The following is a 230,686-nucleotide window of genomic DNA, read 5'->3' as shown; positions in this document are numbered from 1 at the left end:
GGCTGGCCATCATGGGACTGATAGCGTACTGGTAGAATCGTATCGGTAGCAGCAGAAGTTGACGCATTACTCGTTGCCTTGAGCGTTAGCATCCGACTGGGTAATGGCAACCTGGCGATATTTTTTCTTCACCCTGCGCCAAATGTCGTTCAGAGAAGAACGAACATCGGGATTTTCAAGCTTATTCAGCCCTTGCCTGCCTAGAACAATGATATCGAGGCTGGGTAAATCCTGCTGCAGTCTGAATGTTTCCCGAACCTGGCGTTTTATTCGGTTTCTTTGAACCGCATGACGCAAGTTTTTCTTGGAGAAAATCAGACCGACCCTGGCGTGACCGAGATTATTCGGGGCAGCCAGGATCAGAAAATTCCTGTGCGGAACCTTCAGCTGCACGTCATCAAAGACTTTGCCGTAATCTGCAGGCTTTAGCAGCCGAACGGATTTTGGAAACGTCAAAGCCTTCATGAGGCAGAAATCAGCTTACGCAGACAGACGTGCGCGGCCTTTGGCACGACGACGGGAGATCACCTTACGGCCGTTAGCAGTCGCCATACGGGCACGGAAGCCGTGAACACGCTTGCGCTTCAGGACGCTCGGTTGGAATGTTCTTTTCATGATGATGTTCTCACAAATCGTAAATTGAAATTTGTAACTGGCTGCAAAATAGACAGCTGAAACAGGAGCGGCATTCTAGTCAAATCTGAGGGGAAGATCAATCGAAGACTGTCTTGGCAATCAAAGTTTCTATGTGGGTAGATACCGCAACGATGAATAATAAATGTATTAGGTTCTTTTAAATTTCTTTTAAAGATTAATTATTACTGTTATTACGCACCATGATTTCTGTGGAAAAGGATTAAAAAAGCATTAATTACAGATGGTTGCGATAATGATAAGGGTTGTGACATCTGTGGCTGAGCCCTGTGTGTAAAACCAAGACGGATTGTGAACAAGTGCGTTTTTTGATTCGGGATGGAGTTATGCCTTGATCGGTGCAGAGCTTTCACACAGGCCTCTACCCCGGCTGTGCACAAGGTTCTGTGTATAACTATTTTTTAAGGGATTTCTGTACACAAGGCTGTAGATATGTCTGTAAGAGCTTGAAAGCGTGGTTTTATTGTTTCCACAGGGTGTTCATTACCTAGATGAACGCTCTTTTACTGAGGGACTGGGCGGGGTAGAATTCGTGGTCATCTTGAATAACGGGCGTGTGTTTTCCCCGTTGAGAGCATAGTCGGGTAGTTGGGAGCAGGCGGTCTTGCCTAATAGTATGTGGCATCAATGTCTTGAAGTACTTCGGGATGAATTTCCCGCACAACAGTTTAATACCTGGTTACGACCTCTCCAGTCCGATCATCGGGACGGCTTGTTGATGCTGTTTGCTCCAAACCGGTTTGTGATGGACTGGGTCAACGAGAAATATCTCCGTCGTATAGAGGAAGTGTTGAAAGATCTGAACGGAGGTCAGGCGCCTCGCGTTCAGATGAAAGTAGGCTCTGCGCCCAAGCCGGACGATACGGTGGCTCGATCTGTTCCTGAAGTGGACGAGACGGGTCATGCGGTTACCGAGGAAGAAAAGAGTGTTGCCGCTACCGCGGTTCAGCGTAGCGCCGAACCCAGTGAACCTGTGAATCCTCCTGCTCCGGCCCCGACGACCGCTCCCGCGCCGTCGTCATCGGGCAACCAACGCCGATCGGTGCAGGTAGAAGGTGACATCAAACATCAAAGCTTCCTAAATGAGACGTTTACCTTTGATACCTTTGTGGAAGGTAAATCGAACCAGCTAGCCCGTGCCGCATCCATGCAGGTTGCCGAGAATCCCGGCGGCGCATACAACCCGCTGTTCCTATATGGTGGCGTTGGTCTGGGTAAAACCCACCTGATGCATGCGATCGGGAACGAAATCGTTCGCCGCAACCCGAAGGCAAAAGTCGCCTACCTGCGCTCGGAACGATTTGTGGCGGATATGGTTAAAGCATTGCAGCTGAACGCCATCAACGAATTTAAGCGTTATTACCGTTCTGTGGATGCGTTGTTGATCGACGACATTCAGTTTTTCGCCCGGAAAGAACGCTCGCAGGAAGAGTTTTTCCACACCTTCAACGCCTTGTTGGAAGGTGGTCAGCAAGTGATCGTCACCTGTGATCGTTTTCCGAAAGAAATTGTGGATATGGAAGAACGCCTGAAGTCCCGGTTCGGTTGGGGTTTGACGGTTATGGTCGAGCCGCCCGAGCTGGAAACCCGAGTGGCGATTCTGATGAAAAAGGCCGACCAGGCAAACGTAAAACTGAGCAGCGAAGCCGCCTTTTTCATTGCCCAAAAAATACGCTCGAACGTCCGAGAGCTAGAGGGTGCTTTACGTCTGGTGATAGCGAATGCTCACTTCACGGGCTCCGAGATTACTCCGCCGTTTATCCGGGAAAGTTTGAAAGATTTGCTCGCTCTGCATGAAAAGCAGGTCAGCATGGATAACATCCAGCGAACGGTTGCCGAGTATTACAAGATTAAAGTGTCCGATCTGTTGTCGAAGCGTCGTACCCGCACGGTCACCCGCCCGCGGCAAGTGGCCATGCTGCTTTCCAAAGAACTGACCAACCACAGTCTGCCGGAAATCGGCGATGCCTTCGGCGGGCGCGACCACACCACGGTACTGCACGCGTGCAAGAAGATACGCGAACTGCAGGAAACCGACCCGGGCATCCGGGAGGACTACCAAAACTTTATGAGATTACTGACCACCTGATGCGAAGGGTGGCAAGTTAATAACATTCACTTCCGATAACTGAAGCCGAGTGCCATGAAACTGACAATCAGCCGTGAATCCCTGCTTACTCCGCTGCAAAGCATTGCTGGCGTTGTGGAAAAGAAACAAACCATGCCGGTTCTGTCGAACGTGTTGTTGGAAGCCGAAGACAATACGTTGACCCTCACCGGTACCAACATGGAAGTCGAGCTGGTTGGCCGGGTAACACCGGTGCACGTGGACCAACCGGGCAGAATTACGGTACCGGCGCGTAAGCTGGCCGATATTTGCCGCGCTTTGGGGGATGAAGCGCCAATCGATCTGGCTCAGGAAGGTGACCGGTTGCACGTTCGCGCCGGAAACTCGCATTTCACGCTTTCGACCCTGCCGGCTGAGCACTTTCCGAACGTTGAAGACGAGCCGGAAAGTTTCCGTTTGGAGCTTCCTCAAAAAGAACTCGGCCGCATGTTGGATGCCACTGCTTTTGCAATGGCCCAGCAGGACGTGCGTTATTACCTGAATGGCTTGCTGTTGGAAGTGGATGCCGGGCATGTACGCACAGTTGCAACCGATGGCCATCGATTGGCGTTGGCGCATTTCGATATGGAAACCGGTTGCCAGGAACCTCGACAGGTGATCGTGCCGCGTAAAGGTATTCTGGAATTGGCGCGCTTGCTCGATGACGACGAGTCACCGGTGACTCTGGTGATCGGCGACAATCATCTGCGGGCTACGGTGGGCTCTTACACCTTTACCTCGAAACTGATTGAAGGAAAGTTTCCGGACTACAACCGCGTTATTCCGCGCGGTGGTGACAAAGTGGTTTTGGCGGACCGGGCCACTCTGAAAAACACCTTGCAGCGTGCGGGTATTCTTTCCCACGAAAATATTCGTGGTGTGCGTTTGAACCTCAAACCCGGGCAGCTTGAAGTCTTTGCCAACAACCCGGATCAGGAACAGGCCGAAGACGCGCTGCCTGTGGACTATCAGGGCGAATCCCTTCAGATCGGTTTTAATGTAGGCTACTTGATCGATGTGATGAATGCGCTGAGCGATGCACAGGTGAAGGTAACCTTATCCAACCCGAACAGCAGCGCATTGATCGAAGCCGAAAATGACAACGGCTGTATGTACGTTGTCATGCCGATGCGTTTGTAATTATTGCGGGAGGAATTGATGGGACCAGTAGTGAATGGAATCAAAGGTGCGTTCAGGATTGGTCAAACCCTGAGCGTACTTGGCCGTACCGGGTTTAATTGGGTGCGGGGCGATCGCCCCCCTGCCCCGAAGTTGTTGCGACAAACGTTCGAGAACCTGGGTTCGACCTACATCAAGCTCGGGCAGTTCATTGCCAGTTCCCCGACGTTCTTCCCGAAAGAGTATGTCGAAGAATTCCAGTTCTGCCTCGACAGTACTCCGAACTTGCCGTTCAGTGTGATCAAAAAGATCATTCGGGACGAGCTGGGCCGGCCGATTAACGAGGTGTACTCGGAGATTGACCCGGTGGCCCTGGCTTCCGCATCCATTGCACAGGTGCACGCTGCGAAGTTGGTGACCGGTGAAGACGTGGTGATCAAGGTTCAGAAGCCGGGAGTGGAAAACATTCTGCTGACCGACCTGAACTTTCTGTACCTTTCCGCGCGTATCTTGGAAACCCTGGCGCCCAAGTTATCCTGGACTTCCCTGTCGGGAATTGTCGATGAAATCCAGAAAACCATGATGGAAGAATGTGATTTCATCAAGGAAGCCAACAACCTGAAGGTGTTCCGGGAATTCCTCGAACGTACCGGCAATGAAGATGCTACCGTTCCTCAGGTGTACGAGCACGGCAGCAGTCGCCGGATTCTGACGATGGAGCGATTCTACGGTGTTCCATTGACTGATCTCGAAAGTATTCGGGGCTATGCCAAAGATCCGGAACGCACTTTGATTACCGCTATGAATACCTGGTTCTCAAGTTTGACCCAGTGTGAATTTTTCCACGCGGACGTTCACGCGGGGAACTTGATGGTATTGAAAGACGGACGCGTTGGCTTTATTGATTTCGGCATCGTTGGCCGTATCAAACCAGATACGTGGCAAGCGGTGAGCGATTTCATTTCTGCGATTATGGTGGGTAACTTCGAAGGCATGGCCGACGCCATGATTCGGATTGGGATTACCCATCGGGAAGTGCAGGTTCAGGAGTTGGCCGCGGACCTTCAGCGTTTGTACAAACAGATGGATCGGATGGTGCCTGATGAAAGCGCCTATCTGATGGACCAAGCCGAAGACGACGTAAACCACATTTTGATGGATATGGTGAAAGTCGGCGAAAACCATGGTTTGCACTTCCCGCGGGAATTCGCGCTGTTGCTGAAGCAGTTCCTGTATTTCGATCGCTATGTGCACATCATGGCGCCGGAAATGGATGTGTTTATGGATGACCGGTTAACCATGCTGCATTAACGAGCGTAGCGGCATAGCTTCTTGTACACTAAGGCAATGCTGATTATCGGCATTGCCTTTTTTGTTTTTTAAGGCCCTGGATGTCCATCTGATATTGAGATTCCCTCCTCTATGGCGCTCGTGAAACTCCAGACTCAGTGGTTTAGAAACCTGGAGCCTGAACCGGTTCGGTTCTCCCCTTCTTTCAACCTTCTATACGGTGCCAACGGCAGCGGTAAATCCAGTGTGCTCGAAGCGATTGGTTACCTGGGGCTTGGTCGTTCATTTCGCATCTCCCGGCATCAGGCTGTGGTAGCTCACGGTCAGAACAAGCTCACGGTTTTCGGCGCGCTAGATGCAGGGCTCGATGACCAGGGTGACGAAGGTGCCGAACCCGTGGAGCATCGCGTTGGAATCTCGCGTGACATTGCGCTGAAAGAGACCTCATTACGGGTAAATGGCGAAGCGGTTCGTAGTTTGTCATCGTTGGCGAAACGACTTCCGGTTTCGGTTATTGATCCGGGGGTTTTTGATATTGTTGCGGGCGGCCCGGGTAAGCGCCGGCAGTTTCTCGATTGGTTGGTGTTCCACGTGGAACCTTCGTTTTCCTCTTTGTGGCAACAATGCCAGAGAGTGACATCACAGCGGAATCAAACGCTCAGAAATGGTAGAATCGATGAGTCGTTGATGAGGGTATGGGATAATCAGTTTTCCGTGCTTGCTGAATCTCTCAGCGACACCAGGACCGCGGTTTTCAAAAGTTTCAAAAGCGCCTTTGATGAAGTGCTGGGTGAGCTGGACGCAGGATGGACCGATGGCCTCAAGCTCGAGTTCTATCCGGGCTGGGACCGTAGCCAGTCTTTGGTGGATGTCCTGAAAAATCATCGCGAGCAAGAACGCAGGATGGGGCATACGCTGTATGGCCCGAATCGGGCTGATATTCGCCTTAAAATGGGCGGCCGTCCAGTGGCAGAGACCTTCTCTCGCGGACAACAAAAGACCTTGGTCATTCTAATGAAGATTGCGCAAGGCAAGGTTTTGAGTGATTTGGGTAAACAAGTCACCTTTTTACTCGACGATATTAATGCTGAGCTGGATGTCCGGCATCGGATCATGCTGGCTCGGAAGCTTCAGGAATTACGTTGCCAGGTGTTCATTACGTCCATCGAACACCCGGAACCGGACGTACTGTGGACGGATGGACAAGCACCAGAATACAGAATGTTCCACGTGGAACATGGAAAATTGACGGAAGAATAAACTGGGTAAGATTGCAGCAGATCCGTTTCGTTCTGCCGAATCGATTACCGGGTATCACCTTCAGGAGTCTCGTTAATGAGTGAGTCGAATTACAATTCCTCCAGTATCAAAGTCCTAAAAGGGCTGGATGCGGTGCGTAAACGCCCGGGCATGTACATCGGTGATACCGATGATGGCACCGGTTTGCACCACATGGTTTTTGAATTGGTGGATAACTCCATCGATGAGGCTTTGGCTGGTCACTGTTCCGAAATCGGTGTTCTGATTCACCCCGATGAGTCCATCACGGTGCAGGACAACGGTCGTGGTATCCCTGTGGATATTCACGAAGAAGAAGGTGTGTCGGCCGCGGAAGTGATCATGACCGTGCTGCACGCAGGCGGTAAGTTCGATGACAACTCCTATAAGGTATCGGGTGGTCTGCACGGGGTGGGAGTCTCGGTTGTAAACGCCCTTTCCTCCAAGCTGACACTGACCATCCGTCGTAATGGCATTGTGTACGAGCAGGTCTACACCCACGGTGTGCCGAATGCACCGCTGAGCGAAGTGGGCGAAACCGATGCGTCGGGCACCAAGGTTCACTTTATTCCATCGCCGGAAACGTTCACCCAGATTGAGTTCCATTACGATGTTTTGGCGAAGCGCTTGCGCGAGCTGGCCTTCCTGAACAGCGGTGTACGTATCCGTTTGACCGATGAGCGCACGGGGCGTGAAGAAGTGTTCGAGTACGAGGGCGGTCTGCGTGCGTTCGTTGAGCACTTGAACACCAACAAAACGCCGATCAACCAGGTTTTCCACTTCGATCGCGAACGGGAAGATGGCATTGCTGTAGAAGTGGCGATGCAGTGGAACGATGCCTTTCAGGAAAACCTCTACTGCTTTACCAACAACATTCCACAGCGCGACGGTGGTACCCACTTGGCGGGTTTCCGCGCTGCCCTCACCCGTTCATTGAACAACTACATTGATCAGGAAGGTTTGGGCAAGAAAGCAAAAGTGGCAACCTCTGGTGATGATGCCCGGGAAGGCCTGACCGCAATCGTCAGTGTGAAAGTGCCTGATCCCAAGTTCTCGTCCCAGACCAAAGACAAGCTGGTGTCATCTGAGGTGAAAACCGCGGTAGAGCAGGAGCTGTATCAAAGCTTTGCTGACTATCTGCAAGAACACCCGAACGAAGCCAAGCTGATCGTCAACAAGATGATCGAAGCCGCCCGTGCACGTGAAGCTGCCCGGAAAGCTCGTGATATGACCCGTCGTAAGGGTGCGCTGGATATTGCCGGCCTGCCCGGCAAACTGGCCGACTGTCAGGAGAAAGACCCAGCCCTTTCCGAACTGTTCATAGTGGAGGGTGATTCTGCGGGTGGCAGTGCCAAGCAAGGTCGGGATCGGAAAACCCAGGCCATCCTGCCGTTGAAGGGTAAAATCCTGAACGTCGAGAAGGCACGTTTCGACAAGATGCTGTCCTCTGCCGAGGTTGGCACACTGATTACGGCGCTCGGTTGTGGTATTGGTCGGGAGGAATTTGATCCCGACAAGCTGCGTTACCACTCCATCGTCATCATGACGGACGCCGACGTGGATGGATCTCACATCCGCACCCTGCTGCTCACCTTCCTGTTCAGGCAGATGCGAGAAATCATCGAGCGTGGTCACGTGTTCATTGCCATGCCGCCGCTGTACAAGGTCAAGCGTGGTAAGCAGGAGCAATACCTGAAGGATGAGAAAGCCAAAGAGGCTTACCTGACTCAGACCGCTCTGGACGGCGCCCAGCTGTTTGTGAACCCGGATGCGCCACCGATCAAGGATTCCGCACTGGAAACCATGATCAAGGACTACCAGGCCGTGATGAACATGATCGAGCGCCTGTCCCGTGCCTATCCGGCCAAGGTGCTGGAGCAGATGGTGTATAACGACACCCTGACCTTTGAGCAGCTGAAAGACGAAGCCGCCGTAGCTGCCTGGGTGGGCCGCTTGGGTGAAGGTCTGGAACTGGATACCCGTACCGGTACCAAGTACACCTTCTCGGTGACCCGTGATGAAGAACGCAACCTGTTCTTGCCGAAAGTCACCGTATTCATGCACGGTATTCCCTACGAGCACGTGTTCGGCCACGATTTCTTTGAATCCACGTCTTACAAGGCGATTGCCGATCTGGGCGAAACCCTTGAAGGGTTGATCGAAGACGGTGCCTATATCCAGCGTGGTGAGCGCAAGCAACCGGTTCTGTCCTTCGCGGGCGCACTGGCGTGGTTGATGAAGGAAGCGCAGCGTGGTCTGAACATCCAGCGCTATAAGGGACTGGGCGAGATGAACCCGGAGCAGCTTTGGGAAACCACAATGGACCCCGAGAGTCGCCGGATGATGAAGGTCACGATTGAGGATGCCATTGCGGCAGACCAGATCTTCACAACCCTGATGGGGGACGATGTGGAGCCCCGCCGGGACTTTATCCAGTCGAATGCACTGGAAGTGACCAACCTGGATATCTGATTCGTCAGAATCGCTGGTATAAAAAAACGCTGGTCTCCGAATGGAGCCAGCGTTTTTTATTACCCGGAAAACCGAAGCCGAATTACTTGGAGGACTGCGCCCTCTTCCGCTCTTTTTCTTTCTCTTTTTCAATCAAGTGCGGAGACATAACTTCTTCCAGGGTGTGCCCGGTCAGGCGTCGAATGGTGCGCCACAGGTACCAGAAAATCAGCATCATCATCACCATGGAGGGAATGGCAATCATCGGATAACTGACCAAGGTCATGCGCCCTAGTTCTTCATTAAACGCTTGCGTTCCGGCTGGGCTTACCACAATCCATTTGGCCAGCACGTAGTTCATTATGGATGAGAACAAAAAGGTCCCGGCGAAAAAGTAGCTGGCCTTCAACAAGCGATTTTCGAACTCCTCCACACTGCCCCGTTCTTCGAGGGATTGGTGAATCTTATCCACATCCAGCACATTGGGGTTATAGAGCAGCGTTCGCACCAATGGGTACTTGGTGCGGGTTGAGATCAACACCGCCAGGCCAATCACCGCCGGTACCGCCGCTTCCTTAATGGCCAACCAGCCAGCATCCAGTTCCAGCAAACCGATGCCGCCTGTCAAAGCGACACTGATCAGCCCGAGGAGCGCGATAAAGTTTTTCTTGCGATAACGGATCAGCTCAAACAGGCCCCAGCCCAGAGGAAACGCCAAACCGATGATCAATGCGTTCACGCTGCCCAGATGTTCGTCACCGCTGAACTTCATCAGAATGACTGAAGGGATAACAATGCTGACCAGAAGATCAATCCACGGGCGTGGTTGGTGCTCAGGAATGCTCTGGGAATTCGGGGAGGTCATGATTACCGCCTGATAAATAAGTCAACAAAAGATAAAACGTAGCTACAGCCGCACAGGGCTTCGGCAGTATACGACGAATTGAAAGGCCAGGGTAACCGCCCTGGTGAGTGCTCTGGCCGGTTTTGGGGCGAAAAAAAACGCCGGGTGATCACCCGGCGCTATGGGGCCATGCGGGTTCGCTCAGGCGCCGGTTTCTTCGAGGCATTCCTCAACGATGTTCAGGCCTTCGGCCAATACCTCGTCCTCAATGGTAACCGGCATCAAAAAGCGCAAGGTGTTGCCGAACATACCGCAACTGAGCAGGATCAGGCCTTTCTCCTTGGCTTTCTTGGTGATCGATGCGGCAAGCTCGGGCAATGGCTTGCGTGAGTCTTTGCTTTCCACCAACTCAAAGGCTGCCATGGGGCCAAGGTTGCGGACGTTATCAACGTGGGCAAACCGGCTTTGCCACTGCTCGAACCGCTTCTTCAAGGTTTCCCCCAACCGTTGGCTTTTACCCAGAATGTCGTCTTCCTCGATAACATCGAACACCGCCAAAGCCGCAGCGCAGGCCGTAGGGCTTCCGGTGTAAGTGCCGCCCAACGAGTTGGGCCCGGAGGCATCCATCACTTTATCGGTGCCAACCACCGCGGAAATGGGCATACCATCGGCCATGGATTTGGCCATGGTCATGATGTCGGGCTCAACGCCACTGTGTTCAATCGCGAACAGTTTGCCTGTGCGGCCAAATCCACTTTGCACTTCATCGACAATCAAAAGAATGTCGTTGTCGTCGCAGAATTGCCGCAAGGCTTTCAGAAAACTCGCCGGGGCGGCGTAGAAACCGCCCTCCCCTAATACCGGCTCAAGCACGATGGCGGCGGTATCCTGCGCAGGTGAGTCGGCCTTCACGGTCATCATCAGGCCACGCAGCGCGTCTTCCTCGGAAACGCCGTGGTAAGGAACCGGGTAAGGTGCCCGGTAGACCAAGCCCGGCATGGGGCCGAACGACGTTTGATACGGAGCAGCCTTGCCGTTCATGGCCATGGTGAAAAAGGTGCGCCCGTGATAACCGCCATCGAAGCAGATGACGTTGGATTTGCCGGTGGCTGCGCGGGCAATCTTGACGGCATTCTCCAACGCTTCAGCGCCGGAGTTGGCAAGCATCACTTTTGCGTGGCCTCGAACGGGGGTCACCTCACTGAGTTTCTGCGCCACTTTGACGTAGCCTTCATAAGGCATAACGGTCTGGCAGGTGTGCATCAGTTTATCGAGCTGTGCTTTGACGGCATCGACCACTTTCGGGTGGCGATGGCCAATGTTGAGCACGCCAATGCCCCCGGCGAAATCGATCATCCGTTTGCCGTCGGCATCCCATAATTCGGCGTTCAACGCATGATCGGCAAACTGTTCATTGGGGCTAGCGGCTCCTGCGGCCACGTAACGCTCTTTAAGTTTTTGCAGTTCCTGATTACTCACGTGTGTATCCCCCTGCTTCAACGTTATGAATGTCTCACTTCAGTGTAGGAACTACGCTGCCAGTTAACAAACCGACCACATGGAGCGACGGGCACGGGTCTGCGTTCTGAAGTACACTCTGGCGGTATCTGAATAACTTTATCCACAGCGAAACACCGCTCCCGTTCTGAACTTAAGGATGCCTTGTGCGCGCTTACGCCGATAACGATTACCCAGCCGACCACAAACCCGACTGGAAACTCATTGCCGGGCTGTGGCCGTATCTGGCCGAATACCGGGGCCGGGTTGCTCTGGCACTCTGTTTATTGGTGTTGGCGAAACTGGCCACAGTAGCGACTCCGGTGGCTCTGAAATACATTGTGGATTATCTGGATCAGACCCAAGCGGCAGATATGCTGCTGTGGATACCGGTACTCCTGGTGCTGGCCTACGGAGGCCTGCGCTTTGGCAGCACGCTGTTCAGCGAGCTGCGGGACGCGGTGTTCGCCCGAGTGGCCGAGCGAGCCATGCGGCGGGTATCTCTGCGGGTATTTGAACACCTGCATCAGCGCGAGCTGGGGTTTCACCTTGATCGCAAAACCGGCGGTCTGGCGCGGGACATTGAGCGCGGTACCAACGGCATCAGTTTCTTGCTCCGTTTCACCTTGTTCAACATCGTTCCCACCTTGCTGGAAATTCTGATGGTGGCGGGCATCTTATTGGTGGTGTTTAACGCCAGCTATGTGTTCGCGATCCTGTTCGCGGTGGTGGTGTACGTGGTGTATTCCATCAAAATAACCGAATGGCGTACCCGCTTTGTGCGTGAAGCCAACGCCCGGGACAACGAGTCTAACTCGCGGGCTATCGACAGCTTGCTGAACTACGAAACGGTTAAATACTTCAACAACGAGCGTTATGAGGCGCAGCTCTACGATCAGGATCTGGATAACTGGGAGCAGGCGCGGCTGAAAAACCGGTTGTCGCTGGCAGCGCTGAATACCGGGCAGGCGTTAATCATTAGTGTCGCACTGATTGTCATTATGACGATGGCGGTACGTGAGGTAGCCAGCGGCGAGATTACCCTGGGCGATTTCACCATGGTAAACGCCTATTTGCTGCAGCTGTTCATTCCACTGAATGCGTTGGGGTTTGTGTATCGGGAAATCCGGCAGGCCTTGGTGAATGTCGAGCGTTTGTTCAAACTGCTTGGGGATAAACCGGCGATTCAGGATGCACCAGGCGCGAAAGATCTGGTTGTGGATAACTCCGACGTCCGGTTCGAGCAGATTCACTTTGCCTATCGGCCGGATCGGCCCATCCTTCAGGACGTAAACTTATCTATTCCGGCTGGCCATACCGTGGCGGTGGTGGGGGCCAGCGGAGCTGGCAAGTCTACCCTCGCCCGATTGTTGTTCCGGTTCTACGATGTGGATAAAGGCCGTATTACCATTGATGGCCAGGATATTCGGCAGGTCACCCAGGACAGTTTACGCTCGGTTATAGGCGTGGTGCCGCAGGATACCGTGTTGTTTAACGATACCCTGTACCGGAACCTGGCCTATGGCCGACCCGATGCAAGCGAGGAAGAAGTACACCGGGCTGCGCGTATGGCGCATCTGGATAACTTTATCCACAGCCTGCCGGAAGGTTACAACACCAAGGTGGGCGAACGGGGGCTCAAGTTGTCCGGTGGGGAAAAACAACGGGTGGCCATTGCCCGGGTGATTCTGAAAAACCCGCCCCTTCTGATTCTGGATGAAGCCACATCGTCACTGGATTCGTTGTCTGAGCAAGCCATATTGAGCGCGTTGAAAGAAGTCAGCCAGCAACGCACAACCCTGGTGATTGCCCACAGGCTTTCAACGGTGCGGGATGCCAACACCATTCTGGTGATGGATAGCGGCCAAATTGTCGAGAGCGGCAGCCATAACGAGTTGTTAGCGCAGGGTGGCTACTACGCTAACTTATGGGAGCAGCAACACAGAAGTGACGACAACGCCCAATCGAGCCAGTGAACGGGAGGCCCCGCCAAAACACGCTCCTTCGGCACATCCCTGTGGCGCTTGAGCTCCGCCATCCATGGCTCCGCACAGTTTTGGCGGGGCCTCCCGCTCACTGGCGCTCCGTAGACTCGTTATCCACAAGCCGAAGCGCCAACCCTGACGCGCGAACCACCCGCTGATTAACCGCTTCGCTGAGCACCTGAGCATCGCCGGTGATCAGGCTGAACCAATGCCGGGCCCGGGTGATCCCGGTATACACCAGTTCTTTGGTCATCACCGGGCTGAGCCGGTCCGGCAACACCAGACAGGTGTGGATAAACTCCGACCCCTGAGACTTATGCACAGTCATGGCGTACACCGTTTCCAACTGCTGCAAACGGCTGGGCGCAATCCAGCGAATGCCTTGCGTGCCATCGCCGCTCGGGAACGCCACCAGCCTGCTCTCTATGGGCCGGCCGTTGGCATCTTTATCCCAAGTGACCCTGAAGGTAATCCCGATATCGCCGTTCATCAGGCCGAGGTTGTAGTCATTACCGGTGATCAGCACCGGGCGGCCGTGGTACCAAGGGTGTTGCTCCTTGATCAGATGGTGTGCACGCAAATGCTCTTCCACCCGTTCATTCAAACCTTCCACACCCCAAGGACCCCGGCGCAAGGCGCACAGAATCTGGAAGTCGTTGAAGGCGTTCAACACCTGCAACGCCAGTGCGTCCCAATCGGCCCGAGGGCTGTCGGCGGTGAGTGGGTGGCTATTCATCATGGTCAAGTAATGGTGATAACCGACCGGGGCCGCCAGTTCGGTTTTATCCACAACCCTGCCGTGCCCGCCATTGCGAAACGCCTCCGGTGTTCCGGTAATGGCATGCTGGCAAATCTGCAGCAGGGTGGTGTCCGGGTCTGGCTTTGGCGTGTTGCCGTTGAGCCAGATCACGTCATCGAATCCGGTTTTCCACATACGCTGACGCATGGAGTTATCCACAGTACTGTTGTTGACCGCTTCGGATAACGCCCGAATGCCGCTGCTTTCCTCGAAACGGTAACTCTTGCGCAGCATCGCCACGGCCTGGTCCAAGGCGTGCCCCTTGGTGTCGATCAAGGATTCAGGCAACGGCGTGCCGGTGATGGCCGCCAGCCAGTCCGAGGTGTCTGGGGTGTAATGGCCCTCGTAGGCGCGCTGGCACAACTCGCCCAATACCGCGCCGGCATCCACCGAGGCCAGCTGGTCTTTGTCGCCCAACAGAATCAGTTGGGCCTGAGCGGGCAGAGCATCGAATACCGAAGCCATGAGATCAACATCCACCATGGATGCCTCATCGATCACCAGAATATCCACCATCAGCGGGTTGTCCTGGTGATGGCGGAATTTTCGCGAGTCCGGCCGGCTACCCAACAGGCGATGTAAGGTGGTGACTTTGGTAGGGATATCATCCTGCTGCAAGCCACCGGGCAGTTCCGTTAAGGGTAAGTTGCTGACGGCACCAGCAATGGATTCGTTCAGGCGTGCAGCGGCTTTACCGGTTGGTGCCGCAAGGCGAATGCGGTATTTACGCCCTGCCCGCTCCGGGGATTCACCTGCGATGGCTTGCAGTGCCGCAAGCAATTTCACCACGGTGGTGGTTTTGCCCGTTCCCGGGCCACCGGTGATCACCGAAAAGCGGCTGCGAGCCGCCAAGGCACACGCTAGTTTTTGATAATCGATGTCTTCGCTGGGTTTAAACAGCGTGTTCAAAGCCTGCGACAGAGTGTTTGCAGCCGGCGAACCGGGTTCCGCCACGGGCGATGGCAACGCTAATCGTTGTTCAATGCCCTCGGCGATTCTCTGTTCATAACGCCACAGCCGGCGCAGGTAGAGGCGGCCGTCGGTCAGAACCAGCGGGGTTATTCGGGCACCGTCACTGACTGCGACAGACTGAGCTAAGGCCGACAGACAATCCGCTAGCGTGATTCGGGCCAGCAGATCCGCCGGTTTCAGGTGCTGCAATTCTGACTGTTCAGCTGAAATCGAGTTATCCACAAGAGCCTTAGCCGCGGCTGACGGTTCTTCCGGCGGCAACGACAAGGTGGCATCGGCGTCGGCCAGCAGCGTGGCCAGATCTATACAGACATGGCCGCGGCCGACTTGGTGAGAAATCAGTGCCGCTAGCAGGAACACCAGCGGCGGCAGTGATTCACCCTGCTCTTCGGACAAATCCCGAAGCAGGCGAGCAAAGCCCAGATCCAGCGGCCGAATCCATTCTGCCTGCTGCCAGTGTTCAAGCAGGGCATCGACGTTATCCACATGGGCTAACAATCGGGAGTTATCCACAGCGGGATTTATCGGTTCGACGGTGGTGTCGTCACCCAGGTCCATGGTTATTTGCTGGTCATGGTTACGGATACGGCTCATGCGGCCACCTCCCCTGCGGTGTCGCCATTAAACAAAGCATCCAGTTGCTCGATCAATGCTTTTGGTGGTTTGTCGGTGAACGCGCCTCCGCTGGACGAGTTAACCCCGCGCAGGAACAGATACACGGCGCCGCCGATGTGCTTGTCGTAGTCGTAACCGGCGACACGATCTTTCAACAAACGGTGCAAGGCCAGCAGATAGAGCACGTATTGCAGGTCGTAACGTTTATCCAGAATGGCGTCTCCCATGGCTTGATCGGTATAGGCGCTGTCGTCCTCTCCCAAGGTATTGGATTTGTAGTCCAGCACGTAATACTGCCCGTTGTGTTCGAACACCAGATCAATGAAGCCTTTGATCATGCCATTAAAGGTGTTGGCCTGAGCCTGAGGGCGGTCGGCCCCGTTCAGAGTGTGCGCTTTCACCAACTGGTCGAGTGTTTGTACGTTTACGTTGCAGCTTTCGAACCAGAATTCCAGCTCCGGGCGCAGGCTGGTTAGCTCGGCCAGACTCACCTGTGCCTCGCCCGAGCGTTGCAGGTTAATGGGCCGGGTGATCAGGGCCAGGATCCAGTTCTGAAGAGGGTCTACCCAATCGCTCCAACCGCGGGTACTGCAACGCCGGATCAGTTGCTCGTGCAGTTGTTCGGGGTTATCCACAACCCACTGGAAACCGTGGTGGGTGCACCACTCCAATACTTCGTGCAGGAAAGTGCCGGGGCCGGCGCCTTTCGGGAAGTGGTGATGGTTGCGGGCGGGTGTTTCGGTAGCGCTCTGCTCAGTCTCACTATTGTGAGCACTTTCTTCCAGCAGATTCTGGGTTTCGGCGTCTTCGATTTCGCCGGTGAACACCACGCCGGTGCCGGCCATGCCGGTGTATTCAATCGACGAATAGCTGGCAATCCACCAGTCTTCTTTGGCTTCCCGGTTAGACACCAGCGCCGGACCGAGAGCTTCGGGAGCTCGCTCTGTATAGAGGGTGTCTTCCGGTTCCGGAAGAGGTTCTACGGTGATCTCCGGCCGGCCTTCGCCCAGCAGGTTAAGACACTGGCTAATGCTGTCGGCACCGCTGCCGGAAATCAGATACCCCAGTCCGCTTTGTTGCCAGTTATCAAGAGCTGCGGCGCCTACCCAGGTAGCGAACCTTGCCCGGGTCAGCGCCACGTAGATTTTACGAATGTCTTCGCCCAGGCGTTCCCGGTCGGCTCTGGCAACGTCGTCGGCACTGGGGTCGAATACGGTGATCAGTTTGTTGTCGGCGTCGTGGTAGCTGACAAACGACTGCTTTTCGCTCTGGGCCCGAAAGGCGGTGCCGAACGGCAGGAACACTAAAGGATATTCCAGGCCTTTGGATTTATGCACGGTAATCACTTTCACCAGAGCGGCATCGCTTTCCAGGCGCAGGGTGCGGTGTTCGTCTTCGTCATCGGCGGCGCGCAGGATCTGGGTGAAGTGGTGCACCAGTGCGTGTTCGCCGTCCAGCTGCAGACTGTCTTGTTGCAGCAGTTCGGCAATGTGCAGAATGTCGGTCAACCGGCGCTCGCCATCAGGCCGTTGCAGTAAGCGCCCCGGTACCTCGAAATCCATCAGGAAGCTGCGCAGCATGGGCAGCACGCCTTGGCGGTGCCACTGTTGTTGATAACTTATAAAGCGCTCTATTTCATGCTCTAACGCCAGTTCGTCCGTGAGCAGCTGATTCAACGCTTGCCAGGACTGGCCCAGTGTCGGCGTGGCCAGCGCAGCCCGGATGTACGCCAGTTGCCGGGGTTCGGCAAAGGCCCGCAACCAGGACAACATTTCTTTCGCTTCCGGCGAGGTCAGTACCGAGCCCCGGTCAGACAGGTACACACTTTTGATGCGCCGGCGGCCCAAGGCATCGCGCACGGCGGCGGCTTCATTGCGGTTGTTGACCAGTACGGCAATGTCTTGCGGGCTGACCGGCTCCAGATCGCCGGGGTTGTCGGGCAACACGAAGCCCGCTTTTCCTGCCTGCCCCAGAGTGAGCAGACGCGCGATTTCGCTGGCGCAGGTTTCGGCGATGTCGGCCGTGGCGGCACCCTTTGTAATGGCTTTCGGGCTGCCGTCTTTATTGGCTTCACCGGACTCCTGGGTCCAGAACAGCAGGCTCGGTTGTGGCTCTTCGTCTACCGACCACACCCGTTTGGTGCCGTTGGCGGCAACTCCTTGGAACGGCAGCGGTGAGGTATCACCCTGACCAAACAGGAAGGCTCCGTCGCGGCTGTTCTGGTCGCTGTATTCGAACACCCGGTTAACCGCAGACACCATGGTTTTCGCCGAACGGAAGTTTGTCCCCAAGGTATAGGTGCGGTCCTGTACTCCCAGACGGGCTTGCAGATAGGTGTAAATATCCGCGCCCCGGAAGCCATAAATGGCCTGTTTCGGGTCACCGATCATCAACAGGCAGGTATCCGGATGATTATCCTCAACCCGGTAGATGCGGTCGAAAATCCGGTACTGTACCGGGTCGGTGTCCTGAAATTCGTCAATCAGCGCCACCGGAAACTGGCGGCGAATGGTGGCGGCGAGTTGCTCTCCCCTTGGACCGTGCAAGGCATCGTCGAGCCGGGTCAGCAGGTCGTCGAAGCCCATTTCCGAGCGTTTCTGTTTTTCCTCTTCCAGCCGCTGCGCAATCCAGTGGCTGGCGTGGCGCAGGATGTCGGATTTCGCACTGGGTTGGTTCTGGCCGAATTCGATCAGTTCTTCAATGGCGTCGAACGCCGGGTGATGCGGTGCCGGGTCATCGCCTTTCAGGATGTTATCCAGCCCTTCGGGGGTCTGGTTCTTGAAGCCCGCGGCGGAATCCAGTTTTTCCGGCAGCAAGTCGTTGGAGCCGGCCCAGGCTACCAGGGTGTCCCACACTTTCAGCATGGCGTTCTTGCTGCCACCGTGCAGCCGTTTGCTCTTGTTGAGATCGTTCAGCAGGTCGGTGACTTCGCTTTGCCATCTGGCCCAGTCGTAGCCTTTCAGCGTGTTTGACTGCTTTTCTCTCTCGCTGACCGCCTGTTCAATGGCGTTATGCACATTCTCAGGCGGAGTGCCCAGGCTTTCTGGGTCCGTGATCAGATTACGTACGGCAGCGCGAAGATCGGTGGGGGTTTTCCAGTGACTCAGGGCTTCATCCATCAGCGCCGGCGGCAGCGGGTAAACAAACGTGCGCCAGTAATCCCGGGCGACTTCATCCAGGAGTTCGCTCTGGTCGGTTTCCAGCGTGAGCTTGAACAGGCTGCCACTGTCGAAGGCGTGCTCGCTCAACATGCGGTTGCAGAAGCCGTGAATGGTGGAGACGGCCGCCTCGTCCATCCATTCCGCAGCGAGTAGCAGTTTTTTCCGGCAGTCGGGCCAGCTGGCCGGGTCCGGGTAGCTGTCGTCCCTCAGCTTGTGGATAAGTGCTGTTTCCGGCGAAGGCTCAAGGTCGGCGGCGTGCTCGGAAAACACCTCGGCGGCCTGGGTCAGCCGGGTGCGGATACGGTCCCGAAGTTCCTTGGTGGCGGCTTCGGTAAAGGTGACCACCAGCAGATTCGGGGGCAACAGATCCTGCAACGGGCTGTGTTCGCTCTGACCGTGGCCCAGCACCAAACGCACATACAAAATGGCGATGGTGAAGGTTTTGCCGGTACCGGCACTGGCTTCAATCAGCGCGCTGCCGTTCAGCGGCAGTGCCAACGGGTCGAGATTGGGGTTTCGGTTGTTCGTTTGCTCAGTCATTCCATGCTCTCAATCTGTTCAGCCGCTGACTTGCCCTGCTCTGCTTCCCACAGGGGTACATACAAGTCGTGCAGAAGCGCTTCAAACTCCCCACTGGCCAGGAGTGCATCCGGGGTTTCGAAGGCGCCGGGCAGGTATCCGGTGTCTCTGCTCAACGCAGTGGTATAGGCGTTCTCGGCTTCCTCAATGGCGCGTTCGTGATTGCCCAGGTACTTCTTGTTGCCGTAATAACTGGTGATCCAGGCGAAGCCGGCGTCGCAGTGAATAGGCAGGGCCCGGGTGCTGGCCTCCATCCAACGATTCAGCACAGTATCGAAGTGTTGTTTGGCCGTGGCGATGGCCATGGGCGCGAAGGTGAACTTGCGGTCTTCCTCCTTACCCAGGATCAGCGTGGTAAACGGCTGGCCACAGAGTTGCCCGGCCAGATGAATCAGCCAGTCTCGCATCAGGTTGGCGTAGCGCACTTTTTTGCTGTAGCCGGAGCCGGTCAGCAATCCGGAACTGGCGACCACCAGCCGGCACAGCTCACCGTTATTATTGCGGCGCAGGTTATCAATCAGGTCTGCGACTTCCACGGCACCGGCGGTGTGCGCAAACGTATAGTTAAAGGCCAGGGGTTCAGCGACCGCTTCGGGCCATTCTGCGAGCGCGCTTTGGTAGCGTCCGAACAGGTTAGGCAAACGCCCGGACAATTCGCTGCGCAGGCGGTGTTCGGTGACACCCATACCCAGATCGCCGCGCCGGGCCATTCGGTCCAGAGTGGTGTCCAAACGCTCGTGCAGTTCCTCTTCGGTACTGGCTTTGAGCAGACTCCGCTGAATCAGCTCGTTATCCAGCCGCCAGCGTTCCAGCCCGTTCAGGTCGAAGTTTTCGTTATCGGTATCGTCGTCTTCCACCTCTTCAAAGCGCACTTGCAGACGCCTTTGGTAGAAGGTCTCGATGGGCTTTTTCAGAAAGCCGGCCAGATCATTCAGGCTGATGGGTTCTTCCGGGGCCTGGTACGGCAACGGCGTGTGCACCTGTTCGCCGGCTGCTACGCCATGGGCGCTGCGCCATTCCCGCTCATAGGTGAACAGGCTTCGGTTTTGCAGTACCTCCGCCAGTGGCTTGGCGGCCTCTTCCGGGCTGTTCTCTGCCCCATTAGCTTTTGGAAAATAATCGCGGCTGAACGGCTGCAACGGATGTTGGGTAGTGAGCGCTTTCGTTACCTTCTTATCCGGCTGCCCTGCTACTGTCCACAGGCTGTCGAGATGATCCTGAAGCTGGGCCACCAATACCGAGGGTGGCCGTTCGGAGTCGTCTTTGATACTGCGCCCTACCCAGCTGATGTACAGCTGCTCGCGGGCCGACAGCAAGGCTTCAAGAAACAGGTAGCGGTCGTCCTCCCGGCGGGAACGGTCCCCGGGCCGGTAATCCTGCGCCATCAGATCGAAATCCACCGGCGGTCGGGAGCGGGGGTAATCACCGTCGTTCATGCCCAGCAGGCACACCTTGCGGAAGGGAATGGCCCGCATCGGCATCAGCGTGGCAAAGTTGACCTTGCCCGCCAGAAAACGCTGGTTCAGACCGCCTTCGTCCAGACCGGACAGCAATACATCCTTCACGATGTTGAGCGGCAGCGGTTGATTGCTCAGCCCGGCGGCCAGAGCGTTGTCCAGCCATTGCTCCAGATGCCGCCGGAAGCGGTTAAGCAGCAACAGATCACTGCCTTCCACCTTGTCGAAAAACTGCTCCAGCACGCCTGAAAACAATGTTTCCCATTGCTCGGGGGTGCGTTGGGATTGCAGCGCCTGCCATAAGGTTTCCAGTTGATGTACGAACTCGCTCAGCCGGCCGGCCAAGTCTGCTTGCAAGCCGCCGACCTCGCCGTAGGGTTCCACCCCCGCCCAGGGATCGTCGTCGCCCATGCCGTAGCCCAGCAGCATGGACCTTAAGCCGGATTGCCAGGTGTTGCGGTCCAGCTCTGCCGGTAGATCGAGACTTTCCCGGTGCTGGCCGTGCAGGCCCCAGCGGATGTTGGCGCCTTCCACCCATTGTCGCGCCAACGGAATGTCATCTTCGGTGATGCCGAAGCGGTCCCGGATGCCGGGGACTTCCAGCAGACTGATGATCTCACTCACGCCGAACCGGCTGCGAGGCAACGACATCAGGGTTTCCAGAGCAATCAGCACCGGTTCATGGTGGCGCTGGCCCTGGTCGGAAATGGTGAACGGAATGTGGCGTTTGCGCCCAGGCTGATAGCGGCCGAACACCGCCTGAATGTGGGGGGCGTAGACGTTGATATCGGGCACCATCACGATGACATCGCGGGGCCGAAGGTCCGGGTCGGCATTGAAGGCCGCCAGTAATTGGTCGTGCAGTATTTCCACTTCTCGCTGTGGGCCGTGGGCCTCGTGAAACGCGATGGAATAATCCCGGGTCAGGTCCAGCTCTCGGGATTGCTCGCGGATTTCCTGCAGCGGGGTCAGGTTGTAGATGTCATTCTGCAGCTGATGGAGCAAGTTGGGCGTTTCGCCGTTGCCGTGTTCCGAGAAGATGTCGATCTTCTGGTCCGGGGTCTGGAAACTGCTGCGATACTCGTCCGGGTTGTCGAATTCGTCCAGCAAGCGGATGTAGTCGCGGCCTTGCTTACCCCAGGCCGCCAGCAGCGGGTTGGCGTGCTGGTGCAGTTGATCCTTGTCATCAATCCGGGACAGCACCGGGTGCGCCAGGCCGCGCTTGCGGTTGGCCCGGAGCAATTCACGGTCGCTGATGATGTCGGCCCAGTAAAACTGACTGGGGTTATGCACACACAACACCACCTGGCTGAAGCGGCTGAGTACGTATAAAGCTTCCAGTGCTTGCCGAGGTAACGAAGACACGCCAAACACCACGATCCGTTTGGGTAAGCGGCCGGGGTCGGCCGGCGTGGTGATGCGCTGGCCCTGCTCCATAAAACGGGTGTGGATGTGTGAACGGCTGGTGCCGGCGGCTTCGCCAACGTCCTCGACCAGTTTGCGCCACAGCAGAGGTTGCCACAAGGTTTCCGGCGACAGAGCCTTCTCTTCACCCCGAGGGGTAATCAGAACATCCCTGCCCTGCTCCCAGGCGGCCAGCCAGTCGGCGCGAAACACCTGATACTGGTCAAACAGATCCGCCACCTTCTCCGCCAGCTGGAAATTACGCAGGTCGGTATCGCTGCCATCCAGAAATCGAGCCAGCGGCGTGAACGCATCGTCCTGCCCTACCAGCTCAGGCAGCAGCCGGTACAACCGCCAGACCAACCGGCTTTTATCAAAGGGCGATTGCTCCGGCACTTCGCCTGCCGGTAACACCGCCCGGTAGGCTTGCCAGATAAACCGGGCCGGGAACAGAAAATCCATGCCGGCAGCGATGCCCAGCCCGCCTTCCATGCCATCCACGGTGCGTTTTTCTGCCAGTGCCAGCTTCAGCCACTGGGCAATACCGTTACTCTGGACCAGAAAGGTTTCGCTCTCCAGAGGCTGGAGCTGATTTTGCCGGCAGATGTACACCACCGCCCGGCGAAGATCTTCCAGATGGTTGGCGTGAATGGCGTGAAAGCCGGGTTCAATACTGTTGGTGTCAGGCATACCAGTGTTATCTTGATTCCGGAAAATGGGTCAGGGTGACAGGTTACCCCAAACCCGAGTTGGTTTCGTCAGGCAGGATATCCCTTTAATGCGACAAGTGCGGTCGTATCCAAAAACAGCGGATCTCGAGAACCCGCTGTATTACCTGGAAAACATGAACACCTTGGTTGATTGGGTGGCCGAACACCACGGCGACCTGCTGACCGAAGGCGAACGTGCGCGGCTGAAAAACTTTCGCCAGCTGCCCATCGCAGCCCGAGGCTTGTTGACCCGAATGATTATGCGTACGGGCGAATTGTTTCGTGTGGATAAGTTGAACTACCCGGAGCTGCCACAGCCAGAAACCGAGGCCGTAGCCGAGCTGATCGCACAGCAATGGCTGGATCCTGCCCCATTGCTCGGCTTGGACGAGGTGTTCCGGTTGTTTACGCTGGCGGAACTGCGGCTGTTGTACGGGGACTGGTTGGCGGAAAACGGTTTGCCCAAAAACCTGCCCAAAGCTCGATTAAGAGAAGCACTGGCCGATACCGAGCCGGAACCGAAAAGCCTTAACCGGTGGTTCGACCAGCCGGTGCCGCAAGTCGTGCGAGTTCAGGGCATGGCGTTGTTTGATCGTATTCGCCTGATGTTCTTCGGCAACCTGCGCCAAAGCTGGACCGATTTCGTGCTGGTGGAGCTGGGCGTACAGCAATTTGAAGCCGTGCCTTTTACCCCCGAATCCCGGGCCTTCCAGCACAGAGCCGAAGTAGACAGTTACCTGCAGATGCACCAGTGCCGGGAGCGTTTGGACGAAGGCGAAGCGGCTGACGAAGTGTGGGCGGATATTCCCGCCCCTGTGGATAACTCGTGGCTCACCAGCCGCCGGAATCGTCTGCTCTTGGAGCTGGGCCGACAGGCTGAGCGGCAAGGCAACCCTGAACTGGCATTGCAGGCGTGGGCCGCCAGTGGGCATCGGGAAGCCAGGCTCAAGCAGTTACGATTGCTGGAGCGATTGAAGCGGTTTGAGGAAGCGTGGGACATTGCCAGTCAGTGGCAGAATGGAGAATTGAGCGATGCCGAGGCCCAGGGGCTGGAGCGCATTCTGAAACGGCTGGCACCGAAAGTGGGCGAGCCGAAACCACAGGCGCCGCCCAAACCGTTGATTCGGGAGTTCACCGTTACCCTGCCGAAACCCGATACCGGCTCGGTCGAACACGCGGCTGTGGCGTATCTCGGTACCGAAAGTGCTCCGGTGTTCTATGTGGAAAACACCCTGATCAATGCCCTGTTCGGTTTGCTGTGCTGGCCGGTGATCTTCAAACCCATCGCGGGTGCCTTCTTTCACCCCTTCCACATCGGCCCGGCGGATCTGACCCGGGAAGATTTTGTCGCCCGTCGGCACGCCGACTTTAATCAGTGCTTTGCCCTGCTGGACACCGAGGCCTATCGCCCGCGAATCGTTGAAACCTTCAATGCGAAACAGGGCATTGCGAATCCGTTTGTCGCATGGCCGGTGGTCACCGACGAATTACTGGCATTAGCTATGGATTGCATACCGGCGCAGCATCTCAGAAAGCTGTTTGAACGGTTGCTGACCAACATAAAGGAGCACCGCAGCGGCTTCCCCGATTTGATCCGTTTTATCCCCAACGCGGAAGCACCCGAGCACCGGTATGAAATGATCGAAGTGAAAGGCCCCGGGGACCGGTTGCAGGATCACCAGCGCCGCTGGCTCGCCTTTTTTGACCAGCACGGTATCCCCGCCAGTGTGTGCTATGTGCGATGGCAAGACACCGGGAATCATTCATGAAAGTAGCCGTGCGAACCCTGTGCGAGTTTGCCGCCCGCCACGGAGATCTGGACTTCCGCTACACCCCGGCGCCTAGCGCGGAGGAAGGCATCGCGGGCCACCAGGCGATTCAGGATAACCGCGGCTACGGCTACAAGAGCGAATACTCACTTACCGGTAAATGCTTTGGTTTAGAGCTTTCTGGAAGAGCGGACGGTTATAATCCACACAACGGCCGGTTGGAAGAAATCAAAACCCACCGGGGGGATGTGTCCCGAATTCGGGAGCATCAACGGGCGCTGCATCGAGCACAGCTGCGGGCCTACGGTGCACTGCTGTGCAAACAGGAAAAGCGCAAGAAACTGAAGCTGGCGCTGGTCTATTTCGACATCGGCAAAAGCAAAGAAACCACTCAGGTGGAAACCGCCAGTGCGGATGAGTTGTGGCAAGAGCTGGAAGCCTTGTGTTCAATTTATAAAGCCTGGGCCGAGCAGGAAGAACATCATCGGGAACAGCGCAACGCCCTCTTGGCCGGGTTGAAGTTCCCGTTCCCGGACTTTCGCCCGCGCCAGCGGCAGCTGGCGGAAACCGTGTATAAGAATGCCGCGAAAGGTGAAACGCTGTTGCTGGAGGCACCCACCGGGTTGGGTAAAACCTTGGGCACCATGTTCCCGGCCTTGATGGCGATGCCTGCGGCTGGGCAGGATCGGCTGTTCTATCTGACTTGCCGCAACACGGCTCGGCAATTGGCGCTGGATGCTGTGGATAAGTTGCATTCGGGCCAGGACCCACTGCAACCCTGGCCGCTGCGGACTCTGGAATTGGTGTCGAAAGACGACGCCTGTGAACACCCGGACAAAGCCTGCCACGGCGACTCCTGCCCGTTGGCAAAAGGCTTTTTCGACCGGTTGCCAGATGCTCGGGCCGAAGCCGTTCAAAGCAAAAGACCGCTAACTCAAGATATTTTGCAGCAAATCGCTGCAGGTCACGACATTTGTCCGTATTTTCTTGCACAGGAAATGGCCCGCTGGAGCGATCTGGTGATTGGCGATGTAAACCGGATGTTCGACCAGTCTGCCCTGCTGCACGGTTTGATTCGCCAAAACAATTGGAAAGCCAGTGTGCTGGTAGACGAAGCCCATAATCTGGTGGACCGTGGCCGCGGCATGTACTCGGTACGGCTGGATCAGCAGCGTTTGCTGAAAGTTAAGAAAACCGCGCCGAAACCGCTGAAGTCGGCGTTGGACCGAACGGCCCGGGCCTGGCAAAGTTTGATTCGTGATCACGGCGAGCAGAGCCAGCCAGTGTTTCTGACCACCCTGCCCTCACCGTTACTGGGCGCTTTGCAGGCGATGGTATCAACGATCACCGATTACCTCGCCGACAACCCGCCGGATCTGGCGTTACAAGAGGTGCTTTTTGAAAGCGTAGCCTTCATGAAGCTGGCGGACAGTTTCGGCGATCATTCGCTGTGCGAATTTCAGCGCAGCGGTCGCGGGCGGGCCAGTTTGACGTTACAGAACCTGATTCCGGCCGACTTCCTCCGTGATCGCTTTGCTGCAGCCCACTCAGTTCTGTTGTTCTCCGCCACTTTAAGCCCCGGCGTGTATTTCCGGGATCTGCTGGGCATGCCGGAACAAACGCGGTTTACCTCCCTGCCGAGCCCGTTCAGTGCCAACCAACTGACGGTGAACTTTACTCCGGGCATCAGTACTCGCCAGGTTCATAGAGACGCATCGCTGGAACCTATCGCAGAGATAATCGCCAACCAGTTCCGGCAACGCCCGGGCCATTATCTGGCGTTCTTCAGCAGCTTCAAGTACGCCAACGAAGCCAGTAATGCCTTGGCGGAACACGCGCCGGATGTCCCCCAGCGCAGCCAGCAGCCGGGCATGAGCCCGGAGCAGCGGCGCGGGTTTCTGGCTGAATTCCAGAAGCCGAATGGCAGTGTGGCATTTGCCGTCATGGGTGGCGTGTTCAGTGAAGGCATTGATCTGCCCGGGGATCAGCTGATCGGTGCCTTCGTCGCCACTCTGGGGCTGCCGCCCTTTGATGCCTGGCACGAAATCCTGAAAACCCGGCTGCAACAGCGCTTCGGCAGCGGTTACGAGTACACCTATCTGATTCCCGGCTTGCAGAAAGTCGCCCAAGCAGCCGGCCGGGTCATACGAACACCGAAAGACCAAGGGGTGATCTGGCTCATAGACGACCGATTCCTGAAACCATCGGTCAATCGGTTGCTGCCGGGTTGGTGGTTCCCGGCACCCCGTTAATCTTGTTTTGTTTTGTAACTCTTTGAAATAAGTCCGGAGTTTCGCTATCCCGCTATTGAAAATTTAGGTTGCATGCTTACAATTCGTCAGCTTCTCACGCGTCCTTCACTTATCCCCAAGGCAGACACTGCAGATGAATAACACGGATCTTGTTTTCCAGAGCTATGGCCGCTGTTGTCGAACCGAACAGTTTTTTGTCGATTTTTACGATTTCTTCATGGCCAGTTCAGAGGCTATCCGTAAGCGTTTTGCCGATACCGATATGGCGGCCCAACGCCACCTGCTTCGGCACGGCGTGATGCAGATCATTCTGGTGGCCCGTGGTATGTCTGACCGTAAATTGCGGGATCTGGGCGAGAGTCACAACCGCCACAACTACGACATCCAGCCGGAATGGTATGACCTATGGGAAGAAGCACTGCTGAAAACGGTGCGCATGCACGATCCGGAATATGGCCCGGAACTGCGGCAAGCCTGGAAAGAGGTATTGAAGCCAGGTATTGATTTGATTCGAGGGGCCTACTGAGGCGCTTTGGATTGGCAAACGTTTAAAAACCCTGCAGTTAACCGCTGCAGGGTTTTTTATCGATCAGCCGAACTGGAAGAACGCCAGCTTGTTGCCGTCGGGATCGCGCACGTACGCCCCGTAGAACTGATTCGGGATGCGCTGCCCCGGCTCACCGTCGCAGGTGGCACCCAATTCAATGGCTTTCTTGTAGTAGCTGTCTACGGCTTCTTTCGAGCCCGGTTGCAGCGCCAGCATGTTGCCGTTGCCCGGGTTGTTCGGTTCACCGTTGAACGGTGTGCAGACCGCCAGCATGGGCGTGCTCAGATCTTTGCCGATAAACGCAATGCGGCCCATATCCAGCAGCACTTTTGCGCCCATGTCTCCCAGCAGATCGCTGTAGAACTGCTTGGCTTTCTCCATATCGCTGACGCCCAGAGTAACGTATCCGATCATCATGAATCTCCGCTTGGGTTTTCGGTTGGGTATAGCATTGCTTCTAACTGCTACACTAACCCATTAATCAGAAGGAGTGTATGCATTGATTTACCGGTTCAGGCGGTTTTGTCCGGGTGTTGTGGTGTTGATTGCAACCTGTATTGCGCTAAGCGGGTGCGCCCTGCCTCCGTTGAGCGACCGCCCTGAAAGCCAATCCCTTCCCGCGCAACAAACCTCACCAGCTTCTCGCGCCTGAATCACCGGATGCACAATAAATCCTTCAATGCCGACAACCAGGCGGCGATTGTCGGCGGGCGCAATATCGCCGATGAATATTTCGGCGCGGGCTCGGGCGCGTTGTTTGCGGATCTGGATGTGCTCGCTATTGGCCCGGTGGCTGAATCCGAATTTCTGAAAAATCTTCTCGCGGGCGATCTTGAGTTCGTCTGGTCGCCGGTGTCTATGGTCAGCGACGACCCCGCGAAAGTGCTCGGCGAAAAGTCCGAGAAAGGCTTAATGAGCCGCCAATTGGCGCAGGCCATGGGCAATCCCGAACACTCGATCACACTGGTGTCGCCCTACTTCATCCCCACCAAAGCCGGGGTGCAGCTGTTCGAGTTGCGCAAGGTGGACGGAGAACGGTTGTTTGTGGGCTCGTTCAACTTCGACCCTCGTTCCGTTCACATCAACACGGAATTAGGGTTTGTGATAGAAAGCCCGGAACTGACTCAACTGATGGAAAACCACTTTGAAGAACAGGCCCGGGTAACCGCCTACGAGGTGGTGCTGGACGAAGACGGCGATTTACAGTGGATAGAACGCAATGGCGATGAAGAGGTACGACACAGCCACGATCCAGGTGTTGGGGTACTTAAACGGATGATGGTTTCGGTGTTTTCGTTTTTGCCGATTGAGCATTTGTTGTAGGCGCGTTTTAGACAACGCGTGGTTACTCGATTACGCACACAAATTCACCCACTACTCGATACTGAAGCGCATTTTCTTCGTTCAGTTCAAGAGTTTCGAAGTTTTGATCGTACGAGTTGGGCTTAAGTTGAATGCGCTTATGGAGCCAGCCGTGTTCGTCTTCGGTTTTAAAGCTTTCGTACACTTTCACCGTGTAGCGCGAACCGAAGTCAGCATCGATGCTATCTGTGCATTCCACCAACACCGTTTTGCCATTCCGGCTGCCACCTCTATCGGGACGGAACAGGCACAAAGTGCCATTGGGGATAACTCGATTCATTGACTCTCCGATCACTCGGCAGGCAAACATCCCCTCCCGTACTGGAATGCCGCTGGGTAGGGCTACCCAGTCTTTGTACTGTGTATCCTGTAAGTCACTGAACGTGCCTGCAGCCGCTTGTAGATCGAACAAGGGCACTGCATTGACATAGGGCTTGAGATCCACCACTTCGGGTGTCCGGTTTTCTACTTGGCTGGGAGCGCGCAGAGGAATGTGTTGCTTGAGGTATTCCCGAAGCGCCTTATCACAGGCATAAACGAAGGTGCCCCTAATTCCCCGGAGCATGATGGTTCGGTAGATATTGATGATGTATTGCTTCAGTTCTTCCGGATCTTTAATACCCTGCCCGCCAGTCCGGTCAAAATAGTTGCTCTTATCGATGACGATGGACTGGCTCTCGGTATCGAAACGAATCTCTTCCCCGAATATGATGCCGGCGTAGTTAAGGTCGTAGCCTTGCGTGGTGTGAATGCAGCCGACTTCGTTATGAGAGCCTTCCTTGTTTATCCAGTCGGTGTTGGTGCTGTTCCAGCGAAGCTGAACGCCATCAACAACTATGTCATACGCTGAGCTGTCCTTTTTCGAGATCCAGGGCCAGGAATAGCCGGCAATTAACCGGGATAGTCCGACCTGAGTTTCTTTTTCGTTGATGGTCTGCACCATATCGCCAAGTGATTCGAACACCTCGAATTCATAGTTTTTGGCTCGGAAGACTTCCTCTTCTTCAACACGTCCGTTGAGCAGGTTATCAACAAACTCGACGTAGGGTTGACCGGCTTTTACTCGGAACTGTGACAGGAGGGGGTGTGTGACTGAATCTTTGGCGGCTTTAAGATTCAGAAAAACGTCCGTATCGGCATCTGAAGGCTTGATCGATTGCCCTTGGTCGTAGAAGAAAATGGATTTGTCGGATTGCTGGCATACCCAATCAACTTCGCTGCAGCTGTGTTTGTCCATACCCAATGCAGCACAGGTTTTGTCAAAACTACCAAAGTAGGCACCAAGGTTTTTACGCTTTCGCAAGCGATGAGATTCGTCCACTAACACGATGTCGTAGTGCTGTTTTGCGAGCTCAGATGGGCTGATCACCATACTGGGGCTAAGGCCTGAGACGTTTTTGAAGGCCTTCTTCAATGTGGCGCGAAAGGAAGTCATCGGCACCACCAGTGCCATTTTGGGCTTGGGAGTATTTTCTCGTAATTTGGTCAGTAAAGACTGTATCTCTGCTTCGTCTTCAGAAAAGTCTCGAAGATCCACGTGATGGCTTTCTGAAAGGAGCAGTTTGAACATAAAGATCGCCAAGACCGATTTCCCGGTTCCCGCGCCGCCTTCAACCACGATGTTTTTTACACCTGGGTTGAGTAATTCATGCATGATGGTAAGTAGCCCCTGGCGCTGATCGAAGGACAGCGATTTATAGGGGGAATATTTGAATACATCAGAATTATCGAGGTGATCCAGAGTACGGGATACCACCCCTTTGGCGATCAAGCGGTTCCAAACTTCCCGGAATACGTCGTTGTAGAGGGCGTCACGCTGGTAATAGTTGTGATCGGCAAGCCCGAGATTGCCGTTCAGCAAAGTGTATTTACCATCTGCCGCCATGTATTTAATGAGCAGGGATTCAACGTCCAGCGTAGCCGATTTGTTGAAGTACTCGCTGGTAATCAGGTGGACAGCCGTTAGCAGTTGTTTTTCGTCGTGTTTGAGGTGGGTGCTCATACGGGTGAGCGTGTCTGTGGTTTCGCCGATGTAAGCACGTCGGTGTTTCTCATCACTTAGGACGTACACCAAGGGCCAGCTATCCGCTGCAAAAGCGTTGTTACGTAACTCGCTTATCGCATCCTTGCTAAAAGGGAAGCGCTGTACTTCTACCATCGACGATTGACTCATAGCTCCGTGTATTTTTTGGCTGTTCCTCTGGCCTTACTAACGGGGTACTTCTGTTCGTTCTTGGCAATTTTGTCGAGAACGATTTGTTCGAGGTTCAGATCGTAGCTGTCGGCCAGTAATAAGGCATAGGCGACAACATCTGCCAATTCCTCTTTCACTTTTTCTACATTGGCTTGTTCGGGAGATTTCCACAGAAACAGTTCCAACAACTCTGAAGCTTCAATGCTAAGAGCCAGCGATAAATCTTTTGGGTTATGGAATTGTTTCCAATCTCTGTCGTCACGGAATTGACGTAGTCGGGCCAGTGCATCCTTCATAAACGTCCTCCCTTCTATTCTGGTTAAAGATAATTGCCAGAACATTAGCAGACTTACGAAAGATACAGAAATGCTAACCCGAAAAGGGCTATGGAGTGTTAACAACGAGGGAGAAAAACAACAGAAAAGCGGGAAAATGGTCGGCGTGGCAGGATTCGAACCTGCGACCCCTTCGTCCCGAACGAAGTGCGCTACCAAGCTGCGCCACACGCCGATCAACGGCCGGTATTATACGGATTACCGGCCATTTTGCTAGCCCCTTCCCTGGGGAAATACCTACTTAAAACTGCGCGTTAGCCTGTTTACCCGGCGGTGGGTAGCAGGGAAATATCCGCAACGCGCAGGAACAGATTGCGAAGACGGTTGAGCAGCGCCAAACGGTTGTTTTTAACCGCTTCATCATCCGCCATCACCATCACTTCGTCGAAGAAGTTATCCACAGGCTCGCGCAGACTTGCCAAGGAAGTCAGAGCGGTGGCGTAGTCGCCTTGCTCGAACAACGGCAATACTTTCTCTGCTTGCTCGTCAACCTTCTGGGCCAGAACCTTCTCGGGCTCATCCTGCAGCAATGCGGTATCGACGGTTTCGCCGATGCTGTCGCCGCCCTGCTTGGTCAGGATGTTCGATACCCGCTTGTTGGCACCGGCCAAAGCCAGAGCTTCTGGCAGTTGGCGGAAGGCTTCAACGGCCTTCACGCGGCGGTTGAAGTCCAGTGGGCAGGTCGGGCGACGTGCGTGCACGGCCAGATAGACTTCGGCACTGATGCCCTGCTCGTCGTAGAAGGCCCGGAAGCGCTCGAGCATGTAGTTCACCACGGTGCTGGCGGTGTTCTCTTCGGTCAGTACCGTGAAGTTCTCTTCCGCCCACTCGCACAGGGTCTGCAAGTCTAGCGGCAGTTCGCGCTCGATGATGATGCGCAGCACACCGAGGGAAGCACGGCGCAGGGCAAACGGGTCACGGGTTCCGGACGGCGGCTGGTTGATGCCGAACAGACCGACCAGTGAATCGATACGGTCAGCGATGGCAACGGCGCAACCGGTTAGCGTGGTGGGCAGGTCGTCACCGGCGAAGCGCGGCATGTACTGCTCGTTCAGAGCTTTGGCTACGTCCGCGTGTTCGCCGTCGTCGGCGGCATAGTAGCTGCCCATGATGCCTTGCAGTTCGGTGAACTCCAGCACCATTTCGGTAACCAGATCGGTCTTGGCCAGCATGGCGGCGCGCTCGGCCAAAGCCGGGTCACTGTCGATGGCTTCGGCGATTTTCTTGGCCAGTGCGGCTACGCGCACAGACTTGTCGTAGATGCTGCCCAGTTTTTCCTGGAATACGATGGGCTTGAGTGCATCGATACGATCTTCAAGCTTGGTTTTGCAGTCGGTTTCGAAGAAGAAAGCCGCGTCTGACAGGCGCGGGCGGATGACCTTCTCGTTACCGGCAACCACCTGAGCCGGGTCTTTACTTTCCAGGTTGGCGACGGTGATGAACAACGGCATCATCTGGTCGTTGGCGTCTACCACGTGGAAGTATTTCTGGTGTTCCTTCATGGAGGAGATCAGAGCTTCGGCTGGGACTTTCAGGAAGCGCTCGTCGAAGCGGCCCATCAAGGGCACCGGCCATTCGTTCAGGGCGGTGACTTCGTCCAGAAGCTCTTCGTCAATAACGGCAACGCCGCCGGCTTCGTTCTTAGCCAGTGCGTTCACGCCAGCCCGAATCTGTTCACGACGCTCGGCGAAATCGGCCAGTACGAAACCTTCTTGCTTGAGCACGGTTTCGTAGTCGGCCGGGGTCGGGATGATCAGCTCTTTCGGGCAATGGAAGCGGTGGCCACGGGTTTTGTTGCCGGGCTTCAGGTTCATGATCGGGGTGTCGATCACGTTGTTGCCGTACAGCATGATCAGCCAGTGGACCGGGCGCACGAATTCTGTGCGGTGGGCACCCCAACGCATTCGCTTGGGAATGGGCAAAGCAGACAGTGACTGGTTGATCAGTTCAGGCAGCAGCTCAACGGTGGGCTTACCTTTTTCGACGGTGCGGAATACCAGCCAGGCGCCTTTGTCGGTTTCCAGCGTGTCCAGTTGGTCGGGGGTAATGCCCAATGAGGTGGCGAAGCCGGTCAGCGCGCGGGTCGGGTTGCCGGCATCATCAAAGGCGGCTTTAACCGCAGGGCCACGCTTTTCTACAGACTTGTCAGGCTGGGCATCGGCCAGATCCCGAATGCGCACCGCCAAACGGCGTGGCGCCGCGAAGGCTTCAACGGCTCCAAAGGCAACACCCGCGTCTTCGAGGCCTTTGGTAATGCCTTGAGTAAAGGCGTCAGACAGGCCTTTGAGGGCTTTCGGAGGCAGTTCCTCGGTGCCCAGTTCGACTAGAAAATCCTGTGTAGCCATTATGCTTTCCCCTGTTCCTGCTGTGCCTTTTTCGCTTTTCCGGACTTCTTGCTTTTGGCTTTGGCGTCAGCCGCATCGGCCGCTGCCAGCACTTCGTTGCGGAGCGCTTCGGGTGCCAATGGGAAGCCTTGCTTGCGGCGGCTTTCAAAATAAGCCTGAGCCACGGAGCGGGCCAGTGTGCGTACACGCAGGATGAAACGCTGGCGCTCGGTCACAGAGATGGCGTGACGAGCATCCAACAGGTTGAAGGTGTGAGAGGCCTTGAGTACCTGCTCGTAAGCAGGCAGTGGCAGGCCGGCTTCGATCAGGCGGGCACTTTCCCGCTCGTACACGTCGAAGCTGTGGAACAGGAATTCGGTATCGGCCTGCTCGAAGTTGTAGGTGGACTGTTCCACTTCGTTCTGGTGGAACACATCGCCGTAGGTGACTACGCCATCCGGGCCGTTGGTCCACACCAGATCGTAAACGCTGTCGACGCCTTGCAGGTACATGGCAATGCGCTCAAGGCCGTAGGTCAGCTCACCGGTAACCGGGTAGCATTCCAGACCACCCACCTGCTGGAAGTAGGTGAACTGGGTAACTTCCATACCGTTCAGCCAGATTTCCCAGCCCAAGCCCCAAGCGCCCAAGGTCGGGGATTCCCAGTTGTCTTCTACAAAGCGGATGTCGTGTACCAGAGGGTCCAGGCCCAAAGCACGCAACGAATCCAGGTACAGTTCCTGAATGTTGTCTGGAGACGGCTTCAGAACCACCTGGAACTGGTAGTAATGCTGCAGGCGGTTCGGGTTTTCACCGTAACGACCGTCGGTTGGGCGGCGGCTGGGCTGCACGTAGGCGGCGTTCCAGGTCTCGGGCCCGATGGAGCGCAGGAATGTGGCCGAGTGGAATGTGCCGGCGCCGACTTCCATATCGAGAGGCTGAAGTATCACGCAGCCATGCTGCGCCCAGAAATTCTGCAATGCCAGAATCAGACCCTGAAAGGTCTTGATGTCTGGCGCGGAGTTATTGGTTGCCTTGTCTGTCACGACGATTGCCTGCTGGTCAGTCTGTGTGTGGCGCCCCGCTTTCACGGAACACTCCGAAAATTTAAAACGCGCATTATACGCTGGCTGGCGCTGCTTTTCTAAGTGCCAATCTGCGTATTGATGTGTTCGGGATCAATCAAAAGAACGTCAGCCCCACGTGGAACAGCTTCTCCACATCCCGGATGCGGGATTTATCGACCAGGAACAGAATAACGTGGTCGTTCGGCTGCACCCGCAAGTGGTCGTGTGCAATCAGAACCTCGCCATGGCGCACGATGGCGCCAATGGTGGTGCCCGGTGGCAGATGGATTTCATCCAGCCGTCGGCCCACCACTTTCGAGGACCGGTGGTCGCCGTGGGCAATGGCCTCGATGGCCTCGGCGGCGCCGCGGCGCAATGCGTGCACGTTCACCACGTCGCCCCGGCGCACGTGGGTCAGCAAACTGCCGATGGTGGTTTGCTGGGGCGAGATGGCCACGTCGATAACGCCGCCCTGAATCAAATCCACGTAGTCGGGGTTGTTGATCAGGGTCAGTACTTTACGGGCACCCAAGCGCTTGGCCAACAGCGACGCAATGATGTTGGTTTCGTCGTCGTTGGTGACGGCGCAAAAGACATCGGTATTCTCGATGTTTTCTTCCACCAGAATGTCTTTGTTGGCACCGCTGCCTTCCAGTACCACCGTTTTGCGCAGCTTTTCCGACAACATCACGCAGCGTTCGTGATCGCGCTCGAGAATTTTTACCTGATATCGGCTATCCAGTGCTCGTGCCAGCCGGTAGCCAATGTTGCCACCACCACAAATGAAGATGCGTTTGTAGGGCTTAGAAAGCGGCTGCAACTCGCTCATCACCGAGCGGATATGGTCGGTGGCGGCAATGAAGAACACTTCATCGCCGTCTTCGATCACGGTATCGCCTTTCGGGATGATGGCGCGATCTTTCCGGAAAATGGCGGCAACCCGGGTGTCGATCTTCGGCATGTGGGTGCGCAGATAAGAAAGCTCACGGCCGACCAGAGGGCCGCCTTCGATGGCTTTGATAGCCACCAGCCGGGTCAGGCCTTTGGAGAACTCCAACACCTGAAGCGTGCCGGGGTATTCGATCAGCCGGGTGATGTGCTTGGTAACCAGCTGCTCCGGGCTGATGATGACATCAATCGGAAAGCCCCGTAACCGATCAAGCTCTTTATCGGTATCCTTGTTGTAGAACAGTGCGGGGTTGGCCAGATAGGAGCCCGCGCGCACCCGGCAGATGGTGGTCGGGGTTTTGTGCAGCAGCTTGGCCACCTGGCAGGCCACCATGTTGGTTTCATCGCTGTTGGTAACCGCGATAACCATGTCAGCATCTTCCGCATTGGCTTCGTTCAGTACCGCCGGGTAAGACGCCTTTCCATGCACTGTACGAATGTCGAGGCGATCTTGCAGCTCCCGAAGGCGAACGCTGTCGCTGTCGATAACGGTGATGTCGTTGGCTTCATTGGCGAGGTGTTCGGCCAGTGTCCCGCCGACCTGGCCCGCACCGAGAATCAGGATGTTCATGCGTCAGGTTTCTCCAGCACGGCGTAGAAAAAGCCGTCATGGCTATTGGGGTCCGGCAGCAAATTGCGACCGGCATCCATGTTCAGGCCCCAGCCCGCTTCGATGGGAACCAGCTGCGCATGTTCTTGCTGCTTCAAAAAGCGCTGAATGATGCGATGGTTCTCTTGTGGAAACACCGAGCAGGTGGCGTACACCAAGCGGCCTCCGGGTTTCAGGATAGACCACATGGCGTTCAGCAGACCAAGTTGAATACCGGCTAGCGGCACGATGTCGGATTCCCGGCGCAACAGTTTGATGTCCGGGTGCCGGCGGATAACACCGGTGGCGCTGCAGGGTACGTCCAGCAGGATGCGGTCAAAGGCCTGGCCGTCCCACCATTGCTCTATGTCTGCGGCATCGGCTTGCAACAGGCGAGCATTCAGATCCAGCCGGTCGAGGTTTTCCTGCACCCGAGGCAGGCGGTCGGCGGATTCGTCAATGGCGACCACTTCAGACAGCTCGGCGCAGTTTTCCAGAATAGCGCAGGTTTTGCCGCCGGGGGCGGCGCAGGCATCAAGTACACGTTGACCGGGCTGCAGATCCAGCAGTGTGGTGCACAGCTGGGCGGCTTCATCCTGAACACTGACAGCGCCGTCTTCAAACCAGGGCAAGTTATCCACAGGAACCGGGCGCTCCAGCTGAATGCCAAACGGGGCGAAGCGGGTGGCTTTGGCGCCAATGCCGGCATCGGTCAGTAACTTCAGATATTCGTCGCGGCTAAAGCGCAGGGCGTTAACCCGTAGGGTCATCGGTGCCTGTGTGTTGTTGGCATCGAGGATGGTTTGCCAGTGCTCGGGCCAGTTGTGGCGGAGCTTTTCCACCATCCAGACCGGATGGCTGTAGCGACTGCTGTCGTCGCCCGGCTCTGGCGCTCCTTCCCGCTCGGCGGCTCTTAAGACGCCGTTGACCAGGCCGGTCAGGTGGGGCCGATCCAATGCGCGGCAGGCTTCCACGGTTTCATTGAGCACCGCGTAGGTGGCCTGTTCACTGAAGCGAAGCTGGAACAGAGCAACCAACATCAGATGATGAATCACCCGATCCGATTTGCGAATGGGTTTTTTCAGGCGTTGATTGAGTTCACCGTCCAGCCGGTGAAACCAGCGGCAGGTGCCGTAGCAAATGGCCTGCAGCTGGGGCCGCTGCTCGGGAGGCAATTGGCTCAGAGCGTAGGGCAGGCATTGCGACAGCGACTGTCCGTTTTCGACGGCGAGCAGCACGTCCGCGGCTACCGCGCGAAACGGCAGGGAGTCATAGAACATGATCAGTTCAGCTCCTGTGCAGGCATCAGCACGGGTTTGCCGCCGTTAATCAAATCGTTCACGCTCAGGGCGCGGGTGCCGGGCAGTTGTACTTTGGTCACTCTCAGACTGCCGGTACCGCAGGCAATGTCGATGCCTTCGCGCTCTCGGCGCAGCACGGTGCCGGGCGCTTTGTCGCTGCCCTGCTCCAGTGCCTGTGCCTGATGCAGGCGGATGCGTTGTTCGCCCAGATCGGTGAAGGTGCCCGGCCAGGGGTTGAATGCCCGGATCAGACGTTCAATGTCGGTGGCGCTGTTGTGCCAGTCAATGTGACCTTCTTCTTTGGACAGCTTGTGGGCGTAGCAAGCTTCGTCGTCATTCTGGGCCACGCCGGTCAACGAGCCCTGTTTCAGTTTGGCCAATGCCTCCACGATTGCGTTACCACCCATTTCCGCCAACCGGTCATGCAGGCTGCCACCAGTATCGTCCGGGTTAATCGGGGTAACGGTTTTCAGCAGCATGTCGCCGGTATCCAGGCCGACATCCATCTGCATGATGGTGATGCCGGTTTCGGCGTCACCGGCGGCAATGGCCCGCTGAATCGGAGCGGCACCGCGCCAACGAGGCAACAGCGAGGCGTGGATGTTCAGGCAGCCGTGGCTTGGTATCTCCAGAACCGCTTTCGGCAAAATCAGACCGTAGGCCGCAACGATAATCACGTCTGGCTTCAGGGCGGCCAGCTCTTGTTGTGCGTCTTCGGGCTTTAAACTCTGGGGCTGAAACACAGGGATGTCGGCATCCAGAGCCACTTGTTTTACCGGGCTGGGCATCAGTTTTCGGCCCCGGCCGGCGGGCCTGTCAGGCTGACTGTAAACGCCTACAACAGTGTGCCCTGCCGCAAGAATGGCTTTCAGGGCGATGGCAGCGAAATCCGGAGTTCCGGCAAAAACAATGCGCACGTTGGTGTTATCTCTGTGTCGTTGAATACGAAAAAACCGGGTCGTAACCCGGTCCTGAATTCGGTATGCAGCTTGGCGCCATTATCCGGCTCGGACTCAGGCGCTTTGCTTGTGGAGTTTTTCCAGCTTCTTGCGAATGCGGTTGCGCTTGAGAGAGCTGAGGTAATCCACAAACAATTTGCCGTTCAGGTGGTCCATCTCGTGCTGGATACAAACCGCCAGAAGGCCGGTGGCTTCCAGTTCAAAGTCTTCACCGTTTCGGTCTTTGGCGGTAATGCGAACGTGTTCGATGCGTTTTACATCTTCGTAAAAACCGGGGACGGACAGGCAGCCTTCCTGCATGGCTTCCAGATCGCCATCCAGTACTTCCACTTTCGGGTTGATGAACACCCTTGGCTCGCTCTTGTCTTCGGACAAATCCATCACGATGATCTGCTTGTGCACGTTCACCTGCGTCGCCGCCAGGCCAATGCCGGGCGCATCGTACATGGTCTCGAACATGTCGTCGATCAACGTTCGGATCTCGTCGGTTACCTCGTCTACCGGCTTGGCAATGGTGCGTAGGCGCGGATCGGGGTACTCAAGAATATCTAGAATCATAGTGCTCTGGCTTCTCTGAAATGCGACAGCGTACTGCGCAAATTTTCTTCACAATTCTATTATGAAGCATGTGTGATGGGGGTATTATCCGATAAATTACCGATTGAGTACAAACTGATCAGTTAATAGTAGGATTCTATCGATTATTCCGCAGAATTTACTGGAAGAACAAAAGATAACATCACAAATCCCCATACATCTTCTATAGTAACGGGAATAACAGTGTAACAAGCTGCGGATGATCTGTGGTGACGTTACCGAACGCTAAGATTCAAGGCACGCGATCAAGGATACAGACGATGAGGAAATTGTTGTACGCTCTGGCGGCTACCACGCTGCTGTTTACCTCTTGGGTCCAGGCACAACCCGAGTTCAAAGCTGACCATCCTGAGCGTTACACCGTCGTCAAAGGGGATACCCTTTGGGACATTTCAGGGCGTTTTTTGAACAACCCTTGGTACTGGCCGGAAATCTGGCACGTTAATCCGCAGGTTGCCAACCCGCACCTGATTTACCCGGGTGATCGTCTGGCGCTGGTTTACATTGACGGCAAACCGCGCATCACCAAGGTGGCGTCCGGCGATGTGAAACTGTCTCCTCAAATCCGTTCCGAAGCCATTGATACGCCAATTCCCGCGATTCCGCTGGATGCCATTGCCAGCTTCCTGACCGACACCCGCATCGTCAGCCCTGAAGAAATCAACGGTGCGCCGTATGTGCTGGAAGGCGAAGACGGCCGCATCATCACCGGTGCCGGAGACAAAATCTACGCCCGCGGTGAAAAGCCTGCTGATCGGGTTGGCGTGTTCCGCCGCAGCCAGGAATTTGTTGATCCTGATACCGGCGAGTTCCTGGGGCTGGAAGCGCGCAGTATTGCGCGGGGTAACGTGGCGGCCGAGAACGGCGACGTGCTGACCGTTAATCTGACCCGCTCCAGCGAAGAAGTGCGCATTGGCGACCGCTTGCTGGTGAGTGAAGACCGCCGTTTGACCACCAACTTTATGCCCAGTTCGCCCGATGAGCAGATCGAAGGCAAGATGATCTCGGTAGATGGCGGCGTAAACCAGATTGGCCAGTACAACGTGGTGGCCATTAACCGCGGTGCTCGTGAAGGTATGAAGGCGGGGAACGTGTTGGCGGTGATGAAAGCCGGTAACCGTGTTCGCGACCCGATAACCGGAGAAACCATAGAGCTGCCATCCGAGCGCGCCGGCCTGCTGATGGTGTTCCAGGTTTACGAAAAGATGAGCTACGGGCTGGTACTGAAGGCGACCCGTTCGTTGTCGGTGGGTGACAAGGTCGTTAACCCCTGATACTTCCCTGCCTGCGTAGCCTGTTCGGGCGGCGCGTGGTGGTTAGCAATACCGTTGAATGGCTGGGCCGGAGTGCCCGGCCATTATTGTTTTCAAGGATGAAAAATGTCGGAACAGGAAATTCTGCAGTCTGAGGCTGGCCGCTGGCTGGTGCTTTCGCTTCTTCCCCGGTTTGGTGTGCGGGTTCGTGAACGTGTGCAGTCCAACACCGCGAGTCTGGTTGATGCGCTTGATCTGAACGCCGCTACCCTCAAAGCGTTAGGCCTAGGAACAGAAGCCATCGAACTGGTGCATGCGTGGCAAGCGGGGGATGTCCATCACCCCAAAATTCAGCATGCGCTCTGGATCCATCAAGCGTGCCTGCAACACGGCATTGCGATCATTGGCCAGAATCATCCCGATTTTCCGGAGGCGCTGCGGCAGATACACAATGCGCCACTGGTGCTATACCTGTTGGGCGATAGCCGGTTGTTGTTGCAAGACCAGATTGGTGTGGTGGGTAGTCGCAATGCCACGCGGCAAGGCCTGGATCACGCCCGGCAATTTGCCGCGGAGCTGAGCAGGCGAGGCTTGCTGATCACCAGCGGGCTGGCGCTGGGCATTGACGGTGCGGCCCACGCCGGTGCGCTGGACGCGGGCCATCCGACTATTGCCGTGGTGGGCTGTGGGCTGGATCGGCTGTACCCGGCGCAGCATCGAAAACTGGCCCACCGTATTGTGGATAACGGTCTGATTGTGTCGGAATATCCTCCGGGTACTCAGGCTAGAGCGGCCTATTTCCCCCAGCGAAATCGCATCATCAGTGGCTTGAGCCGAGGCGTGCTGGTGGTTGAGGCCAGTTTGAAAAGCGGGTCACTGATTACCGCCAGAACCGCCCTTGAGCAGGGCCGTGAGGTGTTCGCCATTCCCGGTTCGATCCACAGTACGGTGGCTAAAGGCTGTCATCAGTTGATCAAGCAAGGCGCACGACTGGTGGAAACCGCCGATGATGTGCTGGAAGAACTGGGCACCTGGTGGTCGATGCAAGAAGCAACCGCGCCGGTGTCTGTCCCTGCCGTCGAGAAACCCGATCTAGACAGTCGGGAAATCGCGGTATTCGAGGCTTTGGGGTATGATCCACAGTCTACCGATGCACTGAGTCTTGCCACCGGATTGCCGGCCGATCAGTTGATGCAGTCGCTCCTGCTTCTTGAGTTGGAAGGTTTGGCGTGTTCTGCCCCGGGCGGATACTTACGGCGAGGCTGATCGGTGCGTTTCCATTGTTTGACCTAGCAGGTTGTACGATTTCTTTATGTCGCCAACGTCGTCCTTGAATGCCTGGCAACTGCGCTGTGCCCGCCGCACCGTGTTGTCCGGCGGAGTTATTGCATACCCCACCGAAGCGGTCTGGGGGCTGGGGTGTGATCCCTGGAATCTTCAGGCTGTTGAGCGCATCCTGGAGCTGAAACAGCGGCCGATGGAGAAGGGCATGATTCTGGTGGCGTCGTCCATCGATCAGGTGCGTTTCCTTCTGGACCCATTGCCGCGCGTGTTGCAGTGGGAAGCCGAGCAGCACTGGCCCGGGCCGATCACTTGCCTGATTCCGGATGTACTCGAGCAGGTACCGGAATGGGTGCGGGGCCAGCACAGTACCATTGCGGTACGTGTGTCGGATCACCCCTTGGTGCAGGACCTGTGTGAAGCGACCGGAATGCCACTGGTCTCCACCTCGTGTAACCCGGCCGGACGAGCGCCGGCGCGTAATATCTGGCAAGTGCGACGTTATTTCGGAAAGGAACTCGACCGCGTGATACCGGGCGCACTCGGGGGCAACCGCAATCCCAGCCGTATTATCGATATCCTCACCGGAAAACAGTTTCGTTAGGAGCAAGCATGTCACAACAGCCGGATTCTCAGGTCGTCAAAGCGTATTTACTGGGCCTTCAGGATCGCATTTGCCAGCGATTAGAAGCGCTGGATGGTCAGGCTTCCTTCATTGAAGACAGTTGGGATCGGCCAGAAGGCGGCGGTGGAATCAGCCGGGTCATCTCCGATGGCAAGGTGTTCGAAAAAGGTGGGGTGAATTTCTCGCACGTGATGGGCGATACGATGCCGCCTTCAGCCACGGCCCATCGCCCCCATCTGGCCGGAGCTCCCTGGCAGGCGATGGGCGTGTCCCTGGTGATGCATCCTGAAAATCCTTATGTACCCACCTCCCACGCCAACGTTCGTTTTTTCATTGCGACCCCCAAAGACGGCGCACCGGTGTACTGGTTCGGCGGTGGCTACGACCTGACCCCCTACTACGGTTTCGACGAAGACTGCGTGCACTGGCATCGCACCGCTCGCAACGCTTGTGAGCCCTTCGGTGAGAAGGTTTACGACCGCTTCAAGCATTGGTGCGACGAGTATTTCTACCTTAAGCACCGGGACGAACCTCGCGGTGTTGGCGGCCTGTTTTTCGACGACCACAACACCGGTGATTTCGAGCGGGACTTTGCCTTCATGCAATCCGTGGGCGACAGTTACATTGAGGCCTACGAGCCCATTGTCCAGCGCCGGGTGGATCATGCATGGGGCGAGCGGGAACGGGATTTCCAGCTCTATCGTCGTGGGCGTTACGTGGAATTCAATCTGGTGTATGACCGAGGCACCTTGTTTGGATTGCAATCGGGCGGCCGGACGGAATCCATCCTGATGTCGCTGCCGCCGATGGTGCGCTGGGATTACAGCCGCCAACCAGAGCCAGGCACTGAAGAGGCTCGGTTGACGGAATACTTCCTCACGGACCGCAATTGGCTGGAGGGTATTGATGAATAATGAACTCTACGCAGTAATTGGAAACCCGATTAACCACAGCAAGTCGCCCCGGATTCACAGCTTGTTTGCCCAACAAACCGGTGAACCGGTGGAGTACACCGCCATTCAGGCGCCGCTGGACGATTTCGCCGGAACCGTCAAACATTTCTTTCAAGGCGGTGGTAAGGGGCTGAACGTTACTGTGCCGTTTAAAGAGCAGGCATGGACCCTCGCCGAGCACCGTACCCCCAGAGCAGAGAAAGCCGGCGCGGCCAATACGCTGTATCTGGATCAAGAAAATGACCTTGTGGCCGATAATACAGATGGTGTCGGCATCGTTCGTGATCTGCGCGATAACCAGAAGGTGCCGCTCAAAGGCGCACGGATTCTGGTTTTGGGTGCTGGCGGTGCAGTACGCGGCGTGCTTGGCCCGATCTTGGCGGAACAGCCGGCGGCATTGACCCTCGCCAACCGAACGGTTGCCAAGGCTGAGGCATTGGTCCGCTTGTTTGCCGATGTGGCCCCGGGCGTCGAGTTGTCAGCCTGCGGTTTCGAGCAGCCAGCGCAGCCGTTTGATGTCGTGATCAACGGCACCAGCGCCAGTTTGCAGGGGGATTTGCCGCCGGTCTCGGGGAATGTGATCGGGCCGGACACCGTGGTGTACGACATGATGTACTCTCTGCAAACCACCACGTTCAACCAGTGGGCGCTGGATAACGGAGCCCGCCGGGTGTATGACGGGCTGGGCATGTTAATCGAGCAAGCGGCGGAAGCGTTTCAGGTGTGGCGGGGTGTGCGCCCGGAAACCGCTCCGGTTGTGGACGAACTGAGAAACGATTGAGCCGGGTTGGATAACCTCGGCCATAAGGGAAGGTCATGGATATTCTGACGCTGGTCGGGCTGCTCGCCGGAATTGTGATTGTGCTGCTTGCCATGTTGGCAAATGCGTCGGTCACAACCTTCCTGAATTTGCCCGGTCTGGCTATTGTGCTGGGCGGTACCTTCGCGGTTACTCTGATCAAATTCAGGTTGCCGACCGTTGCCAGCGCGTTCCGGCTGGCGGCGAAAACGGTGTTTACCGACCGCCTCCCCCGCCCTTCATCACTGATTCTGGAAGTGGGTGAACTGGGCCGCAAGGTGCGTAAAGAGGGTATTTTGGGCCTCGAAGAGCACGAAGCCAGCGATGAGTTTCTGAAAAAAGCCATTTCTCTGTGTGTTGACGGCCACCCGCCGGAACTGGTGGAAGAAGCCTTACTGCAGGAAAGCCAGCAAATTGCCGAGCGCTATGAAGTGGCTGAGCGGGTGTTTCGGGGCATTGGAGAGTCTGCCCCGGCCATCGGCATGCTGGGTACCCTGATTGGCCTGGTGCAGATGCTGAATACCCTTGATGACCCTTCTACGATTGGGCCTGCGATGGCTATCGCTTTGCTGACGACCCTGTACGGGGCATTCCTTGCCCAGCTGGTCGCCCTGCCCCTGGCTGAAAAACTGCAGCTGAAAGCCGAAGACGACGGCCGAAACCAAATGCTGATCATTACCTCCATCAAGAGCATTATGCGAGGTGAAAACCCAAGGGTGATGACAGAGTTCCTGTCGTCTTACGTGCCCCCCGAGCATCGGACCGGTCTTGCGCCTGAAAAGGAGGCATAAGGTTTGCTGCTGCCCCGGCCTCGAAAACGGCAAAAAGCCAAAAGCGGTGCGCCAGACTGGATCGTTACCTTTGCCGATCTGGCTACTTTGCTGCTGACCTTTTTTATTCTGCTGCTCTCGTTTGCCGAAATGGATGTGGAAAAGTATCGGGCCATGGCGAATTCCATGTCGGTGGCGTTTGGTTCCCAGAATGTGATCGGTGAAGGAATCGGCGGCGCGCCGATCACCTTGGTGGAGTCTGAAACGGTATCGCTGCCGGAACCATCGGACACCCTGCAAGATCAGCCTGAATTTATCGACGAGCGAGCTGAGGAGTCGGAAATCCGGCAGATCCCGGGCGGGGTTCTGGATCTGACCTCAAGACTGGTACGCGAGCTGGAGCCGGAAGCCGCCGCCGGTAGTTTGCAAGTCAATTACGATGAAGATCAGGTGGTTATCCGCTTTGCCGAGGAGGCCACGTTTCGATCCGGGGAAGCGGCCATCAAACCCGGCATGATTCCGATTATTGAACGAGTGGTAACGGTGTTAGCCGACTGCGAGGGCGATGTGGTGGTGTCTGGCCATTCTGACGATCGCCCCATTTCCAGTAGTAAATACCGCTCCAACTGGGATCTTTCCGCGGCAAGGGCGGTGTCGGTGGTGCACGAATTGGTGATGAACCGACAAATTCCGGCAGACCGGGTAATGGCGGCCGGGCGCGCTGAAACCCGCCCGCTGGCAGCAAACGACAGCCCGGAAAACCGGGCTTTGAACCGTCGGGTAGAGATATCCATCCGAAACCCCGAATGTGAGACAGACGAAGCGGTTGGCGACTTCCCTGTCGAAATTCTACCCTGACCCGCATTGCCTTATGCTTGCAGTGTAGATCCTCATAGTACTTTCATATAACTGACACAGTTTCAAAGCCTTATACTGTGCGGCCTTAATCCTTGGAATCCATTGGGAGTGATATCAATGAGCGGACCGGATAAACCGAAAGTCCTTGACGAAATTTGGAGTGACGAGCGGGTAAAAAGCTTCCTGGATCTGGAGCCTTATGACAAGACGGTGCAGGCGGATCATTTTGTCCTGTTACGTGCCTATGAAGCCATGCGTGCCGAGGATTTCGAGCGCTTTGTCGGCTTCTTTGTTGCCGCAGGCCGCAACCTGGATGCCACCGACGAGCACGGCGAGACCATGCTGGACCGTATCTCCAAGCATGGCCGCAGCGGCGATTACGCCCGCGCACTGGAAAACGCAGGCGCCAAAGCACCAGCCGGAAACTGAGTTCCGGCTGAGCTTATTCTGAAGCTTCGAGGTATTCGTTCTTCAGCTTCACGTAGTTGGCAGCGGTGTACTTGAAGAAGGTTTTCTCTTTGTCGCTCAACGCTCTTGCTTGTTTGCAGGGCGAGCCGACATAGAGGTAACCGGATTCAAGCCGCTTGCCCGGCGGCACCAAGGTGCCTGCCCCGATGATCACTTCGTCTTCGACCACGGCCCCATCCATCACAGTACAGCCCATGCCGACCAGCACCCGGCTGCCAATGGTGCATCCGTGCAGCAATGCTTTGTGCCCTACGGTTACATCGTCACCGAGAATCAGCGGCCAACCGCCCGGGTTGAAATCGCTGGCGTGGGTGATGTGTAAAACCGACCCGTCCTGAATGCTGCAGCGGTCGCCAATGCGGATTTTGTGCATGTCACCGCGGATTACGGTCATCGGCCAAACGGAGCAATCGTTGCCCATTTCCACATCGCCGATTACCACGGCACTCTCGTCTACCCAGGTACTTTCACCAAATTTTGGTGTGCTACCCTTGTGAGTTCGTACATTCGCCATTACATATACCTTTATAACGTTTCCCGGAGGTTGGGGGCGCGTGTGGGATAGGTCTTTCCAAAACTGTGCGGAGCCATGGATGGCGGAGCTCAAGCGTCACATGGACGTGCCGAAGGAGCGTGTTTTGGAAAGACCTATCCCACACGTGCCGTGCACCAAAGTGTGATAACGGGAAGCTACCCTAAACATGAACCGCTGAGAAGGGGACCTATGAATAACCCGCTACTGACTGACGATCTGCTGCCGAAGTTCGAGCACATTCGCACCGAGCACATGGAAACGGCGATTGACCAGATTCTCAGCAAGAATCGGATGAAGATCCAATCGCTGGCCGAACAGGAAGATCCAAACTGGGACACCCTGGTACAGCCCATGCAGGCGATGGAAAACGACTTGAGCAATGCCTGGTCCGTGATCTCCCACCTGAACGGCGTGATGAACAACGACGACCTGCGCACGGTGTACAAGAACTGTCTGGAAAAACTGACCGAGTACAGCACCGAAATCAGCCAGAATGAAACCTTGTGCAATGCCTACAAAAAACTGGCGGCCCGGGACGATTTCAAAGATCTCAGTGAAGCCCAGCGCAAGTCGATTGACAACACCCTGCGTGATTTCCATCTGGGCGGTGTCGATCTGCCGGAGGACAAGAAAAAGCGGTACGCGGATTTGTCTCGTGAACTGGCAGAGCTGTCGAACAAGTTCAGCGACAACGTGCTGGATGCCACCCAGAACTGGTTCAAGCAGATTACCGATGTCAGCGAGTTATCCGGTGTGCCGGAAACCGCCATCGATGGCGCCAGGCAGGCGGCCCGGCAGAAAGAGCTGGATGGTTATGTGATCACGCTGGATTTCCCCAGCTTCTATCCGATCATGACTTACTGCGATAACCGCGAACTGCGCCGGGAAGTGTACGAAGCCTTTGTTACCCGTGCCTCAGACCAAGGCCCGGATGCGGGCACCTGGGACAACACCCCGGTGATGGCTGAAATTCTCAAGCGCCGTCATGCCTTGGCGCAGTTGCTGGGCTTTAACAACTACGCCGAGCGTTCTTTGGCCACGAAGATGGCCCGCAGCGTAGACGAGGTGTTGGAATTCCTGAACCAGCTGGCGGAGAAGTCCAAGCCGCAAGCCGAGAAGGAATTTGCCGAGCTGAAGGCGTTTGCCAAAGACGGGCACGGCGTAGACGATCTGCAAGCTTGGGACGTTGGATATTACAGCGAGAAACTGCGCCAGAAGCGTTACGACATTTCGCCTGAAACCCTGCGCCCCTGGTTCCCTGTGGATAAAGTGGTGCCGGGCCTGTTCCGGGTGGCTGAGAAGCTGTTCGGTGTTCAGATTGAAGAAAAACCGGACGTTGAAACCTGGCACGAAGATGCCACGGCTTATTGCATCAGCCGTAATGGCGAACCCATTGCCTGGTTCTATCTGGACCTGTTCGCCCGTCAAGGCAAACGCGGTGGTGCATGGATGGCCGATTGCCGGGTACGCTGGCGCAACATGCGCGGCCAGCTGCAGCTGCCGGTTGCCTTCCTGACCTGTAACTTCACCCCGCCGGTGGATGGTAAACCGTCGCTGCTGACCCACGACGAAGTGACCACCCTCTTCCACGAGTTTGGTCACGGCTTGCATCATATGCTGACGCAGGTTGAGGTCATGGATGTCTCCGGCATCAATGGCGTGGCGTGGGACGCGGTAGAGTTGCCGTCCCAGTTCCTGGAAAACTGGTGCTGGAATCCGGAATCTCTGGCGTTGATAGCCAGCCACCACGAGACCGGAGAACCGCTGCCGGACGATCTGCTACAGAAGCTGCTGGCAGCGAAAAACTTCCAGTCCGGCATGGGCATGGTGCGCCAGTTGGAGTTCTCGCTGTTCGATTTCCGCCTGCATGCGGAGTTCACCAACGAAGCCCCTACCAACCCGCTCGACATGCATCGCAAGGTGCGTGAAGACATTGCGGTGGTGCAATCACCGGAGTTCAACCGCTTCCCGAACGGGTTCTCCCACATTTTCGCGGGCGGCTACGCAGCGGGTTACTACAGCTACAAGTGGGCTGAGGTACTGGCGGCTGATGCTTTCTCGTTGTTCGAGGAGAAAGGCATCTTCGATCCGGAAACCGGCAAGGCGTTCTTGCACAACATTCTGGAAAAAGGCGGTTCGCAGGAGCCCATGGAGTTGTTCAAAGCCTTCCGCGGCCGTGAGCCTCAGGTGGATGCGTTGTTGGAGCAATCTGGCATTACCGGCGAAGTAGCCTGATACAATGAAAGCTGGCCGTGCTGATGCGGCCAGCTGGTTAATCTGGAGTTGAGTTATGCCGAGTCCAAAACGTTTTATCGCCGGTGCGATTTGTCCGCGCTGTGCGGAGATGGACAAGATCACGATGTTCACGGACGACAAAGGCGATCAGGTGCGTGAGTGCGTGGCCTGTGGGTATACCGATGCCCTGTCTGAGGTTGAGCAGCCAGCGGCTCCTGAGATTGAAACCCGGGTGAACAAGCGGGGCAATGAGGACGACCATACCGTTAAGCAGGTGGTGTTTTTTAAGGCTGGTTCTGAGAACTGACCGTTTTCAGAAAAACATCAAAAAGTGCTTTTTCGTTCTCTTTAGTCTTTACCCCAGAGATTCCTCCAAAGATAAACGTTCGGGGTTGGTGGGGGGTGTCAAAACTATCAGGAAAACCACGTTTTCCGTTTTGACACCCCCCACCAACCCCGAACAATCCCCCAAAAGAGAAGGCTACAAAAGGCAGGCTACCAACGAAGTTAAAGAACCATAGCCGCCAACCACCCAAAGCCAAGCAATGGCAGGTTGTAGTGCAGGAAGGTCGGAACAACCGTATCCCAAATGTGGTTGTGCTGGCCGTCTACGTTCAAGCCAGCCGTTGGCCCAAGGGTAGAATCGGAGGCCGGGGAACCGGCATCACCCAATGCGCCGGCAGTACCTACCAAGGCAACGATGGCCAGCGGGCTGAAGCCCATTTGCAGAGCCAGCGGAACATACAGAGCCGCGATGATGGGAATGGTCGAGAACGAAGAACCAATACCCATGGTGATCAGCAGGCCCACCACCAGCATCAGCAGCGCAGCCAAAGGTTTGTTTTCGCCGATGGCGGCAACCGAGCCTTCAACCAGATTGGCGATGTCGCCGGTTTCGCGCATCACTTCGGCAAAGCCATTGGCCGCGATCATGATGAAGCCGATCATCGCCAGCATTTTCATGCCTTCGGTGAACAAGTCATCCGCTTCCTGCCATTTAACAACGCCCGACAGGTTGAACAGCACGAAACCAGCCAGTGCACCCAAAATCATGGAGCCTAGCCACAGCTGCACCACGAAAGCTACAACGATGGCGACCAGTGCCATAACCAGAGTTTTCGGGCTGTATTTCACATCCACCCGCTCGGTTTGGCTGATCAGCTTCAGATCGTAGCCGCGGCCGCCGCGGTAGCTGAAGAATACGGCAATCAGCAGGCCCACCAACATGCCCAGCGCAGGAAGAGCCATGGCAGACATGACATTCAATTCACTGGCATCGACACCGTTGTCTGCGACGTTAGCCAATAGAATTTCATTCAGGTAGATACCGCCGAAGCCCACCGGCAGGAACATATACGGCGTGATCAAACCGAAGGTCAGTGCACAGGCTACCAGGCGGCGGTCCATGTGGAGCTTGGCCATCACGTACAGCAGCGGTGGGACAACCAGCGGGATAAAGGCGATGTGGATGGGCAGGATGTTCTGGGAAGACATTGCCACCGCGACCAGCAGGCCGATAATCATGAAACGGATGCCGGTGGCTGCGCCGCCTTCGTCTTGTTTGCCGATCAGTGCCAAAGCTTTGTCAGCCAGTGCGTGGGCCAGCCCGGATTTACCGATAGCCACAGCGAAGGCACCCAAAGTAGCGTATGACAAAGCTACAGTTGCGCCGCCGCCCAAACCGGCGTTGAACGCATCAATGGTGGACTCGAGGGACATCCCTGCAACAAGGCCACCAGATATGGCGCCGACAATCAGGGCAACAACAACGTGGATGCGGCACAAGCTCAGTACGAGCATGATCAGTACCGCGGCAACAACGGCATTCATGGCAAACTCCGGCTGAAAACAGAAGATGAGCTGGCACCTTCAGGGCACCAGCGGTACGAAAAGTGGGCTAATGTGCAGGAAATGGCCGTGTCAGTCAAAGTGGTTATGTAATTAATCTTTGCCCTCTACCCGGGCAAACCGCGGTACGTCTTCTCCGGCCACCTGCACGGTTTCCTGAAACATGCTGAGGGGGCGTACCCACAAGCTGTGGTCTCCGTACAGACAGCGATAGACCACGAGCGATTCTTCGGTTTCGCTGTGCCGGGCGACCCCGATGACTTCGTAATCGCGACCTTTGTAGTGGCGGTAGCGGCCAGGTGAGATGGTTTGCGGCGATCGGCTCATGGATGTTGCCCCGTTCGAAGTGAGCTATGCTCAGTGTATGCGTAACAATTAGCCAGAATTATCCGAGTGTCCAGCCGGCTGATGAGCAATGGTAGACGTCTTGTGAGAGCTATTCTAATTATTTTGTTAACTCTGATCAGCCCGATTGCTCTGTCTGGCCCCGCGGCGTTTCAATGGCTGGAAGCTTCTTATGGCGAGCTGGCACTGGATGATGTGCGCGCCGTACCCGCGAGCCAGTGGCAATCTGTTTCTGCTGATGAGACGTTGAACCGTGGTTTCAGTGACAGCGACTATTGGCTGAAAGTCACCCTTCCTGTGGACAAGCGGAATCGATTGCTGGTCGTCGGTTATCCGTTGCTGGATGAAGTCTCGCTTTACTGGGAGGTTGATGGGCAAATCATCGAAACCCACCACACTGGCGATACCCTGCCGTTCAACAGTCGTCCTATCGTTCACCGTAATTTTGTCTTTTTAGCCCCGCCTTCGTCCGAACCTTTGACGGCTTGGATGCGGGTGCACACCAATGGCTCAGCGCAGATACCCGTTGCGGTCATGCCCTCTGCGGAGTTTTTGGCCAAAGAACAAGCCTCCTTTGGCTGGCAGGCCATGTTTGTCGGGGTGGTTTTTTCACTGGCGCTGTATAACTTCTTTTTGTTTGCGATGGTGCGGGACATAACCTATCTGTGGTACGTGCTGACGGTATTCACGACCAGCCTGGTTCAGCTGAACTTCAATGGTCTCTTGTTTCAATGGGTGTGGCCAACCTTCCCGCGTCTGAATGAGTTCATTACCGCGCCACTGGTTGGCGCATCGCTGATTTTCGCGCTGACCTTCACCATCAAGTTTCTAACATTAAAGCAGTTCAGTCCGCTGGGTTATCGTCTGCTTTGGTTTCTGCGACTGACGACGCTCTTGTTGATTGGTTACAGCCTGTTCGTTTCCTATCATTCCGGAATTGCACTGGTCAGTGCCCTGGCCGCGATTTGCACGCCAATCGCCTGGCTGGTGGCGCTCAGGCTCTGGCTCCGGGGGCAAACCTTGGCCGGGTATTATGTGCTGGCCTGGACACCACTCTTGGTGGGCCACCTGGCGCTAGCGACCAGCAAACTGGGGTTATTGCCTCGGAGTGAGTTTACGGAGATGGCGCCACAAGCCGGAGTTGCGATCGAAGCCGTGCTGTTGTCGTTTGCCCTGGCTTACCGGATCAATATAGAGCGTAAGAAGCGTCAAGAAGCTCAGGAACATGCGTTGGTGGTTCAGCGAGAGGCCAACCTGACCTTGGAAACCCGGGTTCGGGAACGGACCGAAGAGCTGCAAAATGCCAATCAGTTACTCAAGGCCGCGAGTTTGACCGATGGCCTGACTGGTGTGGCCAACCGCCGCCGGTTTGACGAAAAATTGAATGAGGAATGGCAGCGGGCCATTCGGCACGAGCATGAACTTAGTTTGATCATGGTCGATATTGATCACTTCAAACAGGTAAACGACACCTTTGGGCACTTGGTCGGCGATGATTGTCTGGTGGCGGTTGCGAACGTTATCGATAACGAAGTGCAGCGTTCAATTGATCTGCTAGCCCGCTTTGGTGGCGAGGAGTTTGTGGTGCTTCTGCCGACAACCGGCAGCGAAGGAGCCGGGGTTGTTGCCGAGCGTCTGAGGACAGCGGTTGAAGGCTCCCCGGTGAAGGTGAGTGACGGGGGGGCACCGGTGAATCTGACCATCAGTCTCGGTGTTGCCACCCTTCTGGCCACACAAGGCGCTGATCCTCAAGAGCTGATGCGGCGCGCGGATGAGGCGCTGTATCGCGCCAAAGCCGGTGGCCGCAACCGGGTGGTTGTCTGGCGCAACAGCCAGCCAACCACCATCAGCTGATATTCAGTTCTTGAGCTTGTATCGGCCCGGGCCGAGGAAGATAACCGCTAACGCGGAGAACAGGAAGAAACCTTGCAGCTCCAGTGCCCAACCGCCGTTGCTACTGAGCGAAAGCAACTGATGGCTGTGCACCAGTGCGATGGCGACAATCATATTGAAGACCACAATAATGGCCCCGATCCGGGTCTGGTAGCCCAGAATAATCATCAATGGCGCGATGATCTCGCCGATGTAAACCCCATAGGCCAGGATGGTTGGCAGGTTGTGAGCGGCTAATTGGCCCTCAATAAAACCAACGCCATTGAGCAGCTTTGACACCCCGTGGAACAGCAGAAGACCGCCCAGAGTAAGTCGAATAATCAGTTTTCCCAAGTCTGCATTGTCCAACACGAGCGTGTATCTCCTTAATCATTTCAACAAGTAAGGTGCGTTTTGCCGATCAGTTTAACGGGTTGTCGGATAGCCGGAAAGGAGCGGTGTCAATCTGGGGTGGCGGAACGGCTAAAGTATTCCCGGCCGCAGTGAAAACTGAATGTGATTGCGCTCCAGCAGATGCTCCCAAAACTGACGCATCCAGTCCCAGGCACGGTTGTTGACCTGATTCACGAAGGGTTCGAGATCAAGGCTGTAGTAATCGGGAGTACCAGCGATCTGCAGTACCGTAATGGTAATGGCGTCATCCAGTTCGTTGGCAAAGGGTTCGCCAATCAATTCATGAACCAGCAAGTTGGCTCGGGTGGCTTCTAGATCAATGAGTTCGCTGGCGCGAATGGAGCGGTTGTTGTCGTGCATCTCCTCCATCAGGCGGTGGCACATGTAGGCGCGGATGAGCAAGCCGTCCAAGCCATCGTACTGCACCAGGAGCACCGAAGGCTGGGTGAAGTATTGGGCAGCGCCGTCAATAAACGGTTTGAACAGCTCTCGTATGCCGGCTTCCTGCGCGCAGGCATCTACGCATTCGATCAGGCGTGGGGCCATTTCGATGTACTCGACGGCGAACTGGAACAGGCTGGTGGCCGGGTTCGATCCACCTACCACAATGGATGCGGGTAACTGGTTTACCTTGTCCTTCATCTGGCGCAGAAACGTGCCGGAGCGAGCTTCCTTCCGCCGAGCCTGATCAATAATCTCAAGGACTGCTTGTGGTGTCATTGCAGGAGATGCCGCTGTTTGTACGAGTTGAGGTCGCAAGGCCCCTCCTTGGTTCTACCAAGAGCAACCGGGAGCAGTTAACCGGGTGGCGAGCCACCGGGATAGGTCTGCCATTTCTGGTTATTGTAGCCAAAATTCCCGAGAGTGCTTCGGCTGAGTGTTAAATAAAGTTACAGCTTCGGGCACGCTGTTTTGGCTTAGTGAGGCGCAAACCAGCGGTCGTGGCGCGTGTAGTGCCAGCATAGCCAGCCCATACTCACGGCGCGCGCCAGCATCAGACTGATCAGAGATAACCACAGGCCGTGGTTGCCCCAGCTGGTGGTCAGCCACCACACCGGAAGAAACACAACGAGCGCGGAGAACAGCATGGTGTTTTGCATCTCGCGGGTGCGGGTTGCGCCGATAAAAACACCATCCAACAGGAAGCCCCAGACAGCCGCGAAAGGCAGTAGCCAAAGCCAGGGCAGATACTGCCAGGCTGTGAACTGCACCGCTTCGATGTCGGTCAGCAAGCCGATCAACCACCGGCCGCCAAGCACGAACGCGATGGTCAGCAGCAGTGCACCCCAGATTGACCAGCGCAGGGCGCTGCTGAATACGGTTTTAAACTGGTCTTTGCTGCCTTTGCCAATGGCTTCGCCGATCAATGCTTCGGCGGCATTGGCAAAACCATCCAGGGCGTTTGAAATGACCAGCAAAAAGGTGATCAAAACCGCATTGGCGGCCAGAATTATGTCTCCTTGCCGGGCTCCCTGCGCAGTAAAAAAGGCCAGCACCAACAGCAACGCGATAGTGCGCACCATGATGAAACGGTTGACCTGAAGAATGCGCAGATAATCCGACAATTGCCCGAACAGCTCTCTGGTCAGTGTTTGCCCTTCGGGCATGCGCTTGAGCACGATGGCGAAACCGATAACGGTGGCGCCGTACTCGGCCAGAACGGTGGCCATGGCAACACCGCGGCTGTTCCAGCCCAACACCGTGACAAAAAAGATGTCCAGAATGATGTTGATGCCGTTGGCGATGATCAACATCACCATGGGGCCCCGGGGATACTGGGTGCCAATCAGCCAGCCCACCAGGGTGTATTGGCACAGCACGGCGGGCGCGCTCCAGATACGAATAGAAGCGTACTCAGCCGCCAGTTCGGCCACCGCAGGGCTCGGGTTCATTAAATGCAGACCCAGCGCAATCAATGGCTGATTAAACAGAATCAGCAACAAGCCGATACCCACTGCAAGCATCAGCGAGCGCAACAGCAGCGCGACTTGAGCAAAGGAATCCTGTTGGCCCCAGGCCTGCGCGGCCAGGCCGGTGGTGCCCATGCGCATAAAACCGAAGGTCCAGTACAAAATGCTGAACAGGTTAGCGCCAACTGCAACCGCACCGAGATATTCCGGGTTATCCAGATGGCCCAGCACGGCGGTATCCACCAAACCCAGAAGCGGCACCGTGAGGTTCGTCAGCATCAGCGGCCAGGCCAGCAGCCACAGGCGCTGGTCTGTGGGGTTGAAGATTTTGTTATGCGAATTTCTCATTAAAACGGGCCATCTATCTCATTTAGGTTTAACTGGATTTTTAGTGTTTTGCTAATCAGTGGCTACACTGAGCAATGATGTATCCATAAGCAGGCTTTCACTCGCGGATGTTCTGGTGTTGCGAGCATCAGAACGAACCGCAGAGGGATGACGCAAAATCCGACAAGAATAACACTCTGTGGAGACACAGTATGCGCGTGCATGCCAAGCGGGCACTTGCCCTAGTCATTGGACTGTTGCTACCGGCTGTGGTCATGGCGGACTGGACCATGAACATGACGCCGGGTGTAACCGGTACCAGTAATCAGATATTCAGCCTTCACATGACCATTCTATGGATCTGCGTAGCCATCGGTGTGGTGGTTTTCGGGGTCATGTTCTGGTCGATCTTTGCCCACCGCAAGTCACAGGGCCACAAAGCAGCCAACTTCCATGAACACACATGGGTGGAAATACTTTGGACTGCTATTCCATTTGCCATTCTGGTCGCCATGGCGGTGCCAGCCACGGCAACACTCATCGAAATGTACGACACCACCGAATCCGAGGTCGATATCAAGATCACCGGGTATCAGTGGCGTTGGCAGTACGAGTATATCAATGATGACTTCGGTTATTTCTCCAGCTTATCGACGCCTCGCGATCAGATTGAGAATCGTCAGGCGAAGGGTGAGAACTATCTGCTTGAGGTGGATAAGCCGCTGGTGATTCCGGTTGGTAAGAAGGTTCGTTTCCTGTTAACGGCCAACGACGTGATCCACTCTTGGTGGGTGCCGGAGTTTGGTGTGAAAAAAGACGCTATTCCGGGCTTTATTAATGAAACCTGGACCCGGGTGGACGAACCCGGAATCTACCGCGGTCAGTGCACCGAGCTGTGTGGTAAAGACCATGGCTTCATGCCAGTGGTGGTCGAAGCCGTGCCCGAAGAGGAATATCTGGCCTGGGTTGAGGAACAAAAAGAAGCCGCCGAAGCGGAGCGTCAGCTGACCCAGAAAGACTGGACCTTGGATGAGCTGATGGAGCGTGGCGAGAAAGCCTACGCCAGTGCCTGTGCAGCTTGCCACCAGCCGAACGGTGCAGGTATGCCGCCGGCGTTCCCGGCCTTGAAGGGCAGTCCCATTGTGACTGACGACATGGAGGCCCATATCGACATTGTGGTGAACGGGGTATCCGGTACTGCGATGCAGGCCTTTGGCGGGCAGTTAAGCGAAGTAGACCTGGCGGCGGTGATTACCTACGAGCGGAACGCGTGGGGTAACAACACCGGTGAGATGGTTACACCGAAAGAGATTTTCGACTTCAAGAATAAAGAGTAGTTGACGCCAGATAACAACAATCACCAGCCATAAAAAACGGCGGTAACGGGGGTTTTCATGAGTGCGGTTGCAGATACCCACAACCAGGAACATCACCACGGCCCGGCCAAAGGCATCAGCCGTTGGTTGTTGACCACCAACCATAAAGACATCGGGTCTATGTACCTGATTTTCAGCTTCGCTATGTTCCTGCTGGGCGGCAGCATGGCGATGGTGATACGGGCGGAATTATTCCAGCCGGGCTTGCAGATTGTTCAGCCCGAATTTTTTAACCAGATGACCACCATGCACGGGCTGATCATGGTGTTCGGCGCAGTCATGCCCGCCTTCGTGGGGTTGGCCAACTGGATGTTGCCGCTGATGATTGGTGCGCCCGATATGGCGTTGCCACGGATGAACAACTGGAGTTTCTGGCTGCTGCCCTGTGCCTTCCTGATCCTGGTGTCCACCTTGTTTATGGAGGGCGGCGCACCCAACTTCGGCTGGACCTTCTATGCGCCTTTGTCCACGACTTACGGGCCACCCAGCACCACCTTCTTCATTTTCGCCATCCACATCATGGGTGTGTCATCCATCATGGGTGCCATCAACGTGATCGCCACTATTCTGAACCTGCGCGCACCGAGCATGACCCTGATGAAAATGCCGCTGTTCGTCTGGACCTGGCTGATCACGGCGTTTCTGTTGATAGCCGTGATGCCGGTACTGGCGGGTGCGGTTACGATGATGTTGATGGACATTAACTTCGGCACCAGTTTCTTTGATGCCTCAGGCGGCGGTGACCCGGTGTTGTTCCAGCATGTGTTCTGGTTCTTCGGGCATCCTGAGGTGTACATCATGATTCTGCCGGCGTTCGGGGCCGTGTCCCATATTGTCCCGGCCTTCTCGCGCAAACCATTATTTGGCTACGCCTCCATGGTATATGCCGTGGGTGCCATTGCCGTGCTCTCGTTTCTGGTTTGGGCGCACCATATGTTTACCGTTGGCATCCCGCTGGCGGGGCAGTTGTTCTTTATGTACGCAACCTTATTGATTGCGGTGCCCACCGGGGTGAAGGTGTTCAACTGGGTAACCACCATGTTCCGGGGTTCGCTGAGCTTTGAAGCCCCCATGCTGTTTGCGGTGGCCTTTATCATCCTGTTTACCATTGGCGGTTTCTCCGGGCTGATGCTGGCCATTGCTCCGGCTGACTTCCAGTATCACGACACCTACTTCGTGGTGGCTCACTTCCACTATGTGCTGGTGCCGGGGGCTATCTTCGGCATCTTCGCCTCGGCCTATTTCTGGTTGCCGAAATGGACCGGCAACATGTACGACGAAACCCTCGCCAAAACCCACTTCTGGCTGTCATTTGTGGGCATGAACCTGGCGTTCTTCCCCATGCACTTCCTGGGATTGGCGGGCATGCCGCGGCGGATTCCGGATTATGCGCTGCAGTTCGCGGACTTCAATATGGTCTCCAGCGTCGGGGCCTTTATGTTCGGCGTGACGCAGCTGTTGTTCCTGTTCATCGTGGTGAAGTGTGCCCGCGGCGGTGAGAAAGCCGCCGCCAAACCGTGGGACGGTGCAGAAGGGCTGGAGTGGACGGTACCCTCCCCGGCCCCGTACCACACCTTCTCAACACCCCCTGAAGTGAAGTAATCGGGAGTTTTGTCATGGCTGATCAGCAGCAAGGCAAACGCAGTAACAGCCGGGTCATTGCCTGGTGCATGGCCGGCGTGGTGGGCATGTTCGCGTTTGGATTTGCCCTGGTTCCCTTGTACGACGTGTTTTGTGACATCACCGGAATAAACGGAAAAACCAGCGGCCGCTATGAGGCGGGCAGCAGCGAACAGGTGGATGAGAATCGGACGGTCACGGTTCAGTTTCTGGCCAGTAATGGCCCCGGTATGAGCTGGGAATTCCGGCCGGTGGTGCGCAGTGTGAAGGTACACCCCGGTGAGCCGATGACGGTGAAGTTCTTTGCGGCAAATCCAACCGCAGATGACATGGTGGGGCAGGCAGTGCCCAGCCTGTCACCCTCGGAAGGCACGCTGTATTTTCATAAAACGGAATGCTTTTGTTTCAATCAACAACCACTGGAGGCTGGCGAAAGCGTGGAAATGCCGCTGGTTTTCATCGTGGACCCGGAGCTGCCTGAACACATTACCAAGCTGACGTTGTCTTACACCCTGTACGATCAGGGCAAGCCTGTGGAAGTTTCTGGCCCGGCAGCGGCAGACACAATAACCAACAATAACGGCTAAGCCATCGGAGAGAACTATGGCGGATCACCAGACCTACTACGTTCCCGAACAGAGTAAGTGGCCCATTGTCGCCACCGTTGGCCTTGGGGTCACCCTTTACGGCGCTGCATCCATCATGGTCAATGGCAATCAGGGTGAAAGCACCACCGGCTCCTGGGTGATGTTCTGGATTGGCGCACTGATTATGGCTTACATGCTGTTTGGTTGGTTCGGCAGTGTGATTCGGGAAAGCCGGGCCGGCCTGTACAGCGACCAGATGGACCGTTCATTCCGTTGGGGCATGAGTTGGTTCATTTTTTCCGAGGTGATGTTCTTTGCTGCCTTTTTCGGGGCATTGTTCTACGTTCGGGTGTTTGTGGTGCCCTGGTTGGGCGGTGAGGGCGACAAAGGCAGTTCCAACATGCTGTGGGAGGGCTTCCAGGCCAGTTGGCCGTTGGTAAATAACCCCGATCCACAAGCGTATCAAGGGCCCTCAGAGGTAGTAGGGCCTTGGGGATTGCCGTTACTCAACACCATTCTGCTGGTGACATCCTCGTTCACCGTGACCATTGCCCACCACGCCTTGAAGGCCGGCGATCGCGCTAAGGTAAAACTCTGGATGGCGCTGACCATTGCGCTTGCCGTTGTGTTCCTGTTTGTTCAGGGTTACGAATACGTCCATGCCTACAACGATCTGGATCTGACGCTGCAGTCTGGTATCTACGGCAGTACGTTCTTTATGCTGACCGGTTTCCACGGGGCCCACGTTCTGTTGGGTACGATCATGCTCACGATCATGTTGATTCGGATCACCAAGGGGCATTTCAGCGCCGATAACCATTTTGGCTTTGAAGCGGCGGCTTGGTATTGGCACTTTGTGGATGTGGTGTGGCTAGGATTGTTCGTATTTGTTTACGTACTTTGAGCGCCGGTATTCATGACGGTGTCGGGTTAAGAGTGATCGATCCGGACCAGAGCGCGATCAACAGCAGCACGAGCAGCAGCACACTCAAGGCAACCCGGACCGCCAGGGAGTTGACCACCCGCCGGGTTTTGCCACCGTCGTGGATCAAGAAAAACAGACCGCTGAACAAACTCACGATAACGGCGAACAGCAGTACGACAATGGCAACTTTAAGCATGGGGTATCCCGTTGTTATTGATTGTTCAGGCAGTGGTAGGCGTGTTTCCGCTTCTTGCCTTTTCTTCACTATAGCAAAGCATGGGTAGGCCGTTTTGAAGGATCGCCGATGGCATTTTGATTGGCGTCTGCTGATGTTTAGCGGCCTGTTCCTGCCTCTTCTTATAAGTCTCGGCATCTGGCAACTGAACCGTGCGGGTGAAAAGCAAACCCTGCTGCAAGCCTGGCAACAACAAGCTAACGACACGCCTTGGGCGACCCTGGTTGCCGGTGATCTTCAGCCGGGGTTACCGGTATACCTTACGGGCTTTTACGGTAAGCAAAGCTGGTTATTGGATAACCGTACCCGAGACGGCATTCCAGGTTATGAGGTGCTGACCCTGTTCCGGCCCCTTGAAGGCCCCCCGGTGGTGGTCAATCGGGGATGGGTACAGGGCACCCGAACCCGCGATACTTTACCGACGATTGAAACCCCGGACGACCTCCTGACGATAGAGGGCCGTTTGGCGGAGTACCCGGAGCCGCCGGTTCTGGCGGAGGTAGCATCATCCGGGGACGGTTGGCCGAAACGCGTGCAGGCGTTGCCGAAAACCGAAGTTGCCGAATTCGTGCGTGAACCGGCCCCGGTGACCGTGATGCTTTCGGACCCGAAACAGCCCGGCGCCTACCGTGCCGACCGGGTTCCGGATGTGATGGGGCCACAAACGCATTATGGATATGCGGTGCAATGGTTTGCGCTTGCGGCAGTGCTGACTATATTGACTGTAGTAGCGAGTTATAGGCGTAGCGAGACATAAAACAACAAAGAAAGACACAAAGGCAGGAGCCGACAATGACAACGGCTGACTCCATGAGTGGTCGCGAATCCGCGAGCCCGGAACAGATCCGGCGTGGCCGGCGCACGGCAATCCTTCTGTTTGCCGTGGGCTTTGGGCCTATGGTGCTGGCGACCATTATGTTCTACACCGGTTGGCTGAACCCGGAAGGCCACACCAATAATGGCGAACTGTTGCAGCCGGTTGTGCCGGTTCAGGCTTTGAATCTCGAAACCCGTACTGGCCTGCCGCTTGCCGAACGATTTGGTGCGGATAAGGCCGACCCCCAATGGTTGATGCTGGTTACAGCGGGCACCTGCACCGAAGCGTGCGAGCAACTGCTGTACCTGGCGCGACAAGTCAATATCGCCCTCGGCAAAGAAGCTCCCAGAGTCAGCCGTGCCGCCTGGTTGGCTGCAACCCCCGCTGAGCTGGAAGCGCGTTGGCCCCGGGACTATCAGCGCATGGAGCGGCTAAGGCTAATGCCGGGCGCCACACCGGCCTGGCCGGATGGTGTTAATCCTGACTCAGAGCCTCGTATCCTGCTGGTTGATCCCTTTGGCAACGTGATGATGCATTACGGCACCGAACACACCGGCAAACAGATGCTGAAAGACATCAAGCAACTGCTGAAGCTGTCGCAGATTGGCTGACCGGGAGGGCGATGCGGTGAACCAGACTTCAACAGACGCCTTGGCCCGAAAGCTGGCGGTTTGGTCAACACTGGCCTGCGCACTGGCGGTGGTGGTGATCATGCTGGGGGCCTGGACGCGCTTGGTCCATGCCGGCCTTGGCTGTCCGGATTGGCCCGGCTGCTATGGTTTCTTAACGGTGCCTCAAAGCGAAACCAACATCGCCATCGCCAATGCCCGCTTCCCTGAAACTCCGGTGGATGTTGCTAAAGGCTGGCCGGAAATGATTCACCGATACGCTGCCGGTACCTTGGGGTTGGTGGTGTTTGGGTTGGCCATTGCCTCGATTCGCCATCGTCGTGCCCACCTGCCCCTGCGCCTGCCTTTGTTCATCGCAGGCTTCATCGTATTGCAGGGTGCTTTCGGCATGTGGACGGTTACCCTGAAACTTTGGCCGCAAGTCGTGGCGCTGCATCTGTTGGGTGGATTTACCACACTCAGCCTATTGTTCCTTTTGACGTTAAGATTGCGCAACAGAGCGGGTATGCCGCATCGGTCGGCGGGGCGGGTGGCCACGCGTCTGTCCAAACTTCGCCCCTGGCTCCACGGTGGCTTGTTTCTGGTGGTGGTACAGATTGCGCTCGGAGCCTGGACGGCTGCGAACTATGCGGCGGTGGCCTGCACCGATCTGCCTACGTGCCAAGGCCAGTGGTGGCCGGAGAGCATGGACTTCCGGCATGGTTTTGATATTGCGCAGCAGGTGGGGCCGAATTATCTGGGCGGGCAACTGACCGATGATGGCCGTGTTGCCATTCATGTGACCCATCGCCTTGGCGCCGTGGTTGTAATGTTCTACTTAGGCTTGATGCTGCTCCGGCTCTGGAGGCAACGAGGTAGCAGTGGTCTGGATAGCAGCATATTGCTGGTGGCCTGCGCGCTGGCGCTTCAGTTCAGTCTGGGGTTAGCCAATGTCTGGTTTCATATTCCGCTCGGCATTGCCGTGGCGCATAACGCCATGGGGGCCGGGCTGCTGCTGTCGATGATCAATCTGATCTGGCGGCATACCCAGTTACCGCATTCAAAATCAGCGACGGCATCCCACACAACAACCATAACGCGGGAGGTAACGGCATGAGCGAGCAAGTAAAAGCACTGCCGGTGCAAGAATCGACGAGATCCGTAACACATATCTCGTGGCGCGATTATCTGGAACTCACCAAGCCGCGGGTAGTGGCGTTGATGATTCTGACCTCTTTGATCGGCATGTTGCTGGCAGCACCAGGGGTGCCGGGTTGGGGCGTACTGCTGTTTGGTAATCTCGGCATCGCCTTTTTGGCGGGCGCCGCGGCCGTGGTGAACCATGTCGTAGATCAGAAAATCGACACTGTCATGGCCCGCACCCGCAAACGCCCGGTGGCGACAGGCCGGATCGCTCCCTTCGACGCGATTTTGTTTGCGGTGGTGCTGGCGGCCGTCGGCATGGTCGTGCTCATGTGGCAGGTGAACGAGCTTACCGCCTGGCTGACGCTGGCCTCCCTGGTAGGCTACGCAGGCATCTACACCTTATTCCTGAAACGGGCCACGCCGCAGAACATAACCATCGGCGGCCTTGCCGGGGCCATGCCGCCCTTGCTGGGCTGGACCGCGGTAACCGGGCAGGTAGAGGGCCATGCGTTGTTGCTAGTGTTGATCATTTTCGCCTGGACCCCTCCGCATTTCTGGGCCTTAGCCATTCATCGTAAAGAAGAGTATGCCAAAGCCGGTATCCCGATGCTGCCGGTTACCCACGGCAACAAATACACCGAACTGCACATCGTGCTGTATACCGTTATGCTGTTGGTGGTCAGCCTGTTGCCTTTTGCCACTGGCATGTCCGGTGGAATCTATCTGGTGGGGGCGCTGGCCTTAGGTTTGCGGTTCCTGCAATATGCTATTCGCTTGCTGAAAGGCGATGACCGCCGGGTTGCCATGGATACCTTTAAATACTCCATCGTGTATCTGATGGCGTTGTTCGTGGTGCTGCTGGTGGACCACTTCGTCTTTTACTGAACAGCGGGCATGACACTCATTTGACCGGGAGGCCCTATGGGGCGTTCGCTACGCATTACGCTGCTTGCGTTGTTTTTGATCGTTGCACTGATTTTTGGCCTGACCTTGGGGCGGCAGGTGTTTCTGGCAAACAGTGAACCCGCGCCAGCGCCAGATCTGAGCGAATACAACACCTATGTGTATGACCAGCCGCGCGAGTTGGCGGAATTCACCCTGACCAATGAGCAGGGCGAAACCGTAACGCGGGACGACTTGAAAGGCCGGTGGAGCTTCGTGTTTGTCGGTTACACCAACTGCCCGGACATCTGCCCGGCGGCGATGGCGAACCTGCGCCAAACCGACAAACTGCTGTCGGCGGAACTGCCGCAGCCGGATTACCTGCTGGTGACCGCAGACCCGGAACACGACACACCGGACAAACTGAAAGCCTACACCGGGTTCTTCGGTGAGCATTTTCACGGCCTGACCGGTGAGCTGGACACACTCAGGGAGCTGGCCCAAAGCCTGAGTGCGGTCTTTGTGCACCGCGAGGTGGACGGCCAACTGCTGGTGGATCACAGCGGACATTTCGCGCTGCTGAATCCTGATGGCAAACTCCAGGCCTTGATTCAGCCCCCGCATAACCCGAAAGAGTTAGCCGAAGCGTTCGCACGGATTTATAGCTGGGCCAAGGAAAATCACCCCAGAGCCGCAGGCAACTGATTCCGTGTGCCCAAGGTCTGACTGACAAACTCCACCGTCTGCCATACACTGCCCGGCTGTATCATGTTCATGCATAACCGGGCAGTAAATATGACCTCACCATCGAGCGCTTCTTCCAGACAGTTGTTCACCGTTTTGTTGGCCGGTGGGCTCGTGTTGCTGGTGGTGCACACCCTGGGTCGGTTTATCTACACGCCGCTGATGCCTTATCTGGTGGCGGACGACCAGATAAATGCTTCCCAAGGGGCTGCGATCGCGACATGGAACTACCTCGGATACCTGATGGGTGCCATGCTGGCGATCCGCTGGCACCGGATTGACCAGATCCGCTTCCTGCTGCCCTTGTTCATGTTCGTACATGTTGCCACCACCCTGATCATGACCCAAACCGACAACCTTACGGTGATGTCGGTGGTTCGGTGGCTCAATGGCGTGGCCAATGGCGTGATCTTCGTGCAGGCCCCGGCCCTGATCCTGGAATGGCTGGTTCTGCGAAACCGCGCTTCATTGAGCGGGCTGGTGTACATTGGTGTAGGAACAGGACTTTTGGTATCCAGCGGTTTGGTGACCGGTCCCGCCGACTTTCTTGAGGGTGCCCAGCGCTGGTGGCCTGCCCTGCTGGTATCTATCCCGCTGGGCTGGTGGGGCGTGATGCAGCTGCGAAAGCTCGATGTGCCTGTTCGTGAACAAGACGACTCCGGTAAAACGATTACCACCACACCTCTACTGGATCGCGCCAGTGTGCCGCTGTTCCTGAGTTACGCTGGCGCGGGCTTGGGATACATCCTGCCCATGACTTTTTTGCCGTTGCTGGCGAACCTTGAATTGCCGGCTGACCATTTCCTGCAAGACGGCACCTGGATGCTGGTGGCGATCGTAACCATTCCCTCGCCGTGGCTATGGAACAAGCTCGGTGCCGTTATGGGTGATCTCCGAGCGTTGAGATTGAATTTCATCATTCAGTTGGCGGGTGTTCTGGCGGCCGTTGTCTGGCCGGGCGCTGTTGGTCTGTCGTTGTGCGCGGTGCTGGTGGGCAGCACGTTTGTGGGCACGGTTCTGCTCACCCAAAGAACCGGCCGTTCTTTGCACCCGCACCAAGGCCCAAGGCTGTCGGCGGCGATGGTAGCACTGTATGGCTTTACTCAAATGGTAGGCCCTTGGCTAACCAAGCAGTGGCTGGATGCTGGCGGCACTCTGTTGTCGGCATTCGGTATCGGTGTGGCGGCGCTGGCCTTTGGTTTGGTGTTTGCGTTCTTTGTGCCTCGCCCGGAGGTTTGGCATTCTCGGTCTTGAGTCTGGCCCGAGACTTTTGGTTGTGGGGGATTGATCGGGGTGGTTTCTCGGGTCACAGATAAAGATTTTTTGATTAGTTGGGCGGCACCGATAAAGAGAGGCGGTAGTCTGATTATGGATTCCGACTTCGCCCACTAAACCATAGCCCGACCATGGTAACCTTCGGACATATTGTATTATTACGCAGGGTGTGGGAGGGGTTTTGAATTTTGGGTCGAACAAAGGTGTCTGAGCGAAGCGAGTTCTTTTTCGGCCCAAAATTCAAAACCCCTCCCGCGCCACCCCCAAACCAAGAAGGCTAAACCCAACAACCCCCCATGCTCCCAATAGAAGCCATACTCCCAGAGCTAACCCAATCCCTGAACCAAAGCACCACAGCCTTGCTACAAGCCCCCCCGGGAGCCGGTAAAACCACCCGAGTGCCCTTGGCGTTGCTGGAAGCCGAATGGCGGGATGACCGGAAAATCCTGATGCTGGAACCCCGACGGCTGGCGGCCAGATCGGCGGCGCGGTTTATGGCGAAACAGTTGGGAGAGGCCCCGGGGCAAACGGTCGGCTACCGGACCCGGCTGGATACCAAGGTTTCTGGGAACACCAAGATTGAAGTGGTCACCGAAGGCATTCTGACGCGCCTGATTCAGAACGACCCCATGCTGGAAGACTACGCCGCTGTGCTGTTCGATGAATTCCACGAGCGTTCCCTACAAGCCGATCTGGGTTTGGCATTGGTGCGGGAAATCCAGCAGGCGTTGCGGGAGGATCTTCGGATACTGGTGATGTCGGCAACGCTGGATACCGCGCCGATTGCCAAAGTGCTGGGTGATGTGCCGGTGATCAGCAGTGAAGGCCGGGTGTTTCCGGTGGAGGTGATGTATCGGCCACTGGCCCGCAATGGCCGGATGCTGGATCAGGTGGTGGCGGTGGTGCACGAAGCCTTGGCCGACCAACCCGGTTCGGTGCTGGTGTTTTTGCCGGGAGCCGGGGAAATTCGGCGGGCTGCACAGCAGCTACAGGGGCAATTACCTGATAATGTCATACTCGCCCCGCTCTATGGCAATTTGAAATCCGAGGAACAGGACCGCGCCATATCGCCGGCTCCCGAGGGTTCGCGAAAGGTTGTGCTGGCCACCGCCATTGCCGAAACCAGCCTGACCATAGAAGGCGTGCGGGTGGTGATTGATGCCGGCCAGCAACGCCGGGCGGTTTTTAATCCGAACAGCGGCATGACACGCTTAGTCACGGGCCGAGTATCCAAAGCTTCTGCGGAACAGAGAAAAGGCCGGGCCGGTCGTGTTGAGCCCGGTGTGTGCTACCGGCTGTGGAGCGAATCCGAACAGTTCGGTCTGGCGGATTTTACCCCGCCGGAGATTCAAGAAGCTGACTTGGCCCCGCTGGTGCTGGAACTGGCCCAGTGGGGCGCCCGATCGCCCGAGCAGGTGGTGTGGATCGACGCACCACCGCATGCGCACTGGCAGCAGGCGGTTGCGTTGTTGCAGTGGCTGGATTTGCTGGATGCCGAAGGTGCTATTACCGATCACGGCAAGGCTGCGCGGGGGCTGGGCATGCATCCGCGCTTGGCGCACATGGTGATCAAAGGGCGCACTTTGGGGCTGGGGCAACTGGCGGCGGAGTTGGCCGCTTTGCTGGAAGAGCGGGATTTGCTTGGGCCGGGCTCCGGTGCTGATTTGCATGAACGCATTCGGGTGTTACGTGGTGAGCGCGGCCATCGCGGCATAGATGTGGCCCGTTTAAAAGCGGTGAAACAGGCGGCCAAGCGCCTGTGCCGAGACGAAGCTTCGGCAGAGCTGCCCACCGAAACCGAAGTGGGCCGGGTGTTGGCCCAAGCCTACCCCGACCGCATTGCCCGCCGTCGGCCCGGAAGCACACCCCGCTACCAACTCAGTAACGGCAAGGGCGCGGTGTTGAGGGAAGACGATGCTCTGGCGCGGCAGGAGTGGCTAGTTGCGGCGGACTTGGACGGCAAAGCCCGGGAAGCGACCATGTATTTGGCGGCACCGGTAGATTTGTCGGATCTGGAGCAGGATCTCGCGGCCCATATCGAAGACCGCGAAGAAGCCCTCTGGGACGACAAACGGGGCACTGTTGTGGCGCGCAAGGTTCGCAAGCTGGGTTCGTTGGTGCTCGCTGAGCAAGCGCTGGCACAGGTGGCGCCGGAGTTACTGCAGCAAGGCTTGCTGGATGCCGTTCGGCGCAAGGGGCTGGATAGCTTGCCCTGGACACCGGCTGCCCAACAGTGGTGTGCACGGGTTCGGATGCTGCGCCATCAGTTCCCCGATGATTGGCCGGAGGTCTGCGACAGTGCTTTGCTGGAATCACTGGAAGATTGGTTGGCGCCCTATTTGTCGGGCATGAAGCGATGGGCCGACCTGGCCGGCCTCAATCTGGTTCAGGCACTGAATACCCTGCTCGATTATCCACAACAGCAGCGCTTGGAAGAACTTGCTCCCCGTGCTCTGACGATACCCACTGGCCAGAATGTCACCCTGGATTACAGCGCTGAAAACGGCCCCGTGCTGGCAGCCAAATTGCAGGCCTTGTTCGGTTGGACCGAAACCCCGAAAGTCGCAGGGGGCCGCGTTCCAGTGGTCATCCACTTATTGTCCCCGGCTCAGAGGCCGCTGGCGGTCACCGCCGATTTGGCCAGCTTCTGGAAGAACGCCTACCCGGAGGTTCGCAAGGACACCCGTGGCCGATATCCCAAGCACCCTTGGCCGGAAGACCCGCTGACTGCGCAAGCGCAACAGGGCACGAAAAAGCGCCCGACCAAGTAACCTTTGTGCCTTTGATCACTGGCCCGTAATGCGACGATGCGCACTAACGGAGTGCGCTGCTTAGGCCCAACGTGCGGGCGTGAAAAAAGCCCGAATTTCGCATGAAAAAAACGCTTGTCAGTTGCTCAAAGCTGATTAAAATGCCGGCAATTTCATCCGTTCGGCGGCCACACATGCAACTCGTGTCTTTTAACGTCTTTCGTACCCTCGGGTTCCCCGATACCACGGTCCTCAAGCCTGAGCATTTCCAGCGTCACAAGGATTTGTTGAAGGAAGCGGATTGGGTGCTCTTCCCTGAATACTGGCAACTGAACGCACTGGTACACGGATTGAAATGCCGAGTATTTCCCAGTGTCGCCAGTTACCGAATTGGCCACGACAAGATCGAAATGACCCGGGCCTTTCAAACCGTCGCCCCCGAGCACACGCCTTGGACACGCATCGAGGCCAATGGCCCGCAGGAGCGGGAGGCACTTTGGAACGCCATGCCTCTACCCTTTGTTGCCAAGCTGCCGAAGTCCAGCATGGGTGACGGTGTATGGCTGATTGAGTCCCGGGAGGACTGGCAGCGTTATTGTGATTGTACCGACGTGTTGTACGTGCAGGAGTACCTGCCGATTGACCGGGATGCGCGAGTGGTGGTTGTGGGTGACCGGGTTGTGGCCGCCTATTGGCGCACGCAGGCAGCACAGGGCTTCTTCAACAACGTAGCGAAAGGCGGGCAGATCGATACCCGGGAAGTGCCTTCGGTGGTCACCGACCTCGCGCTGCGTCTGGCGCGAACGCTGGGCGTAAACCACGCCGGCTTTGATATTGCGGTCGTGGAAGGTTACCCCTATGTGCTTGAGTTCAATCGTCTATTCGGTAACAAGGGCTTGGCGAAAGGCAGCGATCTCAATGGGGCTATTCTGGACTACTTAAAGGCCCAGCACAGCGCCGAAAATCCGGAAGGACCGACAGAGCCGCCGCCATTGTGGCCGGTGGCCGTGTAGGCGTGAATCGGTAGTCTAAAAATCCGTTTTGCGCATGGTTTTTTTGCACTTGGTTTGTGGGTATATATGCGCATTTGCGGTGGTCAAAGAAAAACCTGATGATCGCGAAATTCTATGGGTGCTGCAGCCATGCTGCGGTGCCTTTTTTTAGGTCTGCTTTCCCTATGGAGGGATGCACCACTGATGATCGACGCAGCCAACGCAACTATTGCGGATTACTACGATACCGACACCTTTCAGCGTATCAAAGCATTTTCAGATACCAAGGAAACGCCCTTTGTGGTGATTGATACCGCCACTATTGATCGCCAGTACGACGAGTTGGTGGAAGGATTTCCGTATGCCAAGGTGTACTACGCGGTAAAGGCTAACCCGGCCCCCCAGATTTTGACCATGCTGAGGGACAAAGGCGCCAACTTTGATATCGCATCGGTGTATGAGCTGGAAAAAGTGATGGCGTTGGGGGTTACCGGCGATCGCATCAGTTACGGCAACACGATCAAAAAGGCCAAAGACGTGCGGGCCTTTTACGAAAAAGGTGTGCGCTTGTTTGCCACGGATTCCGAGGCGGACCTGCGCAACATTGCCAAAGCCGCGCCCGGCTCGAAGGTGTACGTGCGCATTCTGACGGAAGGTACGCTCACCGCAGACTGGCCTTTGTCCCGCAAGTTCGGTTGCCAGACCGACATGGCCATGGACCTGTTGATTCTGGCTCGGGAACTGGGCTTGGTGCCCTACGGTGTGTCGTTCCACGTGGGTTCCCAGCAGCGCGAAATTGGTGCCTGGGACGCGGCGCTGAACAAGGTGAAGGTCATCTTTGAGCGCCTGAAGGAAGAAGACGGCATTGAGCTGAAAATGATCAATATGGGCGGTGGTTTTCCGGCTAACTACATCAGCCGTACCAACGAGCTGAGTGTGTATGCCCGGGAAATTGCTCGGTTCCTGGAAGAAGACTTCGGGGCGGAACTGCCGGAGATCATTATTGAGCCGGGCCGGTCATTGATTTCCAATGCCGGTGTGTTGGTGAGTGAAGTGGTTTTGATTTCCCGGAAATCGCGCACGGCGCTGCACCGATGGGTGTTTACCGATGTGGGTAAGTTTTCGGGGTTAATCGAAACACTGGATGAAGCCATCAAGTTCCCGATCTGGACAGAAAAGGACGGCGTGGGTGAAGACTGTGTGATTGCCGGGCCAACGTGCGACAGTGCCGACATTATGTACGAGCATCATAAGTACCCGTTGCCGTTAAATCTGGCAATCGGCGACCGGATGTATTGGTTGTCCACAGGTGCCTACACCACCACTTACAGTGCAGTAGAATTCAACGGATTTCCTCCGTTGAAGGATTACTACATCTAAACAATGTGGCTGTCTGGCCGGGGTTCGCTGTTACGGCGACCTCGGCTCAGGCGGTACCATCAGGAATCAGTGACGGTTCAGCTGTAACCGGAAGGCGATGGGCAGCACCAGCACACCGTAGGCGATAATCACCCAAATTGCGTGACGAATATCCCCCGTCCAGTCCGCCAGAACCCCGCCCAGCATGGGCACAGAGAATGCCAGCGTGTAACCGACCAGAAACGTGCCCGCCGAGAGCCGCCCGGTTTCTTCAGACGACACCAGCAAAGGTGGCAAGGCCACCATAAGAATCAGCAAGATACCCGCAAAAAAGCTCATAAAGGTGGCGCTTAGGATCGATGCCCAGCCCGAAAGCAGAAGTGCGCCGAGGGTGCCGCTGATGCTCAGAACGCCCATGATGATAATCAAGCTGCGAATCCCTACCCAGCGGCGCGCCATTTTCAGCATGACCAGAGACGCGAACACCTGGGCAAAGTTGTACCAGAACAAGGCATCCGGGAGCAGGTCGAAGTTGCCTTGCTGTTCCAGCAGGTTGCCCATATAGGCGTTCAACCCGAAGAAGGACGAGCCGGATAACCCCAGCAACAAACCCAATCGTAGCGTCAGCGGGTTTTTCCAGTCCGGAAGCCAGGCGGTTTTGCGGACAGGGCGAGCCAGATCTCGCTTGGGAAGGAACAGCGCGGCGGCGACCAATAGCGCCGGTAACGACCAGGCCAGCAGAGTGGCGCGCCAGCTGTTTTCGAGTAAAGGCATCAGTACCGGCAGCGTGATACCGGCCCCGATAAACTCGCCCATCAGCATGCCATTCATATAAATCGCCGAGCCGATGGCCAGATGATGCGGCTCAAGCCAACGGGGCAACAATGCCGGTAAGGCGGGCTGCATCATGGCGACACCCAACCCCATGATGGCACTGGCGATCATCAGCGTCAGGGTATCCGGTACCAGGCCCCGGCCGGCGGACCCAATCACCATGATCAACATGGCTAACGCCAGAGTGTTGCGCGGGCCGATACGGGATATGGCAAGTGATCCGGGCATAGCGCCAATGGCGAGCATCAGGATCGGCAGGGTGGTCAGTGCACCGGTGAGCGCCTGGGTCAGGCCCAGTTCGTCACTGATGAACGGTGCCAGCGGCGGCGCCACCAGCACAGGAATTCGTAAGTAAACACCGGCTAACCAAAGCAACACCGCCACCGGCAGCAGCTTGGCTGGCGATGGCGATGTGTTTGCGGCGAGATTGTTTGCCACGGCGTGCGAATCAGTCTTCGCTGGTGTCGGGCAGGTAGGCACCGTCTTCGTCGTGAACTTCCTGACCGGTCACAGGCGGGTTGAAGGCGCAAATTAAGCGCATATCTTCAGTGCCACCGCGCAGGGTGTGCTGGTCGTGCTGGTCGAGTGCGTACAAGGTGCCGTCGGTGATCTCGTGGGTTTCACCGGTGGCTTTATCCGTAATGGTGCCGTTACCGGCTACGCAGTAAACCGCTTCCAGGTGATGCTTGTACCACAGGTTCAATTCGGCACCGGCGGGGATGATGGTTTCGTGAAAAGAGAAACCCATGCCATCTTTTTTCAGAAGCATGCGGCGGCTGGTCCAGCCCGGGCCGGTTACTTCGCGCTCGGTACCAATAATGTCTTGCACTCGTACGATTTTCATTCACATTCCTCATTGTGTGATGGAATAGCCTTACAGTATAAACATGCCCGTCAGCCGCGATTCAACCGCCAGTTGTCATAAGCGGCCATGGCCTGAGCAATCGCTTGCGCCAGATTTTGCCGCTGTGACTGGCTGAACGGACGTTGTTTTCGGCATCGGTCGAGTGCGCGCTGAATCTCGCGTCGGCTGGTTTTATCGAGTTGCTCCAGCCAATGTTGATCGGCCGGCTCCAATGTTAGTAAGTCGCGCCCGGCGTGGTTGCGGTGGCTGATGTGCCACCAGTGATCGACGGCCCGGCCGAGAATGACGTAACCAAACTGGCTGTCCTGAACCGGGCCGAAGGTGGCGGATTGCAGTCCGTTCTTCAGAGGGCCGATATTGAGGGCAGGCAGCACCAAACGATCGCCGTAGAAATAACTACCCGCTGCGCCGATCAGGCCACCTACGAGCGCCCCGGTGCCCAATGACGAGCCAAAGGTGACCGCGTCGATCCCGGCACCACCCATGGCCCCGGCCCCGAATCCGGCGGTTGCCAGATACTTCTTGCTGACCGCCCAATGTTGGCGGGTGTCTTCGGAAAATAAATCGTGCTGGTTGGCCCATTCCAGTTCCGCTTCCTGGCGGGTAATGCGCTGGTGCTGGTACAGGTGCTCGATATCGATCCGCAGGGTTTGCTCACGCCGGCGTTGGCGCTTGTACCAGCGCTCGCGCAATGTGTCTGCGAGCGTGGCTTCGCTGGTGCTGGCCACCTGGTCCAGAGTCAGTGTGCGTTTTTCCTGATAGCCCATCAGATCTTCCAGAGCCCGGGCGATCATGTTGGCGGCCTGATGCTGGCGCTGGCGGCGCTGCTCGGCGAGCAGTTGGGTGGCTTCCTCCAGTGGCTGTTCCCAGTCGGATTCCAATTGGCCAAACGTCCGTAACAGGCTTAAATGTTGCTCGAACGGGGCGCGAACAGCGTCGAATTTGCGTACAACTTGAAAGAACTGTCCAAGCGCCGCCTGCCACACATCGCTGTAATCATCGTCACCGATGCTGTTGATCAACGCCAAGCTCGGCCGGCCGGTCCAGCGCAGGATGGTCATTTCGGCCTCGTGTTCGGCACTGTAAGGCACCGAGCCATCGACCACGTAAATAATGCCGGCGCCTTCGATGATGGGCGTTAGCAATTCGCATTCGTCTACGTAGCGCTCGTCGCCTTTATGCTGAAGTACAAAGGCACGGACGGTGTCCGGGTGGTCCGATGCCGATAAGCTGTGGGCTTGCAGCCATTGCAATACCCGCCTCGGGCGCTGAAAGCCGGGGGTATCGGTCAGCGTATAAAGCTGCCGGCCATCCACCGTGAGCGGGTAGCGCTGGCTCGCCCGGGTAGTGCCGGGTTCCAGTGCAATGGCGATGGCATCGTTCTGGGACAGGGTCGCGACAACGCTGGATTTGCCTTTGTTCGGATGGCCGACTACCGCGAAAACAGGAGGCTGGGTCATAACGCTGAGGCTCCCGGGGCCTGGTAGAGGGTGTCGGGCGACGCGGGCAACCGGGCAACGCTGGCAAAGCCTTCAGGCAACCTTTCGGTAAAGCGCAACCATGGCTGAATTAGGCTGTGTTTCGGAGGCTGGTTGGCGTCGTTTGCCAGCGGCAAGATCATCACCCGCGTGCCGGCAGACCATTGCTCGTGCGCCTGTTCGAGGAAGTCGTGCAACTCCCCGGTCGGTGGCTCCCAGCTGCGGGTAATCAGGATCACTGCCGGTGACGTTTCTTGGGAAAGAGCCTTAGCCAAGGTTGCCAATACGTGATCGTCTTCGGCCAGAGAGGCGCGCCCACCGGCTTTCAGGATCTGACTGTCCTGCAGGGTTAGTTGTTGCGGCAACTCTGGCTCGCCGGCGCCGGCCCAACAAACCAGATACCGGGTGTCGCACAGCTCGTTGGTGCAGGCTTGAGTGCGGACATCCGGCAGATCGCTGGCATCGTTGTGCTGGTTGCCGGTGTCGAGTGTCGGGGTTTCCATTCGGTACAACAGCGCTTGCATGCCCGGGTGGTCGTGCAGCAGTTGTCGTGCTTTACGAGCGGTAAACCAGTGACTGAACCCCAATAACAGCAATCGGGGAAGCATCACCCAGGTGACCCAGAGCATGACCACAAACGGCCACCAGTTACCCCACTGCTCAGGCGCTACGGCCTGGCGGATGGGCGCAGCCCGGAAGAAACGGGTTGCTTCAACAAGCTCGAGAGACGGCACGGCCGCCGGCCATAGCATCGACCAGGGTGCGGCGATGGTTTGAATTAAGCGGTGGTAGCTACCGGCGGCGGTATCGAGCGTGGTACTCCAGCCAAATGCCAAATCCTGAATGACCAGTAAAACCAACAACGTGAGCAAACCAGTCAAGGCAAAGGCCACACCACCAGTGTGCCCGGCGCGCGCCATCAGTGTTGGTTGCAGAGGCGCCAGTGCGCTTTCCGGTGCTTGCAGATCGAGGCGTTTAACAAGCCAGCGCCAGGGTTGCCAACCCATCAGCGATTGGGCGGTGGTGGCCAGTGCCAGAAGTAGCTGTAAAACAACGAAAGCCAGAAACACGGTGATGTTGATGCGTTGGCCGCCGTCGTAGAAAAGCAGACCCGCCATTGTGAGCGCGCCGAATACGGCACCAGCGGCGGCAAAACCGTGGTTGATGCGCTGCCACTGTTGCTGCACTTTGCGCCCGGTTTGCTGTTCGCTACCCGGGCCACTGAGTCGCCGCATGTGATCGAGCCAACGTTCGGGCGTCGGGCTGATTCCCTGTTGTTCACAATCGAGCGCAAAGCGGCGGTCCCGGCGGTGAAGAAACGCCGGGGACTGGTCCCTGTCCCGCTGGAAGCGGCTGTCTACGTCCAGCAACAGACGGAGAGTGTTCTGGCTCATGCAGCGTCCTGATAAATTCGATCGGATTTGCTTTCCTGCTAGGATATAGCCAACGACGCTAACGAAGCCAGCCGGAAACCCTATGCCCCATCACTTGATGAACCTTCGCAACGTACCGGACGATGAAGCCGATGACATCCGCGCGCTGTTCGAAGAGCACGAGGTCCGTTACTACGAAACACCCCCAAGCCGATGGGGCATCAGTATGGGCGGTTTCTGGGTGCACGATGACGACGAAGCAGTTCGGGCAAGAGCGTTACTGGACGACTACCAGGCCCGGCGCCTTGCCCGGCAGCGCCAGGAGTACGATGCTCGCTGTGAACGGGGTGAAACTGGCCTCTGGTATCAGTTCCGCTCCCGGCCAGTCACTTTTCTTGCTGCCATCATCGCAATTGCAGCCATCTTGAGTTTGACGTTGTTACCCTACATCCGTTTGTAGCCACTATGGCGAGCCCCATGAAACAGATCTTCCCAGATAAAAACAAAACCGGGTTGACCCGTGAGCTGATCGACGCAATGGCGCCCATGTTTGAGCAAGCCAGTGCCGGAGCCATTGCCATTGATGTGGACAGCCGGATTACCTGGATAAACCAGTGTTATTCCGACTTGCTGCAGTTACCGTCGCCCGCCTCAGTCATCGGCAAGGAAATTGGGCGGGTGATTCCCCATACCCGAATGCCGGAAGTGGTGGCGACCGGAAAACCCATGCTGCTCGACATCATGGAGCACAATGAACAGCAATTGGTGGTATCGCGCTTACCGTTTTATGACGACAACGGTGAAGTGGTTGGCGCGGTGGCGTTCGTGCTTTACGACGATGTCCAGCCGCTGACCCCGCTGGTTTCCAAGTTTAGGCGCCTGCACCAGGATTTGGCCGCGGCCCGGAAAGCACTGGCGAAAAAGACCCGGGGCACTCGCTACAGTCTGACCGATTTTGTGGGTGCCAGCCCCCAGGCGTTGGAAGTAAAGCGTAGAGCCCGGTTAGCCTCTGGCCGGGAGGTGCCGGTGCTGCTGCTGGGTGAAACCGGCACCGGTAAAGAGGTGTTGGCGCAGGCCATTCATTCCGCCTCGGAACGGGCGGAAAAACCGTTCGTCGGGGTTAATCTGGCGGCGGTGCCCGAAAATCTGCTGGAGGCAGAATTCTTCGGGGTTGCCCCCGGAGCCTATACCGGCGCGGACAAGCGCACACGAGACGGCAAGTTCCAGTTGGCCAACGGCGGCACGCTGTTTCTCGACGAAGTCGGTGACATGCCCCTGCCGTTGCAAGCGAAGTTGCTGCGGGTCTTGCAGGAGGGCGAAATCGAGCCTTTGGGATCGAACAAGCTCATTCCGGTGGATGTTCGTGTCATTGCAGCCACCAGTCGCAATCTTGACGAGATGATGGCTGAAGGCAGCTTCCGTTCCGATTTGTATTACCGCTTGAACGTGCTGGAGATCTGGATACCTCCCTTACGTGAGCGGTTGGTGGATCTGGGTATTTTGTCAGAGGTACTACTGGGGGAGATCTGCGAGAGCCAGGGATTGCGCGGCGAAATCACCGATGCGGGTATCGCGGCGCTGAGCGCCTATCACTGGCCCGGTAATATCCGGGAGCTTCGGAATGTGCTTGAGCGCGCCCTGACCATGAGCGAAGAAGGTGAGCTTCTGGATACTGATGCTATTCTGAAAGTATTGCCAGGGGGTGATGCCGAGACGGCGCCCAGAACACCGTTTCGGCCAGTGCGGCCGTTGGCTCGGGTTGTTGCAGTAGCAGAGGCTCAGGCCATTGAGGAAGCGTTGGCGGCCTGCCGGGGGAATCGCACCCGGGCGGCCAAGCTGCTGGGCATCTCGCGCTCTGTCCTGTACGAGAAAATGGCGAAGCTGTCCGGAAACTAGGACGCCTGTCTGTTTTTCCGGACGCTCGACTAAGACTTTCAGTTATTTTTGTCCGGATTTTCGGACGACAGCGGATTCGCTCCAATAGTTTAGGTTTTTGTTTCTCAGCATTATCAGTAACTTAACTTGTTTGGCACAAGCGTTGCTGAAGTGGGTGTGTAGTACGTCAGAACAACGCTCGAATAAAGACTGACGCAATACTGTTGGACCACATCACCGCGCCAGTTGGATTTCCAGCGTTGTCTGATTCTATAAAAGCCTACCGGCGGAACGACCGGGTGGCGGATGACAACAACAAGAAGGATCCAATACATGTCGATCAAGCAGAAGCTCTCTCGTCTTACCTATGGCATCACCGCCGCGGCAGTGATCAGTGGCGGCCTCGCCAGTAGTGATGTGCTTGCAGCCGAGAAAGTACGCTGGCAAGTACCTCTGGCCTTCCCCTCGCATCTGATTGGCCTGACCACGCCGGTGAAGCACCTGAGTGAAAACCTCAAAGCGATTTCCGGTGGCGACATTCAGCTGCGTTACTACGAGCCCGGGGAGCTGGTTCCACCGTTTGAAATTATGGATGCCGTGGGCAGTGGCAAGTACCCGGCCGGTTATACCTGGGTTGGCTACGATCAAGGCACTATTCCCGCCTTGCCGCTTTATTCCGGTGCCCCTTTCAACATGGAGCCGCCAGCCTATCTGGCCTGGTATTACGAAGGTGACGGCCGTGAACTGCTGGAAGAAATCTACGCCGAGCGCAACATTCACCCCATGCTGTGTTCCATCATCGGTCCTGAAGGTGCGGGTTGGTTCGCGGAGCCCATCAAAGGCGTGGAAGATTACGACGGCCTGAAAATCCGCTTTGCCGGCATCGGCGGTAAGGTTCTGGAGAAGCTTGGCGCTTCGGTGACCATGGTTCCCGGCGGCGAAATCTATCAGGCGCTGGAACGTAAAACCATTGACGCGACCGAGTTCTCCCAGCCTGCGATCGACAAAATGCTGGGTCTTGACCAGATCATCAAGAACTACATCATGCCCGGCTGGCACCAGACACTGACCACGTCGCACCTGTTGGTGAACAAAGACACCTGGGAAGATCTGGAGCCGGAATCGCGCGCGTTGATCGAAATGGGTTGTGAGGCCGCTACGCTGAAGGGCTTTGCCCAAAGTGAATGGGCACAGCCTACCGCCCTGCGTGACTATGAAAAGGAAGGTGTAACCGCGCAAACCCTGCCAGAGCCAGTGCTGCGTGAACTGCAAAAGGTCACCAACGAAGTGCTGGACGAAATCGCGGCCAAAGACCCGATGTTCAAGCGGGTTCTGACCAGCCAGCGCAACTTCATGGAGCACCACTCCATCTGGCACTCCAAGGGCTACCTGCCCCGGACTTTCTACCAGTACGACTGATCACTGGATGATGATCATGACAGGCAGCACATGTGCGCTGCCTGTCGCTCTCTCCTGCATCCGAAAGAATCGAGGTGAACGTGACTGATTCCAAGACACCGGTGGGAAGCCCGACCCTGTCCCACGATAAAGGTGTACTGCCTGATAACGCCCTGTCCTCGCGGCTCGACTGCTTGGTCGTTGCCGTGGGTCGCCTGAGTTCCTGGTTATGGATAGGTGTGCTTCTGGTGGTGCTGACCAATGTGTTCTCGCGCTATGTACTGGAGCAGGGATCGATCGCTCTGGAAGAGCTGTCCTGGCACCTGTTCGGGATCGCCACCATGCTCACGCTGGGCTACGCCGTGGTTCGGGACGACCATGTTCGGGTCGATGTGTTGAAAGAAAAGTTCCCGCTCAAGGCCCAAGCCTGGATAGAACTGCTGGGAATCGTTTTTCTGGCCCTGCCAATCATCTACCTGATGATCGATGCCCTGGTGCCCTACGCCTGGAAAGCCTGGATCTATCAGGAACGATCGCAGGCACCCAGCGGCCTGCCGTACCGGTTTATCTTCAAGAGCATGCTGCCTCTGGGCCTGGCCTTGGTCATGGTGGCGTTATTCTCCAGAGGGACCCGGTGTACCACTCTGCTGTTTGGTTTTCCGAGAGCCATAGCGCCCACTGACGATGATCGCCGTTCCACCGGCCATCCTAATCCTTGAGAACGAGACAAACGCTATGGGTGTAGAAGCAATTCTAGTTATCGCCATGTTTGCCAGCTTCATGTTGTTGCTGTTGCTGGGTTTCCCGGTGGCCTGGTCGCTGGCCGGTATCGGTCTGGTGTTCGGCATTGTCGGGCACGTGATGGTGGAGTATTTCGACTCCCCGATCTGGTTTACCTGGCAAGGCACCATTGGTGTGCTGGACGCCAGAATCTACGGCATTGTCGCCAACGAGCTGATGGTGGCCCTGCCGATGTTTATCTTCATGGGCATCATGCTGGACCGCTCCGGCATTGCCGAGAAACTGATGCACAGTCTGGTGCGGGTGCTCGGCCCCTTGCGCGGTGGTTATGCCGTCACGGTGGTTATTGTTGGTGTGCTGCTGGCAGCATCCACCGGCATCGTCGGTGCATCGGTGGTGCTGCTGGGTATGTTGTCGCTGGGGCCAATGATGCAGGCCAAGTACAACAAGTCGCTGGCGGTCGGTACCGCTTGTTCGGTAGGCACTCTCGGTATTCTGGTGCCGCCCAGCATCATGCTGGTGTTGATGGCCGACCGGTTGGGTACCTCCGATGCCTCGGTGGGCAAGCTGTTCATGGGCGCACTCATCCCAGGCGTGATGCTGGGCGCCATGTACATCCTGTACATCTTGATCGCCTCCTTCATTAAGAAAGATCTGGCGCCTGCGCCGGAGAATCGTGAGCCGCTCGACGCCAAGGCCATTCTTGGTGTGGTTCAGGCGGTCTTGCCACCAATGGTGCTGATCATCGCGGTGCTGGGGTCCATTTTCTTTGGCATTGCCACCACCACCGAGGCGTCAGCCGTGGGCGCCGGGGGCGCATTGCTGATGGCATTTGTCAGCAAGCGCCTGGACATGGCAACCCTGAAAGAGTCGTTGTATCAAACCAGCCGAACCTCGGCGTTTATCTTTGGCATCTTCATTGGTGCCACCGTGTTTGCGTCGGTACTGCGCGGTTTGGGCGGTGATGAAGTTATTGAGGGAGCCATTACCGGCCTGCCCTTTGGCACGACGGGTGTGTTGTTGACGGTGCTGCTGATCACCTTCCTGCTGGGCTTCTTCCTGGATTGGGTCGAGATTACTTTGATCGTGCTGCCGCTGGTAGCGCCGGTGCTGTTCAAGATGGGCGTAGAGCCAGTTTGGTTTGCGATCATGTTTGCCATCTGTCTGCAGACTTCGTTCCTGACTCCGCCAGTCGGCTTCTCTTTGTTTTACATCAAGGGCGTGTGCCCGCCGGAAGTCACCACCCGGGATATCTATCTGGGCGTCTTGCCCTTCATCGCATTGCAAATACTGGCGTTGGCGCTGGTGTTCTGGTTTGAACCGTTGGCGACCTGGCTGCCCAATGAAGTCTACGGCGGCTCTTGAATCCGTTTGCAGAGTTAATAACCGACTATAACGAAACAACAATAAGGGGACTGTGATGAAACGTCTTCAACAGCAAACTGCATTAGTAACCGGGGCTGGCCGTGGTATTGGCCGGGCCATTGCGGAACATTTCGCTCGCGAGGGTGCCTGCGTGGCCGTCGCGGATCTTACTCTGGACAGCGTGGCCGACACCGTCGCCGCCATTGAGCAGGCCGGCGGCACGGCGATGGCGTTGGCCATGGATGTGACCGACGAACAAGCCGTCAGCCAAGGGGTTACGGCGATTGTGGATAAGTGGGGCCGGCTGGACATTGCCCTCGCCAATGCCGGTATCCAGCACATTGACCCGGTGCATAAACTGGCCTATGCCGACTGGAGTAAGGTGATGCATGTGCATCTGGATGGCGCGTTTCTGGTGACCCGAGCCGCTCTGAAGCAGATGTATGAGCAAAACCGTGGCACTATGCTATACATGGGTTCGGTGCATTCGTTGGAAGCGTCACCTCTGAAGGCACCCTACGTTGCTGCCAAGCATGGCATGCTCGGATTGTGTCGCGCGGTGGCGAAAGAAGGTGCGGAATTTGGGGTGCGCAGCAACATCATTTGCCCCGGCTTTGTGCGCACCCCGTTGGTGGATAAACAGATTCCCGAACAAGCCAAAGAATTGGGAATCTCGGAACAAGACGTCATCAGTAAGGTTATGTTGAAGAACACCGTGGATGGCGAATTTACAACCGTGGAGGATGTCTCGGAACTGGCAGTCCATCTGGCGGCCTTCCCCTCCAACGCCCTGACCGGGCAATCTATGGTGGTCAGCCACGGTTGGCACATGCAGTAAGAATCTGGAGACACGAATGAGCACAGCAGAACAATCAACGGTGGTATGGGCTCCGACAGAAACCACCTTGGCCAATTCCCGAATGGGCCAGTTTAAAAGCTGGCTTGAACTTGAAGGTTACGGCCCCTTCGCGGATTACCACGCGCTGCACCAGTGGTCGATCGACGAACTTGAAACCTTCTGGCAGAAAGTCTGGGACTACTGCGGGTTGATCTGCGATACCCCGGCAACTGAGGTATTGGGTAGCCGGAGCATGCCCGGGGCGGAATGGTTCCCGGGCATGAAACTGAACTTTGCCGCCAATTTGCTGCGTTGGGCAGACAATGACCATGCAGACAAAGAGGCGGTGGTCGCCTACTGCGAAACCCGACCGGTGCTGCGTAAAAGCTACCGCGAACTGAAAGCCGATGCCGGTGCGCTGGAAGCGTTTCTGCGCAGTAAAGGCATTGAAAAAGGAGATCGGGTTGCCGGAGTTGTCACCAATGGCTACGAAGCCTTGGTGGGTATGCTGGCCGCCACCAGCATGGGGGCGATCTGGAGCTCCGCGTCACCGGATTTCGGCATTGGCGCCATTAACGACCGCTTCGGTCAAATTGAACCCGCCGCGCTGATCGTTGTGAACGGATATGGTTATGGCGGCAAAACCTTTGCTCGCCAGCAGGATTTCGCCGAGCTTATTGGTGGCCTGCCTTCACTGAAAGCGGTGGTCAGCGTTCAGCAATTACCGGACGAAGCGCCGGTAGCCGGCGACCGGGTAACTACCTGGGAGCAGGCCCTTGAAGCCGGTGCCGGGCAGGCACCTTCGTACACCCCGGTAGACCCGGATCACCCCGTGTACATCCTGTATTCCTCTGGCACCACCGGAAAACCCAAGTGCATCGTGCACGGCACCGCTGGCTTGCTGATCAACCACGCCAAAGAACTGATGCTGCATGGCGACGTTGGCCCGGACGATCGCTTCCTGTACTTCACCACCTGTGGCTGGATGATGTGGAACTGGCAAGCCTCGGCCCTGATGACCGGTGCTGCTGTGATCACCGTAGACGGCTCACCCGGCTACCCCAGCCTCGACTTCCTCTGGGAAACCGTGGCTAAAGAGCGCGTTACCCACTACGGCACCAGCGCCCGTTTCATCGCCGGTTGCCGAAAAGCCGGGCTGGAACCCGCAAAAACCCACGACCAAAGTGCCTTGCGCGTGGTCTTCTCCACCGGCTCGCCCTTGCTGCCGGAAGACTACGACTGGATCTACAGCCACGGCGCACCTAACGTACTGTTGGGTTCCATCGCCGGCGGCACCGACATCTGCGGCTGCTTCGTGGGCGCAACACCGCTGCTGCCGGTGCGCCGAGGCGAAATCCAGTGCCGTTTCCTAGGCGTCGATGCTGTCGCCTACAACGACGACGGAGAACCGGTCAGCGACGGCCGCGGTGAACTCGTCTGCCGCCAACCACTGCCGTCCATGCCCGTCAGCTTCTGGCAAGACCCGGACAACGAACGCTACCAGGACGCCTACTTCAACACCTTCCCCGGCGTATGGGCTCACGGCGACTTCATCGAATTCACTGAACACGGCGGTGCCATCATCTACGGCCGCTCCGACGCCACCCTCAACCCCGGCGGCGTAAGAATCGGCACCGCCGAAATCTACCGCCAGGTTGAAACCGTCGCCGAAGTCAAAGACAGCCTGGTGGTTGGCCGCCAGATCGAAGGCGACGTAGAAGTCGTCCTGTTCGTAGTGCCAGCCGCCGGCCAAAGCGTCACCGACGAGTTGATGAAAACCCTGAAAACCAAAATCCGCGAAGGCGCCAGCCCAAGACACGTACCCAAACACATCGTGGAAGTGCCCGACATCCCCTACACCCGAAGCGGCAAAAAAGTAGAACTCGCGGTGGCCCGTTTGATCAACGGTTCAAAGAAAGCCGATAACCGGGATGCGTTGGCCAACCCCGAGGCGTTGGATCAGATCCGGGAACGGCTGGTGCAATCCGGCCTGTTGCCGGAATGATCGCCAAGCGAAGGATGGTTTAGTGAGCGTTGAGCTACGAATATAAAGCAGAAAGGATTCGGGGGCGCGCGCGGAATACAACCCGGAGTTTGATCAGCGGTGTGGGGTAAGGCTGCCCAAAACTGTGCGGAGCCAAGGATGGCGGAGCCCAAGCGTCACATGGATGTGCCGAAGGAGCGTGTTTTGGGCAGCCTTACCCCACACTGCGTCCACTCCAAATCCCTGAAATGTTAGAAAGTTTCGTAAATTCCCGCCGTTTCATCATGTTGTAGTGAAAGATCAGGCATTGTTCGTACGTTCTTATACTAAGATCGTAATCCAACAGCCGCAAAAAATGCTATCTTAGTAGGTCTATCAAAAGTTCCGAATCAGTCATTGCCCCGGCCAGACGTTCACAAGACGACCGGCCTCGCCATGACCGTCCTGAACCCACCCTTTAGCCAGAGGACGAAAATGACCAAATCCAAGTCCAAGATCATCTACACCCTGACCGACGAAGCCCCCGCGCTAGCCACCCGGTCACTGCTCCCCATACTGGAAACCTTCGCCAAGCCGGCAGGCATTGAATTCGAAACCAGCGACATCTCCCTGGCGGCCCGTATCCTGGCAGGCTTCCCCGACTACCTGGAAGAAAACCAGCGGGTCACCGATGACCTGGCCGAACTGGGTGAATACACCAAAGACCCTGATGCCAACATCATCAAACTGCCGAACATCTCAGCCTCCATTCCGCAGTTGCGTGCAGCCATCAAAGAGCTGAACGAAAAAGGCTACAACGTCCCTGAGTACAAAGAGCACCCGGAGACCGACGAAGAAAAAGACATCCACGCCCGTTACTCCAAAGTACTGGGCAGCGCCGTAAACCCGGTTCTGCGTGAAGGTAACTCTGACCGTCGCGCCCCGGCCGCGGTTAAAGCTTTCGCTCGCAAATACCCGCACACCATGGGCGAGTGGAGCCCGGCGTCACGCACTCACGTCGCGCACATGCGCGAGGGCGATTTCTACTCCAGCGAGCAGTCCGTCACGATGGACAAGGCGACCAACGCCCGCATCGTGTTCGAGAACAAAAAAGGTGAGCAGACCGTACTGAAAGCTGACCTGCCGCTGCAGGAAGGCGAAGTGGTTGACGGCATGTTCATGAGCAAGAAAGCGCTCTGCAAATTCTTCGAAGACGCGATCGAAGACTGCGAAAAGACTGGCGTGATGTTCTCCCTGCACGTCAAAGCGACCATGATGAAAATCTCCCACCCGATCGTATTCGGTCACGCGGTGAAGATTTACTACAAAGAGTTGTTTGATAAGTATGGCGACCTGTTTAAAGAAATCGGTGTGAACCCGAACAACGGTCTGTCTTCCGTACTCGACAAGATCAAGCAGCTGCCAGAGTCCAAGCAGGAAGAAATCCAGGAAGCCCTGCACAAGACCTACGAGCACCGCCCGGAAATCGCCATGGTCGATTCGGTAAAAGGCATCACCAACCTGCACGTGCCCAGTGACGTGATCGTTGATGCTTCCATGCCGGCCATGATCCGTAACTCCGGTAAAATGTGGGCCCGTGATGGCAAGCTCAAGGACACCAAGGCGGTTATGCCGGAGTCCACCTACGCCACCATCTATCAGGAAACCATCAACTTCTGTAAAACCCACGGCGCGTTTGATCCCACCACTATGGGTACCGTACCGAACGTTGGCTTGATGGCGCAGAAAGCGGAAGAGTACGGCTCCCACGACAAGACCTTCGAAATTGAAGAAGACGGTATCGTTCGCATCGTTACCGAAGACGGCACCTTACTGACCGAACACAACGTGGAAGAAGGCGATATCTGGCGTGCCTGCCAGACCAAAGACCTGCCGATTCGCGATTGGGTCAAGCTGGCCGTTAACCGCGCCCGCGCCACCGGTATGCCTGCCGTATTCTGGCTGGACGACGAGCGTGCCCATGACGCGGAACTGATCAAGAAGGTCAACACCTACCTGAAAGATCACGACACCGAAGGTCTGCACATTCGTATCGAATCGCCTGTGCGCGCCATTCGCTGGACCATGGAGCGCTTGATTCGTGGTCTGGACACCATTTCTGTCACTGGTAACGTGCTGCGGGACTACCTGACCGACCTGTTCCCGATCCTGGAACTGGGCACCAGTGCCAAGATGCTGTCCATCGTACCCTTGCTGAACGGCGGTGGTCTGTACGAGACCGGTGCAGGCGGTTCTGCACCCAAGCACGTACAGCAGTTGGTTCAGGAAAACCACCTGCGCTGGGATTCACTGGGTGAATTCCTGGCGACAGCTGTGTCTCTGGATGAGTTGGGTCAAAAGCACGACAACGCCCGTGCCCGTCTGCTGGGTCAGACTATGGACAAAGCAACCGAGCGCCTGCTGGAGAACAACCAGTCTCCGTCCCGCGTGACCGGCGAGCTGGACAACCGTGGTTCCCACTTCCATCTGGCCCGTTACTGGGCAGAGGAATTGTCCAAGCAGGACGACGACAAGGAGCTGAAAGAGTTCTTTGCCAAGTTGTCTGAGCAGCTGGAAGCCAACAAGGACAAGATTCTGGAAGAAATGACAGTCGTACAGGGTCATCCGGCCGACATCGGCGGATACTACTACGCACCGGCTGAAAAAGTGTCTGAAGTGATGCGCCCAAGCGCCACCTTCAACAAGATCCTTGAGGAAGCCGCTGCTTCCGTGAACTAAGGTTCGAACACAGGCCGGGGGTAAAACCCCGGCCTGTTTTTTTTAGTCTTGCTGTAAATTTGCGAAACCCGCACCGGTCAGCTTGGCCAAATCGGCCGGAGCCAATTCGATTTCCAATCCCCGCTTACCCGCACTGACGAAAATGGTGTCGTACTGCTCGGCAGTGGCATCAATGAACGTCTGCAAACGTTTTTTCTGCCCCAGCGGACTCACTCCGCCCAGCACATAACCGGTGCTCCGCTGCACCAGTTGCTTATCGGCCATACCGGCTTTTTTTGCTTTTGCGGCTTTCGCGATCAGCTTCAGGCTGAGCTTGCTGGTGACCGGTACCAGCCCAACCGCCAGCTCTTTGTTGTCCAGCGCCACCACCAGCGTTTTAAACACCCGGTTCGGGTCTACGCCCATTTTGTCGGCGGCCTCGTTGCCATAGCTTTCGGCCGACGGATCGTGTTCGTATTCGTGTACGGTGTAGCTTATTTTCGCTTTTTTAGCGGCGAGAATTCCGGGAGTCATGGGCCATCCTGTTGCCTGAACGGTTTGCCGGAATTAAAACACGGACGGTGGCCGAGTTCACCCCCGCTCGAACACCGGCCAGCGCTCGGTGATTTTGCCTTTGCTCGCGTCAAAAACGGCCAGGTCGCCGAATTCCAGTAACACGGCCTCGCTTTGATGGGGGCGCAGGAATACCCGATCACCCACCTCAAGCGGAACCTCGTCGGCGAGGTTCAGCATTTCCTGATTGGTCGAACGGCCATAAATGCCGTTGGTCACCAACCCCGGCGGGGAAACCGGGCTGGCCTTCCAGTAACCGCCGTAGATAAATGCGGTGCGGGCGTGATTGGGGTTCCAAAGTGTTTGCAGTCGGCCCAAGCCCGGGACACCGGGAATGCGTGTGCGCTCCAGAAGTTTCAGGACCGGGGTTGCAATGAATGCGGCGGGTTGATGGCCGGCCAGTGTTGCGACATCGAAATCGGTAGGCATAACCAGCGCAGAACCCGCTGCCAGTTCGTTTGCGGGGACTTGCCCAGCCCTTCCCTGGTAAAGCGGAAACGTCGTGGAGCCACCCGTGTTCAGCGTCAGATTGGAAATACTACGGCCCAAGGTGTGTTCTGCGGTGTCCACAAACTGCTGATAACGGGCCATGGCCTGCTCGAGCAACCATTCTGTGGGGCCGGGCGCTTTCAGCACGTGGGGTTCGTAACCCATAAAACCGCTGAAACTCAGCCACGGGGACTGCTCAATGGTGGTCAGCACTCCGGCCAAGGATTTCTGATCGCTGAAACCACCGCGGTGAAGGCCGATATCGATCTCGAGATTAACCCGCAGCGGTTGGTTCAGCTGTGCTGCCAGTTGCTGGTATTCAGCCAGTCGGGCCTCGGAATCGATCAACCACTGCAGTTGCATGGCCGGGTTAAACTGACTGGAAGAGGTTGCAAATTGTTGGTAGAAACGGGCCGCACAGGCCACCGGAAGTGGCTTGCCTACCAACAGATCAGAGTCAGGCAAGGCATCCGCCACCTGATTCAGGCTTGGTTGGTGAAACAGCATCAGTTTACGGGTGCCGGTTCCGGCCATCACGTATCTGAGCAATGGCAACGAAGGCAAAGACTTGGCAACGATCCGGTAGCCGAAATCGCCGCTAATGCGGCGTTTCAGCGCCGCAATGTTGTGACCGAGGCGCTGGCGGTCAATCACCAGCGTTGGCGTTGCCAGCCCGTTTTCGCGCAGGGCTTTCTGCAGCGACAGAAAATAGCCGGAATGCCCGGCAGTGTTTGCTTCGGGCTTCAGCAGACCGACGGTGCCCAGGCTGCCCAGTGCGGCAGCGGTCAGCAACAGTTTTCGGCGCTGTTTTCGAAACGCTTCGCTGTGTGCCATGGCGATTTAGCCCGTGTGCGTTTTTTGACGGAACAGACGGGTCAAATACGGATTCAGGAAACGGCCGTTCGGATCCAGTGCCTCCCGCACTTCGCAGAACGCCTGCCACTGGGGGTAGAGGTCTTCGAAATCAGCCCCGGTGAGCGTGTTCAGCTTGCCCCAGTGTGGTCGGCCGCCATGGCGCTTCAGAATCGGTTCCACGGCTTCGAATAACGGTGCGTGGTCTTCTTCAAAGAACCGGTGAACCGCAACCGAAACCGAGTCGCGCTGATAGAAGGGGCTAAGCCAGGCATCGTCTGCCTTTACGAACCTTACCTCGATGGGGAAAAACACCTCGGGGAACTGACTTTCGATGGTATCAATCACCTCTCGAAGCGCGGCTTGCCAGTTGTCTGTTGGCAGGTGATATTCCATTTCATTAAAGCGCACATTCCTGGCGCTGGTGTAGTTCTGCCAGGATGATGCCACCTTTACCTCGGTGCTGAGGGTGCGCATGTAGCCGCCGAGTATGAGCCGGCGCAGACGGGGCGACCACGACAGGTAATCGCGGGCTTGCTGGAGATCCCGGGCACCGTCGTTCTGATCGATGGCCTCGGTTTCAGATACCGGCTCATCGGTGATGTCGTGAGTGCTGGTGAAGCCCATGCCCGAGAACGGAATGTAGAAGAATTCGTAGTTTCGGTGTGCTTTGGCGCGCGCGTCGGCGTTATCGAGTATGTCATCGAGCGGCAGCCATTCCGTGGTTTTCTTCAGCCGGTAGGGGCGCCGGTTTTGCAGCGTGACATCGGTTACGAAGCCCAAACTGCCCAGCCCCACTCGTGCCGCCTGGAAAATGTCGGGGTTCTGGTCCCGGCTGCATTCCAGTACATCCCCTTGCGCGGTGACCAGCGTCAGGCCTTCTATATAGCCCGACAAACTCATCAGTTCCGCTCCGGTGCCATGGGTTGCCGTTGCTAGTAAGCCGCCCAGAGATTGTTGGTCAATGTCCGGCATGTTAAACAGCGCCTGATTGATGTTCTCGAGAGGTTGGCTAAGCTGGCCAAGCAGTGTGCCGGTGGCGATGCGGGCACGGCACTGATCATCGTCGTGATCCAGGATGCCATTCAATCGGGCCAGTGACACCAGTACATCGTTGGTCGGCACCAGCGGTGAAAACGAGTGCCCTGAGCCGACGGGACGAATGGCGCGACCTCGATAAGCGGAGCCGCTCAGAATGTCCAGCAACTCGTTGACCGACCGCGGTGCCAGCCGGTGGCTTGGGTTGGAACTCTGTGAGCCGGACCAGTTGCGCCAGGTCATCGGGCCGGCGGTGGTGGGTTGCTGCCCGGAGGACGTTTGGGCATGGCCTATCCTGGGCCATCCAACCTGGCTGGCGATGGCGCTGCCCACCAGCAAATTCAAAAAATGCCGTCGCTGCATGGTGAGTTCCTAAATCTGCGCGGGTTTTGCCATGAAGGTGATCAGCGCCTGAAACTCGGCGGCGTTGCAGTCCATGCACAGGCCATAAGGGGGCATGCCGCCTATTCCCGAGATAACATTGTTCTGCAGTGTGTCCATGCCTTTTTCCATGCGGGGTTGCCATGCGGTTTGGTCACCTGTCAGTGGCGCATCGGAGGTGCCGTTGCCATGACAAGCCATGCACGAGCGCTGATAGATTTCCGCAGTTTCAGGGTTGTCGGGTGTCGCTGAGCGGGCGTACTCGATAATCTCTTTTGAAGGGCGGGACGTATTGGAACAGGCGGTTAGCAGAGTCAAAGCCAGCGCCGCTAGAATGGTGCCCGAAAAAGAGAGCCGTGGGTGGTGGATTCGCATCATGCTGTTTAAACGTAATTGAGTGTCACGTTTATTTTTGACTAACTCGACATTAAATGCAAGTCAGGCTCGACTCTGCATTCTCGAGTGACTATTTTTGAAGATAGGGTAAGAGTGTCAGACAAGGTGCTTCCATGAATCAGGGTACACCAAAGGACAGCGGTTCAGAGCCGCTGGAGTTGGGCCGTAGCCCGCTGGGCCGTGCGTTATGGGCCGCCGCGGTGTATTTCGTGGTGGGTCTGGCCTGGATCGAGTTTTCGGATCAATTGGCAGAGGCCTGGTTTCCGGATGCCCGTTCGCTGTCCGAGGCTCAAACCTGGAAAGGCTTTCTGTTTGTCGGGTTGACGGGCCTCACCTTGTTCATTGTGGTGTACCGCCAACTGAATAAAGATCGGCTGCTGCTTCTGATGCAGGTGCGCCAACGCAAGCTCATGCGCCAGCACGAGCGGCAGTTGACGATATTACTGAACAATCTACCCGGCATGGCTTTCCGCTTCAGAAACGACTATCCAGGCAGTTTTATCTTTATCTCCGATGGCTGTGAAGAGCTGACCGGTTATAGTGCGGAAGAGCTGATGAATAAAGGCTCTCTGAGCGAAGCAGGCCTGATTGACGAAGAATGTCGTCTGGCCGTTGCGCGAGAGGCGGTTGATTCGATTCGCCAGCAAGGATTCTTTTCAAGTGAATTTCCGCTCACCCGCAAAGATGGCCGGCAGATTTGGGTTTGGGCCAGAGGGTCGGGGCTGACCGAGGACGATGGTTCTGAGTTTTTCGAAGGCATTGTGCTGGATGTTTCCAAACGGAAGGCATTGGAGCAGGAATTGGAGGAGCTGGCCACGAAAGACTCACTCACGGGGTTGCTGAATCGTCGGGAGTTAAGTCGCGTTCTGGCCGAAGAGCTCGAGCGTGCGCACCGTTATCATCGGTCATTAGCGGTGCTGTGGATCGATTTCGACCATTTCAAAAAGGTAAATGACAGTTTTGGCCATGCCGCCGGTGATCAGGTGCTATCCACTGCCGGCTGGGTGCTGGGTAGCAGCGTTCGGGCGGTCGATTCCGTAGGGCGCTTCGGCGGTGAGGAGTTTGTGGTGGTGTTGCCGGAGATGGGCCAACCCGAAGCCTTGGAAACAGCGGAGCGTTTACGCCAGGCCGTCCGCCACAAGCCGGTTATCCTGCCGTCTGGCGAATGTGTGTCGGTCACGGCGAGTATTGGTGTCGCGGTGTACCCGGTACACGGCAGCAATGCTGACGAATTGTCCGCAGAGGCCGATAAGGCGATGTATCGGGCCAAAATGCAGGGCCGTGACTGCGTGGCCATAGCGCAGCCAGCACAGCCCATTCATAATGAAGCGACATAAGATCGTACTTCAGGGGTAATGGCTCCCGGAGGAAGCGAAACCCGACACTCTGATAACAAAAAGGCGCTTGTTATGCATTCACTCGCCCGCCGTGCTTTGCACACCTGCAAAGTTCCTCATGACCTTTCTTCCATCACCTTTCGCGACAGCGCAAGCGAGCACCCGGAGCGTGTCCATCTGTCTCAAGGTGCGGTGGAGTCTATCTGGCAGAGTGTTGAGGCGCTGTATCGCACCGGCGTTCATCCCGGTATACAGCTCTCGCTAAGGTATCGCGGTGAACAGGTGTTGCACCGGTCCATCGGTCACGTTCACGGCAACGGCCCGAATGATGGCTCGAATGCACCGAAAATTCCGATGAGCACGGAAACCCCGATTTGCTACTTCTCGGCGTCCAAGGCCGTGACCGCGTTGCTGATGCACATGTTGGCGGAGCAAGGTCTGGTCAATCTTATGGACCCCGTGTCGTACTACTGCCCCGAGTTTGCGAAGAACGGCAAGCGCACCATCACCGTGCATCAGATTTTGTCGCACCGGGGTGGCATTCCCGCCATTGCGAAAGATACCCCCATCGATGTGCTGTGGGACCGGGACGAAGTGTGGCGTTTGTTGTGTGAGGCCAAACCGGTGGAAGTAGATGGTGCCAAGGTGGCCTATCATGCGATTACCGGCGGTTTTGTGCTTCAGCGGGTGCTGGAGAAAGTCACCGGCGACACCATCGAGAATTATCTGGACAAATATTTGCGTAAGCCCATGGGCATGAAATGGTTCACCTATGGCGTGGCTCAGGACCATTTGCATGAACTGGCGTCGAATTACGCCACCGGCCCGACACCGCGTTTCCCGGTGTCTTGGGTGGTAAACCGAGCCTTGGGTGGTGATATCAAAACCGTTGAACAGGTCACCAACGACCCGCGTTTTCAGGAAGCGGTCATTCCGGCGGGCAACCTGTGTGGTACAGCCGAAGAAATGAACCGCTTTTTCCAGATGATGCTGGACGGCGGTATGTGGCAAGGCAAACGTATTTGCAGCGAGCTGACGATTCGTCGGGCGATCCAGCAATTCGGTTCCATGCAGCTCGACCGAACCATGTTGGTGCCCATGCGATTCAGTGCGGGCATGATGCTGGGGGGGAACCCGGTTGGCCTTTGGGGCCCGCAGAGCCGCCACGCGTTTGGCCATATCGGCCTGATCAACAAAATGTGCTGGGCCGACTCCGCCAGAGATATTTCGGTCAGCCTGCTGAACACCGGCTTCCCGATTGTGGGTCACCACATCCCAGCGCTCGCCCGGTTCGTCTATACTGTCACCAAGCAGTTTCCGATACTGCCGGAGCAAGAAAGGCGGCTGACACCCGCTTAAAATGAAAGCTTGTTCAATTTATTGTTTTTTGTCTGACAGTTTGGCAGGATGGCAATCAGGTTTAGGATTGCCAATGATCTCAATGGATGAGGTGCCACTGTATGAACCGATCAAATATACCGATGCCCGATGCTTCTCGCGTCGAACTGGGGCAGTACGACAGCGTCCGCTCGCACGTGCGCCAGCAAGTGAGCGATGAGGTCCGCAAGCTCGAGCGTCGGATCGAAGCCCTGAGGCTGACGCAAGCCCCGCACGCCGAGATTATCATTACAGCCTATGAACGGATGATCGAGCGCAAGCGTGGCTTTTTGCAAAACTGGGATATGTAGTGCCTATTGGCGGTCAGCTGTAGGCACTGTACTCCAAACGATTTTTGCCTGATCTTCGCTCTGGTTGGCACAGTAGTCGGGGTTGGCAACGGTTGGCACATCTTCCGGGTTTTCATAATCATCCGGATTTTCTCCCTGGTCATTTATTCTGGCCGGCTCGTCGTCCGAGGTGTAGATTTGCACCTGACTTCCCGCGTAATTTAACTCGACTCGTTGGCAGTCTGGATTTTCATTGTCCAGCAAAACCCCGTGGCGACGGAAATTGATGACCGGCTGCGGGCTGTTTTTAATGAACAGCGTGTCCTTCTCCTCTTCACCGATGAATTCCTGACGAAACTCAATGCCACCGTGATTGCGACTGACGAAATCGGCCGTGGCCAGTTCCGGTTGGTTGTAACCGGTCGCGCTAAAATCCGGTGCGCCAAATCTCGCTCCGGCAAGCAGGCTAAGCAATTCCGGCTGTTGATCTTGCTGAGCAGCATCGACAGGGCGAGCGATGTATTGGATGGTGCGATAGACCTTTTCATCCAGGCTGCTTTCATTTGCTGTCTTGGGAACATAGCGCCAGTCGAGTGTCTGGTAGCGCCACTCGCGCTCGTTGAGGGCCAGCTGAGCATTGGTGGCCGCCTGATCGGTGAAACGGATGCTGGCACCGGCACTGCGTGAGTTATAGGTGCCCGCGGCGCTTTCACCGATGCGGTCGCTGATATACTGGCGCCCTTCGTCGAAGTTGCGGACATTGCCCACACTGATGATCTGGTTCATCAAATCCAGAGGGTTTCTGACTTTGGTGTAGCTGATGCCATCCTCGGCGGGGGTGGCTCTGATGAAGATATCGATATGGCGCCGAATATCGTTGGCGGTTTGGCGATTCTGCTCAGTGTCATCGGCTCCGGTGGGCTCTATACCCGAATAGTAATCGCTGAAAAGCGTGTACGTGAGAGTTTCCGGTGCCTGAGGTGTATTGGCCAGATCAAAGGTTGAAAAGGTGAGATCGACATTGCTGGCAGGGTTCAGTGCAGACGAGCCCGAGCTGTCTGACCCGCAGCCCGAAAGCGTGATGACAGCCAAGGAAAGCGCGGCATAGAGCAAGGCAGATCTCATTTCAGGCGACCTCAGGGTGCGAAAACCAGTGCGAACAGCTAAAGTGATGACTGCTGACAATAAACCATAAAGCAGACAGCTGCCCGCTCGGAGATCACATTTTGCAGCAACGGTTTGGCGACACCCGGGGACGGGTCTTCCTGATGTTTCTGGTTTTGGCTGCATTTGCCTTTCCTTCCCTGACTGTTGCGCAGGCCGGTTGCCGTAATGGCGTTTTGTCACTGGGTGAGGGTTCGGAAGGCGTACGAGACCTGAATGGCTGCCTGGCTTATCTCGAGGATCCGGACCAAAGCCTGACGTTTGATCAGATCGTTGCCTTGCCCCCTGCACACTTCAACCGGCATGACGAAGGTGTATTGAACTTTGGCTACACCGAGTCCGCGTACTGGTTGAGGCTGGACATAAACACCCGCGACCTGACAGGTTCAGAGGACTGGATTCTTGAGTTGGCCTTACCTCTGGTTGACGATGTACGCCTGTACCATGTGCGAGAGGGGCGCGTTGTGCAAACCCGGCGTGCGGGCTATCACGATAACTGGGACGAGCGGGATCTGGCGGTTCCGAACCCAGCCTTCCATCTTGCGTTTCAGTCGGACACACCTTCGACCATCTTCTTGCGTGTAACCAATACCAATACTTTCCGTTTGCCTATCACGCTTTGGCCCCGGGACAGCTATACCGCCAAGCTTTCGGTGGATGAAAGTGTCCGTGGAATCTTGCTTGGCGGGATTCTCGCGATTCTTGCCTACAACCTGTTCGTCGCGGTCTCAGTGCGCGAGCGCAGCAACATCTATTACCTGCTCTATCTGGTTTCGGCGATGCTGTTTACCATCACGGAGCAGGTTCATGGCGTGCAGATATTTGATCGAAGGCCGGCGCTGCTGAGCAAGGAGTACCTGCCTTTTCATGTGATTCTGACTTGGTTCTTCGGTGCGCTATTTGCACGGGCGTTGCTGGAAACCCGGGAAAGGTCGCCCGATCTCGACAGGGTGCTGATGGTTGTCCTATACGGCGTTGTGGCGACATTTGTCATGGCCTTGTTCATGCCCTATTCCGTCACCATGGAATGGATCGTGGTAGGCACGATTTTGGTGATCAGTACCGTACTGGCAGTGAGTTTCCTGTCGTGGCGTTATTTCAACCCGGCTGCGCGCGCGCACTTTTTTGGCTGGCTGGCGGCTTCGGCGGGATTCGGGCTATACGGCCTGACAATGCTTGGTTATTTCCCGCTCAACACCTTTACCAGCTTTTCACCTCAGATAGGCCTGACGGCACAGGTTATCTTGTTATCGTTTGCGTTGGCAGATCGCATCAAACTGGTACAAGGCGAAGCCTTGTCCTGGAGTCAGAAAGCGCTGGCCAATCTGCGGCGTTATCAATCCCTGTTCGATAACGTTAATGAAGGCGTTTTCCAGATGTCGCCGAACCGCCGTTTCATTACCGCCAATCCGGCCATGGCCGAATTATTGGGCTATCGCAGCAATCAAGAGTTGCTGCAAGCCAATCCCGATGTGCTGGAAGCTTGTATCGGCGATGATCAGCTGAGACATCTGGTGGTGCAACAACTGGAAAGCAAGGGCACGGTCAAAGGCGTGGGCGCACATTACAGGACCCGGACCGGCGAAGAGCGTTGGGCAACCATTTCGTTGCACACGGTGTACGACGAAGAAGGATTGCCGATGCATCTGGAGGGCACCTGTATTGATGCAACCGAGAGTCAGCAGCGACTGCAGATTGAACGGGAGCGAGAGCAGGAACGGCTTGAGAAAGAGCTGGCCCGTAACTCAGCTCAGGCGAAAAGTCAGTTTCTGGCAAATATGAGTCACGAAATCCGAACGCCGCTGGCGGCCATCATCGGATACGGGGAAACGCTGCTGGATGCAGATCTGAGTGACCGTCAGAAACGCGCCAGCGCGGAGACTGTGGTGCGAAGCGGTCGCCATTTGCTGGAGTTGGTGAATGACATTCTGGACCACTCTAAAATTGATGCCAATAAACTCGATGTTGACGTGGTACCGGTCAATTTACCGGAAATGCTCGAGGAGATACGGGCCTTTTTTGACTCCAAAGCGGTCCAGAAAGGTTTGGATTTCAACATCGTTTGCGAATATCCGTTGCCGGAAATAATTCATACGGATCCTACTCGCTTTCGCCAGATCATCATCAATTTGTGCGGAAATGCCCTGAAATTTACCGAAAAAGGTATGATCTCGCTGAATATTCGCTGCGATCGCGAGCGTGAGATTCTACAGGCCCGGGTGATCGACACCGGGATTGGTATGAAGCCGGAGCAAATTGAGCGATTGTTCGATCCGTTCGCGCAGGGCAGCAGCGCTATTTCCCGGCAGTACGGCGGTACCGGATTGGGCCTGAGCATCTCTCGGCGTTTGGCCGAGTTGCTGGGCGGCAGTATTCGGGCAACCAGCCGTTACGGCGAAGGCAGTGAGTTCGAGGTGACAATAGACACCGGGGCGCTGGACAACGTGCGCTTCCTGGGGGACGCGTCGGAATTCATTGAGCGACGCAGATCGATGCCGATGGTCGAAGCACCCTCGCTGAAGGGCCGTATTCTGTGCGCGGAAGACAATGAGCTGAACCGTGGTCTGGTGTCTTTGCTGGTGGGCCGGACGGGGGCAGATCTGGTACACGTGACCAATGGCGCCGAAGCGCTTGAGAAAGCCACCAAAGAGTCATTTGACCTGATCTTGATGGACATTCAGATGCCGGTGATGAATGGTCGGGACGCAACGCTTGCATTGCGTGAGGCGGGCGTCAACACCCCGGTTATTGCGCTCACGGCAAACGTGATGGCGGAAGATCTGTCCGATTATCGCGTGGCTGGCTGCAACGGCCATTTGGCCAAACCGATCGACAAAAAACAGTTTTATCAAACGCTGACGCATTATCTGCAAAGTGGTTCCGACCTGAAAAAAACGGTGGCGCCCCAATATCGAGGCCGCGTGCTGGTGGCGGAAGACAATGACAATACCCGTCGCATGGTCGAGAGAGCGCTGCGGCGGAGTGGTGTAGAGCCGGTGCTGGTCGACACCGCCGAGGAGGCGGTGCGCACAGCGCTCTCGGATTCCGTACATCTGGTGCTGATGGACAGGCACGTGGCGGGCATGGGCGGTGTCGAGGCCACCCGACTCTTGCGCCAAACGGGTTTCCGGCGGCCGATCATTGCGTTTACTGATGGCACGCAATCGGACAATGATGCGCTGGTGCGTGCAGGCTGTGATGGGGTCTTGAACAAGCCCGTCGGCGATATGCACTTGCAGACACTGCTGGATCGGTATCTGGTGGTTGAAGCGCCTGCCCCGGAGGATGAGGGCCTCGAGCATTTATCGTCCCGCTTCCTGGCAGGCCTCGCAGACCGGAGGCAAAGTATGAACGAAGCTCTGGCGAATAAGGATCTGAGTCGCCTGCAGGTTGAGAGCCATCAACTGAAAGGCACGGCGGGTGCTATGGGGTATCCTTTGCTGACGGAGCAGGCGGCGGTATTGGAGCAGCTCGTCAAGAGTGACGCTCCCGATTGGCAGCGCATTCGCACCGGTCTCGAAAAACTCAATGACATGATAACCCGGGCCTTGTCAGGCGCCGCTCACGACACCCGGAATGACACAGGAATGAACTCATGACCGATATCCGACACCGCCAGGAGCAGCACTCGTTAAGCATGATGTATGGCACCTACGCCGATATCCTGTTCGTTTTGTTTCCGTTTTTGGTGATTGCCATGCAACGGTTATGGGACGGAAACCTTTACGAAACCCTGATGCAACCTGATCTGAGCATCGCAGCGGCCATTCTGGCCGGGCTGGCAATCGGAAAATTTGTCCTCGGGCTGGTAACGAATCAGGACCTGGGGCGCTATAAAGAGCGTATAGTATTCTTTATCGCTTTGACTTTGTTTTTGGTAATGGGGCCAGCGATCATATTATTGCTGAGCATGACAGCCAGCGCGGATGTGCCGCGCTTTGTCGCTTTTGTCCAGCCGGTTCTCCTGATTGTTGCCATATCGCTTTACTCTACGGCCGTTAGCATCGCCAATGTTCTGGTGCAGATGGGGGAGGCTGAGCCAACAGCGAACGATGCCGAGCTGCGTTATGCGGATGCCATGTCGCAGCCGCGGGACAGCTCGAAACAGCCACCGCTGGACTTGCCGCGACGCACCGAGAGCGATGGCTATTGAGGGCGGAATAATGCAGGAGATGTCTGAATGAATGATCTTAGGGTTTTGGTGGTTGAAGACGACGCGCTGATGCGGGAACGACTGGTCGCCATGCTGCATAAAGCGGGCGCCACAGAGGTGATGGAGTGTGCCGATGCGGCATCAGCACGAGCGGCGTTCGATGCCAGCCAGTTTCACATCGTGTTGCTGGATCTGGGTTTGCCGGATGGCGATGGTCATGAACTGATGACGGCGTTCAAAGCCGAGAGAAAGGAGCAGCACATTGTGCTGGTGACGGCCGATGACTCGATCGAGAGTATTCAGCGGGCTATCAGCGCAGGAGCAAACGGTTACGTTGTAAAACCGTATTCACAGGAAAAGATCCACGATGTGGTCAATAACTTTGCCATGGTACATGGTGGCGATATGGCCGTTATTGAAGGACTGAACCGGCACCATTAACCGGTTCAGTCGTTGGCCGGTCGTGTAAATCACGCGACCTGGCGGGCAATCCATGAGTTGTAGCGGGTTGCCAGTGCTCTGACGTAACGAGCCTCGGCGCCGTCGAGGTTGCTCAACACACCATTAAAGATCCAGCCTCGTTCGTACACACCCAGCACGCGCTGTTCATCGTCGAGATTGACGCGCTGATTCAGCTTTTTGCAAATGGCATCGAGTAGCGGCAGCTTCTCTGGTCTTTTGACCGGGGCATTGCGGTTGCTGATTGGCTGGTTAGCGGCCCGCCTCACTGATTGTCTTTTCATTGTCTTCTCCTTGCCTTTTGCTGCTGCAACAACAGAAAACCCCGGAGCCTGAGGCAACCGGGGTTTGGCAGAGAAGCTGCTCCCGGTCGCTGCAATGGCTCCCGGGACTTGACCGAAAGCCGTTAGATGTCTTTCACCATGGCACGCTGAGCCTGCCCTACCGGGCAACCTGCGATTGCGGAAATACTGTGTTGGAAACGCATGATGGTCATATCAGCTCTTTGAATTCGGTTCAGCTCTCAGTGTATAGCCAATTACGGCGTTTGCAATAGCCTGTGCGATTCGGCAAACGCGTACAGACAGGTATAGGTCACAGCCTTACTATTCGCAGCGTCACGTGTTTTTACGTTGTGTAATCCGCGACGCCTGCCCAGGCGTCGATTGGATCTCTCCTTTCTGGCGCAGTCTTTATGGCTGCGCTTTTTTTTGCCTGAAAAACAGCCATCTCGGTTAGTTCGTAGCCACTAGTTCGTACAGCTTAAAGATTTCAAATTGGCGATAATTTGCACACTAAAGATCGACTAACTGTAACGAACGAAGAGGTTGAAACCTAAGAAAATGCCCGAAGACCGCGCACGCGCCGTTAAGAAATTTGTGTCTGACTTTATCGTGGAAATTGCACTGGTTGTTGCGGTTGCCGTTTACCTGTTGATGGCTCAGGGGCAATCGGTGGGGGAAAACCTGACCTTTACCATGGTTGGCGCAGGCTTGATGGCCATCGCGACATTCTGGACTCTGCACACAGCGCGCAAGGGTCTGGAAGTTATCGCGCTTCGACTTCACCCGAGCAAATAACTCGCTGCCAGGTCCGGTGAAGGATCAAGGCATCGTTGGAGGCCCGGTGAACCGGCAACCCCAGCTCCTCGATCACTTGCCGGCGCATGGCCGGCCATTGCTGGACCTGTTCCGGATTAAGCAGCATAGAAATGGATTCCAGCTGGAAGGCGGGCGAAATGCCCGCCGCACGAAAGAGCCGGTGCAGCCAGAAACTGTCGAAAGTCCAGGCATCGCAGAAAACCTGTTCTGGCAGTATCGCATTGAGCTGCTCCGCAACGTACGAGACCGGCTTGCCATGTTCTTCCAGTTCCTGTCGGCTGATGCCGTGAATCGCTTCCGCCCCGGATGACCAGTCGTGCCAGGATTTATGCGGATCAATCAGCCAGCTGTGTTGCGAGCCATCCGCCAGGCATACGCCCACCTCTATGGGGTAACCCGCGATCAGGTCCAGACTGGAGGCTTCGAAATCGATAAATGCCGGTTTCGTCGTAACGGTCATGAATAGGCGCTGATTGTTGTCGATTTTCATCTGAGTTTACTCCTGATCTTTCTTCCGTGCGAACCCAAGAGGCGCCAGCGCTGTTACAATATATCCGCGCTATCTATAACCTCGATGACAATTCCTCATTTATCCCGGTGATCGCTCCATGACTGACACAGTTGTTGTTATTTATTCCGGAGGCATGGACTCCTTTACCCTGCTTCATCTTGCGCGCGCTCAAGGGCACAAGGTACACGCCCTGTCGTTCAATTATGGCCAACGCCACGTGCGGGAGCTGGACGCTGCGCGGGCTGTGTGTGAAGCCGAGGGCATTCCCCATAAGGTGATCGACATTCGGGCCATGAGCGAGGTGATGTCGGGCTCGGCTCTGACCTCGGATGAAGAGGTACCGGAAGGTCATTACGAAGAAGACAACATGAAAGCCACCGTTGTCCCCAATCGAAATATGATTCTGCTGTCGCTGGCGACCGGTTATGCGGTTACGGTGAATGCGCAGGCAGTCTGGTATGGGGCCCACGGCGGCGACCATGCAATTTATCCCGATTGCCGCCCTGAGTTTGTCGAGAAAATGGACGCCGTATGCCGGGTAGCCAACTATGAGCCGGTTGCCGTAAAAGCGCCGTTCATGATGCTGGACAAGGGCGAGATTCTGGCGGAAGGCTTGAAACTGGGGCTGGATTACGGCCAGACCTGGACCTGTTACAACGGCCGCGATAAGGCCTGTGGCCGCTGCGGCTCGTGTGTTGAGCGGCTGGAAGCGTTCGCCGCCCATGGCATTGAAGATCCTCTGGCCTATGAGCGTGGTGCCTGATGTACCGGGTTAAAGAAGCGTTTTACACCTTGCAGGGCGAAGGAGCTCAGGCGGGCCGTGCCGCAGTGTTTTGCCGGTTCAGCAAGTGCAACTTGTGGAATGGCCGTGAGCGCGACCGGGCCAAAGCGGTGTGTAACTTTTGCGATACGGATTTTGTCGGGACCGATGGCCAGAACGGTGGCGTATTTGAAACAGCCGAAGCGCTGGCGGCTCATATCCAGTCACTTTGGCCGTCGGGATCGGGCAGGCCTTACGTGGTATGCACCGGCGGTGAGCCGTTATTGCAATTGGATGCCACGTTGATCGCAGCCCTCCATCGCGCGGGGTTCGAAGTGGGCGTCGAAACCAATGGCACCCTTCCCGCCCCACCGGGCATCGACTGGTTGTGTGTCAGCCCCAAGGCCGATGCGGAAGTGGTCATCACCAAGTGCAATGAGCTGAAGCTGGTGTACCCGCAACCGCTGGCTATGCCAGAGCGGTTTCTGGAGGCTATACAGGCGGACCATTACTTCCTGTCGCCCAAGGCTTCGCCGTCGCTGCCCGAGCAGGCGGAGGATGCGGTCAAACAGAGCAATACCCGCAAGGCCACGGATTATTGCCTGGCCAATCCCCAGTGGCGACTAACCTTGCAGATGCACAAGATCATCGGGATCGATTGATGGGCGCGGATCAGGCCTGCTTTGCCAGATTCGAGTTGGCGATCCGGTACTGGCTCGGGCTGTTACCGGTCCAGCGTTTGAAGGCCCGGGTGAAATTCGCCGCATCCGCGTAACCCAGAGCATCGGCGATCTGGGTCAGGTTCATGGTGGTGTTTTCCAGCAAGTCCTGGGCGCGTTCCAGACGGACTTCATCCACCAGGCTCTGAAAGCTGGCTCCTTCCTCCTGCAAACGTCGTTTCAGTGTTCGCTCCGAGACGAACAGTGTGCTGGCGGCTCGCGCCAGTTTAGGTGGAAACGGGTGGCTGGCTTCGATCACTCTGCGCACTTTGCTGGCCACACCGGAAACTTCTTCCAGCTGCTGCAGAGCTTGCTCGCATTCCTCTCGTGACGTTTCGGCCAGATGCTGATTGCTGAAACGGGTCGGGTGGCTGAGATGGCTGATTGGCACCACCAGCGCGTCTTCGCTGGCGCCGAACTCCACGGGCACGCCGATCATGCGCCGGAACCGGTGAAAATGGCTTGGTTCCGGGCCTCGTCTCATGATGCGCAGCCCCGGGAGCGTGGTCCCCAGCAACTGGGTGCCCATCGAGATGCAACCGAATAATACGGCATCCAATATGAAACTGAGGATTGAGCCGAGTTGGGCCTCGCAGTTGATCGCATACCAGACACTGGACCCGGCCATGTGTTTTTCAACTTTTAAGTGAGGTACCCGAAGAGTCAGATAACGGGTGACTAGCTCAAGGGCTTCTTCAAGCGTGCGACTGCTCATGACAGCTGTACCCAGAGCGCCATGTAACGGCAACTCTAGTTCCCGCGCCAGCAAGATACCTAACCCTGGCTCGCCGCTTTCAACAATGGCTCGGGTGACGAATTCCGCCGCCTGGGCCTCGCTGACTCTGAGATCGGTGGATTTCAGTCGCGCAGGGTCCAGCCCGACGCGCTGAATCAAGTCCCTTTCATCCACTCCAATAGTGTGGAGCAGCTCGGCCAGAGTGTGAAGATAGATGGCCGGCATGCCCAGATCCTGTGTGTTAGAAACTGAGACGCCCATGAGTTTCCTCGATAATGGCAGTTATTGTTATGTGAGTGGCTGGGATTATGGCGCGTTAGTTGCCTTAGTCACATGACTTGGATGACGGGTCAATTAGCTGAAGAGGCCAATTCGGGACCACTGTGGAACTAATCGACCTGATTGTTGTGGCGCTCTACGAAGCCAGCCAGAACCGCCGCGGAGCGCTTCGGGTTCTCGATCATGGGCAGGTGTCCAACGCCTCGGAACACGTGTATGTCGGCGTCAGGCATGGTTTTTTTCAACCAGTCAACACAGCGGGCCGGCGTGATCGTATCGCGATCGCCCCACTGCACCTGCACAGGGATGGCTTGCCTGCCAAGGTAACGGGTGGGAGCCATTGGATCGGCGACCATGTCGTTAAAAATATGTTGCAACGCATGGCGCCGTTTCATCAGGTCAGGACCTAACAAGCCGGTCATGGCGAGGCCGGGAACGCTGGGTCTGCCGTTGCCGACGCTGTTGAACATTCGATAAACGCCGCTCCAATCGCTCGGAATGAGCACGGAATCTGTGGTCGGGCGTACCGGCGCAAGGTGCTCCATGCCCGGTGATTCCGGAATACCTGCGCTGTTGAGCAGGGTGACCGTTCGGGGCGGTGTCGCCAGTTGGTGGGCCAGCAGTGCGGCAATTGCGCCGCCCATGGAACTGCCCGCAATATGCACATTGTTGCTGTTGTAGTCCGCCAGCCAGTGGCCAAGACGCTCGGCCTGGCTCTCGTAGCCGTAATTGGCCTCGGGGCGGTATTCGCTTTCTCCGAGGCCCGGCAAATCCGGTACCAACAAGTGCCAGTGCGAAGGCAGCAGTTGCATCCAGAAGGCCCAGTTTTCCTTCATCGAGGCAAAGCCATGCAGCAGCACCAGTGTCGGCGTGCCTGGCCGGGCTTTGCCGCGCTCCAGATACACCATCCGATGACCATCCACCGAGGTTTCCCGGCGTTTTGCTCGCAGTAGCCAACGCTGGCCGGTGCGGGCCAACGGCCAAACGTCGGGAGTTGGAAATTTCATGGTAGCCTCACCTGATCACGATGTATCGAATGTCAGTGTAACCGTTGGAATAGCGGCGGCTATTGCTGCCAAGCCTGGTGAAGCGGGCGTTAAAGCCACCCGGGTGGCCGGGAATCAGAGCCGGAGATCGGTGATCACTGGGTTGTGGTCGGACGCCCGCCACGGCCCTTTACGGTCAGGCGCACCTTGGTAATCCAGTGCCCGCGGCTCATCGGCATTGATGTTCCAGACGTAGACAGCCTCGACATGGGGCATAAGACTCTGATTGGCCAGCGCATAGTCCAGCGTCCCCTTCTCGCCCCGATAACGATAGCTGTGGTAGCGGCAGTTGCCAGGCCGGCAAGGGTGTGCGTGGTGCACCAGGCTGATGAAACCCGCTTTGCGAAAGGTATCCACCGGCGTTTCTCGGGCGTAGCTGTTGAGATCGCCGGTGATGAGGGTGCCAACCAAATGTTCCTTGGGGGATAAGTGGCTAAGCCAACGAACGATGGCGCGTGCTTCCCGCGTCCGGTGAGCACTGAAACAGCCTTGGCCGTCTTGCTGATCGGTGTCTGGTCCACGTGCATTGCGGCACGACTTGGATTTCAGGTGAGGTACCACCAGCCGCAAAGACCGCCCGCCGGCCAAGGGCGAAAAGCTTTGCGCCAGCGGCGGACGGCCCCGATGCTGGTAGATGCCTTGGTGCAATCGCACCGCCCGGCCTTCAGGTCTGACCCGGTCGCTGCGGAACAGCAACGCCGTGCGGATGGCATCGGAGCCGTCTCGGTCGGGTGTTTTGATGAAGCGCCACGCCGGTCCGAGCGCGTGCGTGAGTTGGGCCAGAGAGCTTTGCGGGCCATAGCCGTCGTTTTCTAGTTCCGTGACGGCCACAATATCGGCGGCAGCCTGGGTGATGGCAGTGGTCAGGCGGCGCAGCTGGTGGTGGTGAGCGCTTGGGGTGCGGGCACCTCGGGGTGTTGGAAATCCGCCAGACTGCCCGTCGCCATTGAAGTAGTTCTGCAGATTAAACGCCATGGTCCGGATCACTTCAGCGGACGGTTTTGGCGGAGCTTCAGGCCTTGGTTGGGGGCGGGAAAAAACCGGTTTGCGATCGGGTTGAATCCGCCATTGGCCGAAGCGGAAATCCAGAACGCCACTTAGCCCGGCTACCTGATCGCCGGCGCGTACGGTGCGGTCCTCGCCCAGTGCAAGCCAAGGTACCGGTGTGGGGTCTCGGGTGCTTTTTCCGTCGTCCAGAAGAACGCGATGTTTACGGTTTCGGAGATGCTGTTGCAGGGCTTGAGCGCCGGGCGCAAGATATTCCGTTGGCATGATCTGGTCTTCATGGGCCAGCGTCAGTTCGCCGAAACGGGACAGATTGTGGTGCTCGATGACCGTCAGCTGAGTCTCGAACAGCACGCGCATGTTCTCGAGACTTTCTGGTGCCTGCGGCCACGGCAGAGTCAGTTTGATCGGTTGGGGAATGGGCGCCCGGCCGCATACGGTGTGCTGGCTGACGTTGACCAGTTCGGTCAGGTCGTGGAATTCCTTGACGGTGCCGGTTAGCCGGAGGCGCTGGCCGGGGCTGGCGTTGCGGCGGGAATAAACGAACAAGGCTTCTGAGGTGGCCGGGTCGTTATCTGTTTCGCTATCCGCTTGCTGGATGTAAAAGCCGTGGAAGCCGTCCCGGTGGCTCGAAGTGTAGGTCACGATGCCTTCGATCGACACGGTTTGCCCGGCGAGCGGTGAATGGGGGCCTGAGCCCTGGACCCGGTGAATGGCCGTGGCGGGCGAGCCGCACTCCTGGGCTGCCGTTGTTGCGGGGCTGGCCGCCAAAAACACCAGCCCGACAACAGCGAGGAACGTTTTGATCACAGGGCCCGACAGTTAAAGACCGGCTACCGCTTTAAGAGCCTGTTCACGCTTGCTTCCGAAGCCGAGCTGGTCAGGGTTGATCAGTTCCAGTTGCTGCACCAGAGGATCCGGGTGGTCGCGGTCAAAGGTGATGCCAAGCTGAGACAACACATAGGGTGCAAGGGCGGCGCGGGTCTCGATCTGAAGGCTGCCGTTTTTCATGCCGTAGTCTCGTGCCACGATTCGTTGCTGCGCCTCGGTCAAGCGTTGGTCGGGAGCGAGTTCGAGGGTGATCCGGCGCTGCCAGTCCTCATCCTGCAGGGCGGTAAAGCGGGCCTTCTGGCGCAGGGCTTCCGGAGTGCCCTGAAAGCGGCTTAATGCGAAGTCGCGGAACTCCCGATTGGAGCTGCACCAGGCACGAACATGCCAGTTGTTGCCCGTGCACACCAGCGAGTGGGGCTCAAGCACGCTTTCTACGGCTTCGGGGCGGCTGAGAGAAACGTAGCTGGCTTTCAGCAGGCGTTTGTAACGGGTAGCCGCGACCACTGAACGCATGGTTTCTGGCGCAACGTACCGGCCCGGGCCGGCAATAACTGTATTGCCCGGCATGCCCAGTTCCAGTTCGGCCAGTGAGTCATTGAGGTTCTGTTGCTGGGCCAGCAGATCCTGATATTCCGAGACGTTGCCGTGGGTGACCACGGGTTTGAATTTCTCGGATGGCACATAGCCCTTGAGGTGACGGTCATAAACCAGATTGCCCGGTGCGACCTCTCGCAGATAGGTATTGATGTCTTTGGAGGCCTGTTGGCGACCAATGCCGAAACTGTGGCAGATATGGTTGGTGGTCAGGCGTCCTTCCCATAGTGCAACGGTTTCGATGAGTCGATAGCGAAGCAAGAGATCCCAACGAATGGGCCAATCCGTTTTCTTCATAACCAGGCGCTCACAATTTCAGTAAATAGCTTCTTATTTATCTTACCCGTTAAGGGGTTAGGGGTCTGTTACGGCCCATTAATGTAAAACAATGTCAAATTAGGCCCAGTGTAATACAAGTCTCGGCTTCTCCCTAGTTTCTGCCATCACATAGCCTGATTAAATGCCGGTCAATCGCCCCGGGAGAATACTGCTATCCTACTCCTGAACATGCCCACCTTTTCGATGATGCGGAGTCAGTCATGACCCGAATGGTAGCCTCTCTGTCCGCATTGCTTTTTAGCATCGTATTTCTGATCAGCGGCAATGCCTTTTTAATGACGCTTTTGGGGATTCGTCTGAGTATCGAAGAGGTCTCTCCGGATGTCATTGGCTGGGTGCTGGTGTGCTATTCCGTGGGTTTTGTTGTGGGTACCCTCTACGTCCACAAGATTATAGGCCGCGTTGGGCATATCCGTGCTTTTGCGGTTTTTGCCGCCTTGGCCGCGGTTGCCGCATTGATGTACCCGATGGCGGTGAACGCATTTTTCTGGGCGGCACTGCGAGTGGTGTCCGGTTTCAGTGTTGCCGGTGTGCTGGTGGTCATCGAAAGCTGGTTTTCCAGCCGGGCTACCAATTCCAATCGCGGTTCGTTGTTCGCGGTATACCAGATCATTTTTTATCTGTCGGCAGCCGGCGGCCAATTGGTGGTTAACGTGGGTAATCCGGCTGACTTCCTGCCGTTTTCACTGGCAGCGATCTTGCTGACACTGGCGGTGATCCCATTGTCGATGACCCGCATGGAAGCGCCGGAGATTGAGCACACCCACCGGATGTCCGTCTTCAAATTAGCCCGCGAGTCCTTTTCCGGTGTTGCGGGTGCATTGGTAAGCGGCGCACTGATTGGTGGCTTTTATGCGCTGGGGCCGGTCTACGCCACATTGGTGGGGCTGGACGTCGGCAAAACCTCAACCTTTATGGCCTCGGCGATTGTCGCCGCTATGGTCCTGGCCTGGCCCATGGGCCGGATCTGCGACCTGTTCGATCGCCGAAGAGTGATGTTCTGGGTGTCGTTACTGGCCTGTTCGGCGGCGCTTGGTGTGGCCGTCATTGGTGCCGGGAGCTTGATCATTCTGACGGCGCTGGTCGGGGTTTACACCGGTTTGTCTGCGACCCTGTATCCCATTGCGGTGGCGATCACCAACGACCGGATGGACAGCAATCGCATTGTTGCGGCCAGCGCTACCCTGTTGCTGAGTTACGGCATCGGGAGTGTCCTGGGCCCGATTGTCATGGCGGAACTGGTTCATCTGCTGGGCCCCTCGGGGTTGTTTTATGGCAACGCAGGATTTCTGATTGTACTAGCGGCGATTACCCGGTACCGCATCGTTCAAACCGATGATGTACCGGTGGCGGAGCAAGAGCATTTTGTACCCACCATGCCGGAAGCCTCCGCCGTGCTTTCGGAAATCGACCCACGCAACGAGGAGTTCTGTGAGTCTCCGGAGGCCGAGGCGATGCAGGAAGAGATGCGCCAGGCGCATTAAAATCTGCTGTATTTTGGGGTTGATGTCGCATTTGAATCTTTCTTCATTTCAACTAGTAGCTTACTATTGGTGAAATTCTTGTACCTTTAGCGTCTTGCTCTAACTGTCAGCAAACGCAAACTCATTGAGGAGAGAACATTGTGAGAGATCAATTCCCGTTTGCGGTTGCCCGTGTGACCCGCCGCTGGCGCAAAATGCTGGATGAACGCCTGAAAGATCTGGGCGTGACACAGGCTCGCTGGAGCACCATGGTGTACTTGCAACAAGGCGGTGAAGGCCTGACCCAGCGCGAATTGGCCAGTTTGATGGCGATCGAGAACCCGACGCTTGTTCGCTTGCTGGACAGCCTGGAGCAGCAGGGGCTGATCGAACGCCGCGCCTGCCCGAAAGACCGTCGTGCCCGCAGGCTGCACCTTACTGAAGAGGGGCTGAATTTCATGGACGAGTTGTCTGGACGCGCCACCGAGCTGCGTGAAGAGATGCTTGACGGTATTTCCGACAAGGAAATCGAAAGCGCACTCGCGGTTTTCCATAAAATTATGGAAAACGCTGAAAAGCAGAAATAAGCCTTGGCGGATAATACGGTTGCAGGGCTGGAAGCCCGCTACGGTGAGCGGTGGCGATGGCTGGCCGTCGCCACCGTTGTGCTCGGCACGATGGCGACCGTGCTCAGCGCTACCGTAGTCAACGTCGCTCTTCACGACATCATGCTGGAGTTTGGGCTGCGCCAGGGCACCGTCCATTGGCTGGCGACCGGCTTCATTGCCGCAATGACCACCACCATGCTGGCCTCCGCCTGGTTACTTGACCGCTTTGGCGTACGCAAAACCCTTGCAACGGCAATGGCTCTGTTCGCGGTGATATCCATTGCCGGTGGTTTTGCCCAAACCCCGGCCCAGTTGATCTCTGCGCGGGTGGGTCAGGGAGCCATGGCAGGCCTGATGCAGCCGATGGGCATGTACCTGGTGTTCAGAATATTTCCGGTCGATCGCCGTGGCCAGGCCATGGGAATCTATGGCATGGGCGTCATTCTGGCACCTGCACTGGGGCCGGTCCTCGGCGGTTTTCTTGTCGATCAGTTCAATTGGCGCTATGTCATGTACGCCCCTGCCCCGGTGACCTTGATGGGCGTGTTGATGGCCTGGAGGTTTCTGCCGGTTCCGGTGTCCCGGCCTGCCCGCTACCCCTTTGACTGGCCCGGTCTGGTAATGCTGGGCGCGATTGTCGGTTTGAGCCTTGATACCCTGACACGGTTACAGGCGCTCGACGGTCACGAACTCCAGCTGATTGTTCAGGCCTTGGTGATTTCGGTTCTGCTTATAACCTTTGTCAAGAGAGAACGAAGGATCAAGCACCCGTTGGTCAATCTTGCTCTGCTGCAACAGCCCGTGTTTCTTTACGCCACCATTGGCGCTATGGCCTTGGGGCTTGCCCTCTTCGGCTCCACTTACCTGATACCGCTTTTTGTTCAGACCACGCTCGGCTTTTCGGCGACTGAAGCGGGTTTGCTGATGCTGCCGGCGGGTGTGGTGCTTGGCGTAATTTTTCCGCTCTCTGGCCGGCTGGCGGATAAGCAGAGCGCGCGCAGCCTGGTGTTATTTGGCATCGGGATGTTTGCGCTTTCTGCGGTTTTGTTTGCCTCGACGGGGCAGTTTGCCGGCTTTGGCTGGTTGGCTTTTTGGGCGGTACTTGGCCGTGTCGGTATCGGCTTTATGCTGCCAGCCCTCTCAATGGGCGCCTTGAATCCGCTGCCGCCTGAGCTGATGGGTGCAGGCTCCAGCAGTATCAATTTTGCGCGTCAGCTTGGTGGCGCGCTGGGCGTGAACGTGGTGGCTCTGACCATTGAATTTGGTGAACACCAGAACGGCATACCGACGCTGCAGGCATTTGAATCTGCCTGGTGGCTGGTGGCTGTTTTTGTTGCTCTGGCGGCCATTCCGGTATGGAAAATGCGCATTTAGGCAGTGTTGCAGCGTTACGAAAAGGCAAGATACCCACGATTGTTCAAGGCCTCTTGATGTTGGCGGCCAGCGATGCCGATATAATGGGCTGCTCTTGGAACACGAGAACGCGGCCCGGCGATCCGGAATGAACTCTGGAGCTGAGTGCCGGTCAGTCATACCAACCGGCCCTGAACCGATGTGGAGTGTTATGCAGTTGAAATACCTTGTTTCCTTGTTGCTGAGCCTGGCTTTGTGGGCACCCGCACTGAATGCGGCTGAACCCGACGCGGCGTCGCCCGCTGGCGCCAGTGATGCCAAGCCGGATCGCTCACCCCGAGTGCCCACCTTTTCAGTCAATGGCGATCTGGCCGGTGACCTGCAGGTATTCACGACGGCCTATGAAGACACGTTTGCCGGTATCGGCAACGAGCTGGCTTTGGGGTATCTCGAGCTGGTGAAAGCGAATCCGGGTGTTGATCCATGGTTACCGGGTGAAGGTACGCAAATCACTCTGCCGACCATGTATGTGCTGCCGGATTCTAACCGCGAGGGTATTGTGATCAATCTGGCGGAATACCGTCTGTATTATTTCACCGATAACGGGGTGCAGGTGTATCCGGTGGGCGTTGGCACCGAAGACAATCCGTCTCCACTGACCAATGCCAAGGTCACCATGCCTCTGGAATCGCCAGCCTGGTATCCGCCGGCGAGTATCCGGGCGGAGTATGAAGCGTCGGGCGATTACCTGCCGCGCATGATTCCTCCGGGGCCTGACAATCCGTTGGGGACGCATGCCCTGATGCTCAGCGAGAAAGGTTATCTGATTCATGGCACCAACAAGCAGTTTGGTGTCGGCATGGCTGTCAGCCACGGCTGCTTCCGGATGTACAATGAAGACATCTCGCGCTTCGCTTATCAGGTGTCCAAGGGCACGCCCGTGCAGGTGATTCGCGAGTCCGTGAAGGTCGGCGTCTCGGGCGGTGAAATCTGGCTGGAAGTACATCGTCCCCGTGAAGATTACACCGCGAAAGATCGCGAGGAGCTATGGCGGGAAACGATGGCCAAAATCGAAGCCTTCCAGCAACAGCATCCGGATACTCAGGTCAAACGCATGGCGATCGAGGTGGCGGTTGATCAGGCTGATGGCATTCCCCGAATGATCGGTGAGAAGCTGACGCAAGTGGCGGCGGATGAGCGTTCCGGCAAAACGGAGTCTGAAAAGAAATCGGCTTCCGGGCAAACCCTGTATTTCTGACATAAAAAAAGGCCGGTGTTACCGGCCTTTTTCATGCTAAGCGCTCGCCTTACTTCTGGCTGGCACGCTGCAGCATGCGCTTGGCGCGCTCGTTCGCTTCGTTAGCGGACTTCTGAGCGGCACGGGCAGCAGCCAGAGCTTCTTCAGCAGTCTGCTGAGCAGTGCGAGCAGACTTGGAAGCGCTGTTCGCGGTGTTCAGAGCGTTGTTAGCAGTTTGCTCGGCGGAGCTTGCAGTTGCATTGGCTTCGTCGATAGCAGCTTGATCAGTTGTGGCACAGCCTGCAGTCAGAGCAGTGGCCATTGCAAACCCAGCGATCGTCAGTTTACGCATTGTAAATCCCCTTATTGGTCGTTTTATTTCCTGAGACCCGGAAGCCAGTCGGACGACTTCCTGTCAGTCAAGCCAGTAGGCAATGACTACCGGAGTCGTTAAACAGTGTAAAACACTCCGGAAGAAAATGTTAACTGCGTATAGGGGAATTTCCATAGCTCATGACAACAACGTAATGCACTGATGTCATAGCGTTAATCATCAATTTCGGCGTTCAGGGCAAAATCCGGATCGGGGTTCCGTCGTCAACCAGCTCCCAGATTTCGTCAATTTCTTCATTGGTGACGGCAATGCAGCCATTGGTCCAGTCCAGCCCTGTGAAGGCAAATGCGAGATCGCCAGCATCATTGGGTAAGCCGTGAATCATGATGCTACCACCGGGTTTCAGGCCCCAGGCTTCCGCAGCTTCTCTGTCTTCCTGGCTGGGATACGAGATGTGAATCGATTTGTAGAAATCGCTGTTGGCGTTACGCCAATCAAGAAGATAGCTGCCTTCGGGGGTGCGTTCGTCGCCTTCGTAGAGTTTGTGTCCGACCGGGTTGTCGCCCAGAGAGATCCGGTAACTCTTCACCTTTTCAGAACCGCTCAACAGAAACAGACGGCGCTCGCTTTTTTTCACCAGCACCTCGGTAATGTCGAAAGAATGCGAGGCTTGGGGTTCGGGCATGATCATTCGTTCGTCGGCCCGGGCCAGCAATTCGGTTGCTGCCACCACACCGGGCAGTAGAAGAAACAGAGCTGTCAGGAAGGATCGAAAAATCATAAAGCTGCACTATCGCCAGAACGTTAAATTTTGTACATGCAGTTTATAGCATAGCGGGCCGGGGTAGCGGTAAGAGGGTTTTGTTACATTTGTTGGCTTTACGTACCCCGGCACAGTTTCCGGTCAGGATTCCATTTTCAGGCCGACTTTGGTCACTCGATCGGCTTCAATCGCTCGCGCAACTAACGACACCGGGCCAATGGTCACAACATCCCCGACCACAGGATGCCCTTTGGTGCGAAGATCAAAGCATTTGGCCAGCGTAAGCTCCGACTGCATTTCTTTGAGCTCGATGCCATACACTTGTTCAACATCGCCAAGTAAAGCATCGCCGTTAAGCACGAAGTCCCCGAAGAAGGTTCGTTCCGCCAGATGTTTGGGGGCTTCACGGGTGCTCAAGACCTTGCTCAATTCTGTCACGCCAACGGGGGTGGCAAACAGAGCAAGTACATCACCGGCTGCGACTTCCAGATCCGGGCGAGGCTGCAGGCACTCTCTGTCTCTGAAAATACCGGCAACCGCGGTGTGTTCGGGCAAGCGCAAGAGGCTGATCTTCTTGGGTTTGTTCCAGCCTTTCCCGCGCAGTGGAAACAGCATCAATTCATGATCGCCGGTGGCGGGAACATCCAGAGGAAAGCGTCGGAACGGCGCTTCACTGGCCGGTACCTCAAGTTTCAGTTTACGGGCCAGCGGCGCCATGGTGGTGCCTTGGACCAACAAAGACACCAACACGATAAAGAAGGCGGCATGGAACACCAGTTTGGCGTCGGGCAAGTCGGCCAGAACCGGGAACAAGGCCAATACGATGGGCACCGCGCCGCGCAAACCGACCCAGCTGATAAAGCCGATCTCTCTGCGGTTAAAGCCGAACGGCCAAAGGGTGGCGACCACGGTCACCGGCCGGATGACGAAGATCAGAGCGAAGGCCAGAATCAAACCGCTGCCTACTAACGGCACCAGTTCGGACGGTGTGACCAGCAGGCCCAGAATCAGGAACAGGCATAACTGCGCCAGCCAGGCCAAACCATCATGAACCTGCAGGATCATGGGCATCATTTTCACCTGCTGGTTGCCGATTAAGACGCCGCTGAGGTAAATCGCCAGGAAGCCACTGCCGCCGACGGCATTGGTGGCGGCGAATACCGCGAGCCCCGCTGCTGCCACCAGCAAGGGATAAAGAGCCGGAGTGAGATGAATGCGGTTTACCAATGCGACGATCAGATATCCACCCAGCAAGCCCGCTGGCGCACCAATACCGAATTGCTGCAGCAACATCAGCAGCCCGGAGCTGAAGGCGCCGTCTTGATGTTGGCTGATCAGGGTAACCAGCATCAGGGTCAGGAAGATGGCCATCGGGTCGTTGCTACCGGATTCAATTTCCAGCGTCGCACTGACCCGTTCGTTCAGGTGCAGGCCGCGGCCTTGCAGCAATGAAAATACGGCGGCGGCGTCGGTCGAGGAGATGATCGCGCCAATCAGCAGTGCCATCAACCAATGCAAATCGAAAACCCACCAGGCAACGACGGCTGCGCCCATTGCGGTCATGGCCACGCCCACCGTGGCCAGTAACAGTGCCGGTTTCAGGCCGACCCGGAAGGTTTCGGCCCGGGTACGCATACCACCATCGAGCAGAATGACGGCCAAGGCCAGGCTGGCGATAATGACCGCAAGCTCAACATCGTCAAATTCAATACCGCCGGGGCCGTCCTCGCCCATCAGCATGCCGACACCCAAAAACACCAGCAGAACCGGCATACCGACTCGACTGGAGAGGGGGCTTAGAACAATGCTGAAAACCAGCATCAGAGCGCCGATGAGCGTGAACGTAGGATCCATGAGACTCCAGATCAGAAGATGTGCCCGAGCCTAGGCCCAAACAACGGATTGCTTAGACAGACATTATGCAGGCGGACCTGACGCAATGGTAGCGCCCCCGGGGTCGCTCAGTGGAGCTTCAACCTGGGGTGCATCGCGCGACTGATTTTATCCATCAGCCAGATGATGCCGGTACGCAGGAATCCGTGTAAAGCAACTTGATGCATCCGGTACAGTGACACGTAAAACAGCCGTGCCACTTTACCCTCGATGTACATGCTGCGACCCGACAGGTTACCCATCAGATTGCCAACGGTGGTGTAGTGGCTGAAATTGATCAGCGAACCATGATCCTTATAGACAAACGGTACCGGGGCCTTGCCTTCGAGGCGTGCACACAAGGTTTTCGCGAGCGTATCGGCTTGCTGGTGTGCTGCCTGGGCTCGGGGAGGAACTGGACGCTCGGAGTCGGGTTGGGGGCAGGCGGCACAGTCACCGAAGGCGTAAATGTTGTCGTCGTTGGTGGTTTTCAGGGTTTGCTCGACCACCAGCTGATTGCCACGATTGGTTTCCAGGCCTTCCAGCTCAGCAAGAAACGCCGGAGCTTTGATGCCGGCCGCCCAGATGGTCATGTCGGACGGAATTTCTGAGCCGTCTTTCATCACCAGGCTGTCGCTGCGTACCTCGCTCACCGGCTGGCCGGTTAGTACTTTTACGTCCTGGCGCTCCAGTTCCTGTGTCGCTGCGGCTGACAAACGCCCGGGCAAGGCAGGCAAAATCCGGTCGGCTGCTTCAATCACGCTCACCGAGACATCCGAGGACTTGAGATGGTTCATGCCGTACACCGGAAGCTCGCGGGAGGCCAGGCGCAGTTCGGCGGCCAGCTCCACACCGGTGGCACCGGCGCCGATAATACTGATGTTCAGGGCATGAGGATTGCCCTGCAGCGCCTCGTGGTTCTTGCGCAGAAACGCATTCAGCAGCAGGTTGTGGAAGCGTTGGGCCTGATGCAGGCTGTCGAGGAACAGACAGTGGTCTTGCGCGCCGGGGGTCCCGAAATCGTTGGCGGTACTGCCAACGGCGATCACCAGTGTGTCGTACTTGAGGCGCCGCTCAGGCACCACTTCGTTGCCATCGCCATCGTGAAAGGCGGCAATCACGATTTCTTTGTTGGTGCGGTCCAGGCCGTCCATCCGGCCGAGTTGAAATTCGTAGTGGTGCTTGCGAGCGTGGGCCCGGTAATTGACTTCGTTAGTGCTGGCGTCCAGCGAACCAGAGGCGACTTCGTGCAGCAAGGGTTTCCAGACGTGCGTCAGACCGTCATCGACCAGAGAAATACGCGCTTTTTTCTTTTTACCGAGTTTGTTGCCCAGGCTGGTGACAAGTTCCAGGCCCCCGGCGCCGCCGCCAACGACGACAATGTGGTGCAGACTTTCCATAACAGTGAAACCCTAGAGAAGTGAAAGCCAAACACTCTTGAGCGGATCAAAAACGCTTGGCTATCGCCTCTGGTCTCGGCCGGGGGGGGCGTGTGTGCGGGGTCCAATACTAGCGGCAAAGGCGAGGCAAGGCAATTGGCTGCCCATGGGCATTAGGTCTAAAGTATATATTTATCAGTAAGTTGTATTTTCTTGATTCGCCAGAATCGGTTGTTAACCTGACTGTGAATCTGCACGGCTTGGGTATAAGCTAATCTGAGACATTGAAAGGAACGAATAACAGGAGATAAAACCGTGAAATTAGAGGTAGGTGGTGTTGAAGAAGGGCGCCCGGTACCAGAGAAGTTTGCCTTTGGTGTGTTCAATCCCGATAACCACATGAGTTTCGGGCCCAACCGCAACCCGGAACTGAGTTGGGAAGACGTGCCGGAAGGCACCCAAAGTTTTGTGGTAATGATGTTTGATCCAGACGTGCCCAGCGTTGCCGATGACGTGAATCAGGAAGGTAAGACCATTCCTGCAGACCTGCCTCGCGTGGATTTCTTTCATTGGTTGCTGGTGGATGTACCCGCGACGACTCGCCGAATTCCGGAAGGTGAAGACAGCGACGGTGTCAGCCCAAAAGGTAAGCCGTTTGGCCCCGGCCCGGTTGGCGTGCGGGGAATCAACAATTACACCCAGTTTTTAGCCGGCAATCCGGATATGGCTGGCACCTACGCCGGATACGATGGCCCCTGCCCGCCCTGGAACGATGAGATCATCCACCACTACCACTTTGAAGTGCATGCGCTCGATGTTGAAACCCTGAATCTGTCCGGGGAATTTGATGGGGCCGCGGTGCGTGAAGCCATGGCGGGCCATGTCTTGGCCAGCGCCCGGGTCACCGGCACCTACACCCTCAACCCCGAGCTGCGCTGAGCTCCGCCGCACCCTCTGTCGGGCCCAATGTCGGCGGAGGGTGTAACAATCTGGCCCGGTGTGCGTCTGATACCTGTGTACTAACCGGAGAGGCCTTATGCGCTTAAGCAGTCAGTGTTCATCGTGGTTTGTTGCAATGCTGCTAATGGCGGTGTTGCCGGTGCAGGCTGCGGTGTCTGAAACGGTGTATTCACCGTTCCAGGCCCTTCTGAATCAGCATGTTATCGAGCGCACGTTACCGGATGACGGCTTGGTGTCTGCGTTCGACTATGCCAGCGCGCTGGCTGACGACCGCACTGATGATCTGTTGCGTGAGCAGCGTCAGATACTTTCCGGGTTTGACGTAACCCGTCTCAATGGCAGGGAAGAGGCCGTCGCTTTCTGGATTAACGCCTATAACTTTTTCATGATCGATAAAATCCTGTCCGATAGGCCCGGCGGTCAATTGGTGTCGTCGGTATGGGACTACGGTGGGCGCATTAATCCGTTTGTGGATTCGGTGTTTGAGCGCGAAATGTTTAACGTGGGTGGTCGAGACGTAAGTCTGGATGGCATCGAGAAAGGGATATTGCTCGGCGAGGACTTCAAGGCCAAAGGCTGGAAGGACGCCCGTGTTCATTTCGCTGTGAATTGCGCATCCACCGGTTGCCCGCCGTTGCGCAAACAGATTTACACGGCGGCCAATCTGGACACCTTGTTGGCTGACAACACCCAGAGAGCATTGCATACCCCACGCCATCTGACGGTGGCCTCCGAGGAGTTGACCGTAACCGAGTTATTCAATTGGTACGAAGACGATTTTGTGGAAGCGGAAGGCTCTATTCGGGCCTTTATTCTCAAATGGGCAGCCCCTGCGCGAGCTCAAACAATCAGAAACACCCGCGGCCTCAGCTTCAGCGACTATGAATGGTTACTCAATCGGCCGGAAAACTTCCCGGAACTACAATAGCGTCGGCTTTGATTCGTCTTCGTCCCAGTCCAGTGTCCGGTAATCGAAATCGGCCATTTCGATCGAGGGTTTGACGATGCGAAAGTACGGCGAGGCATCGAAGTCCCGGGGTGTGAACAGTGAGTGGTGTTTGATCCGGTAGCGTTCACGAATGCAGGTAATGCAATCCGGATCATCTGCCGGCAACAATTCCACGATGGGAAGGATTGGGTATTTCAGGCGCTGAAACGCTTCCGCCAGAAATGTCGAGCAGATCGCCCGTGTCGGGTCGCCGCTGCCGAACGCAAGCAGCTTGTGGCGGTGGCGGCTGGGTACCGGAGGCGTCGGGAGCAGGTAACGGGCCAGATCGAACACGTTTCTCATGTCGTACTGGTGGCCGATTCGGCTCCGGGCGTAGTCCGTCAGGATATGAATATCCTGGTCAGAAAGCCCCACCGGGCGGCAAATTCGGGTATGGGCGTGGCGGTAGAATGACAGTGGCAGCGGCCGGATGCCCTGTTCCAGATCGGCTTCAATCAAAGTGTTGGGGTGCCCTTGCGCCGAGGTGCCGAGCCCGGCATGGGGCCCCAGATAAAGTGCCGCATGAGACCAGGTAGACTGTGTCAGGTACTTGATGGCGACACTGATCCGAGTGTTGCCTTCCACCAGCAAAACATCACCGGGCTGCAAAGTGCTTTTCAGGGCTTCCCAGGTTGAGGTTCGCACCGAGTGCTGCGAAACCTCTTTGGATAAATACGCTGCCAGGCGCCGCGTTAACCACGTCAGTAGCATAGAACCTCCCGATCACCGTACTTAGTTTATTAGTAGCACAGACGCCGCAGTAAAGCCTGTGTTGCCGCCTTCAGCTCAATAACGGGGTTTATCGAAAAGTTTGTAACAACCGGGTGGCGCGGGTGTCTAATCGTTGACCGCTTCTGTGAGCGGTGGCGGACTTTGAGGGTCCGCAAGATAACTCCTGAACGGAGAACAACGTCATGACAAAAACACACGTTCTAACACACGCCATTCGCCACACCCGCCCGAATCGACATACTGCCTGGTGGTCAGCAGCTTTAATGACAGCCGTGCTGAGTTCCGGTGGGGGGCTTGCTTTTGCGGCTTGCGGCCCCTGCTCCCCATGCAAAGGAAAATGTAAGGCAGGGCAGCATTGCAAGGCAGGTTGCAAAGCAGGGTGTAAACCCTGTGAGGCAAAGAACCCTTGTGCGGGCAAAAACCCGTGCGCCATGAAACACCCTTGCGGCATGAAAAAGGGCATGAGCGATCCTTGTGCCGGCAAAAATCCCTGCGCGATGAAACATCCTTGTTCGATAAAGAAGAGCTGCGCACCAGCAGGTTGCAACCCCTGCGCAGCTACAGGGAAGTGCGGCGCCAAGCCAAACCCCTGTGCGGCCAAAAAGGTGACCCGGCCGGAAAATTATCAAGCCTACGAGGGTAATGCCGATACCTTGGTAGCCTTGGGTGAGACGTTGTTCAAGGATACCTCGCTCAGCAGTAATGGACTGGCCTGTGCCAGCTGTCACAACGAGGGGGCCGGATACAACGCCACCTTCAGCGACGAATACCCGCATCCGGTTGCCATGGCGAAAAACATCTTTGGCATGGATCAGGTGTACTTGGACGAAATGGTGCAGATCTGCATGGTGCAGCCAATGGCCGCAGAGCCTTTGCCATGGGATAGCCAGGAGTTGGCAGCGTTGACGGCATACATGAGCAAGGTTCAGGCCGACTGGGTTAAATAACGCACACGTAAGCGAGCGCTGTTGTCACTTGAATATGAGTGGGGACAGCGGCTCGAGGAGGCTGGTGATGACCGAAGGTATCCGGATTCCTGCGCTGAGAACCCTGAGTGGTGGTCAGTTGCATGCGAGCCTTGCTGCAATCGATGAAATTCGCGAATGCTACCGCGTACTGAAAAAAGGTGGTTTGAACATTGTGGGTGAGGTGCTCCGCGATCAAGGCCCGTTTTATGAAATGGATCACTACCCGAAAGACGATGTGTATGATCGTGAAACCGCCTCCCAGTACTACTACCATGCCCATCGGGAAGAGCATTCAGAGCATGGCCACTTTCACTTGTTTTTGCGCAATGCGGCACTACCTGACGGTGCAGAGCCTGTGTGCGGGCCGACGGGTGAGAACCGGGTATCGCATCTGGTCGCCATCTCGATGGATGCTTGGGGGTACCCGACCGATTTGTTCGCGGTAAACCGTTGGGTTACCGATGAAAGCTGGCTGCCGGCAGAAACGGTGATCGCCGCTCTGGACCGGTTCGCGATTGATCACGCCTACCCCAGCTGGCCAGTGAACCGTTGGCTCACTGCGATGGTGCGCTGTTTCAGACCGCAGATCGCGGCCTTGCTGAATCACCGGGATGCAATGGTGGCGGACAGGCCGGGGCAGTCGCTGCAGCAGGTGCTGGAAGACCGCACACTGGAGGTTACGGGCAGTATCACCATCGATGTAGAGAGTTGGGCCGCCCGGCTGAAAGAAGAGCAAACCAGAAGATCGCGGAACGATCAGCCTTTTTTGCGGGCTCTAAGTGCCTCTGCGATACGTTGATCAATTTTGCGCATCAAGGCCTCATCCGGCGCGGATGAAGAGTGCGCATGCATAAGATCTGTGCTCACGCGCAGGTTGCCGATGAAGGACCGGCAATGCCGACACATCATCAGGTGCATTTTTATAGCCAGGTTCTGCGGCGTGGCCAGCTCACCATCAATGTAATCGCTGGCGATTTCCGCCAGATCCTTGCACATCAGCATTCGCCGGACTCCTGAAAGGTTTCCACCATCAGAAAGATTCTCTGCCTGGCTCGGTGTAACAGCACTCGCAGGTTAGATGCACTGACATCCAGAATGTTACAGACATCCTCGGACTTGTGCTGGTGGGCTTCATACAGCATCAGGGCGGAACGCTGGGTTTCCGGCAGGGCCGACAGGTGCTTGTCGAGGCAATCACTCAAGGCACCGTTTTCCAGCAGGGTATCCGCCGATTCATCAAAACGCAGGCGAGGCGGCTGTGCCCAGCGGCGTGAGGCATTGAATCGGTCGGCCAGTTCCGGGTCCAGCGCCTCAGTGAAGTCTGTGGTTACCTCCCGCTTGTTGGAGCGGAGTTTGTTTTTGCAGCGATTCGCCACAATCCGGTGCAGCCAGGTTTTCAACCCGGACCGCCCTTCAAATTTGTGAATCGCGTCGATCACCGTGACCCAGCAATCCTGAACAATTTCTTCCGCGCTTGAGGGGTCCAGGTAGAAACGGGCAACGGCAAGCATGCCAGAAGAGTACTCGCGCACGGCCCTTTCATAGGCGCTGCCGTCACCGTGTTGGAGGGCTTCGATCAAGGCGTGTTCGGAGTCTTTGTGCACCGCTGTGTCCATGAGATTGCGTCCCGAGGGGTGTTCGGCCCGTTTGTTGTTCTATCTAATAGTGTTTCGGAACGTAAAAAAGTTCCTGTAGTGTGGAACGGCTGAAAAAAGAATAGGGCAGAAAGGGTGTAACATCCAGCAGTTGCGCGTGTCAGGTTGGGTAAAGCGCCATCTCCATACACCGTAAACAGGCACACTTATGAATCGACGTAAGCTTTTTCTTCTTCTGGTCATCGCTGTCATTGTGGTGGTTTTTATCAGCTTTGACCTGCATCGATTGCTGACCCTGGAAAACCTGCAACAACACCGGGAGGCCATAGCCGGCTGGATTGAGCAAAACCTGTTTGTGGCGGTTGTGGGTTACGCCGGAATTTATGTGTTGGTAACCGCTTTGTCCCTGCCCGGTGCGGCCATTATGACCCTCGCCGGCGGTGCGTTTTTTGGCAACCTCTACGGGTTGGCGGCTGTGTCGGTTGCGTCAACGGTGGGTGCATCACTGGCGTTTTTGATTGCGCGTTTCTTGCTCAGAGACACTCTGCGCAGCCGTTACCGACAAACCGTGGAAAAAATTGATCGAGGCATCGAAAAGGACGGGGCCTTCTATCTGGCCACCTTGCGCCTGGTGCCGGTGTTCCCGTTCTTTTTGATCAATCTGGCCATGGGATTAACCGCCATGAAACTGCGCACCTACGCGTGGGTGAGCTGGCTGGCGATGCTGCCGGGCACCTTTGTGTATGTGAATGCGGGAACTCAGGTCGGACAAATCCAGTCCACAGGCGATATCCTTTCCGGCGAGCTGTTGTTGTCGTTTGCCCTGCTCGCCCTCTTCCCTCTGCTAGCCAAGTACCTGGTGGCCTTCCTGCGCAGCCGTAAGGTCTATGCCGGGTGGCAAAAACCGGCGCATTTCGACTACAACTTACTGGTGATTGGCGGTGGTGCTGGCGGATTGGTGTCGGCCTACATCGGGGCGGCGGTAAAGGCCAAGGTGGCACTGATTGAGAAGCACAAGATGGGCGGCGATTGTCTGAATACCGGTTGCGTTCCCTCCAAGGCATTAATTCGCAGCGCCAAGGCGGCCGATACGCTGCGCCATGCCGATCGATACGGCCTAGAGTCGGTACCGGTGCAGGCATCGTTTAAAAACATCATGAGCCGCGTTAAACGTATTATTGCGCAAGTTGAGCCGCACGATTCGCCGGAGCGCTACCGGCAGCTCGGCGTGGACTGCATTGCGGGCGAAGCGAGTTTCGTCTCGCCGTGGGAGCTGGAAGTGCGCCACAACGATGGTCGTACCGAGCGCCTGACCGCCCGAAGTATTGTCATCGCCACCGGCGGTAAACCCGCCTTGCCACCAATTCCGGGGCTGGATGCCATGGCTCCGCTGACCTCGGACAACCTGTGGGATTTACAAGAACAACCGAAGCGTTTGTTGATACTGGGCGGAGGCCCCATTGGTTCGGAGCTGGCCCATGCCTTTGCCCGACTGGGCAGCCAAGTGGTGCAAGTCGAGCGCGGGGATCGTCTGTTGGCGCGAGAAGATGCCGATGTTTCAGCGGTGGTGAAAGCCCGGTTTGAAACCGACGGCATCGATGTGCGCCTGCAACACGCGGCCACTGAGTTTTGCTTCGAAGACGGAGAAAAGGTCGCCTACTGTGATCACCATGGCGAACGGGTGCGTATACCGTTCGATCAGGTGTTGGTGGCGCTGGGCCGCGCGGCCAATACCAGTGGACTGAATCTGGAACGGATCGGAGTAGAAACCATGCCCAATGGCACGGTACCGGTAGAAGACGACATGAGCGTGCGCTTCCCCAATATCTTTGCCTGTGGCGATGTAGCTGGCCCCTACCAGTTCACCCATGCCGCCGCCCACCAGGCCTGGTATGCCGCGGTGAACGGGTTGTTCGGCCAGTTCAAACGTTTCCGGGTGGATTACCGGGTGATGCCGTGGGTTACTTTTACCTCGCCACAAGTGGCAAGAGTCGGGTTGAGCGAGGCGGAGGCCAAAGCTCAAGGCATTGACTATGAGGTGACCCGTTACGGCCTGGATGATCTGGATCGAGCCATTGCCGAGAGTGAAGCCGAGGGCTTTATCAAAGTGCTGACAGTGCCCGGCAAGGACAAAATTCTGGGGGCTGTGGTGGTGGGTTCACGTGGTGCCGAGATCTTGGCGGAATTTACCCTCGCCATGAAACACGGCTTGGGGCTGAACAAGATTCTGGGCACCATCCACCCCTACCCGACCTGGAACGAATCCGCTAAATACGCGGCCGGTGAATGGAAGCGGGCGCACGCGCCAGAGCGTGTTCTGAGCTTGTTGGCTAAACTGCATGCATGGCGTCTGGGAAAACGTTGATTGTGCGTGTAACAAATCACAGCCGGCTGGGTCTGTGTTCAAGATAATCTATAAAAACGAGGAGCAACTATGCCCCTGACGCAACCTCAGGCACCCAAAGGTGAACGCATTCCTGCGGTGGAGCTGTTGGCGCCCAGAGCCAGAGACAGCTGGACCCATACCCGCAACGGCGACCCCCGCGGTTACATCGATGCCGACCGGCTGAAGGAGCTTTGGATCCACACCGGCACCGCGTGCAATCTGGCTTGCCCGTTCTGTCTGGAAGGCTCGCACCCAGGCGACGGGCGCATTCCGGGCATGAAGCTCAGTGATGTCAAGCCGTTCATTCACGAAGCCATCGAGATGGGGGTGGAGCAGTTTTCGTTCACCGGCGGCGAGCCCTTCGTAATTCGGGACTTCGTCAACATCCTGAACTACGCCAGCCAGCATCGCCCCTGTTTCGTCCTGACCAACGCCACGGAGCCGCTGTTGAAACGTCGGCATCAGGTGCTGCCTTTGTTGGATAACCCCTATCCGATTCATTTCCGCGTTAGTCTGGATTTTCCCGACCGGGCCCGGCACGACAAAGACCGAGGCGATGGCAGTTTTGAGCTGGCGCTGGAGGGGATTCATTGGCTCATAGAGCAGGGCTTCAGGGTGTCTGTGGCCCGTCAGACCGATCCGGGTGAAGTGCCTGCCGAGGTGGAAGCGGCTTTTCGAGCCATTTTCCGAGAGCACGGCATCCCCGAAGATCTCGCGTTTACCGCTTTTCCCGATTTAGGTGCTCCGGGCTCGGAAGACGGCAGTCCGGAAATTACCGAAGGGTGCATGGAAAAATACCCGACGCCGGAATCCCGCGCTCACTTCATGTGCACCTATACGCGCATGTTGGTGAAGAAAGGCGATCAGGTTCGTGTGTATGCCTGCACCTTGGTGGATGACGACCCCCAGTACGATCTGGGCGGTACGCTGGCGGAAAGCATGGATGAACGCATCATGTTGCGGCATCACCGGTGTTTTTCCTGTTATCGGTTTGGGGCTAGTTGTTCGGCGCCTGATTGAGTTTTGTTTGGGAGTGGTCGGCCTTTCGGGCTGGGGTGGCCCTCCCAACCGAAAACCGTGGATTTTCTAATGGGTTGGGAGGGCCACCCCAGCCCGAAAAACCTTTTCGACTTCTTTATAACCGCTTTGCAGGCAGTTCAGAAGTACGGAGGCATCAGTCGGGGGTAGGGGGGCAAAACCATCAGAAAATCCACGATTTTCGTTTTGACCCCCTACCCCCGACTGATGCCCTGCTCCAAAACCAACAAGCCAAAAAGGGCGAATCAAACAATGAACGCGACCGAAGGCACCCTGTTCTGGGGATTTCTCATGGTATACGGCGTGGTGATGTATGCGCTGTCGCCAAAAAGCAAAAACGCCAACTCGTTTTACAAAGGCGCCGACGATCAGGGGAACCCGGTTGGTCAGTGGTCACTGACCGCCAGTATCTTCATCAGCTGGATATTCGCCAAGTCAGTCACCAACGCCGCCAATCTCGGGGCGAGTTATGGAGTGGTTGGCGGGCTGGCCTACGCCAGCTATTGGTTGTCGATACCCGTGGCCGGTTACGTGATCTACCTGATTCGAACCCAGACCGGCGCCCGTAGCCTGCAGGAATTCCTGACCTCACGATTCGGCCGCTTGGCCAGTCTCGCCTTTGCCGCCGCCATTTTGATCCGGCTTTATAACGAAATCTGGAGTAACACCGCGGTCGTCGGAGGTTACTTCGGCTTGCCGGGAGATTGGGAGTATTACGCCGCCGCGATGTTGTTCACCTTTTTTACCCTGGCGTACAGCCTCAAGGGAGGGCTGCGATCCTCGATTTTTACCGACGTTGTTCAAACCTTTGTGTTTGTGTTTTTCGTCGGGGCCGTGTTGTTTTTGCTACTGCCTGAAAATGACGCCGGGACCTTACTGACCAACGGTGAGTTCCGGTTAGAAGCCGGTGTGGATTTGTTGCTGGTGGCTTTGTTGCAGATGTTCAGCTACCCGTTCCACGATCCGGTGCTGACCGACCGGGGCTTCGTCAACAAAGAGAAAACCATGCTCAAGAGCTTTGTGGTGGCGGGGCTGCTTGGCTTCGTGGCTGTGTTTATCTTCAGTCTGGTGGGGGTGCATGCCCGGTTGCACGGCATTGAGGTTATGGGCAACGCGCCCGCAGCGGTTGGCCAGTCTTTGGGGCTGGCGGCTTTGTTCTTCATGAGCGTGATTATGATGACCTCAGCCGGTTCAACGCTGGACTCTACGTTCACATCGTTGGCGAAATCGATGGCTGTTGATTTGCCCCGTTTGATCAAACGGGCAGGTAGCAAGTTGCCCAGTATCCGGGTTGGCGCTGCGGTGATGGTGGTGTTCGCGTTTTTGGGTAACGTGCCGATGTTTGCAGGTACAGACATTCTGAAAGCCACCACCATCTCCGGCACCATGGTAATGGGGTTAGCACCGGTGTTTCTGTTCTATGGCTTCACCCGCTGGTCACCGTGGAGTTTCCATTTGAGTTTCTGGGCCGGCCTTGGCTTGGGGGTGTTGTTGACCATCGGGTTGATTCCCCAAAGTTGGGCGATTGGTGAAGGCAAATACGCCCTGTTGCTGGGTGTGAACGCGTGGGGTTTCCTGATTTGTACGGTGGGCTTCTTTTTACCGTTTGTCGTGCGCCGAGTGGCCGGTTTTTGGGTGGCGGCGCGTAAAGGAGATTCCGGCGCCTGGTAGCAACGAGGCTGTTCCATTGGTCAGGGTGTTGCTGGCAATGTTTGGAGCCCTAAAGGTTTTGTTGGTGGTTATTTTTTATTGGCGCGATTTTCGAGTGTGGTCTATGTTTGGTTGTAGAGGGGCGAATTTCGCCTGATTGCCTGTGCTGCAGGGCTTTTGGCGGTGTTTGGGTCGAAATTTACCCCTCGTGATTGCGCTGTAAGGTGCGATTCAAACCGGGAGTTCAGGGGGTGGTCCTTGGGTAATTTAGGGCTTTCTCTTGAAATATATTTCGTGCTCTATATAATTTATGCCTAAATTTTGACGTGAAACGACAAAACATGACCTCTGAAGGATCGAATACCACCGCCATCACCCTGCGTAAACCAACCAAGGATGATGGCTACAGGCTCCACCAGTTGGTGGCGGAATGTCCTCCGCTGGACCCCAACTCGATTTACTGCAACCTCCTGCAGTGCAGCCACTTTGCCGAAACCGGCGTGGCCGCGGAGAAAGACGGCGATTTGGTCGGCTTTATCTCCGGATACATCCCTCCCCAGCAGCCCGAAACAGTATTTGTCTGGCAGGTGGCCGTTCACGAGAAAGGTCGTGGGCAAGGCTTGGCCAAGCGGATGCTGAAAGAAATCGTGGGCCGTGACGCGTGTAAGGGCGTTACCCATATGGAAACCACGATTACGGAAGACAACGACGCTTCCTGGGCTTTGTTCCGCTCGTTCGCCCGTGACCTAGGTGCAGAGCTCACCTACCACGAGCACTTTGAGAAAGGCACCCATTTCGGTGGCAAGCACGATTCCGAGTTCTTGCTGCGCATCGGACCTTTTACAAAGCCTGTCTGAGAGCTCTGATTCACAGCGAGTGAATTATTGACCGCGATTTTATACAGCCCGGGCCGCCCGAGGTGGGCCTGTTATGTGGCTGAAATAAACGCCCGGTAGGTTTGTTGCGACCGACACGTTTTACCAGCAAGCCGCCGAGCACAACCTCGAACCTACTATGCTAAGAGGCAAGACAATGGAAATTTTTAAGTCTACTGAATCCGAAGTACGTGTTTATTCCCGCGCCTTTCCGGTGGTTTTTAACCGCGCCAAGAACGCGCATTTGTACACCGAAGACGGCAAACAGTACCTGGATTTTCTGGCCGGTGCCGGTTCCCTGAACTACGGCCACAACAACGACACCCTGAAGAAAGCGCTGCTTGAATACATCGAAGCAGACGGTGTGAGCCAAGGCCTGGACCTGTTCACCACCGCCAAGCAGGACTTCATGGAGTCTTACAAAAAGAACATCCTTCAGCCTCGTGGTCTGGACTACAAAATGCAGTTTACCGGCCCGACCGGTACCAACTGTGTAGAAGCGGCCATGAAGCTGGCGCGTAAGGTGAAAGGTCGTACCAACATCATCTCCTTCACCAACGGTTTCCACGGCGTAACAACCGGTGCTGTAGCGGCTACCGGTAACAAGCATCACCGTGGTGGTGTAGGCATGCCGCTGGGCAATGTCGATTTCATGTTCTATGACGGCTATCTGGGCGAAGATGTGGATTCCCTGGCCATCATGGACAAAGTGTTGTCAGACAGCTCTTCCGGCATCGAAACCCCGGCTGCGGTCATCGTAGAAGCGGTTCAGGGTGAAGGTGGTCTGAACGCTGCTCGTGCTGAATGGCTGAAAGGTTTGTCCGAGCTGTGCGAGAAGCACGACATTCTGCTGATTCTCGACGACATCCAGGCAGGCAACGGCCGTACCGGTGAGTTCTTCAGCTTTGAATTTGCCGGCATCAAGCCAGACATCGTTACCGTATCCAAATCTCTGAGTGGTTACGGCCTGCCAATGGCGCTGGTGCTGTTCAAGCCAGAGCTGGATATTTGGGAATCCGGTGAGCACAACGGTACCTTCCGTGGTAACAACATGGCCTTCGTTACTGCCCGCGCCGCTATCGATGCCTACTGGAAAGACGATGCCTTTGCCAACTCTGTGAAAGCCAAGGCGAAAGTGTTGGGTGATGAGCTGCAGGCTATCTGTGACCGTTACCCCGGCGAATTCAAAGTGAAAGGCCGCGGTCTGATGCGTGGTATTGAAGCCGTGAATGCTGATGTTACCGGCCCGATCACCAAGCTGGCGTTCGAGAAAGGCCTGATCATCGAAACCAGTGGTCCAAACGACGAGGTAATCAAGTGCCTGATGCCGCTGACCACCAGCGAAGACGATCTGCGTCGTGGTGCCCAGCTGCTGGGTGAAAGTGTCGATGAAATCATGCAGAAAGGGATCAGCCAGGCGTCTTAAGGCGCCTGCATCGAATTTCTCCTATTCTGTAGATGGCAGAGGCAAAATTATGACTACGGCACAGCATACCGTCGAGAAAATCGGCGGTACCTCCATGAGCAATTACGAGGCCGTGCGCGATAATATCATTATTGGTAATCGCGATGAGGCGGACCTCTACCAGCGGATTTTCGTGGTTTCTGCCTACGGTGGCGTTACCAACGAATTGCTGGAACACAAGAAAACCGGTGAGCCGGGCGTTTACGCCCTGTTCGCCGATGCAGAATCCGATTGGGCGTGGGGCGACGACCTGACCACCCTGATCAAGCTGCTGACCGATATCAACGGTGACCTGTTTACCGATCCTATGCTGAAACAGCAGGCCGATCAGTTCATTACCGACCGCATTGAAGGCGTTCGGGGCTGTCTGATCGATCTTCAGCGCCTGTGTTCCTACGGTCAATTCCAGTTGGAAGAGCATCTGCTGACGGTACGGGAAATGCTGGCGGGTATCGGTGAGGCTCACAGTGCGTTCAATACCGCATTGAAGCTTCAGCAAGAAGGCATCAACGCCCGATTTGTGGATCTGACCGGCTGGCGTGACAGTGAGTTGTTGCCGCTGGATGAAAAGCTGCAACAGGCGTTCGATAACGTTGACCTGAGCCGCGAACTGCCGATCGTGACCGGTTACGCCCAGTGCAAAGAAGGTCTGATGCGGACCTTCGACCGTGGCTACAGCGAGATGACGTTCAGCCGTATTGCGGTCATGACCAACGCCTGTGAAGCGATCATCCATAAAGAGTATCACCTGAGCTCTGCGGACCCGAATATCGTCGGCGAAGACAAAGTGGTTCCGCTGGGACGCACCAACTACGACGTAGCCGACCAGCTGGCGAACCTGGGGATGGAAGCGATTCACCCTCGTGCCGGTAAGGGCCTGCGCCAGAACGAGATCCCCCTGCGGGTGATGAACACGTTTGAGCCAGAGCACACCGGTACGCTGATCACCGGCGATTACGTCAGTGAAAAGCCGCAAGTCGAGATTATTGCGGGCGCCAAGGGTGTCTTTGCCATCGAAGTGTTCGATCAGGACATGCAAGGTGAGCCTGGCTCTGACCGAGCTTTGCTGGATATTCTGTCCCGCTACAAGGTGCGCTTTATCTCCAAAGACACCAACGCCAACACCATTACCCACTATGTGGATACCACGCTCAAGCATGTGAAGCGGGTGGTGAAAGCGATGGAAGAAGCCTTCCCGAATGCTGAGCTGAGCACCCGAAAGGTGGCTTTGGTTTCGGCCATTGGCAGTGATATGAAAGTGCCGGGTATTCTGGCGCGTTCGGTCAAGTCGTTGGCTGACAAAGGCATCAGTGTACTGGCGATTCACCAGTGCATGCGTCAGGTGGACATCCAGTTCGTGATCGACGAAGACCACTACGACTCTGCGATCGCTGCGTTGCACGGTGCGCTCATTGAGCCCCACAACCACGAATACGCAATTGTCGCGGCGTCTGAGACGCCCTGAAAATTACCCGCAGACGAACACGGTCGCTTCGTCTGCGGGTAATGGAGGTTGTCTTGCCTCCCGATCGGGCACCCGGTTGGCCGTTTTATAGATGGCCGGGTGTGTCCGATCACCTTTCCTCTTCTTTTCCTTTCCTTGTGGATATCTCGCGCTGAATCCTACAGCGACAGGGCTTGGCACTCTTGATGCGCTTTGCAGCTCACCAAATGATCATTGACCATGCCCGTAGCCTGCATAAAGGCGTAGACGATGGTCGGTCCCACAAAATTGAAACCGGCCTTTTTCAAGGCTTTTGACAGGGCTTCGGATTCGGGTGTGGTCACAGGCACTTCTTCAAGCGTGCGCCAGTGGTTTTGTATCGGGCGATGTTCGACGAACTGCCACAGGAATTCTGCGAACCCGATGCCCCGCTCTTTCAGGGCGAGATAGGCGTTGGCGTTTCGAATGATCGACTGCACTTTCAGGCGGTTCCGGATAATGCCGGGGTCTTTCAGCAACCGGGCCTGATCCTGCTCGGTGAACCGGGCAATTTTCACGGGGTCAAAGTTGGCGTAGGCCGCCCGGTAGGTGCCGTGCTTGCGCAAGATGGTCAACCAGCTGAGGCCCGCTTGCTGGCCGTCCAGGCACAATTTTTCAAACAAGGCCTGATCGTCATACTCGGGCCTGCCCCAGACCGTATCGTGATAATGCACGTACAGTGGGTCTGTGCCGCACCATGGGCAGCGCTGCTGAGTGTCCGGCATGGTTGCTCCTAGCGTTTGGCTCGAATCGTCCGATGGTAGAGCGGGTCCCAAATGGTGTCCAGCGGCTCGGCCGGTGCCAGGCTGTAATCCTCTGGTGGCGGCTCCAGCAAGGTAACGGCCGGCCAATTGGCCTCCAGGTCGGGATTGTTGGTTTGATACACCAGCGTGGCGAGAAACCCTTCGACGTAACAGCCGCAGCTTTGCCACTGTCGGTCGGGCTGATCCCCGTACAGCTCGAAGTCTTTCCGAACTTCCAGTGTTTGCAGGTTCCCGGCAATGCCCCGGCGTGTGGCCTTCAGCCAAGCTTCTTTCAGGGTCCAGACCTGCAGAAAATTGTAGGGATCGTTTGCCCGCAGTAACCATTCTTGCTCAACCGGTGAAAACCAGCGCTTGGCAACTCCCTGCCAATCCGGCTTCCGTTGGCTTGGCTCAACGTCGACGCCCAACGGCGTTGGACCTATTGCGACCGCATTGAGCCCCTGACTGTGGCTGAGTGAGAGGTGCCAGCCAGCCGGAAACTGCGAGGCGATGGGGCGACCATCGACAGGGTGGCACCGTTCCGCTGGTTCGTTGCTGGTTTTGCTCAAACCCTGGCGAATCAACCAGCGGCTGGACAAATACTCTCCTCGGCGCGGACCGTCCAGTTTTGCCAGCGTGTCTCGCTCAAACGCCGTGAGCCAGTCCGGTAACGAATTCGGTACGCGTGAAATCTGATGACACAACCAGATTTGCGGTGTTTCAGGGTTGTAGTCGTTGGATCGTCCAGGCATCCGCTTCTCTCACGTATTCAAATCGGTCGTGAAGCCGGCTGGGTCGGCCTTGCCAGAACTCGATTCGCTCCGGAACCACACGGTATCCGCCCCAGAAATCGGGCAGAGGAATTTCGCCAGAGCTGAACTTGCGTTTCATCTCCGCAACTTTCTGCTCGAGCAATCCCCGCGATGTAATGGCTTTGCTTTGTTCGGAAACCCAGGCGCCTATCTGGCTGCCGCGAGGTCTTGAGGTGAAATACCTCAGTGATTCCGATTTGCTGACTTTCTCTACTGTGCCTTGAATTCGCACCTGGCGGTTCAGCCCGATCCACGGGAACAGCAGCGCAGCGCGTGGATTCTGGTCGAGCTCGCGCGCTTTTCGGCTGCTGTAATTGGTGTAGAAAACAAAACCGCGGTCGTCGAAATATTTCAGCAGTACGGTTCGGATATCGGGCATCTGGTCGGCGCCGCTGGTAGCCAGAGACATGGCATTAGGCTCCAGAATGCCGGCTTTGCGGCTGTCTTCGAACCAATTCTGGAATTGAACGATGGGGTCGTCATGCAGGTGTTCGCGGTCCAGACCCTCACTTTCAAAGTCCCGACGCATATCGCCGATATCCATAGAGTTGTTCTCCGTTGGCGTTCACAGGAGTTTTAAGGTGTTGAGGATATCCGGTTCGGCGGCGGCTGTCAGGTTTGGCTGACAAAGCCGTTGTGTGAACGCTATGCTTTAGTGATGACCATAACGGGTAAGGGAGAGTTTTGTGGGCCAATCAACGGCAGGAAGTCATAAGGTCAGAAACCTGTTGATCGGGCTGTGTGTGTTACTGGTGCTGTATGCGCTGGCCGGATTCCTGTTGCTGCCATGGTGGCTTGAGAAAGAACTTCCGAATCAGTTGAACGACAAAATGGGATGGCAGGCCCAGGTTTCTGACATCCGCTTCAACCCGTTTCTGTTCAGCCTGGAAGCAGACGAGTTTTCGGCGCAGGACGACGAAGAACGGCCCGTGGCCGCGTTTGAGCATTTGTACGTCAATCTGGATGTGTTGCAGCTTGCGAGGGGGGTAGTGGGGTTTGATGGCATCCGCCTGGTAAAGCCCGATGTGCGATTGGATCTGTTGGAGGATTACTCGGTCAATTTCGCCCGGGACTGGAAGCGTGCAATCCCGGAGCTTGCGGAGGATACGACTGAGGCCAAGGCGGCAGACAGCGAGCTGCCAAAGCTTTATTTCAGCCACTTGGCAATTGAAGACGGCCGCTTGTTGTTCCGGGATTTTACTCAGAAAGACACCATTGAGTTGAACATTAAACCGTTGAGTCTCGCCGTGGATGATCTGGCCACCTGGTCCCGGAGCGAAGACGAGAGCCGCTACTCCATCGTTGCCGCCATTGGTGATCAAACCCTTGAGTGGGAGGGTGAACTGAGTATCAACCCTTTGTATTCCCAGGGCCGGGTTCGGTTTTCCGACGTCAGTTACAAAACTCTGGCCAAGTATTTGGCTCCGCACCTTCCCTGGCGCTTAAAGACGGGGAGGGTTACGGCTGAGTCGGACTATTGGTTTTCGAATGAACGCGGGTTTCAGCTGGAAACCTCAAACGGCAAGATAGAGATTAACCAGCTGGCGCTGGCTTTGGCCGAAGATGTTGAGGAGCCTTCGCTAAGGCTTGAAACCGTGACGGTGGGTGGCATCGGTTTCGACCTGGCTGCGAAGCAAGCGCAGGTCGGCATGGTGACGATTGAACAGCCCTTTGTTTCAGCAACCCGGCAAGCGGATGGACGTATTGACTGGCAAGCCTCGTTGCCGCCCGTCGAAACCGCGCCAGAAGCCGACGGCTTAACAGACGCAGGTCAGCCGTTCCGCTGGGAGGTGCAGGGCGTTGAGTTAACGGAGGGCCGCTTGCGTTGGCGAGATGAAGCGGCGGCACGGCCCGCAGAGCTGGAATGGGTGGACCTAGCTGTCACTCTGGGTGAACTGTCCCACCGGACCGATGAGCCGACGGCCTTCGAGCTAGCCACCCAGCTGGCCAGTGGTGGCCAAATCAGCGCCAAGGGTCAGCTTACCCCTACCCCGTTCAATTTTGAAGCGGCTCTGGCAGGGTCAGATATCGTCTTGGAGGCCGTTGAGCCCTATATCCAGCTAGGAGCCAATGTGGCGATATCAAATGGCCTGCTGAGTTTTGATGGCAATCTCGATCTGGATGGGCAGGCTGCGCCGGTAACCGGCACGTTCAGTGGTTCAGCGCAGCTGACCGACTTTGACCTGAAGCTGCCTGAGCAGCAGGGTGAGTTGGTAACCTGGCAACTGTTGCGACTGGCACCGGTGGAGTTCAATGTGAACCCGGCCCGATTGGAAATCGGCACGGTAACGCTGGAGCAGCCCTATTTCAATCTGGTTCGTCTAAAAGGCGGTGCCCACAATGTCGAAGGCGTGGTGAAAGCGGGGCCGGATGCACAACCCCGTGAGTCTTCAGAAGAAAACGCGACCAGCCGTCAAACCGATGAACAACCCGAGTTTATTTTCCGCATTGGTGAGCTGCTTATTGAGGGTGGTTCGGTGGATTACACCGATCGCACCCTGAGCCCTGTCTTTACCACCGGAATTGAGCGATTGTCAGGTTCCGTCAGTGGTATCAGCAATGTGCCGCCCCAGCAGGGGCTGGTCAGTGTGCAAGGCGAACTGGCGGGTGGTGCTCCGGTGTCATTCCAAGGCTCGCTGGGCGCTCTGGGAACCGAGGAAACCAGTGATCTGAAGCTCACGATGGAAGGCGTGTCGTTACCGGCGCTTTCCCCCTACCTCGGCCGTTATTTAGGTTACGCCGTGGATGCAGGAAAACTGGATCTTGAGCTGGATTACGAAATCACCGGCACGAACTTGAAGGCTTCGAACCAGCTTCGTCTGGATCAGATGCGTTTGGGCCAGTCGGTAGCCAGCGAAGAAGCCGTCAATGCGCCGGTGAAGCTGGGTTTGGCCCTGCTCGAGAATCAACAGGGTATTATCGACGTGGATTTACCGATAAGCGGTGACATTTCCAATCCCGATTTCCGAATTGGTCAGGTGGTGATGCGCACCTTTGTGAACCTCCTGGTCAAAGCGGCCGCGTCACCGTTCAGCATGCTGGGTTCGCTGGCGGATTTTGCCGGCTTCAGTACTGAAGAGCTGGGCCGGGTCAGTTTTGTACCCGGCAAGATTGCCTTGGCAGACGGCGAAGCGGAAAAAATCGCCGCCTTGGCCAAGGCGCTGAACGACCGGCCGGATCTGCTGCTCAGCATTCGCGGAGCGGCAGAACCCGAAGTGGACGGCCTGGTGTTATTGAAAGAGCGTATGAGAGCGGCCGGTGAAGCCGTCAGCGACGAAGCCTGGGCCCAGGCGAAACGGGAATACCAAGCGGGTGAGCGCCAACTGCCACCGGAAAGTATCCGTCAGCTGGCGGCCAGACGCGGCCAAGCGATACATCGGCTTTTGAAAGACACGCACGGAGTGCCCGACGATCAGTTGTTTTCGCTGGAGACTCTGCAACAATCGGAGCTGGATGAACAAGGCAACGTGATTGTGCCCTTCACACTGGATGTGCGCTGATGCTGAAACCGACAGGAAACCCTGAATGAGCCTGAAACAGATGCCCGTGAGCCATTTTTTTGCCTATGTGTCCCGGCTACGCTGGATAAAACGCTGGGGGTTGATGCGAAATGCCATTGAAGAAAACGTGGCGACGCACTCCTGGGAAGTGGCCACCATTGCCCATGCCCTCGCGCTGATTCGCAACACCCGGTTTGGCGGCCAGGTAAACGCAGACCGAATTGCAACCGCCGCCCTGTATCACGATGCCACTGAAGTGATTACCGGGGATATGCCGACTCCGGTGAAGTACCACTCGAAAGTAATGCGGGAGGTGTTTGGCGATATCGAGCACAAAGCCGAGGCTGAATTGCTGGCGTTGTTGCCCGGTGAATTGCAGGATGCCTTTTCGCCCTACCTGCGAGAGTCGCAGTGGACAGAGGAAGAACAAGAGCTGATCAAATCGGCTGACCGGCTGTCAGCGCTGTTGAAGTGTCGCGCCGAAATCCAGGCCGGTAACAAAGAGTTCGAGCCGGCGGCAGAGCAGATACTCCGCCGCCTGCAAGAAGATGCGTCACCGGAAGTGAAATACTTCCTTGAGGTATTTGCGCCCAGTTACGAGCGCCCGCTGGACCACCTGCTGGGGTAGCCCGCGGTTCACGAGTTTCAGTTGGTGCCGGCTGAGGCCACCATGCCGCTGCGCAAGCTGTCCCGTACAGCATCTTCGGGGCTGCCGGCCAACTCGCGGAACATTCCCATAGACCCCAGCAGAGCGGTCGATTCATAGGGAACGAATACGCGCTCGCCGTCCTGGGCCATGGTTGGCAAGGCTTTGATGTAGCTTTGGCCGAGCAGATAGCCCACAACCGTGCGCTTGTTTTCCTCGTTTTCGCCGATGGCATTCAATACCAGGCGAATGGATTCCTGCTCACCTTGAGCCCGCAGGATGGCGGATTCCTTATCGCCTTGGGCGTTCAGGATCGCAGACTCACGCTGGCCCTGAGCCATGGCAATGGCTGCAGCCTTCTCACCTTCAGCTTCCGTAACCGTGGCGCGGCGTTTCCGCTCAGCGGCCATCTGCAAACGCATGGCCTCTTCCACTTCTTCCGGCATGCTGATGTCTTGCACTTCCACGCGGGTGAGCTTTACCCCCCACTTGGAGGCAGCTTCTTCCATTTCGGCCTGAATGGCGTTGTTCACTTCGCTGCGGGATTCAAACAACTTATCCAGCTCCATCTTACCGACCACCGAACGCAGTGTGGTTTTGGCAAGCACTTCCACCGCCTGGCTCATGTTGGCCACCTCATAAACGGCACGGCGAGGATCGATAATCTGGTAGTAAAGCGCGCCGTTGATTTTCACCGTCACGTTGTCGGTGGTGACGACCGGCTGGCCCGGGAAATCCATCACGGTTTCGCGTCGGTCGATGCGGACTTCGTCGGTAGTCACCGGGTGGTACTCCTCGCCCATGCGCATGTAGCGAATCATGCTGATCGGGCGGGGTTTCTCGATAAAGGGAATGATGATGTTGATGCCGCTTTCAAGTACACGATTAAACGACCCCAGCCGTTCAATGACCATCACCTCGGACTGGCGAATAATCACCAGGCCTTTGGCAATAACAAAGATGCCGACAGCAACAATAATTAAGCTGATAACCAGCCCCGGAGTAATAAATGCTTCCATGTTTAACCTTCCTGTTTGGGTTGAGCCAGGTGCACGATGGCAGTGGTGCCATCAAATTTTTCAAAAACAACGGCTGTGCCGGCCGGTAATTCGGGGCTGCTGCCATCGGCCAGTTTCAGGCGATAAAAATCGCCGTTGACTTTGATGCCGGTGGCGCCATCAAAGTCACGCAGTAACGTTCGATAGGTGGTTCCGTGCTCGACACCCGTGCCCGTAGTGCCGTAGGCCACACCTTTCGGGGAAAAGCGAGGGCGAATCCAGCGGATGGCAACGGGCACCAGAATGCCGGACATGACACCCATGGTGACCAGTTGCCACTCAAACGGTGCGCCCAGAAAAGACACCAGGGCGGTCAGGGCCGCGGCAATGCCCAGCGCCAACAGCAACAGGACGCCGGAGGTGAGCTCGGCAAGGCTGAGGACCAAAGCCAGGATCAGCCATAAGTGGGTAAGACTCCATTCCATAATCAGTTCCAAGCGAAGGGCATGAATTCAGAAGAATCTTGATTGTAACCAAAGGATTTGCTGCCGTCTCTGACCGCTTGCACACATCGGTTGTAAGGTGCTTGGCTAATGGGGCCTGCGTCCGTTCCGATCAATAAAAGGGGGCGAAAGTTATAGGGAAAACGAGGCAGCGTGTTTTATAGTCGGTTTATAGGCGATAATAATTAAAAGCCTGATTTAGGCCAGCATTACTATGGATATGTTAAACCATCCGGATTTAGGCAAGGCGCTGACGCAAAGCCGTTCAGGGCTGAGGGATGACCACCGCCGCTCACTCGCCAGATTTCTGTTCTGGGTGACGGGGTTGTCGCTCATGGTGTTTGCCGCTCTACAGATGTTCAGTGGATACCCTTGGGTATCGGCTGTCGAACTCGTCATCGGTACCTTGGCATTAATCGGTGTGGCTCGCATTAACCACACTCCGTACTTTGAACGCTGGGTATACGGCTATCTGTTCACCCTGTTCTCATTCTTCATTGTCCTCATGTTACTGCCGGATGCCTCCATGGCAGCGTTCGTTTGGGTTTTAATGATGCCGGTGCTCGCTTACCTGTTGCTTGGTCGCCGTGAAGGCATGATTTTGAGCGTGCCGTTCATGCTTCTGGGTTGCGCGGTGTATTTCGTTTTTCTGGGTGGCGTGCAAGGGCTTAGCAAAGCCGATTTCGTGATTGATTTTCTGAACATGGTGCTCTGTGGCAGCCTGATGCAGGTGTTCATGTATATGTACGAACAGCGGCGTGAGGAAGCCGAACAGCGCTTGATTGAGGTGGCGCAAACGGATGCGCTAACCGGGCTGGCGAATCGAGGCAACTTCCAGTCGACGTTGATACGCACCATTGCCGAAAGTGAACGCAGCAGTTCCGTCTTTGCTTTGGTCATGATGGATATTGACCATTTCAAGGTCATCAATGACACCCATGGCCATGAAACGGGCGACTATGTGTTGCAGGAAATTGGCCAGTGCCTGCAGGAACGGCTGCGCGGTACAGATTTTGTCGGCCGTTTGGGCGGAGAGGAGTTCGGTTTGATTCTGCGGGATGTTAAACCGAAAGCAGCTTATGAGCTGATTGAAGAACTGCGGACGCGTATCGCTGCCCGAAAGCTGCGCTTTGCGAATGTTGACCTCTCCGTTACCGCGACGTTTGGCTTGGCGCAATGGCCGGAAGATGGCCGAACTGCTGATCTCCTGTTCTCGGCAGCCGATCAGCAGTTGTATCGAGGAAAGCGGGCTGGCCGAAATCAGGTTGCCTCTCCCACCAAGGTGCTTTCTCCTCAAATAAAAGATGTCGCGGCTGGAGGTAAGGGCTGAATACGGTATGCTAGCGCTGACCGATTATTTTGCTCGAGGAATCGTCAAACCATGTGTGAACTGCTGGCCATGAGCGCCAACACCCCTACCGATCTGTGCTTCAGTTTTACCGGCCTGACCCGCCGCGGGGGCGAAACCGGGCCTCACAAAGACGGCTGGGGAGTGGCCTTCTACGAAGGCAAAGGCATCCGCTGCTTTCACGACTCCGACGCCAGTGCCAGTTCACGCCTTGCCGAAGTGGTACAAACCCACCCCATTAAGAGTGAAGTGGCCCTTTGCCACATTCGGCAGGCTAACGTGGGCGAAATTTGCCTCGCCAATACCCACCCGTTTATCCGCGAACTTTGGGGCCGGTACTGGGTCTGCGCACACAATGGCCAACTCACCGGCTTTCGGGCACCGGAGGGTTTTTACGAGCCGGTCGGGAGCACGGACAGTGAAGCGCTGTTCTGCGACATGCTCAATCATCTCCGCAGCCACTGCCACCGGGACGACAGTGTGGAACAGGTGGTGGAGCGGCTGGTCACACTGTCTTCACAATACGCCAGCCAGGGTGTGTTCAATCTGTTGCTGAGCAATGGCGATTGGCTGTTCACTTATTGCACCACCAAAATGGCCAGCATTACCCGCCGGGCCCCGTTTGGCCCTGCCCGCCTGAAAGACACCGATGTCACCATCGACTTTGAATCGGAAACCACCCCGAACGACGTGGTCAGCGTGATCGTTACCGAGCCGTTAACCACCGATGAGAAGTGGGACATCTACCAGCCCGGGGAATGGCGTTTGTGGCGACAGGGTGAAGTAGTCATGAGAGGTGGAGTAGAAAACTAGGAATTGATTGAGCGTATTTATCTGAAATATTGATCCGGGAGGACGCAGAAAAACATGATAGAAACTGGCAATACCCACAGCAAGATCATTGGTTACCTGCTTTGGATTTTCGGATTTTTGGGCTCGCACCGTTTCTATTATGGCAAGCCCATTACCGGCACCATCTGGTTCTTCACCCTGGGTTTGTTCTTCATTGGCTGGATCATCGATCTGTTCCTGATTCCGGCGATGGACCGTGAGGCCGACAGCCGGTTTCAGGAAGGCCAAACCGATTACAACATCGGCTGGATACTGCTCACCTTTCTGGGCGTGTTTGGGGTACATCGCATGTACATGGGCAAGTGGATAACCGGCATTATCTACCTGTTTACCGGTGGCCTGTTCTTCATCGGTGTGTTGTACGATTTCTGGACCCTGAACAGCCAGATTTCCGAGCGCAACAGCGAAGCCCGTTTCGGCTAAAAACGCATTGAAGGCCGCGCCCTAGGGGTGCGGCCCTCGCAACGATTTCACCTGGTCTTCCAATATCTGTGCGCTGGCGGTTGCCGGGTTCATCGGCTGGCCGGACAAAAGATGAATCCGCGACCAGAAACGTTTGGGCAAGTGCGTCAGCGCCGGCCCACCGCAATGACTGAAAAAGCTGCCCCACAGCCCCCGAAGCGCAAGCGGCACCACCGGTACAGGCCGGCGCTGCAAAATCAGCTCAACACCGGATTTGAACGCCGCGACTTCGCCATCCGAGGTCAACCGCCCCTCCGGGAAAATGCACACCACGTTACCAGCCGCCAGTTCCTCATCGATCCGTTCGAACGCCGCCTCGTAGATCTCGGGTATTTTTGCTTTCGGGCCGATGGGGATGGTTTTGGCCATGCGGAAGAACGTGCCCAGCACCGGTGTCGAAAAAATATGGTGATCCATCACAAAGCGAATCGGCCGTTTGACCGCGCCGGCAATTACCGGTGCGTCCATGTAGGACACGTGATTGCAAACCAATAGCACGGGCCCTTCCTCGGGAATGCGGTCCAGATGGTGATGTTTCACCCGGTAAATCGTGTGCGACATCATCCAGATCACGAAACGCAGCGCGAACTCTGGCACTTGCTGGTAAACGAAGCCCGCAACGAGCAGGTTCATGATCGACAGCACCAGAAAGAACTCCGGAATGCTGAGCCCGATCACGCCAAGCATCAGCATGCCCGACAGGGCACTGACCACCATAAACAGGGCGTTGAACACATTGAGCGCGGCAATCACCCGGGCACGGGTTTCCGGTGGGGTTTCCTGTTGCACAAAGGCATACAGAGGGACAATGAACAGACCACCTGAAACGCCAATGCCCAGCAGATCCAATGCGACCCGCCGGTAACTGCCATCGGTAAAGATCATCCACCAATCCGAAGGCACGGGCTGAGCCGGCATGTTCAGGTACAGATCGATACCGAACAGACTCAGCCCCAATGAGCCGATGGGAACAATGCCCAGCTCCACCTTGTGGCCAGACATGCGCTCACAAATCATCGAGCCGGCAGCAATCCCGACCGTAAAAATGGCCAACAAAACCGTGACCACGGTTTCATCACCCAGCAGTTCATCCTTGGCAAAGCCGGGGAATTGGGTCAGGTAGGCTGCGCCAAGAAACCAGAACCAGGAAATCGCCACCACGCTCAGCAGAACGTTGTGGTTTTCCCTGGCAATGGCCATCAGCTTCCAGGTTTCTTTCAACGGGCTGAAATTGATCTTCAGGTCAGGGGCGGCCGCTTCGGCCTTGGGGATTTTCAAAGCGGAAAACAGCCCCATTGCTGCCACCACCAACACCGCAATGGCGACCATCGGCCCCGGCAACGGCGCTTTCATCATCACCCCGGCAACCAGCGTGCCGAGCAGAATCGCCACGAAGGTGCCCATCTCCACCAACGCGTTGCCACCGACCAGTTCGGAGTTATCCAGAGCCTGAGGAAGAATCGCGTACTTGACCGGACCAAAAAACGCCGACTGAACTCCCATCAGGAACAACAGCAGCAGCAACATCTCATGCCAGCCGAACCACAGCCCGACCGCGGCCACCGCCATAATGGCAACCTCCGCCAATTTAACCCAACGAATAATGCCGGACTTCTCGTAACGGTCGGCAATCTGGCCCGCGACGGCAGAAAACAGGAAAAAAGGCAGGATAAACAACATGGCCGCCAGATTGACCACCACGCTGGAAGAAAGGCCAAGCAGGCCGCCAGCGTTGTAAGTCACCAGCAGCAAAAGCGCGTTCTTGAACAGATTGTCGTTAAAGGCACCGGCAAACTGGGTGACAAAAAACGGTGCAAACCGCCGTTCCGACAACAAACGAAACTGGCTGTGATCTTCCATAACCTGGGGCACTCCGAATCCGCGGGGGTTTGCCGCAGACTATACGCGGCACCCCACCCGGTCAAGCGCCCTGGAAAGCGCCCATCACGCCGCCTGAGATTCCTTTCGACCGGCCGACACAGGAAGCTCCAGCAGAATTTGATCACCGTCCAGCAACACCGGGTAAGTCGTTAACTGCACGCTGTCGTCCTCGAGACAAACCCCGGTGCGCAAACTGAAATGCTGCTTATACAACGGCGAAGCCACCACCGGCTCACTGTCCACATCCCCGGTAATCCCCCGCGCTAACACGTTTGATCCACTGAACGGATCGGTATGGCTAACCGCAAACAGTGCCGGTAACCGATGTGGCAGATAAAACACCGCCACCGGCCCGGCTTTCGTCCAAACCGCAATGCCCGAATCCGGCACCAGGTCTTCGACAGTACAAACTACATCCCAACGAGTCTGAGCTTTCATAGATGTTCTCCAATTTTGCGTTCTAGTACTTCACCCAATTCTGTGAGCCAGGTGGTGTGGGGATGCTTTTCTGCAGGAAAAAAGATGTCTGAGCGAAGCGAGTTATTTTTTCCGAAAGAAAAGCATCCCCATGCCGCCGGGCTTTGCTCCGGCTCAAAGCACTACACAGATTCCAAAACCGGCCGGCGCTGCCCCCGCTCCGAAGTCCACTGCTGCACCGGATCCTTCCGCTCCGGCGCATTCACAAACTCCCGGAAACGCTTGCGCTTCTCAGGATCCTCAACCGCCGTCTTCCACTCACACTGATAGGTATCGACAATCTCCGCCATGTGCTGCTCCAGCTCCGCGCCAATACCCAAGCTGTCCTCCAGCACCACCTGCTTCAGATATTCCAGGCCGCCTTCAAGGTTCTCCAGCCAGACACTGGTCCGCTGCAACCGGTCCGCCGTGCGCACGTAAAACATCACAATCCGGTCAATCGCCTGAATCAACTCGTCATCGGACAAATCCGTCGCGAACAAATCCGCGTGCCGTGGCCGCATGCCGCCATTACCACACACGTACAGGTTCCACCCCTTCTCCGTGGCAATCACCCCGAAGTCTTTGCTTTGCGCCTCGGCACACTCCCGAGTACAGCCAGACACACCCATCTTCACCTTGTGCGGGGCCCGCAAGCCCTTGTAACGGCTCTCCAGCAGGATCGCCATGCCCACACTGTCCTGCACACCGTAACGGCACCAGGTGCTGCCAACGCACGACTTCACCGTGCGCAGCGACTTGCCATAGGCGTGGCCCGTCTCGAAACCGGCTGCAATCAGCTTCTCCCAGATCTCCGGCAGCTCGCTCAACGTGGCGCCGAACAAATCAACCCGCTGGCCACCGGTGATCTTGGTGTACAGGTTGTACTCCTTCGCCACCTCGCCCAGCACAATCAGCTTGTCCGGAGTAATTTCGCCGCCGGGAATACGCGGCACGATCGAATAGGTACCGTTCTTCTGCATGTTGGCCATGAAGGTGTCATTGGTGTCCTGCAATGGCACATGATCGGTGGCCAGAATATGATCGTTCCAGCAACTGGCGAGAATGGAGCCCACTGTGGGTTTGCAGATATCACAGCCCTGACCTTTGCCGTACTGATTCAGCAGACCGCGGAAGGTGCGAATGCCGTTTACCTTGACCAGGTGAAACAGCTCCTGACGGGTGTACGGGAAGTGCTCGCACAAATCGGTGCAGACCTCCACGCCCCGCTTTTCGAGTTCGCTATCCACTACCTTCTTCAGCAGCGCGGTGCAGCCGCCGCACCCGGTACTTGCTTTGGTTTCGGCCTTGACGCCCCCAAGATCCGTACAGCCAGCATCGATGGCTCCACAGATGTCGCCCTTGGTGACGTTGTGGCACGAACAGATCGAGGCAGTGTCGGGTAACGCATCGGCACCCAAGGTGGGCGCACCGCCTTCGCTTTCAGGCAGAATCAGCACTTCCGGATTACCGGGTAGATCCAGACCGTTGAGCGCGTATTGCAGCAAGGTGTCGTAGTGACTGTTATCACCGACCAGAATCGCACCCAGCAGCTTTTTACCGTCGGAGCTGACCACCATGCGCCGGTAATGACCGGTTTGTTCGTCGTGGAAGCGGATGTTACGCGCACCCGCGGTCTGGCCGTGAGCATCACCAATGGAGCCGACATCGACACCCAGCAGTTTCAGTTTGGTGCTCATGTCGGCACCGGTGAAAGCGGCCTCGGTGTCGCTGTTCAGGGCCGCAGAGAGCGTACGGGCCATGGTGTAGCCTGGTGCTACCAAACCAAAGATTCGGTTGTTCCATAGCGCGCATTCGCCGATGGCGTGAATCTTCGGGTCTGACGTGGTGCACTGATTGTTAATGACAATGCCTCCGCGTTCGCCCACTTCCAGACCGCAGTCCCGGGCCAGCGTATCCTGCGGCCGGATGCCAGCGGAGAATACGATCAGGTCAGTCTCAAGATGGCTGTCGTCGGAGAAATTCATGCGCAAGCGCGATTCGGTGCCGGGCACGATGGCGGTGGTGGCCTTTTCGGTATGAACCTGAACGCCCAGTTCTTCGATCTTGTGCCGTAGCAATGCACCGCCCTGGTCGTCGAGTTGAACCGGCATCAGGCGCGGCGCAAATTCCACCACACTGGCCTGCAAGCCCAGGCTTTTGAGGGCGTTCGCAGCTTCCAGCCCGAGCAGACCACCGCCCACCACAACGCCGGTTTTCGCGGAGGTGGCACTGGCGCGAATGGCGTCCAGGTCGTCCAGAGTCCGGTATACAAAGCAGCCGTCGTGATCATTGCCGGCAATCGGGGGCACAAAAGGATAGGACCCGGTGGCGAGCACCAGCTGGTCATACTGATAGACACCTTTGGGGGTGCTCACCACCTGATTGTAACGGTCGATGGCGATGACCTGCTCATTCAGGTGCAGATCAATACCGTTATCGTCGTACCAGTCGCCTGTACCCATGGCCAGATCTGCGTGGCTTGAACCCGCGAAGTATTCGGACAGGTGCACGCGGTCGTAAGCCAGTTGTTTCTCTTCGCCGAAAACCAGAATCTGGAACGAATCAGCCGCAGGGCTCTGCACAAACTGCTCGAGAAAGTGATGGCCGACCATGCCGTTGCCAATCACGATCAGGGTTTGTTTACTCATGGTGTCTTCCTCTCTCAAGGCAGCGCTCACGCTGCTGCTTCACAATAGGGTTTGCCGAAAGCGATGGTGTTCCGGTAGTCGGTAATGTCCTGGGCGCTGCGAATCAGGTCGGTGTACCAGGTGCCGTTGGCGGTGTCGCCGAGCAACATGGCACCCACCAGTCGATTGTGTTCAATCAACAGCCGGCCATAACGCTGCTTGGGCCGGTCGCGCCATTGAATGGTTTGGGTATCCGGGCCGGGCTCGACCTGGCCGCATGAATAAATCGGTATGCCGCTGATCTTCAGGCGTGTGGGTATTTGCACCGGGACAAAGCCTTGGGCATCCGTTTGTTGGCAAAGGTGTTCGGCGAGGGTTTGTGCCTGATGAAAGCCCGGCTCCACTAACCCGAAGGTTTCATTGCCGAATTGGCTGCACTCTCCGAGCGCGTAGATGGATGGCGTGGATGTGCGCATCTGACTGTCAATGCAGATGCCTCGGTCGCAGCGCAAACCGGCTTCGGCGGCCAGCTGTGCATTCGGCGTAATACCGGTGGCGATCACAACCAGATCGGTGGCGAGCACCGTATCGTCGTGCAGTTGCACGGCCCGGATCTGGTGTTTTCCCAACAGTGCTTTCGGGGCGTAGCCCGTCAGAACCGTGAGGCCACGCTGCTCCAGCAGATCCTTGAGCATCTTTCCGGAGGTAGGGTCCAGCTGTCGGTTCAAGATCCGGTTGCTTCGGTGCAGAACGGTGACAGCCATACCCCGGGCACGCAGGCCCTCCGCAGCTTCCAGACCCAGAAAGCCACCGCCGATGACAACGGCCCGTCGATAGCTGCCGGCTTTGTCGATCATGGCCCGGGTGTCCGCCAGACTGCGAAACATCAGCACACCGTCCAGCGCCTCACCGGGCAGGCCAAGGCTGGAAGGCGTCGATCCGGTTGCGAGTATCAGCTTGCTATAGGGTTGAATACGGCCGCGGGCGGTCACCACACGGTGGTGTTCAACATCGATACGGCTGACCGGTTCGTGGTTGTGCACTTCAACCTGGTGCAGTGAGAACCAATCGTCTGGCTTGAGCGCTAGATCGGTTTCCGCGATTTCATTAGCCAGCAATGACGACAGCTGAATGCGGTTGTAGGCCGAGACCGGCTCCCCGTTAAAGACAACGATCTTGCTGTAGGGATGTCCATTGGCGATCAGGTTTTCGATCAGGCGCTGGGCCACCATGCCGTGGCCGCAGATCACCAGAGGGGCGTTCGGGCATACCGTCATAATGAACTCCTTTCCTGAAACTAAAAAAACCGGGGCACCGAGCCCTCGGGAGAGAGCGCGGTGAACCGGCGCCAATGCCAACAACAATGATCTTATGGTTCGACCGTCCGTGGTCGATTGTTCGTCCCTGTGTCGTGTTTCAATGCGATCTCTGTGCCAGTTTTTAAAATCTATACATTTCAATGGGATGCGTGGATTGGTCTGGGTTTGGGTGGCGATAGCTGCACTTTGATGGGGCGTTGTGCCCGAAGATGAAGCCGATAGGGCTGGCCTGTTAATTGCTCGGTTGATGCTTGGCGATGTGCATCAGCCATGGCGATGACAGGAGTAATAATGTGAGCAAAAAAGCAGGTTCGGCCAGTCCTCAAGCGGCCACCGCCGCTGACTTTCTGATTGCTTCGCGACAATGCGAAGTTCGGAGCCTCGAATACTTTTTATTGATGGGACGGCTGGTCCAGAGCAGCGGTCACCTGATCCACGAGTTGCAGCGAGAACGCGGCGTCACCAGTCTTTTTCTCGGCTCGGAAGGGCTGCGTTTCGCGGACGAGCGGGCGAGCATCATGGTGCAGACCAATGAGCAGGCACACCTGTTCGATCAGGCATTGCACGATATTCAGCACGAGCTGATCAGCCATCCGGTGAGCAGTCCGCTGCTCGGCCATATTGCCAGTGCGCTTCATGGCTTGGGGCAGCTCGACGGCATCCGTCGTCAAGTCGAGGAACAGAACATTACGGTGAGCGAGGCCGTGGACTGGTTTTGCAATACCATCCACCAGTTAATTACCGTCGTGTGCGAGGCCGCAGATACCGTTGTCGAACCCTCGATTGCCGGCCTGTTGGTGGCCCTGGTGCAAGTAATGACCGGAAAAGAGTATTGCGGACAGGAGCGGGCTGCGGGCTCAACCGGATTTGCCCGCGGGTGCTTTGATCGCGCACTGTCGCGGCGCATGATGCACCTTGTTGAGGCACAGGATCGGTGTTTTGATGTGTTTTTTGACCATGCCCCCGAGGACAGTCTTGCACTTTGGCAGCAGCTTCGCGGGCACCCACGGGAACCCGAAATAGATCGGATGCGTCAGATTGCGGTATCCGTTGGCCCTTACAAATCGCTGGACCCGGAGCTGGCGCAGCGATGGTTCGCACTCATGACGGAACGAATGGACGCTATAAAGCAGATTGAGGATTGTGTTGAAAGTGCCTTCCATCAACGTTGCGTGGAGCGGTATGGCGAAGCCCGTCGCTCGTTGGCAGATCAGGCATCGTTATTGGCATCGCTGGAGCAAGGTGTTCAGAGCAACCGGTCGATACTGGATTTGATTCAGGAGCAGAACCGAAGATTGCAGCAGATGTCCGAAGAGCTGCAGAGCGCAAAAGAAGCACTGGAAGAAAGGCGGGTTCAGGAAAAAGCGGTGCTGTTATTAATGCAGCACCGCAAGATTGATAACGACGAGGCGCACCGTGTGCTGCGCAAACTGGCGATGGATCAGGGTAAACGCCTGCCTGAGGTGGCCCGTGCGCTGCTTGCCATGGCCGACGTGCTGAACTGAATACGGTTGCCCGGGCTTCGCGGTTGCAAAACCCGGGACAGTGTCATGCTGTGGCTTTCGCCGGAGTGGCGTCGGTGGTCGCCGGCTTCTGGCTGTTCCTGCGGGTATTGATGGTTTCGAACTTCCGCTGTTTTTCGTAAAGGAACGACAGCACTTCCTGACGGTAGTGAACGTACTGCGGGTTATCTGCCAGAGCAACCCGGTCGCGAGGCCTTGGCAAGTCGATGTGCAGATCCTCACCGACGGTCGCGGACGGCCCATTGGTCATCATAATGATACGGTCGGACAACAGGACAGCTTCGTCCACATCGTGAGTGATCATGATCACGGTGTTGTTCAGTTCCTGTTGAATGTCCATCAGCGAGTCCTGAAGATGCGCTCGGGTCAGCGCATCCAGTGCCCCGAAGGGCTCATCCATCAACAACACGCTCGGCTTCATGGCCAGCGCCCGGGCAATGCCCACCCTCTGCGCCATGCCGCCGGAAATTTCGCCCGGGCGCTTGCCCGCAGCGTGGGCCATATTGACCAGCTCCAGGTTATGCAGGATCCATTCTTTGCGTTCCTGTCGGCTCATCGCCTTCTTGAACACCTGCCGCACCGCCAATTCGACATTTTCGTAAACGGTCAGCCACGGCATCAGTGCGTGGTTCTGGAACACCACTGCGCGTTCCGGGCCGGGAGAATTGACTTCATGCCCGTCCAGCACACAGCCGCCTTTCGAGGCTTGCAGCAACCCGGCAACGATGTTCAGTACCGTGGACTTACCGCAACCGGAATGCCCGATCAGGGACACGAATTCGCCCTTTTTGATTTTCAGATTGACGTTATCCAGAGCGATGAACGGTCCTTTTGCGGTATCAAAGGCCATTTCAACGCCGGTCAATTCAAGATGTAATTTAGCCATGGAGATCACCTATTTCGCTTACCGGGTGCCTTAGAGGGCACCCATCAGTGTCAGAGTCACAGTGTTGTGTTTAGCGCCCTTCGTTCCAGGCCACTTTTTGTTGAATCAATTGCATCACTCGATCCAGAACGAAGCCGATAAAACCGATGGCAAGCACCGCCACCATAATCCGGCTGAGTGACTGGCTACTGCCATTCTGGAATTCGTCCCAGACAAACTTGCCGAGCCCCGGGCTCTGCGCCAGCATCTCGGCGGCGATCAGCACCATCCAGGCAATGCCGAGAGACACTCGCAGCCCGGTGAAAATCATCGGTATGGATGACGGCAGCACCACCTTGCGGACGTGGCTCCAGAAGGACAGGTTGAGCACTCTGGATACGTTGAGCAGGTCCGGATTCACCGCCGCCACGCCGACACTGGTGTTGATCAGCGTGGGCCACAGGCTGCACAGGGTGACGGTGATCATCGACGTCAGAAACGATTTCTCGAACATCGGGTCGTCGCTGACGTAGGTGGCGGAAACCACCATGGTAACCAGCGGCAACCACGCAAGCGGCGAGACCGGCTTGAAGACTTGTATCAGCGGGTTCACCGCCGCCTGAAAGTGTTGGTTCAGGCCGAACAGAATCCCCAACGGGACGGCAATCAGTGCAGCAACCACGAATCCGGAAAGCACGGTGATCAGGCTGGTGCCGATCTGGTCCAGAAAAGTCGGTGCCCCCGGGTAGTCGCGAATGCGCACCTCGGCTTCCGGATTGTCCGCCAGAATCCGTGCGTTGCGCTGTTCCTGCATGGCGATGAACCGGTCCGCCTTTGCTCTCTGGGCCGAGTGCTCTTGCCACAACTGACCGGCTTGCTCCCAGACCTGTACCGGCCCGGGGAAGGCGCCCAGCGAGGTATTTACCTGGGGCGCGGCCAAATGCCAGAAGCCCACGAACACCAAAATGCCTAACAACGGTAGTATCAGCTTCCGGCCCGACGCCGCCAGATTGGCGGGAGCCAGGTTTTCAATCAGCTGTTTGAGGCTGAAGCCCATGGATTGTCCGAGTTTTCCCGTTATCGAACTCATTTTGATTCCCCCTTTAAGGCGTCTGGTCAGCTTTCAGACCGATCTCGAAGCGATCGATGTAAGCGTTAGGTGTTGTCGGAGTGAACGGCACACCGTCAATTAACGTGCCCTGGAACGGACGCTCGAAGTTCTCGCTGGAAAAGTCCGGGAAGTCGCTGGCGGCCATCAGACCATCGTCGATCAGTGACTGGGCGGCCTGCGCGTAGATATCGCCCCGGTAAACTTTTGCAGCCGTTTTCATGTACCAGCTATCGGGCTTGGCTTCGGGAATCTGGCCCCAGCGACGCATTTGCGACAGATACCAGATCGCATCCGAGGGGTACGGATAGGTGGCGTGATAGCGGAAGAACACATTGAAGTCAGGAACCTCCCGAACGTCGCCTTTTTCGTATTCAAAGGTACCGGTCATGGAGTTGGCGATGACTTCTGCATCGGCCCCTACGTAGCTGGACTGGGCGAGAATCTTGACCGCTTCGGCGCGGTTTGCGTTGTTATTCTCGTCAAGCCAATGGGCCGCCCGGATCAGGGCGCGCAGCAAGCGGAGGTGCGTGTTCGGGTATTTTTCTGCCCATTCTTCGGTCACCCCGAAAACCTTCTCCGGGTTGTTCGGCCAGATTTCGTAGTCGGTAATGACCGGTACACCGACATCCTTGAACACAGCCTGCTGGTTCCAGGGTTCACCCACGCAGTAGCCCTGAATCGTGCCGGCTTCCATGGTTGCGGGCATTTGTGGCGGGGGCGTGACCGAAAGATGCACATCCGCTTGCAGGGTGCCGCTGGTATCCCCTCTCTGGGGCGCATAATAGCCGGGGTTCAAACCACCGGCAGCAAGCCAGTAGCGCAGTTCATAATTGTGGGTTGATACCGGGAAGACCATGCCCATTTTGAAGCGCTCGCCGCGATCCCGGTACTGCTCAATGACGGGCTTCAGGGTTGAAGCGCTGATGGGATGGGCTGGCTTGTCGCCGTCCAGGGCAAGCTGGGGTTTCATGCTTTCCCAAACGTCGTTGGAGACGGTAATGCCGTTGCCGTTCAGATCCATGCTGAAGGCGGTAATGATGTCGGCCTGGGTACCATAGCCAATGGATGCACCGAGAGGCTGGCCAGCGAGCATGTGGGCGCCGTCCAGTTCGGATGTGATCACCCGGTCCAGCAAGACTTTCCAGTTGGCCTGAGCTTCCAGTTCAACGAATAGCCCTTCATCAAGGAAATAGCCCTGTTCCCAGGCGATTGCCAGGGGTGCCATGTCGGTAAGTTTAATAAAGCCGAGTTTCAGGTCTGGCTTTTCTGCAGGGCCGATGTCGCCATGCGCCAATGAAGCCAATCCCAGCAGCAGTGCTGTTATGCCTGACCGAAAGTGTTCAAGGGTTCTTGCCATGATGTAACTCGCTCTGATCCTCAGCACTCTCTATAAACGCAAAGGCGCCTACCCTCCGTCGTCGGAAAGCAGGCGCCTTTGCCTGAGAGAGTTGCAGTCGTGTTTTGATGGTTCACAGAGTCTTCAGCACAAGCTGTGCCAGCTCCGGGAATCCCTTGGAATCACGGTGGTTGGGCCTGTTGTCAGTGAAATTCCTGGCCTGCGATTGGAGCGCTGGATTGATGTGTTCTGGTGCACGAATGCCCCCTGTGCACCAGTGTGACTCCTTTTTACGGGGCCGAACCATGAGTTGGTGCGGTCTGTAGGGCTGGCCCTTAAATTGCTTCAGACCGAACACATGCACAGGTAATGAAGCAATAGAAGAGGGCACACCGTGAGTCGTCAATCGAATACGTCTATTCCCACCGCTACCACCTGCCCATACTGCGGGGTAGGCTGCGGGGTGCTGGCCCGAGCGGAGGGTGTTGAGGGCGATCGCCAGCATCCGGCAAACCAAGGGCGTTTGTGTGTAAAAGGTTCTGCACTGCACGAAACGCTGGTGCCTGCTGGCGAACGCGGTTTTAGCCCCAAAGTGGATGGCAGGGATGTCAGTTGGGCCGAGGCGATTGACCGTGTGGCCTCAGCCATCAACGGTGCGGTCAGGGAGCACGGGCCGGGATCTGTTGCTTTGTACCTGTCCGGTCAGCTTCTGACCGAGGATTACTATGTGGCCAATAAGCTGGCGAAGGGATTCATTGGCACGCCCCACGTGGATACCAATTCCCGGCTGTGCATGTCGTCTGCGGTGGCGGCCCACAAACGAGCCTTCGGTGAGGATTGTGTGCCGGGTTGCTACGAAGATCTGGAGCTTGCGGATCTGTTGGTATTAGCGGGTAGCAATGCCGCATGGGCGCATCCGGTGTTATACCAGCGCATGAAAGCCGCGCAGCGCGATGGCCGAAAGGTGGTGGTTATCGACCCCCGCGAAACAGCAACCAGTGAACTGGGTGATTTGCATCTGAAGCTCCGGCCGGGCACCGATACCCTGCTGTTCAACGGCCTGCTGGTGTGGCTGCATGACCGTAAAGCGCTGGATGCCAGCTATTTGAAACAGCACTGCACCGGGTTGGAGAACGCCCTGAAAGCCGCAAGGCAGTCAGCGCCCGATACCAGAGCGGTTGCCCGCGGCTGTGATCTTACCGTGGCGGACGTGGAAACCTTTTATCGATGGTTCGCAGAAACCGGGCGAACCGTGACGGCTTTTTCGCAGGGCATTAACCAGTCGATTGCCGGCACGGATAAAGGCAATGCCATCATCAACTGTCATTTGGCCACCGGCCGGGTTGGCAAACCCGGCGCCAGCCCATTCTCGTTAACCGGCCAGCCCAACGCGATGGGCGGGCGCGAAGTGGGAGGGCTGGCGAACACCTTGGCGGCACACATGGAGTACGACACCCCGGGTGCGCGACAGCTGATGGCGGAGTTTTGGCAAACGGACCAGCTGGCGGGTGGGCCGGGCCTCAAAGCCGTGGATTTGTTCGAGGCGGTGCATCGGGGCGACATCAAAGTGCTATGGGTGATGGGCACCAATCCGGCCGTGAGCCTGCCTGACAACGCGCGTGTTCGTGAAGCCCTGGCTCGGTGCGACACCGTGATTGTGTCGGACTGCGTCAGTGCAACCGATACCACTGCCTTTGCCGACATCCTTTTGCCTGCTGCGGGCTGGGGCGAGAAAGATGGTACCGTGACCAACTCCGAGCGGCGCATCTCGCGGCAGCGGCGGTTTCTCCCGCTGCCCGCCGGGGTTAAACCAGACTGGCAGATTATCAGTGAGGTCGGGCAGGCGCTCGGCTACGTCCAGGCGTTTGATTATCGCAAACCGGCAGACATATTCCGCGAACATGCGACTTTGTCGGGGTATCGAAACGATGGCGCGCGGGTGTTCAACATCGCTGCGCTGGCACAGTTATCCGATGTGGATTATGAGCAGATGAATCCGGTGCAGTGGCCGGTGACCAGTGGCGAGACTGGCCATGTGCAGCAAACACCCCGCTTATTCAGCGAGGGCGGCTTCCCGACCCCGGGCGGTCGCGCCCGGCTGGTTCCCGTATCGACGCAGGCTGCCGGTCAGCAACCCGGGCAACGTTATCCGTTGGTGGTGAATTCCGGTCGCATTCGCGATCAATGGCACACCATGACCCGCACTGGCTTGGCCTCAAAGCTGTTTGCCCACCGGGATGAGCCCTTTATCGATGTTCACCCGGCAGACATCACCGATGCCGGGCTGGTAGAAGGTGGGCTGGCCATGCTGACCGGGCCTTCAGGTCAGTTCGTTGGCAGGGTTCGGAGCACCAGTAACCAACGGCGGGGTGAGGTTTTTGTTCCGATCCATTGGAATGGTCAGTTTGCTTCGTCGGCGCTGGCCTCAGAGCTGATTGCGCCGACGGTGGACCCAATCTCCGGGCAGCCCGAAAGTAAACACGGTATAGCGGCGATCAAGCCCTTGACGGCAGAGTGGCAGGCACGGCTCTTGTTGCCGAAGCACCAGACGGTTTTACCCACGCCGATGAACGCAAGCTTTGACTACTGGAGTCGTCAGGTGTTGCCGAACAGCACCGGCTGGTGGCTGGCGGGCCGGCACCGGGCCGATTGGACGGAATTGGGCTGGCAGTGTTTTGGCCGAGAGCCGGATCTGCTTATGGAGGACGGCGCGAGTGGTCGTTACCGGGCGGTGTGGCTCAACGAAGACCAGTTGGAGGCCGTGCTTATGGTGGAGTCGGAAGCCGGTGCCATGCCTGGTGTGGAATGGCTGGACCAGTGCTTTGCCGAAACCGGTCAGGAACTCGAACATCGGTGGTCTTTGCTGGCCGCAGGCAGTGCCGATATTGAGCCTGCTGGCGCTCTTGTGTGCAGTTGTTTTCAGGTGGGTGAGAATGCCATTCTGCGCGCCATCGAAGAAGGCTGTCACAGCGTAGAAGCATTGAGTAACACCCTGAAATGTGGCAGCAACTGCGGCTCGTGCCTGCCCGAGGTACAGGCGTTGCTCGCTTCAGCGCCTGCACAAGAAGGGCAGCAAACCGGCTTGTCAGCCTAGCGGGCTCAGTAGCGAGAAGGGCACTCGATACAGCAGGTTGCGAGGTTGGTGGGCGACTTCAACCGTGCAGGTTTTACGATTGACCCGCAGAACCTTGCCCTGCTTTTGCTGGCGGCCGGTGCCAAAACAAACCTGATCCCCGGCTTGCCATTGCGCTGCCTGCACGGGTTGATTGACTGTCTTAAAGACATCCCGCGATAGCGTTAATGCCGACTCGGCCGCCTGCTCTGCCAGATGGTGACGCGTTGCTTCGGCGGCACCGCTGGCGTGCAACTGGTCCAGCACTTCATAGAAGTGCCGGTTGTGAACCGAACCGTAGCGCCGTTGCCCGGCGCTGTATTGCAGCAGATGAGCAAATTCATGACAGCAGGTATGGGCCAGCAGGTTTAATTCACTGACTTCCCCGCCGAAATAACCCCGTTCGCGAATTTCCCGGGACGACAGCCAGCCCTGGGCGGTTGCCGGTTGGCGCTTGGCCGCAATCATACGGGCTCCGTAATTGATCAGATGCTGCTTGGTGCGCGGGTCGTAGCGATGGTAGGTGGCCTGCCCCGAACCAACGCGCAGCACCAGTCCCGCCCGGTTGTTGCGCTCGCGCACCCACTCCTTCGCCGGCTGCCATAGGATGGTTCGGGTGGTTTGGCACATGAGGGTGCCGATGTGTTTGCTTGTTTGAAGAGAGCTGGACATGAAATCCCCAAGTGACTGGGGGCATGTTAGACATGAAAACGCGAAGGCTCAATCAAAAACGGCCAGCCCGAAGGCCAGCCGTTTTAGTTTTATCGAAGCCTGAGGGATCAGGCTTCGATCGGCGAACGCCAGTCGTCAGCACCTGAAGTACCGGCAACGGCGTGCTCCCAGGTAACTTTGCGGTAGGACAGAGACACGGTAACCAGCTGCGTGAAGTCAGCGTTGGCAGCGTCCTGGCAGTGAGGCATGTTGCAGTCGATGTCGATGATGGTGGCGTCTTCCAGGATGGTAGAGAAGAAATGCTCCTGCTTACCTTCAACGGAAGTGCGGTACCACTTTAGCTCAACCTTGGGCAGCATTTCGCCGGAAGCCAGAGCGTTGTACATCAGCGGGGTGGACTTGTTCAGAGCGGAGGTGAACTTGAACGGCTTGTGTACGCGCTGACCAGAAGGCTGACCAGACTGAGGATCAGTCGGAACGGTAACAACGTGGCTGAATTCCTGAACCAGCACTTCGTCTTCGTGCCCTTCAACGTAGATGTTACCTACGGAATCGGACGTGAAAGCACCCGCGGTGATGTTGCCCTGAGTTTTACCTTCGATACTGATATAACAAGGAGTTGGCATTGTCTGCTCCATGACGTGTGAATGAATAATGGTCCGTTGGGTGATCCCTGGACGCGATTATGGATAACAAGGACCGTGCCAAATATATAAATATCTTTTAAAACAATGAGTTGTAATTTTTCTGGCGAGCGTTGGGTTTGCTGTGAGCAAACCATTGCTTGGTGGTTGAGCGAGGTCTTGCTGGCCGGGTAATAAATTGCCCGGCTGTATTGGCGGAGCCTGGGTTTAGCGGAGCTGGAATCGCACCGGTAGTGCGTAGGTGAACGTTTCGCCGCGCATTTTAGCCGGCACTTCAGGTAAAGGGGCCGCTTCTGACAGCATTTGCAACGCGGCGTCATCCAGCAGAGGGTGGCCGGAGCTGTCACGCAGCGAGTGATCGACGAGCGCGCCGTTCCGGCGGAACTCGAAAACGACCACAGGTGTGCCTTGCTGACCCAGGCGGCGGGCTCTTCGAGGGTAGTTGTAATAACGAGCCAGATGGCGGCTGAGTTTGTTCAGGTAGCTCTGGATTTCCGAGGCACTGCCGGCGGTTTGCAGCGGCACGGCGGATTGCTGTTCCTGCGCCTGCCCCTCCTCGCCGGCGGGTTCAGAGGGTTTCGCAGTTTCGGGCTCGGCCATTTCTTGCTGTGCCGATTCAATCGGGGGTGGCTCAGGCGCCGGTTCCGGCTCGACAATGGGCTCTGGCTCTGGCTCTGGCTCTGGCTCTGGCTCTGGCTCTGGCTCTGGCTTGGGCTTAGGTTCGGGCTTGGTGACCGGCTCAGGAGTTGCGGGCGATTCCGGTTCCTCGGTGGGCTCCGGAGTGTGGCGCCCCGCCAGGTTAATTTTAATGGCGGGTGCGGAGTTCACCGCGGTGTCGCCGAGCGTTGGCAGTTTCATTGGTTTGCTGGGCGCGGCCAGCACCCACGCGATCGCCGTTGTGCAGATAGCAATCACCAGAAACAGGCTCTTGATGCCATTCGGGGTCGGGTTCATGCCCCGGGCTCCGTTAACAGCAGTACCTCAGTAAACCCACCTTCCTCTAATAGACGTAACAAGTGCTCCAGATCCGCCATCGTGAGGGTCTGGTCTGCCGCGAGCTTGAGGGTTTCCGAAGCGTTTGGGTCGGGCAATGCCGCCAGCAGCGATTGCTCTGTCACTGTGGCGCCGCTTACTAGCCATTGACCATCGGCTTTTACGATCAGATCCGCCTCCGGGGCCTGCTCTTGCTGAGACTCGGCTCCACCGGGCAATTCCGGAAGAGGTTGTTCGCTCAGTTGCCCCGCTACGATGAAGAACATCAGCAGCAGAAACACGAGGTTAATCAACGGTAACAGCGCGTCTTCAACTCGATCCAACAGACCCTTGCCGGACGTGGACGGTGGTGGCACCAACTCGGTCATGGCGTTTCGCGTTTCCAGTGGGCGGTAATGCCGGCGTTGTCCAGCGCACTCAGCGTGCGGGTGAAATCTGCCAGAGCGGAATCCGGCTGGGTGCTCAGATTGGCTTCGTGGATGCCGGCTGCCTGCAACGCTGGCAGTAATTCAGAGAGTGAATACTGACTATCCTGCCACTGCACGGAGCCCCCGGCCAGGACCTGAAGCTCTGGCAAGGGCTCGCCGGCAATGTTTTGGCGGTCTTTGGTGCTGTTGGCCAGTTCAAGATGATCCAGCGGCATCAGCCGGGTGGTCAGCATGAAAAACACCAGCAAAATAAACACCACATCAATCAGTGGTGTAATCCGAATGGGCATTGGCCGGCTGGGCCGGGGCTCAACCAGCTGCATGAGCAAGGCGCGGGTTGTTATCGAAATGATCGGACGCAGGGTTTGATTCTGGTACCGCTACTTCCGCCTGCTTTGGTTCGGGCTGAGTCGCATCGGCTGTGGCGGCGACGATATCGTCAGCTGGCAGCACGTTAAATACACTCACCAACGCACTGTTGATGGTTTTGTGGATCCGGCGTAAGCGAAACTCGATCCATGCTGCCAGCGCAGCAAATGGAATTGCCACCACCAGCCCCGCTGCTGTTGTGGCCAAAGCCTCGTAAATACCTCCGCTGAGCTGGCTGGCGTTGGCCCGGCCCTCGGTAGCTGCCATGGCACTGAAGGCTTCCATCATCCCCATCACCGTGCCGAGCAGACCCAGCAGGGGCGCAAGTGCGGCAATCACTTCAATGATTTTAAGCGGTGCTTCAAAGGGTTCGAGCGCGTTCTGGGCATCTCGTACCGCGGTTTCCCGTACTGCCGCAATGTTGGTGCCCGACTGGCAAGCCGACATAGTATTGACCAGCAAGTGCATCAAAGGATTGGCTCGCCCGAAACGGCTGGCATTGGCACGAGTAGCTTCTACCCGGGTGTCGGCCGGTGAATGCTGCCAATGTGCAACGAGTCGCTGCAGCGGCTTGCTAAACCGGGGCGTGTAAAACGCGCCAAACAACATAAGGTAGAGAAAGGTAGCCACGCCGATAAAGGCAATAGCGATCAAAACGACCATCACCGGGCCGCCCATGCTGATTAAATCGGCGAGAGGGCCGTTCTCGGTAAGGGCGGAAATCGTGCCTTGGGATGAAAACATACTGGATGCCCGATCATTGGATAATAGATCGGAATGGTAATGATTATCAGTTGAATTGCAAGTTACGATTCAACGCTGGGCGCAACCGTGTTTGATTATCCTGTACCTGCCTGCCACAAGAGCCTAAGGGCCAGCAACGTGAGCACCACATTGAAGGCGGTACTGAACCATTGGTTGCTCATCGTTTTCAGGATGTGGAGCCCAATCCAGGTGCCTGCAAAGCCGCACGCAATCATGGCGACAATGAACAGCAGCCAGTCAGAAAAGACAAAGCCTGCGGAGCCGAAAATCAACGCTTTCGGGGCGTGTTGCAGGGTCATGGCGGTGGCGAACGTTGAGACGGTTTTGAAGCGATCTTCATGGATCTGTTTGACGAACGCGGCCACCAGCGGGCCGGTGGCGCCGACAAACAGGCTGATGAAGCTGGTTATTCCGGAAGCAATGAAAATGCCTGCAGGCCCGAACGAGGTTTTCGGCAGCTTGGGGCCCCAGCACAGATACAGCACAAACACGGCAATAGCGAGTTGCCAGAGCTGAGCCGGCATGTCGATCAGTAGCCAGGCGCCCAGCGCAGCTCCAATCAGCACGCCGGGTGCGAACGCGGCGATCACGCGCCAGTCGATGTGGCGCCAGGTCAGAAACGCCCGGCCCGAGTTGGAACCGAGTTGAATCATTCCGTGCACCGGAATGATGGCGAGCGCAGGCATCCAGGAGGCCATCAACACCAACAGCAATACCCCGCCCCCTGCGCCCAGCATGGCCGTTAGCATTGAGGTCACGACGGAGGCCGTCAAAAGGAACAGTGCAGCGCCAAGACTGAGGGCGTCGGGCAGTAAGGGTAGGTCCATGGTACTCGCTCAGGTAATCACGTAAGCTCCGGAGTTTCCGGTTTATACGACAAATGTCTATAGGTCTTTTAGTAGATAACAAAAACAGGGTAACCGATGAAACAGTCTGAATATCTGAGATATGACGCCACGGCGTTGGCGGATTTGATGCGCCGGGGCGAGGTGACATCGCAAGAAGTCGTCGCGGCGGCGATTGAGCGCGCCAACACCGTCAACGGAGAGTTGAACGCGGTTTGCCAGACGCAGTTCAGTGAAGCCAAGATGCAATCCTTTCCGGATGACGCTCCGTTTTCAGGTGTTCCCTTGCTACTGAAAGATCTGGCTCAGGAGCAGGCGGGTTACCCCTGTACCTATGGAAGCCGCGCCTATCGAGACCATGTGCCGGCTCAGGATTCAGAGTTTGTTCGCCGCGCCCGCAAAGGTGGGCTGGTGTTTCTTGGCCGTACCGCTACGCCGGAATTTGGCTTGAAAGCGGTAACGGAATCGGAGCTTTGGGGGCCTACCCGGAACCCTTGGGATCTCAGCAGAACGCCAGGCGGTTCCAGTGGCGGATCAGGAGCAGCGGTGGCGGCCGGTATCGTGCCGATGGCGGGTGCCAACGACGGCGGCGGCTCGATCCGAATACCGGCCGCGTACAACGGCCTGTTTGGCTTGAAACCGTCCCGCGGACGCATCTCGCCGGGGCCCAACGTGGGGGAAGCCTGGACAGGTGCCTCTGCCGATCATGTGGTGACCCGCACGGTGCGAGACAGTGCCGCCATGCTCGATGTGCTGGCGGGGCCGGCCAGTGGCGATCCGTTCCGGATTCCCGAGCCGGAAACCTCCTGGCTGAAGGCCATGCAGCAATCGCCGGGCAAACTGAAGATCGGGGTGTTTACGTCTTCACCCTACGACACTGAGGTTGCTCCGGAATGCGTGACGGCGGTAGAGGAAACCGCCCGTATGCTGGAGAGCATGGGGCACGAGGTGGAATACGCGCGCCCGGAATTTGATGGCCTGGCACTCGCCCGCTGTTACCTCTCGCTGTATTTTGGCGAAGTCTCGGTAATGGCTCAACGAGCCAAAGAACAGTATGGAGCGACCGACAAGGATCTGGAGCTGGACACTCGCCTGCTGGCAATGCTGGGTAATACCATGCCCTTGCCGGACTATGTGGCGCGCCGTCAGCAGTGGAACGATTTCGCCCGAGCTCTGGGCGCGTATTTCGACCGTTTCGACCTGTATCTGTGCCCTACTGCGGGCCAGCTTCCGGCCAAAGTTGGCGAGCTCGACACGCCGGCGCACTTGAAAGTCGCGGCCAAACTGATGCTGGCGCTAAAGGCTGGTAAGCTGGTGCACCGCAGCGGCCAGGTTGACGAGATTGCTATGGAGAGTCTGGCTCGCACGCCGTTTACCCAGTTGGCCAACCTCACCGGTACGCCGGCTATGTCGGTACCTATGCATTGGACCCGAAACGGCCTGCCCGTCGGTATCCAGTTGGGTGCTGCGCACGGTGGTGAGGCTCGGCTATTACAGCTGGCGGCCCAGTTAGAAGAAGTTAACCCGTGGTTTGAGAACTATGCGCGCCTGGACGACGTATTCTGAGTGAGGTTGCGCGGTTTGGGCGCAGGGTTGAGATTTGCGCCCAAGCCCCCACGTTTATCTTTTCGACAGTGAACACGCTATGCTGTAAGTCAGGGGTCAGGTTCCCTGACCACTCTGATGGCATCGAGGAGGCGAGCATCTTATGAACCAATCGATGGCAATCGACGATCTGGTATCCGTAGCACAGGCGGAAGCCATGGGGGAGTTAGATGCCCCGATGATGGCGATCGTGCTGTCCAGTGACCAAAGCTATGACCTACCCATCCAATCTCTGGAGACCGATGCCGACAAGGCCCGTTGGGGTCTGATTCTGCGAGCTGCGCGTGAGCATGTCGAAGCAGATGCCGTGGCGGTTCTCTACCCCGCGTGGACCACCGTGCGCCGCAAACCTGCCGCTGACCAGGCGCAGGATGCCGTTGCTGACGATGAGGAGAATCCGGAAGACGATGCCGGCCCAATCGATACCCTGTTTGTGCAGCTGCACACCCGGGAGAGAATCTATTGGCGCGGCTTCGAGCAAATTCGGGATCCGAGGCACCAGCGCATTATCGGGTTTCGGCGGATCAAGGCACTGTCCTCCGATTATGACCGGGACAGCGCTCCCAACATTGCCGCCTGGTTGAATACCCTGTTCGAGCCCCTGCCGGACGAAGGTGAAGAAACCGATATCGATCGGGAGCTGGCCAACCTGCTGGAAGAGCCGGAAGTCAGCGCAGCCCTGTACCCAAGGCAGCTGCGGTCCCTGCATTGACCAGAGCGGGCTCTTCCCGCTCTGCGTACGGGCAACTACCCACAAACGGCCCTTGGACAGTGGTTCGGGTTTGGCCGCCGAATACGTTATAATCAGCGGCTTTCACTCTGCCCCACGACGCTTTGACGAAAGCGCTTATCCAAGGCACTGACCATGATTGTATTTGATGAGGTAAGAAAGTCGTACCAGGTAGGAGGCCGGGACATTCCCGCGTTGCGCCCGACCAGTATGACCATCGAAACCGGTGAGGTTTTTGGCATTGTTGGCCATTCCGGCGCAGGCAAGTCCACACTGATTCGGTTGATTAACAAGCTTGAGCCGGTATCCGGTGGCCGGATTCTGATCGAAGGCGAAGACATCACCGGCTACTCCTCAGCGGAGCTTCGTGCTTTTCGCCGTAAAGTGGGGATGATTTTCCAGCACTTTAACTTGCTGTCATCCAAAACGGTTGCCGATAACATCGCGTTTCCGATGAAGCTGGCCGGTATTTACAGCAAAACCGAGATCCGGGAGCGAGTCGAAGAATTGCTGGCGCGGGTGAGCCTGAGCGATCATGCCAACAAATATCCTTCGCAGTTGTCCGGAGGCCAGAAGCAGCGTGTGGGCATTGCCCGGGCACTGGCTTGCCGACCGACCGTCTTGTTGTGTGACGAGGCGACCAGCGCACTGGACCCCCAAACCACGCAGTCGGTTCTGAAATTGCTGGCAGACATCAACAAAGAGCTGGGCCTCACCATTGTGCTGATTACCCACGAGATGGATGTGGTCCGCCGGGTGTGTGACCGGGTTGCCGTGATGGACGCGGGGTGTGTGGTGGAAATGGGACCAGTCAGTGAAGTGTTCCTGCACCCTCAGCATCCCACCACCCGGGACTTCGTGCTGGAAAGCGAAAGTATCGACGGCGATGAGCTGCAGGAAAACCTGCAGAAGGCTGAAGGCCGCATTCTGCGCCTGACCTTCAAGGGCGAGTCTACCTACAAGCCTTTGCTGGGCAACGTGGCCCGGCAATCCGGTGTCGATTTCAGCATCTTGTCCGGTCGCATCGACCACATCAAAGACACGCCCTATGGCCAGCTGACCCTCTCTCTGATCGGCGGCGATGTTGAGGTGGCACTGAAAGCCCTCGAAGCCGCAGATGTACACGTGGAGGTGGTGCGCTGATGGAAGCTCTAATGGAAAGCCTGATGGGTAACGTGGACTGGGCCGAGATCGGTATCGCCAGCTGGGACACCCTGGTAATGGTGGGTATGTCGCTGTTGTTCAGCGTGCTGATTGGCCTGCCGATTGGCGTGCTGCTGTTCCTGTTCGGTAAGCGTCAGTTGCTTGAGCAGCCGGTGGCTTATGCAGTGCTGTCGTTTGTGGTCAACGTGCTGCGGTCGGTGCCGTTTATCATTCTATTGATCGTGATGATTCCGTTCACGGTGATGCTGATCGGCACCTCTCTGGGCGTGGCTGGTGCAATTCCACCGCTGGTGGCGGGTGGTGCGCCGTTCTTTGCCCGACTGGTAGAAACCTCACTCAGAGAAGTAGACCGGGGCATTATCGAAGCGACACAGGCGATGGGCGCGAACATCCGGCAGATCGTGTTCGGTGCCTTGCTGCCGGAAGCACTTCCGGGCATCATCGCGGGTATTACCGTTACGGCGATCACTTTGGTGTCTTATGCCGCTATGTCCGGTGTTATCGGTGGTGGCGGTTTGGGTGACCTGGCCATTCGATTCGGTTACCAGCGTTTCCAAACCGATGTGATGGTCATTACCGTTGCTTTGCTGGTGATTTTCGTACAGTTGCTGCAAATGGCGGGTGATCGTCTGGTGCTGTATTTCAGTCGTAAGTAATCAAGAATAATGAGCTATAAAAGCAGGAGCATGTGTAGATGAATCTGAAGAAAACACTGGTGGCCTTGGCCGCCACAGCGACGTTTTCAACCGCGGTATCCGCAGAATCACTGTCGGTTGCCGCCACTCCGGTACCTCACGCCGAGTTGCTGGAATTTGTGAAGCCGACACTGGCGGAACAGGGTGTTGAGCTGGATGTGAAAGTGTTCACTGACTATGTTCAGCCCAACATTCAGGTTGACCAGAAGCGAATGGATGCGAACTTCTTCCAGCATCAGCCGTACCTGGACGAATTCAACGATGGCCGTGGTACCAGCCTGGTCACGGTAACGGGCGTGCACGTTGAGCCGTTCGGTGCCTACTCCACCAAGGTCGAGTCACTGGATGATCTGAAAGAAGGCGCGGTTGTGGCGATTCCGAACGATCCCACCAACGGTGGCCGTGCCCTGCTGCTGCTGCAGAAAGCCGGACTGATCACGCTGAAAGACGAAAGCAAGATCACCGCGACTCCGCGTGACATTGCTGATAACCCGAAAGATCTGGACTTCAAAGAGCTGGAAGCCGCGACTCTGCCGCGCATCCTGAATCAGGTCGATGTTGCCCTGATCAATACCAACTACGCGCTGGAAGCAGGCCTGAACCCGTCTGAAGACGCTCTGATTATCGAAGGCTCCGAGTCTCCTTACGTCAACATTCTGGTTGCGCGTCCGGATAACAAAGACAGCGAAGCCATGCAGAAGTTGGCCAACGCATTGAAATCCGATGCGGTTAAAGACTTCATTAAGGAAAAATACGAGGGCGCGGTTGTTCCGGCTTTCTGATCGCCGGCAATAGCTAACTCACGGAGATAAAAAAGGGCAGGTATCACCTGCCCTTTTTGCATTTAGTGCCCGTAGCGATTAATCACCGCCCCAGTTGGTTTTGGGGTCTGGCGTCATCCGCAGGTATGACTTAACAGCCTTATAGCCTTTCGGGAAACGCTCTTTGATTTCGTCTTCATCCTGGAGCGAGGGCACAATCACCACATCGCCACCCTGCTCCCAGTTGCCCGGTGTCGCCACTTTGTGGTCGTCGGTCAGCTGCAGGGAGTCGATCACACGCAGCACTTCGTTGAAGTTGCGACCGGTGGAGGCCGGGTAAGTGATGATCAGGCGAACTTTCTTGTTCGGGTCGATCACGAACAGAGAGCGAACTGTCAGGCTGCTGTCTGCGTTCGGGTGAATCATGTCGTACAGCTCGGAAACCTTGCGGTCTTCGTCTGCAATGATCGGGAAGTTCACCGTGCAGCCCTGGGTTTCGTTGATGTCTTTGATCCATTCATGGTGAGAGTCAACAGGGTCAACGCTCAGAGCAATGGCCTTCACGTTGCGCTCGGCGAACTTGTCTTTCAGTTTCGCGGTCAGGCCCAGCTCGGTTGTGCACACAGGGGTGAAATCGGCAGGGTGCGAAAATAAAACACCCCAGCTGTCTCCTAGCCATTCATGGAAGCGGATAGTGCCTTCACTGGATTCCTGTTCGAAATCCGGTGCGGTATCTCCTAGGCGTAAACTCATGCTCGTTCTCCTTTCACGCATTGTTGTCGATCTCAGGATTGTGGCTGCGCCTTGGCTCAGCCAACTGGATAGCACAGTGTATACAAGTAACCATGGAGCCACAGGGGGGTAAATGCAAGGGCGCTTGATCTATCTCATTTGCAGCGCCCACGTCCGTGTGGGCGGTTAAATGAGTCGAATTCAGTGCACGCCGGGGCTCATCTGCTTATCAAAATAGTCTTTGGTCAGGCGGAACACCACCGGGCTGAGCAGCAGCAGGGCAATCAGATTGGGCAAGGCCATCATGGCATTCAGCGTATCGGCCAGCAGCCAGATGAAGCCGAGATTAACGGTTGCGCCTACTGGAATCGCGATGACCCAGATAATCCGGTAAGGCACGATCGCTTTCACACCGAACAGGAATTCGATGCTGCGCTCGCCATAGAAGGACCAGCCCAGGATGGTGGTAAAGGCAAAAATCGCCAAGGCAATGGCCACCATATAGTTGCCCAGCCCCGGAAGGCCGGTCTCAAAAGCCAGAGAGGTCAGGGCGGCACCGGTTTCGCCGGATGTCCACACGCCTGACGTGATGATCACCAGGCCGGTAATGCTGCACACGATGATGGTATCGATGAAGGTACCGAGCATGGCCACCATGCCTTGGCGAACCGGGTCTTTGGTTTGAGCAGCCGCATGGGCGATGGGGGCTGAACCCAGGCCGGCTTCGTTGGAAAAAATACCGCGGGCAACACCGAAACGGATGGCGGCCCAGACGGCGGCGCCGGCAAAACCACCTTCGGCTGCCGCAGAGCTGAAGGCATAGCTGAAGATCAAATTGAAGGCGGCGGGAATTTCGTGGGCGTTTATGGCGAGAACCACCAGGCCGATCATCACATAAGACACGGCCATAAACGGCACCAGCGCGCTGGCAACCTGCCCGATACGCTTGATGCCGCCTATCAGTACCATCCCGACCAGCGCCATCAGGACCAGACCGGTCGCCCAGTGCGGAATGCTGAAATTGACTTCAAGAACATCGGCGACAGAATTGGCCTGCACGGTGTTGCCGATACCGAAGGCCGCAACCGAGGCAAAAATGGCAAACAGTACACCCAGCCAGGCCCACTTTCTGCCCAATCCGTTGCGGATGTAATACATCGGACCACCCACGTGAGCGCCGCGCTCGTCTACTTCGCGGAACCGAACCGCCAGCACTGCCTCGGAATACTTGGTGGCCATGCCGACCAGTGCCGTTAACCACATCCAGAACAACGCCCCGGGTCCTCCCAAAAACACCGCGGTGGCTACGCCGGCGATATTACCGGTGCCGACGGTTGCTGACAGCGCGGTCATCAACGCCTGAAACGGTGGGATATCCCCTTCATCGTCGCCGCCGCGAGCCCGGCCGTTCCACATTAATCGGAAGCCGGCGCCGAGTTTCATGATGGGCATGAGTTTGAGGCCGAGACTCAGAAACAAGCCGACACCCAAAATCATGACCAACATGGGTGGTCCCCACACCAACCCGTTGATTTCACTTACAAAGTTAGAAATTGCTTCCATGAGGACTCCCGGTGTTTGCATTGAGTTATGCGGCGGTTTCTGGTGCGTTAAGAGATAACTCTTTGAGTTTAGTTGATAATTTCCAGCTATGAAATGCTTGGCTGTGACAGTTTCCTATTTCGGCAAGGATTGCCTATGTTTAAAGAAAGGCCTGTTGGCCGGATGAGAGGTTATTAACCACAATCAAGGGGGTTGCCTATGCATTCATTGAAGGTTTCTGAAGTAATGTGGAATCACATAGAACCGATTCGGTGCGGGGAACCGCTGACCCATGTGGTCAAAACTCTGCTAGACAATCACGTCACCGGATTGCCGGTGGTGGACGGGCAGCGGCGAGTGCTTGGCTTTGTATCTGAACAGGATTGTATCCATGCTTTGTTGGTCAGTAATTATCACAGCGAAGGTGAGCCCAACGTAGACGACGTGATGTTCCGTAATCCGGTAACCGTTAGTCCGGATATGTCGGTGGTGGATCTGGCGCAGAATTTGGGTGCGGGCAAACCCAAAGTCTATCCGGTGGTGGAAGATGGCAAATTGGTTGGGGTGGTTACTCGTTCGGCCATACTGTCTCAGTTGGCGCAGGCCGGTCAGACTATGGAACGGTCACGGTTTGCGAGCGCTGACGAATAGCGCCGGGAAAGATTACAGGGTTCGGAAGCCCCAGATCAGACTGAAATCCATGGATGGCATAACTTCCGCATCTTCGAGCCGGACAATGGCGTATTCCGGTTCGTTCGTGTTCCGCTCGAACGTTCCCGTGTACCGGTTTCCTCTCGGGCTGACTATGGCACTTACTATAGCGCCCCTGTGGCCTTCGGGCCGCTTTTTCACCACCCCAATCTCATCATTCGCCAGGCGAACCACAACACCCGGTGGGTACTCACCGAGAATCTCGAGCAAGGCTTTCGGGATGGCTGGCCGAAGCTGGCCGTTTCCGAGCGTGCGCAACAGTTTTGTTGCCGCAACAGTGTCCATCCGGTCCCGGTAGGCTCGCTTGGTGATCATGGCAACGTAACGTTCTGCCAACGCCAGGATTTCGGCTTCCGGCAGAATGTCTGAACCGGTGAGGCCAAAAGGGTATCCAGAACCATCGGCTTTTTCATGGTGCTGCATGATGCATTGCAGTATCCGGGAATTGGATATTCCCGCAGCTTGCAGCGCTTCAACAGCACGTTCAGGGTGTTTGCGAATGACGGCGCGTTGCTCTGGGCTGAGAACATGCTTGGAAGCGTTTAACTGGTCGATGACGGGAATCAAGGCGAGATTTGCGGTCAGCGCGGAGAGAACCAGTGATGTGGTGCGCTTGTGTTCCAGATTAAACTGTCGGGCGATGAAGTGGCAAAGAATGCCGTAGAACAAGGTCTGTTCGTAGATGTTGGGGTTAACCGAATATAGGTGGACCAGTGCAAGTGTCGCATCGGGCGCCTGTTTGCAGACCCGTTCAAGCATGCGGGCCGATCCCAACAGGCGGTTTTTTGCGCTGGGCGTCTGTGACGTTATGGCGGACAGAGTTGCTTCGAGCGTGGCCAGCAAGTCGCCGTATTCGGCGAAGGGGTTACAAGAGTGGGGGTCAGTGTATTGGCCAAACTTTCGGGGCCGGGATACAACGGGTTTTATCTGGCCGCGCTCGTACAAGCGCTCAAGTTGGTCGTCTGAGGTAATGATGTAGCCTTGGCGCAACAGCACAGTGCCACTGGTGTCGAACACATCCCATGGCAGCGGTTTGCCAATCACCAATGCGCCCGGCGCAATCTGTATTAAATCAGCCAAAACAACGTCCCTGCTTATGCCGTCAAGCGATACATACCGGCATTATGATCGTATATGCGTTGCTAATACAATGTAGACAGGTTTGTCGGGCACTTTTCGGCAAAATTGTGTCTTTCAATGCATATTTGTTAAGAATCGTAGCCGCTTGGCGACCACCACCCTAGCCTGCGCTAGGCTGTGGATTCTTCTCAATTTTTCTGGACTCTGCGCGGCATGTTGTATTGCCTGAAGAATGATTTTCGGTTGTCTATCGTCACTCTGCTGTCGGGCAGCGCAATTCTTGGCATCACGCCGTTTGCGATCATGCGGTTTATTGATGGTAATTTGCTGGCAGGCTTCATTGACCTTGGCATTCTGGCGGCTCTTGCCGGAAGTCTGGTGTATGCCTGGGTAACCCAGGACACCTACCGCTCCGGTATTTTCCTGGCGATAGCCTGCTGCACCGGGGCCGTCGTGGTTAGCGTGATGGTGGGTGAAGTTGGCGTATTCTGGCTTTACCCCTGTCTGGTCACCACCTTCTTCCTCGCTCCCAGCCGCGTTGCGGCGGTTCTGAATCTGGTATCGGTTCTTGCCATCGTGTCGGTGGAAGCTACGTTCACTTCTCAAGTGCAAATGTGGACGTTTCTGGCCAGTACCACGATCGTAAGTGCCTGTTCTTACGTGTTTGCCATGCGCAACAAAGAGCAGAGAGACCGTCTTGAGCAATTGGCGACAATCGATCCTCTGACCGGCGTCAAGAACCGCCGTTCAATGGACCAGGAGCTGGATTTGGCTGCGGCGAACGCAGAGCGAACCGGGCTGCCCTATGCGCTGGTGATCCTGGATATCGATCACTTCAAAGCCATCAACGATGAGTATGGGCATGGGGTCGGCGATACCGTTCTGTGTGATTTGGTCGGATTGATTGCAGAAAACACCCGCCGTACCGACCAGCTGTTCCGGTATGGTGGCGAAGAGTTTGTGGTGTTGTTCCCGGGTGTGGATGGTAAAAACCTGAAGACCGTGGTGGCCAATCTGCAGCAAGGCTTGCGAAAGTCGCTCAAAGGGCCGGGCGGTCCGGTGACTTCTTCTTTTGGTGTAGCCATGCTGCGTCACGGCGAGAGTGTGGCAAGTTGGTTAGCCAGAGCCGATCACGCGCTCTATCGGGCCAAGGAGTCCGGCCGCGACCGAGTCGTGTACGGCGATGATTTCTGAGGCGTTTGCTGTGTGTGACGTCCGGTTGCAGACTTATTCATCCAGTTCCACGTTGGGTTGATAGCGGAATAGGCGCCAACCCAGGAAAACGCTGGCGGATGTCAGGCCCGCAGTAAGCCCCACCCAGAAGCCAGCTGCGCCAAGCGCAGGCACGATCCAGTCGGTAAACGTCAGCACGTAGCCCAGTGGCAACCCCACCCCCCAAAACGAAAACAGCATGATGAGCATGGGCACCCGCGTGTCTTTGTAACCTCGCAAAGCGCTGATGCAGGTCACCTGAATCACATCGGCGATCTGAAACATGGCGGCAAACGAGAGCAGTCGGATGGTAACCGCTTGTACCTCCGGATCGCTGGTGTAGAGCGCAGCAATGGCCTCGGCGAACACGAAAAGCAAGGTCGCGAACACCAGGGCAACGCCCGAGGCCAGCAGCAGTGAACTGCGTGAAATCAGCCGGGCGCTGTCAGGCGCTTGGGCGCCAATCAGAAAACTCACCCTCAACGTAAGGGCCATGCCAATGCTCAGAGGCAGCATGAACAGCAGCGACACCACGTTCAGAGCGATCTGGTGGCCGGCGACAATTACGGGCCCGAGCGCGGCCAAAAACAATGCGATTACGGAAAACATGCTGGCTTCGACGAAGATCGTGAAGCCGATTGGCACACCGAGTTTTAATATGTAACGGATTCCTGCGAGATTGGGCATAACCCGCTCTGCAATCAGGTGAAACTGTTTGAAGGTTTGGCTGCGATTCAGGTAAATCAGCAGTGCAATGGCCGCAATGCCGTTCGACAAGGAAGTGGCCCAGCCACAACCGACGCCGCCCATGGCGGGTAAGCCAAGCTTGCCGTAGATGAAAATGTAGTTGAGGGGCAGGTTTATCAGGGTGCTGAGCACCGAGAACATCATAATCACCCGGGTGTGGCCCAAGCCATCCGTGAGCCCGCGCAGCGCATTCATCAGCAGCATGGCTGGAATGCCCCAGGCAAAGGCATTCAAATAGCCTTGGGTGATCTCTGCTGTGCCTGCGTCCATCTTGAGCAGGGCGAGTACCGGGTGCACGTGGGTGAGCAACACGGCCATGATGACGGTGCCGCCCATTGCGATATAAATGCCCTGCCAGGTTGCCGGCATGATTTTGCTGACGGTGCGGGCACCGTTGTAGCCGGAGATGATCGGCTGAAGGGCTCCGAGCAGGCCCATGAAAAACAGAAAAAGTGGCATCCACAGGCTGCTGCCTATGCCAACCGCCGCAAGATCTTCGGCACTGGCATGGCCGGCCATAACGGTGTCGATAACGCCGTTTGCCATTTGCGCTACTTGTGCGATCAGTATCGGCCCGCCGAGCAGCGCCAGGGTTTTCCATTCGGTAAGCGTGCGGCTTACCAACGGCTGTCGGGTCTCGGGTAACGGCTGGTGTGTCTCGTCCATGGTGCTTCGGGCTTGGCGTCGGGTGAGTGAGGGTTTGCGGATGCAGTTGAAACACGCATCTTACTGCATTCAGTCAGGTGACACTTATAGGGAATTGCACCGCTGGGGACGCTGCACGCCCCGTTTAAAACGAGTAAAGTACTTTCCCGGAGCTTCTAAGGTATATCGATATGGTTTTTTTGATTCTGGTCACGATCCTGTGGGCGTTTTCCTTTAGTCTGATCGGCGAGTTTCTTGCGGGGCAGGTCGATAGCGATTTCGCCGTTTTGAGCCGGGTATTGCTCGCCTCGCTGGTGTTTCTGCCGTTTACCCGCTGGCGCGGTGTGCCGGGCGGTATGAAATTGAGCATCATGGCCACCGGCATGCTGCAGTTCGGTATTACCTACGTGTGTCTTTACCGTTCGTTTGCCTATTTGTCGGTGCCGGAAGTTCTGTTGTTTACCATTTTCACACCGTTGTACGTCACGCTGCTGGACGATGCGTTGTTCCGTCGATTTTCCCCGGTGGCGTTGTTGGCTGCAGTCGTTGCCACGCTGGGCGCCGGTATTATTCGTTACGATGGCTTAAGTGAAGACTTTCTGATCGGCTTCCTGTTGTTGCAGATCGCCAATATGGCTTTTGCGGCCGGCCAGGTGGGCTATAAACATGTGATGCGGAAATATCCGTTGGGTCTTCCCGGCTATCGCACCTTCGGTTATTTCTTCTTTGGCGCACTGGTGATTGCTCTGCCGTCGTTTCTCATTTTCGGCAACCCCGATAAGTTGCCAGCGACCTCCTTGCAGTGGGGCATTCTTGCCTGGTTAGGGCTGGCAGCCTCGGGCCTTGGCCTGTATCTGTGGAATCGCGGCGCCTGTGACGTTGACGCGGGTACACTGGCGGTGATGAATAACGCGCTGGTGCCGGCCGGTTTACTGGTCAATCTGTTGATCTGGAATCGGGACGCAGATCTGGCCCGGTTAGCGCTCGGTGGCGCCGTGATTGCGTTCTCGCTTTGGGTAAATGCACGGTTTCACCCGCGTGCCCGAATGCAGCTGGCGAGTTAAGGCCCGAAGAACAACGGCTGGCTACGCTGCATTCCAGCGCATGCTATGCTTTTAAACTATTCAACACACCTCGGGGTGCCCCGTACTATGCGTAAGAATCTCCCGGTCACCGATAAAGAGATTGAGGTGGCCGCCGGCATGCGGCTGATCAGTGCAACCAATCTCAAGGGTGTCATTACCTACTGCAACGATGATTTTGAAACCATCAGCGGGTTCTCGCGCGATGAGCTGATTGGCCAGCCGCACAATGTGATTCGCCATCCGGATATGCCGGAAGCGACGTTTGCCAACATGTGGAGTTACCTGAAAGCGGGTAAAGCCTGGATGGGCGTGGTCAAGAATCGCACCAAGTGTGGCGGCTATTACTGGGTCAGTGCCTACGTTACCCCCATCTGGGAGGCGGGGGAAAAAGTCGGCTATGAATCGGTACGTGTCGCCACCACTCGTGATCAGGTCGAGCGGACGAAAAAGCTGTATGCGCGGTTGTCTGCTGGTCAAGTGCCCTCGGCGCGTATCAGTCGGTTACTGTCTACTTTGCGCTCCGGCACACCGTTCCTTGTATCGCTGGTGCTTACCTTGATGGCTTTGCAACTTACCTCACCGGTTTGGGCCATAGTCGTTGCTACTTTGGGGCACGGTCTGGCCGCATGGCTGATGTACGGGTCGTTGACCAAGCGTCTGAAAAATATTCTGGGGCTCCGGCAGGATGCGTTTCAGGACCCCTTGATTGCACAAACCTATTCGGATGAAAAAGGGTTGTTCTCGAGGCTCGCGCTGGTCATGGTGAGCGAAGAAGCGCGTTTGCGGACGGCGCTGGCCAGAATTGATGATCAGGCTGAGTATCTGAATGATCAGGCTCAGGCTACCCACTCCTTTATTACCGACGGTGCCGAAGCCATTGCCCGCCAACGCGCTGAAACCGATCAGACCGCATCTGCGATCAATGAGATGACGGCGTCCATTCAGGAAGTGGCGGCAGCCGTCACGGAGAATGCGCGGGAAGCCGAACAGGCTCACCGCCTGGCCCACGACGGCAGTGCGCGCAGCACCGAGGCATTGGCCGCTATTGAACAGCTGGTGGATCGGGTCGGCAGCATCGGGGCGTCGGTTAGCCGACTGGGCGAATCCACCCATACCATCGGTGAGGCCGCCAATCTGATTTCCGACATTGCCGATCAAACCAATTTGCTGGCGCTGAATGCGGCGATTGAAGCGGCGCGAGCCGGCGAACAAGGGCGAGGCTTTGCTGTGGTTGCGGACGAAGTGCGCTCTCTGGCCCAACGCACGCGTGAGTCAACGGTAAAGATTCAGGAAGTCATCGAGAGCTTTCGGGCTCAGGTTGAAGAAACCAATGAAGCGGTCGGGGCCGGCGAGGCCATCGCCGGTGACGGCCTGAGCAAGGTGCAGGGCGCGGTGGGCGCACTGAATGCTATCGTCAGTTCGGTTGATGCGATTTCCGACAGCTTCATCACCATGTCGGCGGCATTTGAAGAGCAGAGTCAGGTTTCGGAAGAGATCAATCAGCAGATTGTGAACATTGCTGCGCTGGCGGATCAGAGCGACGAGCAGGCTGAAGCGGCCCGCAGCAGCAGTGACAAGCTCAGCTCCATGGCCAATGGGCTGAAAGATCTGGTGTCGCGTTTTATCGATAAAAACCGTTAAACATCTGGACGTTGTAAGCGTTGTGCCCGAGCCGTCGGGCGGGTGGTGAAAAGTCCGGCACTGGCATCATGTCGCCAGTGCTGGCAGAATCCTGCACCAACTGCGCCTGAGCAATTCGCCGGCGCGCATAAATAGTAGTTTCCTCAGCCAAAAGCACAGGAAGAAAAACACATGACACAGTCTAACTCCGCAGCGGGCTCGCGCGGACTTTGGTCGTCAAGACTCGCGTTTATTCTGGCAGCGACCGGGTCAGCCGTCGGTCTGGGTAACGTCTGGAAGTTCCCGTATGTAACCGGTGAGAACGGTGGCGGTGCCTTTGTACTGGTATACCTGCTTTGTATTTTCATCATCGGTATCCCCATCATGATGGCGGAAGTGTTTATCGGCCGAAACGGCCGTCATAACCCGATCGCCAGTTTCCGGTTGGTTGCCGAGCGTAACCTGGCCTCTCCTGCCTGGCGCGCCTCTGCGATTATCGGCATGTTGGCCGCGTTCATCATTTTGTCGTTCTATTCAGTGATCGGCGGATGGGCTGCCTCTTATATTGGCCACTCGGCGATGGGCGACTTCAGCGGTGGCACTGCGGAAACCGTGGGCAAGTTGTTCGGAGATCTTCTGGCGAGCCCGATTCAGCTATTGGCCTGGCACACCGTGTTTATGGCCCTGGTGGTTTTGGTGGTGTCCCGTGGTTTGAAAGGTGGTCTGGAGCGCGCGGTTACCATTCTGATGCCGGCGTTGTTCGTGTTGTTGCTGGTAGTCGTGGGCTATGCAACTACAACGGGCCATTTTGGTGAAGCGGCCAGCTTTCTGTTCACTCCGAATTTTGAGGCTTTGACGGTTAAGGGCGTCCTGGTGGCTCTGGGCCATGCCTTCTTCACGCTGAGTTTGGGTATGGCCATCATGATGGCCTATGGCTCGTATCTGAGCCGCGATGTGCCCATTGGCCGCACCGCTGTCAGTGTTGCCTTGATGGACACGGTTGTTGCTCTGCTGGCCGGTTTGGCGATCTTCCCTGTGGTGTTTGCCAACGGCCTGGAACCGAGCGCGGGTCCTGGCCTGATTTTCCAGACGCTGCCTTTGGCGTTCGGTAACATGCCGATGGGTGGGTTGTTCGGAACCCTGTTCTTTGTGTTGCTGTTGTTCGCAGCCTGGACCTCCGGTATTTCTTTGCTGGAGCCCGTGGTCGAGTGGGTTGAGGAAAAAACCGAGATGGGCCGTGCCTCGAGCGCAATTCTGGCCGGTGGCGCATGTTGGGCGCTGGGTATTGTGTCTATTCTGTCCTTGAACGTGTGGTCGGATGTTGCGCCGCTGGGCATGTTTGCCGCCTTTGAAGGCAAAACCATGTTCGATCTGCTGGACTACTTCACCGCGAACATCATGCTGCCGCTGTCCGGATTGCTGACTGCCCTGTTTGTGGGTTGGTTTGTGGCCAAGGAAACGCTGCAGTCTGATCTGGTGATGGAAGGCGGTACCTTTACGCTTTGGCACGTGCTGATTCGCTACGTCACCCCGGTGGCTGTTGTGATCGTGTTTGTTTACAACCTGATTGGTTGATAGGCACACGCCAGAAAGCAGAAAACCCGGCGCTGTTCTCAGCGCCGGGTTTTTTTGTGCTCGCTCAGACAAGGGTTTCGCTGCGAGCGTCAGACCTTCCCGCCGAGCAAGATCCGAACGGCTGTGCAGGCGTCTTCGAGTTCTTCTTCTCGGGGTTCACGGCCGCCAATAATGTCACTGTAGAGACAGGACTCCGCGATGCGGACCATGAAGTACGACAAGCTCTGGATATTCATGGGCGGTGTCAGATGCCCGGTACGGATTTCATCTTTCAGTAAGCGGGTATTCACTTCCACGGTTCGGGCATGCAGCGTTGAGTGGGAAGATGTGAGCATCTTCAATGCATACTCCGGGTCCTGATGCAGAAACTTTCGCAGGGGTGAAAAATGCAGGATGGTGATGTTGATGTGGCGGAACACACCAACCACGTAGTCCACACCGTGACCGGGTGTGATCTCACGGGCTTCCTTGTACAGAGGCTCATACAGCGACCATAAAATTTCACCAATCAGCAGATCACGATTACCCACCCAGCGGAACAGGGTCGCCCGGCCGATGCCCAGGTCGTCGGCAAGGGCAGCAAGGCTGATTTTCTCCCCTTTTAACCACATTCGACGAGCCCGTTTGAAGGCATCGATCGGGGTTGTTTTGATGATTGATTCGGTCACTTTGAACTCTTTGGTAAGTTTGGCCTCATTTTAGCTGTTGCGAACGACTTGGGCTACGGTGGCCTATACCCATAGATCGCCGATGGGGGTGTCCGGGCTGAAGTGATGCGCAATTTGTGCCTGCAACAACTCGGCTGTTGCAATGGCATCGATCAGGGCGTTGTGGCCGGCGTAGTGAGGCAGGCCATAGCGGGTGCGACTGTCTGGCAGCCGGATCGACGTGGGCTTCTTGCCCATCAGTTGCTGCCAGCGTGATGGCCGCCGCCGGGGGTGCAGGTAGGCTTCGATGGCCATGGTGTCGATGACCGGGAAGCGCAGTTGCTCGTTCAAACGCCACTGCAGCGCCGTGTTGAGAAAAGGGCGTTCGATGTTGCGGTAATGCACCACCGGTATGCGCCCGGTCAGGTGTTCAAACAGGGGGTCGAGCACCTCTTCCAGATCCGGGGCGTCCTGGACTTCAGCGTGCGTAATGCCATGAATGGTCACCGACTCCTGATGCAGCGGCAGCTTCGGGCGCACAATCTGATGCCAGGACTTGCCCAGCTGGATGCCTTTGAGGGTAAACGGCACCAGACCGATACTGACAATCGAGTGCTGGGTAACGTCCAACCCGGTGGTCTCAAAATCCAGTGCCAATAAAGACATGTCTTTAATGGGTGTGTCCGGATTGGGGCAGCCCGCTTCGTAGAAGGCCCGAATTCTTGGGTCAACGGCCTTCTGAGCTTGAGTGCGATAGTTTTCTGGCCAGTTTTGTTTGCTGTTCCGGCTTTTGATGTTGCTAGGCATTCCTGGCCGTCCCTGCGTTGTAACGGAATCTCAGGAATCGCTGAGCGTTGCTGACAATCTGGAAGGCGTCTTTCAGATGGCTGCGCTCAAACGGAGACAAGTCTTCGGGGCGCACGTTGTTGTCCGGTTCGCGGCCCTCCTCAATCGCAAGCGCCTGATGGCGAACCCGAACAATGGATATGAACTCCAGAGCGTCGCGCAGGTTGCCTGCGTCGTCGTCCACCAGCAGTTTGGTTTTGGCAATGTCTTTCAAGCGTTCAAATGAGTTCTGGGATCGGGAGCCGCAAGCCAGTGCATGTACCCGGATCAGATCAGACAAAGGCGCGGTGCCTCGGCGCTTCAGGTTGAAAGTTTTCTGGTGCTTGCCGTCTTCTTCGAGCACGAAGGTGCGGAAGAAGCCCAGGGGCGGTGTGCGGTTCAGAGCATTGCGCGCCATCAGCGTCAGGAAGCGCTGGCTACTGGAAGCTTTTTCGGCCACCAGGGTTTTCAGCTGTTCCGCAAAGTCGGTTTCGCCGTGGATGCCGTCCAGATCGAAGAAAATATTGCTGTTGAGCAGGGTCTGGCCGTTGGGGTTTTCGATCCAGTCGGTGAAGTATTTTTTCCATACGTGCAGCGGTTGGCGCCATTTGGGGTTGGTGGCCATGATGTCGCCGGTGCAATACGTGTAGCCGCATTCAGCAAGTCCGTCTGACACAAACTTGGCCATCGCCAGAAAGTACTCGTCGTGCTCTTCCGGGATGAAACTGTCGTCCAGAATCAGTGCGTTATCCTGATCGGTGACCACCAGTTGTTCGTCACGGGCCATAGAGCCCAGTGCCATGAAACAGTAAGGAACGGGTGGCGGGCCCAGCTTTTCCTCTGCCAGTTCCAGCAAGCGCTGGCTGAAGCTGCGGCCAATGCCGGCCATGGCGCTGCCCACCATGTGGGAGTTGGCGTCTTCGTTGACCATGCGTACGAAACTGTCGCGCACGTCCACGCTGATTTTCCTCAAGCCCTTCACATCCGGTTGGCGGAAGATGTTGCTGACCAGATAAACGCTGCTCTGACTTTCGTACTTGATGATGTCTGACAGCGCGATAACCCCGCGCACCTCGTTGCCGTCCATCACTGGCAGGTGGTGCACGTTGTTGTGCAGCATGGTCAGCATGGCTTCGAAGATGAAGGCCCGGCTGCTGATGGTGATCAAACCCTCTGTCATGATTTCGCTGACCGGAGTTTCAGACGCTAGCGCGTGGTTCACTGCCCGGGTGCGCAGATCCCGGTCGGTAATGATGCCCACCAGTTTTGGCGTGTCGCCGCTTTCGTCCATCAGCGGCAACGACGATACCCCGTTGTCGGTCATAATCCGGGCCGCTTCCTGCAAACGTACCGTCGTCGGCGCGCAAACCAACGCCCGGGAAATCAGCCGGGTCACTTTCGCCGTCATAAGCTGGTTTGATTTCTCCCGGCGGGAGACGGCGGAGCGCAGGCGGCTGCGGTCTTCGATTTCAACAAAATCGGCGAAGTTGTCGTCATGTTCCCACAAGTAGTGAAAAACATGATCAGGGATTTTGTAGATCAGGCTGTCTTCGATGGCTTTGACCGGGAAGCGAACCTTCTTGTTCATCATCAGGCCGAACTGGCCGAATATCTCGCCTTCGCCGACCCGACTGTACAGCTCGCCCGAACGCCGATAGATCTCAACGGCGCCACTTCGAACGTAATGCAGGCTATCGGCCTGATGACCCAGCTCGACGATCTGGGTGCCGGCCCGAACGTAAACCACCTCGATGTTGGTGACGATTTTGTCCAGCAGTTCATCGGACATTTCGTCAAAGGGCGCGTATTGAGTAATGTGATTTTGAATGTCCAGCAGTTCGGCCTGCATGCTTTCTCCAGCAAATACGAGTTCTGGCCAAACTATAGCAGTTGTGGTTTTTTTTGGTGTACCTTTGGGCCCTTTCTCACGGGCCTTCAGGAGGCTTGGCATGGCGTTAAAGGTGTTGGTAACCGGTGGCATTCGTTCCGGCAAAACCGCGATGGCAGAGCGGCGGGCACAGGTCGCGGGTGAACCGGTGGTGTATGTGGCCACCGCCACGGCGGGCGATGACGAAATGGCACAGCGTATTCACCGGCACCAACAGCTGCGGCCTGATAACTGGGGCTTGAGGGAAGAGCCGTTGCGCCTGGCCAATGTACTTGATGAATGCCAGGCCCAAGCGGCTAACCCGCCGCTGTTGCTGATTGACTGCATGAGCTTATGGGTAAGTAATTTGTTGTTTGCCGGCGACGAGGTATTTGATCGGGAACGAGGAGCGTTTCTGAGTGCGATCGAGCGTTATCCCGGTTCGGTGGTGGTGGTCACCAACGAGGTGGGGTTGGGAACCATTGGCATGGACCCGCTCACCCGGCGCTTTGCGGATGAGCTGGGGTGGTTGAATCAGGCACTGGCCCAGCGTTGTGACGAGGTGGTGATGTCGGTTGCGGGGTTGCCGCTGACCCTCAAAGGCTAAGGCTGATGGCTGATCACGCTGCGAAACACGCCAAACTCGGATTGATCAACCTGAATACGACTGCGGCAGGCGTAAGGCACGGCAAAGCCGGTGAAGGATTTCTCCAGCGGTATGTCCAGAACATCCGCTAAGGCCATTCGAATAACGCCACCGTGGCAGACCACCAATACCTTTTGCCCGGACAGTTTTTCCTGCCAACGATGGATGCTGTGGATAACCCGGTCGTAAAAGTCGGTGACCGGTTCACCGCCCGGTGGCAGGAAGTTTATCGGGTCTTTCCAGAAGCGATTCAGTCGATCGCCGTAACCGGCCTCGACCTGTTCTGCGGTCAGTCCTTCCCACTCGCCAAAGCCGATTTCCCGGAGTTCGTGTTCGATATGCAGCGGAATGTTCTGTTGCCTGGAAAGCGTTTCCGCAAAGCGTTGGCAGCGGGCCATGGGCGAGCTGACGATGGCATCCCAGTGGTCGGTGCTGGCGATGGCGGCGTGCATTTGCTGCCAGCCCCGCTCGCTTAACGGGTCATCTTTGCTGCCCCGGAACATTGGGCCGCCTTCGGGTTCGCCGTGGCGGATCAGGTCGATGATGGTGGTCATGGTGTTTTACTCTTCTGACTTTCCGCTGATATTGGCATCGGCAAAGCTTGCCATGTGATTGTGCAAAGCGCAGGCGGAACGAAGCAGGGGTACCGCAACAGCCGCTCCGCTACCTTCGCCCAATCGCATGCCAAGATCCAGCAAGGGGGAAGCGCCCAAGGCTTTCAGCACGGCGTTGTGCCCGGGTTCGGCGGAGCGGTGGGCGAACAACAGCCAGTCGCGCACGCCCGGTTGCTGATGAACCGCGATCAGCGCAGCGGCCGAGACGATAAAACCATCCACCAGCACCGGAATACCTCGGGCTGCGCTGCCCATAATGGCACCGACCAAACCGGCCAGTTCGAATCCGCCTAACGACGCCAGCACCGTCAGTGGGTCTTTGCTGTCACCGTGGCGAGCCAGGGCTCGCTCAACCACTGCGGCTTTTCGAGATACACCTTCCGCATTTAGACCGGTGCCCGGCCCGACCAACTGCCGGGGGCAATGGCCCAAGAGCGCACAGGCTATGGCCGAGGCACTGGTGGTGTTGCCAATGCCCATGTCGCCACCGATAAACAATCGACAACCAGCTGTTTTTGCCCGTTCCGCGGCGTTGTCGCCGCTGGTCAGCGCCGCTTCGACCTGCTCGGGTGTCATGGCGAAGGTCTGAGCCATATTCGCCGTGGCGGGAGCGATGATTTCGTTAATCACCCCGGGCAACGCCGGCACATCTGCAACGGTGCCCAGATTTACCACTTCCAGACTGGCGCCCAATTCTTTCGCCATGACGCTGATGGCAGCTCCGCCATGGGCGAAATTGGCAATCATTTGCGCGGTAACCGCCTGTGGAAAAGCGGACACCCCTTCGGCGCACACGCCGTGATCACCGGCGAAAATCACCATACGAACCGGATCAACAGACGGGGTTTCACTGGCCGAAAGACCGGCGAGCGTAATAGCGACCTGTTCCAGCTTACCTAGCGACCCGGGCGGTTTAGTAAGTACTTGCTGACGAGCTTCGGCAAGCTCTAAATGCGCACTGGAGGGTGTGGAGGGCGGCTGAAGCCAGCTATTGGGCAGAGGCATGGAGTGTTCCTTGTGAACAGAAAGTGAGGATGGTCTATCTGTGGCCCAATGGTGTCAAGGTAAGGCTCGGGTCGGGTAGACTTGCCGGCATTCTTCGTGAGGGTATGGTCTTGGATGCGTTTTCAATGTCGGTAGCCGTTTGCTGCGCTGCGGTTTTGCTGGATGTTTTGATTGGAGAACCGCGCCGTTGGCACCCGTTGGTGGGCTTTGGCCGAGTGGTTGTCTGGGTTGAGCGGCGCTTTAATCGGCGGCCGCAACAATCGAGCCGCAGTGTGATGATCGGTGGCATTGCAGCCGTATTGTTAATGATGCCCCTGGTCGCCGCGGCAATGGCTTTACAGGAATTGTTGAGTGGCTGGGCGGCGTTAGGGATGCAGGCGCTTGTGCTGTGGCTGGCCATTGCGCTGCGGGGCCTGGCCGAGCATGGCAAGGCGGTATCAAACGCTTTGTTTCAGGGTAATGGTGAACAAGCCCGGGAAGCGGTGGGGCGCATTGTGAGCCGCGATGCCGAGGCACTTTCCGACAGCGGGGTGGCCGCGGCCGCCGCCGAGTCCATGTTAGAAAACGGCGCGGATGCCGTGTTTGCCAGCTTGTTTTGGTTCCTGGTGGCGGGCTTGCCGGGTGTGGTTTTGCACCGGCTGGTGAACACGCTGGATGCCATGTGGGGCTATCGTAACGAGCGCTATCTTTATTTCGGGCGCTTTGCCGCCCGGCTGGATGACCTTATGAACTGGGTGCCTGCACGGCTGACCGCGTTGACCTACGCGCTAATGGGCAACACGCAGCTGGCGATGTCGTGCTGGTTTCGTCAGGCGAAAACATGGGACAGCCCCAATGCCGGCCCGGTGATGGCGGCCGGAGCCGGAGCGCTGGGGGTTTCCCTCGGCGGCCCGGCACCTTATGCCAGTGGCGTTAAACAACGCCCACGCTTGGGCAGCGGCCCTGAGGCAACCGCCCTAACAGTTGAAGGGGCGATCGGGCTGGTCCAAAGAGGTGTGGGGCTTTGGTTGATTGTCTTGGCGCTGTTTGCCTTTGGTTTTTGGGCCGGAGGTGCCGTGTGATTCCGTTTCATTCACCCGAGAGCCCCGAGCACGGCGGCAGGCTGGAAGCCGCGGTGCGCAAATGGGGCATACCCCGAGACCAGTGGCTGGATCTTTCTACCGGCATAAACCCGGTTCCTTATCCGATCCCTGAAATTCCCATGGAGGTTTGGCAGCGCCTGCCCGAGCCGGATGATGGTCTGGAAGACATCATTCGTCATTGGGCCGGTGCACCGGCCGAGGCGGCCTGTCTGCCTGTGGCGGGCAGCCAGCAAGCCATCATGGCATTGCCGGTCGTTCGCAAGCACTTGCACGGCGTTGGCCGGGTGGCGGTGCCCATGCCGGGTTACCGGGAGCATGGCCATGCCTGGCAGCGGGCGGGTTTTGATGTGGTGGGTATTTCAGCGCAACAGGCGCTGGCGGATGACCTGAGCTGGCTGGATACGGTGGATGTGGTGGTTTGGATTAACCCGAACAATCCGACCGGGCAGGTGTTATCGCCCGAGCGATTAATGGCATGGCGGCAACGGCTAGCGCGGCGCGGTGGCTGGCTGGTGGTGGATGAGGCGTTTGTTGAGGGGCTTCCCGGACATATGCTCGACCCATGGGCGGGCGCAGCCAATCTCATCATACTGAGGTCATTAGGCAAGTTTTTCGGTTTGGCCGGAATTCGCGCCGGCGCGGCGCTGTTAGAGCGTGAGCTGGCAAAACACGTCAACCACGAACTCGGGCCTTGGCCTGTAAGCGGCCCTGCGCGATATCTGATGAAGCGAGTCTTGCAAGACGAGAACTGGCAAGCTGAAGCATTGATCAAGCAAAAAGAAGCATCTGCCAGATTATCTGCATTGCTTGAGCAACACGGTCTGGGTCATCCTTCTGGTGCGTTGCTGTTTCAGACGGTAAGACATCCGCAGGCAGCGGAAATAGCAGACAGTCTCGCCCGGTGCGGAATTCTGGTGCGGTGCTTCGATACTCCCGAGGCTCTGCGTTTTGGTTTGCCTGCGAATGAGGCCGGCTGGACCCGCCTGACGGCAGCTCTGTCGGGAATTCATATATGTCATTGACCACCCCCACCCCGGTTGGTAGTCTTGCCCGCGATTTCAGGTGCTCTGCATGTTCATTTCAGACTGGCGATAGTCGGATGAATCCCTAGAGTGAAACGGGAAGCTGGTGAGAGTCCAGTACTGCCCCCGCAACGGTAATCAGGTTAATAGCAATCCGTTACGCCACTGTGCCAAAGGCATGGGAAGGTGATTGCTCCGGAGCACGGCCTCCACCTGAAAGTCCGGAGACCGGCCTGAAAGACGGAGTTTCTCAAGCTCTGTACACCAGACGTTGCGGAGGGCGACGGCGGTGGGTGATCCGGCTCATCAGCACTGCACGCCCTCCACCCCCGTCCGATCACCATAATTGTCCTTCGCAGTAACCATGACCGACCGCGCGGGTGCGTGCGGTGAACTGTGAGTGATGATATGAATCCTTCGAAGGCCATTTCGGCGCTAATTTTGTTGCCATTGGCGTTTCCTGCGACTGCCACTGATCGACAGTCTGACAGCGATACACTTGAACCCATCGTCGTAACGGCGACTCTAGGCCCTCTGACCGCGGGCGAAAGTTTGTCGTCCGTAACCGTGCTCGATGAAGAAGCTATTCGTCAGCAAAATCCGTCCGACTTTGCTGAACTTCTGCGTGGTCAGCCGGGTATTAACGTAACAGGCAACGGATCGTTCGGAAAAACCACGAGTGTATACACCCGTGGCACGGCGAATGATTCAACGCTGCTCTTAGTGGATGGTGTGCGTTTACGATCAGCGACCTCGGGTGGTCCATCCTGGCAGTACTTTCCTGCAGAACTTGTTGAGCGTGTTGAAATCGTTCGTGGCGCAAAGAGTTCGCTCTACGGCTCCGATGCCGTAGGTGGCGTGATTCAGGCATTTACGCTTGATCCGGAAGAGACACCTGCTGGTTGGGTCGAGCTCGGTGCGGGCAACTTCGATACTCAAAAAGGCAGCGCTGGTGTGGCCGCAAGCGCAGGCAACACTCGCTTTAGTTTAAGTGGCTTGCATAAGGAAACCGACGGTACGGCGGTAATCACAGATGGTGAGGATCGAGGTTTCCGAAACACTGCAGGAGTCGGACGGATTGTCCATGAGCTGGACTCTGGCGGCGAAGCCAGTTTGGTGGTGGTTCAGAGCGAAGGTAATACTGAGTACGAAGGTGGCAACATCGATTACATGCTCCGGACCATTGGCTTTGGATTAGAAACTCCGGTGAGTGAGCATTGGCGTCAGTCGTTGCAGTTTTCTGAGTCGCGTGATGAAACCGACAATGTCACGCCTACCTTCAGTAGCACATTTGACACAAGATCCCGTGCAGCTCGCTGGGACAATACGTTTACCTGGAATGTACATGAGCTGGTTGTTGGCACTGAATTGATGAACGATGAGGTGGGTGGCACTACAGATTATGCCGAGACCAGCCGTTCTAACATGGCGCTTTACACGCAGCTTCGCTTGAATTTCGGGCCGACCGATCTGATGCTGAGTTTGCGAGGGGATGATAACGAGGCATACGGGAAGAACGAAACCGGTAGTGTTGCTTTAGGGCATGCATTCGATCGTTCTCATCGTGTACGGCTGAGCTACGGTACCGCGTTCCGCGCCCCGACATTTAATGATTTGTACTTCCCGGGCGCTAACCCGGACCTTAAAGCTGAAGAATCTGCGACTGTAGAAGTTGGTTTCAGTGGGCACTACCAGTATTGGTTCTGGGACACTGCACTGTTCCAGCTGGATGTGGACAATCTGATTGCATGGGCTCCCACACCTAGCGGTATGTGGACACCAATGAACGTTAACGAAGCCCGGATTCGTGGTGTGGAATTTGGTGCAGGCTTTGAGCGCGACGGTTGGCGTGGTGATGCCGCTTTGACTCTGCTTGATCCTGAAAACCGAGAAACCGGTAATCGCCTCCAGCGCCGCAGTGGCAAAACCTTGCGACTCGACTTGAGCAAGGACATCGGTACCTGGAATTTTGGTGGCACAGTGATTGCGGAAGGTTATCGCTACGATGATGCTGCTAACGATGATCGGTTGTCAGGGTTTGCGACATTAGACCTGCGCGCGGGCTGGAAATTTGCAAAGGATTGGTCAACGCGTCTTACCGTGGCCAACGTTTTGGACAAAGAGTACAGCACGGCTCGATATTCCAGCTCTCAAGACCTGGACTACATTGCGGCAGGCCGCACCGCCATGCTGACTGTTCGCTACGACATTCGATAAACGGTGCGATTAGACCGGGGAGGTGCCAGTGACAAAGTGGAGCGCTGTAGTCCTGCTGTTGGGCTTGATGCTACTGGCACCGTTCGGGATGGCAGCAGCCGTTTGTGTAACGGACGATCAAGGGGCAGAGCTTTGCCTGAATCAACCGGCCAAACGCATCGCCACCTTGTCTCCGGGCGCCACGGAACTGGCGTTTGCGGCGGGAGCGGGCGATCAGGTGGTCGCTGTGGTGAACTACAGCGATTACCCCGAGGCAGCTCGCAATTTGCCCTTGGTGGGCAATCACACCCGGATAGATCTGGAAGCGCTGTTGGCGCTTCAGCCCGATTTGGTGATCACCTGGCGAACCGGTAATCCACCCGCACAAATGGAGATGCTGCGGGCATTGGGTTTGCCCATGTTTGCCATTGAACCACGTACCTTTGAGGGCGTTTCCAAAGTCATTGAACAGCTTTCGATACTGGCGGGCACGGAACAAGAAGGCTTTGCAGAAGCAAAACGTTTCCGAAAAGGGATAGCCGAGATTGCAGAGCAGTACCGGAACGTAGAGCCTATACCGGTCTTCTATCAAGTCTGGCAGACGCCACTGATGACGATCAACGATGACCATTTGATTGGAAAAGTGGTTCAGCTTTGCGGCGGGGTGAACGTTTTTGGCGACATGCCGCGGCTGGTGCCGAGAATCAGCGCAGAAGTGGTGCTGGAGGCCGACCCCCATGCAATTATTACCGCAAGTGTTGAGGGTATCGAAGATAACCAACTCGATCACTGGAAGAGCTATTCGGGAATGACCGCTGTGGCAAAACGCAACCTGTTCTTTGTACCCGCATCACCAATCTCAAGGCCGACCCCGCGGCTTCTCGAAGCGAGTCGTGATATTTGCCAAAGACTGGATGTTGCCCGTGGACGCTAGTGAAGCCGGTAAACACCAGAATAAAGAGGTGCCGGCCCCATGACCCGTTCTCTGCTGGTGCTCGGTGCGATTGCGTTGGCGGCCTTTATGTTGGCGCTGGCGGTAGGCAGCGTAACCATTACACCTTCCGAACTCTGGGCTGTTATTCAGGGCGAAGGCAACAAACTGCACCAGACGCTGCTGTTGGAGTTGCGCTTGCCACGAACCCTTGCGGCATTCGCCACCGGCGGCCTGTTGGCGGTGGCGGGAGCCCTGATGCAGGTGCTGCTTCGCAACCCACTGGCGGATCCCTACGTGCTGGGGTTATCCGGCGGTGCTGCTGTGGGCGCGTTGTTGGCGATGCTGGCAGGAATGGGGGCGTTGCTGATCTCGGGTTCCGCCTTTGCCGGTGCGATGCTGGCAATGGTGCTGGTGTTCGGACTGGCCCACGGCACCGGCAGCTGGACAGCCTCCCGCTTGCTGCTGACGGGTGTTGTGGTAGCGGCTGGTTGGGGAGCCGTGATTACCCTGATGCTGGCGATAACCCCGTCTTACAAACTCCCCGGCATGCTGTACTGGCTGATGGGCGATGTTTCCTACGCTCGTACCCCTTGGCCCGCATTCGTGGTTCTTGTATTGGCGATTCTGGTGATTATGCCGCTTGCCCGAAATCTGAACGTGTTGGCGCGTGGCCCCATGCAAGCGGCGGCACTCGGGGTATCGGTGCGCCCGCTTGAATGGACTATCTATGTTCTTGCCAGCCTATTGACGGCAACGGCGGTGACAACCGCCGGCAGTATCGGATTCGTCGGTCTGATTGTGCCGCATATGCTTCGGCTGGTTTTGGGCAACGACCAGCGCATCATTTTGCCCGCCAGCGCCTTGGCGGGTGGCACTCTGCTTGTCTTGGCGGATACTCTCGCCCGCACGGTGATCGCGCCTGAGCAGCTTCCCGTGGGCGTTATTACTGCCCTGCTGGGTGTGCCAACTTTTCTGTATCTACTGCACCGGAGTCGTTAATGAGCACGCTGCATACTCGCGACCTGATCATCAATGTGCCCGGCAGAGCAGACGGTTTTTCTCTTAATTTGAGTGTTGAGCCCGGTCAAACTTGGGGCGTGCTCGGCCCTAACGGGTCCGGAAAAACTACCCTGTTGCATACCCTCGCCGGCCTATTACCTGCCCGCAGTGGCCGAGTTGTGTTGAACGACTCGCTGCTGATAGAGCTAAAACGCCGTGATATTGCTCGGCAGCTGGGACTGGTGTTTCAGGAGCGGCAAGACAGCTTTCCCGCAACGGTTATGGAAACTGCTTTGATTGGGCGTCACCCCTGGTTGTCGCCCTGGGAGAGTGAGCAAGCCGATGATCAGGCTAAAGCTCAACAGGCATTGGCGGCGCTGGATGTCGATCATTTGTCGGATCGATTGCTCAGCACCTTGTCGGGCGGCGAGCGTCAGCGGGTTGCGATTGCAACACTGATGACCCAGAACCCGGATATCTGGTTGCTGGATGAGCCGACGAATCATCTTGACCTACACCATCAGGTCAAGGTTATGAGTCTGCTCAGAGATCAGGCCGAGTTGGGTAAGGCCGTCTTCATGTGCCTGCACGACCTGAACCTGGCCGCGCGTTGGTGTAGTCATGTGTTGCTGCTTTATCCCAACGGTGACGCCTGTTGGGGGCCCGCCGAAAGTATGTTGAAACCATCTGCACTCGAGCAGTTGTATAACCAGAAACTAGTGACTGTAGAAGCTGATGGTGCACCGGTGTTCGTTCCTGTGAACTCCGGTTAATAACGATGAGAATGGTGAAACTATGAATAAGTCCGTCCCGGCCGTAATGATTACCGGCCCCGCCTCTGGGCAGGGGAAATCCATGGTGACAGCGGCATTGGCCCGTTTGCACCGAAATGCTGGACGGAAGGTACGGGTATTTAAGCATGGTCCGGATTACCTCGACCCGATGGTGCTGGAGATAGCATCCGGCCACCCCGTCTATCAATTGCATCCTTGGATGACCGGAGAAGACGAGTGCCGCTGGCGGTTGGCTGAGGCGGCACAAGATGCGGAACTCATCCTGATTGAAGGGCCGATGGGGTTGTTTGACGGCGATCCATCCAGTGCTGACTTGGCGAAACTCATGGGTATTCCAGCCCTGCCCGTTATCGACGCGGGCGGCATGGCTCAAACCTTTGGTGCTCTCGTGTTGGGTCTTGTCTGCTTTGACCCGGAGTTATCAATTTATGACGTGATTGCGAATAAAATTGGTAGCCCTCGCCATGGTGAAATGCTGAAAGAGCGATTGCCCGAGGGGGTTCGTCTGTTAGGGGCTATCCCCAGAAACGACGCCATGAACATACCTGAGCGACACCTCGGTTTGATGCAACCGGCAGAGCTGGGAAACCTCGACCAGAAACTGGATGACGCTGCCCAGGTGCTGAAAGAGGCGGGGCTCGACGCATTGCCGAAAGCGGTGGAAATTCCCGCCGTTGAACCGGCTACTAAACCGAAAACGCTACTGGCCGGTGTTCGTATCGCGATCGCTCGTGATGCCGCCTTCAGTTTTATCTATCGCGCCAACACTGAGCTGTTGCAGGCCATGGGCGCTGAACTGCACTATTTCTCCCCGCTGGAAGACTCGGAGCTGCCGCCCGCGGATGCGCTTTGGCTTCCTGGTGGTTACCCGGAGCTGCATGGCAATTCGCTGGCGGAGAATTCCGCGATGGCGAATTCCATTCGTGCCTTCCACGATGCCGGTAAGCCGATATTGGCGGAATGCGGCGGTTTAATGGCCTGTGCGCAAGAACTATCGGATAAAGAAGACGAGGTACATGCGCTGTATGGCCTGATACCGGGCCGTGCGGCTATGGCTAAACGTTTGCAAGGTATTGGTATGCACAGTCTGAAGACGGAGCAAGGCGAGTTGCGAGGCCATACTTTCCATCGCTCCACGCTGGATACCTCGTGGCAGCCAGCTGCTTATAGCCATAAGCAAGCAGGCACCGGCGGAGAAGCCGTTTTCTGTCAAAATGCTTTGGTGGCCAGCTACTTCCACGGTTACTTCCCGTCAGCCCCCGAACTGGTGGCCGCAATTTTCCGCGGCCAGGCGCTGACTTTCTGTACTGATAAGGAGAAGACCCATGCGTGAACGCGCTAAAGACCCCGAACGCCACGCTAAGCGCATGGCAGCTAAGCAAAAAATCATGCAGGAGCGCATAGCCAAAGCCCAAAAGGAGCAAGGTATATTGCTGGTGCTAACTGGCCCGGGTAAAGGCAAAAGCAGCTCCGGCTTCGGCATGGTGGCCCGCGCTCTTGGTCACGGCATGAAGGTAGGCATTGTTCAGTTCATCAAAGGGGCGTTCAGTACCGGTGAAGAAGCCTTCTTCCGGGACCTGCCGAATGTCACCTACCACGTGATGGGCCAGGGCTACACCTGGGATACTCAGGATCGTGAGCAAGACGTTAAAAGCGCCAACGAAGCCTGGGACATCACCGCGGCTATGCTGAAAGACGACAGCTACGACTTGATCTTGCTGGACGAGCTGAACATTGCCCTCAAGTACGACTACATCGACCTCGACCGGGTGCTAGATGACCTGCAGGCCCGCCCGGAAATGCAGCACGTAGTAGTAACCGGCCGCGGCGCGCCACAAGAGCTGGTTGATCTGGCCGATACCGTCACAGAAATGGGCGTGGTGAAGCACGCGTTCAAAGACCAAGGCATCAAAGCCCAGAAGGGTGTGGAACTGTAAATGCCCACTTTGATGGTTCAGGGCACAACGTCGGATGCGGGGAAGACCACCGTAGTGGCGGCCCTATGCCGATGGCTGGCCCGCCAAGGCGTATCGGTGGCGCCGTTCAAGCCTCAAAACATGGCGTTGAACAGTGCAGTCACGGTGGATGGCGGCGAAATTGGTCGCTCTACCGCGCTGCAGGCCTTGGCCTGTGGCCTTGAACCTCACAGCGATATGAACCCGGTGCTGCTGAAGCCTCAAAGCGACTGCGGCGCCCAAGTAATCTTGAGAGGGAAAGTCCACGGCAACATGGATGCCTTGGACTATCACGCCTACAAGGCTGAAGCCATGGCGTCGGTCATGGCCAGCTGGTGCGCGCTGAGCGAGCGCTACGATGTGATCATCGCCGAAGGGGCGGGCAGCCCGGCGGAGATCAACCTGCGAGCCAACGACATCGCCAACATGGGCTTTGCTGAAGCGGCGAATTGCCCCGTCCTGTTGGTGGGCGATATCGACAAAGGCGGTGTGTTCGCCCAGCTGGTCGGCACCCTGCAGTTGTTGTCTGAAAGCGAACAGACGCGAACAGCGGGCTACATCATCAACCGCTTTCGGGGCGATATTGCGCTGTTGGAACCGGGGCTCGACTGGCTTGAAGCCCGCACGAACAAACCGGTGTTCGGCGTACTGCCGTATCTTCACGGGCTGGTGGTGGACTCCGAAGACAGTGTCAGTACGGAAGGAAGTAGCGAAGCCGGTGCGCTGAATGTGGTGGTGCCGGTACTGCCCCGCATCAGCAACCACAACGACTTTGATCCGTTGCGGTTGCATCCGGGGGTAAACCTCACCTTCGTCGGCCCGGACCAACCCATACCGCCGTCTGATTTGATCATCCTGCCGGGCAGTAAAAGTACCCGACACGACTTGCAGTGGCTGAAACAGCAAGGCTGGCCAGAAGCTCTGTGCAAGCACCTGCGCTATGGCGGCAAGGTGTTGGGGATTTGTGGCGGCTTCCAGATGTTGGGACAATGGGTGGACGATCCTGACGGCCTTGAGGGTGAAGTTGGCCGCACCGAAGGCTTGGGCTTGCTGGAGATGAACACGCGCATGGTCGCTGGCAAGCAGTTGAAGCAAGTGTCCGGCACTTTGACGGCTAGTGTGGCTGGGGTGAATACAAATGTGACCATGCAGGGTTATGAAATGCACAATGGCGTGACGGAAGGCCCGGCACTGGCTCGTCCTTGTGCTGTGCTGGAAGGCCAACCCGACGGCGCGGTCAGTCAAGATGACCAAATAGCCGGAACTTATGTGCATGGCCTGTTCGATGCCCCCGAAGCATGCGATGCCATCCTCGCATGGGCGGGGTTGAATCGGGCGACTACGCAGGCTGTGGATTACCAGAGCCACCGGTTGCAGCAGCTAGACCGCTTGGCGGATCAAGTAGAAACCTGTTTGGATACCGACCGGCTAAGGAGCCTGTTGCAGCTATGAGCAATCACAATGATCCGTTCACCGAAGCCCAGCGAGAAGGGCTGTACCGGGCTATCTTTGAACGCCGTGACGTGCGCTCACAGTTTTTGCCCGACCGCATTCCGGATGATGTTTTAGCCCGCATTCTAAAGGCCGCTCATCACGCGCCGTCGGTTGGCTTTATGCAGCCGTGGGACTTCATTGTGATCGACAGTTTGTCGGTGCGAGAGAGGGTGCTGGCCAGTTTTAATGAAGAGAACGCCAAGGCCGCTGATAACTATACCGGTGAGCGCAAGGAAACCTATCGTAGCTTAAAGCTCCAGGGCATCATCGAAAGCCCGATCAATCTGTGCATCACCTGTGACCGTTCCCGGGGTGGCCCGCATGTTTTGGGCCGAAACTCCATCATGGAGATGGACCTGTTCAGCACCTGTCTGGCGGTGCAAAACCTCTGGCTATCAGCCCGGGCGGAAGGCATTGGTGTCGGTTGGGTCAGTATTTTGGATCAGGACCGGTTGTCGGATATTCTGCAGTTGCCCGATCAGGTCTATCCTCTGGCCTACCTGTGTTTGGGGTATGTCAGCGAGTTTCTGGATCAACCAGAACTGCAGGCGAAAGGCTGGCGCTCTCGCTTGCCGCTGGAAGAGCTGGTGCACGGAAATGGTTGGGGGCAGCCGTTAGATCAGGTTGCCTTGGCTGAACAATTGAAGAAGTGTTGAGCATGCTTTGGGCCGCTTTAAAGGCCCCAAGTTGGGTACGTTAGTCCCCTAAATGGGACTTTGTTCGGGATGCTTATGGAGTTTTCTAGATTTTATCAGCAGGCAGCCGCTCGAAAAGGTGGCGAGGCAGCGATGAAGGCACTACTGCCGCCGAAGCCGGAGTGTGAGCGGCTGAGAGAAATAGGCGATGACCGTTACCTGTCCGAAATCACTCGTTGTATCTTTAAAGCCGGGTTTGTCTGGCGCGTAATCGAGAACAAATGGCCAGATTTTGAAGCGGCCTTCGAAGGTTTTGTACCCGCCTATTGGCAGCAGGTTTCGCCCGAAGTTTTGGAGAGACTGGCTGACGATGCGCGGATTGTGCGAAACATGCAGAAAATCCGCACCGTGCCCGAAAACGCCCGAATGATAATGGAGGTTGCTCAGGATCACGGCAGCTTTGGCCACTTTCTGGCGGAATGGCCGAGTGAAGATCAGGTCGGCTTATTGATGTATTTGAAGCGCAACGGCGCCCGGCTGGGTGGCAATACCGCCCAATATTTTCTGCGCCGGGCGGGTTGGGATGGCTTCATTATGTCCCGTGATGTGGTGACCGCGTTGACCCGAGCCGAGATTCTGGATGCCTCGCCCACCAGTAAAAAAGGCCTGACTCAGGCGCAACATGCATTTAATCAATGGCATGAAGAAACCGGTTTGCCCATCAGCCACTTATCGCGAATCGTCTCGTTTACGGTGGATAACGACTAAGCCGGCCGCTTCACAGGAACATTAATAGCACCAGTTCGCTGAACACCACGCTGGCTCCCAGCGCATCCCCGGTGTATCCGCCCAACTGGCTGCGCAGGTAGGCGCCCCAGCACAGCGCCACCAGCAGCACCGCTGGCAAAGTGCCGATGATCAAAAGCGGGTGCCAGAATGACAGCACCAGGCTCAACATCACCACAAAGGCCGCCGCGATGGCCAGCCGCGTGTTAGAAAAAACGTCAGCAACCGGTTTGGATTTGCTTTTGTCCGGGTCGGTGACATACGGCAATGTTGCCATGAGCAGCAAGGGCGTCAGTCGCGAAACGGCGGGTGCGACCAGTAGCGCGAGCCAGATATAACGTGCTTCTGCCAGCAAGGCCACCTTCAGCAGCAACGCCATGACCAACGCCACCGTGCCGTAGGTGCCAATCCGGCTGTCTTTCATGATCTCCAGTCGTTTTTTAACGGTATAGCCACCGCCCAGCGCATCCACACTGTCGGCCAAACCGTCTTCATGAAACGCCCCGGTGATAAACAAATGCCCGATAGTGACCAGAATAATGGCAACCAACGGGCTGGCGACTAGCGAAAAAAGCGAGAATGCTACAGCGTAAATCATGCCAAGCAGCAGGCCGACCAGCGGAAAATACAGACTGCTTTGGTTCATCAAGCGTTGGGAGTAGTCGATCTTGGCCAGCATCGGAATGCGGGTCAGAAAGCCAATAGCCAGCCAGAAAGCCTGCCATTCGTTGGTTCGGGAAAATTTGGTTGTCATGAGCACTCCGCTAAATCGTCAGCCGGGCATTGTACCTGCAGGTGGGCGTGGATTCGCGCCGGATTCTTTCCAGAGGCGAATGAATCGCGAATGACTATGTTGGGTATTGGAAAACACTACTTCACTAATTATGACGAAATGATATATGCTTATTCTAATTCAATAGAGATAGCCGGAGAGTTGCGTCATGAGCCAGCCCATCGTCCAACACTTTTTCGATGAACCCACCAACACCTTTAGCTATGTGGTACGGGATCCGGACAGCCAGGCTTGCGCGATCCTCGATTCGGTTCTTGACTTCGATTATGCAGCCGGCCGAACCGACGTTCGGTCCGCCGACGCCATTATCCAGTATGTTCGCGATAACGATCTAACGGTTGAATGGGTGCTGGAAACCCACGTTCACGCCGATCATTTATCCGCCGCACCGTATCTGCACGAGCAGCTGGGCGGAAAAACCGGTATTGGTGCCCGCATCACCGATGTGCAGGAGATTTTTGGCAAAGCCTTCAATGCCGGTACTGAGTTTGCCCGGGATGGCAGTCAGTTTGACCGCTTGTTCAAGGAGGGTGACAGCTTCAGCATAGGCGGTTTGGAAGGTCGTGTGCTTCACACCCCTGGCCACACTCCGGCCTGTCTCACCTACGTCATCGGCGATGCTGCCTTTGTAGGCGATACTCTGTTCATGCCGGATTACGGTACCGCCCGCTGTGACTTCCCCGGTGGCGATGCTCGTACCCTGTACCGCTCCATTCAGAAGGTGTTGGCTCTGCCGGAGCAGACACGGATTTTCCTTTGCCATGACTACAAAGCGCCCGGTCGGGAAGAGTTTCATTGCATGACCACCGTGGCCGAACAGCGCGCAGCCAACGTGCATGTGCACCAAGGTGTTTCCGAAGACGAATTTGTAAAAATGCGCACCGAGCGCGATGCCACGCTAGATATGCCGCGACTTATCCTGCCGTCGGTTCAGGTGAATATGCGTGCCGGCGAGATGCCTCCAGCGGAGGATAACGGTCAGGTTTATTTGAAAGTTCCTCTGAACCTGTTTTGAGCCGGGTATGAATCTGAAACGCTATTTTCCAATCCTGCAATGGGCTCCGGTATACAGCCGTGGTGAGGCCACCAGTGACTTAATTGCGGCAGCGATTGTGACAGTGATGCTTATTCCTCAATCGCTGGCCTATGCGCTGCTGGCGGGGCTACCGGCGCAGGTTGGCTTGTACGCCAGCATTTTGCCGTTGGTAGCTTATGCGGTATTTGGTACCAGCCGCACCCTCTCGGTGGGGCCGGTGGCGGTGGTTTCGTTGATGACGGCGGCAGCGTTGGCCCCGTTGGCGGAACTGGGCTCTGCAGAGTACATCGCCGGCGCCGTGTTAATCGCCATTATGTCTGGCTTGATGCTCACCGTGATGGGTATTCTAAAGCTCGGTTTTTTGGCGAATTTTTTGAGTCATCCGGTAATTTCCGGATTTATTTCAGCTTCCGGCTTGGTGATTGCCGCCAGCCAGTTGAAACATTTGCTGGGGGTGCAGGCCTCTGGCCACAACCTATTGGATATTGGCCGGTCTTTGCTGAGTGCTTTCGGCGACATTAATACGCCAACTTTGTTGGTGGGTGCGGGCACGCTGTTGTTCTTGTGTTGGGCCCGGCATGGCCTGAAACCGTTGTTGGTAAAGCTGGGCCTGACATCTCGCCTCGCGGATATCCTGACGAAAACTGCCCCTATATTGGCCGTTCTGGTGACCACGTGGCTAGCCTGGCTGTTCAGGCTGGACCAACAAGGCGTACGCCTGGTTGGCTATATTCCCTCTGGCCTGCCGTCGTTTACCTTGCCGAGCCTGAACCCCGAGCTCTGGTCCCAGTTGGCGGTCAGCGCCCTGTTAATCAGTGTTGTCGGTTTTGTTGAATCGGTTTCGGTGGGCCAGACGTTGGCCGCTAAACGCCGGCAGCGTATCGACCCGGATCAGGAATTGATCGGTTTAGGTACCGCTAATCTCAGCGCCGGCTTGTCCGGAGGAATGCCGGTGACCGGTGGTTTCTCCCGCTCTGTGGTGAATTTCGATGCGGGCGCCGAGACACCGGCGGCCGGGGCGTATGCCGCTGTGGGGATCGGGCTGGCAACCCTGTTCCTGACCCCCGCAATTGCCTGGCTGCCGCAAGCAACATTAGCCGCAACCATCATAGTGGCTGTGGTGACCTTGGTTGATCTGCCTGCCCTGCTCCGCACCTTCCGATACTCGCGCACCGACTTTGGCGCCATGCTGGCGACCATCGTGCTAACGCTGATGCACAGCGTCGAAGCGGGCATCGTCGCCGGCGTTGGCCTGTCGATCGGTTTGTTCCTGTTTCGCACCAGTCGCCCGCATTGTGCGGTGTTGGGCCGTGTGCCGGGCACGGAGCATTTTCGTAACATTTTGAGGCACGATGTGGAAGTGTGTCCGAAAGTCACCTTCCTGCGGGTCGATGAGAGCCTGTATTTCGCCAACGCCCGCTTTCTGGAAGAAACCGTCATCGAGCTTGTCGCCCGGGAACTGGAGTTGAAAGATCTGGTGCTGGTATGCCCGGCCATTAATCTGATCGATGCGTCAGCGCTGGAGAGTCTGGAGGCCATGAATGAGCGTCTTTCGGATGCTGGCGTCAGGCTGCATTTGTCGGAAGTGAAAGGCCCGGTGATGGATCGTCTGAAAGGCACTGAACTGCTGGAACGATTGGGGGGACAGGTGTATTTGAGCACCTACGAAGCGTGGACAACGCTGACCGGGCACCGGGAAGATCCGCTCCCAGCCTGAGGCGGCCTCAGCGCCAGCGAGAATGCTTTTGCAGTTTCCGCTGCAAGGTTCGGCGATGCATGTTGAGGGCACGTGCGGTGGCGGAAATATTGCCATCGTGTTCGTTTAACACCCGTTGGATGTGTTCCCACTCCATTTCTTCAACCGAGGGCGGTGCAGGTCTCAGTTCCGGTTCGCCCTCAACCGGGTCGAAACCGCGGATCAGTTGCTGAACGGTAACCGGTTTGCATAAGTAATTCACCGCGCCTCGGCGCATGGCTTCAACGGCGGTGGCGATGCTGCCATAACCGGTCAGTACCAGAACCTCGAGGTCCGGCCGTTGCTTGAGTAGCTCCGGCAGCAATTGCAGGCCACTTTCGCCGGCCAGATTCAAGTCGAGTACGCAGCGCTGAATTTCCGGAGCCGTGATGGTTTCTAGAGCGGAAGCGTAATCGTGTGCCGCTGTTGCTGCTATGTCCTGACGGGCAAGCGACCGAATCAGTACTTGGGTAAATGCCTGATCGTCATCCACCAGCAACCAATGTTCTTTTGGCGGCATTTTAATGAACCCCTGTCGCTGTTGCATCGCTGGCGGGCAGCGTGATCGTCATCGTAGTGCCCGATGGGCTGGTTTTGGCTTTGAGGCTGCCACCGAGTCGTTGAATGGTGGCGTTGGAAAGAAACAGCCCCACCCCTAAGCCGTTGCGGGAATCAACGATTTCCTCGCCTGGCGCTCCTTGCAGCGATGCCTCCAGACCGTCGCCGTGGTCTTCTACGATTATTTCAACCTGATCGTCCTCGGCCAGCCGGCTGCTGATGGCAACCCAATCGGGGCTGGCGGTCAAGGCGTTGGCCAGCAGATTGAGCACCGCCTGGTCGAGCGTCGCATCAACGTTCACGCGGGCATCCGGGTAACGGGAGGGCCAGTGTAACGGTTCGGAAGGCCAGAGTAAGGTGGCCGACTCCCTCAGCCGCGCCAGCCAGTGGTTCACCGTTATTGTTTCCAGTTGGGCGGTTTTGGCGGCTACGGCGGTGTGGGTGAGTTGTTGCAGGTGGCCGCTGCAGAGCTGAATTTGTTGCTCCAGCGTGTCCAGATCTTCAGTCAGTTCCGGTGTGACGGTGCTTTGGGTATGGGCTCGGATTTCATCCAGCAGCAGGGTCATGGTATTCAATGGTGTGCCCAGACGGTGCGCTACCGCAGCCGCAGATAACCCCAAGGCTATGATCTGCTCATCCCGAAGCCGGTTTTCGCGGAACGTCGAGAGCTGGCTTTGTTGGCGCCGAAAGCGATGGGCGAGGGTCCCGACCACCAGGGACAGAATGCCCGCGGTGAGCACGAAGGTGGCCCACATTCCGATCAGGTGCAGCTGGGCAAGATCGCCGCCGTGGTGATGGAGCACCACCGGGGTGTGCCACAACGCCAATGACGTGTAGACGGCAATGCCCATGAGGGTGAGCGCAAGGCTCTGCCGCGCAGGCACCAGAATCATGGCCACGGCAATGGGCAACAGTAGCAGGGAAACCAGTGGATTGGTGTAGCCGCCCGTAAAGTACAGCCACCAGCCGATCAGCGCGAGATCAATGGCGAGGGTCAGGCTGACGGGCGAAGACGCTTGCGGAGGCCTCCGGTTAAACCAGAGCCAGCCCAAAGCCGAAAGTACACCGTACAGCAGGCATACCAGAAGCGATTCCGCCCGGTGAGCCAAATGCACCACGGTTTCGGCCACGGCAACGGCCACCAGCTGGATGACGATGATAGCCAGCCGCATGCTCAGCAGATAACGAGCCGCCTGGCGAAAACCGGTTTGAGAGTGTGTGAACCATTCCATGGCCGCATTCTAGCAGCAAGCCACTCGGGTGCCTCAGGATAAGCTGCGACTTATTGTCTCGGATTAACCCGAAAAGTAGCTGACCAGCTGCTGGCTCAGGACGTCTCCGGTTAGTTGCAGATGACCGGATGCCAGGGAGTGGACGTGAACCGCGGCGGATACGGGGTTGTCGGGCTCAATGGCGCTGTCAGCTGCATCGGCTTGCAAGCGGTCGGGGTGGTATTGGCAGTGCGGCATGTCCGGGAACAGCGCGCCGTAGGCTATGCCACTTTCAACCAGATCCTGAAAGAAATGCGAACCGTAGGACAAATCGGGCACCATATCGCCGGCGTTCTCCGATACTTCGATCAGCGCGGCGACACCGGCGATATCGGAAAAACGCACCGGCACACCGAGTTCCGGGCTGCTTGTGCCCCAGCGACCGGGGCCGATCAGCATGGTTGGCTCAGAGGACTGGCGCATGATTCGCCCAATCAGTCGGGCCACTTCATAGCGTTCGTTGGTGTTTAAGTTCCCATAAACCACTGCATCTACACGAATGATTCGTGTAATGCCAAGGTTGATATTGCCTCCCATAAAGTGGCCCCGGGTCTGGAACAGCAGCCGGGACCGCGGCAAGGGATCAGGAATTTGCACCGGGCCGGTTTCACCGATGGTGGCCAGAGGCCGGCATTGCACCAGATTGAAAGACGTTTCGCCCTGATCATTCAGGTGCAGAGTGAACTCCACATCGACGGGATGCTGGTAGCCGGCTTCAAGGGTGGCAAGCAGGCTCGACAATTGGCGGATGAATTGGCTGCCTTTTACCAACGGCCGGAAGGTCAGGCGCCAGACCGGGCCTTTAAGGCCTATCTGCTCCGCTCGTGTTGTGGCCGCCCGGTCCAGCTCGGCCAGATACGGCATGGGCAGAGTTTGTGTCGTACCCAGAATCTGGCTTAACGGACGGGTTTCAAGATTACCGGTTTCCAGATCCAGCAAGTCGACCAGATGCTGGGAGTACCGGAAGCTTTCATCCTGGTCGCGAAAGGGCTGTCGCGTTGGGTAGTCCAGAGCCATAACGCAGGCATGGTCGCCTTCGATGCGATCAACCGCCCGTGTTCCCAGCCCCATCACCAGCCTCACCATACCGGCTTTCGGGTCCATCTTGCTGTCCCAGGCAAAGGTATTGCGCGACACCCCTACTCCGGCGGCATCCGGCAGGTAATAGCGGTTATGGAACCGGCCGTTCACACGTTGAACCAGCAATGCCATAGGTTCTTCGCGCTGGTCCAGCCCGCGCCGTTTCCGATACACCAGGGCGTCTTCACTCATCGACGAGGCATAAACTTCCCGGATGGCGTTTTCCAGAGCGGCCAAGCGTTGCTCGGGCGAGCCCTGATTGACCAGAAAAACACTGTCGTATTTGCCTGCAAAGGCGTTACCGAAACCATCTTCCTGCAGGCTCGACGAACGCACCAGAATGGGATACTGCCCATAGTGATCAAGCAAGCGTTCCAGCTCGGCCCGGATTTCATCCGGAAACTGGCCATTGAGAATGCCCTGTTGCAAGGCCGGTGCTTCGCTCAGGTAACCGCGTTCGGAGCGTTGCCGCATAATGGTGGGCCAAAGGCCGTTGTGGACCAGAAACGCGTAATAGGCATCGGTGCCCAGATAGCTGGAATCGTGCGGTTCTAGTTGGTTATGCCATTGCTCGGGGTCGTCTTTCAGCAGGATGTTGCGGGCGATCAGCATGCCCGTCGCCTTGCCGCCAATATACCCGCTGCCAATCAGCCGGCTGCGGATGCTCAGCAGGTCTTCCAGGGATAGATAGCGCCGGGCTAACGCCAGTATTTGCGGGTCCCGGCTCACCAGAACCTGAAGTACCTGTTCCTGCAAGGCGGCGATGGCGTCGGGGTTCTGTTCGGCCAATGCTCGGCTGGCATCCTGAAACAGGCGGTCCCAGTAATCCAGCAGCGGCTGATTGTGCAGACTTTCCTGCTCAAGCGAGGCCTGGACCCTGGTCGCATCGCTGCTGTAGGTAATGGGCTGGAACTGCCCATTGTGCTCGCGGTGCGGCAAAAACATGGTCGGGGATTGCCGTCGCCAGGCTTTGATCGGTTGTACCTGCACATCATCGCCGTGGCGGTGGACGTCGAGCAGCACCTGAGTGGTCTGTCGAATGCGGTCCAGTGTCATCCGCGAGTGGCGGTCCGGGTGCAGAGCAAACCACGCAACGGTGTCCAGTTCGAACAGAAACGGGCAAATAACCCGGAAAAAATTGCCCACCATGGCATCGGTGGCCCAGGCATTGAGCAATTCACTGAGGCTGTCACAGATATAAAACGCGCCTCGGCCATGCTGTTCAATCAGTCGCCAAACCCGGCTGGTAAAGCTTTCGAAGCCGCCCAGAGCGTCTATTTCGATGGTGCGTACAGCGGGATGGTTTTCGATGATCGGCGAATGATCACCAAAGCGAAGATAGAGAATCTGCCGGCCCGAAGTTGCGGCCGCGTCTACAAAGGGGAGAACGAAACGGCGATAGTCGTCGAGGTGGGAGACCCGCCAAACAACGTTATCGCCGATTCTGAGATGATCCAGAACCTCGTCGAGCCCTGTCAGTCCGGTGGATACCCGGTCCGGGGACTGACGAGACTCTTCGCTGTTCATAGCTGGATCAGATAACGCCCATGGCGTTCATGGCCTTGGCTACCCGCAGGAAGCCGTTGATGTTGGCGCCCATCACGTAGTTACCTTCGGAGCCGAATTCGGCTGCGGTTTCGTAACAGTTCTTGTGGATATCGATCATGATTTCCTCAAGACGTTTCTGGGTGTAGTCGAAGGTCCAGGAATCGCGGCTGGCGTTCTGCTGCATTTCCAGAGCCGAGGTTGCAACACCGCCGGCGTTTGCGGCTTTGCCCGGGCCGTAAGCGATCTTGGCTTCCTGGAACAGCAGGATGCCTTCCGGCGTGGTTGGCATGTTGGCACCTTCAGCCACGGCGATACAGCCGTTTTCGACCAGAGTCTTGGCATCGCTCCCGTTCAGCTCGTTCTGTGTCGCACAAGGCAGGGCCACATCACAAGGCACAGACCACAGGTTGCCGTCTTCAACGTACTTGGCGTGTTTATGGATTTCAGTGTAGGCACTGATGCGACGACGCTCCACTTCCTTGATCTGCTTGAGTGCCTTCAGGTCAATGCCGTTTTCATCAACGATGATGCCCTGAGAGTCAGAGCAGGCGATCACCTTGGCGCCCAGCTCGTGGCACTTCTCGATGGCGTAGGTCGCTACGTTACCCGAGCCGGAAACGACAACGGTTTTGCCGTCGAGCGAGTCGCCGCGGGCTTTCAGCATTTCCTGAGTGAAGAAGACGGTGCCGTAACCGGTTGCTTCAGTACGGGCGCGGCTGCCACCCCAATCAAGACCTTTACCGGTAAAGACGCCCGACTCGTAGCGGTTGGTGATGCGCTTGTACTGGCCGAACATGTAGCCGATTTCGCGGCCGCCAACGCCGATGTCGCCCGCAGGTACGTCGGTGTACTCGCCCAGATGGCGATACAACTCGGTCATCAGGCTCTGGCAGAAACGCATGATTTCGTTGTCAGAACGGCCCTTCGGATCGAAGTCGCTACCGCCTTTACCGCCGCCGATGGGCAGGCCGGTCAGAGCGTTCTTGAAGATTTGCTCGAAGCCCAGGAACTTGATGATGCCCAGGTAAACAGACGGGTGGAAGCGCAGACCGCCTTTATAGGGGCCCAGTGCGCTGTTGAACTCCACGCGGAAGGCGCGGTTGATGTGGATCTCGCCTTGATCGTCCTGCCAGGGCACGCGGAAAATGATCTGGCGCTCAGGCTCGCAGATCCGCTGAATGATCTTTTTGTCTGCGAACTCCGGGTACTTCACCAGAACCGGACCGAGAGTTTCCAAAACCTCGTGGACCGCTTGGTGGAATTCCTTCTCGCCCGGGTTACGGTGAAGGACGTCCTGGTAGATCGGTACCAGCTTTTCGTCGAGTTTTGCTGTCATAGGAATAGCCCTCGGGATACGCGTATTGAAACCCGAAAGAAAATCGGGTGCCCAAAAAAAGGGCAGTGATTGCACCACAATCGTGCACCCTTTGGCAAGTCGGTCGGTCAATTATTGGAGCTTTCCTCATTAATAGGTGCCTACGCGAGAGCGGCGGGCCCGCTTTAGTCAGATGAACCGCCTTCCCAATATCGTTGCATCTTCATAAACAAAAACGAAGCGCTCCAGGTAATCAGCACCAACCCTGTGAGCCCTTCGATACCGGTCAGAAAGCGCAAAGCGCCCACGGGCTCTATGTCGCCGTAACCGACGGTGGTGAAGGTGCTGAACGAAAAGTAGATGCAGTCCAGAAAGCTGCCGTTAAAATTGCCTTGCAGTGAGCCCCAGGATTCGGCGTGGTGCATAAAAAAGTACGCGGTAGCGAACACCCATACCTGGGCGGTGTGGGCGATCAGTATGCCTAAAACCGCGGTTACCAGGCGCAAGTTGTGGCGCGTGTGCATGATTTTCAGCAAGCCGCTGAGGCGAACGAGTGCCTCTCGGTGCATCAGAACGACCAGCACTACAATGAAGGCATTTATAACGGTAGCGCTTGGAAGATTGGCATAATTTGCTGAGAACAAACGTATAGTACTCCTGACCGTGCTTTTTATAGCAATCCGGAGCAGCCTCTCAGTGGTATAAAGTCATTCGTCGCCCTGTGTTGGCACAACCTAACTCACCCTGGCCGGCTAAATCGCTATGTCCAAAAGAATTATACCTGTAATTATATTACTCGCCGGAATTTTAGGATTTCTTTATCTGAAAATGACGCGCCCGGAACCGGCCCCGGTTACGGCGGTTGAGCGCAGCTGGCGCGTGCAGGTGCAAACGGTGGAGCCGAGCGTTCATACACCCGTGTTACCGCTTTATGGCGAGGTCATCGCGCCCGAGCAAGTATCCGTGGTCGCCGCTATGGCGGGCCGGATTGCCGAGCGGCCTGTCGCCGAAGGGCAGAGAGTCGAGTCGGGGGCATTGTTGGTGGCGCTGGACGATCTGGATATCCAGCCGATACTGGCGCAAGCACGTGCTCAGGTGGCTGATCTTGAAGCTCAAATTCGATCAGAGCAGGTGCGCCATAAAACGGATCTGGCGGCCCTCAAAAGTGAGCAAGCGATTCTGGCCAATGCCCGCCGGCAGAGGGAGCGAACACGGGCTCTGGTTGAACGCAAACTGGCCTCCCGGGAAAACCTCGAGGCCGCGAACGACGCCGCTGCGCGGGCCGAGTTGACGGTGAGTGTTCGCCAACGGGCAGTAGACGAACACCCGGCGCGCCTTCAAAGCCTGGACGCCAAACTGGCTCAGGCGCACGCAAACCTTGTAGCCACACAGCGGGATGCCGAACGTGCCCGGGTTATGGCCCCCTTTGACGGTGTGGTTACCGATGTGCAGGTTGCCGTGGGGGATCAGATCTCACGGAATCAGAAGCTGCTGTCGATATACGCCGTGAACGGCCTCGAGCTTCGGGCCAGAGTGCCGGACAGTTATCGGGCCGAGTTGCTGACCGCGTTAGCCGAGGGCCAAGAGCTTTTCGCCTACAGCGATCAACGGGATATTCGTTTCCGGCTAGAGCGTTTTGCCGGGACCAGCGACCCGGCTGGCACCGAGGCCATTCTTAAATTAACCGGAGGCTCGGTGGGGCTGTTGCCCGGGGCACTGCTGTCGGTTCACCTGGAACGGCCAGAGCGCAACCAGGCGGTGGCTATACCGTTCAGTGCCCTGTATGGCGCCGATAGCGTGTATCTGATGACCGAGGACAGCCGCATGCAGCGAATCAAGGTTGAGCGAATCGGCGAAGCATACAGCGCGAACGGTGAACGCCGGCTGTTGGTTTCCGGGGATCAGCTGACCCGCGGCGCACAGCTGATCACCACCCATCTTCCTAATGCGGTGACCGGGCTCAAGGTTGAAGTGGCGGATGCCGCGGGAGCACCCACCCAGTGAAACGTAATAAAGGCGTGATTGGTTTTTTCGTCCACCACCGGGTTGCCGGCAATCTGGTTATGTTGGTGATGATTTTGGGTGGTGTGTTGGCCCTGAGCCGCATGAACCTTCAGTTTTTTCCGACTTTTGCGCTGGATTACGTCAGTGTACGCGTGGTTTGGAGTGGTGCCTCTGCGGAGGATGTCGAGCGCGGGATTACCGACCCGCTGGAGCAGAGACTGCGCAGCGTGGATGGTTTAAAGGGCATGACGTCCACCTCGGCCCAAAGCATATCGTCGATTACCCTGGAGTTTCACGAAGGCACCGATCCCATTCAGGCGGTGGACGACGTGCGCCAGCAGGTGGACGAGTTTAACAATCTGCCCGGTGATGCAGAGGAACCCCGAATTACCCGCATTGAGCGCTACGAGCCGGTAGCCAGAGTGCTGATATTCGGCGATGTGGACCGGAGTGAGCTGCGTCAGCTGGCATACCGGTTCGAAGATGAGCTGCTGACCCGGGGTATTGATCGGATCAGCATTCGCGGCTTACCCGAGCAGCAGGTCAGTATTGAGGTGCCCGTAGAACGGTTGGAAACCATCGGGCTGACGCTTGAGCAGATCGCGAACCGGGTGGCCGCGCTGTCCCGGGATCTTCCCGCCGGTATGATGGCGCAGCAAGACGCCACCCGGGAGTTGCGCTCGGTGGAACAGCGCCGGAGCCCCCAGGATTTTGAAACCCTGCCTGTGCTGAGTGGAGACCGGGTGCGCCTGCAACTGGGTGATATCGCCATTATTCGACAGGAAAACCGCGATAGCCAGCGGCTGATGGAGAACAAGGGGCAGCCTGCAATAGAGCTTCAGCTACAGAGAGTCGAGGACGGTGATTCTTTGGCTGCGGCCGCCGTTCTGGAGAACTGGTTGGCCGACACGCGCCCGGCGCTGCCGCCCTCGATTCAGCTGGAAGTTTACGACGAGACCTGGCAATTGCTGGAAGACCGAATTTCCCTGTTGGTATCCAACGCCCTGAGTGGCCTGATTGTGGTGATCACCCTCCTGTATCTGTTCTTGCCCGGCCGGGTAGCCGCGTGGGTGGCGATTGGCATCCCGACGGCCTTTCTGGCGGCGATGGCGGTGCTTTGGTTGCTCGGTGGCTCCATCAACATGATCTCGCTGTTTGCCTTGATCATGGCCTTGGGGGTGATTGTCGATGACGCCATCGTGGTGGGCGAAGACGCCGATGCTCATGCCCGTATGGGAGAAGAATCGCTATACGCTGCCGAAGGTGCCGCCAAACGGATGGTCTGGCCGGTGCTCGCATCGTCGCTGACCACTGTGGCGGCGTTTATGCCGCTTTTGGTCGTGGGCGGCATCATTGGCAACATCCTGGGGGATATCCCGCTGGTGATGATCTGCGTTTTGGTGGCCTCGCTGCTGGAATGTTTTATTGTTCTGCCGTCTCACTTACGAAATGCATTCAAGGTGAAGACGAAGCGCTCACGAACCGGCGGAATACAGCCGCCCAAGCGCAATCCGGTCAGCCGTTTTCGAGATGGCTTTGAACAAAGGTTCGATCGTTTTCGGGAGGGTCCATTCCGCCGACTGTCCCACCGCAGTTTGCGCTACCGGGGCGTCACGGTGAGCGCGGCCTTGGCTCTGGCACTTGTAACGGTAGGTTTATTGGCCGGTGGGCGCTTGGGGTTCAATTTCTTTCCAACGCCCGAACCTTCTGTGTTCTACGCCAATGCCAGTTTTGTTGCAGGCACCGACCAGCGCCAGGTGCAGGCGTTTATGCGGGAGATGCAGGAAACCCTCGCGAAAACCGAGGCTGCGCTGGGCGGCGGCCTGATTCAGCACGCGGTCACCACCTACGGTGCCACGTTGGGGGCAGAAGGCAGCTCTCGCAGTGGTGATGAATTGGGTTCCATGCTGGTTGAGCTGGTGCCTTCGGATCGTCGGTCGGTGCGTAATCCGGAGTTTATACGGGAGTGGCGCAGCCGACTGAATCTGCCGGCCGGTCTGGATGCGCTGAACATTAATGAGCGTCAGGCAGGCCCGCCCGGGCGAGATGTGAATATCCGATTGACGGGCAACAATGCTAACGACCTGAAGACGGCGGCCGATGAGCTGGCTCAGGCACTCTCAACCTTGCCCGGTGTGCTGGATGTCGAAGACGATATGCCGTGGGGGCGCGAGCAGCTGATTTATCAGGTGAGCCCCTTTGGCGAAGCCTTGGGCCTGACGACCGTTGATCTGGGGCGCCAGTTGCGAGCTGCGTTTGATGGCCGTGTGGCTCAGATCTATCAGCAGGGGCGCGATGAGATGGAGGTTCGGGTGCAGTTGCCGAGTGACCAGCGCGAGCAGTACGCCACTTTGGAACGTATGACCGTGCGGGTGCCGGATGGCCGTTTCGTGCCTTTGGCACAGGTGATGAACCTTGACCACCGGCAGGGCTTCCAGGCGTTGCGGCACGCTGAGGGTAAGCTGGCGGTGGAGGTTGCATCGGCACTCAATACCCGGATTGCCACCACGGATCAGGTGCTGGAAAGCCTGGAAGCTAACGTGTTGCCTGAGATCGTTAGCCGCTATGGTGTGCGTTACAGTTTCGAGGGTCGGTCAGCAGACCAGCGCGAGACCATGGACGATATGAAGACCGGCCTGGTGATTGGCCTTGGCTTGATGTATGTGGTGTTAGCCTGGGTGTTTGCTTCCTGGATGTTGCCCCTGATAGTGATGGCGATCATTCCGTTTGCCCTGATCGGCGGGTTGCTTGGGCATTGGCTGATGGGCTTGCAGCTAACGATCTTGTCGTTGTTCGGCTTGTTTGGCCTGTCTGGCATTGTGGTCAATAACGCGATCATTCTGGTGGCTTTTTACAACCAGCAAAGGCAGAAAGGACTGGCTATTACAGACGCCTTGAACGAAGCCGTTGTGCAGCGGGTTCGGGCAGTGTTGCTCACTTCCCTCACCACCATCGGCGGGTTGACGCCTTTGTTGTTCGAAACGTCGCTGCAGGCGCAGTTCCTGATTCCCATGGCCACATCCATAGCGTTTGGACTGGCGTTGTCTACGGTGCTGGTGTTGCTGGTTATTCCGGCCCTGTTGTCGTGGGTGGAGCATTTCCGGGCGTCGCGGAGCGCACATCAATAACGGTTTCGGTTTGCCGGGCACTGCGTTCAAGCAGTTCTCTCAAGCGCATGCGCTCTTCTTCCTGCGGGGTGAGCATATCGACGATGATTTCGACCCGGCGGTTCTTGGCGCGGCTTTCCGAGGAATCGTTTTCACCCCGGGGTTCGGTATCCGCGAGCCCTTTAACCGCCAGCCGGGTGGGTTCGACCGCTCCGGTGGCCAGCAGTGCGTTGGCAACGGCTGCGGCGCGGGCCGCTGACAGATCCCAGTTGCTGTAAAAGCGCGAATTGCGAATCGGGATGTCGTCGGTGTGGCCTTCAACGGTCAGTTCGCCCGGAATATCCGCCAGAACCTCGGCCATTTCCAGCAACAGGGTTTCGAATTCCCACGTCAGTTCTGCCGAACCCGAAGGGAAGGAGCCTTTCTCTTCCACCCGGATAACAATCCGGTGTTGGTCAAGATCGGCTTCAATCGTAATTCGCCCGTCTTCAATCGCTTCTGCCAGGACTTCCCGAATGCGCGCGGCGTCAGCTTCAAGCGCTTCTTTGGCCGCTTCTTCCCGGGCTTGTTCGGTCGGACTCTTGAGTGTTTCCAGCTCGGGTTTTTGGTCAGTGGTGGTTTGGCGGACTTCGTCTAACACCGTAGGCTCGGGAGGGCCTGGGGAAAACTTGTCGAAGATGGGGCTGGTGCCTTGGGGGATCTCCAGAACGGGCACTTCGCGCTGCACCCCGAACGCTTTCGAAAGCTCACCGGCAATCTGTTTGAACTTCATGGCGTCGATCTCGGAGAACGACAACAGAAGCACAAAGAAGCACATCAGCAACGACATCAGGTCGGCGAAGGTAACAACCCACGCCGGGATCCCCGGTTTTTCTTCTTCTGGCAGTTCTTCCATAGTGCTTATCCGCCGCTGGGCTCGGCCTCAGGCGCTTTGTCACGCTGGTTCGGGGGCAGATAACTCGACAGCATCTGTTCGATAACACGGGGGTTGGTGCCTTGTTGTATGGCCACCAGAGCGTCGGTGTAGAGCATTTGCATCCGGGCCTCTTCGGTCATTCGCAGCGAGAGCTTATCGGCAATGGGCGAGGCAATCATGGTGGCGATCATGGCGCCGTAAAGTGTGGTGAGCAGGGCTACCGCCATGGCCGGCCCGATGGATTTCGGATCTTCCATATTGGACAGCATCTGTACCAGGCCGATCAGTGTTCCGATCATGCCCATCGCCGGCGCCACATCGGCCATGGCGGTGAACACTTTGGACCCGGAGCGGTTGTAGTCGAGGGTCATCAAGCGTTCTTTATCCAGCAGCTGTTTGATGGTCTCGTCATTCTGGCCATCGACCAGCATCTGGATGCCGCTGGCAAGAAACGGGGAGCTGACATCCCGGCCTTCCAGCCCCAAAGGGCCTTCTTTGCGAGCTATGCTGGCGATTTCGACCAGTTCTTCGATGCTGTCCTGGGTTTCCGGAAGTTTGAACTTGAAGGCCCGAGCTGCAGCCTTAAACGCGCCGAGAAACTGGGGAATACTGAACTTGGCTAATACCACCAGCAGGCTACCGCCCACCACAATCAGCAGAGACGCTGAATTGACAAAAACGTCAGGCGAAACGCCAAGAATCACCGCAGAAGCGATGAGTAAGATGGCGCCGACAAGGCCGATCAGGGTAGCGAAATCCACGAGCGCTCCGGAGGGTTTATTGGTTTCGTAAAGTAGGAGGAGTGAGATTACCTTTAGTTAACAATTCGATCAATTTGCTTTGGGGTTTATTCTGGTTTTTCCGACAATTCTTTCCATGCTGCGTATTTGTGAAGATCGGATTCCACCAGCTTCAGGCAGAGAGCCACCACACCCGCATCATCGAGCAACCCGAATCCGAAAATCAGATCCGGAATCATATCCAGCGGATTCAGCACATACAGCAAGGCGCCTGCGACAGCGGCAATGGTTTTCCAGGGCACGGCGCGATAGCGACCGTTCCAGTAATCCCGGATCAGGGAAAACATCAATTTGATGTCCGTGCCGAAGCGCTCGAGACGACCGCTGCCTTTCACTTTAGCCTCGATCGCTTCCTGCCTTTGTAACAGTGTTTCCAGATCGTTTTTGCGGACTTTGCCCGCTTCTTCGTTCAGTTGTGCTTCTGCGGTTTTTGTGGAGAACACTGCCATGACTGCGTGCCTTTAAGATTTAGCCTACAAAGATGCGTTTTGCCAATCCGGCGCCTTTAAGACCCTGAATGGAAAGCGTGGTAATCAACCCGCCAATCATCGCGCCAACAAGGCCGCAGGTCAAAATGTCCTGCCCAGTCAGATACAGGCCGGGGATGTCGGTTTTCGGCTTAAGCCAGCGCTGCTCAAACCGCTCGGGGGTATGGTCCAGGCCGTAGAGCTCGCCTTCCTCGTAGCGGCAGAACCAGGCGGTTGATAGCGGGGTGGAAGTCTCCACGTAGTCGATCTTGCCGCGTAGCTGAGGCAGTTTGTCGTAGACTTCCTCCAGCAACCGGTCGGTAATTTCGGCTTTCAGCGCTTCGTATTCCTCACCGCGCTTGCCCCAGGTGCTGCCCTGCCAGGATTCGAACATCTCCCAGGAAGTGGGTGCCACCACCTCGAGCGTGGACGTTCCCGGCCAGCGATTCTGGTAATCCGGATCTTTCGCTGCGGGAAACGACAGGTACACCACCGGGAAAGGCGCATTGTGCGGGTTTTTCAGAAAGGTATCGACACTGGCATCGTGATCCGCACCGGGGTAAATCCAGAAGTTGGTGCGGGGTAATCCCAGTTCTTCCGGCGTACCCTGCAGGCCAATGTACAGGCCGATGTGGGCCATGGACGGTTTGATGTGCTTGCGGTCCTGTGGATAACCGACCTTTTCCGACACTTCCTTGGGCAGAAGCCTCTCGTAGGTGTTGATGACCCCGGCGCCGCTGATAATCTTGGGAGCCCGGATTTCTTCGCCGTCGGCCATGCGAACGCCCACGGCTTTGCCCTTCTCGATCAGAATGTCGGTGACATCGGCGTAGGTAAACACTTCGCCGCCCGCGGCCTGAATGCCCGGAATGATGGTTTTGGCAATCTCGGAGGCACCGCCGACCGGGTAGTAGCCGCCGTGCAGATAATGTTTGGCGATAATGGCGTGGATCATGAAGCTCGACTGCTTTGGGGTAACGCCACAGTCGCCCCATTGACCGGTGATGGCGCCAATGAGCTCTTCGTTATCGGTTAACTCTCGCAGCACCTCGTAGGTATTGCGGTTAAAGCAGTCTGGCAGCACTTTATTCAGCCCTTTCGATACCAGTGGGCTGATCAATGAGGGAGAGAGTTTGGACAAGGTATACCACTGCATACCACTGGTAACCTGATCGAGCAGCGCCACGTAACGGTCGATGGCTTCGCCCTCTTCCGGAAAGGCATTCAACAGGGAATGCCGCAGGCCTTCTTTACCCGCGCGCAGATTAACCACTTTGTCGCCGAGGAAGAAACGGTCGTAGTTTTCGTCCATCGGAGCCCATTTAAGCTTGCTGTCGGTGATGTAATCGAACAAACGCCGGGCGAGCGTGGTACTGACGCCCATGTCTCCGATGTAGTGAACCCCTACGTCCCACTCATAACCATTGCGGGCGTAGCTGTGGGTGTAACCCCCGGCGGTATAGTGTTGCTCCAGTACCAGAACTTTTTGACCCGCCCGGGACAGGCACGCAGCGGCGGTGAGGCCGCCAATGCCGGAGCCAATAACGATGGCATCGTAGGGGCCTTTCAGGCGGTTGGCGCGGTATCGGGTGCCGATTCTGATGGTACTGGGTTTGAGTTTTTTCGGAGCTACTGCCTCTGCCACTGCGATATCCTCATGATGATGCGTTGGTGCGGTCTGTTGGCGCCATCCAGGGCCAGCCGAACCGGTATTATTTTTAGAGTATCTTCAGCATCCTATGGTTGGGTTGGCTTGTCCAGACCCGAAAGGTGAACCTCTGAAACTTCATTCAGTTTTGCTAACTGACGTCATCGACCTTGCAGCATGAAGGTTTCGTACTCCAGGCGATCAAATTTCCGGGACAGCAACGCCAGCCCGATGACCGACGAGAGGAACGTGGCACCCGCGTACCCGTATCCGTAGAAGTTGGCACCCAGTTCGATGGTCAATAGCGTGAGCATCACGTTGCTGGTAAAAAAGATCACGCACAGGGACACGTTGATGTGCCGGGAGTCGAGGTAAAACAGCACGTTCTGGATAGCCAGCAAAATCAGCTGCATGCTCACCGAGACAAGGTCAATGTAAAACATCGGCAGGTACAAGGTGGAAATGCCGATGGCGGCCAGGATCTCGTCGGCCCAGATGAACAGAATGATCAGCGTGAAGCTTTGCACCTTGCAGATTTCGTAAATACCGTTGCGGGCGACTCGCACCATCTCATCCCGAAAGCCGTTGATACGGCTTAAGGTATCGCCTTCCCTGACCGCGGTGTAGAAACGGTCGTAGGCTTCGGAAAAGTCGGTTTCCATACGCACCAGAAACACCGCCATGCCGGGAATGATCGCAAGATAAGCAAGAAAAATTGCAAGATCATAGATCGCGGATGCCCGCAGAGTCCCGATGACGTGCTGTGAGGTGTCCGGGTGAAACCAGAAGATGAATTTATCGGCCCAAACCGCGGCGTTAAACAGCAATCCGGTAGCGATTAGCGCAGGAAAGATTTGTGAGCGCCGGGTGAAGCTGAAATCAATCAACGTGTCGCTGGGGTATTGCCGAATGATGCTGAACAGAAAGCTGAACAGCAGCAGGCTGTGACCCAGAAGCAGACCTCCCAATAGGCCCTCAAGGCCCAGGCCGGATAACAGCAAAGCGGCGATAATGGCCGTGGTGTAGCCGACGGCAAACAGTCCCACGATCAGATAATAGGATTTCATTCCCGACAGGAAAATGGTGACTGGCCAGAGATTACACAGCACCACAAAGTTGGCCAGCATCGACAACTTATACAGAGTGCTGGTATCTGGCAGCAGAAAAAGTATGGCGGGCAAGCCGCCCAGCAGCGCCAGTAGGGTTGAAAGCCAAAGCACTCCCATCAGGTTGGGGAGAATTAGGTTGTTGCGCTTCTCGTACAGCTGGTCGGCCACCCAACGGGTAAAGACATGTTGGAATAGTCCCGAAAACACCAGTGAAATGGCCATCAGGTAGGTCACTGACACCAAGAACTGCACAATCTCCACATCACGAACCGCCAGTGTCAGACTGACGATACCGATCAGCATGACCCCGAGCACCGACAATACCCAGGGGCCTGAGCTGATGATGCTTGCCAGTCCGTAAGCGCCGATCAGGCTGCTCAGGCTGTCTCGCTTGAGGATGCGTCTGAGTTCGAATCCAATGCCTGCCATCAGTCTTCCCGGTTTTCGGCTGATAATGCCGTGTCGTAGATGTTTCGATACGAATCGTACATAGACTCCAGGGTGTAAAATTCTTTAACGCGTGCCAGCCCTGCGGCACTGGCTGCTTGCCAGCGTTGTTTGTCCAGCAAAAGCCGTGTGGCTGCCCGGGCGGTGGCTTCCGGATCTGCGATGGGAACCACCATCCCACTGCTTCCTAAGCGCCGGTCTTCCGTGGTGCCGCCTTCGATCAACTCCCGGCAGGCGCCCACATCGGTAGCAATGCAAGGCAGACCTGCGGCATTGGCTTCCAGTATGACCAGGGGTAAGGCTTCGGAAATCGAGGTCAGCACCATCAGGCCCAGTTTCGGAAGAATGTCGTTCACATTCTGGTATCCGAGGAATTTAACGCAGTGGTCCAGGCCCAGACTGCTGACCAGTTCCCGGCACTCTTTTACATAGACAGGATCTTCTTCTTCGGGCCCGACGATCCAGCCTTCGACATTGGGGATAACTTCGTAAACGGCGCGCATGGCCCGGATGAAGGTTTTGATGTCTTTGATCGGAACCACACGGCCTACCAGTCCCATGACCATGGGAACGTCGTCTGGCCGGGCGGCCAATGCGCCTTCAAACCGTGTTGGATCGATCCCATTGGGAATAATCCGTGTGCGGTCGGGTTCTGCCCCGTCGGCGAGCTGGCGTTGCTGATTGCCAATGTAGAGCGAGATGATGGGGTCGGCCATTTGATAGGACATGCGCCCCAAAGATTCGAAAAAACGAATCCAGAGCTGGCGAATGTATCCCAAATCGTCGTTCAGATTAGTGCTGACCTTATCCGTGACATCTTTGATCCAGTCCGCCTGTGACAGGTCGATTTTTCGTTCTTTGGTGTAGATGCCATGCTCGGTCAGGATGTAAGGAATGCCCCGGGTTTCTTTCAGCATGGCGCCCATCAAGCCCGCGTATCCGGTAGAGACAGCATGCACCGCTCGGGTAGGAGGAATGTTGCGGGCGATCTCGGCGATGCGAAACAGCGGCCCGTGCATGATCTTGATGGTCCAGAAATAATCAATGAACGACGGATCTGTGCAATATTTGTTGTAGCTTTCGTCAATCACCTTCCAGCTTTCTTCGCTGTAAAGAAAATCTTCCTTACTGATGCCGCCTTTGCGGCCCAGGCTTTGAAAGATGTCACTGAATACCCCTTTCGGTACCGGGGCTTTGTTGCGCAGCTGGTTGTGTAACTTGCGCTGGGTGTCGAACGCAGCTCGATTGCCTTTGCGGGCTTTCGGTTTCGATTCGACCAGTGGGTCCATCAGGTAGTGGCATTCAAGATGCACCACATTCCCTGGCAACTGATACTGCATCTCTCCGTAAGGGCTGCGGTCACCGCCCAGAAAAATCAGTGAAAAACGGTACTGGGGCAAACCGGAAATGATCTGGTGTACCCAGGAAGAAACGCCACCCCGAACAAAGGGGTAAGTGCCCTCAAGCAACAGTGTGATGTCGGCGATGGGTGTTTCCTTGTTGGCTGATTTTCGCCAGATCATAACCAGCCCTCCATGAGTTCTTTTACCGGTGCGGACGGGCCGAAACGTGAACAGTTGGCCAGATGGAAGCGCACACTTTGAAAGTCTCGTGTCAGAAAAGCGACTTCGGCCAGATACGGATAAATCAGCTCGGGCGAGGCTCCGTTTGCCAATGAAGCCTCGAAAGCCTTGTTGGCGGCCTCGGTATGGCCTAGCGCCAGCTCAATACGACCCAGTAAACGCCAGTCGTTGTGGAACGATTTAGCGCCTGTGAGTTGGATCAGCAGATGACGGGCATTTTCCAGGTAATACTGTTTTAGACCGCCTTGGGCCAGGCCCAGATATGCGATTTCCCACCAAGTGTGGGCGAGCCGACGTGTCACCCGATGCCTGTCAGGGTGGTCGGGGTTGTCGAGAAGTTTTTTCAGCTCCTGAGCGCGGGTAGCAAGTTGTTTCTCTTTTTGTTCCAGCATCGAATATGCCAGCAAACGGATGTCGTCAGAAGGGTCTTTAAGCGCTTCTTTCAAAATATCAACAGCTTCCTGATCGGTTAGTTGTCGGGACGCGAGCAAGGCTTTAAGGCGTTTTTCGGACGAACTAGCCTCGCGCAGGACCTCACGCAAACCGCCGTCGCTGAAGCCCAGCTGATCATCCATATCCATCGGTCGGTACGGCAATTCCGGAATGTGGGTTTCTTGCCAAGGGTTGTGTTGCTCGCTTCGAGGCAGACGAAGGGGCAGCAAAATGCCGGCGAACACGCCAATGCTACCGATCACGGGCATGGCGAATTGCAGCGTGAATAGAAAAAGGCCGGCCAATACCAGTTTGCGTCGATAGCTGGCGGGTAACAACGGCAGGCATACCAGTGTGAACACCAGTGTTGCCAGTGCGTGTGCTGTTAAATAAGCCGACAGCGCCTGCAGTGAAGGCAAGTCGGTGAACAGCGCCGCGAGGCCTCCCGCCTCTAACGTTAGCCCAAGCGAAATGAGCCAACCGTTCATGCAAGCTCCTTTTGTTTGCGCTCAAGCCATTCCGTTGGATCGGTTTTTTGCCCGAGGGGCAATTGTTGAATGCGGGTGAACGATTCCAGATAACGCCCGGATTGTTGTTGCACGGCATCGGCCAGGCGTTGCAGGTAGGCGGCAGCGCCAAGCTCGTCCGTCAGTGGCAGCAATACAACAATCTGTGTGTCCTCCGCCTCCGGCGGCTGAGTGATCACGTCCAAGCCTCGGCGCATCTGTTGCATCATTTGGTAGACATGAGTGGCCGACGCCGCGCTGTTGAAACTGAAATGAACGAGTGTAGACGGCAAGTTGTGGTCGCGGGCATCGCTGTTCACCCGGGCAAGCTGGAACAAAAAGTGGCGCCAGTCAGCCTGTGCCTGGCCGGAAACCTGGCTATGCTCCAGCAACATATCGGTCATGTGCCCGGCCATAATCGCCAGCAGACGAAGTGTTTTTGGCTGGAAACTGAAAAAGGGCATGGCCTCGACAGTAACAACGCCAATCATGTGCTGCTCTGAATCAATCAAAGGAAGCGCAAGTAGTAACTGAGTATCCAGATCACCCAGGTTATTACGGTATTCGGTGTGCACCGAAACCAGCGTACGTTGTTCCAATGCATGCACTAACAGCGGGTCATTGGGGTCAAGCGGGCGGGAATTGCCCACGGTTGCGACGGGGTCTTTGACTAACGCTTCGGCATGAATCGGATAAATTGACGCCACCTGCAGTTGCCCGTAACGCACCAGCAAACGCATGATCAGCGCGCCGGTCTCGGTGTTGAGGCCGGTGCCCCTGGCGTGAGCAATCTCGCTATACAGCCGTCGCAACGCTTCGCGGAGGCTGTTGGAGTTACCTGCAAGCTGTTGCTCGAGGCGATCATGAGAGACTTTAAGCAGATAAAAGTTGCGAGTAAATTCTTCCAGCCGCACGTGGCGGTATTGATTGGCGGCGACAAGTTTTTCGATACGGCGGTCCCAGTAATCCCGGAACTCACCCGCCAGCAGGCTGGTGGCCAGGATCCCTACCCCCCAGCTGTAGGGCAGCTGCTCGCCCGGCACCACGCCGGCCCGGAACATCAGGGCGGCGCCGGTGAACATCACGCTGGACGACACCAGAGCCATCATAAAACCGTATCTTAGGCCTGAAACCAGTGCGGCCATCACCGGCCACGGGAAGATATCACCAATAAACAAGGGGTTTTCGGGATTCAGCCAAACTCCTATAGAAAGGATCAGCAGAGTCATGAGAATGGTTTCGAGCCATTTCACCCAAGCTGCCGTTTCTTTGCTGGAAAGGCTAAGGTCGCCGTAGTCGTCGGATTTCATCATGTCGGTTTAGCGCGCAGCTTCGAGCACAGGCATTTCGTCCAGCAAATTTTCCAAGACTTTGTGGCCGGCAACGGCAACGCCTTCACGGCCCCAGCCGGTGCGGGCTCCGGTGCCGGACCAGATCACCGAGTTGTCTTCGGCATCACGGAACACCAATGTCAGGCCAACGGCGGGTTCTCCGTCGAGACCGTTTTTGTAGCGCCACTCATCAACGGTGCCTTCTACGATGATGTCTGCACCTTGATCCAGTGCAGTGGCAATAGCATCTTGTTGACGGTCGTGGTTGTCGTAAATCAGCGGATTGTCGTCGGCGGGAAGGTAAAGCTCGACTTCCGAGGCCCCTCGCGCGCGCAGCAGGGCACTGAGAATGCTGGCGGCTTGGTCGCCGGCTTGCGGAGTTTGCGACAGGTTGCCCAGTGGAATCACTGCAAAGCGGCTGTCCAGATCGACTGGCTCGGAGGGTGTTTGGCTCTGCATGACCGAACAACCGGCCATAAAGGCCAGAGAAAGCCCGAGAGTAAGAGATCGCATGAGCATTATAAAACTCCTGTTAGTGACCAAAATAAAGGGTATACGTTAATTTTGCGTTTGCACGGGGCTCGCCGCCCAGGCTGTCGGAGCTGTAACCTGCAGACAGCGCCAATTCATCATCGCCCAGCACACGCCAGCCCAAGCCGGCACGGGCGCCGAAATCAATACTCGCATTGGAGACAACATAGCCCGTATCCAAGGCCAGAAAGTAGCGAGGCGAAGGACGGCTGCGATAAAGAGCGTGGGGTTCTCCGTGGGACCATTCCGATGTGAACCCAACGCGTTCATAGTCTTCGCTTAACAGATCGTTGGCCGCAAGCGGCGATTCCAGCAGCGACAGGGTTCTGGATGATAAGTTGTCGCTCACATTCAGCGACTGGCGCTGATAGTTCAGTGACAAGCGCCAGGCAGGATCGCTCTCGAACAGACGGTACGTGGTCTGCAGGTTGGCGTTGTAGCCGTTGCCTATCTGACCACCGAACGCTTCATCGATGAATCGGTAGTCCAGGCTCCCTCCGACGGTCATTCGGGACCACGGCGTGTAGCTTGTGGATAGCGATAGCCGGTTGGCGGAGGCAAGCCACCAGGCTTCAGCGCTATCATTAACGCGTTCGTTAAAGCTCGCGCTGGCGGCGATTGTTACCCCATCCGTTGGTTGACTGTCCAGTTGGACGCGCCCACTCGTTTGTTCCCCGCCAGCGAAGGAGTAAAGGCCGATCTCTGCGGTGAGCAAATGGTCAACGTAGTTGTTTTGCCACTGCAATTTGCCGCTGGTGCCGGGTTTCGGTGTTTGTTTTAGCCGGCCCCGGTCGTTGGCCCGACTCTGGCCCGCTGAAAACATCCAACGGTAACGGTCATGACTGAACTGACCGGTCAATCCTGCGGTGTTCAGAGCGAAATCGCCGAGGTCACGGAGTTCGAGGTCGATTTGCAAGGCTCGGTTGTCGGACTGGTAAAGCGGTTCGCGAGGCACGCGCTGCGGGTCCCAGAGATTTGCATAGAGGCGGTCTTTAACATCCGGGGCCAGCGTTTCACGTGTACCCGCATGCAGAACAGCTTGTTGGCGAAGCGCTTCGGCTTCCGCATGTTTACCGGTTTCGTAGGCTTCTGCGTAATCGGCCAGTGCCAGAAGCTGGCTTGGATCATCGGTTAAGTGCTGGCGCGCGGCGCTTAGCCAGGCATTCGCTTTCCCGCGGTGGCCCAGTGCGTAATGGCCGTAGACCTGCAGTGCGTAATCTTTGGCAGCGGGTGAATCTTCCAGCGTGGCCAAAATGAGGGGTAAGCGCCCGGGCAACAGATCTGGCTGACTGATCAGAAACCAGCCCCAGGCAGACAACAGTCCGGTGTTCTCTGGCGCCAAACGATAGGCCTGAAGGTAGGCGCGCTGTGCCGCTTGTGGGTTGTTTTGCTGCTGATGCATACGCGCGCTGAGGCGCCAGAACCGCGGGTCACGTTTTGTTTCGCCCAGGCGTTCGCTCCAGGTTCCAAGTGATTGTGCCAGTTCCCGGAACCGCCCAAGCGAGCTTTGCAGCTCGGCAACAATAGCTAGATGACGGGTTTCGCCGGTTGCCTGGTATTGTGCTTTACTCAACCGAAGCGTCTCTTCTGGAGTGCCGAACTGCCACGAATACCCGATTAATTGATCTCTCGTTTCAACCGACAGCGTATCGACAGGCCCTTCGGCGACACGGTGGAAGTACTGCTCGAGGATGTCGGTACGATTCAGCATTCGAGCCAAACTGAGTCGCATGGTTTCAACTTCTTGCGCCAGCGCTGGATCTTTGGGGGTAAATGCCAGCTCGGCTAGAGCGGCTTCGGGATTCCGCGTGCGCCAATGCAGGTTGGCCAGTTGTACCCGCTCTTCATCGTTGAGGCTGGGGGCCGCTTCGAGTAGATCGATGGCTTCGAAAAACTGGCGATTGTTTGTCAATAGCGCTAGCTCACGCTGCCGGAGTGTCGAGCTGGCGGGATAGTCCCGGGTACCTTCCAGCAGGTACCGGTTAGCCGCCGCCCAGTCACCGACACGGATCAGAGCGTCTGTCAGCTGGATATAGCCCTGTTCGGACAGCTGCCGGCGCTTGGCACGCACTTCGTGCAATTCAACCAGCGTGGGCCATTGAAACAAGCCTTCCGCGAGATTGGTCGCGCGTTCGTAAGCATGCGAGGTCGAGTCATTCGGTGATTGTTCCAGAAACAGTGTCCGCCAATAAGCCAGGGCTTTATCTGGTTGATTGCTCCATTCATAGAGCTGGGCCAGCTGTTCCTGGTCTGTTGGGGGGAGGCTCTGACCGCTAGCTTCTATTCGTTGCGCGGTTTTTAGCGCATCACGAAGGTTGTTTTGACCGAGTTGATGTGCCAAAAGCTCGCGTTGAATGTTTAGGTTCGATGGCTCTGCCTTTGCGAGCTGCGCTATCCAGCGGTTACGGATCTTGGGTTGACCGGCAAAGTTAGCCAAGCGGATGCCTTGGCGCAATTGCTGAGCATCTAGTTTGTTGTTCCGGTGCAGTGCAAGGAATCGTTGGAAAGCACGTTGAGGTTCTTTGATTGCCAGGTCGAGTCGAATCAGGTTGGCAACAAACGCATCTGCCTCTTGGGGCGGGACGAGTCGGCTGACAGAATCCAGGGTGTAGATGGCGTTCGTGGTCAGGCCGACCGCTTCTTGCAGCTTGGCGAGCGCCTGGCCGGCCCTCAGGCGTTGGGTCCCGGTTGCCAGTTCAAAGAACTGCTGTCGAACGGTTAACTGTTCGTTTTCGGTCAGCAGAGTCAGGTTGTCTGCCATGAGTGTTTGTTTTTCTTGAAGGGCGTATGGCTGCAACAAGGCTTGGCTCAGCGTGGTTGCCAGTTCGCTGCGCACCAGTAGGTGCCCCAGTGCCGTTTGAGCCCGGAAAAAATTACCCCTGAGTAGCGCGGTGTAGGCTGTCATTGCTTCAAGAGGGACGTTGGGCTGTTTTATCAGCGGTGAAAGCGTGTCAATGGCCTTCTGATGTTCGCCGATTTTTTGTTGCATGCGACCCAGTGTCAGACGAAGGGCCTGATTATCTGGGTCAGATTTGAGGAGCGTTTCGAGATAGGCCAGTGAAATGCTGTCGGGTGATTCGAGGTATCCCGGGTCTTCATAAATCGCCTGTCGCGGAAACAACAGGTACAACGTAACCATAATCAATGCGGCCAGAGCCAACAGCGCAGGAACGCTGAAAAAAGCCGGTTTACGTTGGCGCATGGATTAACGGCACTCCATATCGAAGCGGCCAGCTTGTTGCGTGTCAGACTGGAAGTGCAGCAAACCGTTACTGGTTTCTTGTATCAGCCTGGTTCCGTTGACGCGGCATTCCGAAGTGCCTGACAACGAAAATTCCAGGGGCTGATACCCTTTAAACTCAATCTGAATGGACCAGTGGCTGTTCTTGCGGCTGCGTTGCCAGCTGATGAGCTGTGCGTTGGCGGAATCGAGCATGGGGCCCGGGGAGGGTTCAGGCGCAAGTACGAGCAGAGGGTCGCTCCCGCTGAGGTGGACAAAGCGCACGTCACCAACATCGTGGTAGCCGGCGACACCCCGGCTGTTTGTCAGGTCGGGATACTGATTCTGACTGATACGAACGGTAGAGGGTGGTTGAATGCCGCGCCAGCGGTAACTGTTGTCATCGGGCTGCAGCAAAGCGGAGTAGTACTGCCCTTGAACGCGCTTGGCATAGTCACTTAAGTACAGCGGCGTTACGGGTTGTGACAGGGCGTAATCGTAGATCTCTTTTAACGCTTGAAGGGCTTCAGGCTTGGTGCCCGAATAAAAATGGTAATAGATACCCATGGGCTTCAGGCGATTGTGGGATTCCAGAATCTTGAAGCTTTCGATCACGTTCCGGTAGCCGAAAAACGGGCCGGTCCAAAGATTGGTGTACACGTTTTCGTTCATCACCGGTGCGTATACCTGCAATTCATCACCGATTGGCCGGGCATCCGGCCAGACACCGGCCAATTCGGAATCGAAAGGCAGCGGGTGCGTGTCGCCTCCGTTCACGTTTACCAACCCTAGTTCGCGTACCGCTCTCAGAGCCTCTGGCCCGGGGCGTGCATCGCCGGTCCATAAAAACACCGATGCTGGTTTGTCTTGCGGTGCCAGTCGTCGGTTGATGTAGGCGATGGAATCATTGATTTCACGATCTACGTGGGGCGTATACCGCGGCACCTCCATGGAATAGCCGTAAAGCGTTTCGTCCAGTTTGGCCGCGGTGTCGGTGCCACCCTCGAGCATGCCCCAGAAAAAGGGGTGACTGTAGGAATGTGACGCCACCTCTACCAAGTCCATTCGGAACATGGACCGGGCGCTGGCTTCGGCTTCGGCGCTGACCTCTGGGTAAAGGCCTTTCGGCGAGGTTTCGGCCTCAATCACAGACAAGGTGTGGGGGATGTCGTAGACCTTCAGTATTTGTTGCTGGATAGCCTCCGAGCCCAGAGGCCGTCCGGGCAGTTCGGCTCGAGAGACCAATCCATCTCCGTCAATGTGCGCCGTGAGTATGCGTCGGCCGCTTTCGGTAGTGCTGTCGATGGCCGGAAAAGCGGATAAGTTCAGGGCTTCTTTAAGAAAGCTGAAGGGGTCGAACAACCAATAGGCTTGATCATCCGGCCCATTCTCGAAGATAAATCCTGCGGTAGCAACGGCGCCTTCATCGTGGGTATAAACCGGGCTGAAGCTCGCGCCGGATGCATCGGTGACTGTCAGCCACGAATTCGCTGCGCTGGGTTGGGGTAATGGGGAAAAGGCTGCCGAGGGAATACGGCTGCTCTCAAAGTTGCCCATAGAGGGGTGACCTGCTGAAACCTGAAGTTCGCCCTGGGGAGCCGAGGTGCGCCGACTCTGCATCAACTTGTTGCATTGGCTGGCCGTTGGGCGAAGGCCAAACAGAACCACCGGGAAATCGACAGACTGTGCTTTACCCGCCCAGCGGCAAAATCGGGTTTTCCGAACGTCGGTTTCCCACCAGGCGACAATGCCTGCGAATCGGTCAGTTACCGGCTCTTTCGGTAGCGGTTGTTCGAGGGAACGATAGACCGGCACGAGACCTAGGCGCTCCAGAACAATGCCCAGCCTCCGGTGGACTATGCTGCGGTCGGTTTGGCTTTCTGGCAGGTCGTGATAAACCAGAACGTGGCGCTTTGTAACCGCAGGGTTCGTCGGGCCAAGGCGGTTCAGGTGATGGTCAGAGACATAGGGAATAAAGCCATCTTGTCTTAGCTGCTCTGACTTTTCTACCGCGTTGCTCGCTGTTTTTGCATAGTCGATAGCAATGATGGGGAGTTCAGGGTGTGCTTCGCGCCAATGGGCCAATTGACTAGCCAACCATTCCCGGTCTTGCTCAGGCACCGCGTAGTACCGGCGACCACCGGCCTCGTAACCGTTGCGCCAGGACTCGAAGGCCAAAGCATCGACGTTTGCATGGGCTGATTCAGGCAGATGGAAGCCGCGATTGATGATGATTCGGCTATCCGGGAAGCGTTCGCGAATCGTGGCAATCAATAACCCCTGTGCCTCTGCGAATGCTTGTGGGTTCTCACGGCCTTCATTCGTTAGAAGGTGGCTGTCGAGGGTGTCCAGAAAAACCCCTTGAAACCCGCGGGCTATAGCTGGAGCAACCACCTGCTCGAGCATGAAATCGCGTACGCTTTCGTTGCGAATGTCGAGCACATAGCTCTTCCAGGCGGTGTTCTCCCCAAGTACCCAGTCTTGTTGCAAACTTTGAGCGGCTTGATCGGTAAAAGCCATTTCCCCGGCGCTTAAATAGGCTATGGGGCGGGTGTTACCTTTTTGCAGCAAGTCGAGGCGGGCATTGGTGGTCTGGCTTGGTTGGAGCACCAGCCAATCATACGCATAAAGGCTCCCAATTGGCGCTTCGTGGCCGTAGTAAAAGCCGATGTTGTGCGGCGGGTTGGGGGCTGCTGAACTGGCAGCCAACGTGTGTATCGACACCATCAGCGATGCGAGCAGCAGGATTGTTCGATACATCGTATGCAGATTGAACTCACTTTATATCTCGGAGGCGGCCGCACGAATGCGTGCCCCAGGTTAGTTTACGTCAGCAAAAGAGATTATAGGTTCGAAACGCGAGGCACAAGACGCCCCGAGGTGATCGGCAACGATGTTATGGGCTGAGGTTTTCGGAACTTATAGCGCCTGATGCGGTCTTGTGGAAGTCGTTGGGAAGAGAGGCAGGTATGACAGATATTCGGTTGTGGGATTTGCCGACGCGATTGTTTCACTGGCTTTTGTTGTTGGCCGTAACGGGCGCGGTTGTCACCATCAAAACGGGAATGCCCGAGTGGCATAGCCGCTTCGGTTTGTTTGTGGTCGGTTTGTTGAGCTTTCGGATCGCTTGGGGTTTTTTGGGGTCTACCTACGCCCGCTTCAGTTCGTTTGTCCGCGGACCGTCGGCGGTTTTGCGCTACCTTCGGGGACAATGGCAGGGTGTGGGCCATAATCCGCTTGGTGCCTTGTCAGTGCTGGCATTGCTGGGCCTGTTCGGGTTTCAGGCCGTGACGGGATTGTTTGCCAACGACGAGATTTCGTTTCAGGGCCCCTTGTACCCGCTGGTTTCGTCATCCTGGAGCGACACGCTTGGTAGCTGGCATCGGCAAACCGAATGGTATCTTTACGGGTTGGTTGCGCTGCACGTTCTGGCGGTGCTGTGGTATTCGAAAGTGAAGAAAGACAACCTGGTGCGGCCGATGATTACCGGTAGAAAACGGGTGACCCCGGGGGTTGCAAACGATGCCAAGGGCGGCGGTGCAGTGGCCTTTCTGGTGTCTTTGCTGCTGGCTGGCGTGGTTGTTCTCGGGGCTAGCGGCAGTTTGGTGTCACCGCCCCCGGCTCCGGAGCCACCACCCCAGAATCTGGGGTGGTAAGGCCTACTGTTTACTTGGCGCGGAAGTTGTCGTGACAGCCTTTGCAAGTCTTGCCTACGGCCGCAAACTGGCGTGCCAAGGCCGCCTTGTCGCCTTTGGCGGCAACGGCTTGAAGCTTATTGGCTTCGCGGCCAAAATTCATGCCGACTTCGCGGGCTTTCTCGGGCTGTTCGAAAAACTCGGGTTTCAGGCGAGTGTTTTCCGCCTTGTCCAGTGATGATCCCGGGCTGAACAGGGCGCCCATGCCGGAATTGGCAACCGCAGCAATAGCGTTCGCGGCGGCTTTCATCTGATCGGCGTTATAGGCAACGTCGCCATCGATGGCCTGAGCTTTGATTTTGCCCATGTTCCAGGCCATGAACTGGTATGCGCCCTGGCGTGCTTTGATCTGGTCTTCAATGCTCATCTGGGCAGCCGCGGGCAAGGTGATTGTCAGTGCCAGAGCAGCGGTGGCGATTAGCCGTGTTTTTTTCATTTCAGGTCCCTCTCTTTCCTGGTCTGCTGGTAAATGGTAAAAGCTTCTGTCTATAAAGGCGTGGTTCTAAGCATGCTACCTGTATAGACTCACCCCATGACAACTATATGAATTTAAAGTTCAACTCGGAGACACTACACAATGGCAATTTGGACAGTAACCCCCAGTATTGAGCAGATGACAGAAGCCAGCAAGAACACGGCGGTCGGTCATATGGGTATTGAGTATCTCGAAATCGGTGACGATTATGTGAAAGGCCGTATGCCGGTGGATGAGCGCACCATTCAGCCATTTGGGATTTTGCACGGGGGCTCTTCGGTAGTGCTGGCGGAAACCCTGGGCAGCATGGCAGCTAACTGTGTTCTGAAAGACAAGGGTACGGTTGCCGTAGGGCTGGACATCAACGCCAACCATATTCGCCCGGTGAGCAGTGGCTGGGTATATGGCACCGCTAAGGCGATGCACATAGGCAGTGCGACTCAGGTTTGGGAAATTCGCCTTGAAAACGAGCAGGGTAAACTGACCTGTATTTCCCGCTTGACCATGGCCGTGACAAAACGTCGGTAATAGGATTATTCCAGAGCGCGGGGTCAGTCGGCATAAAGCGAAATTCGGCCGCGACCCTGCTCTTTGGACTGATAGAGCGCCTGATCCGCTCTTTGAAGAAGCGCCTCCAGATTGGGGTCGGTTGGGCTGTTACTGGTGACGCCAAAGCTGGCGCTGAGCTTGATGGTGTGGCCTTCATGGGGCACGCCCAAAGCACGAATGAGTGTCAGCAGTTGCTGCGCGATTTCACAGGCTTTGTCAGTGGATGTGTCGGGTAGTAAGAGTACGAATTCCTCCCCTCCCATCCGTGCAATAAGATCCGATTCGCGAAGCCGCGCCTGCATGACCTCAGATACACGAATGAGCACCTCGTCTCCGGCTTGATGGCCATAGGTGTCGTTAATGCGTTTGAAGAAGTCCAGGTCTACCATCACCATCGACAGCGTTGAGTGATTGCGCAGCGTTTGATGCAGTATGTGATTGCCAAACTGGAAGAAGGCCCTGCGGTTGGGTAGCCCGGTAAGCTCATCTTCCAGAGCGGCTGCCTGAGCTCGTTCGTGAGCTTTGTGTAAGGCCAGTTCGATTTCTTTCCGGTCGGTGATATCGGTGGCAATTTCCAGGCGGACCAGTTTGCCGTTGGACCAGGGAATGGCCTGGTCTCTGCACTGATACCAGCGCTGGTCCACCTGATTCTGAAACTCCCAGACATGAGGAGGCCTGGCGGAACCGTCGGGCGATCGTAACAGATGGTTGGTGCAGAAATCGCAAGGGCCGTCGCTGCCCTGCAGCACTTGCCAGCATTTTCGACCAGCGATGTCGCCCCAGACCCGGCGGCCATAGGCATTCATGTAGAGCAGTTCGTAGGTCTCAAAGTCTGAGACGTAAACCAGTGCGTCGAGGTTATCCAGCACAACCTGCAGCCCACCTGCGGATATCATCGCGGCCGGGGACTCCGTGCTTGGCTCATCCGGGAGCTCGATAGACGGTATCTTGGGTGTCATGATTGAAGACGTCTTCGTTATGTTCAGGTCCATTGATCGTTGAAGTATGACCTAATCCGCCGTCTTTTCCAGTATGTCGTGTTGCTGGCTGGTTTCATTAAAAAGGAGTGTTGTTAATGGATGCAACCAATTCATCTGTGCTTTGTCCCTGCGGCAGCGCCTTGAAGTATGAGCGTTGCTGCCAGTTGTGGCATCTCGGCCAGCCAGCCCCGGCACCGGAAGCGCTGATGCGTTCTCGCTACACAGCGTTTGTCATGAAAAACGCCGACTACTTGCTGGCGACCTGGCACTCTGAAACCCGGCCGGCGGAGCTGGACCTGGAGGGCTCGCCGGAGTGGACCTCACTGCAGGTTGTTTCTGCGAGTGAGAGCGGATTTAAAGGAAAGGTGCATTTTCGGGCGTTCTATCGGGCGGGCGAGGGCTGGCGTTACCTGGAGGAGCGCTCGGATTTCATCAAAGAGGGTGGGCGTTGGTACTACCTGAGCGGCGACACGAGTGAAGGCCAGCTTAAGCCTGGTCGAAACGATGTATGCCCTTGCGGCAGTGGCCGAAAGTACAAGGTCTGTTGTTTGCATAAGTGAGTGATTTATGAACAAGGCAGTGTCGGAAACCAGCAAGGGCGTGGCATACGGATTAGCGGCCTACACCATGTGGGGCAGCTTTCCGCTCTATTTCGCTCTCTTTGAAGGCATTCCTGCTTGGGAGGTGCTGATTCATCGAGTGGTGTGGTCCTGCGTGTTTCTTGCAGCGGTCATTTCATTGCTGAAGCGGTGGACCCCGGTTAAAACGGCATTAAAACGCCCGAAACGACTGGGGTTTGTACTGGGGTGCGCTGTTTTCATTGCCTTGAACTGGGGGATTTACATCTACGCGGTGGAAACCCGGCAAGTAATGCAGGCCAGCCTGGGTTATTTTCTGACACCTTTGGTGAATGTGGCGATGGGGCTGCTCATCCTGGGTGAACGCATATCCCGGTTGCAGGTGGCCGCGGTGGTGTTGGCGGCGATCGCCATCGTTTATCAGATTGTCCTGTTGGGTGTGTTGCCGTGGATAACCCTGGCATTGGCCTTCAGCTTTGGCACCTATGGCTTGATGCGTAAGAAGGTTGATCTGGACGGATTGTCGGGTTTGTTTGTTGAAACGCTCCTGCTGTTGCCGCTTGGACTCCTGGCGTTGGCGTGGTTGTCGGCTCAGGATCTTTCACATCTGACGGAAAGTACCACCAATGCCTTGTTGCTGATGTCGAGCGGGATAGTAACGGCTATCCCTCTACTGGCCTTCGCCGGCGCGGCCCGACGGTTGCGGCTGTCTACGGTCGGGTTTCTCATGTACATCAACCCTACCCTGCAGTTTCTGATTGCCATGTATGTGTTTCACGAGCCACTGGGTACCGAGAAGCTGATCAGCTTCGTGATGATTTGGGTGGCTTTGGCGATCTACTCCTGGTCGGCCTGGAACGGCAGGGCCCGGGCATGAAACAGCGTTAAACCATGGTTTCCAGATAGGCTTCCAGCTCGTTTGCCAGCCAGCCGACAACCTCACCCCCCTGGGCTTGCTCCGTTTCCAATGCACTGAAAACCTTCCACCATCGGGCGCTCCGGTGGTTGATGGTTTTCAGCTGTTCCTTTCTCAGTGCCTCTGCAATCAGCGGTAACGGCAGGTCTGCCCAGCCCGCACCCTCTATGACCGCATCCCGAATCAGCTCGTATTGGGTAAAAGCAAGATAGTTGGCGGTTTCCGGTGACTCCGCCACCAATTGGGCGTCTTCCATGTAGGCCATGGTGACTTCCGTGTGGGCCACCAGCTGATCCTGCGTCACCCGCTTCAACTGGCACAAAGGATGGTCCGGCGCGGCCACGGTGAGCATGCGCACGTCTGCAAGCTCCCGGAACCATTGATAGCCTTCACTCAACAGCTCGGGCATCAGGCCGTAGGCGACATCGACGGATTGATTGCGAACAAGGCGCGTGAGTTCCCGGGGCGGTGCGAGATACACCGATAAGCTGGTTTGAGGAAATCTCTGCTTCAGGCGTTTCAAAAGATCGCGCCAGATCACTTCCGGTATCGCATCGTCTCGAGCAATTCGCAAGACCGATTCCGCACCGCTGAGATGGTGTTGGCAACGTGACCGAATCTGGCCCGCTACCTGATCGAAGCGCCGGCAGTCGGTCACGATGGACTGGCCGATGGCGGTCAGGTGTAACTGGTTGCCGCTGCGCTCAAACAGCTCCACACCCAGCTCGTCTTCCAGCGCGGCTAGCACCGTGCTGACGGTGGTACGGCTACGGCTCAGATGTCGGGCCGCAGCGGCAATGCTGCCGTGATCGACGACCGACAAAAAGGTTTTGATTTGTGATGCTTTCACGATTCTGTATTTCCGACGGATTTTCCGTCGCTCAGTGACTCACGCCAACGAATGGATCCCACTAATATGGCCGCTTATTCATAGGAGGTCAAAATGTTCACTTCTCTAGCGCGGGAAAATATGGCGCTGAAATTGTCTGCGATCGCGGCTGGCTTGTTTGCAGTTGCCGGTATCGTATGGGGCCTTTGGGTCGATTCTTTAGTTATTCTTTTCGACGGCGCCTATTCCTTGGTCAGCCTGGTGTTGTCGCTGTTGTCTTTGTATGCCGCCCGATTGATCCGCCGGCCAGCAACGAAAGACTATCCATTCGGCATGGGGGCGGTAGAGCCTCTGGTGATTGCAGTGAAGGGTTTGGTCATTGGCCTGGTGTGTGTGATCTCGTTTGTCTCGGCGGTGGTGTCGGTGTTTCAGGGCGGCCGGCCGGTGGAAGCGGGAATGGCGCTGGTGTTTGGTGCCATCAGTGTGGCCGGTTGTTTGCTGGTTTGGGCTTATTTGCGCTGGACCAGCCACCGGAACGGGTCGGGCCTCGTACTGGCTGAGCAAGATCAGTGGCTGATGGATACCGTATTGAGTGCGGCGGTGATGCTCGGATTTGCCATCGCGTGGTTGATTGAGCGCAGTCAGTGGTCCGCGTTGTCGGTGTATGCGGATCCGGTGATGATGATGCTGATTTCGGGTTACTTCATGACAGTCCCGGTGAAAATGGTTCTGGGTGCGGTTCGGGAGTTGTTGTTAGCTGCCCCTGCGGCCGACAGTATGGATGAAATCCATGACACCCTGATAGACCTTGGGGTGAATCCGGAGGCCGTGAAGGTGGCAAAGTTAGGGCCGACCCTGTTGTTGGAGGCGAAGTTGGTGCGTATGGGCTAAGCGTTCGCTCCGGGGCGAAAAAATGCGGCGACCGTGCTTAAGTTGCGGTCGCGCCGGCCGTTATCATTGACTATATAACGTAGCTTCTAGGCCAACACCAATAATAAACCGGAGTCACCCCTATGCCCCTGATAAGCGCCCTGCGAATACGAACTCGACTGTTGATTGGTGTACTGGTACCGGTGCTTCTGACGGCGGGGACTATTGCCTGGATTTCGGTCGCGGAAATCAAAGCCATTGGCCAGACAGAGCTGGATCGGCTTGAAGCAGAGTTGTTCGCAGCAAAGAAACAGGGGCTTCGGGATTTGGTCGAGGCCGTCAACGATGTTGTTGAAGAGGCGAAGAACAACCCTGACTTGTCGCCGGAAGAAGCCAAAAACGAGGCGCGAAAGCGCATTCGAGCCATCTCTTTTGGTGAGTCGAACTACGTGTTCGCGTATACCCGAGATGTTTTCAATCTGGCTTATGCACCGAACCCCGACAAAGAAGGCCCCACTAGCAACCCGAAGGTCCGGGGGCTGGTCGGTGACTTGTTCCAGGCGGCGACCAACGATGGCTTTCACCAGTATGAATGGCCGAATCCAGCGTCAAATGGTGCGATTGAGCCAAAGCTGTCCTACACCACTTTGGTGCCCGGCTGGGACTGGATGATCGGCGCAGGCGTTTACATTTCGGATATCGATCAGGTGCTGGCTGCGGCAAAACAAGATGTCGACGATATCGTCTCAGAGGACATGTTGTTTACATTGCTCGCGACCACCGTCGTGGTCATCGTCGCTCTGATCGTGGGTTTGTTGATTGGCCGCACCGTGACGGTGCCCTTGAAAAGGGTCAGCGACACGATGCAGGACATCGCCAATGGCGACGGTGATTTACGCCAACGCCTGCCGGAGAATGGCTCGGATGAGCTCGCCGAATTGGGGCAGCGGTTCAACCAGTTCGTGATCAAAATGCAAAACACGATCCGGGAAGTGGGTATCACCACTGACCAGGTGGCCTCTGCGGCAGAAGAGCTTAGCCGGGTGGCGAATGAAACCAGTCAGTCGGTGCAGGAGCAGGGTTCTGAAACCGACCAAATTGCCTCGGCGATTAATGAAATGGCCGCCACCATCCAGCAAATATCCGGCAACACCAATGAAGTGGAAAGCGCGGCCTCGGATGCCGATCGCATGGCCCGTGAAGGCGGTGAAACCATCACCAGCGCTCAAGGTGCAGTAACTCAGCTGTCCGGTGAAATTGAAAGCACCGCTGCCAGCATCAACGCACTGGCAGAGAAATCTGGTGACATTCAGCAGGTGCTGGATGTGATTCATGCGGTGACGGAACAGACCAACCTGCTGGCTTTGAACGCAGCCATCGAAGCGGCCCGGGCCGGAGAGCACGGCCGTGGTTTCTCTGTGGTGGCTGATGAAGTTCGGCAGTTGGCGCGCCGGTCAGCAGAGTCTGCGGACCAGATTGGCGAGATGATCGGTGGCTTCGTGGCAGAAACCAAGGCTTCTGTTGAACGGATGAACCATTCGCGCCGAAGCTCCGAAGAAACGGTTGAGCGGATTAACCACGCGACCTCCGCGCTGAATACGATTGTCAGCTCGATCGCCCAGATTCATGATCAGGTTACCCAGATAGCCACAGCGGCAGAGCAGCAAAGCCAGGTTGCGGAAGAAGTGAACCAGAACGTTGTGCGAATTGTAGATGCGGCACAGCGGAGCGACACCGGAGTGAATCAAACCAATGAAGCCAGCCATGAATTAGCGCGCCTGGGCGAGAGCCTTCGTGAGTTGGTAGCCCAGTTTAAGGTGTAATGCCGGCAGCGGTCTTGCCCCTGAGGGCTGAAAGGGCGAGACTGTCCGTTTATTGTGGTTTAATAACAGGTTACTGCCTGTGACCTATAGCGATAATAACGGAACCTTTTACTATGTTTATGCGTAACACCTTCCTGGCCGCCTTCGCTGCGGTTGCTGTTCTGGCCAGCCCCTTTGCGGCAGCAGACAAAACCTACACCATTCGCCTGGCAGAAACCTGGGGGCCTAACTCCGGGCTGCTCGGCGATACGCCTCGCAACATGGCCGCCATGGCTGAAAAGATGTCCAATGGCCGATTGAAGTTTCGGATCGATT

199 protein-coding genes, 1 tRNA gene and 1 riboswitch (2 of these 201 only partly in view) are annotated in these 230,686 nt (G+C 56.7%); of the genes, 105 read left to right on the top strand and 95 right to left on the bottom strand.

Annotation, left to right across the window (positions count from 1 at the left end):
- The 3 genes in view from yidD to rpmH are tightly spaced (at most 15 nt apart) and all read right to left on the bottom strand, a layout consistent with a single transcriptional unit that may run on beyond the window.
- Positions 1-67, bottom strand: the start of a protein-coding gene (gene yidD / locus JAO79_RS02325) for a membrane protein insertion efficiency factor YidD (RefSeq protein ID WP_199005547.1). The gene continues 227 nt to the left of window position 1, outside the view; 67 of the gene's 294 nt are visible here — the first part of the coding sequence; its start codon is at positions 65-67; its stop codon lies beyond the left edge, outside the window.
- Positions 67-465, bottom strand: a complete 399-nt coding sequence (gene rnpA, locus JAO79_RS02320) for a ribonuclease P protein component (protein WP_199005546.1) — start codon at positions 463-465, stop codon at positions 67-69. Before rnpA ends, yidD begins: the two co-directional genes overlap by 1 nt.
- Before the next feature lie 15 nt (positions 466-480).
- The gene (gene rpmH / locus JAO79_RS02315) at positions 481-615 is read right to left on the bottom strand and encodes a 50S ribosomal protein L34 (RefSeq protein WP_008172542.1); all 135 of its coding nucleotides are present in this window, start codon (positions 613-615) and stop codon (positions 481-483) included.
- Positions 616-1,270: 655 nt separating this feature from the next.
- Between rpmH and dnaA the strand changes: the two genes are divergently transcribed.
- From dnaA to gyrB, 5 genes are all read left to right on the top strand, one after another.
- A complete protein-coding gene (dnaA, locus tag JAO79_RS02310) occupies positions 1,271-2,743 on the top strand; it encodes a chromosomal replication initiator protein DnaA (protein ID WP_413785049.1) in 1,473 nt (490 codons plus the stop codon).
- Between the two features lie 54 nt (positions 2,744-2,797).
- The gene (gene dnaN / locus JAO79_RS02305; protein ID WP_199005544.1) at positions 2,798-3,901 is read left to right on the top strand and encodes a DNA polymerase III subunit beta; all 1,104 of its coding nucleotides are present in this window, start codon (positions 2,798-2,800) and stop codon (positions 3,899-3,901) included.
- A gap of 18 nt (positions 3,902-3,919) precedes the next feature.
- Positions 3,920-5,191: an ABC1 kinase family protein gene (locus JAO79_RS02300; RefSeq protein ID WP_199005543.1), complete on the top strand. Its 1,272-nt coding sequence runs from the start codon at positions 3,920-3,922 to the stop codon at positions 5,189-5,191.
- Positions 5,192-5,302: 111 nt separating this feature from the next.
- Positions 5,303-6,430 (top strand): DNA replication/repair protein RecF, encoded by a 1,128-nt coding sequence (recF, locus tag JAO79_RS02295; RefSeq protein WP_199005542.1) that lies wholly within the window; start codon positions 5,303-5,305, stop codon positions 6,428-6,430.
- Between the two features lie 75 nt (positions 6,431-6,505).
- Positions 6,506-8,920 carry a DNA topoisomerase (ATP-hydrolyzing) subunit B gene (gene gyrB, locus JAO79_RS02290; RefSeq protein ID WP_199005541.1) on the top strand — a complete coding sequence of 805 codons (2,415 nt, stop codon included), beginning with the start codon at positions 6,506-6,508 and terminating at the stop codon, positions 8,918-8,920.
- Positions 8,921-9,002: 82 nt separating this feature from the next.
- On the opposite strand, the gene JAO79_RS02285 is transcribed toward gyrB, so the two are convergent.
- Together JAO79_RS02285 and gabT are read right to left on the bottom strand one after the other, a co-directional pair.
- Positions 9,003-9,764 carry a VC0807 family protein gene (locus JAO79_RS02285; protein WP_199005540.1) on the bottom strand — a complete coding sequence of 254 codons (762 nt, stop codon included), beginning with the start codon at positions 9,762-9,764 and terminating at the stop codon, positions 9,003-9,005.
- Between the two features lie 180 nt (positions 9,765-9,944).
- Positions 9,945-11,222 carry a 4-aminobutyrate--2-oxoglutarate transaminase gene (gabT, locus tag JAO79_RS02280; protein ID WP_199005539.1) on the bottom strand — a complete coding sequence of 426 codons (1,278 nt, stop codon included), beginning with the start codon at positions 11,220-11,222 and terminating at the stop codon, positions 9,945-9,947.
- A gap of 185 nt (positions 11,223-11,407) precedes the next feature.
- Here gabT and JAO79_RS02275 point away from each other — a divergent pair, with 185 nt between their 5' ends.
- The gene (locus JAO79_RS02275; protein WP_199005538.1) at positions 11,408-13,216 is read left to right on the top strand and encodes an ABCB family ABC transporter ATP-binding protein/permease; all 1,809 of its coding nucleotides are present in this window, start codon (positions 11,408-11,410) and stop codon (positions 13,214-13,216) included.
- Positions 13,217-13,313: 97 nt separating this feature from the next.
- Here the strand turns inward: JAO79_RS02275 and recD are convergent, their stop codons facing one another.
- The 3 genes from recD to recC are packed head-to-tail and all read right to left on the bottom strand — an operon-like array spanning position 13,314 to position 22,902.
- Complete coding sequence (recD, locus tag JAO79_RS02270) at positions 13,314-15,590, bottom strand: exodeoxyribonuclease V subunit alpha (protein ID WP_199005537.1); 2,277 nt, start codon at positions 15,588-15,590, stop codon at positions 13,314-13,316.
- Complete coding sequence (recB, locus tag JAO79_RS02265; RefSeq protein ID WP_199005536.1) at positions 15,587-19,312, bottom strand: exodeoxyribonuclease V subunit beta; 3,726 nt, start codon at positions 19,310-19,312, stop codon at positions 15,587-15,589. The genes recD and recB overlap by 4 nt, the downstream gene beginning before the upstream one ends.
- Positions 19,309-22,902 carry an exodeoxyribonuclease V subunit gamma gene (gene recC, locus JAO79_RS02260; RefSeq protein WP_199005535.1) on the bottom strand — a complete coding sequence of 1,198 codons (3,594 nt, stop codon included), beginning with the start codon at positions 22,900-22,902 and terminating at the stop codon, positions 19,309-19,311. Before recC ends, recB begins: the two co-directional genes overlap by 4 nt.
- Positions 22,903-22,990: 88 nt before the next feature.
- Here recC and JAO79_RS02255 point away from each other — a divergent pair, with 88 nt between their 5' ends.
- From JAO79_RS02255 to JAO79_RS02245, 3 genes are all read left to right on the top strand, one after another.
- Positions 22,991-24,691 carry a VRR-NUC domain-containing protein gene (locus tag JAO79_RS02255; RefSeq protein WP_199005534.1) on the top strand — a complete coding sequence of 567 codons (1,701 nt, stop codon included), beginning with the start codon at positions 22,991-22,993 and terminating at the stop codon, positions 24,689-24,691.
- On the top strand, positions 24,688-26,943 hold the full coding sequence (locus JAO79_RS02250; RefSeq protein WP_199005533.1) for an ATP-dependent DNA helicase: 2,256 nt from the start codon (positions 24,688-24,690) through the stop codon (positions 26,941-26,943). The genes JAO79_RS02255 and JAO79_RS02250 overlap by 4 nt, the downstream gene beginning before the upstream one ends.
- Before the next feature lie 133 nt (positions 26,944-27,076).
- Positions 27,077-27,469 (top strand): globin domain-containing protein, encoded by a 393-nt coding sequence (locus JAO79_RS02245; protein ID WP_199005532.1) that lies wholly within the window; start codon positions 27,077-27,079, stop codon positions 27,467-27,469.
- A 63-nt stretch (positions 27,470-27,532) separates the two neighbouring features.
- On the opposite strand, the gene JAO79_RS02240 is transcribed toward JAO79_RS02245, so the two are convergent.
- On the bottom strand, positions 27,533-27,904 hold the full coding sequence (locus JAO79_RS02240; RefSeq protein WP_199005531.1) for a VOC family protein: 372 nt from the start codon (positions 27,902-27,904) through the stop codon (positions 27,533-27,535).
- A 246-nt stretch (positions 27,905-28,150) separates the two neighbouring features.
- Here JAO79_RS02240 and JAO79_RS02235 point away from each other — a divergent pair, with 246 nt between their 5' ends.
- Positions 28,151-28,813: a phospholipase D-like domain-containing protein gene (locus tag JAO79_RS02235; protein ID WP_199005530.1), complete on the top strand. Its 663-nt coding sequence runs from the start codon at positions 28,151-28,153 to the stop codon at positions 28,811-28,813.
- Positions 28,814-28,835: 22 nt separating this feature from the next.
- Here JAO79_RS02235 and JAO79_RS02230 read toward each other — a convergent pair whose 3' ends face one another.
- The 9 genes from JAO79_RS02230 to def form a co-directional block, all read right to left on the bottom strand.
- On the bottom strand, positions 28,836-31,025 hold the full coding sequence (locus tag JAO79_RS02230) for a DNA/RNA helicase domain-containing protein (protein WP_199005529.1): 2,190 nt from the start codon (positions 31,023-31,025) through the stop codon (positions 28,836-28,838).
- Positions 31,022-31,342, bottom strand: a complete 321-nt coding sequence (locus tag JAO79_RS02225) for a nucleotide pyrophosphohydrolase (RefSeq protein ID WP_199005528.1) — start codon at positions 31,340-31,342, stop codon at positions 31,022-31,024. The genes JAO79_RS02230 and JAO79_RS02225 overlap by 4 nt, the downstream gene beginning before the upstream one ends.
- A gap of 137 nt (positions 31,343-31,479) precedes the next feature.
- Positions 31,480-31,556, bottom strand: a tRNA-Pro gene (locus tag JAO79_RS02220).
- A gap of 88 nt (positions 31,557-31,644) precedes the next feature.
- Entirely contained in the window at positions 31,645-33,726 is a 2,082-nt protein-coding gene (gene glyS / locus JAO79_RS02215; RefSeq protein WP_199005527.1) for a glycine--tRNA ligase subunit beta, read from the bottom strand.
- Entirely contained in the window at positions 33,726-34,751 is a 1,026-nt protein-coding gene (glyQ, locus tag JAO79_RS02210; RefSeq protein ID WP_199006602.1) for a glycine--tRNA ligase subunit alpha, read from the bottom strand. The genes glyS and glyQ overlap by 1 nt, the downstream gene beginning before the upstream one ends.
- A gap of 136 nt (positions 34,752-34,887) precedes the next feature.
- Positions 34,888-36,291, bottom strand: a complete 1,404-nt coding sequence (gene trkA / locus JAO79_RS02205) for a Trk system potassium transporter TrkA (RefSeq protein WP_199005526.1) — start codon at positions 36,289-36,291, stop codon at positions 34,888-34,890.
- Positions 36,288-37,589 carry a 16S rRNA (cytosine(967)-C(5))-methyltransferase RsmB gene (gene rsmB, locus JAO79_RS02200; protein ID WP_199005525.1) on the bottom strand — a complete coding sequence of 434 codons (1,302 nt, stop codon included), beginning with the start codon at positions 37,587-37,589 and terminating at the stop codon, positions 36,288-36,290. The genes trkA and rsmB overlap by 4 nt, the downstream gene beginning before the upstream one ends.
- 2 nt (positions 37,590-37,591) lie before the next feature.
- Entirely contained in the window at positions 37,592-38,527 is a 936-nt protein-coding gene (gene fmt / locus JAO79_RS02195) for a methionyl-tRNA formyltransferase (RefSeq protein ID WP_199005524.1), read from the bottom strand.
- 96 nt (positions 38,528-38,623) lie between these two features.
- Complete coding sequence (gene def / locus JAO79_RS02190) at positions 38,624-39,127, bottom strand: peptide deformylase (protein ID WP_199005523.1); 504 nt, start codon at positions 39,125-39,127, stop codon at positions 38,624-38,626.
- A gap of 299 nt (positions 39,128-39,426) precedes the next feature.
- Between def and JAO79_RS02185 the strand changes: the two genes are divergently transcribed.
- From JAO79_RS02185 to JAO79_RS02150, 8 genes are all read left to right on the top strand, one after another.
- Positions 39,427-40,440 carry a LysM peptidoglycan-binding domain-containing protein gene (locus tag JAO79_RS02185; RefSeq protein WP_199005522.1) on the top strand — a complete coding sequence of 338 codons (1,014 nt, stop codon included), beginning with the start codon at positions 39,427-39,429 and terminating at the stop codon, positions 40,438-40,440.
- A gap of 105 nt (positions 40,441-40,545) precedes the next feature.
- On the top strand, positions 40,546-41,685 hold the full coding sequence (gene dprA / locus JAO79_RS02180; protein WP_199005521.1) for a DNA-processing protein DprA: 1,140 nt from the start codon (positions 40,546-40,548) through the stop codon (positions 41,683-41,685).
- Between the two features lie 46 nt (positions 41,686-41,731).
- Positions 41,732-42,304: an L-threonylcarbamoyladenylate synthase gene (locus JAO79_RS02175; RefSeq protein ID WP_199005520.1), complete on the top strand. Its 573-nt coding sequence runs from the start codon at positions 41,732-41,734 to the stop codon at positions 42,302-42,304.
- Between the two features lie 8 nt (positions 42,305-42,312).
- Complete coding sequence (hemF, locus tag JAO79_RS02170) at positions 42,313-43,239, top strand: oxygen-dependent coproporphyrinogen oxidase (protein ID WP_199005519.1); 927 nt, start codon at positions 42,313-42,315, stop codon at positions 43,237-43,239.
- Positions 43,232-44,059, top strand: coding sequence for a shikimate dehydrogenase (gene aroE / locus JAO79_RS02165; RefSeq protein WP_199005518.1), 828 nt, complete (start codon positions 43,232-43,234; stop codon positions 44,057-44,059). The genes hemF and aroE overlap by 8 nt, the downstream gene beginning before the upstream one ends.
- Positions 44,060-44,094: 35 nt before the next feature.
- Positions 44,095-44,868: a motility protein A gene (locus JAO79_RS02160; protein WP_199005517.1), complete on the top strand. Its 774-nt coding sequence runs from the start codon at positions 44,095-44,097 to the stop codon at positions 44,866-44,868.
- Between the two features lie 3 nt (positions 44,869-44,871).
- Positions 44,872-45,705 carry a flagellar motor protein MotB gene (locus tag JAO79_RS02155; RefSeq protein ID WP_199005516.1) on the top strand — a complete coding sequence of 278 codons (834 nt, stop codon included), beginning with the start codon at positions 44,872-44,874 and terminating at the stop codon, positions 45,703-45,705.
- A gap of 117 nt (positions 45,706-45,822) precedes the next feature.
- Positions 45,823-46,134: a PA4642 family protein gene (locus tag JAO79_RS02150; protein WP_199005515.1), complete on the top strand. Its 312-nt coding sequence runs from the start codon at positions 45,823-45,825 to the stop codon at positions 46,132-46,134.
- A 13-nt stretch (positions 46,135-46,147) separates the two neighbouring features.
- Here JAO79_RS02150 and JAO79_RS02145 read toward each other — a convergent pair whose 3' ends face one another.
- Positions 46,148-46,687 (bottom strand): gamma carbonic anhydrase family protein, encoded by a 540-nt coding sequence (locus tag JAO79_RS02145; RefSeq protein WP_199005514.1) that lies wholly within the window; start codon positions 46,685-46,687, stop codon positions 46,148-46,150.
- A 210-nt stretch (positions 46,688-46,897) separates the two neighbouring features.
- Between JAO79_RS02145 and prlC the strand changes: the two genes are divergently transcribed.
- Both prlC and JAO79_RS02135 read left to right on the top strand, forming a co-directional pair.
- A complete protein-coding gene (prlC, locus tag JAO79_RS02140; protein WP_199005513.1) occupies positions 46,898-48,943 on the top strand; it encodes an oligopeptidase A in 2,046 nt (681 codons plus the stop codon).
- Positions 48,944-48,998: 55 nt separating this feature from the next.
- The gene (locus JAO79_RS02135) at positions 48,999-49,250 is read left to right on the top strand and encodes a YheV family putative zinc ribbon protein (protein WP_199005512.1); all 252 of its coding nucleotides are present in this window, start codon (positions 48,999-49,001) and stop codon (positions 49,248-49,250) included.
- A gap of 200 nt (positions 49,251-49,450) precedes the next feature.
- On the opposite strand, the gene JAO79_RS02130 is transcribed toward JAO79_RS02135, so the two are convergent.
- Both JAO79_RS02130 and JAO79_RS02125 read right to left on the bottom strand, forming a co-directional pair.
- A complete protein-coding gene (locus JAO79_RS02130) occupies positions 49,451-50,773 on the bottom strand; it encodes a Na+/H+ antiporter family protein (RefSeq protein WP_199005511.1) in 1,323 nt (440 codons plus the stop codon).
- Between the two features lie 111 nt (positions 50,774-50,884).
- Positions 50,885-51,118, bottom strand: a complete 234-nt coding sequence (locus tag JAO79_RS02125) for a DUF1653 domain-containing protein (RefSeq protein WP_199005510.1) — start codon at positions 51,116-51,118, stop codon at positions 50,885-50,887.
- A 102-nt stretch (positions 51,119-51,220) separates the two neighbouring features.
- On the opposite strand from JAO79_RS02125, the gene JAO79_RS02120 reads away from it, so the two are divergent.
- The gene (locus tag JAO79_RS02120) at positions 51,221-52,990 is read left to right on the top strand and encodes a diguanylate cyclase (protein WP_320158926.1); all 1,770 of its coding nucleotides are present in this window, start codon (positions 51,221-51,223) and stop codon (positions 52,988-52,990) included.
- A gap of 3 nt (positions 52,991-52,993) precedes the next feature.
- On the opposite strand, the gene JAO79_RS02115 is transcribed toward JAO79_RS02120, so the two are convergent.
- The 3 genes from JAO79_RS02115 to JAO79_RS02105 all read right to left on the bottom strand — a co-directional run bounded on the left by JAO79_RS02115 (position 52,994) and on the right by JAO79_RS02105 (position 55,680).
- Positions 52,994-53,380 carry a DoxX family protein gene (locus JAO79_RS02115; RefSeq protein ID WP_199005508.1) on the bottom strand — a complete coding sequence of 129 codons (387 nt, stop codon included), beginning with the start codon at positions 53,378-53,380 and terminating at the stop codon, positions 52,994-52,996.
- A gap of 111 nt (positions 53,381-53,491) precedes the next feature.
- Complete coding sequence (locus tag JAO79_RS02110; protein ID WP_199005507.1) at positions 53,492-54,142, bottom strand: hypothetical protein; 651 nt, start codon at positions 54,140-54,142, stop codon at positions 53,492-53,494.
- Between the two features lie 197 nt (positions 54,143-54,339).
- Positions 54,340-55,680 carry an MATE family efflux transporter gene (locus JAO79_RS02105; protein WP_227664296.1) on the bottom strand — a complete coding sequence of 447 codons (1,341 nt, stop codon included), beginning with the start codon at positions 55,678-55,680 and terminating at the stop codon, positions 54,340-54,342.
- A 191-nt stretch (positions 55,681-55,871) separates the two neighbouring features.
- Between JAO79_RS02105 and coxB the strand changes: the two genes are divergently transcribed.
- Genes coxB through JAO79_RS02085 form a run of 4 tightly spaced genes read left to right on the top strand, consistent with a single transcriptional unit; the run spans position 55,872 to position 60,146 of the window.
- Entirely contained in the window at positions 55,872-56,996 is a 1,125-nt protein-coding gene (gene coxB, locus JAO79_RS02100) for a cytochrome c oxidase subunit II (RefSeq protein WP_199005506.1), read from the top strand.
- A 57-nt stretch (positions 56,997-57,053) separates the two neighbouring features.
- A complete protein-coding gene (gene ctaD, locus JAO79_RS02095) occupies positions 57,054-58,637 on the top strand; it encodes a cytochrome c oxidase subunit I (protein WP_199005505.1) in 1,584 nt (527 codons plus the stop codon).
- A gap of 14 nt (positions 58,638-58,651) precedes the next feature.
- Positions 58,652-59,242 (top strand): cytochrome c oxidase assembly protein, encoded by a 591-nt coding sequence (locus JAO79_RS02090; RefSeq protein ID WP_199005504.1) that lies wholly within the window; start codon positions 58,652-58,654, stop codon positions 59,240-59,242.
- A gap of 16 nt (positions 59,243-59,258) precedes the next feature.
- Positions 59,259-60,146, top strand: coding sequence for a cytochrome c oxidase subunit 3 (locus JAO79_RS02085; protein ID WP_199005503.1), 888 nt, complete (start codon positions 59,259-59,261; stop codon positions 60,144-60,146).
- Positions 60,147-60,156: 10 nt separating this feature from the next.
- On the opposite strand, the gene JAO79_RS02080 is transcribed toward JAO79_RS02085, so the two are convergent.
- The gene (locus tag JAO79_RS02080) at positions 60,157-60,363 is read right to left on the bottom strand and encodes a twin transmembrane helix small protein (protein WP_199005502.1); all 207 of its coding nucleotides are present in this window, start codon (positions 60,361-60,363) and stop codon (positions 60,157-60,159) included.
- Between the two features lie 94 nt (positions 60,364-60,457).
- Between JAO79_RS02080 and JAO79_RS02075 the strand changes: the two genes are divergently transcribed.
- From JAO79_RS02075 to JAO79_RS02035, 9 genes are all read left to right on the top strand, one after another.
- Entirely contained in the window at positions 60,458-61,159 is a 702-nt protein-coding gene (locus JAO79_RS02075; protein WP_227664295.1) for an SURF1 family protein, read from the top strand.
- A 35-nt stretch (positions 61,160-61,194) separates the two neighbouring features.
- Entirely contained in the window at positions 61,195-61,830 is a 636-nt protein-coding gene (locus JAO79_RS02070; protein ID WP_199005501.1) for a hypothetical protein, read from the top strand.
- Positions 61,831-61,846: 16 nt separating this feature from the next.
- Positions 61,847-62,944 carry a COX15/CtaA family protein gene (locus tag JAO79_RS02065; protein ID WP_199005500.1) on the top strand — a complete coding sequence of 366 codons (1,098 nt, stop codon included), beginning with the start codon at positions 61,847-61,849 and terminating at the stop codon, positions 62,942-62,944.
- Positions 62,941-63,858, top strand: a complete 918-nt coding sequence (cyoE, locus tag JAO79_RS02060) for a heme o synthase (RefSeq protein ID WP_227664294.1) — start codon at positions 62,941-62,943, stop codon at positions 63,856-63,858. Before JAO79_RS02065 ends, cyoE begins: the two co-directional genes overlap by 4 nt.
- A gap of 36 nt (positions 63,859-63,894) precedes the next feature.
- Positions 63,895-64,560: an SCO family protein gene (locus JAO79_RS02055; protein WP_199005499.1), complete on the top strand. Its 666-nt coding sequence runs from the start codon at positions 63,895-63,897 to the stop codon at positions 64,558-64,560.
- Positions 64,561-64,650: 90 nt separating this feature from the next.
- Positions 64,651-65,853: a YbfB/YjiJ family MFS transporter gene (locus tag JAO79_RS02050; RefSeq protein WP_199005498.1), complete on the top strand. Its 1,203-nt coding sequence runs from the start codon at positions 64,651-64,653 to the stop codon at positions 65,851-65,853.
- Between the two features lie 317 nt (positions 65,854-66,170).
- The gene (hrpB, locus tag JAO79_RS02045; protein WP_199005497.1) at positions 66,171-68,645 is read left to right on the top strand and encodes an ATP-dependent helicase HrpB; all 2,475 of its coding nucleotides are present in this window, start codon (positions 66,171-66,173) and stop codon (positions 68,643-68,645) included.
- 173 nt (positions 68,646-68,818) lie between these two features.
- On the top strand, positions 68,819-69,637 hold the full coding sequence (locus JAO79_RS02040; protein WP_199005496.1) for an ATP-grasp domain-containing protein: 819 nt from the start codon (positions 68,819-68,821) through the stop codon (positions 69,635-69,637).
- A gap of 183 nt (positions 69,638-69,820) precedes the next feature.
- Positions 69,821-70,996 (top strand): type III PLP-dependent enzyme, encoded by a 1,176-nt coding sequence (locus JAO79_RS02035; protein WP_199005495.1) that lies wholly within the window; start codon positions 69,821-69,823, stop codon positions 70,994-70,996.
- A gap of 66 nt (positions 70,997-71,062) precedes the next feature.
- On the opposite strand, the gene JAO79_RS02030 is transcribed toward JAO79_RS02035, so the two are convergent.
- From JAO79_RS02030 to JAO79_RS02015, 4 genes are read right to left on the bottom strand one after another with little or no spacing between them, the layout of a single operon-like run.
- Positions 71,063-72,247: a CynX/NimT family MFS transporter gene (locus JAO79_RS02030; protein ID WP_199005494.1), complete on the bottom strand. Its 1,185-nt coding sequence runs from the start codon at positions 72,245-72,247 to the stop codon at positions 71,063-71,065.
- Positions 72,248-72,257: 10 nt separating this feature from the next.
- A complete protein-coding gene (locus JAO79_RS02025; RefSeq protein WP_114335060.1) occupies positions 72,258-72,653 on the bottom strand; it encodes an ectoine synthase in 396 nt (131 codons plus the stop codon).
- A gap of 50 nt (positions 72,654-72,703) precedes the next feature.
- Positions 72,704-74,134: a GTPase/DUF3482 domain-containing protein gene (locus tag JAO79_RS02020; protein WP_199005493.1), complete on the bottom strand. Its 1,431-nt coding sequence runs from the start codon at positions 74,132-74,134 to the stop codon at positions 72,704-72,706.
- Positions 74,131-75,546, bottom strand: coding sequence for a DUF2868 domain-containing protein (locus JAO79_RS02015; protein ID WP_199005492.1), 1,416 nt, complete (start codon positions 75,544-75,546; stop codon positions 74,131-74,133). The genes JAO79_RS02020 and JAO79_RS02015 overlap by 4 nt, the downstream gene beginning before the upstream one ends.
- 82 nt (positions 75,547-75,628) lie before the next feature.
- On the opposite strand from JAO79_RS02015, the gene JAO79_RS02010 reads away from it, so the two are divergent.
- The 8 genes from JAO79_RS02010 (at position 75,629) to JAO79_RS01975 (ending at position 86,444) form a co-directional block, all read left to right on the top strand.
- On the top strand, positions 75,629-75,985 hold the full coding sequence (locus tag JAO79_RS02010) for a DUF6164 family protein (protein WP_199005491.1): 357 nt from the start codon (positions 75,629-75,631) through the stop codon (positions 75,983-75,985).
- 17 nt (positions 75,986-76,002) lie between these two features.
- A complete protein-coding gene (locus tag JAO79_RS02005) occupies positions 76,003-77,421 on the top strand; it encodes a sigma-54 interaction domain-containing protein (protein ID WP_199005490.1) in 1,419 nt (472 codons plus the stop codon).
- Between the two features lie 312 nt (positions 77,422-77,733).
- A complete protein-coding gene (locus JAO79_RS02000) occupies positions 77,734-78,819 on the top strand; it encodes a TRAP transporter substrate-binding protein (protein ID WP_199005489.1) in 1,086 nt (361 codons plus the stop codon).
- An 80-nt stretch (positions 78,820-78,899) separates the two neighbouring features.
- Entirely contained in the window at positions 78,900-79,517 is a 618-nt protein-coding gene (locus JAO79_RS01995) for a TRAP transporter small permease subunit (RefSeq protein ID WP_199005488.1), read from the top strand.
- Positions 79,518-79,533: 16 nt separating this feature from the next.
- Positions 79,534-80,904, top strand: a complete 1,371-nt coding sequence (locus JAO79_RS01990) for a TRAP transporter large permease (RefSeq protein ID WP_199005487.1) — start codon at positions 79,534-79,536, stop codon at positions 80,902-80,904.
- Positions 80,905-80,959: 55 nt separating this feature from the next.
- Complete coding sequence (locus tag JAO79_RS01985; RefSeq protein ID WP_199005486.1) at positions 80,960-81,742, top strand: 3-hydroxybutyrate dehydrogenase; 783 nt, start codon at positions 80,960-80,962, stop codon at positions 81,740-81,742.
- 16 nt (positions 81,743-81,758) lie between these two features.
- Positions 81,759-83,747 (top strand): acetoacetate--CoA ligase, encoded by a 1,989-nt coding sequence (locus tag JAO79_RS01980; protein ID WP_199005485.1) that lies wholly within the window; start codon positions 81,759-81,761, stop codon positions 83,745-83,747.
- 453 nt (positions 83,748-84,200) lie between these two features.
- Positions 84,201-86,444, top strand: coding sequence for an NADP-dependent isocitrate dehydrogenase (locus tag JAO79_RS01975; RefSeq protein WP_199005484.1), 2,244 nt, complete (start codon positions 84,201-84,203; stop codon positions 86,442-86,444).
- A 42-nt stretch (positions 86,445-86,486) separates the two neighbouring features.
- Here JAO79_RS01975 and ybaK read toward each other — a convergent pair whose 3' ends face one another.
- The 4 genes from ybaK to JAO79_RS01955 are packed head-to-tail and all read right to left on the bottom strand — an operon-like array spanning position 86,487 to position 90,134.
- Positions 86,487-86,957 carry a Cys-tRNA(Pro) deacylase gene (gene ybaK / locus JAO79_RS01970; protein ID WP_199005483.1) on the bottom strand — a complete coding sequence of 157 codons (471 nt, stop codon included), beginning with the start codon at positions 86,955-86,957 and terminating at the stop codon, positions 86,487-86,489.
- Between the two features lie 57 nt (positions 86,958-87,014).
- Positions 87,015-88,319, bottom strand: coding sequence for a DSD1 family PLP-dependent enzyme (locus JAO79_RS01965; protein WP_199005482.1), 1,305 nt, complete (start codon positions 88,317-88,319; stop codon positions 87,015-87,017).
- Between the two features lie 6 nt (positions 88,320-88,325).
- On the bottom strand, positions 88,326-89,738 hold the full coding sequence (locus tag JAO79_RS01960) for a D-arabinono-1,4-lactone oxidase (protein ID WP_199005481.1): 1,413 nt from the start codon (positions 89,736-89,738) through the stop codon (positions 88,326-88,328).
- 9 nt (positions 89,739-89,747) lie between these two features.
- Complete coding sequence (locus JAO79_RS01955; RefSeq protein WP_227664293.1) at positions 89,748-90,134, bottom strand: c-type cytochrome; 387 nt, start codon at positions 90,132-90,134, stop codon at positions 89,748-89,750.
- Between the two features lie 131 nt (positions 90,135-90,265).
- Here JAO79_RS01955 and JAO79_RS01950 point away from each other — a divergent pair, with 131 nt between their 5' ends.
- The 3 genes from JAO79_RS01950 (at position 90,266) to JAO79_RS01940 (ending at position 93,177) form a co-directional block, all read left to right on the top strand.
- The gene (locus tag JAO79_RS01950) at positions 90,266-91,489 is read left to right on the top strand and encodes a sensor domain-containing diguanylate cyclase (protein ID WP_199005480.1); all 1,224 of its coding nucleotides are present in this window, start codon (positions 90,266-90,268) and stop codon (positions 91,487-91,489) included.
- Between the two features lie 72 nt (positions 91,490-91,561).
- On the top strand, positions 91,562-92,848 hold the full coding sequence (locus tag JAO79_RS01945) for a serine hydrolase domain-containing protein (RefSeq protein WP_199005479.1): 1,287 nt from the start codon (positions 91,562-91,564) through the stop codon (positions 92,846-92,848).
- Between the two features lie 101 nt (positions 92,849-92,949).
- Positions 92,950-93,177 (top strand): hypothetical protein, encoded by a 228-nt coding sequence (locus JAO79_RS01940; protein ID WP_199005478.1) that lies wholly within the window; start codon positions 92,950-92,952, stop codon positions 93,175-93,177.
- A 3-nt stretch (positions 93,178-93,180) separates the two neighbouring features.
- On the opposite strand, the gene JAO79_RS01935 is transcribed toward JAO79_RS01940, so the two are convergent.
- The gene (locus JAO79_RS01935) at positions 93,181-94,281 is read right to left on the bottom strand and encodes a hypothetical protein (RefSeq protein WP_199005477.1); all 1,101 of its coding nucleotides are present in this window, start codon (positions 94,279-94,281) and stop codon (positions 93,181-93,183) included.
- A 143-nt stretch (positions 94,282-94,424) separates the two neighbouring features.
- Here JAO79_RS01935 and JAO79_RS01930 point away from each other — a divergent pair, with 143 nt between their 5' ends.
- From JAO79_RS01930 to JAO79_RS01920, 3 genes are read left to right on the top strand one after another with little or no spacing between them, the layout of a single operon-like run.
- Entirely contained in the window at positions 94,425-97,919 is a 3,495-nt protein-coding gene (locus JAO79_RS01930) for a 7TM diverse intracellular signaling domain-containing protein (protein WP_199006597.1), read from the top strand.
- Positions 97,916-98,473: a hypothetical protein gene (locus tag JAO79_RS01925; protein ID WP_199005476.1), complete on the top strand. Its 558-nt coding sequence runs from the start codon at positions 97,916-97,918 to the stop codon at positions 98,471-98,473. Before JAO79_RS01930 ends, JAO79_RS01925 begins: the two co-directional genes overlap by 4 nt.
- 27 nt (positions 98,474-98,500) lie before the next feature.
- Positions 98,501-98,914 carry a response regulator gene (locus tag JAO79_RS01920; protein WP_199005475.1) on the top strand — a complete coding sequence of 138 codons (414 nt, stop codon included), beginning with the start codon at positions 98,501-98,503 and terminating at the stop codon, positions 98,912-98,914.
- Positions 98,915-98,943: 29 nt separating this feature from the next.
- On the opposite strand, the gene JAO79_RS01915 is transcribed toward JAO79_RS01920, so the two are convergent.
- Positions 98,944-99,216, bottom strand: coding sequence for a hypothetical protein (locus JAO79_RS01915; protein ID WP_199005474.1), 273 nt, complete (start codon positions 99,214-99,216; stop codon positions 98,944-98,946).
- A gap of 543 nt (positions 99,217-99,759) precedes the next feature.
- Here JAO79_RS01915 and JAO79_RS01910 point away from each other — a divergent pair.
- Positions 99,760-100,011, top strand: a complete 252-nt coding sequence (locus JAO79_RS01910) for a hypothetical protein (protein ID WP_227664291.1) — start codon at positions 99,760-99,762, stop codon at positions 100,009-100,011.
- Here the strand turns inward: JAO79_RS01910 and JAO79_RS01905 are convergent.
- Positions 99,980-100,522 (bottom strand): hypothetical protein, encoded by a 543-nt coding sequence (locus JAO79_RS01905; RefSeq protein WP_227664290.1) that lies wholly within the window; start codon positions 100,520-100,522, stop codon positions 99,980-99,982. The two genes, JAO79_RS01910 and JAO79_RS01905, sit on opposite strands and share 32 nt — an antisense overlap.
- 118 nt (positions 100,523-100,640) lie before the next feature.
- Here JAO79_RS01905 and queC point away from each other — a divergent pair, with 118 nt between their 5' ends.
- Both queC and queE read left to right on the top strand, forming a co-directional pair.
- The gene (queC, locus tag JAO79_RS01900; protein ID WP_199005473.1) at positions 100,641-101,306 is read left to right on the top strand and encodes a 7-cyano-7-deazaguanine synthase QueC; all 666 of its coding nucleotides are present in this window, start codon (positions 100,641-100,643) and stop codon (positions 101,304-101,306) included.
- The gene (gene queE, locus JAO79_RS01895; RefSeq protein WP_199005472.1) at positions 101,306-101,965 is read left to right on the top strand and encodes a 7-carboxy-7-deazaguanine synthase; all 660 of its coding nucleotides are present in this window, start codon (positions 101,306-101,308) and stop codon (positions 101,963-101,965) included. The genes queC and queE overlap by 1 nt, the downstream gene beginning before the upstream one ends.
- Before the next feature lie 10 nt (positions 101,966-101,975).
- On the opposite strand, the gene JAO79_RS01890 is transcribed toward queE, so the two are convergent.
- The 4 genes from JAO79_RS01890 to JAO79_RS01875 form a co-directional block, all read right to left on the bottom strand.
- Positions 101,976-103,019 carry an AraC family transcriptional regulator gene (locus tag JAO79_RS01890; protein WP_199005471.1) on the bottom strand — a complete coding sequence of 348 codons (1,044 nt, stop codon included), beginning with the start codon at positions 103,017-103,019 and terminating at the stop codon, positions 101,976-101,978.
- A gap of 128 nt (positions 103,020-103,147) precedes the next feature.
- Positions 103,148-104,044: an alpha/beta fold hydrolase gene (locus tag JAO79_RS01885; RefSeq protein WP_199005470.1), complete on the bottom strand. Its 897-nt coding sequence runs from the start codon at positions 104,042-104,044 to the stop codon at positions 103,148-103,150.
- A gap of 114 nt (positions 104,045-104,158) precedes the next feature.
- Positions 104,159-105,898 (bottom strand): ExeM/NucH family extracellular endonuclease, encoded by a 1,740-nt coding sequence (locus JAO79_RS01880; protein WP_320158925.1) that lies wholly within the window; start codon positions 105,896-105,898, stop codon positions 104,159-104,161.
- Positions 105,899-105,910: 12 nt separating this feature from the next.
- Entirely contained in the window at positions 105,911-106,810 is a 900-nt protein-coding gene (locus JAO79_RS01875; protein ID WP_199005469.1) for a helix-turn-helix transcriptional regulator, read from the bottom strand.
- Positions 106,811-107,052: 242 nt separating this feature from the next.
- Here JAO79_RS01875 and JAO79_RS01870 point away from each other — a divergent pair, with 242 nt between their 5' ends.
- The 4 genes from JAO79_RS01870 to JAO79_RS01855 all read left to right on the top strand — a co-directional run bounded on the left by JAO79_RS01870 (position 107,053) and on the right by JAO79_RS01855 (position 111,534).
- The gene (locus tag JAO79_RS01870; RefSeq protein WP_199005468.1) at positions 107,053-108,336 is read left to right on the top strand and encodes an MFS transporter; all 1,284 of its coding nucleotides are present in this window, start codon (positions 107,053-107,055) and stop codon (positions 108,334-108,336) included.
- Between the two features lie 140 nt (positions 108,337-108,476).
- Positions 108,477-108,902, top strand: coding sequence for a MarR family transcriptional regulator (locus JAO79_RS01865; RefSeq protein ID WP_199005467.1), 426 nt, complete (start codon positions 108,477-108,479; stop codon positions 108,900-108,902).
- Between the two features lie 3 nt (positions 108,903-108,905).
- A complete protein-coding gene (locus JAO79_RS01860) occupies positions 108,906-110,297 on the top strand; it encodes a DHA2 family efflux MFS transporter permease subunit (protein WP_199005466.1) in 1,392 nt (463 codons plus the stop codon).
- A 190-nt stretch (positions 110,298-110,487) separates the two neighbouring features.
- Positions 110,488-111,534, top strand: coding sequence for a L,D-transpeptidase family protein (locus tag JAO79_RS01855; protein ID WP_199005465.1), 1,047 nt, complete (start codon positions 110,488-110,490; stop codon positions 111,532-111,534).
- A gap of 49 nt (positions 111,535-111,583) precedes the next feature.
- On the opposite strand, the gene JAO79_RS01850 is transcribed toward JAO79_RS01855, so the two are convergent.
- The 4 genes from JAO79_RS01850 to JAO79_RS01835 all read right to left on the bottom strand — a co-directional run bounded on the left by JAO79_RS01850 (position 111,584) and on the right by JAO79_RS01835 (position 115,882).
- A complete protein-coding gene (locus JAO79_RS01850) occupies positions 111,584-111,865 on the bottom strand; it encodes an Lpp/OprI family alanine-zipper lipoprotein (RefSeq protein ID WP_199005464.1) in 282 nt (93 codons plus the stop codon).
- Between the two features lie 214 nt (positions 111,866-112,079).
- On the bottom strand, positions 112,080-112,628 hold the full coding sequence (locus JAO79_RS01845; protein ID WP_199005463.1) for a L,D-transpeptidase family protein: 549 nt from the start codon (positions 112,626-112,628) through the stop codon (positions 112,080-112,082).
- A 123-nt stretch (positions 112,629-112,751) separates the two neighbouring features.
- Positions 112,752-114,464 (bottom strand): potassium/proton antiporter, encoded by a 1,713-nt coding sequence (locus tag JAO79_RS01840; protein WP_199005462.1) that lies wholly within the window; start codon positions 114,462-114,464, stop codon positions 112,752-112,754.
- 107 nt (positions 114,465-114,571) lie between these two features.
- Positions 114,572-115,882, bottom strand: coding sequence for an NAD(P)/FAD-dependent oxidoreductase (locus JAO79_RS01835; RefSeq protein WP_199005461.1), 1,311 nt, complete (start codon positions 115,880-115,882; stop codon positions 114,572-114,574).
- A 294-nt stretch (positions 115,883-116,176) separates the two neighbouring features.
- On the opposite strand from JAO79_RS01835, the gene JAO79_RS01830 reads away from it, so the two are divergent.
- Together JAO79_RS01830 and JAO79_RS01825 are read left to right on the top strand one after the other, a co-directional pair.
- Positions 116,177-116,800, top strand: coding sequence for a YbhB/YbcL family Raf kinase inhibitor-like protein (locus tag JAO79_RS01830; protein WP_199005460.1), 624 nt, complete (start codon positions 116,177-116,179; stop codon positions 116,798-116,800).
- 97 nt (positions 116,801-116,897) lie between these two features.
- Positions 116,898-117,749: a DUF547 domain-containing protein gene (locus JAO79_RS01825; RefSeq protein WP_199005459.1), complete on the top strand. Its 852-nt coding sequence runs from the start codon at positions 116,898-116,900 to the stop codon at positions 117,747-117,749.
- Here JAO79_RS01825 and JAO79_RS01820 read toward each other — a convergent pair.
- Entirely contained in the window at positions 117,741-118,520 is a 780-nt protein-coding gene (locus JAO79_RS01820) for a YiiX/YebB-like N1pC/P60 family cysteine hydrolase (RefSeq protein ID WP_199005458.1), read from the bottom strand. The genes JAO79_RS01825 and JAO79_RS01820 overlap by 9 nt on opposite strands.
- 626 nt (positions 118,521-119,146) lie before the next feature.
- On the opposite strand from JAO79_RS01820, the gene JAO79_RS01815 reads away from it, so the two are divergent.
- Both JAO79_RS01815 and JAO79_RS01810 read left to right on the top strand, forming a co-directional pair.
- Positions 119,147-119,488, top strand: a complete 342-nt coding sequence (locus JAO79_RS01815) for a cytochrome c peroxidase (RefSeq protein ID WP_320158924.1) — start codon at positions 119,147-119,149, stop codon at positions 119,486-119,488.
- Positions 119,489-119,555: 67 nt separating this feature from the next.
- Positions 119,556-120,308, top strand: coding sequence for a DUF6969 family protein (locus JAO79_RS01810; RefSeq protein WP_199005456.1), 753 nt, complete (start codon positions 119,556-119,558; stop codon positions 120,306-120,308).
- Here the strand turns inward: JAO79_RS01810 and JAO79_RS01805 are convergent.
- Both JAO79_RS01805 and JAO79_RS01800 read right to left on the bottom strand, forming a co-directional pair.
- A complete protein-coding gene (locus tag JAO79_RS01805; protein WP_199005454.1) occupies positions 120,266-120,511 on the bottom strand; it encodes a zf-HC2 domain-containing protein in 246 nt (81 codons plus the stop codon). The two genes, JAO79_RS01810 and JAO79_RS01805, sit on opposite strands and share 43 nt — an antisense overlap.
- Entirely contained in the window at positions 120,505-121,125 is a 621-nt protein-coding gene (locus JAO79_RS01800; RefSeq protein ID WP_199005452.1) for an RNA polymerase sigma factor, read from the bottom strand. Before JAO79_RS01800 ends, JAO79_RS01805 begins: the two co-directional genes overlap by 7 nt.
- A gap of 187 nt (positions 121,126-121,312) precedes the next feature.
- On the opposite strand from JAO79_RS01800, the gene JAO79_RS01795 reads away from it, so the two are divergent.
- The 6 genes from JAO79_RS01795 to JAO79_RS01770 all read left to right on the top strand — a co-directional run bounded on the left by JAO79_RS01795 (position 121,313) and on the right by JAO79_RS01770 (position 129,983).
- On the top strand, positions 121,313-123,469 hold the full coding sequence (locus JAO79_RS01795) for an FAD-dependent oxidoreductase (RefSeq protein ID WP_199005451.1): 2,157 nt from the start codon (positions 121,313-121,315) through the stop codon (positions 123,467-123,469).
- Between the two features lie 69 nt (positions 123,470-123,538).
- Entirely contained in the window at positions 123,539-124,510 is a 972-nt protein-coding gene (locus JAO79_RS01790) for a radical SAM protein (RefSeq protein WP_199005450.1), read from the top strand.
- A 270-nt stretch (positions 124,511-124,780) separates the two neighbouring features.
- Complete coding sequence (locus JAO79_RS01785) at positions 124,781-126,199, top strand: sodium:solute symporter (protein WP_199005449.1); 1,419 nt, start codon at positions 124,781-124,783, stop codon at positions 126,197-126,199.
- Between the two features lie 320 nt (positions 126,200-126,519).
- A complete protein-coding gene (gene ectA / locus JAO79_RS01780) occupies positions 126,520-127,035 on the top strand; it encodes a diaminobutyrate acetyltransferase (protein ID WP_199005448.1) in 516 nt (171 codons plus the stop codon).
- Between the two features lie 175 nt (positions 127,036-127,210).
- Positions 127,211-128,479, top strand: a complete 1,269-nt coding sequence (gene ectB, locus JAO79_RS01775) for a diaminobutyrate--2-oxoglutarate transaminase (RefSeq protein ID WP_199005446.1) — start codon at positions 127,211-127,213, stop codon at positions 128,477-128,479.
- A gap of 49 nt (positions 128,480-128,528) precedes the next feature.
- Positions 128,529-129,983 carry an aspartate kinase gene (locus JAO79_RS01770; RefSeq protein ID WP_199005445.1) on the top strand — a complete coding sequence of 485 codons (1,455 nt, stop codon included), beginning with the start codon at positions 128,529-128,531 and terminating at the stop codon, positions 129,981-129,983.
- A gap of 158 nt (positions 129,984-130,141) precedes the next feature.
- On the opposite strand, the gene JAO79_RS01765 is transcribed toward JAO79_RS01770, so the two are convergent.
- Genes JAO79_RS01765 through pdxH form a run of 3 tightly spaced genes read right to left on the bottom strand, consistent with a single transcriptional unit; the run spans position 130,142 to position 132,100 of the window.
- The gene (locus JAO79_RS01765) at positions 130,142-130,726 is read right to left on the bottom strand and encodes a DNA-3-methyladenine glycosylase I (RefSeq protein ID WP_199005444.1); all 585 of its coding nucleotides are present in this window, start codon (positions 130,724-130,726) and stop codon (positions 130,142-130,144) included.
- An 8-nt stretch (positions 130,727-130,734) separates the two neighbouring features.
- Positions 130,735-131,496 (bottom strand): 4'-phosphopantetheinyl transferase family protein, encoded by a 762-nt coding sequence (locus JAO79_RS01760; RefSeq protein ID WP_199005443.1) that lies wholly within the window; start codon positions 131,494-131,496, stop codon positions 130,735-130,737.
- Positions 131,465-132,100: a pyridoxamine 5'-phosphate oxidase gene (gene pdxH / locus JAO79_RS01755; protein ID WP_199005441.1), complete on the bottom strand. Its 636-nt coding sequence runs from the start codon at positions 132,098-132,100 to the stop codon at positions 131,465-131,467. Before pdxH ends, JAO79_RS01760 begins: the two co-directional genes overlap by 32 nt.
- A 142-nt stretch (positions 132,101-132,242) precedes the next feature.
- Here pdxH and JAO79_RS01750 point away from each other — a divergent pair, with 142 nt between their 5' ends.
- Positions 132,243-135,056, top strand: coding sequence for a DUF748 domain-containing protein (locus JAO79_RS01750; RefSeq protein WP_199005440.1), 2,814 nt, complete (start codon positions 132,243-132,245; stop codon positions 135,054-135,056).
- A 25-nt stretch (positions 135,057-135,081) separates the two neighbouring features.
- Positions 135,082-135,684, top strand: a complete 603-nt coding sequence (yfbR, locus tag JAO79_RS01745) for a 5'-deoxynucleotidase (protein WP_227664288.1) — start codon at positions 135,082-135,084, stop codon at positions 135,682-135,684.
- Positions 135,685-135,701: 17 nt separating this feature from the next.
- On the opposite strand, the gene JAO79_RS01740 is transcribed toward yfbR, so the two are convergent.
- Entirely contained in the window at positions 135,702-136,721 is a 1,020-nt protein-coding gene (locus JAO79_RS01740) for an SPFH domain-containing protein (RefSeq protein ID WP_199005439.1), read from the bottom strand.
- A 2-nt stretch (positions 136,722-136,723) separates the two neighbouring features.
- Positions 136,724-137,185 (bottom strand): NfeD family protein, encoded by a 462-nt coding sequence (locus tag JAO79_RS01735; RefSeq protein WP_199005438.1) that lies wholly within the window; start codon positions 137,183-137,185, stop codon positions 136,724-136,726.
- A gap of 232 nt (positions 137,186-137,417) precedes the next feature.
- Between JAO79_RS01735 and JAO79_RS01730 the strand changes: the two genes are divergently transcribed.
- From JAO79_RS01730 to JAO79_RS01720, 3 genes are read left to right on the top strand one after another with little or no spacing between them, the layout of a single operon-like run.
- Positions 137,418-138,533, top strand: a complete 1,116-nt coding sequence (locus JAO79_RS01730) for a GGDEF domain-containing protein (protein WP_199005437.1) — start codon at positions 137,418-137,420, stop codon at positions 138,531-138,533.
- 51 nt (positions 138,534-138,584) lie between these two features.
- A complete protein-coding gene (locus JAO79_RS01725; RefSeq protein WP_199005436.1) occupies positions 138,585-139,364 on the top strand; it encodes a class II glutamine amidotransferase in 780 nt (259 codons plus the stop codon).
- A 54-nt stretch (positions 139,365-139,418) separates the two neighbouring features.
- Positions 139,419-139,826 carry an NINE protein gene (locus JAO79_RS01720; protein WP_199005435.1) on the top strand — a complete coding sequence of 136 codons (408 nt, stop codon included), beginning with the start codon at positions 139,419-139,421 and terminating at the stop codon, positions 139,824-139,826.
- Positions 139,827-139,847: 21 nt separating this feature from the next.
- Here JAO79_RS01720 and JAO79_RS01715 read toward each other — a convergent pair whose 3' ends face one another.
- From JAO79_RS01715 to JAO79_RS01700, 4 genes are all read right to left on the bottom strand, one after another.
- A complete protein-coding gene (locus JAO79_RS01715) occupies positions 139,848-141,725 on the bottom strand; it encodes an MFS transporter (protein ID WP_199005434.1) in 1,878 nt (625 codons plus the stop codon).
- Positions 141,726-141,809: 84 nt separating this feature from the next.
- Entirely contained in the window at positions 141,810-142,184 is a 375-nt protein-coding gene (gene nirD / locus JAO79_RS01710; RefSeq protein ID WP_199005433.1) for a nitrite reductase small subunit NirD, read from the bottom strand.
- Positions 142,185-142,345: 161 nt separating this feature from the next.
- A complete protein-coding gene (gene nirB, locus JAO79_RS01705; RefSeq protein WP_199005432.1) occupies positions 142,346-144,853 on the bottom strand; it encodes a nitrite reductase large subunit NirB in 2,508 nt (835 codons plus the stop codon).
- 26 nt (positions 144,854-144,879) lie between these two features.
- On the bottom strand, positions 144,880-146,109 hold the full coding sequence (locus JAO79_RS01700) for an NAD(P)/FAD-dependent oxidoreductase (protein ID WP_199005431.1): 1,230 nt from the start codon (positions 146,107-146,109) through the stop codon (positions 144,880-144,882).
- A gap of 335 nt (positions 146,110-146,444) precedes the next feature.
- On the opposite strand from JAO79_RS01700, the gene JAO79_RS01695 reads away from it, so the two are divergent.
- The gene (locus JAO79_RS01695; RefSeq protein ID WP_320158923.1) at positions 146,445-147,656 is read left to right on the top strand and encodes a nitrate- and nitrite sensing domain-containing protein; all 1,212 of its coding nucleotides are present in this window, start codon (positions 146,445-146,447) and stop codon (positions 147,654-147,656) included.
- 43 nt (positions 147,657-147,699) lie between these two features.
- On the opposite strand, the gene JAO79_RS01690 is transcribed toward JAO79_RS01695, so the two are convergent.
- The 3 genes from JAO79_RS01690 to JAO79_RS01680 all read right to left on the bottom strand — a co-directional run bounded on the left by JAO79_RS01690 (position 147,700) and on the right by JAO79_RS01680 (position 151,007).
- Positions 147,700-148,560 (bottom strand): ABC transporter ATP-binding protein, encoded by an 861-nt coding sequence (locus JAO79_RS01690; RefSeq protein ID WP_199005430.1) that lies wholly within the window; start codon positions 148,558-148,560, stop codon positions 147,700-147,702.
- 70 nt (positions 148,561-148,630) lie between these two features.
- Positions 148,631-149,629, bottom strand: coding sequence for an ABC transporter permease (locus JAO79_RS01685; protein WP_199005429.1), 999 nt, complete (start codon positions 149,627-149,629; stop codon positions 148,631-148,633).
- 13 nt (positions 149,630-149,642) lie between these two features.
- The gene (locus JAO79_RS01680; protein WP_199005428.1) at positions 149,643-151,007 is read right to left on the bottom strand and encodes a CmpA/NrtA family ABC transporter substrate-binding protein; all 1,365 of its coding nucleotides are present in this window, start codon (positions 151,005-151,007) and stop codon (positions 149,643-149,645) included.
- 373 nt (positions 151,008-151,380) lie between these two features.
- Between JAO79_RS01680 and JAO79_RS01675 the strand changes: the two genes are divergently transcribed.
- Positions 151,381-154,080 (top strand): molybdopterin-dependent oxidoreductase, encoded by a 2,700-nt coding sequence (locus JAO79_RS01675; protein WP_320158922.1) that lies wholly within the window; start codon positions 151,381-151,383, stop codon positions 154,078-154,080.
- Here the strand turns inward: JAO79_RS01675 and JAO79_RS01670 are convergent.
- From JAO79_RS01670 to JAO79_RS01640, 7 genes are all read right to left on the bottom strand, one after another.
- Positions 154,072-154,770: a hypothetical protein gene (locus tag JAO79_RS01670; RefSeq protein ID WP_227664287.1), complete on the bottom strand. Its 699-nt coding sequence runs from the start codon at positions 154,768-154,770 to the stop codon at positions 154,072-154,074. The genes JAO79_RS01675 and JAO79_RS01670 overlap by 9 nt on opposite strands.
- Before the next feature lie 107 nt (positions 154,771-154,877).
- On the bottom strand, positions 154,878-155,396 hold the full coding sequence (locus JAO79_RS01665) for an Hcp family type VI secretion system effector (RefSeq protein WP_058342275.1): 519 nt from the start codon (positions 155,394-155,396) through the stop codon (positions 154,878-154,880).
- Between the two features lie 225 nt (positions 155,397-155,621).
- Positions 155,622-156,368, bottom strand: a complete 747-nt coding sequence (locus tag JAO79_RS01660; RefSeq protein WP_199005427.1) for an energy transducer TonB — start codon at positions 156,366-156,368, stop codon at positions 155,622-155,624.
- Positions 156,365-156,775 carry an ExbD/TolR family protein gene (locus tag JAO79_RS01655; protein WP_199005426.1) on the bottom strand — a complete coding sequence of 137 codons (411 nt, stop codon included), beginning with the start codon at positions 156,773-156,775 and terminating at the stop codon, positions 156,365-156,367. Before JAO79_RS01655 ends, JAO79_RS01660 begins: the two co-directional genes overlap by 4 nt.
- Positions 156,772-157,125 (bottom strand): ExbD/TolR family protein, encoded by a 354-nt coding sequence (locus JAO79_RS01650; RefSeq protein WP_227664286.1) that lies wholly within the window; start codon positions 157,123-157,125, stop codon positions 156,772-156,774. The genes JAO79_RS01655 and JAO79_RS01650 overlap by 4 nt, the downstream gene beginning before the upstream one ends.
- Positions 157,126-157,144: 19 nt before the next feature.
- Positions 157,145-157,948, bottom strand: coding sequence for a MotA/TolQ/ExbB proton channel family protein (locus JAO79_RS01645; RefSeq protein WP_199005424.1), 804 nt, complete (start codon positions 157,946-157,948; stop codon positions 157,145-157,147).
- A gap of 95 nt (positions 157,949-158,043) precedes the next feature.
- Positions 158,044-158,796, bottom strand: a complete 753-nt coding sequence (locus JAO79_RS01640; RefSeq protein WP_199005423.1) for a sulfite exporter TauE/SafE family protein — start codon at positions 158,794-158,796, stop codon at positions 158,044-158,046.
- 96 nt (positions 158,797-158,892) lie between these two features.
- On the opposite strand from JAO79_RS01640, the gene JAO79_RS01635 reads away from it, so the two are divergent.
- The 5 genes from JAO79_RS01635 (at position 158,893) to JAO79_RS01615 (ending at position 163,790) form a co-directional block, all read left to right on the top strand.
- A complete protein-coding gene (locus tag JAO79_RS01635; RefSeq protein ID WP_199005422.1) occupies positions 158,893-160,380 on the top strand; it encodes an amidase in 1,488 nt (495 codons plus the stop codon).
- A 142-nt stretch (positions 160,381-160,522) separates the two neighbouring features.
- Positions 160,523-161,131: a hypothetical protein gene (locus tag JAO79_RS01630; RefSeq protein ID WP_199005421.1), complete on the top strand. Its 609-nt coding sequence runs from the start codon at positions 160,523-160,525 to the stop codon at positions 161,129-161,131.
- Between the two features lie 153 nt (positions 161,132-161,284).
- Positions 161,285-162,292 carry a methionine ABC transporter ATP-binding protein gene (locus JAO79_RS01625; RefSeq protein WP_199005420.1) on the top strand — a complete coding sequence of 336 codons (1,008 nt, stop codon included), beginning with the start codon at positions 161,285-161,287 and terminating at the stop codon, positions 162,290-162,292.
- The gene (locus tag JAO79_RS01620) at positions 162,292-162,969 is read left to right on the top strand and encodes a methionine ABC transporter permease (RefSeq protein WP_199005419.1); all 678 of its coding nucleotides are present in this window, start codon (positions 162,292-162,294) and stop codon (positions 162,967-162,969) included. The genes JAO79_RS01625 and JAO79_RS01620 overlap by 1 nt, the downstream gene beginning before the upstream one ends.
- A gap of 38 nt (positions 162,970-163,007) precedes the next feature.
- Positions 163,008-163,790: a MetQ/NlpA family ABC transporter substrate-binding protein gene (locus JAO79_RS01615; protein WP_199005418.1), complete on the top strand. Its 783-nt coding sequence runs from the start codon at positions 163,008-163,010 to the stop codon at positions 163,788-163,790.
- Between the two features lie 78 nt (positions 163,791-163,868).
- Here JAO79_RS01615 and JAO79_RS01610 read toward each other — a convergent pair whose 3' ends face one another.
- Together JAO79_RS01610 and JAO79_RS01605 are read right to left on the bottom strand one after the other, a co-directional pair.
- Positions 163,869-164,522, bottom strand: coding sequence for a peroxiredoxin (locus JAO79_RS01610; protein WP_199005417.1), 654 nt, complete (start codon positions 164,520-164,522; stop codon positions 163,869-163,871).
- Positions 164,523-164,702: 180 nt separating this feature from the next.
- Positions 164,703-166,064, bottom strand: coding sequence for an alanine/glycine:cation symporter family protein (locus JAO79_RS01605; protein WP_199005416.1), 1,362 nt, complete (start codon positions 166,062-166,064; stop codon positions 164,703-164,705).
- Positions 166,065-166,262: 198 nt separating this feature from the next.
- Here JAO79_RS01605 and JAO79_RS01600 point away from each other — a divergent pair, with 198 nt between their 5' ends.
- Positions 166,263-166,694: a CBS domain-containing protein gene (locus tag JAO79_RS01600; protein ID WP_199005415.1), complete on the top strand. Its 432-nt coding sequence runs from the start codon at positions 166,263-166,265 to the stop codon at positions 166,692-166,694.
- A 12-nt stretch (positions 166,695-166,706) separates the two neighbouring features.
- Here JAO79_RS01600 and JAO79_RS01595 read toward each other — a convergent pair whose 3' ends face one another.
- Entirely contained in the window at positions 166,707-167,834 is a 1,128-nt protein-coding gene (locus tag JAO79_RS01595) for an HD-GYP domain-containing protein (RefSeq protein ID WP_199005414.1), read from the bottom strand.
- A 177-nt stretch (positions 167,835-168,011) separates the two neighbouring features.
- Between JAO79_RS01595 and JAO79_RS16370 the strand changes: the two genes are divergently transcribed.
- Positions 168,012-169,028, top strand: a complete 1,017-nt coding sequence (locus tag JAO79_RS16370; protein ID WP_320158921.1) for a GGDEF domain-containing protein — start codon at positions 168,012-168,014, stop codon at positions 169,026-169,028.
- A gap of 33 nt (positions 169,029-169,061) precedes the next feature.
- Here the strand turns inward: JAO79_RS16370 and JAO79_RS01585 are convergent, their stop codons facing one another.
- Positions 169,062-170,459, bottom strand: a complete 1,398-nt coding sequence (locus tag JAO79_RS01585; protein WP_199005413.1) for an MATE family efflux transporter — start codon at positions 170,457-170,459, stop codon at positions 169,062-169,064.
- Between the two features lie 170 nt (positions 170,460-170,629).
- Here JAO79_RS01585 and JAO79_RS01580 point away from each other — a divergent pair, with 170 nt between their 5' ends.
- The 3 genes from JAO79_RS01580 (at position 170,630) to JAO79_RS01570 (ending at position 174,718) form a co-directional block, all read left to right on the top strand.
- The gene (locus JAO79_RS01580) at positions 170,630-171,502 is read left to right on the top strand and encodes a carboxylate/amino acid/amine transporter (protein WP_199005412.1); all 873 of its coding nucleotides are present in this window, start codon (positions 170,630-170,632) and stop codon (positions 171,500-171,502) included.
- An 87-nt stretch (positions 171,503-171,589) separates the two neighbouring features.
- Entirely contained in the window at positions 171,590-173,164 is a 1,575-nt protein-coding gene (locus tag JAO79_RS01575; RefSeq protein WP_199005411.1) for a methyl-accepting chemotaxis protein, read from the top strand.
- Between the two features lie 171 nt (positions 173,165-173,335).
- Positions 173,336-174,718, top strand: coding sequence for a sodium-dependent transporter (locus JAO79_RS01570; RefSeq protein WP_199005410.1), 1,383 nt, complete (start codon positions 173,336-173,338; stop codon positions 174,716-174,718).
- Positions 174,719-174,807: 89 nt separating this feature from the next.
- Here the strand turns inward: JAO79_RS01570 and JAO79_RS01565 are convergent, their stop codons facing one another.
- The 3 genes from JAO79_RS01565 to JAO79_RS01555 form a co-directional block, all read right to left on the bottom strand.
- Positions 174,808-175,386 carry a QsdR family transcriptional regulator gene (locus JAO79_RS01565; RefSeq protein WP_320158920.1) on the bottom strand — a complete coding sequence of 193 codons (579 nt, stop codon included), beginning with the start codon at positions 175,384-175,386 and terminating at the stop codon, positions 174,808-174,810.
- A gap of 63 nt (positions 175,387-175,449) precedes the next feature.
- Positions 175,450-176,172, bottom strand: a complete 723-nt coding sequence (locus tag JAO79_RS01560; protein WP_199005409.1) for a 3'-5' exonuclease — start codon at positions 176,170-176,172, stop codon at positions 175,450-175,452.
- Positions 176,165-178,039 (bottom strand): putative nucleotidyltransferase substrate binding domain-containing protein, encoded by a 1,875-nt coding sequence (locus JAO79_RS01555; protein WP_199005408.1) that lies wholly within the window; start codon positions 178,037-178,039, stop codon positions 176,165-176,167. The genes JAO79_RS01560 and JAO79_RS01555 overlap by 8 nt, the downstream gene beginning before the upstream one ends.
- A gap of 100 nt (positions 178,040-178,139) precedes the next feature.
- Here JAO79_RS01555 and cobU point away from each other — a divergent pair, with 100 nt between their 5' ends.
- On the top strand, positions 178,140-178,664 hold the full coding sequence (gene cobU / locus JAO79_RS01550; protein WP_199005407.1) for a bifunctional adenosylcobinamide kinase/adenosylcobinamide-phosphate guanylyltransferase: 525 nt from the start codon (positions 178,140-178,142) through the stop codon (positions 178,662-178,664).
- On the opposite strand, the gene JAO79_RS01545 is transcribed toward cobU, so the two are convergent.
- Together JAO79_RS01545 and cobT are read right to left on the bottom strand one after the other, a co-directional pair.
- Positions 178,661-179,257, bottom strand: coding sequence for a histidine phosphatase family protein (locus tag JAO79_RS01545; protein WP_199005406.1), 597 nt, complete (start codon positions 179,255-179,257; stop codon positions 178,661-178,663). The two genes, cobU and JAO79_RS01545, sit on opposite strands and share 4 nt — an antisense overlap.
- Before the next feature lie 6 nt (positions 179,258-179,263).
- Positions 179,264-180,322 (bottom strand): nicotinate-nucleotide--dimethylbenzimidazole phosphoribosyltransferase, encoded by a 1,059-nt coding sequence (gene cobT, locus JAO79_RS01540; RefSeq protein ID WP_199005405.1) that lies wholly within the window; start codon positions 180,320-180,322, stop codon positions 179,264-179,266.
- A 125-nt stretch (positions 180,323-180,447) separates the two neighbouring features.
- Between cobT and cbiB the strand changes: the two genes are divergently transcribed.
- From cbiB to JAO79_RS01485, 11 genes are all read left to right on the top strand, one after another.
- Positions 180,448-181,383 carry an adenosylcobinamide-phosphate synthase CbiB gene (gene cbiB / locus JAO79_RS01535; RefSeq protein WP_227664373.1) on the top strand — a complete coding sequence of 312 codons (936 nt, stop codon included), beginning with the start codon at positions 180,448-180,450 and terminating at the stop codon, positions 181,381-181,383.
- Complete coding sequence (gene cobD, locus JAO79_RS01530) at positions 181,380-182,426, top strand: threonine-phosphate decarboxylase CobD (protein WP_320158919.1); 1,047 nt, start codon at positions 181,380-181,382, stop codon at positions 182,424-182,426. Before cbiB ends, cobD begins: the two co-directional genes overlap by 4 nt.
- Before the next feature lie 58 nt (positions 182,427-182,484).
- Positions 182,485-182,678: riboswitch (cobalamin riboswitch) on the top strand.
- 156 nt (positions 182,679-182,834) lie between these two features.
- Positions 182,835-184,643 carry a TonB-dependent receptor domain-containing protein gene (locus JAO79_RS01525; RefSeq protein ID WP_199005404.1) on the top strand — a complete coding sequence of 603 codons (1,809 nt, stop codon included), beginning with the start codon at positions 182,835-182,837 and terminating at the stop codon, positions 184,641-184,643.
- 28 nt (positions 184,644-184,671) lie between these two features.
- Positions 184,672-185,556, top strand: coding sequence for a cobalamin-binding protein (locus tag JAO79_RS01520; RefSeq protein ID WP_320158918.1), 885 nt, complete (start codon positions 184,672-184,674; stop codon positions 185,554-185,556).
- A gap of 39 nt (positions 185,557-185,595) precedes the next feature.
- Positions 185,596-186,555: a FecCD family ABC transporter permease gene (locus tag JAO79_RS01515; RefSeq protein WP_199005403.1), complete on the top strand. Its 960-nt coding sequence runs from the start codon at positions 185,596-185,598 to the stop codon at positions 186,553-186,555.
- Positions 186,555-187,328: an ABC transporter ATP-binding protein gene (locus tag JAO79_RS01510; RefSeq protein WP_199005402.1), complete on the top strand. Its 774-nt coding sequence runs from the start codon at positions 186,555-186,557 to the stop codon at positions 187,326-187,328. Before JAO79_RS01515 ends, JAO79_RS01510 begins: the two co-directional genes overlap by 1 nt.
- Before the next feature lie 22 nt (positions 187,329-187,350).
- Positions 187,351-188,682: a cobyrinate a,c-diamide synthase gene (locus JAO79_RS01505; RefSeq protein WP_199005401.1), complete on the top strand. Its 1,332-nt coding sequence runs from the start codon at positions 187,351-187,353 to the stop codon at positions 188,680-188,682.
- A complete protein-coding gene (gene cobO, locus JAO79_RS01500; protein WP_114334964.1) occupies positions 188,675-189,286 on the top strand; it encodes a cob(I)yrinic acid a,c-diamide adenosyltransferase in 612 nt (203 codons plus the stop codon). Before JAO79_RS01505 ends, cobO begins: the two co-directional genes overlap by 8 nt.
- A complete protein-coding gene (locus JAO79_RS01495; protein WP_199005400.1) occupies positions 189,287-190,756 on the top strand; it encodes a cobyric acid synthase in 1,470 nt (489 codons plus the stop codon).
- Positions 190,753-191,454 carry a 5,6-dimethylbenzimidazole synthase gene (bluB, locus tag JAO79_RS01490; protein WP_199005399.1) on the top strand — a complete coding sequence of 234 codons (702 nt, stop codon included), beginning with the start codon at positions 190,753-190,755 and terminating at the stop codon, positions 191,452-191,454. Before JAO79_RS01495 ends, bluB begins: the two co-directional genes overlap by 4 nt.
- A gap of 75 nt (positions 191,455-191,529) precedes the next feature.
- Positions 191,530-192,201: a DNA-3-methyladenine glycosylase I gene (locus tag JAO79_RS01485; RefSeq protein ID WP_199005398.1), complete on the top strand. Its 672-nt coding sequence runs from the start codon at positions 191,530-191,532 to the stop codon at positions 192,199-192,201.
- 10 nt (positions 192,202-192,211) lie between these two features.
- On the opposite strand, the gene cobS is transcribed toward JAO79_RS01485, so the two are convergent.
- On the bottom strand, positions 192,212-192,973 hold the full coding sequence (gene cobS, locus JAO79_RS01480; RefSeq protein WP_199005397.1) for an adenosylcobinamide-GDP ribazoletransferase: 762 nt from the start codon (positions 192,971-192,973) through the stop codon (positions 192,212-192,214).
- A gap of 187 nt (positions 192,974-193,160) precedes the next feature.
- Here cobS and JAO79_RS01475 point away from each other — a divergent pair, with 187 nt between their 5' ends.
- Positions 193,161-194,027, top strand: coding sequence for an MBL fold metallo-hydrolase (locus JAO79_RS01475; RefSeq protein ID WP_199005396.1), 867 nt, complete (start codon positions 193,161-193,163; stop codon positions 194,025-194,027).
- A gap of 7 nt (positions 194,028-194,034) precedes the next feature.
- Positions 194,035-195,765 (top strand): SulP family inorganic anion transporter, encoded by a 1,731-nt coding sequence (locus tag JAO79_RS01470; RefSeq protein WP_199005395.1) that lies wholly within the window; start codon positions 194,035-194,037, stop codon positions 195,763-195,765.
- 7 nt (positions 195,766-195,772) lie between these two features.
- Here JAO79_RS01470 and JAO79_RS01465 read toward each other — a convergent pair whose 3' ends face one another.
- From JAO79_RS01465 to JAO79_RS01445, 5 genes are all read right to left on the bottom strand, one after another.
- Positions 195,773-196,303 carry a response regulator transcription factor gene (locus tag JAO79_RS01465; RefSeq protein WP_199005394.1) on the bottom strand — a complete coding sequence of 177 codons (531 nt, stop codon included), beginning with the start codon at positions 196,301-196,303 and terminating at the stop codon, positions 195,773-195,775.
- A 1-nt stretch (position 196,304) separates the two neighbouring features.
- On the bottom strand, positions 196,305-197,573 hold the full coding sequence (locus tag JAO79_RS01460; protein ID WP_199005393.1) for a sensor histidine kinase: 1,269 nt from the start codon (positions 197,571-197,573) through the stop codon (positions 196,305-196,307).
- Positions 197,574-197,636: 63 nt separating this feature from the next.
- Positions 197,637-200,219 carry a PEP/pyruvate-binding domain-containing protein gene (locus JAO79_RS01455; RefSeq protein ID WP_199005392.1) on the bottom strand — a complete coding sequence of 861 codons (2,583 nt, stop codon included), beginning with the start codon at positions 200,217-200,219 and terminating at the stop codon, positions 197,637-197,639.
- Positions 200,220-200,226: 7 nt separating this feature from the next.
- Complete coding sequence (gdhA, locus tag JAO79_RS01450) at positions 200,227-201,576, bottom strand: NADP-specific glutamate dehydrogenase (protein WP_199005391.1); 1,350 nt, start codon at positions 201,574-201,576, stop codon at positions 200,227-200,229.
- 164 nt (positions 201,577-201,740) lie between these two features.
- A complete protein-coding gene (locus tag JAO79_RS01445) occupies positions 201,741-202,124 on the bottom strand; it encodes a potassium channel family protein (RefSeq protein ID WP_199006584.1) in 384 nt (127 codons plus the stop codon).
- 259 nt (positions 202,125-202,383) lie between these two features.
- On the opposite strand from JAO79_RS01445, the gene JAO79_RS01440 reads away from it, so the two are divergent.
- Positions 202,384-203,559, top strand: a complete 1,176-nt coding sequence (locus JAO79_RS01440) for an efflux RND transporter periplasmic adaptor subunit (RefSeq protein ID WP_227664285.1) — start codon at positions 202,384-202,386, stop codon at positions 203,557-203,559.
- The gene (locus tag JAO79_RS01435; RefSeq protein WP_199005389.1) at positions 203,556-206,687 is read left to right on the top strand and encodes an efflux RND transporter permease subunit; all 3,132 of its coding nucleotides are present in this window, start codon (positions 203,556-203,558) and stop codon (positions 206,685-206,687) included. The genes JAO79_RS01440 and JAO79_RS01435 overlap by 4 nt, the downstream gene beginning before the upstream one ends.
- Here JAO79_RS01435 and JAO79_RS01430 read toward each other — a convergent pair.
- The 11 genes from JAO79_RS01430 to JAO79_RS01380 form a co-directional block, all read right to left on the bottom strand.
- Positions 206,626-207,561: a MotB family protein gene (locus JAO79_RS01430; protein WP_199005388.1), complete on the bottom strand. Its 936-nt coding sequence runs from the start codon at positions 207,559-207,561 to the stop codon at positions 206,626-206,628. The two genes, JAO79_RS01435 and JAO79_RS01430, sit on opposite strands and share 62 nt — an antisense overlap.
- A gap of 5 nt (positions 207,562-207,566) precedes the next feature.
- On the bottom strand, positions 207,567-208,343 hold the full coding sequence (locus JAO79_RS01425) for a MotA/TolQ/ExbB proton channel family protein (protein ID WP_199005387.1): 777 nt from the start codon (positions 208,341-208,343) through the stop codon (positions 207,567-207,569).
- A gap of 86 nt (positions 208,344-208,429) precedes the next feature.
- On the bottom strand, positions 208,430-208,831 hold the full coding sequence (locus JAO79_RS01420; RefSeq protein ID WP_199005386.1) for a YkvA family protein: 402 nt from the start codon (positions 208,829-208,831) through the stop codon (positions 208,430-208,432).
- Between the two features lie 19 nt (positions 208,832-208,850).
- Positions 208,851-210,494, bottom strand: a complete 1,644-nt coding sequence (locus tag JAO79_RS01415; protein WP_199005385.1) for a phytoene desaturase family protein — start codon at positions 210,492-210,494, stop codon at positions 208,851-208,853.
- A 164-nt stretch (positions 210,495-210,658) separates the two neighbouring features.
- Positions 210,659-212,035 carry an exopolysaccharide Pel transporter PelG gene (gene pelG, locus JAO79_RS01410; RefSeq protein ID WP_199005384.1) on the bottom strand — a complete coding sequence of 459 codons (1,377 nt, stop codon included), beginning with the start codon at positions 212,033-212,035 and terminating at the stop codon, positions 210,659-210,661.
- Positions 212,035-213,576, bottom strand: coding sequence for a GT4 family glycosyltransferase PelF (gene pelF / locus JAO79_RS01405; RefSeq protein WP_199005383.1), 1,542 nt, complete (start codon positions 213,574-213,576; stop codon positions 212,035-212,037). Before pelF ends, pelG begins: the two co-directional genes overlap by 1 nt.
- Entirely contained in the window at positions 213,573-214,556 is a 984-nt protein-coding gene (locus tag JAO79_RS01400) for a HEAT repeat domain-containing protein (RefSeq protein ID WP_199005382.1), read from the bottom strand. The genes pelF and JAO79_RS01400 overlap by 4 nt, the downstream gene beginning before the upstream one ends.
- On the bottom strand, positions 214,553-215,887 hold the full coding sequence (locus JAO79_RS01395) for a PelD GGDEF domain-containing protein (protein ID WP_199005381.1): 1,335 nt from the start codon (positions 215,885-215,887) through the stop codon (positions 214,553-214,555). Before JAO79_RS01395 ends, JAO79_RS01400 begins: the two co-directional genes overlap by 4 nt.
- A gap of 6 nt (positions 215,888-215,893) precedes the next feature.
- Entirely contained in the window at positions 215,894-216,424 is a 531-nt protein-coding gene (locus JAO79_RS01390) for a penicillin-binding protein activator LpoB (RefSeq protein ID WP_227664284.1), read from the bottom strand.
- 13 nt (positions 216,425-216,437) lie between these two features.
- Positions 216,438-219,638: a tetratricopeptide repeat protein gene (locus tag JAO79_RS01385; RefSeq protein ID WP_199005380.1), complete on the bottom strand. Its 3,201-nt coding sequence runs from the start codon at positions 219,636-219,638 to the stop codon at positions 216,438-216,440.
- 3 nt (positions 219,639-219,641) lie between these two features.
- Entirely contained in the window at positions 219,642-222,416 is a 2,775-nt protein-coding gene (locus JAO79_RS01380; protein ID WP_199005379.1) for an endo alpha-1,4 polygalactosaminidase, read from the bottom strand.
- A gap of 209 nt (positions 222,417-222,625) precedes the next feature.
- Here JAO79_RS01380 and JAO79_RS01375 point away from each other — a divergent pair, with 209 nt between their 5' ends.
- Positions 222,626-223,312 (top strand): cytochrome b/b6 domain-containing protein, encoded by a 687-nt coding sequence (locus JAO79_RS01375; protein WP_199005378.1) that lies wholly within the window; start codon positions 222,626-222,628, stop codon positions 223,310-223,312.
- A gap of 10 nt (positions 223,313-223,322) precedes the next feature.
- Here JAO79_RS01375 and JAO79_RS01370 read toward each other — a convergent pair whose 3' ends face one another.
- Positions 223,323-223,787: a c-type cytochrome gene (locus tag JAO79_RS01370; protein WP_199005377.1), complete on the bottom strand. Its 465-nt coding sequence runs from the start codon at positions 223,785-223,787 to the stop codon at positions 223,323-223,325.
- Between the two features lie 141 nt (positions 223,788-223,928).
- Between JAO79_RS01370 and JAO79_RS01365 the strand changes: the two genes are divergently transcribed.
- Entirely contained in the window at positions 223,929-224,354 is a 426-nt protein-coding gene (locus JAO79_RS01365) for a hotdog fold thioesterase (RefSeq protein WP_199005376.1), read from the top strand.
- A gap of 23 nt (positions 224,355-224,377) precedes the next feature.
- Here the strand turns inward: JAO79_RS01365 and JAO79_RS01360 are convergent, their stop codons facing one another.
- Complete coding sequence (locus JAO79_RS01360; protein WP_199005375.1) at positions 224,378-225,334, bottom strand: sensor domain-containing diguanylate cyclase; 957 nt, start codon at positions 225,332-225,334, stop codon at positions 224,378-224,380.
- 116 nt (positions 225,335-225,450) lie between these two features.
- Here JAO79_RS01360 and JAO79_RS01355 point away from each other — a divergent pair, with 116 nt between their 5' ends.
- Positions 225,451-225,915 carry a YchJ family protein gene (locus tag JAO79_RS01355; RefSeq protein ID WP_199005374.1) on the top strand — a complete coding sequence of 155 codons (465 nt, stop codon included), beginning with the start codon at positions 225,451-225,453 and terminating at the stop codon, positions 225,913-225,915.
- 7 nt (positions 225,916-225,922) lie between these two features.
- Entirely contained in the window at positions 225,923-226,810 is an 888-nt protein-coding gene (rarD, locus tag JAO79_RS01350; protein WP_199005373.1) for an EamA family transporter RarD, read from the top strand.
- 7 nt (positions 226,811-226,817) lie between these two features.
- Here the strand turns inward: rarD and JAO79_RS01345 are convergent, their stop codons facing one another.
- Positions 226,818-227,699 (bottom strand): LysR family transcriptional regulator, encoded by an 882-nt coding sequence (locus JAO79_RS01345; RefSeq protein WP_199005372.1) that lies wholly within the window; start codon positions 227,697-227,699, stop codon positions 226,818-226,820.
- Between the two features lie 93 nt (positions 227,700-227,792).
- Here JAO79_RS01345 and JAO79_RS01340 point away from each other — a divergent pair, with 93 nt between their 5' ends.
- From JAO79_RS01340 to JAO79_RS01330, 3 genes are all read left to right on the top strand, one after another.
- Complete coding sequence (locus JAO79_RS01340) at positions 227,793-228,569, top strand: cation diffusion facilitator family transporter (protein ID WP_199005371.1); 777 nt, start codon at positions 227,793-227,795, stop codon at positions 228,567-228,569.
- A gap of 122 nt (positions 228,570-228,691) precedes the next feature.
- Complete coding sequence (locus JAO79_RS01335) at positions 228,692-230,371, top strand: methyl-accepting chemotaxis protein (RefSeq protein ID WP_199005370.1); 1,680 nt, start codon at positions 228,692-228,694, stop codon at positions 230,369-230,371.
- A gap of 113 nt (positions 230,372-230,484) precedes the next feature.
- Positions 230,485-230,686, top strand: the 5' end (the start) of a protein-coding gene (locus JAO79_RS01330; protein ID WP_199005369.1) for a TRAP transporter substrate-binding protein. It continues 869 nt past the right edge of the window; only the first 202 of its 1,071 coding nucleotides appear in the window; its start codon is at positions 230,485-230,487; the stop codon falls past the right edge of the window.

The organism is Marinobacter litoralis, from assembly GCF_016427555.1.
In the GTDB taxonomy this organism is placed as follows: Bacteria; Pseudomonadota; Gammaproteobacteria; order Pseudomonadales; family Oleiphilaceae; genus Marinobacter; species Marinobacter litoralis_A.
The sequence above is the reverse complement of the archived record's forward strand: the minus strand, read 5'-3'. Positions and strand labels throughout refer to the sequence as shown.

Bases quoted from the DNA above. Each gene is read 5' to 3' on its own strand.
- rnpA (WP_199005546.1), bottom strand. From the start codon at position 465: ATGAAGGCTTTGACGTTTCCAAAATCCGTTCGGCTGCTAAAGCCTGCA.
- rpmH (WP_008172542.1), bottom strand. From the start codon at position 615: ATGAAAAGAACATTCCAACCGAGCGTCCTGAAGCGCAAGCGTGTTCAC.
- dnaA (WP_413785049.1), top strand. From the start codon at position 1,271: ATGTGGCATCAATGTCTTGAAGTACTTCGGGATGAATTTCCCGCACAA.
- dnaN (WP_199005544.1), top strand. From the start codon at position 2,798: ATGAAACTGACAATCAGCCGTGAATCCCTGCTTACTCCGCTGCAAAGC.
- JAO79_RS02300 (WP_199005543.1), top strand. From the start codon at position 3,920: ATGGGACCAGTAGTGAATGGAATCAAAGGTGCGTTCAGGATTGGTCAA.
- recF (WP_199005542.1), top strand. From the start codon at position 5,303: ATGGCGCTCGTGAAACTCCAGACTCAGTGGTTTAGAAACCTGGAGCCT.
- gyrB (WP_199005541.1), top strand. From the start codon at position 6,506: ATGAGTGAGTCGAATTACAATTCCTCCAGTATCAAAGTCCTAAAAGGG.
- JAO79_RS02285 (WP_199005540.1), bottom strand. From the start codon at position 9,764: ATGACCTCCCCGAATTCCCAGAGCATTCCTGAGCACCAACCACGCCCG.
- recD (WP_199005537.1), bottom strand. From the start codon at position 15,590: ATGAGCCGTATCCGTAACCATGACCAGCAAATAACCATGGACCTGGGT.
- recB (WP_199005536.1), bottom strand. From the start codon at position 19,312: ATGACTGAGCAAACGAACAACCGAAACCCCAATCTCGACCCGTTGGCA.
- recC (WP_199005535.1), bottom strand. From the start codon at position 22,902: ATGCCTGACACCAACAGTATTGAACCCGGCTTTCACGCCATTCACGCC.
- JAO79_RS02255 (WP_199005534.1), top strand. From the start codon at position 22,991: ATGCGACAAGTGCGGTCGTATCCAAAAACAGCGGATCTCGAGAACCCG.
- JAO79_RS02250 (WP_199005533.1), top strand. From the start codon at position 24,688: ATGAAAGTAGCCGTGCGAACCCTGTGCGAGTTTGCCGCCCGCCACGGA.
- JAO79_RS02245 (WP_199005532.1), top strand. From the start codon at position 27,077: ATGAATAACACGGATCTTGTTTTCCAGAGCTATGGCCGCTGTTGTCGA.
- JAO79_RS02240 (WP_199005531.1), bottom strand. From the start codon at position 27,904: ATGATCGGATACGTTACTCTGGGCGTCAGCGATATGGAGAAAGCCAAG.
- JAO79_RS02235 (WP_199005530.1), top strand. From the start codon at position 28,151: ATGCACAATAAATCCTTCAATGCCGACAACCAGGCGGCGATTGTCGGC.
- JAO79_RS02230 (WP_199005529.1), bottom strand. From the start codon at position 31,025: ATGAGTCAATCGTCGATGGTAGAAGTACAGCGCTTCCCTTTTAGCAAG.
- JAO79_RS02225 (WP_199005528.1), bottom strand. From the start codon at position 31,342: ATGAAGGATGCACTGGCCCGACTACGTCAATTCCGTGACGACAGAGAT.
- glyS (WP_199005527.1), bottom strand. From the start codon at position 33,726: ATGGCTACACAGGATTTTCTAGTCGAACTGGGCACCGAGGAACTGCCT.
- trkA (WP_199005526.1), bottom strand. From the start codon at position 36,291: ATGAACATCCTGATTCTCGGTGCGGGCCAGGTCGGCGGGACACTGGCC.
- rsmB (WP_199005525.1), bottom strand. From the start codon at position 37,589: ATGTTCTATGACTCCCTGCCGTTTCGCGCGGTAGCCGCGGACGTGCTG.
- def (WP_199005523.1), bottom strand. From the start codon at position 39,127: ATGATTCTAGATATTCTTGAGTACCCCGATCCGCGCCTACGCACCATT.
- JAO79_RS02185 (WP_199005522.1), top strand. From the start codon at position 39,427: ATGAGGAAATTGTTGTACGCTCTGGCGGCTACCACGCTGCTGTTTACC.
- dprA (WP_199005521.1), top strand. From the start codon at position 40,546: ATGTCGGAACAGGAAATTCTGCAGTCTGAGGCTGGCCGCTGGCTGGTG.
- JAO79_RS02175 (WP_199005520.1), top strand. From the start codon at position 41,732: ATGTCGCCAACGTCGTCCTTGAATGCCTGGCAACTGCGCTGTGCCCGC.
- hemF (WP_199005519.1), top strand. From the start codon at position 42,313: ATGTCACAACAGCCGGATTCTCAGGTCGTCAAAGCGTATTTACTGGGC.
- aroE (WP_199005518.1), top strand. From the start codon at position 43,232: ATGAATAATGAACTCTACGCAGTAATTGGAAACCCGATTAACCACAGC.
- JAO79_RS02160 (WP_199005517.1), top strand. From the start codon at position 44,095: ATGGATATTCTGACGCTGGTCGGGCTGCTCGCCGGAATTGTGATTGTG.
- JAO79_RS02150 (WP_199005515.1), top strand. From the start codon at position 45,823: ATGAGCGGACCGGATAAACCGAAAGTCCTTGACGAAATTTGGAGTGAC.
- JAO79_RS02145 (WP_199005514.1), bottom strand. From the start codon at position 46,687: ATGGCGAATGTACGAACTCACAAGGGTAGCACACCAAAATTTGGTGAA.
- prlC (WP_199005513.1), top strand. From the start codon at position 46,898: ATGAATAACCCGCTACTGACTGACGATCTGCTGCCGAAGTTCGAGCAC.
- JAO79_RS02135 (WP_199005512.1), top strand. From the start codon at position 48,999: ATGCCGAGTCCAAAACGTTTTATCGCCGGTGCGATTTGTCCGCGCTGT.
- JAO79_RS02130 (WP_199005511.1), bottom strand. From the start codon at position 50,773: ATGAATGCCGTTGTTGCCGCGGTACTGATCATGCTCGTACTGAGCTTG.
- JAO79_RS02125 (WP_199005510.1), bottom strand. From the start codon at position 51,118: ATGAGCCGATCGCCGCAAACCATCTCACCTGGCCGCTACCGCCACTAC.
- JAO79_RS02110 (WP_199005507.1), bottom strand. From the start codon at position 54,142: ATGACACCACAAGCAGTCCTTGAGATTATTGATCAGGCTCGGCGGAAG.
- JAO79_RS02105 (WP_227664296.1), bottom strand. From the start codon at position 55,680: ATGAGAAATTCGCATAACAAAATCTTCAACCCCACAGACCAGCGCCTG.
- coxB (WP_199005506.1), top strand. From the start codon at position 55,872: ATGCGCGTGCATGCCAAGCGGGCACTTGCCCTAGTCATTGGACTGTTG.
- ctaD (WP_199005505.1), top strand. From the start codon at position 57,054: ATGAGTGCGGTTGCAGATACCCACAACCAGGAACATCACCACGGCCCG.
- JAO79_RS02090 (WP_199005504.1), top strand. From the start codon at position 58,652: ATGGCTGATCAGCAGCAAGGCAAACGCAGTAACAGCCGGGTCATTGCC.
- JAO79_RS02085 (WP_199005503.1), top strand. From the start codon at position 59,259: ATGGCGGATCACCAGACCTACTACGTTCCCGAACAGAGTAAGTGGCCC.
- JAO79_RS02080 (WP_199005502.1), bottom strand. From the start codon at position 60,363: ATGCTTAAAGTTGCCATTGTCGTACTGCTGTTCGCCGTTATCGTGAGT.
- JAO79_RS02070 (WP_199005501.1), top strand. From the start codon at position 61,195: ATGACAACGGCTGACTCCATGAGTGGTCGCGAATCCGCGAGCCCGGAA.
- cyoE (WP_227664294.1), top strand. From the start codon at position 62,941: ATGAGCGAGCAAGTAAAAGCACTGCCGGTGCAAGAATCGACGAGATCC.
- JAO79_RS02055 (WP_199005499.1), top strand. From the start codon at position 63,895: ATGGGGCGTTCGCTACGCATTACGCTGCTTGCGTTGTTTTTGATCGTT.
- JAO79_RS02050 (WP_199005498.1), top strand. From the start codon at position 64,651: ATGACCTCACCATCGAGCGCTTCTTCCAGACAGTTGTTCACCGTTTTG.
- hrpB (WP_199005497.1), top strand. From the start codon at position 66,171: ATGCTCCCAATAGAAGCCATACTCCCAGAGCTAACCCAATCCCTGAAC.
- JAO79_RS02040 (WP_199005496.1), top strand. From the start codon at position 68,819: ATGCAACTCGTGTCTTTTAACGTCTTTCGTACCCTCGGGTTCCCCGAT.
- JAO79_RS02035 (WP_199005495.1), top strand. From the start codon at position 69,821: ATGATCGACGCAGCCAACGCAACTATTGCGGATTACTACGATACCGAC.
- JAO79_RS02025 (WP_114335060.1), bottom strand. From the start codon at position 72,653: ATGAAAATCGTACGAGTGCAAGACATTATTGGTACCGAGCGCGAAGTA.
- JAO79_RS02020 (WP_199005493.1), bottom strand. From the start codon at position 74,134: ATGACCCAGCCTCCTGTTTTCGCGGTAGTCGGCCATCCGAACAAAGGC.
- JAO79_RS02015 (WP_199005492.1), bottom strand. From the start codon at position 75,546: ATGAGCCAGAACACTCTCCGTCTGTTGCTGGACGTAGACAGCCGCTTC.
- JAO79_RS02010 (WP_199005491.1), top strand. From the start codon at position 75,629: ATGCCCCATCACTTGATGAACCTTCGCAACGTACCGGACGATGAAGCC.
- JAO79_RS02005 (WP_199005490.1), top strand. From the start codon at position 76,003: ATGAAACAGATCTTCCCAGATAAAAACAAAACCGGGTTGACCCGTGAG.
- JAO79_RS02000 (WP_199005489.1), top strand. From the start codon at position 77,734: ATGTCGATCAAGCAGAAGCTCTCTCGTCTTACCTATGGCATCACCGCC.
- JAO79_RS01990 (WP_199005487.1), top strand. From the start codon at position 79,534: ATGGGTGTAGAAGCAATTCTAGTTATCGCCATGTTTGCCAGCTTCATG.
- JAO79_RS01985 (WP_199005486.1), top strand. From the start codon at position 80,960: ATGAAACGTCTTCAACAGCAAACTGCATTAGTAACCGGGGCTGGCCGT.
- JAO79_RS01980 (WP_199005485.1), top strand. From the start codon at position 81,759: ATGAGCACAGCAGAACAATCAACGGTGGTATGGGCTCCGACAGAAACC.
- JAO79_RS01975 (WP_199005484.1), top strand. From the start codon at position 84,201: ATGACCAAATCCAAGTCCAAGATCATCTACACCCTGACCGACGAAGCC.
- ybaK (WP_199005483.1), bottom strand. From the start codon at position 86,957: ATGACTCCCGGAATTCTCGCCGCTAAAAAAGCGAAAATAAGCTACACC.
- JAO79_RS01965 (WP_199005482.1), bottom strand. From the start codon at position 88,319: ATGGCACACAGCGAAGCGTTTCGAAAACAGCGCCGAAAACTGTTGCTG.
- JAO79_RS01960 (WP_199005481.1), bottom strand. From the start codon at position 89,738: ATGCAGCGACGGCATTTTTTGAATTTGCTGGTGGGCAGCGCCATCGCC.
- JAO79_RS01955 (WP_227664293.1), bottom strand. From the start codon at position 90,134: ATGATGCGAATCCACCACCCACGGCTCTCTTTTTCGGGCACCATTCTA.
- JAO79_RS01950 (WP_199005480.1), top strand. From the start codon at position 90,266: ATGAATCAGGGTACACCAAAGGACAGCGGTTCAGAGCCGCTGGAGTTG.
- JAO79_RS01945 (WP_199005479.1), top strand. From the start codon at position 91,562: ATGCATTCACTCGCCCGCCGTGCTTTGCACACCTGCAAAGTTCCTCAT.
- JAO79_RS01940 (WP_199005478.1), top strand. From the start codon at position 92,950: ATGAACCGATCAAATATACCGATGCCCGATGCTTCTCGCGTCGAACTG.
- JAO79_RS01935 (WP_199005477.1), bottom strand. From the start codon at position 94,281: ATGAGATCTGCCTTGCTCTATGCCGCGCTTTCCTTGGCTGTCATCACG.
- JAO79_RS01930 (WP_199006597.1), top strand. From the start codon at position 94,425: ATGTTTCTGGTTTTGGCTGCATTTGCCTTTCCTTCCCTGACTGTTGCG.
- JAO79_RS01925 (WP_199005476.1), top strand. From the start codon at position 97,916: ATGACCGATATCCGACACCGCCAGGAGCAGCACTCGTTAAGCATGATG.
- JAO79_RS01920 (WP_199005475.1), top strand. From the start codon at position 98,501: ATGAATGATCTTAGGGTTTTGGTGGTTGAAGACGACGCGCTGATGCGG.
- JAO79_RS01915 (WP_199005474.1), bottom strand. From the start codon at position 99,216: ATGAAAAGACAATCAGTGAGGCGGGCCGCTAACCAGCCAATCAGCAAC.
- JAO79_RS01905 (WP_227664290.1), bottom strand. From the start codon at position 100,522: ATGAAAATCGACAACAATCAGCGCCTATTCATGACCGTTACGACGAAA.
- queC (WP_199005473.1), top strand. From the start codon at position 100,641: ATGACTGACACAGTTGTTGTTATTTATTCCGGAGGCATGGACTCCTTT.
- queE (WP_199005472.1), top strand. From the start codon at position 101,306: ATGTACCGGGTTAAAGAAGCGTTTTACACCTTGCAGGGCGAAGGAGCT.
- JAO79_RS01890 (WP_199005471.1), bottom strand. From the start codon at position 103,019: ATGGGCGTCTCAGTTTCTAACACACAGGATCTGGGCATGCCGGCCATC.
- JAO79_RS01885 (WP_199005470.1), bottom strand. From the start codon at position 104,044: ATGAAATTTCCAACTCCCGACGTTTGGCCGTTGGCCCGCACCGGCCAG.
- JAO79_RS01875 (WP_199005469.1), bottom strand. From the start codon at position 106,810: ATGAAGAAAACGGATTGGCCCATTCGTTGGGATCTCTTGCTTCGCTAT.
- JAO79_RS01870 (WP_199005468.1), top strand. From the start codon at position 107,053: ATGACCCGAATGGTAGCCTCTCTGTCCGCATTGCTTTTTAGCATCGTA.
- JAO79_RS01855 (WP_199005465.1), top strand. From the start codon at position 110,488: ATGCAGTTGAAATACCTTGTTTCCTTGTTGCTGAGCCTGGCTTTGTGG.
- JAO79_RS01850 (WP_199005464.1), bottom strand. From the start codon at position 111,865: ATGCGTAAACTGACGATCGCTGGGTTTGCAATGGCCACTGCTCTGACT.
- JAO79_RS01845 (WP_199005463.1), bottom strand. From the start codon at position 112,628: ATGATTTTTCGATCCTTCCTGACAGCTCTGTTTCTTCTACTGCCCGGT.
- JAO79_RS01840 (WP_199005462.1), bottom strand. From the start codon at position 114,464: ATGGATCCTACGTTCACGCTCATCGGCGCTCTGATGCTGGTTTTCAGC.
- JAO79_RS01835 (WP_199005461.1), bottom strand. From the start codon at position 115,882: ATGGAAAGTCTGCACCACATTGTCGTCGTTGGCGGCGGCGCCGGGGGC.
- JAO79_RS01825 (WP_199005459.1), top strand. From the start codon at position 116,898: ATGCGCTTAAGCAGTCAGTGTTCATCGTGGTTTGTTGCAATGCTGCTA.
- JAO79_RS01820 (WP_199005458.1), bottom strand. From the start codon at position 118,520: ATGCTACTGACGTGGTTAACGCGGCGCCTGGCAGCGTATTTATCCAAA.
- JAO79_RS01810 (WP_199005456.1), top strand. From the start codon at position 119,556: ATGACCGAAGGTATCCGGATTCCTGCGCTGAGAACCCTGAGTGGTGGT.
- JAO79_RS01805 (WP_199005454.1), bottom strand. From the start codon at position 120,511: ATGCTGATGTGCAAGGATCTGGCGGAAATCGCCAGCGATTACATTGAT.
- JAO79_RS01800 (WP_199005452.1), bottom strand. From the start codon at position 121,125: ATGGACACAGCGGTGCACAAAGACTCCGAACACGCCTTGATCGAAGCC.
- JAO79_RS01795 (WP_199005451.1), top strand. From the start codon at position 121,313: ATGAATCGACGTAAGCTTTTTCTTCTTCTGGTCATCGCTGTCATTGTG.
- JAO79_RS01790 (WP_199005450.1), top strand. From the start codon at position 123,539: ATGCCCCTGACGCAACCTCAGGCACCCAAAGGTGAACGCATTCCTGCG.
- JAO79_RS01785 (WP_199005449.1), top strand. From the start codon at position 124,781: ATGAACGCGACCGAAGGCACCCTGTTCTGGGGATTTCTCATGGTATAC.
- ectA (WP_199005448.1), top strand. From the start codon at position 126,520: ATGACCTCTGAAGGATCGAATACCACCGCCATCACCCTGCGTAAACCA.
- ectB (WP_199005446.1), top strand. From the start codon at position 127,211: ATGGAAATTTTTAAGTCTACTGAATCCGAAGTACGTGTTTATTCCCGC.
- JAO79_RS01770 (WP_199005445.1), top strand. From the start codon at position 128,529: ATGACTACGGCACAGCATACCGTCGAGAAAATCGGCGGTACCTCCATG.
- JAO79_RS01765 (WP_199005444.1), bottom strand. From the start codon at position 130,726: ATGCCGGACACTCAGCAGCGCTGCCCATGGTGCGGCACAGACCCACTG.
- JAO79_RS01760 (WP_199005443.1), bottom strand. From the start codon at position 131,496: ATGCCTGGACGATCCAACGACTACAACCCTGAAACACCGCAAATCTGG.
- pdxH (WP_199005441.1), bottom strand. From the start codon at position 132,100: ATGGATATCGGCGATATGCGTCGGGACTTTGAAAGTGAGGGTCTGGAC.
- yfbR (WP_227664288.1), top strand. From the start codon at position 135,082: ATGAGCCTGAAACAGATGCCCGTGAGCCATTTTTTTGCCTATGTGTCC.
- JAO79_RS01740 (WP_199005439.1), bottom strand. From the start codon at position 136,721: ATGGAAGCATTTATTACTCCGGGGCTGGTTATCAGCTTAATTATTGTT.
- JAO79_RS01735 (WP_199005438.1), bottom strand. From the start codon at position 137,185: ATGGAATGGAGTCTTACCCACTTATGGCTGATCCTGGCTTTGGTCCTC.
- JAO79_RS01730 (WP_199005437.1), top strand. From the start codon at position 137,418: ATGGATATGTTAAACCATCCGGATTTAGGCAAGGCGCTGACGCAAAGC.
- JAO79_RS01725 (WP_199005436.1), top strand. From the start codon at position 138,585: ATGTGTGAACTGCTGGCCATGAGCGCCAACACCCCTACCGATCTGTGC.
- JAO79_RS01720 (WP_199005435.1), top strand. From the start codon at position 139,419: ATGATAGAAACTGGCAATACCCACAGCAAGATCATTGGTTACCTGCTT.
- JAO79_RS01715 (WP_199005434.1), bottom strand. From the start codon at position 141,725: ATGGAAGATCACAGCCAGTTTCGTTTGTTGTCGGAACGGCGGTTTGCA.
- nirD (WP_199005433.1), bottom strand. From the start codon at position 142,184: ATGAAAGCTCAGACTCGTTGGGATGTAGTTTGTACTGTCGAAGACCTG.
- nirB (WP_199005432.1), bottom strand. From the start codon at position 144,853: ATGAGTAAACAAACCCTGATCGTGATTGGCAACGGCATGGTCGGCCAT.
- JAO79_RS01700 (WP_199005431.1), bottom strand. From the start codon at position 146,109: ATGACGGTATGCCCGAACGCCCCTCTGGTGATCTGCGGCCACGGCATG.
- JAO79_RS01690 (WP_199005430.1), bottom strand. From the start codon at position 148,560: ATGGCTAAATTACATCTTGAATTGACCGGCGTTGAAATGGCCTTTGAT.
- JAO79_RS01685 (WP_199005429.1), bottom strand. From the start codon at position 149,629: ATGAGTTCGATAACGGGAAAACTCGGACAATCCATGGGCTTCAGCCTC.
- JAO79_RS01680 (WP_199005428.1), bottom strand. From the start codon at position 151,007: ATGGCAAGAACCCTTGAACACTTTCGGTCAGGCATAACAGCACTGCTG.
- JAO79_RS01670 (WP_227664287.1), bottom strand. From the start codon at position 154,770: ATGTCCAGCTCTCTTCAAACAAGCAAACACATCGGCACCCTCATGTGC.
- JAO79_RS01665 (WP_058342275.1), bottom strand. From the start codon at position 155,396: ATGCCAACTCCTTGTTATATCAGTATCGAAGGTAAAACTCAGGGCAAC.
- JAO79_RS01660 (WP_199005427.1), bottom strand. From the start codon at position 156,368: ATGAACCCGACCCCGAATGGCATCAAGAGCCTGTTTCTGGTGATTGCT.
- JAO79_RS01655 (WP_199005426.1), bottom strand. From the start codon at position 156,775: ATGACCGAGTTGGTGCCACCACCGTCCACGTCCGGCAAGGGTCTGTTG.
- JAO79_RS01650 (WP_227664286.1), bottom strand. From the start codon at position 157,125: ATGCCCATTCGGATTACACCACTGATTGATGTGGTGTTTATTTTGCTG.
- JAO79_RS01645 (WP_199005424.1), bottom strand. From the start codon at position 157,948: ATGTTTTCATCCCAAGGCACGATTTCCGCCCTTACCGAGAACGGCCCT.
- JAO79_RS01640 (WP_199005423.1), bottom strand. From the start codon at position 158,796: ATGGACCTACCCTTACTGCCCGACGCCCTCAGTCTTGGCGCTGCACTG.
- JAO79_RS01635 (WP_199005422.1), top strand. From the start codon at position 158,893: ATGAAACAGTCTGAATATCTGAGATATGACGCCACGGCGTTGGCGGAT.
- JAO79_RS01630 (WP_199005421.1), top strand. From the start codon at position 160,523: ATGAACCAATCGATGGCAATCGACGATCTGGTATCCGTAGCACAGGCG.
- JAO79_RS01625 (WP_199005420.1), top strand. From the start codon at position 161,285: ATGATTGTATTTGATGAGGTAAGAAAGTCGTACCAGGTAGGAGGCCGG.
- JAO79_RS01620 (WP_199005419.1), top strand. From the start codon at position 162,292: ATGGAAGCTCTAATGGAAAGCCTGATGGGTAACGTGGACTGGGCCGAG.
- JAO79_RS01615 (WP_199005418.1), top strand. From the start codon at position 163,008: ATGAATCTGAAGAAAACACTGGTGGCCTTGGCCGCCACAGCGACGTTT.
- JAO79_RS01610 (WP_199005417.1), bottom strand. From the start codon at position 164,522: ATGAGTTTACGCCTAGGAGATACCGCACCGGATTTCGAACAGGAATCC.
- JAO79_RS01605 (WP_199005416.1), bottom strand. From the start codon at position 166,064: ATGGAAGCAATTTCTAACTTTGTAAGTGAAATCAACGGGTTGGTGTGG.
- JAO79_RS01600 (WP_199005415.1), top strand. From the start codon at position 166,263: ATGCATTCATTGAAGGTTTCTGAAGTAATGTGGAATCACATAGAACCG.
- JAO79_RS01585 (WP_199005413.1), bottom strand. From the start codon at position 170,459: ATGGACGAGACACACCAGCCGTTACCCGAGACCCGACAGCCGTTGGTA.
- JAO79_RS01580 (WP_199005412.1), top strand. From the start codon at position 170,630: ATGGTTTTTTTGATTCTGGTCACGATCCTGTGGGCGTTTTCCTTTAGT.
- JAO79_RS01575 (WP_199005411.1), top strand. From the start codon at position 171,590: ATGCGTAAGAATCTCCCGGTCACCGATAAAGAGATTGAGGTGGCCGCC.
- JAO79_RS01570 (WP_199005410.1), top strand. From the start codon at position 173,336: ATGACACAGTCTAACTCCGCAGCGGGCTCGCGCGGACTTTGGTCGTCA.
- JAO79_RS01560 (WP_199005409.1), bottom strand. From the start codon at position 176,172: ATGCCTAGCAACATCAAAAGCCGGAACAGCAAACAAAACTGGCCAGAA.
- JAO79_RS01555 (WP_199005408.1), bottom strand. From the start codon at position 178,039: ATGCAGGCCGAACTGCTGGACATTCAAAATCACATTACTCAATACGCG.
- cobU (WP_199005407.1), top strand. From the start codon at position 178,140: ATGGCGTTAAAGGTGTTGGTAACCGGTGGCATTCGTTCCGGCAAAACC.
- JAO79_RS01545 (WP_199005406.1), bottom strand. From the start codon at position 179,257: ATGACCACCATCATCGACCTGATCCGCCACGGCGAACCCGAAGGCGGC.
- cobT (WP_199005405.1), bottom strand. From the start codon at position 180,322: ATGCCTCTGCCCAATAGCTGGCTTCAGCCGCCCTCCACACCCTCCAGT.
- cbiB (WP_227664373.1), top strand. From the start codon at position 180,448: ATGTCGGTAGCCGTTTGCTGCGCTGCGGTTTTGCTGGATGTTTTGATT.
- JAO79_RS01525 (WP_199005404.1), top strand. From the start codon at position 182,835: ATGAATCCTTCGAAGGCCATTTCGGCGCTAATTTTGTTGCCATTGGCG.
- JAO79_RS01515 (WP_199005403.1), top strand. From the start codon at position 185,596: ATGACCCGTTCTCTGCTGGTGCTCGGTGCGATTGCGTTGGCGGCCTTT.
- JAO79_RS01510 (WP_199005402.1), top strand. From the start codon at position 186,555: ATGAGCACGCTGCATACTCGCGACCTGATCATCAATGTGCCCGGCAGA.
- JAO79_RS01505 (WP_199005401.1), top strand. From the start codon at position 187,351: ATGAATAAGTCCGTCCCGGCCGTAATGATTACCGGCCCCGCCTCTGGG.
- cobO (WP_114334964.1), top strand. From the start codon at position 188,675: ATGCGTGAACGCGCTAAAGACCCCGAACGCCACGCTAAGCGCATGGCA.
- JAO79_RS01495 (WP_199005400.1), top strand. From the start codon at position 189,287: ATGCCCACTTTGATGGTTCAGGGCACAACGTCGGATGCGGGGAAGACC.
- bluB (WP_199005399.1), top strand. From the start codon at position 190,753: ATGAGCAATCACAATGATCCGTTCACCGAAGCCCAGCGAGAAGGGCTG.
- JAO79_RS01485 (WP_199005398.1), top strand. From the start codon at position 191,530: ATGGAGTTTTCTAGATTTTATCAGCAGGCAGCCGCTCGAAAAGGTGGC.
- cobS (WP_199005397.1), bottom strand. From the start codon at position 192,973: ATGACAACCAAATTTTCCCGAACCAACGAATGGCAGGCTTTCTGGCTG.
- JAO79_RS01475 (WP_199005396.1), top strand. From the start codon at position 193,161: ATGAGCCAGCCCATCGTCCAACACTTTTTCGATGAACCCACCAACACC.
- JAO79_RS01470 (WP_199005395.1), top strand. From the start codon at position 194,035: ATGAATCTGAAACGCTATTTTCCAATCCTGCAATGGGCTCCGGTATAC.
- JAO79_RS01465 (WP_199005394.1), bottom strand. From the start codon at position 196,303: ATGCCGCCAAAAGAACATTGGTTGCTGGTGGATGACGATCAGGCATTT.
- JAO79_RS01460 (WP_199005393.1), bottom strand. From the start codon at position 197,573: ATGGAATGGTTCACACACTCTCAAACCGGTTTTCGCCAGGCGGCTCGT.
- JAO79_RS01455 (WP_199005392.1), bottom strand. From the start codon at position 200,219: ATGAACAGCGAAGAGTCTCGTCAGTCCCCGGACCGGGTATCCACCGGA.
- gdhA (WP_199005391.1), bottom strand. From the start codon at position 201,576: ATGACAGCAAAACTCGACGAAAAGCTGGTACCGATCTACCAGGACGTC.
- JAO79_RS01445 (WP_199006584.1), bottom strand. From the start codon at position 202,124: ATGCACCGAGAGGCACTCGTTCGCCTCAGCGGCTTGCTGAAAATCATG.
- JAO79_RS01440 (WP_227664285.1), top strand. From the start codon at position 202,384: ATGACGCGCCCGGAACCGGCCCCGGTTACGGCGGTTGAGCGCAGCTGG.
- JAO79_RS01430 (WP_199005388.1), bottom strand. From the start codon at position 207,561: ATGGAAGAACTGCCAGAAGAAGAAAAACCGGGGATCCCGGCGTGGGTT.
- JAO79_RS01420 (WP_199005386.1), bottom strand. From the start codon at position 208,831: ATGGCAGTGTTCTCCACAAAAACCGCAGAAGCACAACTGAACGAAGAA.
- pelG (WP_199005384.1), bottom strand. From the start codon at position 212,035: ATGGCAGGCATTGGATTCGAACTCAGACGCATCCTCAAGCGAGACAGC.
- pelF (WP_199005383.1), bottom strand. From the start codon at position 213,576: ATGATCTGGCGAAAATCAGCCAACAAGGAAACACCCATCGCCGACATC.
- JAO79_RS01400 (WP_199005382.1), bottom strand. From the start codon at position 214,556: ATGAACGGTTGGCTCATTTCGCTTGGGCTAACGTTAGAGGCGGGAGGC.
- JAO79_RS01395 (WP_199005381.1), bottom strand. From the start codon at position 215,887: ATGATGAAATCCGACGACTACGGCGACCTTAGCCTTTCCAGCAAAGAA.
- JAO79_RS01390 (WP_227664284.1), bottom strand. From the start codon at position 216,424: ATGCTCATGCGATCTCTTACTCTCGGGCTTTCTCTGGCCTTTATGGCC.
- JAO79_RS01385 (WP_199005380.1), bottom strand. From the start codon at position 219,638: ATGCGCCAACGTAAACCGGCTTTTTTCAGCGTTCCTGCGCTGTTGGCT.
- JAO79_RS01380 (WP_199005379.1), bottom strand. From the start codon at position 222,416: ATGTATCGAACAATCCTGCTGCTCGCATCGCTGATGGTGTCGATACAC.
- JAO79_RS01375 (WP_199005378.1), top strand. From the start codon at position 222,626: ATGACAGATATTCGGTTGTGGGATTTGCCGACGCGATTGTTTCACTGG.
- JAO79_RS01370 (WP_199005377.1), bottom strand. From the start codon at position 223,787: ATGAAAAAAACACGGCTAATCGCCACCGCTGCTCTGGCACTGACAATC.
- JAO79_RS01365 (WP_199005376.1), top strand. From the start codon at position 223,929: ATGGCAATTTGGACAGTAACCCCCAGTATTGAGCAGATGACAGAAGCC.
- JAO79_RS01360 (WP_199005375.1), bottom strand. From the start codon at position 225,334: ATGACACCCAAGATACCGTCTATCGAGCTCCCGGATGAGCCAAGCACG.
- JAO79_RS01355 (WP_199005374.1), top strand. From the start codon at position 225,451: ATGGATGCAACCAATTCATCTGTGCTTTGTCCCTGCGGCAGCGCCTTG.
- rarD (WP_199005373.1), top strand. From the start codon at position 225,923: ATGAACAAGGCAGTGTCGGAAACCAGCAAGGGCGTGGCATACGGATTA.
- JAO79_RS01340 (WP_199005371.1), top strand. From the start codon at position 227,793: ATGTTCACTTCTCTAGCGCGGGAAAATATGGCGCTGAAATTGTCTGCG.
- JAO79_RS01335 (WP_199005370.1), top strand. From the start codon at position 228,692: ATGCCCCTGATAAGCGCCCTGCGAATACGAACTCGACTGTTGATTGGT.